We start from the raw sequence: 230,686 nt of genomic DNA, 5'->3' as shown, positions 1-230,686 counted from the left end.
AGCCATAGAAAGATAAGTTTGCGAAGATTCTGCTTCTATGCGGATTTGCTTGTTTAAAGCCGATTCGATATTTTTTGCTAACATAATAAGTGTCTTTTTTGTAAAATTAAGAAAAATTATCCATTACACTTTTTAGAAACCTCGAAAACATTAGACTTTAAGATTAATTCTTCTTAAAATTAATTTTCTCAAATGCAGCAGGATTTGAAAATATAGATTTGTTTATGATTGGGTTTCTATTTTCTTCCATCATGAAGCCATCAGTAAATTTTCGCATAACAAATTGTTGAGAAGCTTTGTCGTAATAGCTTAAGATGTAATAATTTTTTAATCTTAGCGTATCGTATAATTGAATGCCTTTGTTGTTGTTTAAAAAGTAAAATAAGTTTTCAATTGCTAATGGTTCTGAATGTTTGTTGCTTATGAAATCTAAATTTTCATTTAAGGCAGCATCAAAATAGACTACTTTGCTTAATGAATAATATTCACGCACTCCAAAAGTATCAGGAGAATCAGATTTAAAATAATAATCGATAGATTCTCCAAAACCACTAAAAGTGACAAAACTGTTTTTTTGATTTTTAACTACGGAAATACCAGCAGTAAGTCCGTCTAAATCTTTAAGGAATTTTGCAGTAGTTTTTAATTGCTGCGGTTTCTTGTCATTAATTTGAACAAAGAAAGGTGAGTTTTTAAATGGAATGCTATCATTTTTTGAAAACGAAAATTTTTTAATGGTATTTTTAGAATCAAAATCTTTTATTTGAAACAGTAATTCCTCTTTATTGGCCGCGACTTGAAATAGTTTTCCATCATTGTAAAATGAATTTGATGTTCGCAATGGGTTTTTGGAAACAGGCTGATCAAAAGTTCTTTCTTTCATAGCGCCAGTATTTAAATTAACCTCAAAAACTTGTGTTCGTTCTAAACGATTATCGAATGTTAAAATAAGATAATCATTAACCACATACATTTTACTTATTTGTGATGTAAAATCAATGGGATTAAGAATATCCAATTCCATCTTTTTAATCGGAAAGTGTTTGATGAGCGCATTGAAAGAAATGTTCACTTTCCCTTTATTTTTGAAAGTGAAAGTAGAAAAATCAAGCATTTTAATTTCACACTTTTGATTTTCAAATCTATACAAAAGAAGATGCTCGAAATCTATCTCTTTGGCAAGAATGTAAAAGGCATTATTATCTTGAAAAGAATTTATTATATAATCATGATTTCTTGGAAAATCAAAATTTACAGATTCTGATGTTTTGCGGTCAAGATTGTAAGTGGTAATTAAAATATTTTTATTATTTCCTGAAATCCAGTACAAGGTTGGCCTTTGTTCGGCACTAATAGTGCTGCCAATTAAATTTCGATTTGCTTCTTTTTTAATTAAATCTGTAAACTGACTCGTTAGAAATAAAGATTGATTGTATTTTAAAATGTTTATGCTCTGTTTGTCCCAGGCAAAGGCATAGATTTCTTTGTTTTTCTTGTCTTCAATATTTAAAATCTGAGTTTTTGATAAGAAGTTTATATTTAATGGTAAAGAATTTAATACTGTTTGGCTAAACAAAACTGTTTTAGAAAACAAAAGAAAAAAAAGTAGTCGTTTTTTCATAAATGTGCTTCTTAAAATATATTCAGTAGCAATTTGTTCAAATTTTATGCCGTATTTACATCATTTTAAATTTTTGAAAAATAAAAAAGCCCTTAAGAAAAAATCTTAAGGACTTTTAATCAAGTCTTAAAAAGAAGTTATTTTACAATAAAAGTAACTCTTCTAGCTAATCTTCTAGCTTCCTCAGAGTCTTTTTGAATTGAGGTATCTGCACCATTTGCAACAATATTTAAACGAGAAGAAGCAATTCCAGCTTTTTCGAAAATTGTTTTTACGTTTGTTGCTCTAATGTTAGATAGTTTTTCGTTGTATTCAGCTTTTCCAACTTGATCAGCATAACCTATAAGGTCAAGAGTAGCAGAAGGGTTTTTTCTTAAGTAGTTTAAAACAATATCAATTGCAGCTGTTGAGTTCTCAATTGGAGTTGTTTTATTAAAATCGAAGTAAACACTGAAATACTTGTCATTAATCATTTTTCTGATTAATTCATTATCATTTTGTTGTGGCGCACTTACTTGTTTTTCAACAACTACTTCTTTTTGAGCAGGTCTGTTTTTGATTTGTGATTCAAGATCTGCTACTTTGCTTTCTAAAGCAGAAATATCACTATCTTCATTAGAAATTACTGTCCAGTCTGCATGTTTTGTGTTTTTGCCTAAGTAAATGTTTAAACCAACAGTTCCGTTAAAAGCCAATCCAGAAAAACCTCTGTTGCCAGCAGCATATGCTCCCTCAAAAGTACGATCTTGAGATGCGTTTAGAATAGTTGAGAAATCACCCGTTAAAGCAACTCTGTTTGATAATCTAATTTGTCCGGTTACACCAGCAATAAAGTTACCCATTTCATCTGCACCTTTAAAATTATCGCTTCTTAATTGAGCGTATCCAAAACCAGCGTGACCTAATAAACCAATAGTGTTGGTCCATGTTTCAAAATTCATGATGCGTCCTAAGTTGGCAACAGCTTGTAAATCTACTCTGTAGTATTTTGAGTCAAAATCAATAGAGTTTCCTTTTGCTGTAAAACTGTTGTATCCAAAATCTGCTTTCAAACCAAATTTGTTGTTAAACATATAACGAACTCCTAGATCTCCAGTCCATGGGCTTACAGTATTTGTAGAATATCCATCGCTAAATGGCCGTTGAGGCTTATTTAAACCTGCTCCTAAATCTACAGACCATTTATTATACCCTTTATTGTTTTCTGTTTGTGCACGTACTCCTGTTAACGCTAAAGCTAATGCAAGAGTCATTACAATTTTTTTCATTGTTTTTAATTTTAAATTTTTGCCCAAAACAACATTAAATTGTAAGTAAAAACTTTCTTTAAAAGTCAAAAAAGTAATAAAATAAGACTATTGGCAAAAAATTAAAGAATAAGGAATGCCCCGTAAATGCAGGGTTTTTGAAGTAAGTTGTTGATAACGAATTTGTTTAATTAAAGCCGTCGGCAAATTTGCGCAAAACAATTTGTTTAGCAACCATGTCATAATAACTTAAAATGGTGTAGTTGTTTAGTTTAAGAGTACTAAAAAGTGCGGCTTCTTTATGAGAATTTAAAAAATAATAAACTTGATCGGCACCAAAAGGTTCATGCGTTTCTTTGGTTAACTCCAATTTTTTTGTCCAAATGCTTTCGAAAAAAGCAGAATAATTGGTCTCAACATTATAATAACTGTTTGATGGAAAATCTCCAAAAGGATCATTAAAATTAAAACCGTTCATTGAAAACGATTTTAAATCGCTTCCCGATCCTCCTAAAGTGATAAAGAGATTTTTTTGGTTTTTATAAACCGAAATTCCAGCATCAAGAGAAGATAATATTTTTAAAAACTTTGCTGTATTCTTTAATTGTTTGGGCGCTCGATCTTCAATTTGCATCAATAAAGGCGAATTGCTAAAACGAATAGTATCTTGTTTTGAGACTGTAAATGATTTTATAGATTCGCCAGATTCATAATCTTTTATGTCAAACAAAAGTTCGTCAGCATTTACATTGATTTGATATAATTTGTTTTCGTGGTAATAAGAGTTTGACGTTTTTGGATTTTTCGCTCCAACTGGTTTCACAAATGTTTTCTCTTTTATTTCCTGATTGTCTAAATTAATATCAAACAATTGTGTCTTTCTGAAACCTTGGTCCAAAGTTAGAATCAAACGGTTTGGAAGCGTGTAAAGTTTGCTTTTAGCACTAACTTTATACAACGGATTATACTCGCCAGCATCCATCTTCTCAATCGGATTTTCGTTCAAAATCTGATTGAATGTTTTGGGCTGTGTTTTTCTATCTATGAATTTGAAAGAACTGAAATCGAGAAACCTTTCCTCTGCCATTCCGTTTTTAAAAACAAAAGCAGTCAATGCCTGTTTTGTTTTGCTTTGGAGCAATAAATAGAAATTGTTATCTTTTTGATATTGCGTTAAGAGATAGTTGTCTTCAAGCGGAATTTGAAATTTTAATGCCCTCGAAGTTTTGTTTTCCAAGTAATATTTAATCAGAATGATTGTTTTTTCTTCTTGAGAAAACCAATATAAAGTAGGATTCCCATCTTCGCTGAAACTGTATCCCATCAAGGATCTGTTTTCGGTGTATTGGCGAGAAGTAACAAATTTATCTCTTAAGAATAAAGCGCTATTGTATTTTAATATCGAAAGACTGTCTGCGCTTGCGGCAAAAACAAATACATCGTGAGTTGTGGTATTTTCTCCCGTCATGATTTCGGACTGGCCTAATTTGTTTTTTAAATCAATGGAATAAGAAGTCAACACTGTTTGACTTAACACAACAGTACTAGAAATTAAAAACAGAAAAAGGACAATTCGTTTCATAAGTTTTTGGGCGCAAAAATCATTCCGCTTATTATTGATTCATAAGCTCTTGAAAAAGATCTACAAACTGGCCAACATGTATTCCGTCCATCAAACCGTGATGCACATAAACGGCCATCGACATGGTTCTTTTTCCAGTTTCGGAAACCATCATTTTGCCAAACGAAATTTTCGGACAGCTGTCTGGATACGTAAAACTGCGTGCATGGGTTATCGAACTAAAATTCAGCCACGGAATTGCCGAAAAATGAATCAGATTATCATCATCAAAAGATCTCGTAAAAAGCCCAGTTGTGTTTTGAATGCGTTCGATTTCAGTTAAGGCAATTTGCTCAAATGTTTTAAAATCTGGGTGATATTCAATTAAAGAAAACCCAAAAGTGCCATCTTCACGACCAATAGTTGCCGACGCATCTATTTGGTTGTTAATGTATATTTTATCTTCCGAAATTCGGTATTTAAAATTTTCAATGGCGTTTACCGCAGCCAAAGTTTTATGCAAATAGAAAATGAAAAAAGAAGCACCGATGCTTTTTGCGGTTTGATACGCTTTAGTGCAGTCGATTTCTACAGTAGCACCAAAAAAAGGCTCTTCCATTTGTTTGAAATGGGCAAAATGCTCTTTTCTATTCCAATTTTCTAGGTCTAAAAGTGTTTTCATTATAATAAATTCGGAACCACTTCTGCAATAGTTTCAAATGAACTAAAGTGTTCGTGTTCTATAGTGTGATTAATTTTTTCGTGTTCCCAAGTAGTGTGAAACGGAATGTGAACGGCATAACCGCCAATTCCTAAAACAGGCAGAACATCTGATTTTAATGAATTTCCGATCATCAAAAATTCATGTGGCTCAATATCTAATCGGCCTAAAAGTTTCTGATAATCGATTTCTTGTTTGTCTGACATTACTTCGATATGATGGAAATAATGCCCTAAACCAGAACGATGCAATTTGCTGTGTTGATCTTTTAAATCGCCTTTTGTTGCAACAACCAATTTGTATTTGCCTTTTAAAGCAGCAAGCGTTTCTTCAATTCCGTCCAAAAGCTCAATAGGTTTTTCTAATAACTCTTTTCCGTATTGAATGATCTTTTGAATGACTTCCATCGGAATGGTATTATTCGAGATATTCATTGCTGCTTCAATCATTGAAAGGATATAACCTTTAATTCCGTAACCGTACAAAGGCAGATTGGCAATTTCTATTTTAAATAATTCCTGCGAAATGCCTTGATGCGAAAGGTAATCTTCCATCAAAGCGCAAAATTTATGTTCGGTTTCTTGGAAATAAGGTTCGTTGACAAACAAAGTATCATCGGCATCAAATGCGATTACTTTTAAGTTTGGTATTTTAGTTTTATGTAACATGGTGTTTTTGTTTCAAGTTTAAGGTTTTCTTTGTTTCAGGTTTTTTTGCCACGAATTTCACGAATTATCACTAATTTTTTTTCTAATGCCTTCTGTTAAGATAGAAAATAAATCAGTTTGATCTGCAGAATCTGCGAGAGATTTTTTTGTCACAGATTATTGGGATTAAAAAGATTTTTTTTAAAAAATTAATTAATAATCTGTGTTAATCCTTTAAATCTGTGGAAATCTGTGAGCTGTTCTTTACTTAGAAAAAAGCCCTTTCAAAGAAATCGTTTTATCGTAAAATGTAATTCGGATTCCGAAAAGCAGAATGATTCCGCCGAAAACCATCTGTAAAGTTATTTGTTCTTCCAAAAACAACCAAGCTAAAATTGAGGTAATTACAGCTTGACTTAATAAACTTAGCGAAACCCTCGTTGCGCGCATGTGCTGAGTCGCATAACTAATCGAAAGCCAAGCGCATAATTGGCAAATAACAGCTTGAAGAACGAGAACAAACCATCCAGCATTTGAAAATCCGGTGAAAGGTTCGCCTAATGCGTAACATAAAATTCCTAAATAGATGCTTGAAGCGAATAAACTAATCGTCATAAAAGAAAGAACATCGACTTCTGAAAGTACATTTTTGCTGACCAAAAGATAAATGGAATACAGAATGCCCGATAAAACGGCAAATAGAAATGCTTTATCGAAGTTTAAATCGATAAAAAACTCAAAACCGACTAAAGTTACCATTCCAAATAAAGCGACCAATGTTCCAATCCAGAAATTTGTGGCAGGTTTTGCTTTCAGAAAAAAGAATGAACCTACACCAACCCAAACAGGTGATAAATTGGTTAACAATGAAGCCTGAGTCGCGCTTGATTCCTGAATGGCGATATTCCAAACGGCAACATCAGACGAGAATAAAACACCGCAAAGTATTGCCAAAAGAGCAAATTTTAGCTTTGGAAGTTTAAAGTTTCCGCTGAAAATAACATAAGGCAAAAGCAGCACTACAGCAAAAAACATTCGGTAAAAAGCCGAAATTAATCCTGGCGTTAAACGTAATTTTACCAATATCGGGAAAATAGATATGCAGAGTATACCGCAGATTAGGGCTAATCTTGGTTTGGTGAGTTTCATTGAATGAATTTTAATCGTGTATTATTTTTCAAAGATAACTTAGAAAGCGACTATTTTGAAAGGAAAAAGCGCCAATCGATTAAAAATAGTAATCGATTCACGCTTTTTTGTTGTTTTAAGCAGCTAAAATTTTACTGCAGGCTTTCTGAATTTGTTTATCCGAAAACGGTTCGAGTGTTTCGGCAAGCATTTCACTGGTTTTGATGCATTCCATCATTTTTGATCTTAGCTCTTTGTCATCTCCCAATTCTGTTTCAAGAATTCGCTTGAAAATTTCAGACAAATAATGGGGCTGTTCTCTAAAATCGCCTTCAAACCATAAGTCTGAAAGGAATTTTGCCATCGATGGCATTACATCGTGGTGTGTCGGTTTTTGATTTTCTTTAGTCATTCTCTTAAAGTTTTAATTAAAAATCCTTAAGGGTATTTTTTGCGGAGCAAACTTATAAAACAAAAACTTTATAAATAAGAAAAATCTGTATTTTTTTTGTCAAAAGAGAGAGTATTGGCTTTTTATTTTAGGATAAAAAATGCCAATAATTACAAAAGGATTATTAGATCTTCTTCTATGCCATTGCATAGTTGTTCCTAAAAAAAGATATATGTCATGTTCATTAGAAAAAGTATTAAAGTATTTATTTTTAACTTTCTTTATAGCTTCTTTTTCATTGTTATTACTCTTAGCCAAGCAATTCCAATATAATTCAAAAATTTCCCAATCTTCAATCATCAATCGGCAAGATTTGCCTTCGTCATCTTCAAATAAATAATAAAATTTATATGGTGCTTTCCTGATAATTTTTTCAGGATTACTATCAATTTCTGCAAAAAGGTTAGTTTGTTTTCTTAATTCAAGCCATTCATTTTTCCATTCTTTGGAATCATTTTCAATTTCAAAACCAGTAATTTTTGTTGGCTTAAAAGTTGCTAAGGAAATATTTGCAGGAGCTTTAGAATCATTTATAAGTTTATCTCTATTGGTATAAATATTTTTTAGACAGAAAAGTTTCCTTTCTTCCCAAAAGTTATTTGTGTTTATAGTATTATAAATTTTTATGTCGTAGTTATTTGGAGAATAACTTTCGGGACGAAAATCGTCTGTTCTTTTTTTAAGATCTAATTCTACCCAAGTATACTTTTTAAATCCGGTTTCTTTTTTTACTTGATTAAGAAAACTTAATGGAACAGGATAAATTCTTATCCAAGTTCCATCTTCTAATAATCCAGCTGTACAAACCAATTCATCATAGCTTCTAGATGGTAATGGATAAGTAGTAACCGTTATTAGAATTTTCTTTATTGGCATAAATTATAGATGCTCTAGTTTATAGTTGAAACCTTTTAAGTTTGTTATTGCTTCTGATAAATGCTTTCGATGGCATTGACAAACATCAGCTTCGAAACAAGTTAAAGCAATTCTTTTATTAGTTTTAAGCAGATTTAGAATTTCTATTTGATTATCTAATGTTTCACTTAAATTTTGTACTCTATATTTGTCAAACAAAACATCATAATCTATTTGAGATTTGAGTTCTTGCCTTTGATCAGAATCAATACCTACTTCAGGAATATGGATGTATTCTATTCCTACACCATTACAAGCATTTTTTAATTGACTTTTACTAAAGCCATACTTCATACTTAGTGCATTTTTTCTGACATCACATAGAACCTTTATATTATTTTTTATTAATTTGTTAAGATAACTTTCTAAAGATATTCCCTCATAACCAATGGTAAATAAAATAACTTCCTCGTCAAAAGATCGATAATTATTTAAGTTTTCAATTTCAGATTCACTTAAATAATTTTGTGCAATTATGCTATTTATAGCGAAATAAGGATATCTTTTATATGTAAGATTAATCAAATCTTCGCTTGTTTTATTAGCATAGATTATTCTAAAATCACTAATTATCTTTTTATCTTCTTTCGTTAATTCATTCAAATAATTTACATCGTCTTCTTTTTTCCAGGATTTATCACTTTCACTTACATTTCCATATTTTTTTAATGTAAGTAGGTCTGCGTTTGCTTGAAAAGAGAAACATCCCATTTTATATGGCACGAAATCATATGTTTTCTTTTGTCTTTGTGAACGTGTATATAGAAATAAGAGTTTTTGAAGTTGAATTTTTTCTAATTCACCTTCAAAAACCTGAATCAAAGATAGTAAGATTTTTCTTCTGTAATACATGTTTGTGATATAATTTTAAAAATCTTAATTTACTGTAGCTCCATTTGGCGCATCAGCATCTGGATTTACAAAAACCAGTTTTCCTTCGGCATTTGTTGTCATCAAGATCATTCCTTGGCTTTCAACACCACGTAAAGCTCTTGGAGCAAGGTTTGCTAATACAGAAACACGTTTTCCGATGATTTCTTCTGGTGAAAAACTTTCAGCAATTCCTGAAACAATCGTACGAACATCGATTCCTGTATCTACTTTTAGAACCAAAAGTTTGTTTGCTTTTGGCATTTTTTCAGCTTCTAAAATAGTTCCGATACGAATATCCATTTTCGCAAAATCCTCAAATTGAATTAAGTCTTTTTGTGGTTCTGCTTTTTGGTTTTCAGCAATATTTGCGGTTTTTGTCGCTTCCAATTTGTCTATTTGTTTTTGTATTTCTTCGTCTTCAATTTTAGCGAAAAGCAATTCTGCCTCACCAATTTTGTGCCCTGCCGGAATTAAATCTGAGTTTTCAGAAATGTCATTCCAACCTAATGTTTTGTCCAAAATAATATCTGTAGCTCCAGGATGGTTTTCTTTTAAGAATTTGCTAAATCCTTTAAAGTGTTCTTTCAAATCGCCTAAATTTAATATTCTTGACAATTTAGCAGCTGTAAAAGGTAAAAATGGTTCTGCCAAAACGCTCAACGCAGCAGCAATTTGCAACGCCACATACATTTGAGTTTTTACGCGTTCTGGATTGTCTTTCATTACTTTCCAAGGCTCTTCGTCTGCTAGGTACTTGTTTCCTAAACGAGCAACATTCATCAATTCGCCCAAAGCTTCACGGAATCTGTAACGTTCCACCGAACTTGAAATCACGGCTGGATACGCTTTTAATTCTGCTAAAGTTTGTTCGTCAACTTCTGTAAATTCGTTCGGCGTTGGAATAATTCCGTCATAATATTTGTTGGTTAAAACCACAACACGGTTTACGAAGTTTCCAAAAATAGCAACCAATTCGTTGTTATTTCTAGCTTGGAAATCTTTCCAAGTAAAATCGTTATCTTTTGTTTCAGGCGCATTTGATGTTAACGCATAACGCAAAACATCTTGTTTATCTGGAAACTCTTCTAAATATTCGTGTAACCAAACCGCCCAGTTTTTAGAAGTCGAAAGTTTGTTTCCTTCCAAGTTCAAAAACTCATTTGCTGGGACGTTGTCTGGTAAAATATAGCTTCCTTCAGCTTTAAGCATCGCTGGGAAAATGATACAGTGGAAAACAATATTGTCTTTTCCGATAAAGTGAACCAACTTGGTTTCTTCATCTTTCCAATATGGTTCCCAATCTTTTCCTTCGCGCGCTGCCCATTCTTTTGTAGAAGAAATGTAACCGATAGGCGCATCAAACCAAACATAAAGTTTTTTTCCTTCAGCACCTTCAACAGGAACATCAATTCCCCAATCAAGGTCACGCGTTACAGCACGAGGCTCCAATCCGCCGTCGATCCAAGATTTTACTTGTCCGTAAACGTTAGGTTTCCAGTCGTTTTTATGTCCGACTAAAATCCATTCTGTTAAGAAATCAGAATATCTATCTAAAGGTAAAAACCAGTGTTTTGTTTCTTTAAGAATAGGAGTTTCTCCCGTAATTGTCGATTTCGGATTGATCAAATCTGTCGCATTCAAAGTAGATCCGCATTTTTCGCACTGATCTCCGTAAGCTTCTGGATTATCACATTTTGGACAAGTTCCAACCACAAAACGGTCTGCTAAAAATTGATTTGCTTTTGCATCGTACAATTGCTCGGTAACTTCTTCAATAAAATCGCCTTTATCGTACAAAGTCCTAAAGAATTCTGAAGCGGTATCGTGATGGATTTTAGCAGAAGTTCTAGAATAATTGTTGAATGAAATTCCGAAATCAGCAAACGATTTACGAATAATTCCATCATATTTATCAATAACTTCTTGTGGTGTAACTCCTTCTTTCTTGGCTTTCATCGAAATTGCAACTCCGTGTTCATCGCTTCCGCAGATAAATGCTACATCTTTTCCTTGCAATCTTAAATATCTCGAATATATATCTGCAGGCACGTAAACCCCAGCCAAGTGACCAATATGAATAGGTCCGTTGGTGTAAGGTAATGCCGCCGTGATCGTATATCTCTTTGGATTCTGTGTCATAACTCAATTTTATTGAGTGCAAAAATAAGCAATAGAATTGAGATTTTAATATTACGCAGAGATTCACTGGAGTTTTTACTGAGAATTGTGATGTTTTTAATCTCGCAATCCCGATAGCTATCGGGATAAAAGGATTAAAAGGATTTTAGTTTGAAATGTGAATTGCCTCCAGCTTTAGCTGGAGGTTCTCTAGTACAAAGAGGTAGGGCTTTAGCCAAATAGTCTCATTTTTGGCTAAAGCCCTTTTGTAGCAATCTAATTATTATATCCAGCTAAAGCTGGAGGCAATTCACAAATCATTTCTAATCCTTTTAATCTGTGGCCAATTATATCTTATGGTCTTTTTGACTATATTTGAAAAAAAAATATCAGAAACATGAATAAAATATATTTAGCCATTTTAGTATTGTTTACATATTACGGTTATTCTCAATCACAATCAGAAAAGAATTTAAAGCAAGGACAATATTCAAACCCAATTTTTGCGGGAGATTATCCTGATCCGAGTTTACTGAGAGACGGAAAAGATTATTATGTCGTTCATTCTTCGTTCGATTATTACCCTGGACTTTTAATTTGGCATTCGACCGATTTGATGAATTGGGAGCCTGTAACCAATGCGCTTCATAAATATGTTGGATCCGTTTGGGCGCCCGATTTAATAAAGTACAACAATAAATATTATATCTATTTTCCTGCTAATAATACCAATTTTGTAGTTACAGCAGATTCTATCAATGGTCCGTGGAGCGAACCTGTAGATTTAAAAATCGGAAATATTGATCCTGGACATATTACAGATGATAAAGGAAATAGATTTTTGTATTTCAATAATGGAGGTTATGTTGCCTTATCAAAAGACGGACTTTCAGTAACTAGCGAATTAAAACATGTTTACGATGGATGGAAAATTCCGCGCGAATGGAGTATTGAATGTTTTTGTATGGAAGGACCAAAATTATTCAAGCGCGGAGAATATTATTATCTGACAGTTGCTGAGGGCGGAACAGCTGGCCCAGCGACAAGTCATATGGTGATTTCTGCACGATCAAAATCGCCACTTGGTCCTTGGGAAAACTCGCCTTATAACCCAATTGTACGAACCAATAGCAGTTCTGAAACTTGGTGGTCAAAAGGGCACAGTACTATTTTTGAAGATATTAACGGAAAATGGTGGATGATTTTTCACGGTTACGAAAAGGATTATTACAATTTAGGACGTCAAACTTTACTTCAGCCTGTAGAATGGACAAAAGACGGTTGGTATAAAGTTCCAGATCATATCGAAACCGATAAACCGATTGCAAAACCAGAAGGGAAAACGCTTACTGAGTTTTCTTTAAGCGATAATTTCTCAGGATCGGCTTTAAAACCGCAATGGAAGTTTTACAACGGAGTAGAAGCTTCAAGATTTAAAGTTGCGAATAGCACTTTGACTATTGAAGGAAAAGGCGACGGAGTTGGAAACAGTTCTCCTCTCGTAGTTGTTCCTGGCGGCCATTCTTATTCAGCCGAAGTTGAAATGGAAATAGAAGGTGACGCAACAGGCGGTTTAGTTCTTTTTTATGACAATAAATATTACTCAGGAATATTAGCCGATCAAAACAATATTTTGGCAAATTTGAGAGGATGGCAGTTTCCAACAGAAAAAAATACACATAATAGAAAAGTCTTTTTAAAACTTAAAAACATTAAAAATACCGTAGATATGTTTTATAGTTTAGACGGAAAAGACTGGAAAAAAATCGAAAACTCGGTAGAAGTTTCAGGATATAATCATAATGTCTTAAGCGGATTTTTGGGATTAAGAATTGGTCTTTGTTCGATTGGAAAAGGAAGTGTGAAATTTAAGAATTTTGTTTACAAGACGCTGTAGGTTTTTTTGCCACGAAGACGCGAAGACACAAAGTTCTTTTCTTAAGAATCGAAGTTTCTTAAAAAAGTCATCTATGTTGATCAACTTAAATCTTTTAATCCCGATAGCTATTGGGAGCTTGAAATAATAAACTTTGCGTCTTGGCGCCTTCGTGGCAAATCCAACATAAAATAGAACCAGTTTAAACTACGTTTCGCACTTACAAATAAAGATATATTTCGCAATCTTTGCATCCGAAAAAAACAAGTTTATGAGCAAGACAAAATTAATCATCAATAAAAACGGATCAATCAAAATTGAAGGCGATTTTGAAATCATGGATCCAGAAGGAACACTTTACGGTTTACAAGGAAGACAAGCGCTAGGACTTTGCCGTTGCGGACATTCTGCAAATAAACCATTTTGCGATGGAGCACACCGTAATAATTTCGAACACGATTCAAAAGCGTTCGATTTACCGCCAATGAAAACAAACTAAATTTTTATTTGGTTTTGAATATAAAAAAAGCTGCATTTTCTAGATGCAGCTTTTTTTATATATACAGTTCTCCTTTCATCGTTATAATCGAAGAACCACCCACCAGAATATCTTCCTCGCGATTCATAACTTCAATCATTGATGGCTGTTTTAGTTTTACGCCTTGAAGAATTTTATATTCTTTGTCAGATTTAGTGAATTTCTTTTGCGTTAAAAAACCAATTAAAGGTCCTGCTGCGGTTCCTGTTGCAGGATCTTCGTTTATACCGATTATCGGATTAAAAAATCGTGTTTCGACTATGTGGTCTAAACCTTCTTCAGCTGGGGTGAAACAATAAAATCCTTCAAAATTATATTCTTTCGAAATTTCGATTAAAAGCTGACTGTCGGGAATAAAACTGTTAAGGATCTGACTGTTTTTTATAGGAACCATGGTATGTGCAACTTCTGTTTTAACTATTGTTGGCACAAAAGCATTTACATCCAAATCTTCAATTTTTAAACCTAATGCTACTGCAATTTTGTAGGTTGGAATTTCTTGTTTGATAACCGCCGATTTCTGATGCATTTGAACAACGGGAGAAAAATTATCCAGATCAAAACTAACCGTTACTGGAATTGCCGAATGTTTCATAATTACAAAAGGCTCACTTTCATTTTGCTCATCAAAAATAGGAAGTCCTTTTAGCAAAGCACCGCAGACTGCGCCCAATAAATTATGTCCTGCGCCATCAATTTCGATTCCTGTTGGAGTAAACGAACGTACTACAAGCGATTTTTCTTTTGTAGAATAATAAACAAAGGAGGTTTCAGAATAGCGAAATTCTCTAGAAATATCCTGATAAGTTTCTAGTTTTAGATTTCCATCTGTAAAAACTACAGAAAGCGGATTCCCTTTATAGCTCTCGTTTGAGAATACGTCTAAAACGTAATATTCTAATACTTTTCTTTGACCCATACTTTTCTGTTTTTACTGCTAAACGGAGTTTGAATGCAATAAATTTACTGTTTATTCTTGTATTTCCTGAATGGGTTTTGCTTTTCGTGGTTATTTTAATATTACTTTTCCATAAAAAATTTGCTTTAGAAATCAAAAATTAGAATCAGAAAAAGTTAAAAATCAATTAGTAAACATTTCATTTTGGATTAATTCAATTAATTTTATTTCGTTGTAAATAATGTTTTATGGAAGAACTTACGCATGTTAAATCAATTATCGGAATCATTTTAGGTTTGAGTTTAACGCATCTTATAAAAGGTTCCGTAATTTTTATCCAGCATCCCGGACGCAAGAAATTTTATTTTGTGCATGCTTTATGGGTATTTTATGTATTCTTGATGCTTATTCACTTTTGGTGGTGGGAGTTTAATCTAAAATTAATCCATGAATGGTATTTTGCAGATTATTTCTTTATTATCTGCTATATCTTGATTTATTATTTGCTATGCGCCATTCTTTATCCCGACGATTTAGTAGATTATTCAGGATATGAAGATTATTTTTATTCCAGAAAAAAATGGTTTTTTTCGGTTTTGGCACTAAGTTTTGGAGCCGATATAGTCGATACGGCAATCAAAGGTGGCGATTATTTTTTATATAATCAAAGCGAATATTTTGTTCGGGTTATAAGCCATATTGTGTTGTGTTTATTTGCAATAAAAATAAATAATAAAAAGTTTCACGCTATTTTAGCTGTGCTTTTTATTGTTTACGAACTCTCGTATATATTGCGATTATTTAATGTTGAATAGATAGTAATTAAATGGAATTAGAATGAAAATTAAAGGTCTTTCTCTAGGATTCTTTTTCCTTTTTATAATAAACGAAGGAATCGCCCAAAACAAAATAAATCTCTTTTCAGAAATCAATTATAACTCAATTCCTGCGGTTGATTTAAGCGAATATAAGTCGGTTCAGGATCGTGATAGCCGACTTCAGAATCCAAATATTGCTTTAGGAGTGGGAATTTCGGGTGGTGGATCAAGAGCCCAGTTTTTCGGTATGGGTGTTCTTTTGGGTTTAGAAGAAATTAAGGAAGAAAACACGAATCGTAATTTCTTGAATGAAATTGATTATTTCTCTACTGTTTCTGGAGGCTGTTATGCTGCGGGATATTATTTGACCATTTTTAAAAACAAATTGCAATACGATAATTGTTCGTTCAACGAATTTTATTTTTCTAAAGCCGATGCATTTAAAGCTGATGTTAGTAAATCGGCTTCGCTTTTTTCTCTTTTGAACAACAGCCGAAACGAAAAAGGGGAAAAAATCTCTATGGCGCAGCGATTAGATTTGGAGGTTTTGCAATACGACAGCGCAAATCCAGAGAATCAGAATAAATTTAGAACACAAATGCTTTTGTCTGATTTTTTTATTCCGAAGGACAGCAAGCAAAATCCGCAATTACCCATAATGGTTGCCAATGGAACGGCTTATAACAACGGTGAACGATTTCCGTTTATGCCACATATTATTCGGGCTTTAAAAATCAATTCGTCTCTTGCTCCTAATAAGGCACCGCTTTCGCTTGACGAAAATGAGATTAACAACGGTTATGATTTTCCGCTGACGTATGCTATTACAGCAAGTTCGGCTTTTCCGGGAGTTCTCCCTAAAACCAAATTCGGAATTAAAAATCAGGATAAAATTTTGTGTGTAATTGACGGTGGGGCGTCAGATAATATGGGTTACGAAACGCTGATTGAACTTCTTCATAACGATACAAAAGTAAAAGACAAAAACAAAAAGGCACTTTTTATTGATTGTTTAGGACAGGGGAAAAAAGCTCCTTTTATAAATGATGAAAAAATCAGACTTATTTCGTTGTTAGAAACTGCTTCTTTGTACACGGTTCAAACCAGATATATGACTTTTGAAAAAGATGTCGAAAATGTTTTGGAACGATACAAGATACCGATTTCCAATTATCAGATTATTGGTTTTACAACTTTAAAAGAATATCTTCAAAAGTTAAATAAAAACAAGGCTTATGAAGATTTGGTAACAGAACTGAAAAATACTGATGACGAAGCCCCAAGCTGGCTAAAAATTCATGATAATTTTAAAGCAGAATTGATTGAAAAGTTTGGAGAAGATAGTTTTCAAAAGGACAAATACAGTCAGCTACAGCTTTCTAGTTTGGACAAAGAAAAGTTTAAAGATTTTGATGCAAAAGAACTTTTAATGCTTTACGAGTATACGTCACATATCGAAACCAAGTTAAAAATAACTCCCGAAGAAAAAGAGATGTTGCTGTTGTCTGGACGTTTTGCAGCGTATGTGAAAACGAATGAATTGAAAGCCTTACTAACCGAAAATACAGGAAATTAACAGTAAGTTTTTTATCAGTTTAAAACTTTGAGAAGATTTATTACTGCTCAAAAACCACTTTTTTATCTGTTTTTGCTGTTTTTACAATGTCATAAGGTCTAGAAGATTTCTTGGTGAGATTCCCGTTTTTTAATTTCTCAACCTTTACAATTATAGTATTGCGGTTTTCGGTCATTTCTACAATATCGATCGAATGCCCGTCATTGGGTTGTGTTTTATCAATAACGGCAATAACCTGATATTGGCTAAAATCAATATTAGTTTCTTTAAAACCTTTTATTTTAGCACTTGAAATATTCATTTCTTTCAAAAAATTATTCCACGTTTTAGCATCTTTAATAACCAAATGTCTTTGAGCGAGGCTTTGGTCGTTTGCAAAAGAATCTCCCTTACCTACTAGCGCAAAAGGAACGTCGGACTGTGGCAAATCATCATTGTCACAGCCAACCAGCAAAAGCAGGATGCTAAATATTAATAAAATCTGTTTCACGTTTTTGGTTTTAGCTAGGAAAACTTTGGTGTAAAGTATTGTTTATTAAACAGATGTGGTTTTTTATAAATGGTTGCTTAAAGGTAATCAATTTTTGACAAACTTTTTAATTTATATTGATAACGGGAATTTGTGTTAAAGATTGTAAGGACAAACGAAGAAAAAGCAGAAAAATTGTATTTCTTGTCAAAAAGACTGTTTTTTAAGTTAAAAGGCATAAAAAATAACGCAAAATAAATAAGTTTGAAAAGCAACATTCAATTATTTCCCTCAACTTTGCAAAACAATTTTTTAAATAAACATTCAAATGGAATTCGGTAAAATCATTATTTCAGAAACGGCGGCAAACAGCGAAAATCCTCAAGACGTTGTAAATTCGAATATTTCGGTAATCAATTTAATGCGCGAAGAAAAAATAGACGACGATTTAATTCACGAAGATGCTTTAATGAGTTATTATTTAGATTTTTATGCTTCGAAATATGCTGAAGGAAATTTTTCGAAGTTTGTTCATGATTCGGGCTGGAATAAAGAACTGAACGAATTAATCGAAGAAGGCTTAGCTTTAATTGGTGCCCAAAAGCATTTGGAATTGTTTAAAGAACAAAGTCGCAAATTGCGTTTGCAGAGTAACATTAAATTAGGAAAATTTCTAAAAGATAAATATGAGGCTCCGAACGCTTTTAAAGACTTGCTAAATAACAATGCTTATTTTGAATTGGACGAAAATCTGACCGAATTGAATGCTGCATTTTTAAAATCGCATCCGGATACAGAAGTGCTTTCGGTCGACGAAATGTTTAAAACACTGGAAGAGTTTGTAGGACACGAAATTAAGAGAGATTAAATTTTAATTTTCCCGCTGAGGTTTGTAAGAAAATTATATATTTGAAATACCCTAAATTTCTAACAAATCAAAGCCTATGAAAAAAACGATTCTTTTAAGCGGCGTTTTGATGTTTTTATTTTCCTGTGGGAAACATGAAAAGGTTCAAGACAATGTTCAAGTTCAAGATCAAGAACTTCTTTCGCAAACGGAACTTGGTTTTAGCAAAAGACAGATAAAAAAACTTATTTTTAAAAATCTGGACGAAATTGAAGATTCAAAAGAAATGAATCTTGAGTTGCTTTCTAAAGTGGCATCCAATCTCAAAATCAAATATTCAGATATTAAAATTAAAGAAACAAGTTCTATCAATTACGACGACCAAACTGCTTTTTTTGTCCTGACAACTGTTTCGCACGATAAAAAAGCATTTAGAACTAATGATAATGACAATGAGCTGGGGAATTATTTTCAGCGTAAATACTTATTTGTAAACCGTGAAGACGGAAGCGTAATTGCCGAAGAGTTTGATGATAATTTAGGTTATTATGATAATGAAGCTATTCAGTTTTCGAAATCGCATATTTTGAAAGATCTGGTTTTTCTAAATGAAACTACTCCAGCAATTGCTTTTTATACCGAAGCCAATGCGAGCAGTCGAATTGTTCTGTATTCAGAAAAGAAATTTACACTAGTAACTCTAGCCGATAAAGAGATAAAAAAGGTTTTATACGAATATCCAATTCGATTAAGCAATGGTGATTCTAACGGAAATGGAACTTTTCAGATAGAAACTTTAGAAACCGGAATGAGCTTTTCTGATCATAAAACCAATGGTTATTTTGATTTGATCATATCTAAAAACTTTTCTTATGAAGAAGCAATAGAAAGTGATTTAGAAAATGGAATTGAAGAAAAAAGTGACTTGAAAATTAAAAAGGAATTAGAAAAAATAAAGTATAACGGACGAGAATATGCTTTTCATAGAGATGACAGACTCCGTTTTTTAGAATAAAATTCAAAAAAAATCAAATAACATCAAGAGCACTTTTACGGTGCTTTTGCTGTTTATAGGGGATTTCTGTTTTACTGCAAAACTTTGACCTATTGTTAACAAACATTTCCTTAAATTTGCTTCCGTTATAAAAAATACAATAGTTATAAAAATCAAGCTATGTTACAAATTGCATTTATTAGAGAAAATCAAGAGAAAGTAATCAAAGCTTTAGCAAAACGAAATATCGATGCTAAAAGCGTTGTTGAAGAGGTGGTTCAATTAGACGAAAATCGTCGTGCTGCACAGGTGGAATTAGACAATACTTTATCAGAATCTAATAAATTGTCCAAAGATATTGGTGAATTGATGAAAGCTGGCGAGAAAGCTAAAGCAGCAATCTTAAAAGAAAAAACAGTTTCACTAAAAGAAAAAAGCAAAGAACTGAGCGAAAAAGCAGAAGCTTTGGCTGTTGAGTTGACCAATAAATTATACACATTACCAAACCTTCCAGCCGATATTGTTCCTGAAGGAAAAACTCCAGATGACAATTTGAATGTTTTCCAAGAAGGAGATATTCCAGCTTTGCACGAAGGCGCACAGCCTCACTGGGAATTGGTTAAGAAATACGATATCATCGATTTTGAATTGGGTGTAAAAATCACAGGAGCAGGATTTCCTGTTTATAAAGGAAAAGGAGCAAAGCTTCAACGTGCTTTGATCAACTACTTTTTAGACAAAAACACTGCTGCAGGATACAATGAAGTTCAGGTGCCACATTTGGTAAACGAAGCTTCTGGTTACGGAACAGGTCAATTGCCAGATAAAGAAGGGCAGATGTACCACGCTGGAATTGACGATTTATATCTAATTCCAACGGCTGAGGTTCCAGTAACCAATTTATTCCGCGATGTGATTTTAAACGAAAGTGAATTGCCTGTTTTACAGACAGCCTATACGCCATGTTTCCGTCGTGAAGCAGGTTCTTATGGAGCACACGTTCGCGGATTAAACCGTTTGCACCAATTTGATAAAGTAGAAATTGTTCGTATCGAACATCCTGATAATTCTTATGCAGCTTTAGACGGAATGGTAGAACATGTGAAAGGCATTTTAAAAGAATTAAAATTGCCTTACAGAGTGTTACGTCTTTGCGGTGGCGATATGGGATTCACATCTGCTTTGACTTACGATTTTGAAGTATTTTCTACTGCTCAAGATCGCTGGTTAGAAATCAGTTCTGTTTCTAACTTTGAAACGTTCCAGGCAAACCGTTTGAAATTACGTTTCAAAGACAAAGACGGAAAAAATCAGCTGGCACATACACTTAACGGAAGTTCATTAGCGCTTCCGAGAGTTTTAGCTGGAATTATTGAAAATTACCAAACTCCAGAAGGAATCGTAATCCCAGAAGTTTTACGTCCTTACTGTGGATTTGATATTATAAACTAAAAAAGATAGTTTTTAAGATACAAACCTAACAGACTTTAAAAACCTGTTAGGTTTTCTTAATTTATAGAAATTAAAAAACAGAGCATGATGAATGGAATTTTAAACTGGAACGTAGATCCTGTTATTTTCTGGATTACAGATAGTTTTCCTTTAAAATATTACGGAGCTCTTTTTGCTTGCGGACTTCTTTTAGGCTTTTACATTGTTAGAAATATTTATAAAAAAGAAAATCTTTCGCTAGATAATCTCGATACATTATTGATTTATGTAATTGTTGGAACGGTTTTAGGAGCCAGACTTGGGCATTGTTTCTTTTACGAACCAGAGTATTTCTTAAAACATCCGATAGAAATCCTTTTGCCGATTCAGAAAATAAAAGGAGTTTATCAATTTGTGGGTTATCAAGGTTTGGCAAGTCACGGAGGTTCTATTGGAGTACTTACGGCAATGATTTTATACTGCAGAAAATACAAAGTGCAATTTTTAGGGCTTTTAGATAAAATGGCTGTTGCAGTTCCTGTAACGGGTACATTTATTAGATTGGGAAATTTTATGAATTCTGAAATCTATGGAAAACCAACTAATGGAAATTGGGGAGTGGTTTTTGAAAGAGATGATTTGATTCCGAGACATCCAACACAATTGTATGAAGCTTTTGCGTATTTACTGATTTTCGGAATTCTATTTTACATGTATAAATCAGAAAAAATTAGAAATGCACAAGGATTAATCTTTGGAACTTTCTTAACTTTATTATTTACAGCTCGTTTCATAATTGAATTTTTTAAAGAAAATCAAGAAGCTTTTGAAAACAATATGCTGATTAATATGGGACAGATCTTAAGTATTCCATTTATTTTAATTGGTTTAGCTCTGATTTTTTGGAAAACTAGAAAAGTCTCAGTTTACAGTGATAGTTTACAGTAACTGGAAGCTTAAATTTTTCCAGTTTATAATTTTAGGTATTGACTGAAAACTGCGATTGCGACTGAAAACTTAAAAAATATGAGAAACATATTGATTGGTATCGTTTTGTTATGTTCTGGTTTTGCGTTTGCACAAAACGAGCAGCTGGCACAATATTATTACGATAAAGGTGATTTTGATAAAGCTAAAATCAGTTATGAAGAGCTTTTGAAAAATGCGCCCTCTAATACGCAGTATTTTTTAAGAACTGTCGAATGTTATCAGCAGTTACAGCAATTCGCGAATGCCGAAAAAGCTATTCAAGATCGATACAATCGCTATAAACAAGGTGTTTTTTTGGTGGAGTTAGGATACAATTTCCAGTTACAGAAAAATGACGCGAAAGCCAAAAATTACTACGAACAGGCAATTGAAAAAATAAAGGTAAATCCGAATGATGTTTACGGAATTGCGAGCTCGTTTGAGAAAAAAGTATTGCTAGAATATGCTTTAAAAGCGTATCAGACTGCAATGCAGATTCAGCCCAATTTCAATTTTAATTTTCAAATCGGAATGCTGTACGGACAGTTGGGTAAAACCGATTTAATGATTGACTTGTTGTTGACAGAATCTTTTACAAATCCGCAGAACACCAATTTGATTCAGACGCAATTGTCAAGATTCATGAATGGTGAAACTGATAATACGGCTTTTAAAGATGCAATGCGAAAAGCACTAATCTTAAGAACCCAAAAAGATCAAGACGTTTTCTGGAATCATTATTTAAGCTGGTTTTATGTGCAGCAGAAAGAATTCGGAAAAGCCTTTATTCAGGAAAAAGCCATTTACAAACGCGAGCCAGAATCGTTAATGAGTATTGTCAATTTGAGTCAGTTTGCGATGAATGAAAACGATGACGAAACAGCTGTTGAAATCCTGAATTTCATTCTTCAAAACACGAAAGATTTAGGTTTGCTGATTCAGTCTAATGCTTATTTAATGCAAATAAAGATTGATAATGCACAGGAAAAAGACTATCCGTTAATCGATCAGGAATTGAACCAATTGCTGGCTACTTACGAAATCAGTCCTTTTACCTTATCTTTGCAAATCATTCAAGCGCATTTTTTGGCTTTTAATTTGAAAAAGACAGAAGAAGGAAAGGCAGTAATCAAAAAGGCTTTAGAATTAAATCTAAATGAATATCAAAAAGCTGACGCTAAAATGGAGCTGGCCGATATTTTGCTTTTAGAAGAAAAGTACAATCAGGCGCTGATTTATTATTCGCAAATTCAATTGGACTTGAAAAATGATGTAATGGCGCACGAAGCCAGTTTGAAAGCAGCTAAAACAAGTTATTACAAAGGTGATTTTGAATGGGCAAATAAACAATTCAAAGAATTAAAAGCGGCCAATACGCAGTTAATCGCCAATGACGCTCTAGAATATTTTCTTTTAATTAATGATAATACCGCCGCCGATTCAACTCAAGTTGCTTTAAAAGCATTTGCAAAGGGCGATTTTTTAATTTATCAGAATAAAAAACAAGAAGCGATAACGCAGTTTCAGAATATTTTAAAAACCTTTAAAGGTCAAGAAATAGAAGCGGTAACTTTGCTTCGTTTAGGAAAAGTGTACGAAAGTCAGAAAGATTTTGCTTCGGCTTTAAGCCAATATCAGCAAATCATTGACAATCACAGCGACGGAATTTATGTTGATGAAGCATTGTTTTTCTCAGCAGAAATTTACAACGACGAACTAAAAGATCCAGAAAAGGCAAAGCCTTTATATGAAAAGGTAATTTTTAATCAACAAGACAGTATTTACTTTGTTGATGCCAGAAAAAAATATCGAGAGTTAAGAGGTGATAAGAATTTATAAATGAGATTTTTAGATTGTTAGATCTTTAGACTTCTTAGATGAAAGAAGAAAGTCTAGAGATCTAAGATGTCTAAGGAATCTAAGAAAGTCTAAAAGAAATGATTATTTACAACGTTACCACAAACATACACGAAAGCGTTCATGACCAATGGTTAAAATGGATGCAGGAAAAACATATACCAGAAATTCTGGCTACTAATAAATTTTCTTCAGCACGAATTGTAAAAGTTCTCGTTGAAGAAGAAATGGGCGGAATCACCTATTCTGTACAGTATATAACAGACAGCAAAGAAACTCTGGAGAAGTTTTATATCGAAGATGAACCAGAATTTCATAGAGAAGCATTAGGCTTATTTGCTGATAAAATGCTTTCTTTCAGAACAGAATTGGAAGTTATTTCGGAGCACTAATATTTAGTGTTCAGTTTTCAGTAATTAGTATTCAGTCAAAAGAAATTAAATCTTTGTCTCTTTGTTCCGATAGCTATCGGGATTGTGGCAAAAAAAGAATACTTTTGCAGCCTCGTGGCAAACAAGAAATGAAATGGAAAAAGTAAAAGCAAAAAAACATTTAGGACAGCACTTTCTTAAAGACGAAAGTGTCGCAAAGGCTATTGCAGATACTTTGAGTCTTAAAGGATATGAGGAGGTTCTAGAAATAGGGCCAGGAATGGGCGTGCTTACTAAATATTTACTTGAAAAGCCAATTACCACACACGTTATTGAGATCGATACAGAATCGGTAGCGTATTTGGATGCACATTATCCAAAATTAAAAGACAAGATTATTTCTCAGGATTTCCTGAAGTATAATATAAATGAAGTTTACCAAGACAAACAGTTTGCCATAATTGGAAACTTTCCGTACAATATTTCTTCTCAGATTGTTTTTAGGACATTAGATCTTAAACATCAGATTCCTGAATTTTCGGGAATGTTCCAGAAAGAAGTAGCCGAGCGCATCTGCGAAAAGAAAGGCTCGAAAACCTACGGAATACTATCCGTTTTAGCCCAGGCTTTCTATACTACAGAGTATCTGTTTACGGTTGATGAAAACGTTTTTATTCCTCCGCCCAAGGTGAAATCGGGTGTGATGAGAATGACCCGAAAGGAAGATTACAGTCTTCCTTGTAGCGAAAAGTTGTTTTTTACAGTTGTAAAAACCGCTTTTCAGCAGAGACGAAAAACATTACGTAACAGTTTGAAAACATTAAATTTATCAGACAAATTGCGAGAAGACACTATCTTTGATAAACGTCCGGAGCAGCTTAGCGTCGATGAATTTATTGAACTAACTCTAAAAATAGAAACCGATGGAGTTCAAAGTTAGTAAAGAATTTATACACCAGTTAGAGGAACTGATCAATAAGAAAAACGACAGCGAATTAGAAGTTTTACTTAATGATCTGCACCACGCTGATATTGCCGAAATTTTAGACGAATTAGATTTCGATGAGGCAACCTACATCTTTAAGGTTTTAGATAGTGATAAAACCGCCGAAATTCTTCTTGAATTGGAAGAGGATCTGCGTGAAAATATCTTAAGCCGACTTTCACCAAAGGAAATCGCAGAAGAGCTTGACGAGCTTGAAACCAATGACGCCGCCGATATTATCGCAGAACTTTCGCAGGAAATTAAAGCGGAAGTAATCTCTGAAATATTAGATGTTGAACACGCCAAAGACATTGTTGATCTTTTGCGTTACGACGAAAATACGGCGGGAGGTCTAATGGGTAAAGAGCTTGTAAAAGTGAATGAAAACTGGAATGTTTTGACCTGCGTTAAAGAAATGAGAATTCAGGCAGAAAATGTATCCAGAGTACATTCTATTTACGTAGTGGATGATGAAAATAGACTAAAAGGAAGACTTTCTCTTAAAGATTTGTTGACTTCTTCTACCAAAACTCAGATTGGTGAAGTTTATATCCGAAAATTAAATTTTGTTAATGTTGATACAGAAGATGTTGAAGTCGCTCGTATCATGCAGAAATATGATTTGGAGGCAATTCCGGTTGTTGACGAGTTAGGTCGTTTGGTAGGAAGAATTACTATCGATGATATCGTAGACGTAATCAAAGAAGAAGCCGATAAAGATTACCAATTAGCTGCCGGTATTACACAGGACGTTGAATCGAATGACAGCGTTTACGAATTGACCAAAGCGCGTCTGCCTTGGCTTTTGATCGGAATGGTGATCGAAATTGTTGCATCTTTTGTTTTAAAAGGCAATGAAGCAACTTTTCAAAAATATTCTACATTAATCATTTTTGTGCCTTTACTTTCTGCAACTGCTGGAAATATTGGAGTTCAGGCTTCGGCAATCGTAGTGCAAGGTCTAGCAAATGGAACATTGAAAGATTTCAGCCGTGCTTATTTTACTAAAGAAATTACCGTTTCGATGATTTCGGGAAGTATTATTTCATTTCTTTTATTGTGTTACCATTCTATCATGTATCAGCAGTATTTAGTTGGGTTTGCCATTTCAATTTCGATGATTGTCGTGATTTTGTTTGCTGCTACTTTAGGAACATTAGTGCCGCTTTTCTTGAACAAAAACAAAATTGATCCCGCCATTGCGACTGGTCCGTTTATTACAACAACCAACGATGTCTTCGGAATCATGTTATACTTTGGAGTAGCAAATCTGATTCTTGGATTCTAGATTTTTGCCACAAATTAGCCATTTGCAGTGATTTAAAATCTCTAAAATCTGCGTAATTTGCAGGCGGAAAATGCTGTTTACCAGCCAGAAATAAATTAAAGCCAAACCAAAATGAAAGTACACATTATTGGAGGAGGAAACCTTGGGGTTTCTATTGCCTTAGGAATTGCTAAATTCTCGAAAAACAACCAAGTTACTGTCACAAGAAGAAACACAGCAAGTATTCAATATTTATCTGAGTACGGAATTACTGTTTCTAACGATAATAAACACAACATCGAGCAAGCTGATGTTTTAATTTTGACTATAAAACCCTATCAAGTAGATACTGTTTTGGCCGAAATTCTGCCAGTTATCCAAAATAAAACAATCGCTTCAGCAGTTAGCGGATTGTCTTTGGATATGCTTCAAACCAAAACAAATTTTGAATATCCAGTTGTTCGCATTATGCCAAATATTGCTGCACAGTTTGGAGAATCGGCAACTTGTATTTCTTTCCCTGAAAAATATGCAGCAAATGCTTCGCCAGTTGTTGATTTGTTTCAAGATTTAGGAACTGCTCCTGTAATTGACGAAAAACTAATGGATGCAGCAACAGTTTTAGGTGCGTGCGGAACTGCATATGCATTACGTTATATTCGCGCTTCTATGCAAGCAGGAATCGAAATTGGATTTGATTCTAATACTGCTCTTGCAATTGCGGCACAAACGGTAAAGGGGGCAGCAAAAATGCTTTTAGAAGAACGAGTGCATCCAGAACAATTAATCGACCGTGTAACGACGCCTCAAGGCTGTACAATTGTCGGTTTAAATGAAATGGAACACAATGGATTTAGTTCATCATTAATTAAAGGAATCAAAACTTCTTTAAAACAAATCAAAGGTTAGGTTTTAAAGAAATTTCAAATATTAAAAATCCCAAATTCCAATTTTCAAACTGGAGTTTGGGATTTTTTTATTGGGATTTTATTTCGATCTGTTTAGTATGTATTTCAAATAAACAAATCCCATAAGTCCAGCCATGAAAGAGGCTATAAGAATCGCTATTTTAGAAAAAACAATAACTTCGGGATTTTTGAAAGCAAGAACCGTAATGAATATTGACATGGTAAAACCAATTCCGCCCAGCATTCCTGCACCTAAAATATGTGTCCATTTTAAGTTTTTAGGTAACATGCACAAACCAGACGTCACGCCGACAGAAGAGAAAAGCAAAATTCCAAGTGGTTTACCTACCACAAGACCAAGAATGATTCCGTATGTATTAACATGATTAAGACCTTCGTGCCAGTTTTCTGTAATGGTTATAGCGGTATTTGCAATTGCAAAGAGAGGCAATATTAGAAAGGCAACGGGCTGATGCAAAAAATGTTGTAGTCTATACGAAGAAGTTTTTTCTCCGCCATCTCCAAACGGAATTACAAATGCTAAAATAACTCCTGTAATGGTTGCATGAACGCCAGAATTAAGCATAAAATACCACATAATAGCTCCACCAACAAGATATGGAATTAGATTATGGATTTTCATTCGGTTCAAGATGAATAATAAGCCCCAAATTCCTAGTGCAATTCCTAGATTTAAAAAAGAGATTGATGTGGTATAAAAAACTGCAATAACGATAATAGCGCCTAAATCATCAATAACGGCTAAAGCAGTCAAGAAAACTTTCAAAGATGTAGGAACCTTTTTTCCTAGAAGCGATAAAATTCCGATTGCAAAGGCAATATCGGTCGCCATTGGAATCCCAGCTCCGTTTTGTGTTGTTGTTCCATAATTTAAGACCAAAAAGATCGCTGCAGGAACCAGCATTCCGCCAAAAGCGGCCATTATAGGCAAAGAAGCGTTCTTAATATTGGATAATTCGCCGTGATAAATTTCGCGTTCCAGCTCCAATCCGATCAAAAGGAAGAAAATTGTCATCAATCCATCATTGATCCAGTGCGTAATAGAATGCCCTGAAAATTCTTTTTCCCAAAAAGCAACATACGGAATTTGAATTGAAGAGTTGGCAAGATATAGAGATAAAATCGTAACACAGAGCAAGATAATTCCTCCCGATTTTTCGTTTTCAAAAAAGGCTTTAAAAGTCTTGGTTAGTTTCATTATGGGAAGATTTTCTGAAGATTTATATGATGGATTGCGAAATCCTTATTCTTTCAAAGTTAAAAAAAAATCTGACCAATAAAAAGTTTAGAGGCAAAGCTGCAAAGATTCCAGAAGTTCAAAGTGCATTGCAATGGGAAAAACTTTGTGGTTTTGTGGTTTTGCGAGATTAAATTAACCGTATTTTTGTTTTTTATAAAATTTAGAAAAAATGAGTGTAAAAATTCTTCATATCGACAGTAATAATCCAATTCTATGGAATCAATTGGAAGAAGCGGGTTTTGAAAATCATGCTGATTTCAAATCTTCAAAAGAAGAAATTGAAGCAAAAATTCATGACTATAACGGAATCGTAATTCGTAGTCGATTCAAGATTGATAAGGGTTTTTTGGATAAAGCAACAAAGTTGCAGTTTATTGCGAGAGTTGGTGCTGGTTTGGAAAGCATTGATTGTGAGTATGCTTTTTCAAAAGGAATTCATCTAATTGCAGCACCCGAAGGAAATCGCAATGCTGTTGCAGAACATTCTTTAGGCGTGATTTTATCTTTATTTAATAATCTAAACCAAGCTGATGCTGAAGTAAAAGCAGGACAATGGAATCGCGAAAGCAACCGTGGTCATGAATTGGATTTAAAAACAGTCGGAATTATTGGTTATGGAAATATGGGAAAAGCTTTTGCAAAAAAACTGAGAGGTTTTGAAACAGAAGTTTTATGCTATGATATTTTGGATAATGTTGGCGACGAAAATGCTAAACAAGTTTCTTTGGAAGAATTACGCGAAAAAGCGGATGTTTTAAGCCTTCACCTTCCTTGGACACCAGAAACAGATAAAATGGTCAACAAGGGCTTTATAAATGCATTTAAAAAGCCATTTTGGATAATTAATACATCGCGTGGCAAAAACATCGTCACAGCCGATTTGGTTGAGGCAATGAAAGAGAAAAAAGTTCTAGGAGCAGGTTTGGATGTTTTAGAATATGAAAAACTTTCGTTTGAAACCCTATTTCAAGAAAACAATACGCCAGAAGCACTTCAATATCTTATGGAAGCAAAAAATGTGTTACTGACGCCTCATATTGCAGGTTGGACATTTGAAAGTCATGAACGTCTGGCTCAGGTAATTGTAGATAAAATTAAAGCGGTGTATCATAAAAACTAGCCTACAGCCTTTAGAATTTAATAACGAGTTTTTTCTTGTAAATTTTATTTAGTGAGATTAGTTTTATTTGTTAATTTTTAATAATATTGTTTCCGAATTTTAAAAGAATGAGTCTAAATAGGTTCTTTTTTAAAGTAAGGAGAAAACCGAAAATCCCAAGAGTAGGCCAAAAATAACCGATTTAAAAATTATGATTGAATGGTATAAAATTGCAATGTTCGAGAACTATTCGAATTTTAGCGGAAGAGCTAGAAGAAGTGAATATTGGTATTTTCGTTTGGCAACCGCTGTAATCTTTTTTGTGTTTATTGCTTTAGCGATAATAGTATCAATAATTGGCGGAGGATTTTTAGGTTTTCCAGTTGCAATTGGGTTAATCGCTTTGTATTCTCTTATTGCTTTAATCCCATCTTTGGCTGTAACGGTTAGAAGAATGCACGATTTGGGTAAAAGTGGATGGAATGTTCTAATTTCTTTCATTCCGTTGGTTGGTCCTATCTGGTTTCTTGTTTTGTTAGCAACAGAAGGAGAACACGGGGAAAATTATTATGGTCCAGATCCTAAAAGTACCATTGAAGAAATTGATGAAATCGGAATTAATAATTAACTAAATAATATAAAAATGGAAACTACAAAACCAGAAAGCTGGAATACACCATCTCAACCTAGGCAAGAGAATAAAAAGGTATTAGCAGGAATTATGGGAATTATTTTTGGATACTTAGGTATTCATAAATTCATCTTAGGATACACTCAAGAAGGAATCATCCAAATTGTAATTACAATCGTAACTTGCGGTGTTGGTAGTATAATTGGATTTATTGAAGGAATCATCTACTTAACAAAATCAGATGAAGATTTTTACCAAACATATCAAGTTGGTAAAAAAGGCTGGTTTTAAGAGAAAAACAAATATTTACTCAAGATCCCATTCAGAAATGAATGGGATTTTTTTGTGTAAAAATGTCTTTTTGTAATACAATTATGACTTTTAGTTCCTGCAAATTAAATCGATAATAGTTAATCTTGCGCTTTGTTAAAGAGTGATGGAGTAACTGAAAATCCTTAAGAGTAAGAGAGAATTTAAATGATTTTATTATGATTGAAATGTACAAAAAGGTAGTTTTTGAGAACTATGCAAATTTTAACGGCAGAGCAAGAAGAAAAGAATATTGGTTATTCGTTTTAGTTAATGCTATTATTGGTTATGGTTTATTGTTTGGATTAGGAATTATTTCTGAAAAACTAGCATTGTTAAGCAGCCTGTATAATTTAGCAGTTTTAATTCCTTCGATTGCAGTAGGAGTTAGAAGAATGCACGATGTAGGAAAAAGTGGCTGGTATATTATTTTCCCTATATATAATCTGGTTTTAGCATGTACAGATGGTGAAAAAGGACCAAATCAGTATGGTGCAGATCCTAAAAATCAATTGGAGGAGATTGATGAAATTGGAAAAGAGTAGTTTTCTAGTTTTAATAATACAAAAAAAGCCGTTTCAAATTTTGAAGCGGCTTTTTCATTTATATTAATCTTCTTTCTCAGACAATTTTTTTTCCAATTCAATCTGAAACTCTTCGATAACAGGTTTCATCGTGCTTTCTGGAATATCTGCGATTCTAATGTACATTAAACCGTCGATAGCGTTATTAAATAACGGGTCAACGTTAAAAGCGACTACTCTTGCGTTTTGTTTGATGTATTTCTTAATTAAAACAGGCAAACGTAAGTTTCCTGGTTCTAGTTCGTCAATAATTTTGTCAAACTTATTCAAATCAGATTCTGCTTCATCGAAGATAAAATCTTTGTCTGCGTCTTTCAGTTTTACTTTGTACGCTTTTTTCGGATGAATGTATTGTGCAATATACGGATCGTAGTAGTTTGATTTCATAAACTCAATCATCAATGATTTAGAGAAATCTGAAAACTGATTACTGATACTTACACCGCCAACTAAATATTTGTGTTCAGGATGACGTAAAGTGGTGTGAATAATACCTTTCCACAATAAGAACAATGGCATTGGTTTTTGCTGATATTCTTTTACGATAAAAGCACGTCCCATTTCGATTGACTTATGCATCATATCGTGCAATTCTGGTTCAAACCTAAATAGATCAGTCAAATAAAAACCTTCAATTCCGTATTTTGGATAAATCTCAGAACCTAATCCCATACGGTAAGCTCCTGCGATTTTTTTGGTTTCATCATCCCATAAAAACATATGGTGATAATATTGGTCGTATTCGTCTATGTCAATAGATTCATTTGTTCCTTCTCCAACTTCGCGGAAAGTGATTTCACGTAAACGTCCAATTTCGTGTAAAATGTTCGGAATTTCTTTTGCGCTTGCAAAGAAAACCTCGTAGTTTTTGCTTTGTAAAAACCTGCTGTCGCTGTCGCGTAATGCTTGCACTTCATCAATCAATTTTGATTCGCTTGCAGCGGTTACGATTTTTTTAGGTGCTTTCGGTATTTTAAGACTTGCCGTGTCAATCAGTTTGGTGTCTTTCTCAAACGGATTAGCCAGCATATAAGTTTTCTTTCTTAAGAATTCTGAATATTCTTCAAAAGATTCAATTTCATTTTGCTCACTTACAGAAATTGGTTTTCCAATACGAACTTTAATTACACGATCTTTTTGCGTAAGCAATTCAGAAGGCAATTTTGCAGTTCTCAAAGTATCGTCAATCTTAGAAAGCCAGTAGAATAATTTACTGTTTTTTGCATGAAAATAAATCGGAACAACAGGAACTTTAGCTTTTCTGATTAGTTTAAGTGCGCCTTCTTCCCAAGGTTTGTCTACTACTAATTTACCATCTTTATAAGTCGAAACCTCACCGGCAGGGAAAATACCCAACGGTTTTCCGTCACTTAGATGACGCAATGTTTCTTTAATTCCAATTACGCTCGATTTTGCGTCCTTATGATTCTCAAAAGGATTAACCGGCATGATATATTTTTTCATCGGAACAATTCTGTGTAACAAGAAATTGGCGATGATTTTGAAATTTGGCTCTCTTTCGAGCATTAATTTCAATAATAAAATTCCATCAATTCCTCCAAGCGGATGATTTGAAATGGTTATATACGCACCATCTTTTGGCAGACGTTTTAAATCTTCTTCTGGGATTTCGAATTTAATTTCCATTTCATCCAAAATTCCATTCAAAAAGTCAAGGTCTTCCAAATGTTTATTACGATCGTAAATTTTATTAAGGGTCGAGATCTTAAGAACCTTCATAAGAATCCAGCCAGAAAAGGTACCGAAAACTCCGTACTTTTCAACATTTATTGCCTTTGCAACTTCTTTCGCGGTAACTAAACCCATCTACTACTTTTAAATTATTAGAACAGCGAACAAAGATAACAAAAAAGTCTACTTTTCGCTGTTTCCAAGACAAACTTTGCACTTTTTTATTACATTTGAAATCCTAAAAAAATCACTAATGAAAATTATTTCTTATAATGTAAATGGAATTAGAGCGGCAATAAACAAAGGGTTTATCGAGTGGCTGCAGCAAGCAAATCCTGATGTAATATGCCTTCAGGAAATAAAAGCGACACAAGATCAGATTCCAGTTGATGATATTACAGCAGCAGGCTATCCGTTTCAATATTACTATCCTGCAACAAAAAAAGGGTACAGCGGAGTGGCGATTCTTTCTAAAACAAAGCCAAACAATATTGTTTACGGAACAGGAATTCACCACATGGATTTTGAAGGAAGAAATCTTCGTGCAGATTTTGATGATGTTTCTGTAATGAGTTTATACCTTCCGTCTGGAACAAATATTGAAAGATTGGATCACAAATTTATGTTCATGGATGATTTTCAAAATTATATTAATGAATTGAAACTTACGGTTCCAAATCTGATAATATGCGGAGATTATAATATCTGTCATGAAGCGATTGATATTCACGACCCAGTTCGTAATAAAACGGTTTCAGGATTTCTTCCGGCAGAACGTGCTTGGCTGGATGCATTTATGAAATCTGGTTTTATTGACAGTTTCCGTCATTTTAATAAAGATCCGCACCATTATTCTTGGTGGAGTTACCGTGCAGGGGCAAGAGGAAATAACAAAGGTTGGCGTATCGATTATAATTTGGTAAGCAATGCGTTAGAAAATAGATTAAAAAGAGCTGTTATACTTCCAGACGCTATGCATTCAGATCATTGCCCTATTTTAGTCGAAATTGACTAATTTTTGGTATTGTTCTTGTTGAGAGAAAGGTGGTTTAAATTCAAGAATTGATTTTGAATTTTGAAATTGTGAGATTTTAAACGCCTAAAATAAAAACCAATTAAAGTAAGATGATTAAAAAAGCCTCCATCGGATTATTGGCATTAGCCTTATCCACAACGTCATGCGTTTCTAAGAAAATTTATAATGATCTGGAAACAAAATATTCAGATTTAAAAAAGGAAAACCGCTCTATCACTGATGAAAACGAAAGTTTAAAGAAAGCGAAGAATCAGTTAGAAACCGATCGTGATAAATTGACTAAAGATTTAGCAACTGCTAATGATGATTTGGCAAAACAAAAAGCCGATCTTGCTGCAGAACAAAAGAAATATAAAGTGCTTCAGGACTCTTACAATGCATTGGAGAAAAATAGCAATGATGCATTAGAGAAAAACATGGCTAAAAACCGTGAGCTTTTAGCACAATTAGAGGCAAAAGGAAAAGCTCTTGCAGACGAACAAGCTCGTTTGGATAAAACGGCTAATCGTTTGAAAGAATTAGAAGATATGATTGCGGCAAAAGAAGAATCAATGCGCAAACTGAAAGAAACACTATCTAAAGCCTTAAATGGTTTTGAAGGTAAAGGTTTAACGGTGGAACAGAAAAATGGAAAAGTATATGTTTCTATGGAAAACAAATTGCTTTTCAATTCAGGAAGCTGGGCAGTTGGTGTTGAAGGACGAAAAGCCGTTGTAGAACTTGGAAAAGTTTTAGGCGATAATCCAGATCTTTCTGTTTTAATCGAAGGACATACAGACGACGATCCGTATGCTGGTTCTGGACCAATTGCAAACAATTGGGATTTATCAACTAAAAGAGCAACAGCAATTGTAGCTATTTTAAGCGAAAACCCAAAAATCAATAAACAAAAATTAACTGCTGCTGGAAGAAGCGAATTTTCTCCGCTAGCAAGTAACGCAACTCCAGAAGGAAAAGCAAAAAACCGTAGAATCGAAATTATCTTGACTCCAAGATTAGATGAGATTGCGGAGATGTTGAATAGTATAAATTAAAGGTGCTAAGGTTCTGAGATACTAAGTTTCTAAGATTTTAAAAAAGGGTTGAAGTTTTACTTCAACCCTTTTTTTATTAATTGGAATCTAAACTTAGCATCTTAGTATCTTAGTATCTCAGAAACTTAGCCTCTCAAAATAAATCTTGTACTTTTTTTAACCTTTCTCATTTTTAGATTTGAGAAATCCGTTCGTAACTTTGAAGCTTTATAACTCAAAATTAGAAAACTTAGAATCTTAGCGGCTTAGAACCTTAGCAACTCAAAAAAGAATGAAATACACTACATTACCCAACACCGATATAAAAGTTAGTAAAATATGCCTTGGAACGATGACGTTCGGGCAACAAAATACAGAAGCAGAAGGGCACGAACAAATGGATTACGCTCTTGAAAGAGGCGTTAATTTTTTTGATACTGCCGAAATGTACTCGGTTCCGGCGAGTGAAGCGACTTACGGAAGCACAGAAAAAATTATTGGAACTTGGTTTAAGAAATCAGGAAATAGAGATAAAGTGGTTTTGGCTTCTAAAATTGCTGGTCCAAATCCGAATTTTGGTTATATGCGTGAGAAATTGGATTTTTCTCCAGCAAGTATTAAATACGCAGTTGAAAATAGTTTAAAAAGACTTCAAACAGACTATATTGACTTGTATCAAATGCATTGGCCAGAAAGAAAAACGAATAATTTTGGTCAGCGCGCTTTTCACGGGCACGATGATGTTTGGGAAGATAATTTCAGAGAAATCTTAGAAACTTTTGACGGATTAATTAAAGAAGGTAAAATCAAACATATTGGAGTTTCAAATGAAAACGCTTGGGGAATGATGCGCCTTTTGGAAGAAAGCAAATACAATAATCTGCCAAGAATCAAAACTGTTCAGAATCCGTATTCTTTATTGAACCGTTTATTTGAAGTAAATTCTGCAGAAGTTTCAAAATACGAAAATGTTGGTTTATTGGGATATTCGCCTTTAGCATTCGGTATTTTGACTGGAAAATTCTTAACTGGAGAAAGTCACCCAAAAGCGAGAGTTAATCTTTTTCCGCAATACAAACGTTACAATAGCGACCAATGTACCGAAGCGACCAAATTGTATCTGGAAATTGCTAAAAAACATGGTTTAACGTTAACGCAATTGGCAATGGGGTTTGTATTGCAACAGCCATTTTTGACAAGTTCTATTATTGGAGCAACAACTATGAAACAATTGAAAGAAAACATCGACACTATTGATGTAGTTCTTTCTAAACAAATCTTAGCAGAAATTGATGCGGTTCAGGCTATAATTCCTGATCCAGCGCCTTAAGTTTTTTTGCCACGAAGGCACTAAGACACGAAGTTTTTTTAATCTCGCAATCCCGATAGCTATCGGGAGCAAAGTTTTTTTTAATAGCCCCTAGCTTAAGCTAGGGGGTTATGATCGAAATAGAAAAGGGCTTTAGCCAAACTAGTAAAGTTTGGCTAAAGCCCTTTGATTTGCATTTATATTTTCATCCAGCTAAAGCTGGACGCTATTGAATTTAATGGATTAAACTTTGCTCCCGATAGCTATCGGGATTGCGAGATTAAAAAGAAAAAAACTTTGTGTCTTAGTGCCTTCGTGGCAGAAAACAACTATAAATCAAATTCATCATCAACAGCTAAAGAATCTGTTTTGACTGCTGTAGAATCTGGAATTTTAATTTTGATTAAAGAACGTGCATTTCCTGAAATGTAAACAGGTAGTATTCCAGTTGTATCTTCCGGAACTAAAAGCCCTCTTCGGAACATTAAATTCTTTAAGAATTTCTGATTTTTAATAGCATAATCTTTCAAGTTACCTTCATCATTAAATTGATACATGAATTTTCTTGGTTTCGGAATTATCGTTGCCAAGTACAGACATTCGTCTACATTTAAAGCTGAAGGGCTTTTTTGGAAGTAAAAATGGCTTGCTTCTCCAATTCCATAAACATTTGGTCCCCATTCAATAATGTTGAAATACACTTCCAGCATTCTTTCCTTGCTTACAATTCTATTATTTTCTAAAATGTAAACCAATAGGATTTCTTCAAGCTTTCGCGAAAGTGTTTTTTCACGAGTTAAAAAGACATTCTTAATTAACTGCATGCTAATTGTGCTAGCACCACGAGAGAATTTCTTGGTTCTAATGTTTTTTAGAATAGATTGTTTGAAAGCCTCATTAATGAATCCGCGATGAGAGAAGAAAGATGGATCTTCTGTCGTTAAAACACATTTTCTTAAATAAGGGGAAATCTGATCTAAAGGCGTATAATTCGGATTTGCATTTCCAACCAAAATAGGTCTTTGCAATACATTTTGAATAATGGCACGATAAACAAATTCGCCATTTAGCTTATTTAAATCGGCTTCTCCATATTTGGTGATTCGTAGATCTTCTTTGTTGAGTTTACTGTCAAAAACAAGTGTGTTTGGTTTGTTTTTATTGAATTTGAAATCCAGTTTATAATCAAAATTTCCAGTTGCCTGCATTCCCTGAAAATGTGTAAACAATCCATCGGGAAGTGAAACGATAAAATCCTGCGCCTTCATTTTCGGAATATCCACTTTCAAAGTATAAACCGTGTCTTTTTCGGTGTCATAAGAGATATAAGGACGAACTTTGATTTTATTCAACTGCATTGTTGAAGTACTGTCGATCGAGATGAAACTGTCTCCCAATAAAAAGCGGTAGTCAAAACGGGCATTTTTTATAACCACATCTTTACTGGCAATTTTTGGATGATTGATTTTAAGATTGGCAATTGAAGTATAACCGTCAATATGAAGTTCGCTGCCACTTTTGTCAATGTTTTGAACATTCAATCGAATAGAATCAAAACTTGCTTTTAGGTTATAACGCTGATCCAAATACGGAACGCGAATGGCTCCAGTATCAAGATTAAAAAATCGAATGTCAGCTTTTTTATTTCTCGGATCAGCAAATCCTTTAATGTTCCAGCGCTGATCAAAATCTTTCGCCTGAACATGAAGATTGGTTTCAAGCTGTTTGTTGCTTAAAACGAGTTTGTCTACATCAATATTGGTTTGTTTTCCATTGTCGTCGATTTTGAATTTGAAGTTTTTCAAATCCATATCGGTTGGAACTAGATTTAGTACTTTCGAAATGATTCGGTAAGCGAACGATGCATATTTGCGTTTTTCGTTAGATTCTGTTTCTTCACGATCTCTTTTTAGAAAAGCATCAAAATTTCGTTTTTTGCCTTTTTTTACTAATTGAATATAGCCATTGTCTACTTTTAAAGTTCCAACTTGAACATCTCCAATAAGTAAATTGCTTAAGCTGATGCTGGTTTCCACATTCTTTATTTTGACAAGCGTATCAGCATTAATTGGCGCCAAAACAACATCTGTCAATTTTATTGTAGATAAACCATCAAATGAGGCCGATTCAACAGAAAAATTACTGTTGTACTGAACAGCCATTTTATGGGTAACTTTTGCAATGGCTTGTTTTAAAAGTGAATTACGAAAATAGTACAGTCCGATGCAAAGCACTAAAATTACGATTCCTAGTATTTTTAATGCTTTGTATATTTTTTGTTTTGGAAAATTCATAAAGTTGGTTTTCAAAAGAATTTAGAAATTTTTGAAACGTAGTATTGTTTGTCTGTCACGAATTACGCGAATTAATTTTAGATAATGTAAAATGTATAAATTCAGATTTTAAATTTAAAATAAAATTCGTGTTTAATTTGTGTAATTCGTGGCAAAAAGAAAAAATTAACCAAAAAGTATACTTGCAACATCTTCAATTTTTGCCACAAGTTCAATTTTAATTCCTGTATTCTTTAAAGCAATTTTGTTGTATTTAGAAACAAAGATAGTATCGAAACCTAATTTTTCAGCTTCTTGAATGCGCTGATCCACACGGTTTACAGGGCGAATTTCGCCAGAAAGTCCGACTTCGCCAGCAAAACAGAAACCTTTTCCAACAGGAATATCTTCATTAGAAGATAAAATTGCAGCAACAACAGCCAAGTCAATGGCAGGATCGTCAACAGAAATCCCTCCCGTTACATTCAGGAAAACATCTTTTGCGCCTAAACGAAATCCAGCCCTTTTTTCTAAAACAGCCAAAATCATGTTTAGTCTTTTTGCGTTATAACCTGTTGTGCTTCGTTGCGGAGTTCCATAAACTGCGGTACTAACCAAAGATTGAATTTCGATCATCAACGGACGCATGCCTTCAAGAGTTGTGGCAATTGCGGTTCCAGATAATTCTTCGTCTTTATGTGAAATTAGAATTTCTGAAGGATTGCTAACTTCTCGTAAACCGCTTCCGAGCATTTCGTAAATACCAAGTTCTGAAGTCGAACCAAAACGATTTTTTAGCGAACGCAAAATTCTATAAATATGATTTCTGTCCCCTTCAAACTGCAAAACGGTATCGACCATGTGCTCTAGGATTTTTGGTCCTGCGATATTTCCGTCTTTGGTAATGTGCCCAATTAATATTACGGGAATATTGCTTTCTTTAGCAAATTTGATTAATTCGGCAGTGGTTTCACGAATTTGAGAAATACTTCCTGCAGTCGATTCGATATAATCGGTATGCAAAGTCTGAATGGAGTCAATAATGACTACTTCAGGCTGAATAGTTTCGATTTGTTTAAAGATGTTCTGAGTTTTTGTTTCAGTAAGAATATAACAGTTGTCACTGTTTGGTGTAATTCTTTCTGCACGCATTTTTATCTGCTTCTGACTTTCTTCTCCAGAAACGTATAATGTTTTATAAGGTAACTTTAATGATACTTGAAGCAAAAGTGTACTTTTTCCGATGCCGGGTTCTCCGCCCAAAAGGGTTAAAGATCCAGGAACAAGTCCGCCACCCAAAACACGATTCAATTCGCCGTCGGTTGTGTCCATTCGAACTTCCTGCGTCGAATCAATTTCATTAATTTTTAAAGGCTTTGGCGCTTTGCTGGTTGGAGTAGGCTCACTTTTCCAAGCCACTTTATCCTGTTTCTGAATGATTTCTTCGGCAATCGTATTCCATTCTTTGCACGCGTTGCATTGCCCTTGCCATTTAGCATATTGGGTTCCGCAGTTTTGGCAGAAAAAGGAAGTTTTAACTTTTGACATTATTTACTTTTTTTAGCAAGTGTATTCATTTCGTCAATTTTCTCATACATCAAGTCTTTGTTCAAATCACCAATTGGCTCCATTTGTGAAGCGTTTTGGTATTTTTTTGAAGCATGTTTAGGATCGCCCATTTTTTCGTACATCAAACCTAATTCATATTCTCCCAACATAGCTTTTGGGTAATTCACATTTCCAATTTCGGCCATCTTTCCCAATTCATCATAAGCGTTTCTCTTTAAAATAAGATTTTCCATTACTTTAAAATCGCTCATTCTAACAGGAATTTGAACTCCTAGAACTTCAGACATTGTCGCGTATTTTTTTTCTAAATATTCTGCATAACCAGTTTGAAGAACCGCAATTTTGTCGTTGTATTCGGCAGAATTTATAGGTCTGTATACTTCAAAAATCTGGTATAATGCACTTGGTATAGAATGCAATACTTCTGTATAATGTGTTGCGCCTTTAAATACATCATATTTATAATTCACTAACGGATTATTAGCGATTTTAATATTGCTGTTTAATTTATCTATTGGTTCTTTAATTTTCTTGATATCACCTTCTCCAGCAGAAAGATAATAGAAAATAGGACTTTTTACTTTTGCAAATTTCTCCGCAATGCGCACTTCCATTTTTGGAGCAAGTTCTGGACTTAAACAGATGTAGGCATTAAAAAGCGGTATTTCTTTGTACAAATAAAAATTAGCAAAACTTGCTGTTACATCATGACCTGCGATAAGTCTGAAAGGTGAGGTGCGATATTTTTTTTCAATATATGGAACTAATTCAGCTCCAATAAATTCGAAAAATTTTGCGCCTTTTTCAAATGGCAAACCTTCGTTTTGATCTATTGTGGTGTCATCATAGCGTTCTTCGTCTTTGTTTTGATGAATCCCGATAATGATCATTTCTGGAATATCATCCCAATAGGTTCCATAACTTACGGCTCCAGAAAATGGATCAAATAAGTAATCTCCATCCAATAAATAAAGAACAGGATATTTTTTGTCTTTGTTTGCTTCGTAAGAAGCAGGAAGTCCGATCGTAATTCTTCGTTCTTCTCCCAGTTTTTCTGATTTAATGTTGTCGAACGTTTTTTGGGCAAACGACGAGAACGAAATCAAAAGTGTTAGTAGGTAAACTTTTTTCATGATTTGTGGCATTTCAGTAAATTAAAACGTATTGAAAATAGTGTAGCAATATACTATTTTATTTGCTTCTTTGTTACGTAGATTAAAAATTGAAGCAGAGTGTTTTATGGTCAAAATCATTTTAGATTAAGACCAAAGAAGAGCTTTTTTGTTCAAAATTGACTTTTGACAAAGTAGGGAAATTCGGTAAGAAAAAGAAAGTCTTAGGTTAAAGAATTGTCATTTTCATTCGGAAAAATAATCCAAGGTTTGAAGGTTTTTGCTTCTTCAAAATCTAGGGTTGCATAAGAAATGATTATGATGATATCATCTTTTTGAACTTTTCTTGCTGCAGGACCGTTTAAAGTGATTTCGCCTGAATTTTTTTCACCTTTAATAGCGTAAGTTTCAAAACGTTCGCCATTATTAATGTTAACAATAGATACTTTTTCGCCTTCAATAATATTTGAAGCCTCTAGTAAAGTTTCATCAATAGTAATGCTGCCAATATAATTTAAATCGGCACCTGTTACTTTAACACGATGAATTTTTGATTTTATAACTTGAATTTGCATGATGCAAAGTTAGATTAATTTAATGAAATGGTGTCAATCAGTCTTATAGAATTAACAAATACCGCTATAAATGCTCGGTATTTTTTGTCATTCTCTTTCTTATCGATAGATAAAAGTGTTGATTCATCAGCAATAACAAAATACTCTAGTTCGAACTCTTTGTTATCTTTGAAAGAATTTTCTACAAATTCGATTGTTTCCTGCGGACTATGATTTTGAAAAATCTCTTTTGCCTCGGTTAAAGTTTTGTAAATGATCGACGCATCTTTTCTTTCCTCTGCTGTCAAACGTTCATTACGAGAGCTCATTGCAAGCTGATTTTCTTCCCTAAAAATTGGACATCCAACAATATTTACTGGCAATTCTGTTTTTTCAACTAATTTTTTGACAATTTGAAGCTGCTGAAAATCTTTTTCTCCAAAGTAAGCATTTGTTGGAGTTACGATTTCGAATAGCCTTTTAACAATTGTTCCAACACCATTGAAATGTCCAGGTCTGAATTTTCCTTCCATCTGGTTTTCTAATCCGTCAAAATCAAAAGGCTGCGAAACTGTATTTCCTTCATAAATATCTTCAACAGAAGGTGCGTATAAAATAATTTTATCACTTAATGTACGCATTTTCTTAACATCTTCTTCTAGTGTCCTAGGATATTTTGCTAAATCTTCTGGGTTGTTAAATTGTGTTGGATTGACAAAAATGCTTACAACTGTATCGTCGTTTTCTTTAAGCGAACGTTGCATTAAAGCCAAATGTCCTTGGTGTAAAGCGCCCATTGTCGGTACAAATCCGATAGTTGAATTTGTGGTTTTGATAGTTTTAAGATAGGCTATCAACGCTGCTTTACTGTAGAAAATATGCATTGAGGTATTATTAAAATTTAGTGCAAACATAATATATTAGTTATAAACTGCATAAATTTTTGTAATTTTGCGACGTTTTTATTACCAAAATTAAGTAAAATACTATTATGAAAGATAAGAGGATATTATACGTATCATCTGAAGTCGTGCCTTATTTGGCTGAAAATGAGGTTTCTTTAATGTCTTATGACGTACCGAAAATGATTAACGATCAAGGTGGTCAGATAAGAATTTTCATGCCAAGATATGGGAATATCAATGAGAGAAGACACCAATTGCATGAAGTGATTAGACTTTCAGGAATGAATTTGGTAGTGAATGACTTAGACATGCCGTTGATTATTAAAGTAGCTTCTATTCCGAAAGAAAGAATCCAGGTTTATTTTATCGATAACGATGAATACTTCAAACGTAAAGCAACTTTTACAGATGAAGAAGGTGCTTTGTATCCCGATAATGACGAAAGAGCCATTTTCTTTGCAAAAGGTGTTGTTGAGACTGTAAAAAAATTAAACTGGGTTCCAGATATTATACATGTTCATGGTTGGCTTGCAGCAATGCTTCCAATTTATATGAAGCATTACTATAAACATGAAGCACTGTTTTCTGAAACTAAAATTATTACATCTGTTTACGGACAGTCGTTTGATGAAAATTTAGATTTAGAGATGATCAATAAAGTTAAATTTGACGGTGTTCCTCATGAAGCTGTGTCAGATTTAGAAACTCCAAATTACGAGAATGTTTTAAAAGCCAGTATTTTACATTCTGATGGGGTGATTATTGCGTCGGAAAATGTTTCTCCAAGTTTAACAAAATTTATAGAATCTTCAGGAAAACCTTTTTTACCTTTCGCCGGGAAAGATGGATTTGCTGATGCTTATACAAATTTCTACAGAACATTTGGACTTTAAATTTTAATTTTATTATTAGACATGTATAAAACTTCTTTTTTTAAGAAATCTCTTTTGGCTGTAATGGCTATTTTTCTATATTCTTGTGACAAAGATTTTAATGCTATTGGTGAAGGTTTGATTGGAGATGACCACTTTGGACTTGAATCTGAAAAATATGATGTTTTAGCTTTTAATCAAGAAGTTACGCCTATTCAGTCAAATAATATGGTGACAAATGCTTTAGGTATTTTTGATAATCCGCTTTTTGGAACTACAACAGCAAATTTTGTAACTCAGATCGGGCTTGCGTCATATTCTCCAACAATTGGTGAATCGCCAGTTATTGATAGTGTTAAAATAGAGATTCCTTACTTTAGCCATGTTCTCAGTACCGATAAAGAAGGGAATAGCACTTATGAGTTAGATTCTATTTACGGTGATAAAAATGGGAAATTTAAATTAAGTATATATGAGTCTGGAATTCAGATGAGATATAGCTATTTTAATAGCGGTAATCAGTTGCCTCAATTTTATTATACAGATCAAAACACTGAATTTTTTAATAAAAAAATAGGAGCAAGGTTAAATGATAAAGAGAATACTTTGCAAAATGATGAGTTCTTTTTTGATGCTAAAGAAATTGTAATCAAAACCACTGATCCTACTACTAAGGTGGTTACAACGGATAGGAAAAAACCTCAAATGACATTGGATCTTAATAAGCAGTTTTTTCAAGATAAGATATTGAATGCCACTGCTTCAAAACTTTCAGCAGAGGATCTTTTTCAAGAATATTTTAGAGGTTTGTATTTTAATGTAGAAAAGTCTGGAGCTAATCCAAGCAATATGGCTTTGATAAATTTTAATGATGGTAAAATTACCGTTTATTACAAGGCTAAAACAGAATCTACAACAGATGGTGATGCTACGGAGAATAAAACAATTGTTTTGAATTTGAAGGGTGCTAGCGCAACAACATCAAATACTGCCAGTTTTCTTGAAGATGTTCGAAATCCAGATTATACAAGTGCTATTACAACAAACGTAAATAAAACGGATGGAGATGAAAAACTCTATTTAAAAGGAGGTCAGGGTTCATTAGCGGTCTTAAGACTTTTTAATCCGACTGATGTGTTGAGTTATAATTCTAAAGGGGAGCCGGTAACCGGAGCAAATGGCGTTCCGGATCAGTTAGATGAAATGAGAAGCAATGCTGTAGTTAAGAATTGGAAGGTTAATGAAGCTAATCTGGTATTTACTATTGATGCTGATAAAATGGCAGGAACAGAAGAGCCAAATAGAATATTTTTATACGATTTGACAAATAATACTATTTTATTAGATTATTCTACAGATGCTTCTTCGACTTATGGAGGGTTGATTACTGTAGGGTCTGATAAAAGAGGGAAGAGTTATAAAGTTAGAATCACAGGCCATATCCGTAATCTGATTAAGGATGCAACGGCTAAAAATGTTGATTTAGGACTGGTTGTTTCTCAAAGTGCTACAACACTTACGTTTAATGCGTTAAAGGAAAAAATTCAATTGAATAAGGATAAACCAGATGAGCCTGCGAAATATTTTTCTGCAGCACCAAGAACATCAGTCATGAATCCTTTGGGGACAGTCTTATTTGGAGGGAAGAAAGGTGGTTCACCTGATTCAGAACAAGAAAAGAAAAGATTGAAACTCGAAGTATACTACACGAAACCAAATTAATAAATATATATGTGTGGAATTGTTGGATATATCGGTCATCGAGATGCCTATCCTATTGTAATAAAAGGATTAAAGCGTCTTGAGTACAGAGGATATGATAGTGCCGGCGTTATGTTGTATGACGAAGAGGCGGGCATTAAAGTTTGTAAAACCAAAGGTAAAGTTTCTGATCTTGAAGCTAAAGCCAATGAAGGTTTTACAACAAACGGAAATATTGGAATTGGACACACACGCTGGGCAACTCATGGGGTTCCTAATGATGTGAATTCGCATCCTCATCTTTCTAATTCTGGAGATTTAGCGATCATTCATAACGGAATTATTGAAAATTATGCGCCTTTGAAAGAGGAGCTTATCAAAAGAGGATATACTTTTAAATCGGATACAGATACTGAGGTTTTAGTTAATTTAATCGAAGAAGTTCAAAAGAACGAAAATCTTAAATTGGGTAAAGCTGTTCAAGTTGCATTAAACCAAGTTGTTGGCGCGTATGCAATTGCTGTTTTTGATAAAAAAAATCCAAACGAACTTGTTGCTGCAAGATTGGGAAGCCCTTTGGCAATTGGAGTTGGAGAAGGGGAGTATTTTGTTGCTTCTGATGCTTCACCATTTATTGAATATACTTCTAATGCAGTTTATTTAGAAGATGGCGAAATGGCAAATATTAGATTGCATAAACCTATTAAAATTAGAAAAATCCAAGATGACTCTTTAGTGGATCCTTATATTCAAGAACTTCAAATGAATTTGGAGCAGATTGAAAAAGGAGGGTATGATCACTTCATGCTTAAAGAAATCTATGAACAGCCAAGTGTAATTAAAGATACTTACAGAGGAAGACTTCATGCAAATGAAGGAATTGTTCAGATGGCTGGTGTTGAAGACAACTTGGAGAAATTCTTAAATGCAAAACGTATTCTGATCGTAGCTTGCGGAACTTCATGGCATGCAGGTTTAGTGGCAGAATATATCTTTGAGGAATTTACACGTATTCCTGTAGAGGTAGAATATGCTTCTGAATTTAGATACAGAAATCCAATTATCAATAAAGATGACGTAGTAATTGCTATTTCACAATCTGGTGAAACGGCAGATACTATGGCGGCTATTAAATTGGCTAAAGAAAACGGGGCATTTGTATTTGGAGTTTGTAACGTAGTGGGGTCTTCTATTTCTAGAGAAAGCCATGCGGGTGCTTATACACATGCAGGGCCAGAAATTGGAGTAGCTTCTACAAAAGCATTTACTACTCAAATTACTGTGTTAAATATGATTGCTTTACGTTTAGGAAAAGCAAAAGGGACACTGTCAAACACAGATTTCCATACGTATCTTCAAGAATTAGAAATTATTCCTGAGAAAGTTGCTGAAGCATTAGAGACTAATGATAAAGCAAAAGAAATTGCGGCTGCATTTAAAGATTCGCCAAACTGTCTTTATTTAGGTAGAGGATACAATTTCCCAGTTGCTTTAGAAGGTGCATTGAAATTAAAAGAGATTTCATATATCCATGCAGAAGGTTATCCTGCTGCTGAAATGAAGCATGGTCCAATCGCTTTAATTGACGAATTTATGCCGGTTATTGTGATTGCTCCAAAACAAGGGCATTACGATAAGATTGTAAGTAATATTCAGGAAATTAAATCTAGAAGCGGTAAAATTATTGCTGTAGTTACAAAAGGAGATACTCAAGTTCGCGAATTGGCAGATTATGTAATCGAAATTCCAGAAACTTCAGATGCATTATCGCCATTAGTTACCACAATTCCGTTGCAGTTGCTTTCTTATTACATAGCTGTAATGAGAGGTTGTAATGTTGATCAGCCTCGTAACTTAGCGAAGTCGGTGACGGTAGAATAAGATTCTATTTTAAAATATAAATATGTTAAAAAAGCGAGATTTAGGTCTCGCTTTTTTTGTGCCCAAAAGTTAAAATTAAGATAAAATTTGTAAGAATATAATTATTTTATATGTTTGTAAGAAATATTTCAAACTTTATATGCCGTGCAAAAAATTCTACTCCTTATTTTTCTTCATTGCTGCTTTTTTTCCCTTGCTCAAACCAAGCTCAATTTCAGCTACGATCAAGCAGGAAATCAAATTACGAGAACATTATGTATCAATTGTTCGGCTAAATCTGCAAAAGATATTGTAGAACCAGAAGCTTTAACTGAAAATGATTTACAAAAATTCTCTCCCGAAGATGTTATTTCCTATTACCCAAACCCTGTAAGAGAAGAACTTTATTTACAGTGGGAATTGGCACATGATAATTATGTTGCTTCTGTACAGGTTTATTCGATGGCGGGACAAGTATTGCGAGTTTTTCAGCCTAATTCCAATACTAATAATTTAAGCATCCCTTTTCAGCAATATACTACTGGGGTTTATCTGGTCTTGCTTTCTTATAGAGATGGAGGAGAAAAATCTATTAAAATCATTAAAAAGTAGTTCATAATGAAGAAGTTTTATATTAGCCTATTGTTTTTATTTGTTGGGTTATTTGGTTTTGGACAGTCTGCAGAAGTTGGTGTTACAGAAGGAGAGCTATCAGTTTCATTAAATGGTAATGCAAATTATACAGTTCCTATAAAAGTTCCACAAGGAATTAATGGTATTGAGCCTTCTGTAAGTATTACTTATAACAGTCAAAATGGACTTAATGGAAATATAGCTAGAGGCTGGGATATGTCGGGAATTTCATCTATAACACGAATTCCATCAACTAAATTTCATGATGGAGTTATTGATCCTGTCGATTTTAATGCATTAGACAGATTCGCGCTTGATGGGCAAAGGTTAATAGTGAAAAATGGAACAAATGGAGTTTATGGAGCTGATAGGACGATTTATGAGACCGAATATTTTTCAAACTTAAAAATAACGTCCTATGGAGTTTCTCCTTATGGTTCAAATTATGGTCCAGCCTATTTTTTAGTTGAGTATCCAGATGGATCAAAAGCTTATTATGGCAATTCGACAGATTCTAGATCAATTATGGAATGGTCTATTTTATATTTTGAAAACGCTCAAGGAGTTCGTGTTAATTATAGTTACATATTGCTAAATAATACTTTATATATTGATTCAATCAAGTTTGGAGCCCTTGGAAATAATTCTCAGCCTAATGAAGTAAAATTTGTTTATGAGGATAGAGGAGTCCCTGATAATATTTATGTTGGAGGAAAAAATATAATAAGAAGTAAAAGACTTAAAGCAATCAAAGTCTTTACAAATGGAATAGGTTTTAGAAATTATAGCTTAGATTATTTAAACGTTGATCGGATTAATAAAATTACAGAAACTAGTGGTGATGCTACAAAAAGTTATAATCCGACCCTTTTTGATTATAATATGGTTTCTGAGGAAATTAAATATTTAGATATAAACGCTAAAGTTGATATTGGAAATTTAAAATCTTTAAATGTTGCAGCAGTCTCTGGAGATTTTGATGCTGATGGCAAAATGGATTGTTTGGTTTATCCAACTTTGGGAGCAGAAGCTAAAACAAAGTATTGGTTATACGCAGGAATTGAATCAGGATTTAACATGGGCTTAGAACATAAGGTTGGTGCTTTTGAAGATATTTTTCCTGCTACATTTTTAAGTGAAGAAAATAAAGTTTTACCTCAAGGTTGGGTTGTTGCTAAAAAAAATGGTACTGATTATACTTTTTCAGTATATAGTATGGTTCAATATTTAGGAATCCCTAATGTCAAAAAGCAATACGATAGGACTGTTAGTTTTCCAAAATCAGGTAATTATACTTATTGTGATTCTAATTGTTATACATTAAATGGAATAGGTGCAGTTTTTCCGAAAAGAATACTTTCTGGAGATTTTAATGGAGATGGTTTAACAGATATTCTCGTTATTGATATGCCTCACATTTCAAAAGAAGAATGTGATTATGAAAGACCCTGCCATGATGGAGATTATACATCGACAAAGACTTACTTTATTGATTTAAAGAGAGATAATGCTGCAGATTTCATGAAACTTGCAGGCAATATAGTTGTGTCAAGTAAAACTAAAATAGAAATTGGTGATTTTAATGGAGATGGAAAGTCTGATATATATATATTTAACAATGGATATTTGTCTGTTTATTCACTAGATGCAAACAATAAACTTATTGTGTTGTATTCTTCGATGAATAATCCTTTTTCTACTGATTATCCAATATTAATTGGAGATTTTAACGGAGATGGAAAATCGGATATTTTATTTCCAAGAATTTATAATAAGGGGCAATGGTGGAAATATACTTCAACAGGAAGCACTTTTATAAAGGAAGAAAAAGCATATTCAGTAGATTTTAGTTCTAACAACTCGTCTTATACTTATAATTACATCGCGACAGACTACAATAATGATGGCAGAACAGACTTAGTAAAAGTATTGAATTTTACTGAAAATGCACAAGGATATGTTACTATACAGTGTTTTGGAAATACAAATGGTGATTTTGTAAATAAGCCAAACGTAAATAGTACTGGGCCAAAAGCAGATATTAATATCTATGCACTGCCTGTATATTTGCCTCAATCGTTAAATGTGTCAAACCAAATAAGGAATAAAGTTAATTCAACACTTGAAATCGCTTTTTTCAATCAAAATAGAATACATTTTTTTAATTCTGGATATGATTATAAAAAACAAAATTTAATAACCAATATAACAGATGGTAATGGAGTTCAAGAATCACTTAGTTATGTTCCATTAAATACACAGTTTGCAAATACGTATCAAAATACGCCAATTTATAAGCCTAGTAAAGAAATTGCCGTTTAACCCAATTTGGATATTCTTATTGATCCTAACCTTTACGTGGTTTCAAAACTGGAACAACAGAGTAAGGATAATTATAAAAAGAAATTATTTACTTATTATGGCGCTGTATCAAATGTAGAAGGACTTGGATTTATGGGGTTTCGTTCAGTAACACAAACAGATTGGTATAATGATAATAACCCAATGTTCTCAAATATTGTGAAAAACGATATGGATTTAAGAGGAGCAAATGTTGAGAATTATTATGCTCAGGGATTTAGAGAGCCATTGATAGAGAAAATTGGCGCTAAAACATCTAATATAATTATAAAAGGCCAAAGTGAAGATTACAATGTAACCACGTCTGATAATTTAGTTGCTACAGAAAGTATTATATTAAAGCCAAAAACAGTGATAAAAGCAGGAAGTACATTTTCTGCAAAAATAAATCCAGTAGCCAATGATTCTCCAAATACGCCTACAGATTATATAACAAAATCAGTCTTGGCTTATGAAAAAAGTCTTTTGAGCAATAAGGTTTTTAAATTGACTAATACAAGTACAAAACAATTTAATACTCTTACTAATACCAATAGTGAAGAAAATACAGAATATGATGCATACAATAATCCAGTAAAATCTACTGCTATTATAAAGGAAGGCGCTTCAACAGTGCAGACAACTGTCTCAAATGTTGCCTACTACAATAATACAGCATCATCGCCTTACATAATTGGACGACCATCAAATAAATCTGAAAGTGTCTCAATTACAGGAAGTACAATGAGCTCAGAAGAAATATATGATTATAATGCCAGCGGACTTCTTAGCCAAGTTAAAAGAAAAGGAACCAATACCAATTATATTACAGAGAATAACAATTATGACAGTTTCGGAAATATTGTAAATAAAAAAATAACAGTTGTTGGCGTGACACCTAGAGAAACAACTTATAGTTATGATGTTTCAGGCAGATTTTTGACAAAAATTATGGACTCAGAAAAGCTTTCAACACAATTTGAATACAATCCTAATGGAACCTTAAAATCTGAAACCAACCCGTTTAATCTTACTACGTCTTATACTTACGATTCATGGTTTAAAAGATTGACAGCAAAAGATGATAAATTAAATAAAACAATAAGCTATAAGTATACTAGAAATGCAGAAAATACAATTATCTCTGTTACTGCAGACGCATTGGACGGAAGCGCAGTAGAAGAAACATTTGATGATTTGGGTAGAAAAATTAAAACATCTCAAAAAGACTTAAATGGCAATTTTTCGTCTGTATCTTTTATGTATGATATTTTCGATAGAAATTATAAAACAAGCGAGCCTTATTTTGGATCGAATGCGTCTCAATGGAACGAAACTAAATTTGATATTTACAGCAGACCAGAACAAAGCAAGTCATTTACTTCAAGAACAATTACAGCTTTGTACAATGGATTGACATCAACACTTATTGACGGAAATAAAACAAAAAGCTTTACCAAAAATGCTATTGGAAATCTAATCTCGACTACAGAAACAACTGGCGGAACAATTAAATATGATTATTATGCAAACGGAAATCTAAAACAGACCGATTATAACGGAGTAAAAATAAACATTGAACAAGACGGCTGGGGACGCAAAACAAAAGTAACAGATCCATCAGCGGGTGTATATACGTATAAAAACAATGATTTTGGAGAGCTGGAAGTAGAAATCAGTAAAAACGGAGAAGTCGTGACCACGATAACTCGTGACGAAAATGGCAAGCCAATCAAAAAAACAGTTACGGGTTCTGGAACAGATACCGAAACAGTTTACGAATATAATTCGTCGACCAAACTGCTTTTTAAAACTACTTTTACAGATAAAAAACAGCCAACAGGAACCAATAAGATTATCACAACCTATACTTACGACGATGTTTTTAAAAGGCTTCTAAAAATAGAAGAGGACAAAACAGGAGTTACAAAGTTTACAACTGCATTTTCTTATGACGAGTTAGGAAGAATAAGCACCGAAACCAAAGAAGCACAATTAGGTTCTAAAAGAAGTATAGTAGTCATAAAGAGAGAATATAAAAATGGAGTATTGTATCAGATTGTTGACAATAATACCAAAAAACTGCTTTGGCAAACCAATACATTAAGCGCAAAAGGACAAATTAAAGAAAGTGTTTTAGGAAATGGCATAATAAATACCAACGAGTATGATACGAATGGTTATATAGAAAAAATTAAATACGATAAGGCAAACAATCAAGGTAATGTCTTGACATTGGATACAAAATTCGATTTTAAAACAGATAATTTAGAGAATCGTACCAATAGTATATTTAATAATTATACCGAGAAGTTTAAGTATGATGAATTGGACCGACTTGTGGAATTTACCAATACATTAGGAACTCAGGAAACACAAAATTATGAGTCTTCTGGTAAAATAAAAAACAACTCTTTAGGAACTTATGAATACGGAACTTCAACAAAACCGTATCAAAATACGTCTATTGCTCTTACGCCAGAAGCGTATGCTTATTATGCCAATAGAGAAGGCAGTTTTAAAGATGGCGCACAAAGTACAGAGAGGAAATTAGATGTTACCTACAACGCTTTTAAAAGCCCGCTCCAAATTACAGAAAGCACTATAGATAAAATAAGTTTTACTTATAATGAGAATAACCAGCGCAGTACCATGTACTACGGAAGCATGGAAGAGGAAGAGCTAAGACCTCTACGTAAACATTATGCCGCAGATGGCACCATGGAAATCAAAGAGAATATAAAAACAGGTACTGCCGAATTTATTACTTACATAGGAGGCGATGGCTATACTGCACCAGTAGCGCTAAAAAGTAATGGGGTTACTACTGCAGATTATTTATATTTACATCGCGATTATCAGGGGACTATTTTGGCTGTTACAGATGCCAATGCCAATGTGGTAGAAAAACGTTTGTTTGATGCTTGGGGGGCTATTATTAAAGTGGAAAATGGAGCAGGAACTGCGCTTGCGGGATTAACAGTTTTAGACCGCGGTTATACAGGTCATGAACATCTGCAAAGTGTAGGATTAATTAATATGAATGCCCGTTTGTACGACCCAATGTTGCACAGATTCTTACAAACAGACAATTATATACAAGATATAACCAATACTCAAAATTACAACCAGTATGGGTATGTGTATAATAACCCATTGTTATATATTGATCCAAGCGGTAATGCATCTCAAGGTGGAGACTGTAAAGGCTGTGGAATAGGTATTGGACCGGGAGACCAAACAGGAACTTCTTGGGATATTGAACAATTTGGAAAAGATTATGGAATAGACAGATGGCTTAACAAAAATTTCAATTTGAAGAATTGGGATAGATGGAGAAAAGACAAAATAAGTCTAAATAACATTTTTGGGCGTCATAAACAGCATGGCCCTCCGTCTAATAAAAGTAGGTATGCAAACATTCAAATGCCTACTCAACATAGTAGCTTAGGTTTTAATTGGACATATTTGTCTCAAGGTAAGCCAGGAGAAAGATTTATCTACACTATCGCTAACGGAATAAATACCACCGGACAATATTTTATGGGTAGGGGTGTAGGAGACTCAAGTATGCGTAATTTAGATGGTTCTGCTACTTCTACAGATCAGGCAGTAATGGGATTGGTTGATGTTTATAGTAGTATAATGGGTGCTGCTGAAGCGAAAAGTGCTTTGTCTGAAATCAGATTTGTTAAAAGTGGAAATGAACTTTTTAATTTTGGAAGAGCTGCCGGTATACATATGACAGAGCCGGCAAGAGTTGTTCCGGTTCAAATTTTAGAACAAGCTATTAAGAGTTCAAAGGGAGTAGTTGATCCAAGAGGGTCAAGAGCATTAATGCATACTGCAGAAATGTGGAGAAATGGTAAAGTATATAACCTTGAAGTTCTATACGATGAAGCAACAAATTCGATATGGCATTTTAAATATTATACAAAAAAATAATAAAACTAAATATGTACAAAAAAAATGACAAAAGGAGATTGTATTGGTTAATTAATAAATATTTATTGAATGAGATTGATGAGTCAACTTTTTGTAATGAATTTTATTACTCATATGATTTAGAAATTAATGTTAATGCCTTTACAAATAATGAAAAAATATTTTTTTCTGAACTCAATGAAGTTACAAGTAGATTTTCTCAATACGAGGAAGACCATATGATGGATTCAAAGGCCTTTTCTGATATAGATGAGTTAAAGAAAAAAATAATAGAAACTAAAATCAAATTAGAAGGAGAAGGTTTGTTTTAGCAAAAATTATATTTTTTAAATGAATAATTAAAATAATATGAATTTTAATGATTATGGCTGGCATGATTCAGTAATTAAAAAAATAGAAATAGATAGAGATGAGTTTAGGAAAATGGATTCTAATAAAAAGTTTAGGGAGTTAGTAAGACAATTAGAAAAAATAAAAATAGAAAAATGAAAATGTCTGCAATATACCGCCCGCTCCTGCACGAATCCTTTCGTGTGGCATAATGGAAATGAATCAAAGTTTAAAACATTTAATAGAAAAAAATGAAGAAAAATAGAATAATTATTAAGCTTGGTATTTTTGTGTTTTTCACAAATTTTCTCTTTTCTCAATCTAATCAATATCCAGCAAATGGAGATGTAACAATTCGTAGTTATTCTCCGAGGTTAATTTTGCAAAGAGATACAGATGAGGGTGGATTTATTTCTGGAATAGAAACTAAGCTTAAAGATGGAACTGATAATTGGTATTTTGGTGCTTTACATACTAATTCCTGGATTGTTAGTAAAGGGGATTATAAAAGTCCAAAATTGACAGTATCGAGTAATGGAAATGTTGGAATTGGTACAACAAGCCCGCAAAACAAACTGGATGTCAACGGCACTATCCACTCACAAGAAGTGAAAGTAGACATGGATAATTGGTCAGATTTTGTTTTTAAAAAAAAGTATAATTTACCAACTCTTGAAGAAGTTGAAAAACATATTGTTGAAAATGGGCATCTAGAAAATATTCCAAATGAAAATGAGGTATTACAGAATGGAATAAAGCTAGGAGAAATGAATGCGAAACTACTTCAAAAAATAGAAGAAATGACCTTATATACAATAGAGCAGAATAAGAAGATTATAGAGTTAAATAGAAGGTTGGAAAAAGTAGAGTCAAAATAAAATAAAATATAAATATGTTAAAAAAGCGAGATTTAGGTCTCGCTTTTTTTTATTGTCAAAAATTTTTTTGAGCCTATGTATTTTTATGAATTTTTCAGTTTTTTGATAAAAATTTATATGTATGCATAGTAAATTGATTTTTGTTTACGTTTTCTTTGTTTTTATTTTAATAAAATGAATTAGTAAATAGTTAAAATATTATGCAAAATCATGATAAATATCAATTTTATTTAACGTTTTTTTATGCATATTAAAATATTTGTGTATTTTGGCTATATATACTAACAAAAAAAACTAACCCTAATGAGAGTCTACTTGCTAATTATGTTGTTATTCAGCGGAATATCTTTTGCGCAGAATACAATTACAGGTTCGGTTACAGATAGTAACAAGCAATCTGTTCCTGGTGCCAATGTTGTTGTTGTAGGAGAAAACACCGGTGCTTCTACTGATTTTGACGGATCGTTTAAATTGACTACCACTGCTAAACTGCCTTTTTCTGTAAAGGTTTCTGCGGTAGGATTTGAATCTAAAACGGTAAGTGTAACAGCGGCAAATCAAAAAATAAATGTGATTTTAAAAGGTGAAGAAACAAAGCTAGATGAAATTGTAGTTTCGGCATCAAGAACGCCTGAAAGAGTTTTAGAGTCTCCTGTGACTATTGAAAGAATGGGGGTTCAAGAAATTAAAAGAACGGCTTCTCCTTCTTTTTATGATGGTTTGGAAAACATGAAGGAGGTGCAGATGAATACGAGTAGTATGTCGTTCAAGTCGATCAACACTAGAGGGTTTGCTACGGTTGCAAATACTCGTTTTATGCAGTTGGTAGATGGAATGGATAATGCTTCTCCGTTATTGAATTTTGTTTTAGGGAACATGATTGGGGTTTCAGAAATCGATGTTCAAAGTGTGGAATTGCTTCCAGGAGCTTCGTCTGCATTGTACGGAGCTAACGCTTTTAATGGAATTTTGTTTATGACTAGTAAAAGTCCGTTTACGAATCAAGGTATTTCGACTTACTTTAAATATGGTGCGACTTCACAAGAAGCGGCGGGTACAAATAGTTTTTATGATTTTGGTATTCGATTCGCTCATGCATTTAATAAATATTTTGCAGCCAAAGCAAACTTTACTTATATGCAGGCTACAGATTGGTATGCTACAAATTATGATGATAAAACAAGAGCTGGTATTGATAGGGCAAATCCAAGTTATGACGGTATAAACGTTTATGGAGATGAGGCTGCTACAAATATTAAAGGTGTTGGTCAGAAATTAGAAGCAATGGGGTTGATTCCGGTAGGAGCGTCTAATCTTTTACCGAATTCTATGGTTAGTAGAACAGGATATAATGAAATTGATTTAACAGATAACAAAGCGGCAAATACAAAGATTGATTTTTCTTTGCATGGAAGACCTTTTGGAGATGAAAGATTAGAGATTATCTGGCAGAGTAAATTTGGTACTGGAAATGCAGTTTATCAAGGTGCTAACAGGTATTACTTAAATAACTTTTTTATGCAGCAGCATAAGTTAGAGTTTAAAGGGAAAAACTTTTTTGTGAGAGGATATATGACTGGAGAAGATGGAGGTCAATCTTATGATATGATTTTTACAGGTATCAATATAAACAGAAAATGGAAAGATGATAATACTTGGTTTGGTCAATACGCAGGGGCGTTTATTCAAGGGACTTTAGCAGGTATGACACCAGAGCAGGCTCACGCAGCTGCAAGATCTACTGCTGATACAGGTCGTTTTTTACCTGGTACACAAGAGTTTAAAAATGCATTTAGTCAAGTAATAAGTGATCCAGACGTTTTAACTGGATCAAGATTGGTCGATAATTCGAAAATGTATCATTCAGATGCAAATTATAATTTTAGAGACATAATAAAATTTGCCGAAATTCAGGTTGGAGGTTCTTTTAGAGCATATGAGTTAAACTCTCACGGAAGAATCTATACCGATGCTGATAGTCAGATAAATTATAATGAATATGGTGCGTATGCACAATTAATGAAGAAATTTTTAGATGATAGATTGAAGTTCACGGGATCTCTTCGTTACGATAAGTCTAAAAATTTCGATGGTAATTATTCTCCACGTTTGTCTCTTGTGTATTCGGCTGGTGAAAAAAGAAATCACAATTTCAGAGGATCTTTCCAAACAGGTTTTAGAAACCCTACAACTCAAGATCAATATATAGGATTTAATATTGGAAATGCAGTGTTGCTTGGTTCTGCTCCTGATAACTTAACAAGATTTAATGAAACTTTTAATCTTAGTGCAGAAGGTCAGTCATATACAGGAAGTCCTACAAAAGTGATGAATGGTAATGATGCTTATGGAAACTCATACATAGCAAGTTCTGTAACTGCATTTTCTGCAATGGCAGGAAGTGATCCAGTTGCGGCGGCGGCTCTATTAAAAAAATCTAGAGCTAATTACGTAAAGCCTGAACAAGTAAAAGCTTTTGAGTTAGGGTATCGTTCTGTTTTTGAAGGAACATCAATTGATATTAATGGATACTATAATATTTACAACGACTTTATTGGTAATTTAAATGTAGTTTCTCCTTTCTATGGGACTGCTCAGGATGATCCTAATATTGCTGCAGGAACTTCTGATCCAGGCGTTCAGTCAATTAGAGCGCTTCAGAATGGTGAATATAGAACATATCAATTGTATACTAATTCAGACGTAGAAATAAATTCGTTAGGATTTGGAGTTGGGCTTTCTAGAAAAATTATTTCTGACTTTGAGCTAGGAGTAAATTATAACTATGCTCAGTTTGATTTTGATCAAGCAAAAGATCCAAGTTTTGAGCCTGGCTTTAATACACCAAAACATAGAGTGAAAATGTCAATTGGAAATGATAAGTTGTTTAAGAATTTCGGATTTAATGTTAGCGGAAGATGGAACAGTGAGTATTTATGGCAAGCTGGTTTTGCTGATGGTATGATTAAATCTGCGACTGTAATTGATGCTCAGGTTAATTATGGGATTCCAAAATTGAAATCGGTAGTAAAATTAGGTGCTGCTAATATTGGCGGTAAAGAATACTATCAAGTAATTGGGGCTGGATTAATCGGGCAGCAGTATTTTGCTTCTTGGACTATTAATCCATAATTGATTGTTAACTCTTAGTCAAATTCATTATTTATGTTTCTGAATGTCAAATTTGGAAGCAGGTAATTATAAAAAATATAAATTATGGTACAAAAATTCAAGTGGCTTTTATTGGTTTCGTTAACCTTTATGGCTTGTAATAGTGATGACGATGTAGCTCCGGTGGTAGAGTCGTCTGATGGTAAAGCTTTGACTGCTGGAAGTGCTGATTTTTCTAAATACGTTGCTTTAGGAGATTCTTTTGCTGCGGGATTTAGTGACAATGCTTTGTTTATTAAGGGTCAGGAAGGAGCTTATCCTAATATTTTGGCACAGCAATTTGCTTTAGTAGGAGGTGGTGATTTTAAAACACCTTTTGCAAATGATAATATAGGAGGGCTTTTGTTGGGAGGAAATGTTATTGCTGGGCCACGCTTATATTTTAATAACACTCCAATTCCTGTGGATGGTAAGCCAACAACTGAGGTGACAGCACATTTGTCAGGTACTTTTAATAATTTAGGAGTTCCTGGAGCAAAAAGCTTTCATTTGTTGGCTCCAGGTTATGGTAATGCAGCGGGAGTTACGGCAGGAACGGCAAATCCTTATTTTGCTCGCTTTGCATCGAGCGCTACAACTACAGTTTTGGCAGATGCTTTAAGTCAGAATCCGACTTTCTTTTCTTTATGGATTGGAGGAAATGATGAACTAGGTTATGCAACTGCTGGAGGAGATCCAACGGTGAATCCTTTAACGCCTCCTGCAACTTTTGAGGCGGCTTACAAAGGTTTGGTTGCTCAATTGGTTGCTGGCGGAAGAAAAGGGGTCATTGCGAATCTTCCAAATATTACAACTCTTCCTCATTTTCATGTGATAGCATATAATCAGTTAACGCAGGCTAATTTAAGTTCTAATGGAGTTAGTCTGGTTAATACTTTAAATGCTCAACTTTATGGGCCTTTGAGTAATGCTCTTGCTTTTTTGGGGCAGGGAAGCAGAATTAAACTTTTGTCTGCAACAGGAAATAATCCTCTGTTGATTGTAGATGAAACTTTACCAGACCTTTCGGCAAATTTAAAAGCTGTTTTGATGGGAGGAGGATTAGATGCTACTACTGCTACAGTAATGGGGCAAATTTTTGGACGAGCTAGACAAGCGCTTCCGACGGACTTAATTGTTTTAGGAGCTTCTTCTAGAATTGGACAAGTTCCAACTGTAGCTGCTGACGGAATTGCTTCGCCTTCACCTACATTATCACAATTAGGAGTTACTTTTCCTTTGCCTGATAGATATGTTTTGCTTCCTTCTGAAGTGGCAGAAATAGAAGTAGCGACTAATGCTTATAATACAGTGATCAATGCGGCTGCAGAGGCAAATGGTTTGGCAATTGTTGATGCAAAAACAATTATGGATAATTTAAACACATCGAATGGTATTACAATGAATAATTTTACATTGAAAGCGACATTTGTTACAGGAGGTATGTTTTCTTTAGATGGAGTCCATCCTTCGCCAAGAGGATACGCTTTTATTGCGAATAAATTTATTCAAGCTATAAATGCTAAATATGGTTCAAATTTAAAAGGGGTGGATATTGGTAATTATCCAGTTTTGTTTCCTTCAAAATTATAATCATATAGCTGTTTTCAATTTCAAAAAGCCGCTCATTTATATTAATGAAGCGGCTTTTTTCTTTTATTAAAAAAATGCTGTTTTTGTTGTTTTTTGGGCAAGTTTTATGAATCAAACAAAATGATGCTATTTTTTATGAAAAAAAAATTGATTTTATATTTTAAAAAATTATCTTTGCGCTCTGAAAAAAGAGGTATTTTCGATAAACCTAAATAGCTATTTAATAAATACATAAGTAATGTCAAAAGTAATAGGAAAAGTTGCTCAAATCATTGGACCAGTAGTAGACGTAGTTTTCAACGGTAAAGATGTTGAACTTCCAAAAATTTATGATTCACTAGAAGTCACTAAAAAAGACGGAACTATTTTAGTTCTAGAAGTACAATCTCATATTGGTGAAAACACTGTTCGTACCATTTCTATGGATTCAACAGATGGTTTAAGCAGAGGATATGAAGTAGTTGGAACTGGAAATCCAATCCAAATGCCAATCGGTCCAGACGTATATGGACGTTTATTTAATGTTGTTGGAGATGCAATTGACGGTTTAGGTGATTTGCCAAAAACTGGAGAAAATGGTCTGCCAATTCACAGACCTGCACCAAAATTTGAAGATTTGTCAACTTCATCTGAAGTTTTATTCACAGGTATTAAAGTAATCGATTTGATCGAGCCTTACGCAAAAGGAGGTAAAATTGGATTGTTTGGTGGTGCTGGTGTTGGTAAAACAGTATTGATTCAGGAGTTGATCAACAATATCGCAAAAGGTCACGGTGGACTTTCTGTATTCGCTGGAGTAGGTGAAAGAACACGTGAAGGAAATGACTTACTTCGTGAGATGTTAGAGTCAGGAATTATTAAATACGGTGATGATTTCATGCACTCTATGGAAAATGGAGGATGGGATTTATCTAAAGTAGATATGCCAGGAATGAGAGAGTCTAAAGCTACTTTCGTTTTCGGACAAATGAATGAGCCACCTGGAGCTCGTGCACGTGTGGCACTTTCAGGATTATCTATCGCTGAGTATTTCCGTGATGGAGCTGGATCTGACCAAGGAAAAGATGTATTGTTCTTCGTTGATAATATCTTCCGTTTTACTCAAGCAGGTTCTGAGGTATCGGCACTTTTAGGTCGTATGCCATCTGCAGTAGGTTACCAACCAACTTTGGCAACAGAGATGGGTGCTATGCAAGAGCGTATTACATCTACAAACAAAGGATCTATTACATCTGTACAAGCGGTTTACGTTCCTGCGGATGACTTAACTGACCCTGCGCCAGCTACAACTTTCGCGCACTTAGATGCTACAACTGTATTGTCTCGTAAAATCGCTGAGTTAGGTATCTATCCTGCGGTAGATCCGTTAGATTCTACTTCTAGAATCTTAACTCCACACATCTTAGGAGATGAGCACTACAACTGTGCACAAAGAGTAAAAGAGATTCTTCAAAAATACAAACAATTACAGGATATCATCGCGATCTTAGGTATGGAAGAGTTATCAGAAGATGATAAACTTGCAGTATCTAGAGCACGTCGTGTACAACGTTTCTTGTCTCAGCCGTTCCACGTAGCAGAGCAATTTACAGGTATTCCAGGTGTATTAGTTGATATTAAAGATACTATCAAAGGTTTCAACATGATCATCGATGGTGAGTTAGATCACCTTCCAGAGGCTGCTTTCAACTTGAAAGGTTCTATTCAAGATGCAATCGAAGCTGGAGAGAAAATGTTAGCTGAAGCGTAATAATATTGGTTGTTAGTTGTTAGTTGTCAGTTGTTAGAAAGCAACCATCAACCATCAACCATCAACTATTAACTAAAAAAAATATGATTTTAGAAATAGTATCACCAGAAGCGAAATTATTTTCAGGAGAGGTAACATCTGTTACTTTGCCAGGAGTTAATGGTAGTTTTCAGATTTTAAATCATCACGCCCCAATTGTTTCTATTTTAGAAGAAGGAACAATTAAAATTGCAGCTCCAAGCTTCAGTTTTTCTAAAGAGGCTGCTGATAAGTTTACGAGAGTTAATGATCAAACTTATACTTTAGAGATTAAGTCAGGAACAATCGAAATGAAAAACAATAAGATAATTGTATTAGTTGACTAAAACAATTTCAAAAATAAACTGAAAAGCCAGACAGTATTGTCTGGCTTTTTTTATTTTTGATTTATGAGGGAAAATGAAATTTCTATTTTTACTGGAAAAAGAGCTTGGTATGAGCTGTTATTGGCTTCATTTTTTTTTGGAGCTTTTATTTACATGATTGTTTTGTTTGTCTATTTTGCATTTATTGAAGTTTCGGTTAAGATAGCGATCAGAGCTTTTGCAACATTTCTTGTGTTTGGCACATACTGTTTAGTTTACGGATTTAAATTTTCTGCAACTAAAAACATGCTAATAAATTTGCAGACCAATACTTTAATTTCAAGATATATTATTGGTCCATTTTCATACGATGTGAAATTGAAAGTAACCGAATTTGAATATGTTTCTTTTTTTGAAGATAGATATGGTGAGTTTGGGACAAATCTTTGGTATGTTAAAAATAAGCATTACAAAATGTACAGTTTTGAAGATAAAGAATCAGCGTTTCAATTTTCTCTTAATCTTTCCAACAAGCTTAATATTGATTTACTTGATGCTACCGAAAAAGGAAATTTTAAATGGGTAGAAAAGGAAAAGGTATAATAAATTGAAAGCCAGATAGTATTGTCTGGCTTTTTTTATTTTATTATTTTTGAACCATCAAAATCTCTTTATAAAATATTGATCAACTGTAAAGGCTTAGGATGCCTTTACTCTTTGTTTCATCTAATGGTGGAGCATAACTTTTTATGTCAAATTTTATAAAGAATATATATGAAAAATATATCAAAAGTTGCTGTTCTTGGCGGTGGCGGAAGAACAGGAAAATATCTTGTAAACCAGTTATTAGAAAACGGGTTTAGTGTAAAACTTCTATTAAGAAATCCAGACAATTTTGCCATTCAAAATTCAAAGTTAGAAATCATTAAAGGCGATGCGATTAATGAAGAATCTATAAAGTTATTACTCAAAGATTGTCAGGCTGTAATTAGTACTATTGGTCAGAGGCCAGGGGAACCAATGGTGGCGAGTCAAGCAACAAAGAATGTTCTAAATGCTATGAATTCGTATGGAATTCGGAGGTATGTTCTTCTTGCTGGACTGAATATAGATACTCCATTCGATAAAAAAGGCCCGAAAACATTGATGGCAACCGACTGGATGAAAACTAATTTTCCTGAGATCCAGAAAGATCGCCAATTTACGTTTGATCTTTTAATGGACAGTAAGGTTGATTGGACGCAGGTTCGTGTTCCATTAATTGTATTTTCTCATGATAGTCATGAAATCTCTGTAAATCTTGAAGATTGTTTAGGAGATACCATTACAGCATTGGATATTTCGAAGTTTCTTATAAAAGAAATGTTGGAATCACATTATGTTAGACAGTCGCCTTTTATTAGCGCTATTTAAATTTATACAGACAGCGGGTTCTCTAGAATCCGCTGTTTATTTTATTCTAATAGGAATTGTCTAACTTTGTATTTATGAAACTTCCTGAAGAACTTAATCGAAGAATAAAGACTCTTAAACAGAACAGTCAGTTTAGAAAATTACCTGTGTTTAATAATCTGATTGATTTTTCTTCTAGTGATTACATTGGATTTTCTAAATCTGAAAGTATTTACAAGCATGCACATGCTTATCTATTAGAAAATGAGTTTTTTCAAAACGGTGCTACAGGTTCAAGATTGACTACAGGGAATCATTCTCTTTATCAAATTGCAGAAAATTTTATAGCGCAATTTCATGAGGCAGAATCGGCCTTAATTTTCAATTCGGGATACAATGCCAATTTGGGATTTTTTAGCGCTGTACCGCAAGAAAATGACATTGTTTTGTATGATGAATTGTGCCATGCTTCTATAAAAGATGGAATTGCGATGTCTAGTGCTAAATCGCATCATTTTATCCATAACGATTTTGAAGATTTAGAAAAGTATATTCTTAAATTTTCAGATTCTACAATTTACATCGTTACCGAAACTGTTTTCTCTATGGACGGTGATAGTCCTAATTTAGAAGAATTGATACAGCTGTCAGGAAAATACAATTGTTATTTGATTGTTGATGAAGCTCACGCTTTAGGTGTTTTTGGAGAAAAAGGAGAAGGACTGGCTCAGTATTTACAATTGCATGACAAAATTTTTGCGCGAATTGTAACTTTTGGAAAGGCTTTAGGTTGCCAAGGATCGGCAGTTTTAGGAAGTGTTGAACTTAAAGATTATCTAATCAATTTTGCTCGAAGTTTTGTATATACAACTGCTTTGCCTCCTCATGATGTAGCAATAATTTTTACGGCATATCAGCAATTAGAAATAGAAAAAGAGACTATTGAAAATCTTCGTCAGAATATCGTATTTTTCAATCAGCAGAAAAATTTATTGGGATTAAAACCAATGTTTGTTCATAGTAAATCTTCAATACATTCTGCGATTGTTCCAGGAAATGAAAAGCTTAAAAAACTGGTGCAACAACTTCAGGACAAAGGGTTCGATGTTCAGTCTATTCGTTCTCCAATTGTTGCTGAGGGTCAGGAACGCGTTCGTTTTTGCATTCATAATTATAATTCTAAGGAAGAGATTAATCAAGTCTTGGAATTGGTTAGAGATTTCGTTTTTGGTTAACGCTAAAAAAAGAGTACAAAACAAGAAACCCATCTACATGATGGGTTTTTGTTGTTAATTGAATATGATTTTCTTTGTTACTACATGATCATTTTCTAGAATTATTTTTACCAGTAAAACTTGATTGCTTGAATATAAGTTTGTTATTTCTAATTCTTTTGCCTCAATCTTATTTTTGCTGTAAAGCAATTGTCCGCCGATTGAAAAGATTTTTACTTCTTTAATGTTTTCAGATCCGCTCGCTACATTAATTACTTTTGATTTTACAGCAACGAGTATTCCATCAGTTAGATTTTCAAAATCATCTGTGCCTAATGTTTTATTTGTGTAACGCAAAACAAAACGAGTTGTATTGGTCCCGATAGCAGTTTTAAATGTATAATTTTCTTTTCGTAAATCTATTATTTTACCTAGAGCTTTATCTTCTAAATAAACTTCTTGAGTACTAAAGAATCCGTCTGCGTGATCGATTGATATTGTAAGGTTGGTTTCAATCGTGCTTTTATAGCCAAGAGAAACAATATCTGTATTTTCAAAAGGAAGTGCACGACCTTGAATCGTTAATTTTTTAGATTCACTGATGCTATAAAAATCAATGTAAGAGTTACCTCCTCTTGTCGTAGCATCATAATTATGATCTAAGCTATTGGTTGCTTCAGTTGCATATCCAACAAGCATTTGTTTGAAAGCACCTTCTGAATTGGTTAAATTTAGCCACAAACGATTTTTTTCTATTTTACTAACGTTCTCACTAGTTTTAAAGAAAGAAGTGTTATTAGCCTTAACTCTTTGTTTGTTTGTAAACAAAACAGAGTTTACTTTTGGTATAACAAAAAAACCTTGCCCCGCAGCAATGTAGCCGTTAGGAGTTTTTCCTTTGGGAGATGGCTGAGTTTCTCCCATTAATGAAAAAACAGCAAAATCTGAACTAGAATAAGTAAACGTGTTCGTTCCCTCGATTATTTTCGGTGGCGTATCGTGTGACCAGAAGTATAAAGGTCCTACATCTCCATTATCTCTAATGAATTGTTCAGCATCAATCGAAGATGGATATGGGTTTCCTAGTAGATTCAGGTTTCCAGCTACAAGCGAAATTGGTATATTTCCGTTATTTGGTGTTCCTGTAAATTTTGCAGTAAAATCTTTTGGAGTAGTAAGGTCGTATGTTTGTGGAGCTCTAATGCTGTATCCATTTCCAGCTTCCATTTTCTTTTCTCCAAAATTATCCAGTATCCATGTGTTATTTGAAGGATTCCAGTAATGGAATTTGTCATACAAAGTTTCTGGAGATAAATCATGCATTGATAGGCCAATTACAGGCGACGACCAGTATGTTACATCGTAACGAACGACATTAGTCGTTCTTTGTATTTCAAAAGCTTTTGAACTTCCTCCTGTAAACATATCTTTACTTGTTGAAGTTTGAAGCAATGATCCTCCATCTAAAATGAGTAGTTTTCCTTCGCCAAGAACATTTATATCTTCATCAACAGTCAATGTAACATCTTTTTTGACAGTTAATGTAGCCTTATCATTTATTGTGCAAGAACAAACTGTAAGGTCTGAACTTAATTCTGTATTTGCAGTTATTATTAAAGAACTGCCATTTCCATTATTTGGAACATCTATAAAAATAACAGAAGATTTTGCACCACCTGCATTTTCCTTTAAACGTATTTCTATTTCGGTTTTGCTATTTAAAGAAAAAATCCTTCCTTCTTTAACCAACACGGCGTCGTCTGTATTTCCTGTTTCATTGAAAACCTGCTCACCATCTACATAAATTTGAAGATCGTCATCATAATTTGCAACTTGTATTTGGTATTGACCGCATGCAAAACCTCTACGTTTAGAAACTACTGTGAAGTAATCATTAGGCATAGGCGCACCCTGCCAGTTGTTTGCTGCATATGGAGATTTGGCTGTTGGCCAGAATGCTGTTGAGTTTGCATTCGGATTTGGATCTACATAATAACCTGCATATCCCGTTTTTTGTAATGTTAAATCACTGCCGTTGTATCCGTAGACATTCCAAACTTTGTCTCCAAATTGTGTAGGATCACCTTTCGTTAAGCCAAAAGAAAAAGAAGTTCTAGCATCTTCTGCTACTTCGAAATAATCTATAACAAATTCATAATCTTTGTTGGCTTCAAGTTTAAACAAAGTAGAGTTAATAGAATAATTTCCTCTGCCCCATCTTTCTAAAACAATTTCACCATTAATATACAATCTGATCGCGTCATCTCCGCCGACTGCAAAATTGTAAAGACCAGTTTCAGATACCGAAGTGCGCATTCTATAACGTACCAAGAAAGAATCGATAGGTGGAGCTTCGCATGGAAAGTTTGCGGTAACACCAGTAATAGCTTCTTTTTTTACATCTCTGTCAAAAATTGCATTCTCGGTTACGGTTCCGATATAAGTCGCGACTGACGTATTAGGGATTTCATTGTAGCCAATATTAGGAACTACATTCGTCGAAGCCCATTTATATACATATCCATTCCACTTGTCAACTCCAAATATGGCAGGATCTTGGGTTGGTGCGCAAGGAGCTAATTCATCTGCTCCCATATATGGTTTAACTCTTGCTTCTTTATCAATATCATTTGTAACTTCTAGAATAGCTATACCTTGCAAATTTTTGTTAGTAGCAACATCTTGTAAGTGATAATCAGAAGTAAAAGAAGGGTTAATAATTGTAGAATTAGTATCTGAAGTGGCACTATTCCAGCCTTCCGAACCTGTGGGGCCTGGATTTGTGCCAATATATTCATTAGCGCCTATTCTGTTTGAGAAACCATTGGCGCTGTTGGTCACATAATAATTGTTGTGGCTTACTGTTCCTAAAGTACCACCAGCCTTAAAGATGCCGTATTGTATTCCAGACTGCGTGTTAACAAAAATATTATTTCTGACGTTAATGCCAGAGCCTCCAGTTATGTAAAGACAAGAAGCGCGTGTTGATTTTCCGCCAGAACTAATAATTGTATTGTAATATAAATTTGTTGTGCTTCCAGATTGGATAAAAATATTATGCCCCCTATAGTGAATATTTCCACTTTCAGAAGTTTCAGCAGGAGTGTAAACATTACTTATAATGTTGTTTGCAATAGTGTTGACTCCACTAGATTTTACCAATATACCAGCAGTTAAATAGCTGTTACTGTACCAAATGTTTTCGATATTATTGATTTTATTGCTAGAAATAGTACCAGAGCTTGTTCCTAAAAGAACAATTCCGGCACAATCATTTCCTTGATTTTCAGTGTTTTTAATTCCTGATATAGTATTGTCGGAAATTTCGTAATTTAAGGCATTAGACATATAGATTCCCCTAACTGGTTTTTCAGATTCAATATTAGTGGTATTGCCAATTTTATTTCCTTGTATTATCCAACCAGTTGGGGATAAAGTACCGTTACTGTTTCCATTAATGTTGATCCCGTCTTTTACATTAAACATTTCATTATTTATAATAGAAATGTCTGCGTTAGGAGAGCTATTTGTTTGTGTGCCAATTGAATTGTTGCCTCCGTATTGATTGCTTCCAGAATAAACTCCTGTTAAAAGTGTTAGCAGTTGATTACGAGATGAAAATTTTAATTTAGTATTCTTAATTGTAATGTTATTTGATCCAGTCGCGCCATTACTTGCAATCCATATGATAGATCTGCGAACACTGTTTATATTATCAGTATTAATTAAAGTCAGATTTTTTGTATTAGCGGTTGAGTTGCTTCCATCAATAATAACATTGCTGGCTCCGTTAAATAAAAAAATTGCTGGAAGAGCTGTATAGGTATTTATATTCTTGATAGTAATCTCAATATCTTTATCTGTATAAGGCTTAATTGTCAAAGTATTATCTTTGCTGGAATTTTTGTATTTGTTAATTATATATTGAGAAGTAATTGTTTGGTTTTGTGCAAGTAAGAATTTTACTGGACCAGCAAAGCCCTCTTCTTCTAATTTTTTGAGGGCGCTCGAAAGAGATTGAAATTCTGTTTTTAAATTTTCTGAGCTAATAATATAATCACCACTCAAACCTTGAGCAAACGTTAAAAAAGGTAACAATAAGAATAAAAGTAAAGTTTTTTTCATGCTAAATGTTTTCTATCAATTTGTTATGCGGGCATAGGACTTGTGAGTCCGCGCAAATATAGATACATCTACGAGCTTGATTTTACTAGGGTTTTTGGAACCTCGATATAATCGATGAATTGGTAAAATAGTCGATGAAGTGCATTAAAAATTTTAATGTTCGATAAGTATTCCTATAAAACCTGAGAAACAATTATAAGAATAATCTCAAATATCGGTGTTTTTTAAGACTGTTTTTTGAGATTTTAGACTAGAAAACGTCAGATTTGGTATAAATTCTTCAAAAAGAGAATAATTTATAACCAAAAGTTATCGCGGATTGTGTAGGTAATTTAAGATGTTTTAAAAGAAAAATTAAATGGATTTGAAAAATAGAAAAAGCGGCTTTTTTAAAATGTTATGATAAATTAGTTTTCTTCTAGTTCTTTAGCTTTTTCATAAACCAGATTACTTTCGTAACCTCTACGAAGCATATAGTCGCAGAACTTTTTGCGTTTTTTAAGCTGATTGGTTTCCGAAATACTATTCCAGCATCTTTCTGATAGATTTTCGAAGGTCTCAAAATATTCTTCTGCAGAAATTTCTTTTAGCGCAAGCGTAATATTTGTTGATGAAATGTTTCTTGCTTTCAGTTCGTTGGTGATTCTAATTTTTCCCCAATGTTTGATTCGGTGTTTGCCTCTCGCAAAGCTACAGGCAAAACGGGTTTCGTTTAAAAAATTCCCTTCTATAAGCTGTACGATAATGCTGTCTATCTCTTCAGAAGTCATTTTTAGGCTGTATAATTTGGCTGTTACCTCGTCATGGCAACGCTCTTGATAGGCACAAAAATGTTCTAATTTTTGTAAAGCTTCTTTGAGAGTAAAAGTGCTTTTCGTCGGCTTTTTCATGCATTTTAACGTTTAAATTGATTTGTGCTCAATTAGTTATAAAAAAATTCTAAAATTTGTTAATATATTATGAAAAGAAATAAATTATAACCTTGTGTATTAGGCTAATTTAAATATTTTTGTACGGAATTTTAACAGTTTTTATATTCTGGTAAAAGTCAAAAATTTAACATTTAGTTTCCATTAAAATACCCAAATGAACATTTTATTTTTTTGAAAATATAATGCCCATTTTTTGCTTTTTAGCAAACCAAAAACAAATTTAAAATAAATACCTACTAACATATGATGAGAAAATTACTTTACTCGTTTTTATTTTTTATTTTCCCTAAGTTTTTATCTAAAAGATCATACACGCCAAGTTTAGGTTTACTTTGTTTGGGGATGTTTTTTGTGGTTTCTTTTGCTTTAGGACAAACTAGATGGACTGGTACTACAAGCAATGCATGGACTACAGCTTCAAATTGGTCTCCCGCGGTAGTTCCAGGGACCAATGATGATGTAATTATTGGAAATTTCGTTCCAGGTTATCAACCGACATTAAGTGCTAGTACAACTGTAAAAAGCCTAACAATAAATGGACGGTCAACTACAAGTAATACTAGAGGTGGAGACTTGACTATTAGCACAGGGGCTACTTTAACGATTACTAATAATCTTATTATGAATGGCTCTACAGGAGGGAATTCGGGAGGGAATGTACGTATAGTAGCTAACGGAACAGGATCAATTAGTGTAGGCGGAAATTTCACTACAAATAATTCTACAGGCGGACCTCCTGAGCAGCCGACATTGACATTAGGATCAGGAACGTTTACGATTGGTGGAAATTTTACGTTAAGCTCATTAGCTATTTTTAATCCAGGTACTAGTACGGTTATATTTAATAGTAGTGCAGCTTCATTAATTCAAACTTCTACTGCATTAACCACATTTTATAATTTAACGATAAATAAATCAACTTCTACAGGAACAGTAACAAACAGTTCTAAAGCAATAGATATTGATGGTAATTTAAATATAACTAGTGGGAATTTAACATTATCAGCAAGTGATAATAATTATACGGTTTTAGGAGATCTAGTAGTTGCAACAAATGGCACCCTTACTCATAATGTCGATTGGAGCGTTACGGCGACTCAAAAACAATTAACAGTGGGAGGCAACTTGTGGATAAACGGTACATATTCTAAGGGTTCTGCAGCACGAGCGCATGTGCAAATGAATGGTTCTGGTAAAACTGTTCACACAGGAAGCTCTTCGCTTAATATTCTTACTATTGCAACAACGGGAACGATAACTGCAGATGGAACGCTTACAGTAAATGATAACTTCTGGGCTCCCTTTGGTACAGGAGGAACATTTGTAACAGGAAGCAATACTATTACTGCTAATGGATCTTTATTGATTAGTAATGGAAGTGTTAATGCAAATGGAGGTACACTTAATGTTTCCAATGGAGGATCGATATTAGTTGGACAAGCAGCAGGAGCTTATGGTTCTTTAACTATTAACGGTGCGACAGTAATTACAGACGGAATTGTTCTTGGAGATGTAGCTGGGACAGCAAATTCTTCAATTACACAGAACATGGGTACATTAACAATAAATGGTGCGGTTACTATTAATCAGCCTGTAGCAAATTCTATTACAAATGCATGGAATATAAATGCGATGACTGCTAGTGTTTCGGGTTTAATAACTTTTGCAGGAACAAATGCAACAAATTCACGAGTCGGAAAAATCGCAATAACTTCAGGTACATTAAATGCAAATGGCGGAATAACGTTTGTTAATTCTGCATCTGCTACAAAGGTGATTGATATATCTGGAGCAGGTAATATTAATTTAAAAGGAGCATTGACAAATTCTAATTTTGCAACATTAAATGCTGGTAGCTCAAGTAACTTTAATTATGTAGATTCAAATTCTCAAACTATTAATTTTTTTGGAGGAACCAATAGCGGTTATAATAATTTAAATATTGATAACACAAGTAGCGGAGGAGCAACTCTTAGTGTTGCTATATCGGCGACTAATGTAAAAGGGGATCTGTTTGTTGGAAGTAAAAATTCAAGTAGTACTTTTAATAATGGTGGTTTTGCAATAACATTGAATAATGGTAAAAACTTCAAAGTAGAAAACACTTCAACTTTTAATTTAACTGGAACAAGTGGAATGGTAACTGTTTCTGGAACAGGGGCAAAAACATTTGGTGCTACTAGTACAGTAAATTATGGAGGGACTAACCAAACAGTTTCTTCAGAGACTTATGGCCATCTTTCTATTAATGGAACTGGAACTAAAACTTTAAGCGGCGCAACAACAGCATTAGGAAATGTAATCATCGGAGGAAATGCCAGTATATTGGATGTCTCTGGTTCTAATTTTGCTCTTAATGCTGGAGGAAATTTCACTACTAGTGGCGGAACTTTTATTCAAAGATCAGGTATAGTAACTCTAAATGGAACGAACCAATCGTTCAATATTCCTAATTTCTATAATCTTAGATTATCTGGAAGTGGAACAAAAACATTTGCAGCAACTACAGGAGTAACAAATGATTTAATTATAAATTCAAATGTAAATGCAAGTTTAGGAATAGGTCAAATCCATACCACAAATACGCTTACTTTAGGAGCAAACCAAGTTTTACCTTCTACATGGGGAAATACAATTTCTCCTGCTTTAAGAAAAGATGATACTTTTTTTATTGCTACTACAGGAATTATAAGAGTAGCATCAAGCACATGTACCAATTTTTCATCGGTTGCACAGATTACTAGTGTTTCTTTGAATAATACAGTAAGAACAAGTTCAGGAACAGGCAGTTTTGAAGATCTTATTTCGCCAGCCTTAACAACTGTAGTTAAGGGGCAAAGTTATGCTCTTACGGTAACAGGAAATACATTAAGTGACCAGAATGGATATTATTCGGTGTTTTTTGACTGGAATAATGATGGTGTTTTTGCCTCGTCCGAATATTCTCAAATTGGTTCAATAAGAAATTCAAATGGTGCCGATGGTAAGAGCGCTTCTTTATATGTTACAATTCCTGCAGGTTCAGGCTCTGTAGCGGGGACTGTAAAAATGCGTATTATTGGCCGTATAGGAGATTATAATAATACAGCATGTGCAATCGGTGGTACAGGACAAATGGAAGATTATACTATTTCAATTCAAGAAACCTGTAGTGGTAATTTTACGCCAGGACAAACGAATACTTCGGTAGCTTCAGTATGTCCAAATACCCCTTTTACATTATCTATTTCAAACACGATACAAGATGGGGCTACTTATATTTGGCAAACATCACCAAATGGATCTGATCCATGGACTAATGCTGTACCTGCGCCAAGTAGTTTCTTTGGAAAAGAAACGTTTGATACAACAAATTCGGATGCTGGTGTTTATGGAGCAGCGGTTATAGCAGGCGGACAATTAGTGTTGACTCCAGCAATTAATAGTCAATATGGGGCTTATGTCGTTAAAAAAACACCTGGTTCAAATATTGATGCATTTAGTGTAAATTTTGATTATCAAATTCCTCCTGGTGGAGGAGCTGATGGTTTCAGTTTGAGTTATGCAGATGACGTGCAAGAAGATGCTGCTGGAGGAGAAAGTGGCTCAGGATCGGGATTAATTGTTGAATTTGATACATATGATAATGATGGAGATATAGCAGGACAAGGAAGTCGTATCAGAATTAAATATGCTGGTGCCACTCTTTATAATTCAAGTATTAATGCCCCAAGCTTACGACCTACAGCAGGAGATACGCCTGTTTTATTAAGAGTAGATGCAAAAGGCAAATTAACATTGACAATAAACAATAGTGTAGTAGTTTCAAATTTAGCGTTACCTGCAGGTTATCTATCAAGCAATAAATCACTTTGGAGATTTAAGTTTGCGGCTAGAACCGGCGGAATAAATGATAAACAGATAATAGATAATTTATTAATTAATTATCTGGATATTACAGCTTCAGGGCCAACATTTACAACCACTCAAACGACTAAGACGTACTATCGTGTCGGGATTTCTTGTGGTTCATCTTCACCGAATTATTCGCAAGCTGTAATGGTAGATATGATTTCGGCAACAATTAGCGCAATGACAGCGACGGCTTGTTCAGCGGTAGCTTTTTCATCGAAGCCACTTGATGGAACAAATGGAACAATTCCAGCAAATACAAAATATACTTGGACAACACCATCTATGCCTACGGGATTGACAGGTGGAGCAGGAAATACTGTGGCATCATCTACTATAACAGGAACATTAACAAATACTACATCAACAGCTCAAACGGCAATTTATACAGTTACTCCAATTACAGGAACCTGTACAGGAGTGCCTTTCACGGTTACAGTTACAGTAAACCCAATACCAGCAACCCCATCAACTTCACAGACCAATGTATCTTGTGGTACTTTAGGAAGTATAACATTAACTAATTTGCCATCAGTAAAATGGACTGTTTATCTAAATGATCTGTCAGGGGCGCATCAATATTCTCGTCAAAATGCAGAAACTGACTTGACTATTCACGATTTACCAGTTGGAACATATAATTTTACTGTTGAAGATGTTACTTCGGGATGTATTTCAGATGTGGCATCTGTGCAGATAATAGACATTAGTACAAATACAATATGGAACGGCTCAGCATGGTCAAATGGTGAACCAAATGCAAATACAAGTGTTACAATTAGCTCGGTTTTGCCAGACCAACCTTTTTCTGCAGCTAAACCAAACATAACAGCATGTTCTTTAAATATTAGCGTTCCAAATGGCGCAACAGATCCTAACGTAATTATTCCGTCAGAAATGACTTTAACCGTCACAAACGGTATAACAAGTAACGGTAAATTGGTTTTTGAAAGTGGTTCAAGTTTATTACAAGGAGCAAATGCTGTAAATTCAGGTAATATTTCTTATAAAAGAAAAGTTGATTTGACCCGTTACGATGTAGTTTATTGGGGATCACCAGTAACGGATGCAAATATGACCATGGCTAAGTTTTCTCCAAACACTTTGTGGGACAAATACCATTATTGGGATGCTGCTAACGGACAATGGATTCTTGATAGCTTCGGTACAAAAGTTATGAAAGAGGGAGAAGGATATAGTATCAGAGCTCCACAAAATTTTAGCTTAACAATCCCAGACACATTTGAAGGTATATTTGTTGGAGTGCCAAATAATGGAGACGTATCAGTTCCTGTATTAGAAAATAAATTAAACTTGATAGGTAACCCTTACCCTTCTCCAATAAGCGCAAAAGAGTTGATGCTGGCAAATAAAACCCAATTAGGATCATTATATTTTTGGTCACACAATTCGCCTCCGCAAATTATTCCAGGAACTAATACTTTCCAGTACATAAGTTCAGATTTTGTGGTTTTTAATGGAACAGGTTCGACAAGAGTAAATGATGATCCTGCTACAGAATTTAAAGGTTTTATTGGGGCAGGACAAGCTTTTTTTACAATATCGCCTGCAGGTGCAACGGCAATTAAATTTAATAATGATCTTCGTAAAGCAAGCTCACAGAATACACAATTTTATAAACCAAGTGAAGCCAGTAAAACTGAAGGTAACCGTCTTTGGCTGAATATTGCAAACTCGCAAGGTGCTTTTAAACAGATATTAATCGGATATGTTGAAGGAGCGACTAATGGTATTGATTTCAGTTATGACGCTACGACAAGAGGAGGTACTGCTTATATTGATTTTTATAGTATCAGTGAATCTAGAAAATTAACGATTCAAGGTCGTGCACTTCCTTTTGATGATACAGACGTAGTTCCTTTAGGTTATAAGAGTGGTGTTGATGATAAAGGGGATCGTAACTTCACGATTTCTATTGATCATGCAGACGGATTATTTGCTACCCAAGCTGTATACTTAGAAGATAAAGCTCTAGGTAAAATAATAGATTTACGAAAAGAGAATTATACTTTCTTTAGTTTAGCAGGAAGCAATTCAACTCGTTTTTCGATTCGTTATACAAATAAAACTTTAGGGACAGATGATTTTGAAAATCTTGAGAATACGGTTTTAGTTTCAGTGAAAGACAAAGCAGTAAATATTACATCATCTAAAGAAACGATTAAAGAAGTAAATGTTTACAACGTTGGAGCGCAGTTGTTATATAGCAATAACAAAGTGAATGCTTCAGACTTGCAAATTAAAAACTTGCATTCTAGCGATCAAGTATTATTGGTGAAAATAACCTTAGAAAACGGGCATACCTTTACTAAAAAAGTTATTTTTTCTAATCTGTAAATAATATAACGTCAATATTTGAAAGCCCATTCATAAAAGAATGGGTTTTTTTGTGCTTAAAATATCCCTAAATCTTGGTATTGCGCATATTACCTTAACTTTATAAATTTAGCTTAATTCTTACAAAATTAACTTTAATTATACTGTTTTGATTAAAAATTTATTTTATTCTTTAATTTCACTTTTGCTCATTCCTGGTTCAAGTCTTTTTGCACAACAGGGTAAAGTCGATCATACTTTTAACGCATTTGATGACGGACAAAACGGAGACGGTTTTGACGGAGCTGTACGAACTCTTCTCTTACAAAAAAATGGTAGTTTGATTGTTGGAGGTGATTATCTTAGTTTAAACGGATTTCCAGTCTCTTATCTTACGTGTTTAAATCCTAACGGATCTATTGATGAAAGTTTTAATACAGGTACAGGTTTTAATGGCAAAATTTACGCATCATATTTACAGCCAGACGGTAAAATTATCTTAGGAGGAAATTTTACAATGTATAACGGAATCAATGCGGGAAGACTTATCCGTCTCAATTCTGATGGATCTTATGACCCAACTTTTAATACTACGGTAGGAGTGACAACAGGAATTGTCTATGACATTACAATGCAGTCAGATGGGAAAATAATAATTGTTGGAAGCTTTTCAAAATATACAAATACAACAGTAAATCGGGTGGCTCGTTTGCTTCCAAACGGAACACTAGATTCTTCATTTTTGACTGGTTCTGGTTCAACTTTAAATATTACTCATGTTAAGATAACAGATGATGAAAAAGTCATTCTTACAGGTAATTTTATCACGTTTAATGGAATTTCGGCAAATAGAATTGTACGCTTAAATAGTAATGGCAGTTTCGATTTTACTTTTAATTGTGGGGATGGGTTTAATGATGATGTTAACGCCATCGCATTGCAATCTGATGGAAAAATCGTATTAGGAGGAAACTTTACCACATTCAATAATGCTGTAGCCAATCGTCTTATTCGATTAAATATAGATGGTACAAAAGACGAAAGTTTTCAAACAGGATTAGGTTTTAGTAAAGAAGGAGTTCAAACCTTAAAAATAGATTTAAACGGAGATTTAATGGTAGGAGGATCTTTTACAGGTTTGTACAATAGCAACGATGTTAATAGACTAGTTTTTCTAAATCCGGATGGAACCGTAAAATCAAATTTTGATATTGGCTCTGGGCCTTCTTCTGCATCTGTTTTATGTCTAGAATTTGACGAAGAAGGTTCTTGGTTTGTTGGAGGATCTTTTTATGTGTTTAATGGTCTCAATCAAGGCAGATTGGCTAAAATTAATAACGAAGGCGAACACGATATTGGTTATTTGTCATCAGGAATAGGTTTTGATAATTCTGTTTTGAGTCTTTTACCACTTCCAAATCAAAAAACAATTGTTGGGGGTAATTTCAGTAAATTCAATGGAGTACCAGTTTCAAGAATAACCTGTTTGTTAGAAGACGGTTCACTTGATCCATCCTTTAATACTGGAAAATCTGGTGCAAATAACTTAGTAAAAACAATTGCCTTACAGACTGATGGGAAAGCAATTATTGGAGGAAATTTTACAAAGTATAATGATATAAACAGTAACAGGATTGTTAGAATTTTATCTAATGGAGAAATCGATAATTCATTTAATAGCGGAGACGGGTTTAATTCCCAAGTCTACGCCCTGGCAATTCAGAATGACCAAAAAATAATTGTTGCAGGCGCATTCACAAAATACAATGGCACAAGTTTGAATAGGATTTTAAGACTTCTTCCAGATGGCTCAAAAGACACCAGTTTTAATATTGGTTTGGGCGCCGATGGAACTATTGAAGCGATATTGATACAATCTGATGGAAAGATTCTTCTTGGGGGGCATTTTAAAACTTTTAATGCACAGTCTTTTTCTGGTTTAGTTCGTCTAAATTCTGATGGCAGTATTGATTCTAGCTTTAATATTCAAAATGGTTTTGATAAATATGTTTATGCATTGGCACTCCAATCAAATAAAAAAATTATTGTTGGAGGAACATTTTTAACGTTTAATGGCATTCCTGAAAAAAGAATAGTTCGGCTAAATAGTGATGGAAGTCTTGATAATGCATTTGAATCTGGAACTGGTTTTAGTAAAGGAGATGTCCGTTCAATTTTAGTACAGCCAGATGACCGAATTTTGGTTGGAGGAGCTTTTTCGGGAACATACAATAATACGGCATCTTCCAGACTTATTAGGTTGATGCCTTCTGGAGTTTTTGATAATTCTTTTACTGCGCCTTTAAATAACACCCTGTTTGATATGAAATTTAGTGCAGATTATAAATTGTTTATTGGAGGTAATTTTAATTCAGTTGCAGGTATATCAAAACATAGAGTCGCTCGTTTAAAACTTTGTGTAAATACTACAGTTTGGAATGGCGAGATATGGTCAAACGGCCCGCCATCAGCAGGAAAAGATGTATATTTTAAAGAGAATTTCCCGCAACTAACCAGTACTGCTATTTGCGGTTGCAATATTGATCAAGGTAAGACCGTGACCTTGTTAGAAAAAAATACTCTCGCAGTAGAGTTTGCATATACTGGTTCTGGAACTTTAGTCTTAGAAGATGCAGCAAGTTTATATCAGTCAGATGATGATATGGTAAATACAGGAATTATTCATTTAATAAGAAAAACAAAACCGGTAATCCGTTATGATATGACCTATTGGTCTTCGCCTGTTGATAAGCAAACAATGAAAGATTTTTCACCAGATACTCTTGGAGATAAATTCTATTGGCATGACCCAATTTCTAACTGGATAATCGATTATAATGGAACTATGGATATGATTCCTGGGCAAGGTTACTGTATTAGGGCTCCGCAAAATTATTCAATTACTGATCGCAAAATATTTGAGGGGACTTTTAAAGGGATTCCGAACAATGGTAAAATAGATGCTGAGTTTAAAGTAGTAAATAGCCTTTATCTGATAGGAAACCCATATCCTTCGGCCATAAATGCAGATCTTTTTATAAAAAACAATTCTTCAAAAATACACGGTGCTCTTTATTTTTGGACGCATAGCACACCTCCTTCCAATGGCAAATATTCAGCAGATGACTGCGTGGTATATAATCTTTTAGGAGGTGTTGGAATAAGTTCTTCTTTAAATTCAGAAAATTATAATACAACACCAGATGGCACAATAGCTTCTGGGCAAGGCTTTTTTGTACAAAGTAAAACAGTAGGTGTTATTGAGTTTAATAATAATATGAGAATCAAAGCTCATAATAGCAGCTTTTTTAGACCTAGTTCTCAAAGTCAAGTCGAAAATGAGAAATTTCGATTTTGGCTTAATCTCCATAATGGGAAAAATGCCCTAAAACAAATTTTATTAGGTTATGACAAGGAAGCTTCCAATTCTCTAGACTATTATGATGCGGTAATTCTCAGTTCAAGTCAAGAAATTGATTTTTACAGCGTTTTAGAGAATAAAAAATTGGTAATTCAAGGAAGAGCAATGCCATGGACAGAAAGTGATTTTATTAATTTGGGATATAAAACGACTGTTAAAACGGCTTTGAATTTAGAGATTGACCACCAAGACCCATTATTTGATGAAATCAGTATTTTTTTAGTGGATAAAACGCTAAATAAATGTCATAATCTTTCCGAAAGTGCATATCAATTTGATTCTGAAGCAGGAACTTTTAACAATCGGTTTTCAATAATTTATGCCAATAAAAATTTAGGAATTACAACTTTTGAAAACATTTCTAAGAGCATTTTAATATCAAATAAAAATCATGTGATAAATATTGAATCGTTCGATGAAAAAATCAATGAGGTTATAATTTTTGATATTTCAGGAAATGAATTATACAAAAAGAATCAGCTTGAAAGTAAAAAAATATCAATTCAAAATTTGTTCTCTTCGCATCAAGTTTTATTAGTAAAAGTCATTTTTGAAAATGGAAAATCTGTTTCTAAAAAAGTAGTTTTTTAAAAGAAACAGTAAATAATCTATTGTAAATCCTCTGTGTAAAAAGCAGAGGGTTTTTTTGTATTTCATTGTTAATGAGTTGTTTGGTTGAAAATTAACAGTTTTTTCCTATTTTATGTATTTTTTAGCGCAAACGTGTTAAAATTAAGAGGTTTGTATTGTAGAGATGATTTTAATGTAAACAAAATCGTACCTTGTTTAAGGTTTTAATCGATTAAATGCAAATTAATTCGATTAAATGCCGTTTCCTTATAAGCCTTTTCTAATGTATTTTTTTCTTAAAAAGCGAAAGCTTTAAAACGGTCATTTTATCAGCCTTTAATTAATTGTGACTCTATAAAAATCATAGCCTAAAATATGCTTTAAACGATTAAGTCTCCCAGATTTCGCAATTAATCTTTTTGAGTTTGAATTTATTTTTCAATTACTAAAATGCCACAAGATGAAAAAAGATTTACTTACTGTGCTGAGTTTCTTCAGCTTTTCAACTTTAGTAACTTATATTAGAAAACCCTTAGAATTTAGTTGGAAATTTAAAATCATAATGATTTTGGTTTTATCATTTTTTTATACTTCTTCAAAAGCACAAACTATAGTACATGCAGTTCCTTCTAGTAATGCTTCTTTTCCTCTTCCAGCAGGTATGGATGTTGTTACTGTAGAAGCTTGGGGAGGCGGAGGTGCAGGCGGAGCCGCTTTTGCGGGCTCAGGATGGGGAAGAGGTGCTCCTGGCGGCGGCGGCGGGGCTTATGCTTTAGGAAATATTACAGGAATAACAGCACCAACTTTAAATGTTGTTGTTGGTGCTCCCGGTGCGGGCGGAACAGGTAATGGAGCCAGTGGTGGACCATCTTTTATAACAGGTTTTTCTGGAGTTTTTTACGCGCCAGGGGGAGCTGGTGGTGTTGCCAATCTTCCAACTACAGGAGATAATCCTCCTGTTGCAACGCCTGCTACTACAGGTGCTAAAGGAAGTATTACAGCGACAAATGGAGGAGCTTCGGGAACAGGGTATAATAGTTTGCTCAATTTAGCTCTTTCATCTGGAAATGGTGGAGATGCAGCCAATCTTGGCCTGCAAAAAGGAGGAAAAGGAGGGGTTGGTTATTCTAGTCTTTTAGGAGCAAATGGTGCGGGGAAGCCTGGACAGGAATATGGAGGAGGAGGTTCAGGAGCGGCTAGTTCTTTACCTTTAATAGGGGCAGCAACTTTATATAACGGAGGAAGTGGTGCAAAAGGTTATGTTAGCATTACTTATACTTGTAAAGCGTATAGTTTTACCTCAATATCAGCACCAAATGTTTGTACGGCAACGGGGACAACTTCACAGGTACAACTTACTGGCACACCAGCAAGTTTGCCTGCGGGTATATATACAGTAAACTACAGTACAAGTAGTCCATCGGCTACATTAACGGCTTCAATGGAAGTTCTGTCTCCAGGAGGTTCAGGAAATTTCATTGCTGCTGGTTTAAATCTTTTAGGGTCAAGTAGAATAACAGTTAATTCTTTAACTTCTGTAGATTGTGTTTCTTCATTTTCTTCAAACAATTATGTAGATATTGTAGTTGGAGCGCAACCAACATTGACATTGAGTGCAACAACTGCAGTATGTGCAAGTACAAGTTTGCAAAGTACCACATTGCCGTATAGTAACGCTACCAATTCTCCTTCTACTTATAGCATAACTTGGAATGCAAGTCCAACAAATAGTTTTTTGCCAGTTGTAAATGCAGCTTTACCGGCAAGTCCAATCAATATTTCAATACCTGCCAATACATCACAGGGTACTTATACAGGAAATTTAACGATGAAAAATGCAGCAGGCTGTACATCAATAGTATATAGTTTTAATGTTACAGTAAATCCGCTACCAGCAATTACATTAGGCAGTATAGCTGGAGTTTGTACAAGTGCGGCTCTACAAAATGTAACATTGCCTTATACAGCTCCCGCCAATTCACCAACAACCTATAGTATTACTTGGGGTGCAAATCCGCCTAATAACTTTGGGACAATTACAAATGCAAATTTAACAGCCAATTCAATAAGTATTGCCGTTCCAGCGGGAACAGCAGCGGGAACTTATACAGGAACCTTAACGGTAAAAAATGCGAATGGATGTACTTCGACACCAAGTAATTTTACAGTAAACGTAAATTCATTACCATCAATCACGCTTGGAACAGCCAGCTCGGTTTGTTTTAATGCTGCAGCTCAGACCTCTAATTTAAGCTATAGCGCTCCCGCCAATTCGCCAGCATCTTACAGCATTGTCTGGAACACGAGCCCTACGAATAATTTTTTGGCAGTTACAGATGCCGTTTTAACCACCAGTCCGATAAGTATTGCCGTTCCAGCGGGAACAGCAGCGGGAACTTATACAGGAACCTTAACGGTAAAAAACGCGAATGGATGTATTTCGACACCAAGTAATTTTACAGTAAACGTAAATTCATTACCATCAATCACGCTTGGAACAGCTAGCGCGGTTTGTTTTAATGCTGCAGCTCAGACCTCTAATTTAAGCTATAGCGCTCCCGCCAATTCGCCAGCATCTTACAGCATTGTCTGGAACACGAGCCCTACGAATAATTTTTTAGCAGTTGCAGATGCCGTTTTAACCGCCAGTCCAATAAGTATTGCTGTTCCAGCGGGAACTGCAGCGGGAACTTATACGGGAACCTTGACGGTAAAAAATACGAATGGATGTATTTCGACACCAAGTAATTTTACAGTAACCGTTAATTCGTCTCCAACAATTACAACATCAGGAAATTTAGCTCCAATTTGCCAAAATGCATTAGCACAAACAACATCTTTGCCATATTCTGCCACAGCTGGTTTGCCTATTAGCTATTCAATAGATTGGGCAATTTTAAATGATCAAACTACTACCTCTTTTTCTTTTGATTCTGCGGGAGGAAATGTAAATAATATTAGTGTTCCTGCCAATGCAGCAGCTGGAACTTATAGTGGAGTAATGACAATTTTCACATCAAACGGATGTCAAACGACACAAGCAATTTCACTAACAATTAACAGTCTTCCAACTATAAGCACATCAGGAGTCTTTACTCCGGTTTGTCAGAGTTCATTGGCGCAGACTACTACATTAAATTATAACTCGACAACAGGATCTCCAACGAATTATGCAATTGACTGGGTTGTTTTAACCGATCAAGGCACAACACCATTTCCTTTTAGTTCGGGATCGGGAGAAATTGTCAATATAAATGTTCCAGCAAATACCGTAGCAGGAACTTATAATGGGGTCATGACAATTACAACTTCTAATGGCTGCCCAGTAAGTCAGGCAGTTTCTTTAACAGTAAATCCGGTTGTAACCGCACCCGTAGCTTCTGTTACCCAACTTCCAACTTGTGTAAACAATACGGGGATAATAACAGTAACTTCTCCGGCTTCAGGAACTGGATATACTTATAGTATCGATGGAGTAGATTTTAGTAATACTTCAGGAGTATTTGCAGGTTTATCTTCAGGAGGTTATAATGTGCAAGTAAAAAATAATACATCAGGATGCGAATCACAACCAACACCCGTCACAATAAATGCTTTTGTGACTAAAGCATGGAATGGAAGTGTTGATGCCAATTGGGCAAACCCCGCTAACTGGACACCTACAGGAGTTCCTGTTGCAACAGATTGTATTGATATTCCAGATGTAGGTATTGATCCGATAATTTCTGGAACAAACGGAAGCTTTTTTGCTAGCAGATTAACGATTCAAAATAATGGTTCTTTGATTGTGGAAAGCACCAATACAATTACGGTAACCAATGAAGTGAATGTGTTAGGTAATGGAGTTTTTGTCTTTGAAAATAATTCAAGTTTGGTGCAAGTTTCAGATGTGGCGAATTTTGGAAATATTACCTATAAAAGAAATACAACTCCTGTAAGACGTTATGATGTTACCTATTGGTCTTCTCCAGTAACCCGTGATCCAGCATTTACATTACATGATTTGTCTCCGAATACGCTGTGGGACAAATTTCACAGATATGATTCATCTGTTGGATGGATATTAATTGATAATGGAGCAGGAGAAATGGTAAAGGGAAATGGTTATAGTATTAGAGCTCCTCAATCTTATGATTTGAATGATCCTCAAATTTTTGGCGGAGAATTCGTTGGTGTACCAAATAATGGAACTATTTCGGGACCAACCACTGTAGCTGGAAAATTAGTTTTTCTAGGAAATCCATATCCTTCAGCGATTTATGCAGATCAATTTATTCATGACAATGCAGATCGTTTGTACGGGACATTGTATTTTTGGACACATAATAGCCTTCCTACTCTAATACCAGGCAGTAATACCTTTACTTACACTAGCACTGATTTTGCCTATTACAATTTATCAGGACAGGTAGATGTAGGACAAATGGAAGGAACAGGAGCATCGTCTCCAGGAAATAAAGTTCCACCAGCAGGATATATTGCTTCGGGGCAAGGTTTTTTTGCTAAAACTTTAACGGGTCAGAGTGTTGTCTATACAAATTCGATGCGTGTTGCTAGTTTTAACAGTCAGTTTTTTAAATCTAAAGCTGATACTGATGAAGAAAAACATCGTGTCTGGTTGAATTTGACAAATACACAAGGAGCGTTTAAGCAATTACTTATCGGGTATATAACTGGCGCCACTAACTCGTGGGATAATAGTTACGATGCAACGACAATGAACGCAAATCCGTATCTTGATTTTTATAGTATAAATGAAGGTAAAAAACTAGTTATCCAAGGAAGAGCCGTACCTTTTGTTGTTTCCGATACGATACCTTTAGGATATAAATCGACAATTCCAGAAGGTAATTTTACAATGGCGATAGATCATACTGATGGGAATTTAAGTACTCAGGATATTTACCTGCAAGACAATGTAACAAAGACTATTCATAATCTTAAAACGGGTAGTTATACTTTTACATCGGCACCAGGAACTTTTCTTAATCGTTTTGTATTACGATACACAAATAAGGATGATAAACCGCTTGGTATTGAAGATTTTGATAATCAGAATCAGCAGATAGTTGTTTCTGTTAAAGATAAAAATATCAAATTGCAATCTATTTCAGAACAGGAAAATCTTCAAGAAGCTGCTATTTATGATACAGGAGGTACATTATTATATCTTAAAAAACAAATTGGAAACAAAGAATGGCTTATAACAAACTTTCAATCGGGACCTCAAGTATTATTCGTCAAAATGACTTTAGATAACGGAAAAACGGTTACAAGGAAAATAGTATTCCAATAAAATGAAAAGCGGTTGAGGCTTTAAAATCTCAACCGCTTTTTTATTAAAAGGTGCGCTGCAAATTTTGATGCGTATTTTTAACAGCTTTTTCGTTTTTATAGTCAATCCACTTTTGCCCCTGAATTTTTCGCATCATAATATCAAAATGGCGCATAATAAAAACATTATACGCTGCTTTAGATAAATTGACAATGTTTTTTGGAAAAGAGCGTAGACTCATTGAAAATCCTGGTGTTAGATATTTCATGTAATGCCAGTATCCCTCAGGCATATACAGCATTTCACCATGTTTTAAGTTAGTGATATAACCTTCGACATTTTTGAGTGCTGGAAATTTTTCATAATCAGGATTGTCAAAATCAATATCTTCTCTCGAAATTAAGGCATGAGGAACTTTATACATAAATTTAGACTGATCTGGAGGAAAAATCATGCATTGCTTTTCGCCATGAAAATGGAAATGAAGAATGTTCGAGTAGTCAATATCATAATGCATAAAAACCCTCGAATTTTCTCCTCCAAAAAACAGCATTGGCATTTGCTTCACTAATTTCAAACCAATATCGGGCCATAAAAAGTCGTTTTTTAACGAAGGAACCTCTTTCATTAGATTATAAAGAAAAATACGGTAATTGGTAGGTTTTTCTTCTAATAAGTCGATGTACTCACTCATTTTCATGGTGGTATGCGCCTCGTTAAATCCGTCTTCGTGGTTTACAGGTCTGTCGTCGTATAAAGGAACGATTGAATTTCCTGCGATTTCTTTTATATAAGATAATTTCCATTTGTTATAAGCTGGCCAATCTTCGGTCAATTGTTCAATAACAACAGGAATTTGTTTTTTTACATAATGGGAAACAAAATCTTCTTTGGAGATTTTTTTAACCCTTTCTATTTGTTTTAACTTCATTTTATTAAATAAAAAAATTGCTTATAGTCTGAGCTATAAGCAATTTAAAAAATTTTGTTGAAATTATTGAGCTCTTTAGACTAATTTTTTTAATCTAATCGATTTGAAAAAATCAATCCGCAGCATATTTATTATTCCAATACAGCATCATCATTAAAGTAACGATTACAGAAGAAGCGATTCCTTCAAATAATAGACAGATACAATAAGTTGGCACCGATGGATTTCCTCCAAACATAAATGTTTCAGATAAAGTTCTTACGTAAGCATCTCCGCCTCGAGCGTAGCTATAAACCAACAGACCAAATATGCTTAGTGCTACACCAACTACAGAAGTTGCCATTGCAGAAACAGCATTAGAAACAAAATTGGTTTCACCTTCATGAAGGTTCATCTGCATAGTCCTATTAACGCCATAGAATATAAAGAAAACGTTGAGTGTTCTCAAATAAAACAAATCTGCTAAACCTAGTACATTCATTAATAAAAAATAAATGCCAATTCCGAGGAAAATCAAAAACCCGTTGGTAATTTCTTTAGGTAATTTCATAGTGGTTATTTTTTAGAAGTTAATAGTAAATATTTGAAAAACAGTGTTCTATCAAATTTACTAAAAAAATAACTACGATGATTTAAAAACAATAAAAACTATGCAGTCTGGTTTTTTAATGTAGAGTTTATAAAAGCCAAAGAATCGGTTTGATCTTGATTAAGCTGTGCTTTTAAAGCATCTATCGAACCAAATTTTTGTTCTTCGCGAATATAATGCAATAAAGAAACTTCAATTTTTTGATCGTAAATATCTTTGTCAAAATTAAACAAGTGCACTTCTATAGTTTGTTTTTCGCCATTAACAGTAGGGTTGAAACCAATATTCATCATTCCAAAAACAGTTTCACCGTTTACAATGGCTTTCACAACATAAACACCAATTTTTGGAATCAGTTTGTAATCTTCCTCAATCTGAATATTTGCTGTAGGGAAACCAATAGTTCTTCCAAGTTGTTTTCCTTTTACGATCGTTCCGTTTAGAAAATAGCTATAGCCTAAATATTCGTTGGCCAAAGCCATGTTGCCTTCATTTAAAGCTTTTCTGATTTTGGTCGAACTAACCGAAACATCTTGAATTTCTTCAGCAGAAATTTGCTCAACTTCAAATCCATATTCAAATCCAAAAGCAATGAGATCATCAATATTTGCAGTTCTATTTCGACCAAAACGATGATCATGGCCAATAATAATTTTTTGAATCTGGAATTTTTCTACTAAAATCGTTCGAACGAATTCTTCGGCAGTTAATCTTGAAAAACTTTCGTTAAAAGGGTGGACAACTAGGTTTTCTATACCAGTTGCTTCCAAAAGCTTTATTTTTTCTTCAATAGTGTTTAACAATCTTATCTCAGATTTTTCCTGAAGAACCATTCTTGGATGCGGAAAAAAAGTTAGAACAAGACTTTCATATCTTCCATTTTCAGTTTGCTGCGTAATTCGTTCGAGAATTTTTTTATGACCAATATGCACACCGTCGAAGGTACCAAGAGTTAAAATTGTTTTCTTGGTTGACTGAAAATCGTTTATAGAATGAAAGAGCTTCAAAACAAATTATTTAAGATGCTGCAAATTTATACTATTCTCTTTTAAATTTAATGCTATGCTAAATCGAATTTTAATGCGTAACCTATCTTTTTGTAAAAATAAGACGACTCGTCGATTAAAAAGCAATAATTGTCGTATAGATAATATGATTTCAAATTAATTGAAGTAATTTTGATACTATATCTTAAGAGTATGAAAAAACAACTACTTTATATATTTTTAATTTTTTGTTCTGCAAATATCAATGCACAAGATGTTCTATGGCAGAAGGTAACTTCTTCATCGCTTTTGCGAAAAGCTGATGATGTAAGTTCTGCTAAATTATATTATAAATTAAATGAAAATCTTCTTAGTTCTAAACTAGCTTCGGCATCAAATAAAACAGCGAAAAATACAACATCAGAAATTACGATTCCAAATACTGATGGAATTTTGGAACGTTTTTCGGTTTGGGAATCCTCTAATTTTGATCCAGAATTACAGGCAAAATATCCCGAAATTAGATCTTATGTAGGGCGAGGAATAGATGATAAAAATGCTAAAATACATTTTAGCGTAGCTCCAATCGGAATGCAGACGATGGTTTTTAGACCATCAAAACCAACAGAATATATTGAACAGAATCCAGATAATAAATCGGAATATGTTTTGTATAAATCGGCAGACAACGTAGCGTCAAAAAAGCTTTTGGATTGTAAAACGCCAAATTCGTTTTCTGACAATAAACCTTCTACTACTGCAAAAACAGCTTCAAACTCTAAACAATTTAAAACACTTCGATTGGCGCTATCTTGTACAGGAGAATACACCACTTATTTTGGAGGAACAAAGGCGAAAGCTTTAGCTGGAATGAATGCCACTTTGACTCGAGTAAATGGTATTTTTAATCGAGATCTTGCAGTACAGTTGATTTTAATTGCAAATAATGATGCTATAATTTATACAGACGCTTCTACAGATCCTTATTCTATTGCATCAGCAGGTGCTAACAATGACAATCCTGCGTGGCCAAAAGAAGTGCAGACAACATTAACGACTGTAATTGGTGAAGGCAATTATGATATTGGCCATTTATTTGGCGCTTCAGGCGGAGGAGGAAATGCAAGCTGTATTGGTTGTGTCTGCGTGAGCCCTACTTCTAGCCAACCTCTAGGAAAAGGCAGTGCATTTACCTCTCCAGCAGATGGAAGACCCCAAGGCGATAATTTTGATATTGACTTTGTGGCGCATGAAATGGGGCATCAGCTTGGAGGTACGCATACTTTTTCGCATGCAAATGAAGGTTATGGAACCTGTTACGAACCAGGAAGCGGTTCAACTATTATGGGGTATGCGGGAGTAACAGATTATGATGTTCAAAGTCACTCAGACGATTATTTTTCTTATGCAAGTATTAGTCAGATACAGAGTAATTTAGCAGGAAAAACTTGTCCGGTTTCTACATCTATAGTTGATAATAATCCGCCAGTCATAAATGCAGGTTCAGATTATACGATTCCAATTAGCACACCATTTATTTTAACCGGAACAGGTTCTGATCCAGAGGGAAATTCCATAACATACACTTGGGAGCAATACGATAGTGCTATAACAACTTTTGGCAATAAGAGTTTGACGTATGCTACAAAACCAGACGGACCAATGTTTAGGTCTTTTTCTCCAACAACTTCACCTGTTCGATACATGCCTGCTTTAAGTTCTGTATTAAATAATCAGCTGACCACAAGTTGGGAATCTGTTTCTTCTATTGCCAAAACAATGAATTTTACCCTTACAGGAAGAGACAATGCTGCAGAAGGAAAGGGGCAAACCAATACAGACGCGATGATCGTAACGGTAAGTGCTGCCGCTGGGCCATTTGCAGTGACTTCACAAGCAGACGATAATTTGGGTTGGGCAAAAGAGTCTGCACAAACAATTACTTGGAATGTAAATAATACAAACACACTTCCAGGGTCATCAAATGTCAATATTAAGTTGTCAATTGATGGCGGATTAACATTTCCGGTTGTCTTGGCTTCTAATACTCCAAATGATGGCTCAGAAACGATATTGGTTCCAGAAATTGAGGCTTCTACAAATTGCAGACTTTTGATAGAGCCAGTTGGCAATATTTATTATGCTGTAAATAGTAAACCATTTGCTGTAGGATATACGGTTTCAACAGATTGTTCTTCTTATAATTTTGGTGGAGGATATTCAACCGGTGACAATGTGTATGTAAATAGAACAGTTTCTGTGCCTTCTTCAACAGGATCTATTTCAGATGTAAATGTTTCCGTAAATGTAAAACATGAGAAATTTTCGGATCTTACCATGCAGGTTATTAGCCCTAGCGGAACAATTGTAACTTTATTTAATAAAAACTGTGGAAATACAAATTCAACCTTAGCTTTGCAATTTGATGATAGCGGAACTGCTTTAAACTGTAACACAACTACTAGTCAGATTGTAATTCCTTCGACTGTTTTAAGCGCTTTTAATGGAGAAAATCCACAAGGAAATTGGACTTTTAGAGTTCTTGATGATGCTGTAGGAGCTTTGGGAACAATAAATTCTGCGTCAGTAAATATTTGTTCTAAAACCTATACATTAGGAAATGATGATTTTGAGAATGTTAGTTTTGTTGCATATCCAAATCCAAACAAAGGAACTTTTACAGTACAATTTGATCGAGATTCGGTAAGTGAGATTAAAGTTTACGTTAATGATATTAATGGAAAATATGTTTACGATAGAACTTTTCAAGGATCAGGATATTTTATTCAAGATATTCAATTGCCAGGTGTTCCTTCAGGTCTATATTTTGTAACAGTTACTGATGGCAACAGAAAAGAAATAAAAAAAATACTGATTAATTAATTCTTGAAAGCTTAAAACCTTAATGCGCCATCGCCATACAAATCATACTAATTTTAGCGCCTGGAATTTTTAATAACGCCCGAGAACAGGCTTCAATTGTTGCGCCTGTTGTGAAAACATCGTCTACAATTAAAAAATGTTTGTGATGATCGGATTCATTGAATTCGACATCAAAAATGTTTTCTATATTTTCAGACCTGCCTAAAAGGCTTTTTTTTGATTGGGTTTTAGAATATACTTTACGAAACAATAGTTTTTCATTAAAAGGAACTTCAAAACCATGGGCAATTGCTTTCCCAAAAGTAGTGACTTGATTGTAGCCACGTTCCTTAAATTTTCTTTTATGAAGTGGAACTGGAATCACGACATCAAATGGAATTTCGAGTTGAAGTTTTTTTAAATCTTCGGCATACCAATTTCCTAAAACAGTTCCTATCTCTTGATGACCTTTGTATTTTAAATTATGAATGAGTTCTTGCACCATTCCCTTTTTACTAAAATACAAAAATGCAGAAGCAAACTGAATATCGATCTTACCATAAAACTTTTTTGCAGCCTCATTTTTTAGATCTAAATGATATTGGGTTAGAGGCATTTCATGTCGACAGCTGGTGCAGAAAACTGTTTCATTTGTCACTAAAAGAGAACGGCATCCGGAGCAAACTTTCGGAAAAAAGAGATCGATAATAAAAGTAAACATTTCTGACTCTTAGAATTGTTAATAAAACCTAACAGAAATTTCTGTTAGGTTTTAGATAAAAGCTTGTTTTTTTAACTGTTTAATTTGGCTGTGCTTGCAAATCCACATCCGTAAGTTTCATTTAAATAATTATCCATAAAATCAGCTTTTTCAGAAAGTCCAATTAATTTGTCTAATTCCTGTTGCCCATATTTTTTATTAAAAAGATCTGTATAATGTGTTCTATATGTTATATAGATGGTCTTCTCCCAGGTTCCAAGATTATAAGGGAAATTTTCATTAGATAAAATGTATCTCATAATTGGCTCAAGATTTCCTGTTGGAAGTTCATTGATTGGGGAATTTGCGCAAACAAAATTTGTATTGTAAATGTAGATTCTAATTAATGTACTTCCTTGGTAAAATTGCCAGTACTCATATCCGTCTCTTGCTAAAATCGGATTAATTCCTTTTGTAATCATACCGCTTTCGATTTTTTGGGCCAACTCCGTAATTTCGTTTTCACTAAACAGGTTTTTGTCTATTTCAACCCCACAATTATCGCAGTATTCCGTTTCTTCTTCTATGCAGCAACTGCAACTGTTGCATACAACCGAAAAACTTTCGGGATTTTCTTTTTTGTAGATATCTAAAATCGTTAAAAGACGATCAACAGGAACTGTAAAACCAATATTATCAGCATCTGTAAATTTAGAAGTATTGATTCCTACAATTTCTCCTGCGCTATTAATTAAAGGTCCTCCAGAATTTCCTGGATTTATTGGTGCATCTGTTTGAATGTATTTTTTTCCTTGAAAAAGCTGATCAGGTGCAGAAATAATTCCTTTAGTTTCTGTGTAAGGCAACCCATAAGGATATCCAAGCGCATAGACTTCATCTCTTGATTTTAATGTTGAAATGTCTGATAAAATTAACTCAGGTAAATTAGAAAAATCCTCATTTACTCTTATTATTGCAATGTCTTCAGATTGGCTGATCATTACAACAGTTCCTTCGTAGCTATTTTTGTCAAATGTTTCTACACAAACTTTTTTATGACCTTCAACAACATGATGGTTGGTAATTAGCGCATTAATGTCAGACAAATAAAATGCCGATCCAGAACCAGCAGCTGTTCTTATTTTAAATATTGATTGTTGTTTCATTTTTATTAAACTTTGATGTAATTTTATTATTCTTATTTGCCAAATCCTGACAAAAATCCTGAAAGCATATTTTTATACTGTTTTACACACTCCTGAATGTTTTGTGTGCTATCATCTAATGGATTGTTTGGCTCGGGAGTATTTTTAAAAATAAAATCTTCGCCTGTATTCTGGTAAAAGAAATCAAGGACTTCAATTAAAATTTCAGCAGCTTCTTGCCAGCTTTTTTGAGATGCTTCTTGAAGCCCATACAGCATTACTTTTTCATCTTTACTTTCAATATTAAAGTAAGACAAAGCATAATACAAGGCATAATAGCTATTAAAAGCAGATTCTGTAAAATTTTCAACACTATAGTCTTCCTCAGAATTTTCAAGATATCCTTCTACCCAACTTTCAAGCTGCGTTCTGTTTGTTGTTCTTTTATTTGAGATTAAATTGAAAGTTACATTGCAATAATCATTAAAATCTTCAATTAGAATTTCTTCTACAAATTTGAAAAATACTCTTCCAGCCTTCAACTTATCAATCATATTGATGCTTCGATCGTATATAATGTCAATGGTTTCGTCCATTTTATTTAAAAGAATACCAGTAGGATTGCAGTATAAACGAATTTGATTTATTCCAATAAAAACACTGTCGATAGCATTATTTAAATTTCTTTTGGTTTCAAAATGCTGTATGTTTTCAACTCTTTCAATCGCAATTTCTTTGCATACTTTTAGGTATTCGGCCAATTTTTCATTATCATAGTTGCCCACCATTGGTTCTACAATACGTTCAGCACTAAATTTTGTCACAAATTCATCGTCATATTTGTCAGCGTTGAAGGTTATATTTCTTAAAATGTCATATAATTTCCACGGATTGCATAGCTCTAAAGGCATATCATACACAAACTTCATTTCATTATCCTGTAGTTTAATATTAGGAAGAGTCATGTATGAGAAGTTTATTTCGCTGCTTTTTCTTAAAATTGGAATAAATTTAGCCTCAGGTAATTTTATAAATGGAGCTTCTATAAAAAGATGGTTGTTTTCTATCTTTAAAATAATAATTGAGGAACCATGAGGAATGGTAAAAATAGTTTTCTCTGGATTTGAGTATTGTTCGTAAATATTGGGATCAAGATAATTTAGAAAATCTACCAATGATTCTTTGTGATTTTCTTTTTCATAGTTATCTACGCAAGAGTTCCATGCGGAGATGTTAAGTTCTTTATATAAACTTGAGTTTATAGGTGAATAATAGGAAATGCTTTTTTTCATAAGAATAGTATTATTTTTTCTTACAAAAATATATACTTTTTTCTTATAAAAAAATGATTGGTTTATTTTAACTTATATCTAATTAAGATTATACAGTTTTAAGAAAATGAAATGTCTCAAAAATACAATTTCAATAAATATCTTTATTTCTAACCAGTTAACATTTAAAGATGTAAAAGTTTAATTAAATACAAAAAGTTAATACACTTTTTATATTTTTGCATCACTATGGCAAAACAAGAAGATATATTTAAGAATGTGGTTTCGCACGCAAAAGAGTACGGATTTATTTTTCCGTCAAGCGAAGTTTACGATGGTTTAAGTGCTGTATACGATTACGCACAAAACGGTGTTGAATTAAAAAAGAATATCCGTGAATATTGGTGGAAATCAATGGTTCAAATGAATGAAAATATTGTCGGCCTTGATGCTGCAATATTGATGCATCCAACAACTTGGAAAGCTTCTGGTCACGTTGACGCTTTCAATGATCCATTAATTGATAATAAAGATTCTAAAAAGAGATATAGAGCTGACGTTTTGGTTGAAGATTTTGCTGAAAAAATTCACCAAAAAGCACAAAAAGAAATTGACAAAGCAAAAGCTCGTTTTGGCGACGCATTCAACGAACAAGAATTTGTAACTACAAATGCTCGTGTAATTGAATATTTAGCTAAAGAAAAAGAAATCAGAGAGCGTTTAGGTCGTTCTTTGGGAGCAGGTGATTTGGCCGATGTAAAAGCATTGATTGAAGAGCTTGAAATTGCTGATCCTGAAACTGGTTCTAAAAACTGGACAGAGGTTAAGCAATTTAACTTAATGTTCGGAACAAAATTAGGTGCATCTGCAGAGAATGCAATGGATTTATATTTGCGTCCAGAAACGGCTCAAGGTATTTTTGTGAACTTCTTAAACGTTCAGAAATCAGGCCGTATGAAAGTTCCTTTTGGAATTGCTCAGACAGGTAAAGCTTTCAGAAATGAAATTGTTGCAAGACAATTTATTTTCCGTATGCGTGAGTTCGAACAAATGGAAATGCAATTTTTTGTACGTCCAGGAGAAGAAATGAAATCATACGAGTACTGGAAAGAAACTCGTTTAAAATGGCATTTATCTTTAGGGTTAGGAAAAGAAAATTACCGTTTTCATGATCATGAGAAATTAGCGCACTACGCAAACGCAGCAGCTGATATCGAATTTAATTTCCCATTCGGATTTAAAGAATTGGAAGGAATTCACTCGCGTACAGATTTCGACTTAAAAGCGCATGAAGAATATTCTGGAAGAAAATTGCAATATTTTGATCCAGAATTAAACGAAAACTATGTTCCTTACGTAGTAGAAACTTCTGTAGGTTTAGATCGTATGTTCTTGGCAGTTTTTGCTACTTCATTAAAAGAAGAAACATTAGAAGACGGTTCTACAAGAACAGTTTTAAAATTACCGGCAGTTTTAGCGCCAACTAAAGCGGCAGTATTGCCATTAGTTAAAAAAGATGGTTTGCCAGAAGTTTCAAGAAAAATCATCGAAGATTTGAAATGGGATTTTAATGTGGCTTATGATGAAAAAGATGCTGTAGGACGTCGTTACAGAAGACAAGATGCTTTAGGAACGCCTTTCTGTATTACAGTAGATCACCAGACACTTGAAGACGAAACAGTAACAATTCGTCATAGAGATACAATGAAACAAGATCGAGTAAAAATTACTGAATTAAGAGGAATTATCGAAAACGAAGTTTCGATGAAAAACTGGTTAATGAGAATGTAATCTTTACAGTTTATTATAGAAGTCCCAAATTCCATAAAGGAGTTTGGGATTTTTGATTTTAAAAAACAGGTATTTTATCGGTTTTTTTTGCATTTCATCCTTATGTATCAACATTTTGACTTAATGTGTTAACAATGAAATGTTTAAAAAGCTTAAATGCGTAATTTTAAATTTGTATTAGCGCAAAAACCAATTTTTTTTCTCCACATTGCAATTAAAAGCTTTTTTTTGAGTATGATTGCGCCGTGAGAAAACCAACAAAACCCAAAATTGAAAAAGTATTCGTATATTATAATTGATGATGACGCTGAGAGTATTTTGAAAACCCAAACAACCGCTTCAGGTTTTTCAGAATTATCTTTTATGGCTTCGGCTTCAAATTTTCAAGAAGGTTTAGACTTGGTTTTAGAAAACAAACCAGCTTTGATTTTTCTCGAAATCGAACCCAAAAATCTGTCAAGTCATTTGTCTTTGGCTTTTATAAGCGAATTGCACCGTTTCTTTCAGGAAATTCCCAAAATTATAATTACTACAAATACAAAAGAAAAATCTTTTGATGCAATTCAATATGGTGTCTTTGATTATCTTTTAAAGCCTGTTGCGCATGTTGAGCTTCTAAAATCGGTTTTAAGGCTTAAAAAAGCCAATTTGGATAGCAAAACACCGCAATTTCTAGAAGAGCCAACTTCTATCGTAATTGATAATGTAAATAACGTAACGATTCCTCAAAATATCGAAAGACCATTAACCATTTGTATAAAATCGTATGGAGATTACCGGTATTTAAATGCTGAAGATATCTGTTACTTTCAAGCCGACAATAACTCTACCGATATTTATTTGAATAGTGGTGAAATGATTACGGCCTTTAAAACGTTAAAGCATTTTGAAAGTGTTTTGACGTATCCTTTTATCCGCATTCATAACAGTTATGTGATAAATCGAAACTATATTTCGAGGATTCATAGCGGAAACTCAATCTGTTACATAAAAAATTCCACAAAAAAGATTCCTTTTTCTAAAACCTATAGAGCAAATGTAGAGCAGATTATTGCCGATTTTGCAGCAGGAAATTATCTAGAAGTCTAAAAACTAGATGTTTACACGGATTTGCTATCCATTGACTATCAATTGGGTATGATTTACCATAAACCCAATTTTTCGTATAAATTTTTTTTGACCCCGGTATTAGTTTTACAATCTGATTCGCAGCAGACAGCGAATCATCTCCAAAAAATAATACAAAACATATAAAACCTCAGGTCATGAAAAAAACAGCTTTAACATTCGGATTATTCTCATTAGTAATAGTTGCAACTTCTTTTGCAAACCCAACAGTTTCTAATTCATCAGCAAAAAAAGGTATCGATATTTTTGATACAGATACAGATGGAACTGGTCATGGTACAAGCGGAAGACGTAAAGGAGATGACTTTGCTCAAACTAAAAACATTTCAAACAACTTTAATGCAGATAGTCAATATACAAGATCTACAGTAAAAGTAGACTAATAAGAAAATTAGAAATATAAAGAAAAGGCTGTCAATTTTTTGGCAGCCTTTTTTTTCGTCCATAGTTTTAGTATTTTTGGTGAAACTCCAAAAAGCTATTGAAAAGCAAACTGCTAATATTATTCTTTTTATGCATTGTTTTTTTTGGTTGTACCAAGAAAACCGAAAGTGATAAAGATGTGCATTTATCAAAAGATAGCCTATCTTCTTATTTATCATTAGCTAATGATATCAGTCTCCCATATAAATATAAGCAAAGATATAATCTAAAAGCATTTGCGATAATTATGAGACAAAAAGATGACTCATTAAATAAAGTCAATCTTTTTAAAATAGCCAATCGATATTACAATATGAATGATTGGAAGTCTTATAAACAAACTACAAAATTAATTTTAGAGAGGGCACAAAACTCGAAAGACTCTGTACACATGGCAAAAGCCTACAGTTATTTAGGGGATTATTATGAAAGTCAATCTATATCTGACAGTGCTTTCTTGAATTATTTTAAAGCAGAAAAGATCTATCTAAAGATTAATGATAAATTAAATTTAGCTAAAACTTTTGTAAGCAAAGGAAACCTTCAGTATAATGAGGGGGATTATTTTGAAAGTGAAATTAGTGTTTTTAAAGCCCTCCGAATTTTAAAGAAAGAAACAAATGTAAATAATCAGCTTTATGATTGTTATAATTTATTGGGGATACTTTACAATGAGCAAGAAGAATTTGATAAATCTCTGGATTTTCATGAATTAGCACTGAATATTCTATCTGACAAATCGATTCCGTCAGATTATCAGTTGAAGGCAACGTCATTAAACAATATTGGGTTTGTTTATTTGAGAATGCATAATTATAATAAAGCAAAATTGTATTTTCAAAAAAGTATAGAGCAGAAAAATTTGTATCAAGAAAATACGACTTTATATGCTATTGTTTTAGATAATTTGGCTTATTCAAAATTTAAATTAAAAGAATCTGAAAGCATGCCAAAATTGTTTTATGATGCCTTAAAGATTAGAGATAGTTTAGGACTCAAATCAGGAGTTGTATTAAATAAAATACATCTGTCCGAATACTATGCTTTTAAAAAAGATACCTTGCGAGCAATACAATTTTCAAAAGAGGCATTAGACATTTCTAGAAGTACAGATAAATTAGCTAATACCTTAGGTGCTCTCCAGCAAATCGCAATTGTCGATCCAAAAAACGCTTCTGTTTATTCGAAAGAATATATTCAATTGAATGATAAAATGCTTAAAGCGGAGCGCAAAATGGGAGAAAAATTTTCCCGTATTGAATACGAAACCAACGAAATTAAAGATCAGAATTCCAGTCTTCAGGAAAAAAATAAAACTTTGGTTTATGTATTTAGTATTTGTACATTGCTCGGGTTGTTTTTTTATGTTTATAAAACGCAACAGGCCAAAAACCGTGAACTTCTTTTTAAGCAGCAGCAGCAGATTGCAAATGAAGATATTTACAATTTGATGATTTCGCAACAAAACGAAATTGAGCTTACGAGATTAAAAGAAAAGAAAAAGGTGGCGCAGGAATTGCACGATGGTGTTTTAGGACGGATGTTTGGTATTAGAATAAGCCTTGATAGCTTAGATAAACTAGACGAATCTGAAGCTATTTCTAAAAGAAAAAAATATCTTGCTGAACTAAAAAATGTTGAACAGGATATTCGCGAAATTTCGCATGACTTAAATAGAGAAAAATCGGAATTAATTAATAATTTTGTTTCGATTTTAAATAAACTATTTGAAAATCAGATAAATACGTATAGCTCGAAATTGATTACTGTTTTTGATCCTGAGATTAAATGGGATTTAATAAGTAATATGGCCAAAATTAATTTGTATAGAATTGTTCAAGAAGGGCTCCAGAATTGTAATAAATATGCGAAAGCTGATATTATTAGAGTAGCGTTTAAAAATGTAAATAATAATCTGGTTTTAACAATCGAAGATGACGGAATTGGATTTAACGCCAATAAGACTAAGAACGGAATTGGTCTGCATAATATTGAATATAGAGCAACAGAGTGTAAGGGAACAGTTACCATAAAATCTGCCAAAGGAGAAGGAACAATTCTGACCATAAAAATCCCAATAGAGCCAAATAACAACCTGCATAATGACATTTGATTTACCAGCTTCAGTTCCACAATTAGTTACTAAGAATATTCTAATAGTAGATGATCATCCTTTTATTATTGAAGGATATAAAAATGCTATAACTCGTTATAATCCAAAGCAATATGGGTTTTTAATTTCGCAAGCACACGATTGTAGATCAGGTTATGATATAATAGAAAATAATAACACACCTGATTTTGATATTGCTTTTTTGGATATCAGTATGCCTCCGTATGAAGAAAAAGAGATTTTTTCTGGCGAAGATTTGGCAAAATTGCTTTTAAAGAAAATGCCTTCTTGCAAGATTATACTTTTGACGATGTATACCGAATTGCTGAAAATTAAAACCATTATCAGAACGATTCAGCCCAATGGATTAATCATTAAAAATGACCTTACTTTTGACGAATTGCTTCTAGCTTTTGATAAAGTCATGAAAAATGAGAAATATTATAGCCAATCGGTTATAAAAATGCTGAATCAATCCACGCACAATGCAATCGAGATAGATCAATACGATAAACAGATATTAATTCATTTGGATAAAGGAACTCCAATTCATGAAATGCTGGAAAATATTCCGATTTCTCTAAATGCAATTCAAAAACGAAAAAAACATTTAATGGAACTGCTAAAAATAAGAAACGGTTCTGATCAAGATTTGGTCAAAGAAGCAAAAAGCAAAGGGCTTTTTTAGAGGTAAAATTCCAATGTTGAAATTCCACAAAAACGAAATAAAAAAATCCAAATTCCAACATTAGTATTGGAATTTGGATTTTTTTTATTCTTTTAGCATCAACATGTATAACTTAAAATACCTTTTAAGAGAAATAAAACTCCTGCAACAACTAATACTAGAGCAGCAAACCAAGCTTGTAAATCTTTTGAATTGGAAAATAAATTAACATTTTTTCTAAAAAAACCATTATTTACTTTATATAACCATTTTGAGTAAACAAGACCAATAAGGAAACTCACAAATGGTAAAATAATGTTCTGTATCATGGCTTTTGCTTAGAGTTTCGTTAGAATTATTCAGTCAAAGCATCCCATCCGCGGGCTTTTAAAGCAATTTTTGTGTTGGCACGTGTTACAAGATGTATTCCTTCATTTTCTTCTGCCATGTGACCGATAACAGAGAAATTCGGATTTCCTTTTATTTTGTCAAAATCATTAATGTCAATTGTAAATAAAAGCTCATAATCTTCACCACCGTTTATGGCAACTGTTGTACTGTCGATATTAAATTCTTCGCAAGTAGAAATAAACTGCGGATCTAATGGCAATTTGTCTTCATATAAATTACAACCCACTTTTGATTGTTTACAGATATGGATAATCTCAGAAGATAATCCGTCTGAAATGTCAATCATTGAAGTTGGTTTTATATCTAAAGCATGAAGTAAGGTACGAACATCTTTTCGTGCTTCAGGTTTCAATTGGCGTTCTACCAAATAAGTATAAGGATCTAAATCTGGCTGATTGTTTGGGTTAACCTGGAAAACTTGTTTTTCGCGTTCCAAAACCTGCAGTCCCATATAAGCGGCACCTAAATCTCCGGTTACGACTAGCAAATCAGTTTGTTTGGCTCCGTTTCTGTAAACCAATTCATTTTCATCAGCTTCTCCAATTGCTGTTATACTGATAATTAATCCTTTTTGCGATGAGGTTGTGTCTCCGCCAATAACATCAACTTTATATTCTTTTGCTGCGTGCGCAATTCCTGCAAACAATTCTTCTAAAGCTTCAAGTGGAAAACGATTAGAAACTGCAACCGAAACCGTAATTTGAGTTGGTTTTGCATTCATCGCACAAATATCAGAAACATTCACTACAACTGCTTTGTATCCTAAATGTTTTAAAGGCATGTAAGCCAAATCAAAATGAACTCCTTCAATCAGTAAATCGGTAGAAACTACTACTTTTTTGTCTTTAAAATCAAGAACAGCTGCATCGTCACCAATACTTTTTAAAGTAGATTCCTGAGTAACGTCAAAGTTTTTGGTTAAATGGTCAATTAAACCGAATTCACCTAATTGAGCTATGCTAGTTCTCTGCTGATTTTTATCTTCAATCATTTCTGTTAAGTTCCAAAGTTATTAAGGTGCAAAGGTACAAAGGTTTTTTTTAAAGATGCTAAGATTCTGAGATACTAAGGTTCTAAGTTTTTTTTGTATCAGATTTACATTGCTGTCTAAAAAATCAATTGCCTCCTGCTTTAGCTGGAGACCAGCTTAATGCAAACATAAAAAGGCTTTAGCCGAACATTAACGTTTTGGCTAAAGCCTTTTTTCATAATCCTTCTTCCCCCAGCTAAAGCTGGAGGTAATTCAAAAAAACAAATTAACACAGTATCTATATGGTATTGCGTTTCTACGGCAGAAAAAAATATTTTAAAATTTATTTTTTGCTGCTGACAAACTGTTGTCACCGGCCCATTTTACTTTTGAAGTATTAAAAATATTTAAACTTTAAAACCATGAAAACATTAGAAGCACAAGTTATTACTTCAGAAGATTTATTGAAACACTGGCAAGGGCATAGAGCACTTACACGTCGTTTAATTGAGATTTTTCCAGAGAAAGATTTCTTTGAATTTTCAATTGGCGGAATGAGACCTTTCTCAAAATTGGTAGATGAGCTTTTGGCTATTGCAGTTCCAGGTTTAAAAGGAATTGTAACGAAAGAAACTGCACCATTTGCAGAAGGAACTGAAAAACTAATTTTCAAAGCGCAATATCTTGAAAAATGGGATGAAGCTACTGCAGAAATCAATAAATATTGGGAACAATTATCAGTTGAGGATTTTAGCGAAACCTTTAATCTTTTTGGACAATATGAATTTCCTGTAATTCAGAATATCTTATATTTTATTGATAATGAAGTGCATCATCGTGGACAAGCTTATGTTTATTTAAGAGCATTAAATATCGAACCGCCATTTTTCTGGGAGAGATAATTGATAATTTTTTACTAACTTAATATCAGAAATCTAAAATTAAGACTATGAGTTTAAAGAAGATAATGTCCAATTTTGCAGATTATAATTTATGGGTAAACCAGCAATTTGTAAACTGGCTTTCGCCAAAAGCAGATGAATTGCTTTATGCAGAACTTCAATCGAGTTTTTCTACTATCATGAAAACGCTAGATCATATCTGGTCTACAGAAGAATATTGGTTTTCGGTAATTTCTGAAAATGATTTGGCAGAAAAGAAGCCCGAAAGCGAATTGTCAAAAGAAGAAATATTTGCTGGATTATTAAATTCGTCTACAAGATTGAAACATCTTATCAATTCATTGTCAGAAGAAGATTTGATAAAAGAAGTAAAAATTACAAATCCGTGGTTTGAATGCGAATTGCCAATTTCTGAATATTTAATTCAAGTAATCAATCACGGCACTTATCATCGAGGCCAGATTGTAACAATGGGACGAAATATCGGAATTACAGATGCTTCAAACACCGATTATAATTTCTATAATGTTATAAAACAGAAATAAATGAAAAAACTCCTGAGATACTACTCTCAGGAGTTTTTTTATAAAAGTCTCTTTCTGTTAATTTCCAATAATTCCAAGACATTGGTTTTTAATATTTCAGGCTCGAGAATTTCTGCATAATCTCCAAACATCAAAAACCATCTCGGAAAAGCATTATTGATATCTCTGGACATAAAAGTCATTTCGATTTTTTCTCCTACATCTTTTTGAGAAATAAAGCCATGATATTTTCTTTCGGTTGCTAAATATCGCGCTATTTTGCGGTCAATTAAAATGCGAACTTTTGTTGTTGGACAAGTTTCAGTTTTAGTTAAATAGGTTTCCAGTGCATCGTGTTCGATTGTAAAATCTACATCTGTTTTTTTAATTCCTTGAATTCTATCAGTTCTAAATTGTCTGTAATCTTTTCGAAGATGGCAGTATCCAAGAAAATACCAATTGTTATTATCATGAAAAACCCCTACAGGTTCAAGATTACGTTCTGTGGTTTCGTCTCTCTCAAAAGTTTTATAAGTCAGAAGAATTTGTTTTTTTTCTGCAATTCCTTCAAAAAGAACAGCCAAAGTATTTGGTGAATTATCATTAAACATCGGTTCTGCATCCTGCATTACAATTCTTGATTCAATGTTCGAAAGGTAATCTTTGTCGTTACTTCTTAAAACTGATTTCAGTTTGTACATCGCCGACGCATAATGTGTTCCCAAAGAAGGATCGGTAAACTTTTGCATTAATTTTTCGGCAGCAATAAAACTGCTGACTTCTTCGCGAGTGAACATTACAGGTGGAAGGCGATATCCATCCATCAGCGCATAACCAACACCAGCTTCACTATAAATAGGAACTCCAGACGCTTCCAAAGTTCTGATATCTCTATAAATCGTTCTCAAACTGCACTCAAAACGATCGGCCAATTCTTGCGCTTTTACAATCTTTTTAGATTGCAATTGAATAAGAATGGCAACAATTCGGTCAAATCGTTTTGGGGTTTCGTCTAGCATTTTTTTAAAGATTCTAAGGTTCTGAATTGCTGAGATTCTAAGTTTTTTGCTGATGCAAAGATTCAAAGATACAAATGTAAAAACTAAAGAGAATCAAAAAACCTGTTCCAAATTGAAACAGCTTTTACTTTATAGGTCGAATGAATTTAAACATTTTTTTTGCATCTTTACAGAATTATAGTATTAAATTTTAAAATATCGAATGAAGCTTCCTTTTGAACCGGTTATTTTTGGTTATGAAATTAATATCCATTTAGTTCTAGAATATTTGGCTTTTTTTTTAGGATACCGATATTATGTTTTTTTGAGAAAAAGAACGAATGATACTATTGTTTCCACAAACAGGTTATCGATTATTTTGGGTGCAGCAATTGGTGCTTTTTTGGGTTCTAGAATTATGGGATTTTTAGAAAATCCTGTTTTTCATCTAGATGCAAGATCAATTTTGGAATTCTTTAATGCCAAAACAATTATGGGAGGATTGTTTGGCGGATTATTAGGAGTTGAAATTGCTAAGAAGATTATTGGCGAAAAAGAATCATCGGGCGATTTATTTACTTTTCCGATTATTCTAGGAATTTTTATAGGCAGAGTTGGCTGTTTTTTATCTGGAACCAATGAGTTTACGTACGGAAAAGAAACGACTTTTTTTACGGGGATGAATCTTGGCGACAATATTATGAGGCATCCAATTGCTTTATACGAATTAATTTTTCTAATTGTTCTGTTTTTTCTTTTGAAGAAATTGAAAACAAAAAATCTAAAAAACGGCTTGCTATTTCAGTATTTTATGATTGCCTATTTTGCGTTTCGCTTTTTTGTAGAATTTTTAAAACCAAATCATTTCCTGATTTTTGGCATAAGTTCAATTCAGATCTTATGTTTAATTTGTCTGCTCTATTATAACAAAACAATTTTAAATTTATTTGTAAAAAATGCCAGTTAGAAAATATACTTATTATGATTTTACATTAAGCCTTTGTCCAGAATGCTTAAAGAGAATTGATGCTAAAATTGTTTTTGAAGACGAGAATGTCTACATGCTTAAAAGATGTCCAGAACATGGAAATTCTAAGGTTTTAATTGCTGACGATATTCAGTATTACAAGAATATTCGAAACTACAATAAACCCTCTGAGATGCCATATACTTTTAATACAAAAACGCATTATGGTTGTCCGTATGACTGTGGTTTATGTCCAGATCATGAGCAGCATTCCTGCCTAACAGTTGTTGAGATTACTGATCGATGTAATCTGACTTGTCCAACATGTTATGCAGGCTCGTCTCCGAATTACGGAAGACACAGAACTCTGAAAGAAGTAAAAGCTATGCTCGATACAGTTGTTAAAAATGAAAAAGAACCAGACGTAGTGCAGATTAGTGGAGGAGAACCAACCATACATCCTGAATTTTTTGAAATTTTAGATTATGCAAAATCAATTCCGATAAAGCATTTAATGCTAAATACAAATGGAATTAAAATTGCAAAAGACAAAGAATTTGTTCAACGACTAAAAAGCTATTCTCCAGATTTTGAAATCTATCTTCAGTTTGATTCTTTTGAAGATAGTGTATTGCAAGAGTTGCGTGGAGCTGATTTAAGTGAAATACGGAAACAGGCTTTAGAAAATCTAAATGAAGTTAATTTGTCTACAACTTTAGTTGTCACGCTTCAAAAAGGATTAAATGATCATGAAATTGGTAAAATTATTGAGTTTGCACTAAAGCAAAAATGTGTTCGAGGCGTTACATTTCAGCCAACTCAAATTGCGGGCCGATTGGAGAATTTCAATTTAGAAACCGATCGTATGACTTTAACAGAAGTAAGAAGAAAAATTCTGGAGCAGACTACAGTTTTTAATTCAGATGATTTACTTCCTGTTCCTTGTAATCCAGATGCTTTGGTAATGGGTTATGCTTTGAAACTGGGAGACGAAGTTTTTCCGCTAACACGATATATTAATCCGAACGATTTATTAGACAATAGTAAAAACACTATTATTTACGAGCAAGATGAAGTACTTCGTGGTAAAATGATAGATTTGTTTAGTACAGGAAATTCTGTAGAAGTAGCGCAGGAAAATTTGAAATCGATATTATGTTGTCTTCCTAATATTGATGCGCCAGAACTTGGTTATGACAATTTGTTTCGAATTATCATAATGCAGTTTATTGATGCCTACAATTTTGACGTGAGAGCAATAAAAAAATCGTGTGTTCATATTGTCAATAAAGACAATAAAATAATCCCGTTCGAAACAATGAATTTGTTTTACAGAGATGATAAAGTAAAAAGGCTAGAAGAATTAAGAACTAATGTATAAAGCATATGATAAGATTAGAAGTTGGTAATTTAGGTGGTTTAGTCGCATTTTTTATAGCGATTATGGTTGGGCCACCAATTTTGATGGCAATCATTGGTTTTGCAATCAGGAAAAACAGTCCGAATGGAGCAAAGATTTGCTTTATTATTGGAGCGTTATATTTAATTATTGGATTAGGAATATGCGGAACACTTATGTCTTAAGAAAAACCCTCAATAAACTAAATTATTGAGGGTCTTAAAGTATATTATTATAAGTGGATTAAAATCTAAACAATAATCCGAATTTTGGTTGATCGAAGATGTTTTCAAATAAATTGATGTTTAATTGGAAAGTATCTGAAGATGGACCATTTTCTGGAGAAACACTGTTGTATGATAATAAATTAGCAAGAGTAAAAGTAACCGCAATGTTTTTAGTCACGAAGTAATTTAAACCAACATTGATATTGGCTGTTAGACTATTGCTATCATCTGTACCAGTAATTGGACTTTCGTATTTATTTCTGCCGTATCCTAAACCTACTTCTCCATAAGCTTTGAATCGTTTTTTATCGAGTTCCAATACATAGTATCTTGCGAAACCACCGATTCCAAAAATATTAGTTTTTTCATCGGTTGCTTCAACTTTATTGCTAGAATAGCTCACTTGTCCTCCAACGGCAAATTTATCATTAAGAAAATATCCAAATTTGGGATTAAAAGCATAATAGTCTTGATCGCCTCCCGTACTAATTTGTATTGCACCTTCTATAAACATATCGCCATGTGCAAAGGTGATTCCTTTTGCAGAATTCATTTCAGAATTAACCTGATCTTCTTGTTGCGCATTTGCAAAGTAAAAACTAAATAAAGCTAAAATAATTGAAAATTTGGTTTTCATAATCTTACAGTTTTAAAGTTGTAAGATTAAAAATACAATTTTATCTTAAAATTAACTTTAAGTTTTTGTAAAAGCGTTAAAAAACAATCGATTAAGTTAATATTTTTATAAAAAATAGGTTTTAACCTACATTTTTTAAAAGATCAGAAACGGATTATATTCGAACAAAAAACCCGATAACGAAAGTTATCGGGTTTAATCTATATTCTTGTTTCTTTCTTCTATTTAAAAGAAAAGACTTAGTCATTCAATTTCAAAACAGCCATAAATGCTTCTTGAGGAATCTCAACGTTTCCTACTTGACGCATACGTTTTTTACCTTTTTTCTGTTTTTCAAGAAGTTTACGCTTACGCGAAATATCTCCACCATAACATTTTGCAGTAACGTCTTTACGAAGTGCTTTAATGGTTTCACGAGCAATAATCTTAGCTCCAATTGCTGCTTGAATCGGAATGTCAAATTGCTGTCTTGGAATTAATTCACGCAATTTCTCAGTCATTTTCTTACCAATATTGTAAGCGTTATCTTCATGGATCAATGCAGAAAGCGCATCAACTGTTTGTGCGTTTAAAAGAACGTCAAGTTTAACCAATTTTGAAGTTCTCATTCCGATTGGAGAGTAATCAAAAGAAGCGTAACCTTTAGAAACTGTTTTTAAACGATCGTAGAAATCGAATACAATTTCTGCCAAAGGCATGTCGAAATTCAATTCAACTCTTTCTGTAGTTAAATACGTTTGGTTTGTAATTAAACCACGTTTTTCGATACATAAACTCATTACGTTTCCAACAAAGTCAGATTTTGTAATAATCGTAGCTTTAATAAAAGGCTCTTCAACTCTGTCAAGTTTTGAAGGCTCTGGTAAATCTGAAGGGTTGTTTACAACAATAGCTTTTTCTGGCTCTTTTTTGGTGTAAGCCAAATACGAAACGTTAGGAACCGTAGTAATTACAGTCATATCGAACTCACGCTCTAAACGCTCTTGGATAATTTCCATGTGAAGCATTCCTAAGAATCCGCAACGGAAACCAAATCCTAATGCCGCAGAACTTTCAGGAGTAAAAACTAACGAAGCATCATTCAATTGTAATTTTTCCATTGAAGAGCGCAAATCTTCATAATCTTCTGTGTCTACAGGATAAATACCCGCGAATACCATTGGTTTTACATCCTCAAAACCAGCAACCATATTTGTTGTAGGAACTTTTGCATCTGTAATCGTATCACCAACTTTTACTTCGCGCGCTTCTTTGATTCCAGAAATCAAATAACCAACATCTCCTGCTGAAACTACATTTTTAGGAACCTGATTTAGTTTTAAAGTTCCAATTTCGTCCGCAAAATATTCGTTGTCGGTAGCCATAAATTTAATTTTCTGGCCTTTTTTGATTTCACCATTTACAACTCTAAAGATTACCTCAATTCCGCGGAACGGATTGTAAACCGAGTCGAAAATTAACGCTTGTAATGGTTCTTCTGGATTTCCTTTTGGAGCAGGAATTTTTTCGATAATGGCAGCAAGAATGTTCTCAACACCAAAACCAGTTTTTCCTGAAGCATGAATAATATCTTCTAATTTACATCCTAATAAATCGATAATATCATCGCTAACTTCTTCAGGGTTTGCACTTGGTAAATCGACTTTATTCAAAACCGGAATGATTTCTAAGTCGTTCTCAAGTGCTAAATATAAATTTGAAATTGTTTGTGCCTGAATACTCTGAGCCGCGTCAACAATTAATAACGCTCCTTCGCAAGCAGCGATAGATCTTGAAACTTCGTATGAAAAATCTACGTGGCCTGGAGTATCAATCAAATTCAGAATGTATTCTTCACCTTTGTAGGTGTATTCCATCTGAATAGCATGACTCTTAATGGTGATTCCACGCTCACGCTCCAGATCCATGTTGTCAAGCAATTGTGCTTTTTCTTCACGAGCTGTAACGGTTTGTGTTGCGCCTAGTAATCTGTCCGCCAATGTACTTTTACCGTGGTCAATGTGTGCAATAATGCAAAAGTTACGAATCTTCTTCATTTTAGTATATCAGTTCTCTATCGAGTTTTAAGTATTTTTTTGCTGTAAAATGCGCTGTAGCAATCGTTTTAACGTATCTTATCAAGTGGCAAAGATAGCGCAAAGTTTTGGATTCTGGAATTTAGTTGCACGATTTTGAAATTTGAAGTCAAAAAGCTGTTTTTCAGTGTCTAAACGTATCTATTCTATTTAAATTACTGTTTCGCATTCAATCAAAAACTTGAAGAATGTTTGCTTTTATAGATTTATTTCAATTATTGTTTATTGAAAAAATGTTAAAAATGAATTTTAGCCGAGTAATTTGTAAAATTTGTGCGAATAATTGTCGGTTTAATTAAATATGAGTATACTTGTAGTCATTGTAACTATAAGATTGATCAGCTTTGGTTTTTGTATTGTTTTCTTAAAATTTATCTGTGCACTAGATACATCTTCGAAAATGATAGAATGAATTTTACTATTTACTAATTTAACCCCAACAAATTATGAAAAAACAAACTATGCAGCTTGCCGCTAAATTTGGCAGGCTTTCTAACGAAGAAATGAAAAATATAACTGGCGGCGTAACACCCGTTGGCCGATTTACAGTTCCTACAAGTATTTGTGCCTCGGGATATGGTTTGGTGGCAACGGGTTGTCAGGGAACTTCTTATCCTATGCTTGATGGTTATACTTGTGTGTTGACTTGTTTATAGCCAAATTGAATTCAAATAAAAAAGAGACATCAATTATTGATGTCTCTTTGTGTTTTAGAACTCAAAATTAAACCCTTTTTCAGTCAGTTTTTTATAAATATCAGGATCAAATTTGTAGAGTTTTGCTGCTCTGTGTGATACGTCCTGTTGTTTTTCGTCGAGAGCTACTAATAATTTCATGTGCAAAATTTTTCGTCTAAAATTAGATTTATCCAATTCGATTCCTAAAATTTCTTCATACAAATGCATTAGTTGCAATAGAGTGAATTTTTCTGGAAGAAGGTTAAAACCAATTGGAGCCTGACGCACTCGGTTTCGCAACTGCAATAAACTGAAATCAAGAATTTCGTTATGATCAAAAATCAGCTCAGGAATTTCATTTATTTTGAACCACTTTGCTTCAAAAACCCTTAAACTGGCTTTAATATTATAATCTTCTCTGTTGACCAAAGTATAATAGCCAATAGTAACCACGCGTCTTTCTAGTACACGTTGCGGATTTGTAAATGCTTTTAACTGTTCCAAATAGATATTTTCAAGACCCGTAAGTTCCTGTAAAATTCGTTGAGCAGCATTATCTGCGCTTTCGTCTATTTGAAGCCATCCGCCAAGAAGTCCCCATTTGCCTTTACTTTCACCCTCGGCGTGCTGTACCAATAGCACTTCGAGACTCTCTTTGTTAAATCCGAAGAAAACACAGTCAATCGTGATTCCGTCTACGGCTGGTTTGTGGTGGTTATTAGTTATTTCAGTCAATTTGTTGTTGTCGTGTTAATATTGTGTATTGAAAATTAGAACTCAAAATTGAATCCTTTTTCAGTTAATTTCTCATAGATTTCAGGATCAAACTTATACAACTGAGCCGCTCTGTGCGAAACATCTTGTTGTTTTTCGTCTAAAGCAACCAACAGTTTCATGTGAAGAATTTTTCTTCTAAAGTTGGGTTTGTCCATTTCAATTCCTAAAATTTCTTCATAAAGTTGCATTAATTGCAATAAGGTAAATTTTTCGGGAAGCAGATTAAATCCGATTGGCGTTTGGCGCACTTTACTTCTGAGGTGTTTTATACTGTAATCTAAGATCTCGTTATGGTCATAAATCAAATTCGGAATGTTATCAATTTTATACCATTGCGCATCCGAAGCTGTAAAACCTGCTTTAATATTATAATCTTCTCTTTTTACAAGAGCATAATACCCAATCGTAATAACGCGTCGCAGCGGAAAACGATCTGGATCTCCAAATGCTTTCAGCTGTTCCAAATAAATGTTATCAAGACCGGTAAGCTCATTCAATAAGCGGTGAGCCGCATTGTCTGTGCTTTCCTTTTTATAAATCCATCCACCCGGAAGTCCCCATTTTCCTTTACTAATACCTTCGGCATGCTGCACCAAAAGCACTTCAAGACTGCCTTTGTCGAAACCAAAAATGACACAGTCAATCGTGATGGCATTCATCGCACTGTTTTCATTTTTTTGAGCAGTTTTGTCGTCTACATTTTCAACCATATATGAGATAAATTTTGACAAATTAAATAAATAAAATGATTATTAGCCTTTTTGAAAGCCTTATATTTTTTTTTAACGAAACAAAAAATTGATAATCAGGCTTTTAAAAATAAGTGTGAAAAGCGCTTGAATTCAGAAGATTTCTTAAACGACTGATTGTCAATTTTATAAATCGTTGTTTTTTCTATATTTTTTATTTCAATTCTACTTTAGATTTTACAACATTAATAAAAATGGATTAGGATTAATCAGAATCGAAAAAAAATAACCCTAATATTTTGTTAATATAGAAAATTTGTTTTACACTTGTAGTCAAATTTACCATAAGATAAATTCAAATTGACCATAAGCAAAAATAGGACAAACATACACTTAACTTAAACTTACCACAAATGTTTTTTCTAAAAATTGATTTAAATAGCTTTTTGATGAGATTACCATCATCAAATTCTACCAAAAGAATTGATTTTGATGTTTTAGAAATGCTTGTTTTTAAAACGCCTGTTTATAGTCAGCAAGTACTAAATGTTGGAAATGAGATTCAGGCCCTCATTTTTGGCGTGACCTGCTTGGGAAGTTTTCCAGATTTCTCCTAGGGTAAGAAAAACTAACTATAACTTAAACTTAATCAATTCTTATTATGAAAAGCAAAAATTGTATTAAAACAACAAAGCTTCCATATTTTATGGCGGTGCTGCTTAGCGTATTTATGATGCAGTTTGGATTTGCTCAAGAATCTAAAACTGTAAGTGGGACAATTACCTCTTCCGAAGACGGATTTGGAGTTCCAGGAGCAACTGTACTTGTACAGGGAACAAAATCGAGTGCTGTTACCGATTTTGACGGAAAATATAAAATTGAAGCCAAAACAGGCGATGTTTTAGTAATTACCTTCGTGGGATTTAAAACAAAGAATATTACAGTCGGTACTCAAAAAGTAGTCGACGCTGTTTTACAGCCAGAAACTGCAGAACTTAAAGAGGTTGTAGTAATTGGATATGGATCACAGAAGAAAACATTAGTCACTAATGCTGTAACTCAGGTAAGTGGTGAGAGCCTGACAAAAACAAATACTACAAATGCGCTTCAGGCACTTCAAGGTCAGGCAGCGGGTCTTCAAATTACTTCTACTTCTGGACAACCAGGAGAAAGTCTGAATGTGGTAATTAGAGGAGTGGGTTCAACAGCAGGAAGTAATCCGCTTTATGTTGTAGATGGAGTTCTTACTGGAGATATTTCTTACTTGAATAACTCTGATATCGAATCTATTTCTGTTTTAAAAGATGCTGCTTCGGCGGCGATCTATGGTTCGCAAGCTTCGAATGGAGTTGTATTAGTAACAACAAAAAAAGGGAAACGTGGCACAACAGGACAAATAACATTTGATCAGTATTATGGCGTTCAGTCAGTAGCGAGAAAAGTAGATTTGCTTGACGCTAAAGAATATGCAACAATATTAAATGAAGCAAGAGTTAACTCTGGTAATACCCCATATTTTACTAATGCTCAAATTGCTGGAATGGGTTCTGGAACAAATTGGATGGATAAAATGCTTACAGATAATGCTGCAACTAAGAATTTCTCTTTTGGAGCGTCTGGAGGTTCTGACACTTCGGTTTATTCGGCTTCATTATCTTATTTGGGGCAAGAAGGTGTAGTTGGAGGTAAAGATTTGTCAAACTACGAACGTTATAATTTCAGATTCAATTCAGAGCATAAATTATACAAAGATGTTGTGACATTTGGAGAGAATTTGAGTTTTGCGTACATTAATAAAAATGGAATTGGTGTTGGTAATCAATATAATAACTCTCTTAGAGGAGCTTTTCAAGCAACACCTTTGCTGCCAATGTACGATGCAAACGGCAACTATTTTGATACTTCTAACAGTACAGAACCATGGTTGACAGGAATGGCAAATCCTTATGCTTTAATGGTTTATAATAATCAAAACGAAAGCGATAGCCAAAAATTATTAGGAAATGTTTACCTACAGATTCAGCCAATTAAAAACCTAACTTTTAAAACAACTTTAGGTTTGGATTATAATGTAAATGAAGGACACTCTTATTCTCCAATTTACAGATTGTCAATTTATGCTAATAGTGCTTTTGATAGGGTAAATCAGAACATGAATAAAAGTACAAGTATAAACTGGGACAATTTATTAACCTATAAGTTTAATGTATCAGATAATCATCATTTTGAAGCTTTGGCTGGTACATCTTATATCAATTATAATACAACTTCTGTAGAGGCGGCAAATGCTGATTCTGTTTTTAACGATTTAGAGCACGCCTGGATTGACAATACAACAAATAAAGACGGAGCAAGAATGTCAATGAAAGGAAGTAAGTTTGAGAATATCCTAATGTCTTATTTTGGAAGATTAAACTATAATTACAAAGAGAAGTATTTATTAAATGCGACTCTTAGGGCTGATGGTTCTTCTAAATTTGCGCCAGGAAATCAATGGGGATATTTTCCATCAGTTTCTGGAGGTTGGGTAGCTTCAAACGAAGATTTTTTGAAGGATTCAAAAGTATTTAATTTCTTAAAATTAAGAGCAAGCTGGGGTCAGGTAGGAAACCAAAGTATTAGATCATTTCAATATTTATCTTTAATAAAATCAAATTATACTAATTACACTTTTGGTGATAAAGAAGGTGCCTTAACACCTGGAGCATACCCTGAGAATATTGCAAATCCAAGCCTTAAATGGGAAACTTCAGAACAGATTGACCTTGGTTTTGATGCCAGATTTTTAGACAATGCATTGAGTGTAAACTTTGATGTTTATAAAAAGACAAACAAAGACTGGTTAATTTTAGCGCCAATCTTAGCAACGGCTGGTGCGAACGCACCATTTATTAACGGAGGAGATGTAGTTAATAAAGGAGTAGAGTTAAGTTTGAGCTATCAAAATAAAATTGGAGATTTTAACTACAGTGTGAGTGCAAACGGTGCTTACAATAAAAACACTGTTGGACAAATTCCAAATGCAGACGGAATTATTCATGGTCTGAGCGGTGAACTTTATGATAACTCGGGTGAATTTTATAGAGCAGAAAACGGACATCCGTTAGGATATTTCTGGGGATACAAAACTGGAGGAGTATTTCAGAATCAGGAACAAATTAACAATTACAAATCGGCAAACGGAGTGGTTTTACAACCAAATGCAGCTCCTGGAGATTTGATTTATGTGAATACAAATGGAGATGATAAAATTGATGCTTCTGATAAAACAAGCATCGGAAATCCAAATCCTGATTTCACTTACGGTTTCTCTATTTCGGCTAGTTATAAAGCCTTCGATTTTTCGCTTAATGGAAATGGAGTAGCAGGAAATCAAATTGTACAATCGTATAGAAACCAAGCAAACACTTATGGTAATTATACTTCAGCAATATTAAGCCGCTGGCATGGAGAAGGATCTTCAAACACAATGCCTAGAGTAACTGAAGATAACCGAAACTTTACACAATTTTCAGATCTATACGTTCAGAATGGGGATTTCTTAAGAATCAACACGGTTACACTTGGATTTGATTTAGCAAAAATGAAACAGTCAAAATCATTTTTTGCAAGCCAGTTTAGAGTTTATTTCTCAGTATTGAACCTTTATACTTTTACGAAGTATGATGGAATGGATCCTGAAATAGGATTTGGTTCTTCTAATGATGATCAAAAGTTTTCATCAGGGGTTGATGTAGGTTACTATCCAAGACCAAGAACATATATGTTAGGTCTAAATGTTAAACTTTAATACATAAAAAAATGAAAAAGACTTATTTATATATTTTCTGTTTGGGTTTACTTTCTCTTGCATCTTGCAGTTTAGAAACAGAACCACTTACACAACAGACAGATGGGAATTTTTATAAAACCACAGATGATGCTTATACAGCATTAGTAGGTTGTTATGACGGAATGCAGGTGGCTACAGGAGCTGCTGGTTTAGGAGTTCCAGTAATTAGCGAAGTAATGTCTGATGATTGTTTTGGAGGAACAGGAAACTCAGATGGTTACAATTATGCTGCGATTGATGAGTTCAACATTCAACGTTCGCCATCGGATATTGATATGTTAAACAATAACTGGATAGCTTACTATAAAGCACTTTATCGTTGTAATGTCCTTTTGTCAAAAATGGATCAAATTGACTGGAAAGGGGATACTACTTTAAGAAATACTTACGAATCTGAAACAAGATTTATTAGAGCCTATTTATATTTTGAAATGGTTCGTCTATGGGGAAATATTCCATTATTGACTAAACCTTCAACAGAAAATATTCCACAGGCAAATCCAGATGATGTATATAAAGTAATTGCAGAAGATTTAGTTTTTGCATCAGATCATTTACCATCAGCAGCTTACAGTGCAACTGTTAGCGGCCGTATTACAAAATGGGCAGCAAAATCTTTGCTTGGACGTGTTTACCTATACTACACAGGATATTATGGTAAAACCGATTTGGTTGGAGTAGTAACTAAAGCACAAGCACTAGCACATTTGGAAGATGTTATAGCAGGAAGCGGACATGGTTTGGTTGATGACTTTTCTACACTTTGGCCTGCAGCTTCAGTTGACAAATATGCAGGTGAAAGCAATAAAGAATTTGTATTTTCTATAAAATATACTTACACAAGTGATTATAACGGAAATACTGATGGTAACCACTGGTTAGTAATGTTCGGAATGAGAGAATTCTCTTCTTATCCATACGGACGTGGTTGGGGTGTGACTGTAAATTCTAAATTATGGAATGCATACACAGCAAATGATACAAGACGTGTTTCAACTGTGATAGGAATAAATGAAGAAAAAATTCCATTTGATAAAATAAATAATCAGCGTGAATATACGGGTTACTACAACAAAAAGTATACACCGATGGTTGATAAAGATGGAAAAGACCTTCCATTAACAATGGGAAGCCAGTATTGGGACATCAGCCAATTTCAAGATTATGTGGTTTTGAGATATTCTGATGTACTTTTAATGGCAGCAGAATTAGGAAGTGGTAATGCACAATCTTATTTTGATGACGTAAGAAGAAGAGCTTACAAAACTGCATTCACTTCTATTCCTGTTAATTATGATAATATCATGAACGAAAGACATTTAGAATTCGCTCTAGAAGGAGTTAGATATTGGGATTTACTTCGTCAAGGAATTGGCAAAGCATCTTCAACTATCGCAGAAACTACAACTTTACTTAACGGAGGAGTACAGACTACAAAAACAATTTCTTCAGTAAACATCCAAAATACAAAAGGATTACAGCAAATTCCAAATACACAGATAACATTATCTAATGGAGTTTTAAAACAAAATGCAGGCTGGTAGTTTTAATTAAAAAAGCAAAAAAATGAAAAATATAAAAGTATTAATTACAACACTTTTGATGCTGGCCATGCTGGTATCATCTTGTTCGCCTGATAGCTATTCACTAGACGGCGCGATGGATAAATCGGATATACATTTTGAAATTACTCAGGATTTAGCAGCAGATCCAGGAGGAAATACTGTAATTCTGAAAAATACGACACCTGGTGTTATATTAAACTGGGATTATGAAACAGGAAAATCAGACAAAGCGATAGAAACTGTAAAGTACGCTTTTAAAGGAAATTATACGATAAAAATTTCGGCAGTTACCGGCGGCGGAATTGTAGAACTTGATCCTGTAACGGTAACCGTAAATCAGGATAATTTAAATTATGTTAATGATGCACTTTGGACAGCTTTGTCTGGAGGTGTGGGAAAACAAAAAGTTTGGATTGCTGATAATGGTAAATACGGAATGGCTCTTGGAGCAATGTCTTATGCAGATCCTAGCACTACAGTAGAGTGGGGTAATTTTACGCCAAACTGGGAACCAGAAGGGAATGCTAATTCAAGTACAGATGCAGATATGCATTGGGGCAGAACAATGACTTTCAGTCTGGAAGGTGGTCCATTTATGAAAATCCATGAAGCCGACGGAACTCTTAAAGAAAGTGGCACTTATTTCTTAGATATAAATACACATACTTTAACAACAACAGGAGCAACAATTCTGAGACCAGACAACTACATTGCAAACGCAAGTAACTGGACTAACAATATCAAAATCTTAAAACTTACTGAAAACCAATTAAGAATTGCTATTATGAGAACTAATAGCGAAGGGGCATGGTGGTATATCTGGAATTTCGTTTCTAAAGAATATGCAGACAACTACGTACCACCTGTTACTGGACCAAGTTATGATGAAGGTTTTAATCCAACTTTTGCTTCTGGCGAATTATTAAAAATGATTACTGGTGGAGTAGGATCAGGTAGAGTATGGAGTTTAGACGGAAATGGAAATCCAGTAGACTGGTTAGGAAAAGGAAAAGGATGGACTACAGGTGCTTCAAGCTCGTATAACTGGGGATGGAATGATGATTGGGCTGCTATAGCAGGTAATTCTTGGATTCGTTTTGATCAATTTGGTGGAAAACTAAATTATACTAGAAGCCAGAATGGTGTAGTAACTTCTGGATTATTTACAATTGATGAAGCGAAAAATGAGATTAATTTAGGAACAAATACATTGATTCAAAATCCAGACAGTTGGATGAATCCAACAACAAATGTTATTAAAGTTGTAAAGGCTTATAATAATGACTACCTACAAAAAGGTATTTGGTTTGGAACATCTTATGATTCAGGAAAAGATGAGTGGTTTGTGTTCCATTATATAATTCCTTAAAAATTCATATATTTCACTTTATAAATAACTCGGAAGCAGATTGATACTGCTTCCGGGTTATTAAAATTTTCGTACTATGTTGCAGCTAACTTCATATAAAAAACTAGGATTACTATTTGCAAGCTTGCTTTTATTGTCAGCATGCAAATCGTCAACAGATCAAAAATTTAGTAACCGAAAAGTTTCTTTTAATGCAGATTGGAGTTTCCATCTAAACGATAGTATTGTTGATAAAGATACTATTGGGACTTCAACCAAATGGAGAACTTTAGATGTTCCGCATGATTGGAGCATCGAAGGTAAATTTGATGAAAAAAGTCCTGCAGGTTATGGCGGAGGATCTCTAAACGGAGGTTTAGGCTGGTACAAAAAAACATTCAAAGTCGCTGCAGAAGACAGCACAAAAATAACTTCTATAACTTTTGACGGAGTATATAGAAACAGTGAAGTTTGGGTAAATGGACATTATTTAGGAAAACGCCCAAACGGATATATAGGTTTTCAATATGATATGTCACCATATTTAAATTACGGAGACAAAAACAACGAAATAATTGTTAAGGTTGACAATTCAAAACAACCCAATTCACGCTGGTATTCAGGATCAGGAATTTTTAGAAATGTCTGGATCGAAACTACAGATAAACTTCATGTGGGACAATGGGGAACCTATATTACAACTCCAAAAGTTACAGCTGAAAAAGCTTCTATAAGTTTTGAAACAACAATTAAAAATCAATACAAAGAAGGTAAAAAAGCCACAGTAACGACCACCATTTTTAAAGAAGACAAAAAAGTAACATCGGTTACACAAGATATAACCATCAATGCCAACGAAAATCAAACCCTGAATCAATCGGCAGAAGTTGAAAATCCGATTTTATGGTCAGTTGAAAATCCAGAATTGTACACTGCGGTTACTGAAATTTCGCTTGACGATAAAATCATCGATCAATACAAAACCAATTTCGGAATCAGAGATTTTAAATTCGATTTGAATAAAGGTTTTATTTTGAATGGAAAACAAGTAAAAATAAAAGGTGTTTGTCTGCATCATGATTTAGGTCCGTTGGGTTCTGCGATTAATACTCGCGCCATCGAACGCCAATTGGAAATCATGAAAGAAATGGGGGTAAACGGAATCAGAACTTCTCATAATCCGCCCGCTCCAGAACTTTTGGATCTTTGCGATAAAATGGGTTTCATTGTTATGGATGAAGCTTTTGATATGTGGAAGCAAACCAAAACCAAATACGATTATGGAAATGATTGGGACAAATGGCATAAAAAAGATCTAATTGATCAATTGCTTCGCGACAGAAATCACCCAAGTATTTTTGTTTGGAGCATCGGAAACGAAATTCCAGAACAATGGAATGAAAAAGGTGTTGAAATTGCTAAAGAATTGGCTGCGATTACACGCGAGTATGATAAAACGCGTCCGTTAACCGCAGCGATGAATCCGCCGGTAAACATGAATATTGATGCCGTGACTTTACAGTTTGAGAAAAAAGATGTATCGATTAATCCGCTTGCGGGATCAGGAGTTTTAGATTTAATTGGATACAATTATGCGCATCAAACGTACGAACATCATCTAAAGAACTTTCCAAATACACCTTTTATTGCAACCGAAACCACTTCAGGTTTACAAACACGAGGATATTACGATGCCGTTTCAGATACTATCAAAAAATGGCCAGTAAGATGGGATCTTAAATTTACAGAAGGAAATCCAGGAAATACCGTTTCGGCTTACGATCAGGTGCAGACACCTTGGGGTTCTACGCACGAAGCAACTTGGAAAGTAATTAAAAAACACGATTTCCTTTCTGGAATGTACGTTTGGACAGGTTTCGATTATATCGGAGAACCAACTCCATACGAATGGCCATCTGTAAGTTCGTATTTCGGAATTGTAGATTTAGCTGGTTTCCCAAAAGACGTTTATTATATGTACCAAAGCGAATGGACAGATAAAACGGTTCTTCATATTTTTCCGCATTGGAACTGGAAAGCTGGACAAACTGTTGATGTTTGGGCATACTACAATAAAGCGGATGAGGTTGAACTTTTCGTAAACGGAAAATCGGTTGGAAAGAGAAGTAAAAAAGGAGACGATTTGCACGTAATGTGGAGAATTCCTTTTGAAGCCGGAACTCTGAAAGCAGTTTCCCATAAAGAAGGAAAAGTAGTTTTAGAAAAAGAAATTAAAACAGCTGGAAATCCTACTCAATTAAAACTGACTGCAGACAGAAGTACCATCAAAGCAGACAAAAACGATTTGTCATTTATCACAGTTGATATTTTAGATGATAAAGGAACTTTAGCTCCAAATGCGAACAACGAAATTAATTTCTCTTTAAAAGGAAACGGAAAAATTGTAGGTGTTTGCAGCGGAGATCCTGTTAGTCATGAATCGTATAAAGGAAATAAACATACCGCTATGGCTGGAAAATGTTTGGTTATTGTACAATCTGGAGATCAATCTGGAAGATTGGAATTGACCGCTAAAGCGAATGGATTGAAACAGTCCACAATTGTAATTACAACAGAATAATTTTTGAAATTTTAAATATAGCCACAGATTAAAAGGATTAAAAAGATTTAAATCTGCATGATCTGCTAAATCTGCGAGAGAAAAGAGAAAAGAAAAAATCCTTTTAAATCTTTTTAATCTGTGGCAAAAAAAATAAAAAGTAACCAATGAAAAACTCAAAATTAACCGCATTGTTTTCTGCTTTTATGTTTGGATTTTTGGCAATTCCAAATGCTAATGCCCAAATTCAAAATGCAGATGTATTAAATGCTCCAATAGATATCAGTAAAGATTTTCAGAACTATCTGAATACGTTTTATTTTGCAGACGAACTAGCTTCTTTTGATCCTGCAACAGGAAAAGGAACCATCAAATATTTGAGATACAATTATAAAACACGTCAGGCTTTCAACAACATGATGATGAAACCAGATGTTGAAAAAGCAAACGAATTTCCAACAACAGAATATGCAGAATCTCCTGTTTTGCCATTCGAAATTCAGTTTGTTTCAGATAGAACAGTTAGAATTAAAACAACTTCTGGGCCGCAATTTCACCCGCAAAAGGAATCTTTAATGTTGGTTGACGGCGTTGCGCCAAATCATCCTGAATTATGGAAATATGCTAAAATCGAAGGAGGTCATAGTTATACAAGCAAACACGGAAGAGTTGAAATCTTAACGAAACCGTGGCACGTAAAAATCTATGATGAAAAAGGAAAATTGCTGACAAGTACGCTTCACGATACAGATTTTAAAAACACATACACGCCAACACTTCCATTTTCTTATGTTCGCAGAAACAGCGATTATTCAAGAAGTATGGGCGCGGCTTTCAGTTTAGAACCAGACGAAAAAATATTTGGTTGCGGTGAATCATTCACACAATTCAACAAACGCGGTCAAAAAGTAGTTTTATGGACGGATGATGCTAACGGAATCCAAAATGAAACAATGTACAAACCAATTCCGTTTTACATGAGCAGCCGTGGTTATGGAGTTTTCATGCACCATTCTACACCAATTACAGTTGACTTTGGAAAATACTTTTCAAGTGCCAACGAAATGTATATTGGAGACGACGAAGCCGATTTGTTTTTCTTTATCGGAGAACCAAAAGACATCTTAGACCAATACACGAATCTGACTGGAAAAGCAGCTATGCCACCACTTTGGTCGTTCGGTTTCTGGATGAGTAGAATCACTTATTTCTCTGAAAAAGAAGGAAGAGAAGTAGCAAGAGATTTGCGTAAATATAAAATCCCAACAGACGTAATTCACTTTGATACCGGTTGGTTTGATGTAGATTGGAGAAATAACTACGAGTTTGCAAAATCTCGTTTCCCAGATGCCACAAAAATGATGTCTGATTTAAAGAAAGACGGTTTTCAGGTTTGTCTTTGGCAGTTGCCTTATTTCACGCCAAAGAATACTTTGTTTCCGGAAATCATGGATAAAAACTTGGCAGTAAGAGACAGAAAAGGAAATCTTCCGTACGAAGATGCTGTTTTAGATTTTTCAAATCCGGAAACAGTAACATGGTATCAAGGAAAATTGAAAAAGTTATTTGATGAAGGTGTTGCAGTTTTCAAAGTAGATTTTGGAGAAGCTGCTCCGCCAGACGGAATTTACCATTCGGGAAGAACAGGTTTTTACGAGCATAATTTATATCCATTACGTTACAACAAAGCAGTAGCAGAAATTACTCAAAAAGAGAAAGGATACACTTTAATCTGGGCAAGAAGTACATGGGCAGGATCTCAGCGCTATCCTTTGCATTGGGGAGGAGATTCTGAAACTTCAAACGGAGCAATGTCAGCAGAATTACGCGGCGGACTTTCATTAGGATTAAGCGGATTCAGTTTTTGGAGTCACGATGTTGGAGGTTTCGCAACAAAATCTCCAGAGAATATTTACAGAAGATGGACGCCATTCGGAATGTTTACTTCGCACGTAAGAAGTCACGGAGAACCGCCTCGCGAACCTTGGTTATACAGCAAAGAATTCTTAGAAGGATTTAGAAAAGCAGATAATATGCGTTACGAATTAATGCCATATATCTACGCTCAAGCAAAAGAAAGTTCTCAAAAAGGATTGCCAATGATGCGTGCTCTTTTTGTCGAATATCCAAACGATCCAGGAGCTTGGTTAGTGGATAATCAATATTTATTTGGTTCAAGTATGTTGGTTGCACCGCTTTTTGAAGAGGTTGAAGAAAGAGATGTTTATCTTCCAGAAGGAACTTGGATCGATTACCAAACTAAAAAAGTGTACCAATCGGGCTGGCATAAAATCAAAGCTGGCGAAGTGCCAATTATAGTTTTGGTAAAAGATGGAACTGCAATTCCACACATTGGTTTAGCGCAGTCTACAAAAGATATGGATTGGAGCAAATTGACATTAAAAGTTTACGCAAGCGACAAAACCATTTCGGCTACAGCTAAAGTGTTTTTACCAGAAGGAGATGTGGTACAAGAAATAAAAGTGAACAAAAGCGGAAACAATTTCGATGTAGCAGCAAATCCATTAAACGGAAAAACCACTTTTAAAACCGAGTGGGCAAAATAAAAAAATAGTTTGCCACTAATTGCACGAATTTCCACGAATTGAATTGGTGTTAATTTGTGTAATTCGTGGCGAAAAAGAATATAGCCACAGATTACACAGATTAGTACTCTCGCAGATTTAGCAGATCATGCAGATTTTTTTTAATATTTAAAATCAGCTCAATCTGCCAAATCTGCGAGAGAAAATAAAAAAGAAAAAATCCTTTCAATCCTTTTAATCTGTGGCAAAAAGAATATAATACCAAAAAACATGAAAAACTATCTAGTTCTCCCAGCCGTATTGTTTTCAATAACAATAGGCTACAGTCAAAAAACGAAAAACGCTTACGAATTGGCATCGCCAAACGGAAAGAATACAATCAAATTTGAGCTGGTAAAAAATGCTCCAAAATATGCCGTTTCTCACGGAAAGACTGAAGTAATTTCTCCGTCTGATATGGGATTTGTATTGAAAGGAAACGAAGACTTAAGTTCAAATTTTGAAATAAAAGGAGCAAAAACCTCTACGTTTGATGAAACTTGGGAACAAGTTTGGGGAGAAAAGAAAAACATCAGAAATCACTACAATCAATTAGTTGTTGATTTACAGCAGAAAACAGGCAATAAAAGAAAATTACAAATTCAGTTTCGCGCGTTTGATGACGGAGTAGCTTTTAGATATATGTATCCGAAACAAAATGTAAAAGACAGTATTTTCATCATGGATGAAAAAACAACTTTCAATCTTAAAGAAGATGGAAAAGCGTGGTGGATTCCGGCAAACAGAGAAAATCGTGATGAGTATCTTTTCAAGGATGCGCCAGTGAGTACGTTGGATACGGTTTTAACTCCATTAACAATTGAAAGCAAAAGCGGTTTAGCTTTAAGTTTTCACGAAGCAAACTTGTATGATTTCGCAAGTATGACTTTGGTTAATACTAAAGGAACAGAATTAAAATCTGATTTAGTGCCGTGGGCCGATGGAGTAAAAGTTCGTGTAAAAGATTCATTTACTTCTTCTTGGAGAACACTTCAAATTGGAGAAAATCCAGGAGAATTGATTACTTCTTATTTGGTTTTAAACCTAAACGAACCAAACAAACTAAAGAACACAAATTCTTATTTTAAACCATATAAATATTTAGGAATTTGGTGGGGAATGCATATCGGAAAATATACTTTCTGGGAAAGCGACAAACAAGGTGCAACAACCAAACACGCTGAAGAATATATTGATTTTACAGCAAAAGAAGGGTTCCATCATTTATTGATTGAAGGATGGAATAAAGGTTGGACGCCAGGTTGGTACGAAAACCGTATGCACATGTTTAGCTTCACAAAAAACGCAGACAATTTCGATTTAGAAAAAGTAGTTGAATACGGAAAGAAACATAATGTAGAGTTAATTGGTTATCATGAAACTGGTTCGAACTTAATTAACTATTTAAAACAAGTTGACGAAGCTTTTGCTTTATACAAAAAACTAGGAATTCATACGGTGAAAATTGGTCATGTAGGTTCTAAATTGAATATGAAACAGATGCACTTCGGACAATTTGGAGTAAATTATTTCAGATATATTTTAGAAAAAGCAGCACAATACGATTTAGCGGTTTTATATCATGAATCGATTAAAGATACAGGAGAACGCAGAACTTATCCAAACATGGTTTCGAGAGAAGCAGCTCGTGGTCAAGAATATAACGCATGGAGCGAAGGAAATCCGCCAAATCATTTAACGATTATTCCGTTTACAAGATTACTTTCTGGACCAATGGATTTCACGCCTGGAATTTTTGATGTTGAGGTAAAACAAGGTTATCCAGGAAAAAGAATTCAGGGAACAGTTGGTCAGCAATTGGCATTGTATGTAACGATTTATGCACCAATTCAAATGTTGGCAGATCTTCCAGAAAATTACGAAGGAAAACCAGCTTTACAATTCTTAAAAGATGTTCCAACAGATTGGGAAGACACTAAAATCTTAGAAGGAAAAATTGGTGAATACATTACAACAGCAAGAAAAGACAGAAACAGCGCCGACTGGTATCTAGGAACTTTGACAAATGAGAAACCAAGAAATGTAGAAGTTTCATTATCATTCTTAGATCCAAATACAACTTATGAAGCACAGATTTATGTTGATGCAGAAGGAACAGATCAAACACACAATCCAGAAGCGGTAGCAATCTCTAAGAAAACTGTAAAAGCTTCAGATAAATTACAATTGAAATTAGGCGGAGCTGGAGGTGGAGCTGTGAGATTTAAGAAATTATAATCCACAAAGATTCTCTGTAGAGACGCACTGCAGTGCGTCTAACATGTAGTTAGAAAATAAAATATTTAGCCACAGATTACACGAATTAAAAGGATTATTACTCTCGCAGATTTAGCAGATCATGCAGATTTTTTTAAATTTTTAAATCAGCCAAATCTGCGAGAGAAAAAAGAGAAAAATCCTTTAGAATCCTTTTAATCTGTGGCAAAAAAAAATAAAACCATTTTCAGATGAAAAGAATTTTAGTAGCACTCGTTTTAATTCATTCAATCCAAATCATTGGACAAAACAATAATGCTGAAAATCGAATCATAAAAGCCGATTATAAGAAAGAAGCAGGAAAACTAAACACCATGTTCAAAGAATGCATCGGAGCCGGAAGAGCAAATGAAGGTCTTCGTGCCGATTGGCAGCAGCAATTGGCATTGGTAAAAAAAGAATGCGACTTTAAATACATCCGTTTTCATGGTTTATTGTCTGATGATATGGCCGTTTATCGTGAAGACGAAAAAGGGAATCCAGAATATAATTACCAATATGTAGATGTTTTGTTTGATTATATTGTAAGTCTGAAAATGAAACCGTTTGTAGAACTAGGTTTTATGCCGAATGCATTAGCAAGCGGAAAAGAAACTATTTTTTGGTGGAAAGGAAATGTTACTCCTCCAAAAGACTATAAAAAATGGGAAGATTTAGTTCGAAATTTAACGCAGCATTTTAAAGACCGTTACGGAGACGAAGAAGTAAAAACTTGGTATTTTGAAGTTTGGAACGAACCGAATTTATCACCAGGTTTTTGGAGCAGCACACAGCAAGAATATTATAAATTATACGATTATGCAGCCCGCGGTGTAAAAGCGGTAAATGCAGCTTATAAAGTTGGTGGACCAGCAACAGCAGGTTCTGCTTGGGTTGCTGAAACTATTGATTTTTGCGCGAAGAATAATGTTCCGATGGATTTTGTTTCGACGCATACTTATGGAGTGAAACATGGCTATTTGGATGAATTTGGAACTTCGGGAACGATTTTAAATCAAGATGAATGGAGTGTTAGCGGTGAAATTATCAATTCAAGAAAATTAATTGCAGAATCGGCTAAACCAAATCTGGAATTGCATTATACGGAGTGGAGTACGTCTTATACGCCGGCAGATCCAATTCACGACAGTTATCATTCTGCAGCTTATATTTTGCAGAAATTAAAACAAGTTGGAAACGCGGCAAACTCGATGTCATATTGGGTTTTTACGGATATTTTTGAAGAAGCGGGACCAAGATTTACGCCTTTTCATGGCGGTTTCGGATTATTGAATACGCAGGGAATTAAAAAACCAGCTTATTTCTCTTATTATTTATTGAATAAACTAGGAGAAACAGAACTTCAAAACTCCGATAAAGCTTCTTGGACTTCCAAAAATGCAAAAGGTGATGTTCAGGTTTTATTGTGGGATTTTACCAATACGCATCCCGGTGATAAAGAATTGAATCAAACGTATTACATAAAAGATCTTCCATCAAAAGAAAAAGGGAAAGTGAGAATCGAAGTGGATGGAATGCAGAAAGGAAAATATCTTTTAGAAATTTATAAAGTGGGTTACAAAGTAAATGACGCTTACGCGGACTATTTAGCAATGAATAAACCAAGTCAGTTAACACGTGAGCAAGTCAATTCCATAAAAGAAAAAAATAATGGCGCTCCGATTTCCACAGAAAAAATTACAATTGACGGAAAAGGAACTTTCAGCAGAGAATTTAAAATCAACGAAAATGATGTTGTAATGCTGAATTTAATTAAACAATAATAGAGAGAAAACCACAAACATAAAAATAGTATTAACGGTATTTGAAGATGATGCGTGAGGAATCAGAAATCTTTAAATCAAAAAACACCTAACTATCTATGAAAAACAAAATGATATTCCTTTCATCAGCTCTAGTTTTTGCATTTTTTACTTCATGTAAAAATGATGCACAGACTACAGCTTCAAATTCGGAGCAGACCGAAGAATATGTTGGAAAAGAAATAAGTACAGATCATGATGCAGAAATCGATAAACTGATTTCGCAAATGACATTAGAAGAAAAAATCGGAATGCTTCACGGGAACAGTATGTTTGCCAATGCAGGCGTAAAACGTCTTGGAATTCCAGAATTAAAAATGGCCGATGGTCCGTTGGGAGTTCGTGAAGAAATTTCAAGAGACAATTGGGCTCCAGCAGGATGGACAAACGATTTTGCTACTTACTACCCAGCAGGAGGCGCTTTGGCAGCAACTTGGAATGCAGAAATGTCGCATACTTTCGGAACCAGTTTAGGAGAAGAATTACGTGCAAGAGACAAAGACATGTTGCTTTCGCCAGCGATCAATATGGTGAGAACACCGCTTGGAGGAAGAACATACGAATACATGTCTGAAGATCCGTTCTTAAACAAAAAAATTGCCGTGCCTTTGATTGTTGGTTTACAAGAAAAAGATGTAATGGCGTGTGTAAAACACTTTGCAGCAAACAATCAGGAAACAAATCGCGATTTTGTAGATGTACAAATTGACGAGCGTACACTTCGCGAAATTTATCTTCCAGCTTTTGAAGCTTCGGTAAAAGAAGCAAAAGCCTACAGTATAATGGGTGCTTACAATAAATTTAGAGGCGAATATTTATGTGAGAATGATTATATGCTAAATAAAATCCTTCGTGACGAGTGGGGATTTAAAGGAATTGTAGTTTCAGATTGGGCTGCGGTTCATTCTACAGCAAAATCTTTGAAAAATGGTTTAGATATTGAAATGGGAACTCCAAAACCTTTCAATGAATTTTTCTTAGCCGATAAATTAATCGCCGCAGTTAAATCTGGAGAAGTTTCAGAAAAAGAAATTGATCTACATGTAAAACGTATTTTAAGAGTTTTATTCCAAGTGAAAGCAATGGGCGGTGGCGAGCGTGCAAAAGGAAGCATTGCAACCGAAGCACATTATCAAGACGCTTACAAAATTGCAGCTGAAGCGATTGTATTGTTGAAAAACGAAAACAATGCATTGCCTTTAAAACTTGATGGGGTAAAATCTATCGCTGTAATTGGAAACAATGCAACTAAGAAAAACGCTCTTGGCGGATTTGGAGCTGGAGTGAAAACGAAAAGAGAAGTTACGCCTCTTGAAGGTCTTAAAAACAGATTGCCTTCATCAATTAAAATTAATTATGCGGAAGGATATTTAGAGCGTTACGATAAAAAGAACAGAGGAAACTTAGGAAATATTACGGCTAATGGTCCTGTTACAATTGACCAATTAGATCCAGCAAAAGTTCAGGAAGCAGTTGATGCAGCTAAAAACTCAGATGTAGCAATTGTTTTTGCGGGTTCAAATCGTGATTACGAAACAGAAGCTTCGGACAGAAGAGATTTACATTTGCCTTTCGGACAAGAAGAATTAATCAAAAAAGTAATAGAAGCTAACCCAAAAACAATCGTTGTAATGGTGGCTGGTGCTCCTTTTGATATTAATGAAGTGAGCAAAAAATCTTCTGCTTTAGTTTGGAGCTGGTTCAACGGTTCTGAAGGCGGAAATGCTTTGGCTGATGTTATTTTAGGAAAAGTAAATCCGTCAGGAAAATTACCTTGGACAATGCCAGTAGCTTTAAAAGATTCTCCTGCACATGCTACAAACAGTTTTCCTGGAGACAAAACGGTTAATTATGCGGAAGGAATCTTAATTGGATATCGTTGGTTTGACACTAAAAACGTAGCGCCATTATATCCTTTTGGTTACGGATTATCATATACTAATTTCGCTTTTGGAAATCCAAAAACTAATAAAACAGATTATGCTTTAACAGATGTGATTGAAGTTTCTTTAGAGGTTAAAAATGTCGGGAATGTTGATGGTAAAGAAGTAGTACAATTATATGCTTCAAAATCTGATTCTAAAATTACGCGTGCAGCACAAGAATTAAAAGGTTTCAAAAAAGTTGCTGTTAAAGCTGGAGGTTCAGAAAATGTAACCATTAAAGTTCCAGTAAAAGAATTGGCATATTATGATGTTACTGCAAAAAAATGGACAGTTGAACCAGGAAAATATATTTTGAATATAGGAAACTCTTCAAGAGATTTAAAATTCAAAATTGATGTAACAATTAAATAAAACTTGTTATTGCTATAAAATAACCAAACTATCAACGCCAGCCCATTAAAAGCTGGCGTTGATTTTAAAAACTTACACTTAACTTAAACCAAACCAAATGAAAAAAACAATTAAAGATTACTGCTTGAGCTTTATTTTATGTTTTGCATTTTTAGGCGTTTTAGCTTGCAGTTCAGATAAAGAAACTACTCCAGAAAATACGATAAAATCATTAACAGCAAGCACAGCCAAAATTGATTTTGACAGCAAAGAAAACACTTCGGATATCACTATTAATTCAGAAGCTTCAAGCTGGACTTTGGCCAGTTCTGCAAACTGGGTAAAATTGAGTCAGACAACAGGAGTAAAAGGAAGTGTTATTGTTAGAGTAACAGCTTCAGCAAATACAGAAAATGCTGCTAGAACAGCTTCAGTCACTTTAAGTTCAAATGAGGCAAAAACAGTTACAATAGCAGTTTCGCAGACTGCTGCAACAGTTGCGACAGGTTTATATCCAAGTTACAATACCAACCCAATTGCAGCTGATGCGTCAGGAATGGGAAGTTCTGCGGTTGAATTGGCAGCAAAAATTAAATTAGGCTGGAATATCGGAAATACGTTAGAAGCAACTGGAGGCGAAACGGCCTGGGGAAATCCAAAAGTGACTAAAGCCTTAATTGATGCCGTAAAAGCAAATGGTTTCAATGCGGTAAGAATTCCGTGTTCTTGGAATCAGAATTTAGAAAATGCTGCAACAGCAAAAATCAAAACTGATTGGTTAAACCGAGTGAAAGAAGTCGTGCAATATTGTGTTGATAACGATATGTATGTTGTAGTAAACATTCACTGGGATGGTGGCTGGCTGGAAAATAATATTACCGAAGCTAAAAAAGTAGAAAACAATGCCAAACAGAAAGCGTTTTGGGAACAAATCGCAACACATTTAAGAGGTTTCGACGAGCATTTATTTTTTGCAAGTGCCAATGAACCAGCTGTTGAAGATGCAACACAAATGGCAGTTTTGACTTCGTATCACCAAACGTTTATTGATGCGGTTCGTTCTACAGGAGGCAAAAATGCTACGCGTGTTTTAGTCGTGCAAGGTCCAACAACAGACATCGAAAAAACAAACAAATTAATGACTACATTGCCAGTAGATAAAGTTACAGGCAGAATGATGGTTGAAGTGCATTACTATTCTCCATGGAATTTTGCTGGTTTAACCAAAGACGAAACTTGGGGCAAAATGTTCTATTATTGGGGATCAGGATTTCATTCTACAACCGATACAGAACGAAATGCAACTTGGGGAGAAGAAGCCGATTTAGAAAAGAATTTCAAATTGATGAAAACCCAATTTGTAGACAAAGGAATTCCAGTTCTATTGGGAGAATTTGGTGCAATTCGCAGAACAACTTTAACTGGAGATGCTTTGACTTTACATTTAAATTCAAGAGCGTATTATTTAAAAACGGTGGTAAAAACAGCAAAAGCAAACGGATTATTGCCTTTTTATTGGGACGAAGGAAGTTTAGGAGACAACGGTTTCGGAATCATGAATAGAAGCAATAATACCGTCTTCGATACACAAGCTTTAAACGCTTTAATAGACGGATTAAAATAAAAAAATGTGGTTAAACTCTATAAGTGATATAAATAAACTTAAGCGCAATTATAGGTAAATACTTAAAATAACTTATATCACTTATATGATTAAAAAAATATTTAAATTGAAAAAATGAAAAAGAGTGTAATGTTTATTTTTCTGTTAATTAGTGTTTTAGCTAATGCTAATGTGAGAATGCCTTTAATATTCTCTGACGGAATGGTACTCCAAAGAGACAAGCAAATTCCGATTTGGGGTTTTGCGGAGGCAAATGAAAGTGTAGAAGTTCATTTCAACAAACAAATCAAGAAAACAATAGCCGATAAAAACGGAAAATGGTCGGTAAATTTGAATGCTGAAAAAGCTGGCGGACCATTCGAATTAATTATTATCGGAAAAAATACAATCACAATCAAAAATGTTTTGGTTGGAGAAGTTTGGATTTGCAGTGGACAATCGAATATGGAATTTCAGGTTTTCAAAACCATGAATTCTGAAAAAGAAATCAGCAGTGCAGATTATCCAATGATTCGTCATTTTGGTGTTGCACAAGATTTAAGCGGAACTCCAAAAGACGATTTAAAGCAAGGAAAATGGGAAGTAGCCAACAAAGAAAATGTAGGCAACTTTACAGCGGTCGGATATTATTTTGCTAGAAAACTGTATTCAGAATTAAAAATCCCAATCGGAATTATCAATACTTCTTGGGGCGGAACCAATGTGGAGACTTGGACAAGTCGTGAAGCTTTCGAAAATAATCCTGATTTTAAAGCTATGATTGGCGATGTTCCAACGGTAGATATCAATGCTATTTTTGAAACGTATAAAAAGTCGGTTTTAGACAATCTTAAAAAAGTGCAAGGTTTTGATGTTTCGATGGAAAACGAAGATCAGTTTAAAAATCTAAACTTTCAGGATAAAAACTGGCCAGAAATAAAAGTGCCATCACTTTGGGAAAACCAGCAGATTGGCAATATCGACGGAATTGTCTGGATGCGAAAAACGATTGTTTTAACCGCAGAACAAGCCAAAAAGGAAGCTGTTTTACATTTAGCAAAAGTCGATGACGAAGACAAAACGTATGTAAACGGAGTTGAAGTTGGAACAAACAATCTTTGGGATGCCAAAAGAGTTTACAAAATTCCGGCAAATGTCTTAAAAGAAGGAACAAATATAATCGCAGTAAGAATTACAGATTACAGTGGCGGTGGCGGAATCTATGGCGATCCAGCAGATTTAAAAATCGATTTTAAAGATTCAAATGTACTGCTTGAAGGACTTTGGAAATTCAACGTTGTAAAAGTAAGAATCGAAGTTTCGCCAAATAGTTATCCTTCATTATTGTACAATGCCATGGTAAATCCGTTAGTGCCTTATGCGATGCAAGGTGTTTTATGGTATCAGGGAGAAGCCAATGTTTGGAGAGCGGCAGAATACAAAAAGTCATTTCCATTGATGATAAACGATTGGAGAAGTAAATTCAAACAAGGAGATTTTCCATTCTATTTTGTTCAATTATCCACTTTTGATGAATTTGGAGGCAACAGCCAAAAAGGAAGCCGTTGGGCAGAACTTCGCGAAGCACAATCTGAAACTTTAAAATTGCCAAAAACAGGAATGGCTGTTACAACTGATATTGGAAATGCAAAAGACATTCATCCAACAAACAAACAAGACATTGGTTTGCGTCTGGCAGCGATTGCGATGAATAACATTTACGGCAAAAAACAAGTTCACAGCGGACCAACTTATAAATCTCAAACAATAAAAGGAAACGAAATTATTCTTACTTTCGATAACATCGGCAGCGGATTGTCAACGCCAAATAACGATGAATTAAAAGGTTTCGAAATTGCAGGTTCAGACAAAGTTTTTCATTCCGCAAAAGCGATAATAAAAGACAACAAAATAATCGTTTCTAGCGATAAAGTTCAAAATCCCGTGGCAGTTCATTACGGTTGGGCTGATGACGATACGGCAATTAATCTTTTCAATAAAGAAAAATTTCCTGCATCGCCTTTCAGAACGGATAGTTGGGAAATGCTAACGGCGAATGAGAAATATAAAGTGAGCAAGTAGTTCGTAGTGAAAAGTAAAGAAACACATTGAATGATGTTCCGTTAGGAACATTTCATCGGTAGCAACGGATGAAATCCGTTGATCAAAATGGATATAATAAAAAATGTTCTGTAGGAACATCTGATCGGTAATATTTAAAACGTAGCAAAATGAATTCAAGCCTTATAAAAACATTTCTCATTTTACTTCTAACATCTTATTATACAAACATTTCTGCGCAATCCAAAAATGTTTTGTGGTACAAACAGCCTGCAGAATTCTTTGAAGAAAGCTTGGTTTTAGGAAACGGAAAAATGGGAGCAACCGTTTTTGGAGGAGCCAATTCAGATAAAATTTATTTGAATGATATTACACTTTGGTCGGGCGAACCCGTAAATGCGAATATGAGCCCAGAAGCGTACAAAAATATTCCGGCAATTCGTGAGGCATTAAAAAACGAAAACTACAAACTGGCAGAAGAACTCAACAAAAAAGTTCAGGGAAAAAATTCCGAATCGTATGCGCCTTTAGGAACATTAGAAATCAATAATTCAGAGAAAGGAAAAGCAGTAAATTATCATAGAGAACTGGATCTTTCGAACGCTATTTCAAAAGTAAGTTATGAAATGGCAGGTATAAAATATACACGCGAATATTTCGTATCGGCTCCAGATAAAGTCATGATTATCAAATTGACAGCCGATCAAAAAGGAGCTTTAAATTTCGATATTAATCTAAAAAGTCTTTTACAATCCAATGTCGAAGTGCGAAATAATATTTTGGTATTAAGAGGTTCTGCGCCAATTCATGAAAATACAGGATATAATGTTTCTCCAAAATATTTGAGCTTAAAAGAAAGAGGAACAAGATTTACAGGTTTAGTTCAAATCAAAAAAACAGACGGAACGGTTACAAGTTCTCGAGAAACGTTGAGCTTAAAAGACGCAACAGAGGCGATTATTTTCGTTTCTGTCGCAACAAGTTTTAATGGTTTTGACAAAAATCCAGCGTCAGAAGGTTTAGATGATGTTTCAATTGCTTTACAAAATCTGAACAATGCCTACTCAAAAGCATTCGATAAACTAAAAGAATCTCACATTACCGATTATCAAAAATTCTTCAATCGTGTCAATTTAGATTTAGGAAGAACAACCGCTCCAGATTTACCAACGGATGAACGTTTATTACGCTACGCAGATGGAAGCGAAGATAAAAATCTCGAAATTCTATATTTCAATTTCGGGCGTTATTTATTAATAAGTTCATCAAGAACTTTGGGCGTTCCAGCCAATTTGCAGGGACTTTGGAACCCGTATGTGAACCCGCCTTGGAGCAGTAATTATACGATGAATATCAATCTGGAAGAAAATTACTGGCTGGCAGAAAACACCAATCTTTCCGAAATGCATTCGTCACTTTTGAGCTTTATTAAAAATCTTTCGGTAACAGGAAAAGTCACTGCCAAAACTTTTTACGGAGTTGATAAAGGCTGGGCTGCAGCGCATAATTCAGATATTTGGGCAATGACCAATCCGGTTGGACAGTTTGGAAAAGAAGATCCTATGTGGGCGTGTTGGCCAATGGCACAAGCATGGTTGAGCACACATATTTGGGAACATTATACTTTTACACAAGATTTATCCTATTTGAAAAAAGAAGGATATCCGTTGATGAAAGGCGCGGCCGAATTTTGTTTAGGCTGGTTGGTTACCGACAAAAATGGAAACTTGATTACGTCACCTTCTACTTCGCCAGAAAATCAATATAAACTGGCAGATGGTTTTGTTGGAGCCACGTTTTATGGCGGAACTGCCGATTTAGCTATGATTCGCGAATGTTTTGATAAAACCATAAAAGCTTCAACAGTACTGACCACTGATGCTGATTTCAGAAAAAAACTAGAAACAGCGCTTTCAAAATTGTATCCGTATCAAATTGGTAAAAAAGGAAATCTTCAGGAATGGTATTTTGATTGGGACGATAACGAACCGAAACACCGCCATCAATCACATTTATTCGGACTTTTCCCTGGAGATCATATCACACCATTAAAAACTCCAGATTTGGCAGAAGCTTCAAAAAAGACTTTAGAAATAAAAGGAGACGAAACCACAGGCTGGTCAAAAGGTTGGAGAATCAATCTTTGGGCAAGACTTTGGGACGGAAATCGTGCTTATAAAATGTATCGTGAATTGCTTCGCTACGTGGATCCAGACGGAAAGAAAACAGAAAAACCAAGAAGAGGAGGAGGAACATATCCGAATTTATTTGATGCGCATCCGCCATTTCAAATTGATGGTAATTTTGGAGGTACGGCCGCAGTTGCAGAAATGTTGGTTCAGTCAGATGAAAATGAAATTCGATTACTTCCTGCTTTGCCAGATGCTTGGTCAGAAGGTTCTGTAAGTGGTATTTGTGCCAGGGGAGGATTTGAAATTGAAATGAATTGGAACAATAAAATAGTTCAGGAAATAATAATTTCTTCTAAAATTGGAGGGAAGACAACTTTGATTTATGGTGACAATAAGCGAGAAGTTGAATTGAAAAAGGGAGAAAAAAAGATTCTGCAGCTTTGGATTAAAGAGAAAAAGTAAATTATTTAAACGCGACAAGTAAGCTTCGGAGAAGCGAAATATTTATAGAATAAAATAGATAGTTACAATATAAAGCTCCAGCGGAGCGACATATAAATTATTTACAATTCAAATATTTCGCTCCGCTGGAGCTCTTTACATTCGGACGGTTCTAATTTCTATAAATATATCGCCTCGCTGAGGTTTTCTAATAATAAACCCGACAGGTTTCAAAAACCTGTCGGGTTTATTTATTTGTAAACGAAAGGCTTCGACTTCGCTCAGCCTGACAAAATGAATTATTCTTTGTTTGTAGTTTGTTCTTTTTCTGGTTTCTCCGAATGTTCCTTTTTAAAAGTTTCGTACCACTTTTCAATTGACGGATACACAAAAGCAGCAACTTTTTTCACTGGATTATAAAAAATATAATTATCTAAAGTTTCCTTTTTAGCGAAAGTATTATTGAAATTGATCTTTTCGAACAAAGCAATAAAAATACTTAGAATAAGAATCGTTTTTAATATCCTGAAAAATCCACCTCCAAGTTTATTCATCCAGCCTAGCATGGCAAAATCGGCAATTCCAGTTAAAATTTTGGCTAAAAAATAAACACCAATTACAACAAGAATAAAAGTTAAGATAAAAGCCGTAATCTGAATGTTGGTTGGATTCCACGAAACATGTTTTGAAATCCATCCTGTCATTAACGAAGAAAATTTAATGGCAAGATAAATTCCTAATAGCAAAGAAATAAAAGAAGCAACTTCTACAAAAAGTCCATTTTTAATGCCCTTGTACAAACTGTATCCTAAAAGTGCGGCTACAATAATATCAAAAAAACTCATGTTTGGTTTTGTATTTAATGAGGCGCAAAGATATATCTTTTTTTAGGTTCAAAGGTTCATAGTGACAAAGGTTGAGAGGTTTTTGCAGTTCTGTTTTTCGATGTATTTATTTTTTTTAGGTACATTGAGTTTGAACTCTGTATCTTTGCAAATCAAATTTAGAGTTCAGATTGCATTCTGCCCCCTTCAGAATTGATTTTTAATCAGCAATCTAAAATCTACAATCTAAAATCATAAATTAAATGTCTAGAGATACACAATTAAAAGAGCGATGGGAAAAGCTCGTTGATATACTTTCCAATCAGTTTTCGCAAGGCGAAGATTTAGATTTGGATGCCATAATTTACCTAATCGGAGTTCAGGAGTACGGAAAAGTACACCGTGAATATAAAAAAGACGAAAAACTGAATTTAATGCACATTGCCATCTGTCGATTGTTAGAACCATACGGATTTTATGAATTCGAATATTTCGACGACGAAGGCTGGCCTCATTACAAAGTAAAAGAAAATTTACCGCCGTTAAAAGCTGGTGAACAATCGGTTTTAATGAAAGAAGCTATTGTGAGTTATTTTTTAGAAAGAAAACTTATTGAGTAGATTTTTTTTAAGTGTTCAGTATTCAGTTTGCCAAGTGTTCAGCGCTGTAAACGGAATACTGACCACATAAAAACCTGACCACTGACCACTAAAAAAATGTGCAGATACGCAATGACATCTTATAAGCCTCATTATGCTTGTTTTAATTGTCGAAAGACTTTTAAAAGAAGATTGATGCTTGATATAAAAAAAGGTGAAGCATCGGCTTTTGAAGCCAAATGTCCGCAATGTGGCGAGTTTATGGGCAATATGGGACTAGATTTCGAATCGCCTAAAAAAGACGATGTCAAAAAGTGGGAACATATTAAAAGTTTGTTTTCTGTAGGCATTACATTTCACTCTTGCGGATGCAGCGGACCTGGTTATATCCCAAATTCAAAAGAAAAATTAGTGGAGTATTTTGAAGATATAAAAAAAAGATATCTGGAAAATATGAACTTTTGGCGCAGCAGAATTGAACCCACGACAAAACAAGAAAAAGAACGGGATTTAAATAAAAACTGGCATAAACTAAGCAGTATTTCTCCTAATTACAAAAAGGAGATCGTAACCAATCAGGAAGGTTTAGATTATTGGCATGTAAAGATTAAACAAGTTGAAGAAAAGTTAAATCTGATAAAATAATTTACAGAAAACCTAAAACTGCGACTGAGACCGCACACTTTCAACTAAAAACACTAAATTTGTACTCTCAATTATCGAAGGAAAATGATAGATAAGATAAAACAGCACATAGAGGAAGCTAAAGCCTTTAATGAGAAAAATAAAGAATCGTTAGAACAATTCCGTATTAAATATTTAGGAAGTAAAGGTTTGCTGAAAGAACTTTTTACTGAATTTAAAAATATTCCAAACGACCAGAAAAAAGATTTTGGACAAGTAATCAATACTTTAAAAGCAGTTGCTGAAGAAAAAGTTAGAGTTATTCAGGAAGAGCTTGAAAGCAAAGAAGAGTCTAAAGGAGTTTTTGGTGATTTAACGCGTGCGGCAGAACCCGTAATTATTGGTTCACGCCACCCAATTTCTATTGTTAAAAATCAAATCATCGATATTTTTGCTAATATCGGATTTAACGTTTCTGAAGGACCAGAAATCGAAGATGATTGGCACAACTTTACCGCATTAAACTTGCCAGAATATCACCCAGCGCGCGATATGCAGGATACATTTTTCATTCAGACCAATCCTGATGTGTTGTTGCGTACGCATACATCATCTGTTCAGGTGCGTTATATGGAAAATCATAAACCGCCAATCCGTACGATTTCTCCAGGACGCGTTTTCCGTAACGAAGCTATTTCATCTCGTTCGCACTGTATTTTCCATCAAGTGGAAGGATTGTACATTGACAAAGATGTTTCTTTTGCTGATTTGAAACAAACGTTACTTTATTTCACAAAAGAAATGTTCGGAAAATCTAAGATTCGTCTTCGTCCGTCATATTTCCCATTTACAGAGCCAAGTGCTGAAATTGATATTTATTGGGGACTAAAAACAGAAACCGATTATCGTATCACAAAAGGAACGGGTTGGTTGGAAATTGGAGGTTGCGGAATGGTAGATCCTAACGTTTTGAAAAACTGTGATATCAATCCAGATGAATACAACGGATTTGCTTTCGGAATGGGAGTTGAGCGTATTGCGATGCTTTTATACCAAATTGGCGATATTCGTATGTTCTACGAAAATGATGTTCGTTTCTTAGAGCAGTTTAAAGCAAATATTTAATTTAAGTCATAAAGTTGTAAAGTCGAAAGTCAAAAGTCTCAGAGTGATGGCTTTTGACTTTCGACTTTCGACTTTAAAACTTTTGACTCATATGAAAAAAGATATAATAATTCCAGAAGTTGAAAACGTGTTTCTAGCAGCGGTGCAGGAATGGAGCGACGATTTTATGGAAAAAGTATGGTACGCTTATTTAGTGAATGATAGTGATTTTAACTTAGATAGCGTAATGGTAGTTTCAAAAGCATTTGGAACTATTGATGGAGAAATGAAAAAAACATCAATTCTGCGTCATGCTTTTGTTGAGGTTCCTTCGGTTTCTGTTGTGAAGATAGAATTGGTAGAAAAAAGCCTTTTAGCGCTTAATAACGAGTTTATGGTAACTTTCTTCATCGGAAATACTTTGTACGATAAGAAGTTTATTTTTAAGGCTAATTCGCTTGACGAAAACAAAACGGAAGAAGTGCCGATTTTGTTTGTTGAAGGGGTTATGGTGAAGTAGAGTTATAGAAGCAAGAAGCAAGAGAAAAGACTAGATTTAAATAGAATAAAAAAGAAAGAGCCAAGACTGAAAATTCAGTTTGGCTCTTTTTTTATCTCAAACAAAAGTCTTTACTCTTGCTTCTTGTCTCTTTTTACTAAAAATCTAATCCAAAGACTCAGTCAATTTCTTGAAAACCGTTTTGGCATCTTTTCCTTCGTATAAAACCGCATAAACCGCATCTATAATTGGTGTTTTTGCTCCGTAGCCTTGATTTAGTTTATAAGCACTTTTTGTTGCGTAGTAACCTTCGGCAACCATGCTCATTTCCATCATGGCACTTTTTACAGTATATCCTTTTCCAATCATGTTCCCGAACATTCTATTTCTAGAGAAAACGGAATATCCTGTCACCAATAAATCGCCTAAATAAGCCGAATCGTTAATGTTACGTTTCATTTTATGCACTTTTCTGATGAATTTCTTCATTTCGCGAATCGCATTACTCATTAAAACTGACTGAAAGTTGTCGCCATAACCTAAACCATGAGCAATTCCGGCAGCAATAGAGTAAATGTTTTTCAGCATCGCAGCATATTCAGTTCCGATAATATCGTCTGAAATTTTGGCTTTAATATAATTTCCAGAAAGTGATTTTGCTACCATTTTAGCTTTATCAGGATCACCACACGCAATTGTTAGGTAAGAAAGTCTTTCTAAAGCTACTTCTTCAGCGTGACAAGGACCTGTTATAACTCCAATATTATAATATGGAATATCATATTGAATGTGGAAATGTTCGCCAACAATTAAACTCGTTTCAGGAACAATTCCTTTAATAGCAGAAAAAATAATTTTATCGGCTAGAGAAACCGTCATATTTTTTAATTCGGCATCTAAGAAAGCTGACGGAATTGCAAAAATGATATAATCTGCATATTCTATTGCTTCGTTTATATTGCTTGTCAGTTTAAGTTTGTTGGTGTCAAATTCAACAGAACTTAAATAATTAGGATTGTGTTTATATTTCTGAAGATGTTCAATTGCAGATTCATTACGCATATACCACGCAATTTCTGAAAGATTCACACATAGCATTTTGGCAATTGCCGTTGCCCAACTTCCTCCTCCAATTACTGCAAACTTTAACTTTTCGCTCATTATTTTATTAATTTGAAACAAAAGTACTTAATAATGTGCTAATAAAGCAAAATCTGCTTTAAGAAATTTGGCAAACCTCTTTAATTGCAATGACTTTCAAGAAGTTTAAGACTAAAATATTTTTTTAAGTGCCGAACAATAAAAAGCATTTCGCGTGCGTTATAACAATTTATAAATTAGAATTTTAATGAATTTAAAAAAAATTGAGTTAGTTAGTTTTGTTTTAGTATTTTGAAAAGGCGTTCCTAAACTTGTTAAGAACGCCTTTTTTAATGAAATTCCAATAAAAAAAAATCCAAATTCCAATAAGTCTAAGATTGGAATTTGGATTTTTTAAAATTTGGAATTTATACTTTAGTAACTAAGCTCTACAATAGATCTTACCTTATCTAAAGTTATCAGTTGGTTTTCGCCAAGACCTTTCCAGCCTCTTTCGTCGAAACGATTTACGATAAAATCGGCTGTTTTAGAATAGTCATTTGTGTATTGCGAAAGTTTGGTATCCATTCCCATTATATGGAAAAATTCCACTGTTTTGTTGATGGCTTCTTTTGCTACTTCTTCGTCAGAACCTGTTAAGTTGAAAATTCTTCTTCCGTATTGCGCCAGTTTTGCTTTTTTAGTTTCAAACATCACTTTATACAAATTCGGACCAATAACAGCCAATGTTCTGGCGTGGTCTATTTCGTAAAGAGCTGTTAATTCGTGACCAATCATGTGTGTTGCCCAATCGCTTGGAACACCCTTTTGGATTAATCCGTTTAAAGCCATTGTACAGCTCCACATAAAATTAGAAGCCAATGTATAATCGGTTGGGTTTTTTACCACTCCAGGTCCAACTTCGATTAACGTTTGTAAAATTCCTTCGGCAATTCGATCCTGAAGAAAGGAATCTGTAGGATACGTTAAATATTGTTCCATAACGTGCGTGTAGGCATCTACAACTCCGTTTTCGATCTGTCTTTTTGGTAAAGAAGAAATTACAGTCGGATCACAGATAGAAAATTGTGGAAATAAAGCACTTCCGCCAGAAGATAATTTTTCTTGAGTAGCTTCAATTGTTACCACGTATCCAGAATTCATTTCGCTTCCCGTTGCTGGAAGCGTTAAAACGGTTCCAAAAGGCATTGCATTTTCTTTAATCAAAATACGTTTTTGTAAAATGTCAATCGGATTTCCTTCAAAATGAACAGCGCCCGAAATAAATTTCACACCGTCAATTACAGATCCTCCACCAACAGCCAAAATAAAGTCGATTTTTTCTGCTTTAATCACATCAACCGCTTTCATTAAAGTTTCAAATCTTGGGTTTGGTTCGATTCCGCCAAATTCCACGATTTCAAAACCTTTTAGATTCGCAATTACCTGATCGTAAATACCATTTTTAAATATACTTCCGCCACCATAAGCCAAAAGAATTTTTGCCCCTTTTGGTACTAAAGTCGAAAGTTTTTCAATTTGTCCTTTTCCGAAAACTAAGTTTGTCGGATTGTATAATTCAAAGTTTAGCATTTTTTTTTAGGTTCTAAGATGCTAAGGTTTTGAGGTTCTGAGTTTTTTTCTTTGAACTTATCCGCAACCTAGCAATTGTTATTTGTTTAATTTTTTAATAGTAATGAAATAAGAGATTAAGCTTTTAAGCAACTAAGAAAAACCTTAGAACCTTAGCATCTCAGTCTCTTAGCCCCTTTTATTTCAACTCTTGTAATAATTTTGCAGCTACCAATTTAGACGATGCAGGGTTTTGGCCTGTAATCAAAAGTCCATCAGCAACAGCGTAAGGTTGCCAATTTTCTCCTTTAGAAAAAATGGCTCCATTTGATGCTAAAGCATCTTCCAATAAAAACGGAACTACTTTAGTTAAACCAACCGCTTCTTCTTCGGCATTTGTAAATCCGGTAACTTTTTTACCTTTTACTAAATATTGGCCGTTTACTTTTACGTTTTTTAGAACTGCGGGAGCGTGACAAACAAAAGCTACCGGTTTATTGTGAGTATAAAAAGATTCGATTAATGCGATAGAGTTTCTATCTTCGACCAAGTCCCAAAGCGGGCCGTGACCTCCTGGATAAAAAACAGCATCGTAATCTTTTTGGTTTACTGTCGAAAGTTTTAAAGTATTTTTTAATTTTTCCTGTAAAACTTTATCGGCGTCAAAACGTTTTGTGTCTTCAGTTGCCGATGCTGGATCAGCACTTTTTGGATCAATTGGCGGCTGGCCTCCAAGCGGAGAAGCAATGGTAATATCAACTCCTTGATCTAATAATTCATAATATGGTGCAGCAAATTCTTCTGACCAGAATCCTGTTTTTTCTCCTGTGTTGCCCAGTTTATCATTGCTGGTTACAACAAATAATACTTTTTTCATCCCTTTTTTATTTGATTTTTGAGCTTCAGCAGATGTGCCTAAAGCTGTAAATGCAACTATTGCGAGTAATGCTATTTTCTTCATAAATATTAAATTTTGAACAAATTTACGTCGAAAGTGATATCAGTAAAAATAAAATAAACTATGTTTGTTATAAATAAAATTATATCATGGTAAATCTAGAATGGTACAGAACATTTAAAGCGGTTTATAAAAATGGTAATTTTTCGATCGCTGCAAAAGAGTTGTTTATGAGTCAGCCTGCCGTAAGTCAGCAGATTTCAATGCTTGAAGCGCACGTTGGAAATAAATTATTTAATCGGAAGTCAAAAGGGGTAGAGCCAACCGAATACGCTAAGTTACTGAATAATTTGATAATAGATGCGCTTGATCGTCTGGAAAGTGTCGAAACTGGCTTTCGCGCAAAGGCAGAAGATGCTACCCGGTTAATTTCTGTTGGAGTTTCAAAACATCTTTTCGACTGCATTGGAAATCTTTTAATTTCAAAGTTCGATTTAATCGATTTTACTTTTGCAGAAAACGATGAGCTTTTTGCTTTAGTAGATGCTAAAAAATTAGACTTTGCTATTACCACAAAAAGATTTGACACTTTTGATACTACTTACGAAATAGTAGGGAAGATTAAATTGATTCTAGTTGCTCCAACTTCTTTGGACATAACAGAATTCCGCCAGAAATTGAAAGCAGATAATTATAATGAAATAGAACAATGGCTTAATGCTCAAAAATGGTACAGCCACGACGCTCGCATTCCACATATAAAACTATTTTGGCTGCACGCTTTTAATAAAAAAAGACCGTCGATGGTTCCGAATTACATTATTCCATCAGAATCTGAAATGCTTAGGCTTTTAGCTAAAAATGAGGGAATTGCAGCAACTTGGAATTGTAATGCAAGACATTATATCAAAGAAAACAAACTGCAATTAGTTTGGAACAGTTTTCATGTTCCCGAAGAATTTGTGTATTTGTTGGCTCCAAAAAATAATAACATAAAATCAATTTTTGATATCATTGAGAAAGAACTGAAATTATTTTTCGGAAATAGATTATGATTTCCATCATTTGTTAGTATAGCTTAAAAGACTAATTTTGATATATAAACCACTAAAATTTTCGAAAATGAAAAAGATTGTATCTGTTTTGGTTGTAATTGCGGCTGTATTTATGAGCAATTCTTGTAGTAAACACGATGATGAGGTAATAGTTGATTGTTTATCTGAAGCAATTTTTGTTAAAATACACAATTCAACCGATGCTACTAATCCGAAATTAATGAACTACTCGGCAGAGTATACAGGAACAGGAACTTTGGTTTCTGTAAAATGGACATTTGGTGACGGATCTACAGGAACTGGCACTGCAGTAACACATACTTACGCAGCGGCTGGCACATATGAAGCCAAAGCTGAAGTTACAATTAAAAAAGATGGTGCAGAATGTACTTCTGTTCCCAAAAGAACTGTTACGGTTAACTAGGAAAAGTTAAAAGATATTGATGAGAGTCAATTTTATAATTTAAGCTTTTGTATTGAATTATAAAGTTGGCTCTCATTCGTTATATTTGTTTGATAGGATTGAGGATTATGGAAAAATTACAAAATATTAGAATTGCTGTAGATGCGATTGTTTTTGGATATAAAAATAATGGACTATACGCACTTTTGATTGAGCAGAAATTTGGCTCAGCAGATAAATATTGGGCATTGCCAGGAGGTTTAGTTCAGAATGATGAATCTTTGAGTGATGCTGTTATTCGCGAATTGCATGAAGAAACCAATGTGCAATTGACTTTTATGGAACAATTGTACACTTTTGGTGATGACATTCATAGAGATTCGAGAAACCGTGTGATTTCTGTTGCTTATTATGCTTTGGTAGACGCTTCAAACTTAGAGATTAAAGCCGATACAGACGCCGAACGGGTGCAATGGTTTAAAATAGATGAGATTCCGCCTTTGGCATTCGACCATAATTTGATTTTAGAAAAAGGTATTGAAAGGCTTAAAGCCAAATTGACATACGAACCAATTGGTTTCGATTTACTTCCCGAAGAATTCTTGTTCTCAGATCTTGAAAATCTTTACTGCACGATTTTAGAAAAAGAAATAGACCGCAGAAACTTCAGAAAAAAAATACTCAGCTATGGTATTTTAGAAGAAACAGAAAAATTTTCACCAATAAAAACGGGCCGTCCGGCAAAGCTTTTTAAGTTTAATAAATTGAAATATAATGAGTTAATCAATAAAGGCTTTCACTTCGAAATAAAGTTTGCGTAATTTTTACACAAAATAAATTGTTTATTTAAAATTTAATTCTACATTTGCGTATAATTAACGCAAACTGCAACACTATGATACTAAATCTCGACCCAAAATTCGCTCCATTTCAAAATCAGGAAGAAATCAAATTTCAAAGTTTTACATTTTCTGGTGGAGAACCACACATTAAAATTGCTCCAGATTTTGATGTCAATAGAAAAGTAACCATTACACATCGATTAAATTCATTCAACGATTTAGGCTTGTTATGCGTTACGGTTGATGCTTTGCGCAGAATGGATGTTAAAATCATAGATCTTTTTATTCCGTATTTTCCAGCTGCAAGACAAGATCGCGTTATGATTCCTGGCGAACCGTTATCTGTAAAAGTATATGCTGATATTATAAACGCAATGCAACTGAACAAAGTTTTTGTTTTTGATGCGCATTCTGAGGTTACTCCAGCTTTGTTGAATAATAGTACAGTGGTTCCGAACTATACTTTCATTAAAGAAGTGTTGAATAGAATTGGTCAAAACGTAAAATTGATTTCTCCAGATGGTGGCGCTTTAAAAAAGATCTACAAAGTTTCTGAGTTTTTAGGTGGAGTTGAAGTGGTAGAATGCAGTAAAAGTCGCGATGTAAAAACAGGAAGATTATCTGGTTTTAAAGTTTACGAGGATGATTTAAACGGAATGGATTGTTTAATCGTGGATGATATCTGCGATGGAGGAGGAACTTTCGTAGGATTAGCAGAAGAACTAAAAAAGAAAAATGCCGGAAAATTATACTTAGCCGTAAGTCACGGAATTTTTAATAAAGGTTTTGAAGTTTTAAACTGCTTCGACGGAATTTTTACCACAAATTCTTTTAAAGATTTTGAGGGAGAAAGTGTTCAAGTAATTGGATTGGATCAATTAATTTAAATGTTTCAAGTTTCAGGTTTCAAGTTCTCTATGTAACGTAAACCTGAAACGAAAAAAAATCTGCAAACCGTTTCAAGTTAAAAATGGTTTTCAGGTTCAGTGAAAAAGCTAAAACTTTAAACAAAAACACTAACAAAATGAAATACAATATAGACAATATAGCTCCAGAAAGTAAATTTTTATTTTTCTGGGGACATCAGCCAAGTAAAGACGGAACGGTTACTAAAACCTGTTTCAGCCAATGGTGGTTAAATTCTTTTGAAGTTAATGGTGTGACTTACAAAACAGCTGAACATTGGATGATGACAAAAAAGGCGGAATTATTTAATGATCAGGAAATTTTAGAAAAGATTATAAAATGTAATTCTCCCGCTGAAGCTAAAAAATTAGGCCGTAAAGTAAGAAACTATGATGATAGAATCTGGTTAGAAAACCGATTTGAAATCGTAAAAGAAGGGAACTTTCATAAGTTCAATCAAAATCTTGAATTGAAAAACTTTCTGTTAAGTACAAACGATAGAGTCATTGTAGAAGCAAGTCCTGTTGATCCAATTTGGGGAATCGGAATGGCAAGTGATCATACAGAGGCGCTAAATCCTGAGAAGTGGAAAGGATTGAATCTTTTAGGTTTTGCTTTGATGGAGGTTAGGGATGAATTAAAATCCTAAAGATGTTCCGCTAGGAACATTTGGTCGGTAGAAAAAAATATCGATTAATCGAATTTACGTTCCGTAGGAACGTTTGATTAAAATAAATATAAAAATGAAAGACATTCAATATATAAAAGGCGATGCTACATCTCCTGAAGGATCAGAAAATAAGATAATTGTTCACGTTTGCAATGATATTGGTGCATGGGGAAAAGGGTTTGTAATGGCAATTTCAAAAAAATGGAAAACACCAGAAAAGCAATATCGTGAATGGTTTAAATCTAAAAATGATTTTGAATTAGGAAAAGTGCAGTTTGTTCAGGTTGAAGAAGATTTATGGGTGGCAAATTTAGTTGGTCAGCATAAAATCAATAAAGATGAAAACGGAGGTGCTCCAATTCGATATAATGCTATCGAAGAAGGGTTAAAAACTGTTTCTGATTTCGCAAAAACAAAGAATGCATCGGTTCATATGCCTAGAATTGGATGCGGATTAGCTGGAGGGAAATGGGAAATGATTGAACCTATCATTCTTGAAAATCTTTCAAGCAATAATGTAGAGGTTGTAGTGTATGACTTCTAAAAAATATATTACTAATGAATGAAAATATAGCAAAGAGCGTCAGCAAATTTCTAAGTTTGGTGCTCAGACATTCGCCAGAAAAAATCGGATTAAAATTAGACGAAAACGGTTGGGCAGATGTCAAAGAATTAATAGAAAAATGTACTAAAAAAGGGAATCGTCTCGATGCCGAACTTTTAGATTACGTAGTAGAGAATAACGATAAAAAGCGTTTTGCTTATAACGAAGATAAAACTAGAATCCGTGCAAGTCAGGGACATTCGATTTCGGTTGAATTGAATTTAGCCGAAACAGAACCTCTAGAATATCTGTATCACGGAACTGTTGGAAAATTCATGGAAAGTATTCAGAAAGAAGGTTTGAAAAAAATGAGCCGTCAGCATGTACATCTTTCCAAAGACAAAGAAACCGCAACAAAAGTAGGAAGCAGAAGAGGAGTTCCACAAATTTTAACCGTTAGAAGCGGTGCTATGTACAGAGACGGATTTAAATTTTATTTGTCTGAAAACAATGTTTGGTTGACAGATGAAGTTCCATCAAAGTATATCGAATTTAAATCTTAAATAATCAAAAACAACAATTATGATTTTAGAAGCAGCAATAGGCGATGCATACGGTGCGGGTTTTGAGTTTAGAGATTTAGATTTTATTTCTAAAAACAACAATCTGACTCAGTATGATAAACACGGAATGTATACAGAGATTTATAAAAAATATACTGATGATACTCAAATGGCAATTGCGATTTCAGAATTGCTTTTAGAAGATGATAATTGGAACGAGATTAAAGTAGCAGATAAGTTTGTTGAGGTATTTCATAGAGATAAAAGACGCGGTTATTCAGACCGTGTATACAATGCTTTAGATGCCAGTAAAAATGGTTCCGATTTTATCAAAATAATCGATAATGGAAGCAGCGGAAATGGCTCTGCTATGAGAGCATATTCACTTGGACATTTAAAAGATATCAAACAAATATTGGAGTTCTGTGAGATTCAGGCAAAAACTTCGCATAATACAGTTGAAGGAATAAGCTGTGCTAAACGTATTGCGCTGGCAGTTCATTATTTTAAATATAATCTTGGTGATGGATCTACTTTGATGGATTTTTTGAACGAGACTTTAAAAGAGAATGAAAATTATCGAATTACTTCTCCAATTGATATGCATGGATATCCGACAACACAAGCGGTAATTAAAATGGTTTCTGAAGCTGTTTCTATGAAAGATTGCCTAAAAACAGGAATAAGTTACGGCGGAGATACCGATACAGTTGCAGCATTGTCTATGGCAATTTTAAGTCAGAAACAGAATTGTGAGAAGACATTACCTTTGTTTTTATATGAAGAGTTGGAAAATGATAAATTCGGAAAAGATTTTCTCATGAAACTGGATGTAGCTCTAAATAACAAGTTTAGTTAATCATGAAAAGAACCTTAGTTTTTGGAGACATTCATGGCGGATTAAAAGCTTTAATTCAGTTATTGGAAAGAATTAATTATTCAGAAAATGACCGATTTATTTTTCTGGGAGATTATGTTGATGGCTGGAGCGAATCTAAACAGTTAGTTGATTTTCTTATTGATTTATCTCAAAAGCAGGAATGTATTTTTATAAAAGGAAATCATGATGCCTGGTGTCAAGAATGGTTAGAAAATGATGTCATAAATGATATTTGGTTTTTGCACGGAGGAAAATCGACTATAGAAAGTTATGCTGATATTGAGCTTTCAGAAAAAGAAAAGCATCTCGAATTCTTCAATGGAATGAAAGATTACTTTGTAGACGAAAACAATAATTTGTTTATTCATGCTGGATTTTCATCTATGCATGGTCCAGAAAAAGAACATTACAAAACCAATTATTCATGGGATAGAACACTTTGGGAAATGGCTTTGACGATGGATAAAAGAATCCAAAAAGATTCACTTTCATATTCAAAACGATTATTGCTTTTTAATGAAATTTATATCGGCCATACGCCAACACTTCATTATGATGTCGAAATCCCGATGCAGGGATGTAATGTTTGGAATATTGATACTGGAGCAGGTTTTTATGGAAAATTAAGTTGTATAGATATTCAAACAAAAGTCTTTTGGCAGAGCGATGTCGTACAGACATTTTATCCAAATGAGAAGGGAAGAAATAAATAGTCATGAAGAAAATTTATAAAGCACCAGAAGTAATTCCCTTGCAAATTGATTTAAAAACCATTTTCTTAGCAGGTTCTATAGAGATGGATAAAGCGGTTGATTGGCAGAAAAAATGTGAAGAGTTACTGCAAGATCAATTTGTTGTTTTTAATCCAAGAAGAAATGAATGGGATAGCAGCTGGTCCCAAACCATAGAAAATGTTCATTTTAAGGAACAGGTAAATTGGGAACTTGAGGCACTTGAAAAAGCAGATATCATTATTATGTATTTTGCAGAAAATACAATGTCACCAATATCGTTGCTAGAGTTTGGACTTTATGCGCAATCGAATAAAATGAAAGTAGTTGTTGAAGAGAATTTCTGGCGAAAAGGCAATATTGATATTGTTTGCGAAAGATATTCGGTACAACAATTTAAAACATTAGATGAGTTGATTCAAAATTTATTAAATAAAAATATATGAACCCACTATTATTAACCGACGGTTACAAAGTTGACCACAGAAGACAATATCCAGACGGAACAACATTAGTATATTCTAACTGGACTCCTCGTAAATCTAGATTAGAAGAAGTTGATGAAGTCGTGTTCTTCGGATTACAGTATTTTATCAAAAAATATATTATTCATGACTTTGAAGAGTATTTTTTTAAAAAATCAAAAGAAGAAGTTGTAGCAAAGTACGCTCGCAGAATCAATAATTATTTAGGCGAAAACCAAGTTGGTACTAAACATATCGAAGATTTACATGATTTAGGTTACATACCGATGGTCTTTAAAGCTTTGCCAGAAGGAGCAAGCGTTCCTTTGAGAGTGCCAATGTTTACGATGTATAATACCATTCCAGAGTTTTTTTGGCTGACAAATTACTTCGAAACTTTACTATCTGCTGTAATCTGGCTTCCTTGCAACTCAGCAACAATTGCAAAAGAGTATAGAAAAGTTTTAGATAAATATGCAGATAAGACTTCATCTGTTCCGGAATTTGTAGATTGGCAAGCGCACGATTTCTCAATGAGAGGAATGGGTGGAATTGAAGCGGCTTTAACTTCTGCATCAGGACACTTATTGAGTTTTACAGGTTCTGATACTATTCCAGCGATTGATTTCTTAGAAGAATATTACAAAGCCAATTCAGATCAGGAATTGGTTGCGGGTTCAGTTGCCGCAACAGAACATTCTGTTATGTGTATGGGAACTACAGAAGGCGAGTATGAAACCTTCAAAAGATTAATTACAGAAGTTTATCCAAAAGGAATTGTTTCTATTGTTTCTGATACTTGGGATTTATGGAAGGTTTTAACGGATTATCTTCCAAGATTGAGAGAGGATATTGTATCAAGAGAAGGTAAAGTCGTAATTCGTCCTGATAGCGGTGATCCAGTTGATATCATTTGTGGAAATCCAAACGGAAAAACAGAACAGGAGAAAAAAGGAGTTATCGAATTGCTTTGGGATGTTTTTGGCGGAACTACAAATGCTAAAGGTTTCAAAGAATTGGTTCCGCAAATTGGAGCGATTTACGGAGACAGTATTACAGTAGCAAGAGCAACCCAGATCTGCGAAAGATTAAAAGAAAAAGGATTTGCTTCTACTAATGTGGTTTTAGGAATTGGATCTTTCACTTATCAATACAATACTAGAGATACTTTCGGATTTGCCATGAAAGCAACTTACGGAGAAGTAAACGGAGAGGGAAGAGCTATCTTCAAAGATCCGATTACTGATGACGGAACTAAAAAATCTGCTAAAGGATTGATGAAAATTGATTTAATAGACGGCAAGTATCATTTAACTGATAATGTTTCTTGGGAAGAAGAAAAACAAGGTGAATTGAAAGAGGTTTTTAGAGATGGAAAACTTTTAGTTGATCAATCGCTGAGTGAAATCAGAACGAGAGTAAAAAGCGAAGTAAATATAGAAGCTTAATTATAAAACGAAGCCTGAATTTTAAATTCAGGCTTTTTTTGTGATTTGAGTTTTTTACGTTCTGTTTGTCATTTCTCCCTTTGGTAGAAATGACAAGATTGTGTTTAATTACTTCTTATAAAAATTATTGTGATCAATATATTCCCAAACCTTTGGCGGCAATAAAGGCTGAATGTTTTTACCTTCTTTAATGCTGTTTCGAATAAAAGTCGAAGAAATCTCAACAATAGGCGCATCAATTACATGAATTTTTGGATGCGATTTTAATTCGACATTTTCGGGTTCGTCAGAAATACGCGGATACACATAAATATCATGATTTTCAAGAATTACTTCGTAGTTTCTCCATTTATGAAGCGTCTTCAAATTATCTTCTCCCATAATTAAAGAGAACTCATGAGTTGGATATTTTTCTTTAAGATGGGCAAGTGTAATTATGGTGTAACTAGGCTGAGGTAACTTAAACTCAATATCTGATGGTTTTATCTTTGTGTAATCTTCTGTTGCTAGATAAACCATTTGCAAACGCTGCTGATCGTCTAATAATGTCGATTTCTTTTTTAACGGATTATGAGGTGTAACAACCATCCAAATCTGATCTAAATCTGCAAACTCTGCCATATGATTGGCAATGATCAAATGACCAACATGAATGGGATTGTAAGTTCCGAAATATAAACCTATTTTCATTTTCTAGAGTTTCATAGGGAGTCGCTAAGATAGCATAAAGATTCGCAAAGTTTTATTTCAACTTGGCGAATCTTTGCGTTTTTCTTTGTGTATCTCTGCGGAATAAAATTATTTACTTATGAAGTCCTTAACCAATTGATGAGCTTCTTCCAAAGCTACAGGTAAATCATAATTTTTGATAATTACATCAAATTGGGGAGCAGTTGCCAATTCAACAGATGCTTTTGCGATACGCATATTGATTTTATCATCGCTTTCTGTAGAACGCTGCTTCAATCTGCGCTTTAGTTCGTCAACACTTGGTGGTTTTACGAAAACGGCTAAAGTTTGTTCTGGAAATTTATGTTTAATACGTAATCCTCCAGCGACATCAATATCAAAAATTACATTTTTGCCCATAGCCCAGATTCTTTCAATTTCTGATTTTAAAGTACCGTAGAAGTTATCTCGATACACTTCTTCCCATTCCAAGAAATCCTCTGCCTTAATGTGCTTTTTGAATTCTTCCAACGAAATGAAATAATAATCCTTTCCGTGTACTTCTTCTCCACGTGGTGCGCGTGATGCTGCCGAAATCGAAAATTCAAGATTTAAATCTTCTTGACCTAATAAATGTTTTACGATAGTTGTTTTTCCCGAGCCTGATGGTGCTGAAAAAACAATTAATTTTCCTTTGTTCATTATTGTTGTGCTTTAGGCTTTAAGCAATATGCTCTAAGCTTTTATGTTTTTGTGCTATTTTGTTGCCTATGGCTTATTGCTTAAAGCTTATAGCGTTTACAAAACATTCAAAACCTGTTCTTTAATTTTCTCTAATTCATCCTTCATCATCACGACCAATTTCTGCATTTGTGCATGATTTGATTTTGAACCCATAGTATTGATTTCACGGCCCATTTCTTGAGTGATAAAACCAAGTTTTCTTCCGTTAGCTTCGGTTCCATTTAGGGTTTCTATAAAGTAATCTAAGTGATTGCCTAAACGGACTTTTTCTTCGGTAATATCTAATTTCTCTAAATAATAGATTAATTCTTGTTCAAAGCGGTTTTCGTCAACATTAACCTGTAATTCTGAAATCGCAGTCTGGAGACGATCTTTAATGGCTTGAACACGTTCTGGATCAAGAGCCAATGTATCGTTCATGAATTGACGAATGTTTCCAATTCTTAAATTGAATTCTTTTTCAAGAGATTCTCCTTCGTCTTTACGGAAGTTTAAAATATTTTGAAGTGCTTCATCAATGATCACTTGAATCTGCTCCCAGTCATTCTCGTCAATTTCTTCGCGTTCTGTTTTTAATGTGTCAGGCATACGAACGGCCATTTTCATTAATTCAGTTTCATCGGCATCTGGATTTACCTCTTTTAACTGTGCGATATAATTTTTTACAACAGGTACGTTTACTTTAGTTGAAGTTTGTTCAGCAGTACTTTCTACATAGATTGCAAAATCAATTTTTCCTCTTTCCAGTTTAGTCGAAATAAGAGTACGTAATCCAAGTTCCATCTCGCGATAAACTGATGGCATTCTTACATTTAAATCTAAACCTTTAGAATTTAGAGATTTTACTTCAACGGTAATTTTCTTTGTAGGCAATTGCAAAGAAGCTTTGCCAAACCCTGTCATAGATTGTATCATATAATTGAGTATAAAGGCGCAAAGATAAATAAAAGTTTGCTGCTTTGCGTTGTAAATTGTGAATCAGTTTTGTAGATCAAAATTTACGGTTATTCTTACGATAGTGCGTTTATAACTTCGGCTACATTTTTTTGGCTGTTGCCAATGTAAATTTTTCCGTCAATAATAAAAACTGGACGACTTAAAAAAGTATAATGCTCCAAAATGTATTTTTTAAAATCGGCTTCCGTCAAAGATTGATCTTTTAGCCCCATGGATTTGTATAGCTGTGCTTTTCTGCTAAATAACGCTTCGTAGCTTCCAGCAAGTTTATGCATTTCTTCCAATTGTTCTTCGGTAATTGGATCTTGTCTGATGTCTTGAAAAACTAAATTGTTTTCAGGTAAGCTTTTGATAATTTTTCTGCAGGTATCGCAAGAAGCTAAGTAATATATTTTGTTCATTATTTTATGAATTTGTTAGAATGCAAAGAAAATCCATTTGAAACGTAAAAATGAGTATTTTTAGAAAAAAAATTAAAATTATGAGTTCAGTTTTTGATGTACAAAAAACAATTAGAGAAATTCTTTTGAAACTCTTAGAAGGTCATTCATTAGAACAATTAAACAAAATTCCAGATGGTTTCAGCAACAATATTATCTGGAATATAGGCCATTGCATTTCTTCGCAACAGCTTTTGGTTTATAAATTATCTGGCCTTCCAACAATGGTTTCTGAAGATTTTATTAACAAGTATAGAAAAGGGACGAAGCCAGAAGGGGATGTTTCTCAAGCTGAGGTAGATAAGATTAGAATACTGCTTTCGACGACATTAGAAAAAACAAAAAATGATTTTGAAAGTGGTCTGTTTGTAGATTATCACGAATATACTACGAGCGTAGGTTTCACGCTTCGTAATGTTCAGGGAGCCTTAGATTTTAATAATTATCATGAAGGGCTCCATACGGGAGTTGCAATGGCGCTGAGAAAATTGGTTTAATAAAAAAATCCCGCTTTTAAGCGGGATTTTTTTATTCGATTATGGTTTCGATGGTAACCTTCATTGCTCCGGCACCTTTATTTTTGCTAATATCCATAAAAGCTCTTTTAGACAAATCGATTTCGCGTGTTTTTACAAAAGGACCACGGTCTGTAATTTTTACGATAACAAATTTGCCATTGGCTTCATTGGTTACTTTTACTCTTGTTCCAAAAGGAAGTTTTTTGTGAGCTGCAGTATAACTGTTGTTGTTAAATCGGCTTCCGTTAGCGGTTCTTTTTCCATTAAAACGATCTGCATAGTAGGAGGCATGTGCGTTTTTCTTGTATGGTCTTAGTTTTAAACCTTTGTCTGTAAAAACAGAATCCGGCAATGGAATAATAACTGGTTTTATGTTCTTAACAGTATCTTGAATAATTTTAGGTTCTGTTGTAGGTTTGGTTTGGCTTATCACATAGGTAAAGCCGCTAATTAAAGTTAAAGCGATTGTGGCGAATAAAATGTTTTTTTTATTTCTCATGGGTTATTCTTTTTCAGACTTGGGGGGAGTTTGTACAAATAATATGCCGAGATAAAAAAAGCCCTGAAAAAGGGCTTTTAATTGGTATTTTTTAGAACCAAAGGTTCCATGGAATTCTACTTAAAATAAGCAATAATCCTAATCCGTAAAAAATAGCGAAGGTTTTAAATTTAGCTTCACTATTTACTAATTTTTTATGTTTAGACCATCCGATAGTAATTAGGATGATAGCGATAATATTAATTAGAGGGTGCTCTAAAGATGTTAATCTTAATTCAGCATTAGACATTTGTCCAAAAGCAGCTTTTCCAAGAGGAGAAATAAAATATAAGATTAAGCCAATCAATAATTGAGTGTGTGTTCCAATTAAAGCAAATAAAGCAATTTTACGATCTTTAGCTGTAAATTCTTTTTTAGAAGTTACTCCAATGATAGCATTAACGATTGCAACAACCAAAAGTAGTAGTGCTAAGTATGCCCAGCCAGAGTGAAATTTTTGTAGAAAATTATACATAAGGGGTGTTTTTTGTTCAAAACAAATATAACAAAAAAGGCTATAAAAAAACGGCATTAAACTTAAAAGTCAATGCCGTTTTTATTATTTATTTAGATTCTAAATTTTAGAAATCGTAACGTAAACTAAAGTTCCAAGTTCTTCCGTAACCAAAGTAAACTTTGTTTGCAGTAGCAATTCCATTGTAAACTTCTCCAGCTTGTGCATAAGTTACACCTGGCGTTGTAGGAGTTGGAGCTGTTTTGTAATCACTTGTAAAGATGTTTGTAAATGATTCGTTGATGAAAATTTTATCAAAAACGTTGTTTACATTTAATCTGAAGTTTAATGCACCGATTTTAGGAGAGATGTTCCATTTGTATGATACACCAGCATCTGTAGTTGCGAAACCTGGTAATTCCATTGCACCTTTGTTGTTTGCTGCCGAAAATTTAGATACATCAATGTTTCCGTATAACTTCTCAGAGTAGTTAAGGTTTGCATCAACATTAAGGCCGTTAATGATTTCGTAAGCTGCTCCAATTGCCATTGTAGTTTGAGCATTGTTTCCAACTTTAACTCCATCTAAATATAAAGGCTGGTCTCCGCTAATTGGGTTGTTGCCAACATCAAAACGGCTACTTGTAGCATTTCCGCTGTATTTCCAATCACCAATAGAGATCATCCCGTTTAGTTTTAATTTGTCAAGTACTCTAGCATTAACATCTAATTCTAAACCTTTGTGTATTTCATTAACACCTTGGAAAGTGTAGTATCCGCTTGGGTTAGTAGCTGCTTGATCTGTTGCAGTTGTAAATCTGTCATCCCAAGTTGTGTAATAAGCATTTAAGTTTGCATTAAAGATTCCAGAACGGAAACCGTAACCAACTTCAACTGCTTTGATTTTTTCATTTGTAAGGTTAGGGTTAACAATTGAAGCATTGTTAGGGTATACTGCATTGAAAAACGGTTGTTTTGAGTATATACCTCCATTTACAAATACATTATGGTGCTCATTAATGTTGTAGTTAGCTCCAGCTTTAATGTCTCCACCAGTAATAGTTTTGAAACCTGTTTTAGCAAGAGGGCTATCATAAGTATACTTGAAATGGTCAATTCTTTGGTAAGCTTGTTGAGAAATAGCTCCTTGAAGGAAAGCAGTAAAGTTACCAGTAGTATATTCTAATTGAGTAAAAGCGCCATAGTAATTAACTTTACTGTCATTCCAGTAGTTAATTCTGTCTTGGTAGTCTGTACTAATAAATGGATTTCCATTTGGTCTTGGAGCATAAGTAGTGCTGAAATAACCAGGGTTGTTATTTACGTCAGCTGTATTTTTGTAAACATCAGCTCCAAGTAAATCAATTAAGTTTTGGAAGTGGATACCTTGGTACATTCTTCCTTCAACTCCAAAATCGAATGTAAAGTTTTCAGAGAATTTTTTATCTAAATTGATTACTGCACCATACCAGTTGTGTGAGTTTACAGAAGCAATTTGAGAAATACCTGCCATGTTGTTGATAACTGTTGCACCATTAACTCTGTTACTACCTGTGTCAGAACTGTTTTCATATCTACCATTTACAGGTACTCTTGTTCCTAAAGTTGTTGGTTGACCTGAATTCCAGTTTTGAATTAAATCAAAGTTAACAAGACCGTCAGCTGTTCTTAAAGAGTTGTTTGTTGAGTAAGGATTGTTTCCTCTAATACCACCATTTGTAGTAGTACCTCCTCCACGTCCCCATGAAGCATAACCAACTGTAGATAATTTTGTTGTAGAGTTGATATCGTAATCCCAGTTAAGAGACATTACAGGTTTGTGGTAATAATTTGTTTTTAAATTATATTGCTCACCATTTCTCATTCCCCAATCAGAGTTGTATTTAATGTTTGGGTCTGTACCATTACTTCCGTATTTTAAGTAATCACTTAATAGAGGAGAGTTAGATCTTTGGTCGTGCCATTGAGGTGCTCCTGTAAATGTAAATTGGAAGTTATGTTTGTCGCTAGCTTTGTATCCTAAAGCAATGAAATAATTGTATCCTTCAAATTCAGTAGCGTTAACGTATCCGTCTCCAGCTGTTCTACTAAATAAAACAGAAGCTGAAAGTCCGTTTTTCATAACTCCTGTATTGTAAGAAGCTTGTGTTTTCAAGTAATTGTTGTTACCAAAGCTTGAAGAAACAGATCCACCTTCTTTCATGTCAGATGTTTTTGTAACAATATTGATTGTTCCTCCTACAGAAGAAATAGCCAATTTAGAAGCTCCAAGACCTCTTTGAACCTGCATTGCAGAAGTTACATCAGAGATACCTGCCCAGTTACTCCAGTAAACAGAGCTGTTTTCCATATCATTGATAGGCACACCGTTGATCATAACGGCAATATTTTTTTGGTCAAATCCACGAATTGCAATTCTTGAATCTCCATATCCACCACCTGCTTTTGAAGCATACACAGATGGAGTGCTTTTTAAGATTTCAGGAAACTCCTGAGATCCTAATTTTGCTTGAATTTCAGCAGCTTTAATTGTAGAAACTGCAACAGGAGTTTTTCTGTCCTTTGCAACGTCAATAATGCTGCTTGTTACTACAACTTCACTTAATTCGTTAGAATTTGAAGCTACCAAAGTGATAGTTCCTAAGTTTGCAGTTGAGCCATTTGCTACTGTAAATTTTACAGTTTGGTTGTCATAACCTAAAAAAGAGATAACAATCTCTCCTGTGCTTGATGTTGAGGTAAGGGAAAAATTACCATCAAAGTCTGTTGAAGTTCCTGTAGTAGACCCTTTGATCACTACATTTGCTCCTGGTAATCCACCTGTTCCATCGGTAATTTTACCAGTAACCTTTCCTTGAGAAAATACGGTCGAAACTATCATAAAAAATAGTCCAGTCAGTAACCAATTTTTCATTTTCTTCATTTTGTTATTGAGTTTATTGTTTTTGGCAAAATTATAACAAATAACTCAGATAATGTTATCGAAATGTTAAGAAAAAACAGTTTTGCCTTTTGTGTTGCGCATTAAAATGAATTTTTCTTTTTTCATTAATAAAAATATTGTTTTGTTGAATTTATGTAAAGCTTTTTTGTTAAAAATGTAATTATTTGAACAGTGCTGTAAATTAGAACAGGCAAATTGGCGGATAATTCCGCTTTTTGTCGGTAATTTATGTAAAAAACGTCCTAATTTTACTAGAAATTAGGACGTTTCAAAAGTTATAGAATATTTAAATAAATGTTTCTATTTATTTTTTAAGAAATGATTTAACAAAAATGAAGTTGAACTGTCATGGTTCTTAACAGTCTTAGAATTGATTTCATCTAAGATAGAATTTGCTAATTGTTTACCTAATTCAACTCCCCATTGATCAAAGCTGAAAATGTTCCAAATAACACCTTGCACAAAAATCTTGTGTTCGTACAATGCAATAAGAGAACCTAAGCTTTTTGGAGTTAATTTTTCGATTAAAATGGTATTCGTTGGTTTGTTCCCTGTGAAAACTTTAAAAGGCAATAAGTAAGAAGCTTTTTCAGCGGCTAATCCTTGCTTGTTAAATTCTGCTTGTACCTGAGCTGGAGTTTTTCCATTCATTAAAGCTTCAGTCTGAGCAAAAAAGTTAGACATTAATTTATCGTGGTGATCTTCGTTTCCGTATAATGGTTTTACGAATCCGATAAAATCTGTTGGAATTCTCTTTGTTCCTTGGTGAATTAATTGGAAGAAAGCATGTTGTGAGTTTGTTCCTGGCTCTCCCCAAATGATTGTTCCAGTTTGATAATTAACAGGTTTTCCGTCACGGCCAACGCTTTTTCCGTTGCTTTCCATAAAAGCTTGCTGTAAATAAGGAGCAAGTTTGTGTAGATATTGTGTGTATGGAATCAAAGCTTCGCTCTCAGCACCATAAAAATTATTGTACCAAACGCTTAATAAAGCTAAGATAACAGGGATGTTTTCGTCAAATTCTGCCGATTTGAAATGTTCATCCATTTCATAGGCGCCATTTAATAAATCATTATAATTATCAAATCCAACAGCCAAAGCAATGCTTAAACCAACGGCACTCCAAAGAGAAAATCTTCCTCCAACCCAATCCCACATTGGGAAAACGTTGTCTGGATTAATTCCGAATTCTGTTACATTTTTAATGTTTGTAGAAACTGCTACGAAGTGTTTTGCAATGTCTTCTTGAGAAGCCGATTTTAAAAACCATTCTTTAATAGTTTCTGAATTTGAAAGCGTTTCTTGAGTTGTAAAAGTTTTAGAAACAATCACGAAAAGTGTGGTTTCAGGATTTAGTTTTTTGATAACTTCATTTACGTGGTCACCGTCAACATTTGAAACGAAATGTGTGTTTAGGTGATTTTTGTAAAATTGCAAAGCTTCAACAGCCATAACAGGACCAAGGTCAGAACCTCCAATACCAATATTTACAACATCTGTAAAAGCTTTTCCAGTGTAGCCTTTTCTTTGCCCAGAAATAACTTCTTCAGTAAATTTTTTGATTTTATTTTTTACTTCATAAACTTCAGGAATTACATTTTCTCCGTCTACTTTGATAACTGCCGATTCTGGAGCACGCAATGCTGTGTGTAAAACCGCACGGTTTTCGGTCTGATTGATTAATTCTCCTCCAAAATATTGTGCAATTGCATCTTTCAACCCGATTGAGTTTGCTAATTCTAATAAAAGAGAAACTGTTTCTTGACTGATATTATTTTTTGAATAATCTACTAAAAAGTCATTCCATTGCAAATTGAATTTTTCAACGCGCGCACTATCTTGTTGAAACAATTCTTGTATTGTGGTTTCGTGAATTGCGTTATAGTGGTTTTGTAGATTTTTCCACGCTTCAGTCCCAGTTGGGTTTGTTGTGTTTAAAGCCATTTTATCTATAATTGAGTTTGTTTTCTGAAACACAAAAATACTGAAATAACTTTTAAAAGGGGAGCGGTTTGCGATTATATAACAATTAGTTACGAAAACGTTTTATGAGTTTTAGTTTTGGATTTTTGAAGTTATGATGATTGCGCCATCATTCTCTTTTTCATTGTAAATGATGCGACTGCTATTTTTGTTTAAAAAATCTAAAGTAAGAATGTCGGACTTTTTAAGTGGCAATAGGATGGTATCTTCTTTTTTGTTGTATTTAAATGGAATTCCATCAATTACAATTAAAGGTGAATTTCCAATTAAATCTTTTTCATAGGCTTTGCCGACTAATTTCTGTACAAACGACTTACTTTCTTCTTTATCATTTAAAATAAAAACCTTCGGATTGGAGCATCCCACAGTGATTAGTGATAAAAGTATCAATAAGTTTTTTTGCATGAATACTTACCGTTTTAAAAAAGTTTTTATGAAACTTTGGCTTTTACCAAAACTTCCACCAAGGTTTCTTATTGATTTCTATAATTTTCTTCGAAACGTCGACATCAATTCTTTTTGGAGATTCAGTTTTAATCTTAGAATCATCAAAAAAAAGTTCGCCATTATCACTCATTCCGAGTGGAGATTTTGTTCTTTCTTTCCAATTTTCGGTCTGCAATTCTGCAATTAAATTGGCATCGATTTTTTCGCGAAAGCGTTTTTGAGCTTTTTCTATAATTTCTTCTTCTAAGTTCGAAGATGAATTTTTGAAAAGCGAAATGGAATTATCTGGAATATTTAAAAGGAAAACCTGAGTTTTATCACCGATTTTCTGAATGTCCAATATTTTAAAATAAGCTATAGAGTCTAAAAGAAAATGACCGTTTTTTGCCGAATCGGGATTAAATTTTGACAAATCTTTGGCATGAGCACTTGCAATTAAATACCTGAAATTTCCAGAAAGTCCTCCGCCAATCGAACTCATGTCAGTAAATCCTTTTTCTTGAATGATTTGGCCGACTTTGTAATTTGAAATCAAATTCTCGGAAAGATTCGTATCTCTGTAAAATAGTTTTAAACCAGAAAAAGTTTCATGGTAAATGGTTTTGAGGCGTTCATTTTTCATGACTTTCGATTCCAAAAAGATTGCAAAATAGATTATTTACAGATTCCCAATACTATCCAACTCTCTTTTCAAAGGTTCGATCTGAGTCATGAAACGAGTTCTGTCGTTTCCTGTTAGAGACTCTCCAGTTGGAAGATTCAATCGAAGCGCATCGACTTGAACACCGTTTTTCCAAAAACGATAACAAACATGCGGACCAGAAGCCAAACCTGTGCTTCCTACCAAACCAATTGTCTGTCCTTGAGTAACGCGCTGTCCGCGACGAACCAAGATTTTAGACATGTGTAAATATTGAGTAGAGTAGGTTCCGTTATGTTTTACTTTGACAAAGTTTCCGTTACCTGCCGTATATCCAGTTGTTTCTACAACTCCAGATGCTGTGGTAGAAATTGGTGTTCCGGTTGGCGCCGCATAATCGGTTCCCTTGTGGGCTTTCCAAGTGTGCTGTACCGGATGAAATCTATTCATAGTAAATCTTGATGTGATTCGGCTGAATTTAATTGGCGTTTTTAGGAAGAAATTTTTAAGTGTTCTTCCTTGATCGTCATAATATTCAATCTTTCCAGAAGTAGTATCTCTTTCAAATGGAAAGGCGTAAACAATTTTGCCTTTATATTCAAAAAATGCTGCTTCTAGTTCTTCAACGCCATCATACGTTTTTCCGTTGATGAATCGCTCTGTGAAAATTAATCCGTAACGATCTCCTTTTTTTAGTTTGAAGAAGTCAATTGACCAAGAAAAGACTTTTGTAATTCTGCTTGCTAAAGCTGTTTCTACACTTTCGTTTCCTAGAGTTTCAGACAATGAACTTTTTAGAACTCCGCCAATAATTTTTCTTTTTAAAGTAACAGGTTTTATTTTTTTGTATGCTTTGGCAATGCTGTCTCTTAAATCAATAACATAATAGCTTAAAGCATCTGGCTGATAAATAAAAACCTCTAAATTATTGGTTTTGTTTTTGGCGCGAAGTAAAGTGAAAGGTTTGCCGTAACGAATGCTTCTTACGTTAAAAGAATCTTTTACTTGCTCAACAATATCATGGACTTTTTTGTCTCCAATATTTTGGCTTTGAAGAATGGAGCCAAAAGAATCTCCTTTTGAAATAGTATCATTAACAACATTAAAGTCTGCGTAATTAAAACCGAATTCTATTTTTTTGGTTGCTGGTTTAGTAATTTTTGCTTCTACTTTTTCTTCTGTTTTTTTACATGAAAAAATAGAAAACAGGACAATTAAAATTACGACTGCTCTTTTCAAACTTTATTATTTTTTTGCGGTGAAATTAAACTTCAGTTTCATTTCCCCAATTGGACAATTCTTCTTCGGTCCACAATTTAGGAAAAAAGATGCGTCTTTGGTATTTTGGATGCATATATTTTTGCCAGTCACTTCCTCCTGTTGCTTCTCCGTTGCCTTTTCCGCTTTCCAAGATGTATTTTCTTGCAGTATTTAAGTGCTGCATTACCCATGTAATATTTACCGTTTTGTCATAATGGCGCATTGCATCTATCAACGATGCATTTTGCTGATCTTCAATTGGTAATTGTGTGAATTTTTGCCAAATGTTTTTCGCTTTAAACGAAGCCATTTGTCTTAAAAATTGCTCTTTATATTTTTTTTCAAATTCATTTAGTAAATACGATTTTTCGCCAGTGTGATAGTCTTTTCCGGCAGCTTGCCAATAAAGGTGTTCAAAACTGGTTTCTAAATCGGTGTTTTCATCAAAGTTTGCTTTGTATCTGCGATCTGTTAAATTGATAACATCTGTAGAGGCAAATTCAATCATTCTATATTGAGCACTCTGGAATCCGCTTGCTGGAGTAAGAGTGTTTCTAAATTTCATGTATTGATCTACTTCCATTCCGTTTTCCATAATGCTGAACGAATTGGTAAGCATGTCAAAATATCTAGTGATTCTTGATAGTCTTTCGCTGAAAAAATCAACCTGAATGTTTTCTGTTTCTGCAATCTGGTCTATTTCCCACAAAATCATTTTAAAGATTAATTCATTAACCTGATGATACATGATAAAAACCATTTCGTCAGGAAGTGTGGTGCGCTGAATTTGTAAATTTAATAGAGCATCAGTTTGAATATAATCCCAATAAGTGATTGGTTTAGCCCAAAGCAATCCTTCTAATTGAACATCAGTTTTTTGATTTATGGCTTGAAATTTTAGGTCAATTTCTTTTAAAATTGCTTCAGAATGATCTGTAGGGTTCATTATTTTTTTGCTTTTAGTGGACTTTTTAATCCTTTATATTCATCGAGATCGGCTTTAAGAGATCCTACAGCCAAATCTGCTTTAATTCTAATTGGAACTTTGTTTACATCGTCTGTTATCCAGAGCGTTAAACTCTCTTTTTCTTTAAATACTCTTCCCGTTTGCACCAATGGCTTGAAGACCATCGTAGAAACGGTTCCAAATTTAGTCGTAATATCTTGACGACCTACATATTTTAACTTAAATTTTGTGATTTCATCATCAAAAAACATGTCAATTGTAATGGCTTCACCCGATTTAAGTTTGTCGATATTTGGATGGTTTCTCAGGAAATAAAATGCAGAAACAATATCCTGTACTTCTTCAGAAACCATGATGGTTTTTTCTGATTTCCGTTTATAGTCTTTTACTAAAACTTTATTTTCCGCTTGATTAAAAAAACCTTCTTGATTTTTGGTGTAGCCGCCTTCATCAATTTTTCGGACATAGCGGTACGGTTTTCCTGTCTCTTTGTCAAAATAACTCTCATACAAATCTTCTACTTTAAAGAAAAATTTGGACATTCCGGTTGTGTAACCTTTTCCAACAGAGTGATATACCTTTTTGTTGTTTATGGTGGCATCTTTTACTTCAAGTGTTGCATATCCAGCATTTACAATTCCGTAATGTATTCTAAATTTGAAATATTCTCCTGTGTCGAAAGCATCTTCTTTTTGAGGGCTGAAAGCAAGTAGTGTTAGTGCTAATATAATGAGGATGAGCTTTTTCATAGTACAATCTTTACATTTATTTATAAAGGTAGACAAATGCAAATTTTATTCCAAATGTACCAAAACAAAAAAACTCAGTCAAAGATGACTGAGTTTTTATGCTATTAACTAACCAAAAAACTATAAATTATGAAATTTATATCAATTCGGAAGGAAACCACCCCTTCCTTATTTGCGAGTGCAAAGATAGATAGAAAGTTCAAAAAACAAATAGCTAAAGTCAAGTTTAACATAACATTTGCAAAAAAATCATCGTTTTTTGGAGAATTATGCTGTTTTATGCATGAAAATTAATGTTTTACAGTGTTCCTCGCAATTCTTGCTCTCTTTCGATTGACTCAAAAAGGGCTTTAAAGTTGCCTGCACCGAATCCTTTTGCACCCATTCTTTGAATAATTTCGAAGAAAAGCGTCGGTCTATCCTGAACTGGCTTAGTAAAAATTTGTAATAAGTATCCATCTTCGTCAGCATCTACCATGATGGCAAGTTTCTCGATTTCGTTTAAATCTTCTTTCATCATGTCCATGTGAACACCTAGTCTTTCTGGAATTGCTTGGTAATACGTATGAGGAGGAGCAGATAAAAATTCAACACCGCGCGCTCTCAATTGAGATACTGTTTTAATAATGTCATCTGTCGCAATGGCAATATGCTGAATTCCAGGTCCGCCGTAGAAATCCAAATATTCTTCAATCTGAGATTTTTTCTTTCCTTCTGCTGGTTCGTTGATTGGGAATTTAATTCTTCCGTTTCCGTTAGACATTACTTTACTCATCAAAGCAGAATACTCTGTAGTAATTTGTTTGTCATCAAAAGATAAGAAATTCACGAATCCCATAACGTCTTCGTAAAATTTTACCCAAGTATTCATTTCGTTCCAACCCACATTTCCAACCATGTGGTCGATATATTTTAAACCAGTTGATTCTGGGTTAAAATCAGATTTCCATTCTCTGTAACCTGGCAAGAAAACACCATTATAGTTTTTTCTTTCTACAAAAATGTGAACCGTTTCTCCGTAAGTGTAAATTCCAGAACGAACTACCTGTCCAAATTCATCTTCTTCAACAGTTGGCTCCATAAAAGAACGAGCACCACGTTTCATGGTTTCTTCGTAAGATTTTGTAGCATCTTCAACCCAAAGTGCTGCAACTTTTACTCCGTCACCGTGTTTTTTCAAATGTTCGTTTATTGGAGAATCAGCTGTTAATGGCGTTGTTAAAACAATTCTAATTTTATCTTGTTTTAAAACATAAGATGCTCTGTCTTTTACTCCTGTTTCCAATCCGGCATAAGCCAAAGATTGATATCCAAATGCAGATTTATAATAATGTGCTGCTTGTTTTGCATTACCTACATAAAATTCTACATAATCTGTTCCTAATAATGGAAGGAAATCTTGTGCTCCTTCAAATATTTTTTCTAATCCGTATTCTACTGATTTTACTTCTTTACTCATAATTAGATAATTTGATAATGAGAAAATGAGATAATTTTTGAAATGCTTTAATTTATCAATTTTGTAATTGACACATTTTCTAATTTTCTAATTCCTCTTAGATGTTGATATTATTTTGTTTAAAATTTTTAAAATTTCTGAAAGATCATTTATTAGACGCTTGCAATTTGGATATTCCTTATGGGCATCACATAAAAACAACCAATACTCTGTTTCATCTGCCTCTTTAATTGCAATTTTTAATTTATGAATAAAATCTGACTTGCTTTCTGCGTTTTGTGACTCTTTTGAATTAGCTCCAATTGATGTTCCGCTTTTTAATAATTGGTTTGCAATTACGAATTTCTTTTGATCTTGAAGTTCGGTTGTATAATCAATTATATTTAATGCAAAGTTGAAGGTTTTTATTAAAAGAGCGTTGTCTTTATATTTTTCGTTAAAAGTCATTTGTTTAATATGATAATTAGAAAATTTGATAATGAGATAATTTATTTTGTAGGTTTAAAATTACAATATTTAATTATCTAATTTCCAAATTGACACATTTTCTAATTAAAGAAATTTTCCAATTATCTAATTGACACATTGTCACATTAAAAAACTATTCCGTCCAAGATTTATAGTACTGACCGTCATCCAATCCCATAGCTTCTTCAGTAACCATTAACGGACGGAACGTATCCACCATAACGGCTAATTCCTGGGTTTCTTTATGGCCAATGCTGCGTTCCATTGCGCCTGGCGCTGGTCCGTGCGGAATTCCTTTTGGGTGTAAAGTGATATGACCTTGCTCGATATTATTACGGCTCATAAAATCACCATCAACATAATATAGTACTTCGTCAGAATCTATGTTGCTATGATTGTATGGTGCTGGAATAGCTTTTGGATGATAATCGTAAAGTCTTGGGCAGAATGAACAAACAACAAAAGTTGCTGTTTCAAAAGTTTGGTGTACTGGTGGCGGTTGGTGAACACGTCCAGTTATAGGTTCAAAATTATGAATTGAAAATCCGTATGGAAAATTATAGCCGTCCCAGCCTACAACATCAAACGGATGTGTGGCATAAACCACTTCGTGCATCATTCCTTCTTTTTTGATTTTAATTAAAAAATCACCTTTTTCGTCATGTGTTTCCAATTCGTTTGGCAGAATAAAATCACGCTCGCAAAATGGAGAATGTTCTAAATGCTGCCCTGACTGGTTTTTATAACGTTTTGGAGTGTAAAAAGGAGAATACGATTCTACGTAAAATAGTCGGTTATCTTCTGTTTCGAAATCGATCTGATAAATAATACCACGTGGAATAATCAAGTAATCGCCATATTCAAATGGAATATTTCCTAACATGGTTCTTAATTTTCCTTTTCCTCTGTGAATGAAAAGCATTTCATCGGCATCGGCATTTTTGTAGAAGTAATTTCGAAGCGATTCTTTTGGCGCAGCTAAACCAATGATACAGTCTTTGTTGACTAACATTGCTTTTCTGCTGTCTAGAAAATCATTTTCAGGTTTTAATTCAAAACCCTTAAAAAGCAGTGATTTTATATTTTTACCGATTGCAATTTTTGGTTCAACCGAATAAGAATTTAAAATCTCTTTAACCTGTGTTGGTCTGTGTACGTGATAAGATAGTGACGAATGTCCATGAAAACCTTCAGTTCCAAACAATTGTTCGTAGTAAAAACCGCCATTTGGTTTTTCAAATTGGGTGTGTCGCTTTTGAGGAAAATCCCCAAGTTTATGATATAGTGGCATGGCTTTTTCAATTAGATAATTAGTAAATTAGATAATTCGAAAATTTGAATTGCAGAGATAATAATCAGTTCAATTTTTGCAATTGACTGATTATTTCAATTCGATAGAGCCATTACTCAGGATTTCTCTTGATGAGGAATTGAAGATACTCTAATAAACCTGTCCAATTTGTTTTCATTATAACAAATGTCGTAATTTTTTCGGAGTAAAAATAAAAATTATATTATTTATAACTATAAAATAACTTAGTTTTTTTGATATAATTTTTGGGATGTAAAAAAATAGGCAGAAATTATTGAAGTATTCTCTGTTATACTACTAAAATTGAAACCCGATACTAAACCAAGTAAAACTTTTTGACATTTCTGGAGACCAAGATTGTTTTACTTCTATAGGACCAATAATGGTTTCTAGACCGTAACCAACTGCGTATCCTGTGTACTTTGGCATAGAAATCCAATCGACAGATGAAAAAATATCATCTCCTAAGTTGGCAAAATTAGCAGATAAATTGATGTGATTTTTTTTGAAGATTTCATAATCAATATTAATATCCGTTTTAATATAGCTGTTGCCGGCAATACTTAGAAAATCATATCCATAGAAATAATTAAAATTGTTTATTTTGTTGTATCCATAACCTCCAAATATAAAATCAAAAAACGGAACGCTGTCGCTGCCAATATTAAATCCAGCATCGGCTCCAAATTTTATAGTTGCTTTTTTAAATAGTGGTCTAACAACTGCTATTTCAGCTTTGGCAATCGAGAAAGGTTTGAATTGCTTCGTATAATCTGATGATGCCATGTAAGTTTGTAAATCTGTAGAAAAATATAATCCAGAACTTGGGTAATATTTTTCGTCTAGCGAATCGTATTTTAAATAGGCAAAGGCACTAAAATAATTGCTTTTTTCTATTATGTTGTCTTCGTTGGTAAGTGTCGGTGAGCTAATTTTTAGATATTTATATTCTAAGCCGCCACCCATTAAAAACTTCTGGACAAAAATGGTCTGGAAGTAGGCCTGATTGGTTATATCCATGAAGTCAACATTAATGAGGTTGACATTGGGGGTCTCTTTTAGAACGCCACTTAAGCTTGTAGTTACATTTCGATTAAATTGATTCAATCTAGAACGGAATCCAAAACTGATATTAAAACCATTTTCAACATAATAGTTAAAATCATATCTGAAATTATCACCCAAAATAATATCTAAAGAGGTAACATCGTTTTTTAAGAAAGTCTTTTTATGAGTTAAGTTTAATAAAACGGCACTTTTATAAAGACCATCATAATGAAGTCCAAGTTTTAGATAAGTTTGGGTCGGATTTTCTCTTAAAACTAAATCCAAGTCGTCTTTGTCGCCATCTGGCTGAAGACAATAAGAGATTGTGCTAAAATTTTGTGTTGCATTTAAGTTGTTTATACCTGCTTTAAGTCCATCATAAGTTATGGTGCTTTCAGGTTTAAAACGAAGCTTACCGCGAATATATTCTTTAGTATAATTTTCTAATTTATCAGTATTAATGTCTTTAATATGAAGAGTATCTGTTGCAACTTTTAATTTTGGCTTCTTATAAAAGGTGCTTTCATCTGTCAATGTTTTGAGTTTTTCGTAAACAGCAAAAGCAGCTTCTTCTCCTTTTCTGATGATTTCTTCGCCTCGGTCAAATGAAATAACACCAAAGTCACGAATATCTGGCTTGATATAAACATCGGTATCTTTTACTTTGCTCTTCATCTTTTCAATGGATTGCAGATTGGTAATTTGAACCAAGATTCTCGTAGCATTTTTAAGGTTTTTTCTTTTCAGCAAATCGTCCTGAACATCAACTCCAATAATAATATCTGCACCAAGATTGCGTACTTCTTGTATTGGGTAATTATTTACAACACCGCCATCAACCAACAAATTGCCATCAATTTCTACGGGAGTAAATAGGGAAGGAAAAGCCGCACTTGCCATCATGGCCTGAACCAGATTCCCTTTGTTTAATAAAACTTCTTCGCCAGTTTCAATATTGGTTCCGATGCATAAAAAAGGAGTTGGTAGTTTGTTGAAATCGCGAACATGACGTACATTTCTAGTCAAACTGCTTAATAAATTATAATTGTACATTCCTTTTGAAAGCGCTTCTGGAATGCCGATTCTGAAATTGCTAAAAGGTAAAACAACGGCATACAACTCGTCATTCTTTTTGCCATAAAAGTTTTTGGACGAACGCGGAATGTAATCGTTTATTAATTCGTCAAAATTGGTCTTTTTAAAAATAGAATCAATCTGAGAGGCATTGTAGCCAGAAGCATAAAGTCCGCCAATAACAGAACCCATACTGGTTCCTCCAATATAATCGATTTTGATTCCTGCTTCTTCCAAAACTTTTAAAACTCCAATATGAGCAAAACCTTTGGCACCGCCGCCGCTTAGAACCAAACCAATTTTTGGTCTTTTCACGCTGTCTTTTTTTGTTTCCTGCGAAAAAGATTTTGGCGAAAACAAAAATGTCATCAATAAAACAAATGAGAATGCGTACGAATAAGCTCCTTTGAACCGAATTTTTGAAATGTACAGTTGGAATGAACGCATAAAAACTTTAATTGGTTTTGTAAAAGTCGACAATTTTTTTGGCTTTAGAAACACCTACAACAGCTGAAATTTCTTTTTCTGTAGCCAATTTCAATCTTTTAACACTTTTAAAATGTTGTATTAATGTTGTCATGGTTTTTTCGCCAATTCCCGGAATGCTTTCAACCGAAGAATTAAGTGCCGATTTACTGCGTTTATCTCTATGAAATGTGATTCCGAATCTATGTGCTTCATTTCTTAAATGCTGAATCACTTTTAAAGTTTCTGATTTTTTGTCTAAGTATAACGGAATCGAATCGCCAGGATAGAAAAGTTCTTCCAAACGTTTTGCTATTCCAATGATTGCTACTTTTCCGCGTAAGCCTAAATCGTCGATACTTTTTAATGCTGCCGAAAGCTGTCCTTTTCCACCATCAATAATAATTAATTGCGGTAAAGGTTCGTTTTCGTCCAATAATCTTTTGTAGCGACGATACACAATTTCGGTCATCGAAGCAAAGTCGTTCGGGCCTTCAACGGTTTTAACATTAAAATGGCGGTAATCTTTTTTGCTCGGCTTTCCGTCTTTAAAGACCACACAAGCCGCAACCGGATTAGTTCCCTGAATGTTGGAGTTATCAAAACACTCGATATGTCTAGGTTCAGACGGAAGACGTAAATCTTTTTGCATCTGTGCCATAATTCGATTTACATGACGATCGGGATCTACAATCTGCAATTGTTTTAATTGTTCGATTCGATAGAATTTCGCATTTCGAATTGACAAATCTAAAATCTGTTTTTTGTCTCCAAGCTGAGGAACAGTAGTTTTGATGTTTTCGCCTAAATCCATTTCAAAAGGAACAATGATTTCTTTTGATAATAATTGAAAACGTTCACGAAGTTCTACAATGGCTAGTTCCAGTAATTCTTCATCACTTTCATCTAGCTTTTTCTTCATTTCTAAAGTATGCGAACGAATAATCGAACCATGAGAAATCTGTAGAAAATTGACATAGGCAGCACTTTCGTCTGAAACAATAGAGAAAACATCAATATTGGTAATCTTCGGATTAATGATGGTCGATTTTGATTGATAGTTTTCTAAAACCTCAATTTTCTCCTTTATTTTTTGCGCTTCTTCAAATTGTAGATTCTGAGCATAGTTGTTCATCAATTTCTTGAAATCTTTTAAACTTTCTTTGAAGTTTCCTTTTAAGATTTCGCGAATAGCATTGACTTGTCTTTGGTATTCCTCCAAAGGTTCCAAACCTTCGCAAGGGCCTTTGCAATTACCAATGTGATATTCCAGACAAACTTTAAATTTTCCTGAATTAATGTTTGATTCGCTCAAGTCATAGTTACAAGTTCGAAGCGGATATAATTCTTTAATTAAATCTAAAATAGTATGTACTGTCTTGAAACTGGTGTATGGACCAAAATATTCAGAGCCATCCTTGACCATGTTTCGAGTTGAAAATATTCTCGAAAAAGGTTCTTTTTTAATACAAATCCATGGATACGTTTTGTCATCACGAAGCAAAACATTGTATCTTGGCTGAAGTGTTTTAATTAAATTGTTTTCTAATAAAAGCGCATCTGTTTCGGTTGGAACTACAATGTGTTTTATCGTCACGATTTTTTTTACCAATACATTAGTTTTGGCAGTATCGTGAATTTTATTGAAATAGGATGAAACCCTTTTTTTTAAGTTTTTAGCTTTTCCGACATACAAGATTTTCCCGTCTTTATCATAATATTGATAAACGCCTGGATTATCAGGCAACGTTAAAATTTGAAGATCTAAGGACGGTTTTTGCATTCTATTGTGTTTCTGAAGATGTTTGATAAGCTTTTCAAAAAACATTCCTGTTTCTAAAAGAAGCTTAACATTGAATTAGTTTCAAATTTACAAAATCAAAAGAATAATTTCTATATTTAGATTTTATAATTCTACATGAAAAATAGTGCTCCATTGGTTATTTTCGGCGAATCGATTTTGCCGGGAGAACATAGAACAATAAATGTCGAAATTGCTCGGCTTCATACTACAACAAAACTAAATATTCCTGTTATTGTTCGTCGCTCTAAGCACGAAGGGCCGACTGTTTTATTTTCTGCAGGAATTCATGGCGACGAAATTAATGGTGTCGAAATTGTTCGTCAGATTATCAGTAAAAAAATCAACAGACCGTCGCGAGGGACTATTATCTGCATTCCGGTAATCAATATGTACGGTTTTGTAAATAAATCACGCGAGTTTCCAGACGGGCGTGATTTGAATCGTGTTTTTCCAGGAAGCAAAAAAGGTTCACTTGCCAGTCGATTTGCGTATCATATTGTCGAAGAAATTCTGCCGATTTTAGATTATGCCGTCGATTTTCATGCAGGTGGTGCAAGCCGTTTTAATGCTCCGCAAATTAGAATTACCGAGAATAATCCCGAATTAAAAGTTTTGGCCGACATTTTTAATGCGCCCTTTACATTGTATTCTAAAAACATAAATGGATCTTTTAGAAAAACTTCTGAAAATGCCAATGTGAAAATGTTGCTTTTTGAAGGCGGAAAATCATTAGACATCAATAACGAAATTGCAAATCAAGGTGTTTTGGGAACCAAACGTTTGCTTCATTATTTAGGAATGCTCGATTCGAAACAAATTGCTGAGCCAGCTTTAACTCCTTCCATTTATATCAAGCAATCGGTTTGGCTTCGCGCAAAATGTTCTGGCTTACTTCATGATTTTAATTTGGTCGGAAAATTTGTTACCAAAGGCACAATCCTAGCAATCATTACAGATCCGTTTGGTAAATTTGAACAAAAAGTCAAAGCACCCCATGATGGTTATGTAATTAATGCCAATCATTCGCCAATTGTTTATGAAGGCGACGCAATCTATCATTTATCTAAAATTCCAGACAATGCCGACGAGTAAAAAAGAACTCCGATTAGAATATAAAAATCTCCGCAAAGCGCTTTCTTTTGACGAAATAGAAGAAAAAAGTTTGGCAATTGCCAATCAATTAATTGAAATGCCAATTTGGGATAAAAGTTATTATCATGTTTTTCTTCCGATTGAAGAGCATAAGGAAGTCAATACCGAATATGTTTTGCATTTGCTTTCTGGAAAAGACAAAGAAATCTTGATTTCTAAAAGCGATTTTGAATCTAGAAAAATGACTCATTTTCTATTAACAGATAATACCAAAATTAAAAAGAACGAATACAATATTCCGGAACCAGTTGACGGAATTGAAGTTCCTTCGTCTAAAGTGGAAGTGGTTTTTGTACCGCTTTTGGCTTTTGATATTTTTGGAAACCGAATTGGTTACGGAAAAGGTTTCTACGATAAATTCCTCGCCGAATGCAAACCAGAAACCATCAAAATCGGACTTTCATTTTTTGAAGCCGTAAACCAAATTGATGATGTTTTTGAATCGGATATTAAATTGGATTATTGCGTTACGCCTCAGAGAATTTATCAGTTTTAATTTTACATTCCGGTATTCTGTAGAGACGCACCGCAGTGCGTCTAACATATAGAATATAAATTACTGCCACAGATTACAAGATTAGAAAGGATTAATCTTTTAAAATCATTTAATCTGTGGCAAAAAATAAATATTCATTCCAGTGCATCCGACACAATGTTTGTCGATATGCTTGACGTAGACGCACTGCAGTGCGTCTCTACAATTCTGTATGGACAAAAGATAGAATTACATTTCACTTCTCACATTTCTCATTTTACAAAAAACAAAAAAATATTTTCAGCTAAAAATCCCTTTAAAAATAAGGGTTTCTCATTTTATTTTCACGTAAGAAAAATATTTGTAAAAAAATTGGCACGATTTTGATACTCGACAAAATGCAAATAATCGCCTCTAGTAAATCCGGAATGCTAGTCTTTATTTGAAGCCTATAACCTTTTATTAATTTTTTAAAAACTTACTTTATGAGAAATCTTAATTTCTTTATGATGGCATTCCTCGTACTTACTATTTTTAGCTGTAAGAAAGCGTATGCACCCGACCAAAGTTATGAGACAGTTGATTCTGCTGCGGCTGTGACCGATGCAATTCCAGAGGAAATGTACATTGAATCGAACACAGAAAGCTACGCAGGATTGGAAGAAAATCCGTTTGAATCTCCGCTCAAAGAACCACTTTCTACTTTTTCTATCGATGTTGATAATGCATCGTATACCAATATTCGCCGATTTATTAACGAAGGACAAAAAGTTCCTAAAGATGCTGTTCGTGTCGAAGAAATGATCAACTTCTTTAAATACAAATATCCACAGCCAGATGGCCAGCATCCATTCGCAATTAATACAGAATACAGTGATTGTCCGTGGAATAAAAACAGCCGATTACTAAAAATTGGTTTACAGGGAAAAAATATTCCAATGGCAAATTTGCCGGCTACTAATCTGGTTTTTTTAGTAGATGTTTCTGGTTCTATGGATGAACCAAACAAACTACCGTTGCTAAAAGAATCCATGAAAATCTTGGTAAAAGAACTTCGAAGCATTGATAAAGTTTCGATTGTAGTTTATGCAGGATCTGCAGGAGTCGTTTTAGAGCCAACTTCTGGAGATAATAAAGACGAAATTATGGATGCTTTTGACGATTTGCATGCTGGAGGAAGTACAGCTGGGGGAGAAGGAATTGAATTGGCTTACAAACTTGCACAACAAAATTTCATTAAAGAGGGAAATAATAGAGTGGTAATAGCTACAGATGGAGATTTTAATGTTGGCGCTTCTTCAGATGATGATATGTTGAAATTGATAGAGCAGAAAAGAGAGTCTGGAGTTTTCTTAACCGTTTTAGGATTTGGAATGGGGAATTATAAAGACAGTAAAATGGAAATTTTGGCCGACAAAGGAAATGGAAATTATGCTTATATCGATAATATTCAGGAAGCAAATCGTTTTCTTGGAAAAGAATTTAAAGGATCTATGTTTGCTATTGCGAAAGATGTAAAAATTCAAATTGAGTTTAACCCAAAACATGTTCAAGCATACCGATTGATTGGTTATGAAAACCGAAAACTGAATGCAGAAGATTTTAAAAATGATAAAATTGATGCGGGCGAATTGGGAAGCGGACATTCAGTTACAGCTTTGTATGAAATCGTTCCAATAGGTGTAGAAAGTGACTATGTTCCGTCAGATCTGAAATACACTAAAACAAAACAAACTGAGGGAAATTACAGTGATGAATTGGCTACAGTAAAATTTAGATATAAAAAACCTGATGGCAACAAAAGTATTGAAATTGTAAATGTTATAGCAGATCAGAAAACAGATTTAGAAAATAGTTCTCCTGATTTTAAATTTACAACTGCAGTTTCTTGGTTCGGATTAAAATTGCGTGAATCAAAATATATAGCCAACAGTTCAAGTTCGGACATCAAAAGATTAGCAAAATCTGGTTTGTCAAATGACGAAGATGGTTACAGATCTGAATTTGTTAGATTGGTGGATGCTGTGAATTAATCATTAAATTTCAAAAAAGAAAAATTCCAAACTCCAACTTAAAATTGGAATTTGGAATTTTTTATTTGAATATTTTTAAAATCTATTTTACTTCTTTGATTGTTGCCGATTCTATCCAACCTTGAGTTCCGTCTGTCAATTCGATTTTTTTCCAGCCAGCAACACTTTCCAAGACATAAACTTTTGCTCCTTCGTGCAATAAAATAATTCCGTTTGAAGATTTTTGAGGCTCATGTCTCACTTGACTTAATTCCGAAAAAACAATGGCAACACGATCGTTTTCAAAATGACTTTTTTCAGACATTCCAGCCGAAATGCTTAAAGCAAAGGCTACCAAAATGATAAACATTCCGACGAAATAAATCCTTTTTGCAATTGTAGCGCTCGAAAAATAATACCCAATAAAACTCAATAAAAACACAAAACCAAGCACAACAGAAATTTTAGCCCAAGTATTATAATCAAAAATGGAAGTAAAGTTCTGAATCAGTTTTGCAAAACCTACTTTAGGAACTTCTTTGATTTCGTCAATGGTTAGTTTTTTGGCAAACTTTAAATTATTTAAAGTCTCTGGATCATTTGGTTTAAGAACCAAAGCTTTTTCATAATTATAAATCGAAGGCGCAACCTGATTTAGTTTGTAATAACAGTTTCCAAGATTAAAATACAATTCGGCAGACTGTAATTTATCTTCTTTTATAATGTTCTCATAAACCTGTGCTGCTTCTTTATATTGCCCTTTTTGGTACAATGCATTGGCCGATTCAAAACGACCTTGCGCAAAGAAAACCTGCGAGATGAATAAAAAGAGATATCGTATGTTTTTCATCTTATTTTGTTTAAACCTGACAGGTTTTCAAAACCTGTCAGGTTTGTTTTATTACGTTTAAACAATCTGTTTTTCTAATTCAGAAATAATCATAACCGCTTTATCATAATCCTGCTGAATTGAAGCGCTCGATGCTGGTGCATAACGTGCAAATTCGCAGTTTTCAGTCAAAGCAATAAAATTCTGAACCGTTTCTGCATTTGCATTTCTAGACAATAGCAATTCTCTAATATTGTCTTTACTCATTTCTGAAGTTTCAATATGCAGTTTTGCTTTCAAGAAGTTATGCATTGCTTTTTCTAATGCGATATAGAAAGGCTCTTTGTTGTTAAGATGTTTCTTGGCTTGCGATAAATATTTTTTAGCCAGCTTATTGTTCATTCTAATTCTGTTTCCAGTAACATCACTATCCATAGCCTCTTTTTTCTTTCTAGCTAAAATGATGATCGGAATAATGATAAAAGGAGCTAACAATAATCCTAAATATAGATTTGAATCATAAAAATCTTTTTTCGCAATAGGAATTAATATTGTTTTAGGTTTTATGTTTTTAAATTGATCTGCTTTGGCTACAACATTTTTAGATGCAGCTCCTGTATTTGCTTCAGCAGGTGTCGGTCCGTCTAAAACATCAATCATAATTTCTTTTGAAGTGATCGTTTTATAAGTGCCAGTACTCAAATCAAAATAAGAAAACTGCATTGGTTTGATCGCATACTTTCCTCTGTATTGCGGTACAATAGTATATTTATCTGTAATTCTACCAGACATGCCAGTCAAAGAAGTGGTTACGTTTTCATCGTGAACTGGATCATACATTTCCAGTGCATTTGGGACAACAGGTTTTGGAAGTGTAAATAACTTCATGTTTCCACTACCTTGTGCGCTTACGATTAAGTCAAGTCCTTCACCATTTTTAAGTGTTGTTTTTGATGGAGTAACGGTAAAATTAAATCTTCCGACAGCACCTGTAAATCCTTCTGGTTTGTTTGTTTCTGGAAGCGGTCGCACATTGATTGTTTTTGCTCCAGCAGAAACCACTTTATTGTCTTCTGCAATAATCATTTGACCAAACATGTCACGACGATTTGTTGGTAACTGTACGCCAATATCTAGTGAAAGAGGTTCAATTGTAAGTCTTCCTGATTTTTGAGGATATAGAATAGTCTTTTTTAAGATTACATAATAAGCTTGCTGACCTTGGTAAGAACCTTGCTGTACAGAAAGCTGCTTAACATCAATGTTCTGATTCCAAAAATCATTGTATTTAGGTTTTGCCAATTCTTTAAAACCAGTAACACCAATATTATTAAAATACAGTTTGTAAACGACTGTAATTGGTTCGTTTAAGTACGGATTTGTTTTTGAGATTTCGGCAACGAGTTCCAATAATTCATTTCCAGATCCTTGAGGTCTGTCATTTGGATCTCTTTCCTGAGCCACAGCATTGGTTACTGTAACCTTTATCGGATTGGTTTTGTAAACCTGTCCATTGAATTCTATAGCGGCCTGTTTTATTGTTAAGGCACCTTTTCTTTCAGGTTGTAAGATATAGGAGTATATTTTTTGAAAAGAACTGCGTCCGTTTATCCAAGACTGGCTAATCTGTTGGCTTGGTCCCGCAACCATTTTAAATCCGTCAAAAGAAGGTTGCTCGAAATTATCTCCGTCCACATTCATGATGAAGTCTATGCGAAGTCTTTCATTTATTCCAAGCGAGTTTTTGCTGACTCTGGCTTCAAATTGTACTTGAGCCATAAGTCCTTGAAAAGTGATTAGAAATAGAATTAAATATCTTTTCATTACTTGTTTTAGTCGTTGTTTGTTTAACTGTTAAACCGTTTAATCGTTTTGTAATAACAAATAAACGATTAAACGATTCAACTTATTTTACCAGTCTTTTTCTGTTTTCTTAGGACTACCTTTTACTTTTTGAGCGTTTACTTTGTCCTGAATTTTCTTTTCTTCATTATTAACAGCATCTAATAAATTCTGAACACGTTCTTTTGATATTCCTCCAGGCTGTGGTTTTGGCTGGCCTTGATTGTCTGATTTGTCGTCTTTTTTAGGATCATTTTGGCCATCTTTTTTGTCTTTGTCTGGATCGCCTTTATCGTCTTTTTTATCCTTGTCTTTATCTTTATTTTTATCCTTGTCCTTGTCCTTGTCCTTGTCTTTGTTTTTATCCTTATCCTTGTCTTTGTCCTTATTTTTATCTTTCTGATCGTTTTTAGGAGGATTTTCTTTTAGCTTTTGTTTGGCATAAGCATAATTGTAACGTGTTTCCTCATCGGTTGGATCGTTACGAAGTGCTTGTTTGTAAGCTTCAACTGCCTGAGTATAATCTTTCTCTTTCATGAAAGTATTTCCAAGGTTATGATAAGCCTTGTGTTTTTCAGGTCTTGTTTTGGCATTTTTTATTGCTTTCGCGTAAGCAAATTTAGCTTCCGAAATCTGATTTTGTCTGTAAATGGTATTTCCTAAATTATAAGGCGCTGCTGATTTTTTAGGAAATTTTGATTCCGAAATTCTATAGTTTGCCTCAGCATCAGTAAATTTATTCTGCTTATATTCTTCATTACCAGTAGGCAATGTTTTGTCTTTTTCCTGAGCAGAAACTGCAAAAGAAACGGTTAGTAAAATATAAAGGAGTAAATTTTTCATTCTAATTTTATTTTTTTTCGCCACGAATTTGCTTCGCCTGTTCACTATCGTTCGGGTCACAAATTGGCACTAATTTTTTTATCATTATTTTTGAATTTCACAAATTAAATAATTGTCTTTCGTGTAAATTCGAGTAATTAGTGGCTAACTTTTTTATTTCTTTTCATTAAATAAATCCAACTCTTTGATCCAGCTTGTTTTTCTTTCTAATAAGAAAATGTCTAGGAAAAGCAATAAAAATGCAAATCCGATAAACCACTGAAACTGCGATTGAAACTCGGCCATTTGTGTTGCCTCAAATTCTGTTTTCTGAATATTGTTTAAAGCATTTTTGACATATTCTAAAACTTCTTTTGTGCTTCCGCCATAAACATAACCACCTTTTGTTGCTTTTGCAATTGTTTTTAAACCTTCTTGATTTAATTTGGTAATTACAGTTTCTCCATTTTGATCTTTCTGATAGCCTCTTACAACACCATTTTCTTTTAACGGAATTGTACCTCCTTTTTCTGTACCAACACCAATAGTGATGATTTTCATTCCTAATTTATTCGCTTCTTCTGCCGCCGCAGCTGCACCTTCAGAATGATCTTCACCATCAGAAATCAGAATTAATAATTTGCTGGTTTTGCTTTTTTCATCAAAGTAAGTCGAAGACAATTTAATCGCCTCGTCCAAAGATGTTCCTTGAGATGAAACCATTCCTGGACTCATACTTTGTAAAAACATTTTTGCAACGCTGTAATCTGATGTAATTGGTAAAACAGGGAAAGCGCTTCCTGCGTAAGCAACAATTCCAATTCTATCGCTTCCTAAATTATTAATGATTTGAGAAACCAGCTGTTTACTTTTGTCTAGACGGCTAGGAACGACATCTTCTGCCAGCATACTTTTAGAAACGTCTACAGCAAAAACGATGTCAATACCTTCTCGTTTTACGGTTTCCATCTTGGTTCCAATTTTCGGATTTACCAAACCGATAATCAAACAGGTAAGTGCCAAAAGGATAACTACAATTTTTAAAACAGGTTTAAAAACCGATTTCTCTGGGCTTAATCTTTTTACCATTTCCAAGTCACCAAATTCACGCTGTGTTCTTCTTTTCCAATACATATTGAAAAGGAAAATGCACACCACAATTGGGATAAGCAGTAAGAGATATAAATATTTTTTTTCGTCTAATTCCATTTTTTAATTCTAGTTTTCAGTCGCAATTTTCGGTCACAGTTTTCAGTTGTTTACTGTAAGCTGTGACTGCGACTAAAATATTAAATAAAGCTTCTATAAACCGTATTTCTTAATCCAACTTCTAGTAACAGCAAAAAGCCTGCAAATAAAACAAAAGCTCTGTACTTTTCATCATAATCATAGAATTTTAATTCTTGAATTTCTGTTGTTTCCAGTTTATTGATTGAGTTGTATATTTCTGCTAATTTATCGTTGCTTGTTGCTCTAAAGTATGTTCCGTCTGTTTTTTGGGCAATACTTTTCATCAGCCTTTCATCGATTTCAACTTTTTGCATTTTGAATAAGAAACCTCCGTTTGGTGCGTATGCGTATGGAGATTCTGCCATCCCGTTTGTTCCAAGACCAATGGTGTAAACTTTTATTCCGTATTGTTTTGCAATATCAGCGGCAGTTTCTGGTTCGATAAATCCAGCATTATTTACACCATCTGTAAGCAAAATGATAACACGGCTTTTTGCTTTACTGTCTTTTAGACGATTTACAGCCGTTGCCAATCCCATTCCAATTCCAGTTCCGTCTTGTAAAACCGTATCGTATTTAATACCTTTTATAGCTTCAAGAATGATTGCTTTGTCACTAGTTACAGGAGTTTTGGTATAAGCTTCAGAAGCGTACAAAACCAATCCGATTCTATCATTTGGTCTTTCTTCAACGAAATCTGCTGCCACTCTTTTTAAAGCTTCCATACGGTTCGGCTTTAAATCTTTTGCCAGCATAGAGCCAGAAACGTCAATTGCCATTACAATATCAATTCCTTTTGTCGTTTTAGTCTGGTTGCTAATGTCTACTGTTCTTGGTCGAGCCAATGCTATAATCAATGAACATAAAGCAAGAATTCTGAAAACGTATAAAGCAGGTTTGAACTTGGTCCAAAACGATTCATTATTTTGGAATCCTGCTGTCGAACTCATTTTTAAGGTAGCCGACTGCTGGTTGCGTTTCCAGAAAAACCAGATTATCGCAATCGGAATTAATAGAAACAACCAAAGAAACTCTGGATTTAAAAAAGTGATCTTGCTCATTAGTTGTTTGCTCTTTGAAGTTCAACAGAATTTAGTATTCGGGTAGTGATTTCATTTGCATAAGTATCGCCTTCTTCATGTAAAATCAAAATTTGCTGTAAACCTTGATCTTGTTTGAAAAGCAGCAATTCATAATACGCCTTTGTACTTGTTTTGGTTGCTGGATTCAAAACAGTCATTGTTCCGTAACCTTTTATTCCCTGAATACCTTCGTTTGTTTGAAAATCTTCTTGTTTTACAATAATATTTTGTCCGCCTTGAGCTTCAATAATTTTTAGCGTTCCTTCAAGAGTTTTGCTTAAATCAATATCTGTTGGCTGTTTAAATTTAGATGTTGAAACGGTTACATAGAAATTGTCAATCAAGCTGCCGTATGCAAAAAGCTGCATTTCTTTAATAAGAGCCATTGCTTCTTTTGGAAGTGCTTTTTGCGCGTCCAATCTTTTTAAAACCTTTGGAGTTTCAATAATAACGGCTGGATTTCCGTACGCACTTTTTACCCATTCGCCTTCCAATAATTCTTTAGAAGGATGGCCAATTATATTGTCTTTTACGTAATTGAACCCTTTGGTAACCACAAAGAACGTTGTTGTGGCAAACAATAAAAGTATGATAGCGGCAACAGCATAACCGATTCTTGCATTGCGCTGTTTCTTAAGTTGTGCCTGAATTTGTTTTTGTCTTTGCGCTTCGTTTAACAATTGATCTTCTATGTCCTCAGGAACTTCTGTTGGAATAGCATTGTCAAGCGTTAAAATTACTTTCTGGATTTTATTTTTATCTTCTTTAATTTCAAATTCAAGCGGTTTAGATTTCGCAAATTTTACTAAATCGGCTTGACGTAAAACGCGTTCCAGATTTTCAACTGTTTCTGGCGTAAGCGTCATTTTCTTTTTGGTAGAAGCATCTCTAATTGCCGAAATTAACTCAGAAGTAGTACTTTCCATTGCTGGAATATGAATCGCTTCTTCTATATAATTACGTGCAATATCAGTTAATTCACTATAGTATTCTTTAATTTCACCTTTTTGAACCAGTTCTTTTTGTTCTAAGTTGTTTAATAAGCTTGTAGCTTTTTCGATAGGTGTTTTGTAAACTTCTTCTTCGATTTTTTTCAGCTGACGTTTTTTAACGTACCAATAAACAAAGGCTCCGATTCCGATAATTACTAAAGCTATTAAAACATAAATCCACCAATTGCCGATGCCTTCGTCAACAGTGGAAATATCTTTAATATCATACATTTTTTGCTGTAGTGTGTCCACTTTTACATTGGCTACTTCAACCTTAATAGAATCGCTATAAAAAGGCTTTTTATCGATTAATATCTTAACGCTTGGAATTGTATAACGACCAGAATCAAACTGTGTTAAACCATATTTTTTGATTAACTCATAAGTATCATCTTTCTTAACCGTATCAACTGGATAAGATTGAATAACTTCTAATGGCCCAATGTTTTTAAGCTTTGGAAATTCAACTTTTGATTTTGAGTTTACGACCGTTTTTAGTGTCAGTTTGAACTCTGCACCAATTTTGTTTTTTGTAGTATCAATGCTTGTTTCTACTGGTTTCTGCTGAGCAAAAATCATAGTTGAAAAAAGCAATAAAAATATATAAAGTTTAAATTTCATTTGATTAACGATTGAAGATTTTAGATTAACGATTTTTGATGGTTAATCAAAACTGCCAAATTTTATCGTGATTTAAAATAGCCTAATAGTTTAGTAACGTAATTTTCGTCTACTCTGGTATTTACAATTCCTGCTCCAGATTTACGGAAAGTATCTTTAAAGTAATTTAGTTTCTCCTGATAGTGCTTCTCATAATTCATACGAACAGCTTTTGAACTTGTATCAACCAATTGGATTTTTCCAGTTTCGGCATCTAGCATGTTTACCATTCCTAAATTGGGAATTCTTTCTTCACGGATGTCATACACTCGAACACCTGTAATGTCATGTTTTTTCGACGCGATTTTTAAAGTATGCTCATAAGAGTCAGACATAAAATCGGAAATCATAAAAATAATAGCTTTCTTTTTCTGGGTTCCAGATAAAAATTTCAAGGCTTGAGCAATGTCTGTTTTATGACTTTTTGGTTCAAATTCAATCAATTCACGAATGATGCGAAGCACGTGCGAACGTCCTTTTTTTGGCGGAATATATAATTCTACAGTATCAGAAAATAATATTAAACCAATTTTGTCATTATTCTGTGTAGCCGAAAAAGCCATCGTTGCCGCAATTTCGGTTACAATGTCTTTCTTGAATTGATTTTTAGAACCAAAAGATTCCGAACCCGAAATATCGACCATTAAAACCATGGTTAATTCGCGTTCTTCTTCAAATACCTTAACATGAGCTTCGTTGTAGCGTGCGGTTACATTCCAATCGATGTTACGAATATCATCTCCGTATTGGTATTGACGCACCTCGCTAAACGTCATTCCTCGTCCTTTAAATGAAGAGTGGTATTCTCCCGAAAAGATATGATTACTCAGTCTTTTCGTTTTGATTTCTATTTTCCGTACTTTTTTTAAAAGCTCTTTTGTATCCATTTTTTGTTTGGTTTATGGTTTAGGGTTGTTGGTTGATGGCGTATAAACCATCAACAAAAAACTATCAACCATCAACTTTTTAAGGTACCTCAATCTCGTTAACGATTTTGTTGATAATGTCTACAGAAGTAATGTTTTCTGCTTCTGCTTCGTAAGTGATTCCTACTCTGTGACGTAATACATCGTGAACAACTGCACGAACGTCTTCTGGAATTACATAACCGCGACGTTTGATGAAAGCATAGCATTTTGCAGCATTAGCCAAGTTGATACTTCCACGAGGAGAAGCCCCAAAACTGATAAGCGGTTTTAAATCGGCTAATTTGTATTTTTCTGGATAACGAGTAGCAAAAATGATATCCAAGATATATTTCTCAATTTTTTCGTCCATATAAACTTCACGAACAGCTTCTTGCGCACGTAAAATTTGGTCAACCGAAACTACCGGATTTACTTTTTCGTAAGATCCTTTTAAGTTTTGGCGAATTACAAAACGCTCTTCATCAATTTTTGGGTAGTCGATTACAGTTTTTAGCATAAAACGGTCAACCTGTGCTTCAGGAAGTGCGTATGTTCCTTCTTGTTCAACAGGATTTTGTGTTGCTAATACTAAAAACGGACGATCTAATTTGAAAGTAGTGTCACCAATAGTAACTTGTTTTTCCTGCATCGCCTCTAAAAGTGCTGACTGAACTTTTGCAGGAGCACGGTTAATCTCATCGGCAAGTACGAAATTGGCGAAAATTGGTCCTTTTTTAATTGAGAACTCGTTTGCTTTAATGTTGTAAATCATGGTTCCGATAACATCGGCAGGCAGTAAATCTGGCGTAAATTGGATACGGCTGAAAGAACCCTGAACCGCTTGAGAAAGCGTATTAATGGCTAAAGTTTTTGCCAGACCTGGAACTCCTTCCAATAAAATATGCCCTTGTCCAAGTAATCCGATCAATAGACGCTCGACCATATGTTTCTGACCCACAATAACTTTGTTCATTTCCATTGTAAGAAGGTCTATAAAAGCACTTTCTCTTTCAATTTTTTCATTTATCGCTCTAATGTCTAAAGTCGTTGTATTTTCTTCCATATAAATATTTTTAAAACCTTGATTTTTACGCCTAATTTTTGAGAGTGCAAATTGAATATTTTTTGAGAAGTAAGATGTTAAAGAATGGTTAAAACTTCGACCAATGACTTAATTTTAAGGACTAATTGTGAATCTATTTTTATATTTTTAAGAACTTTGATGATTATGTTTTATTAAAGCATAATTATTACCAAAAATAACGCATAATTATTATGAGCAAAACAGTCTTATCGCCTATAATTTCGGGCACTATGAATTGGGGAGTTTGGGATAAAAACCTTACAACCAAAGAAATGGAAAACATGATACAGGTAAGTATCGAAAACAAAATTACGACTTTTGATCACGCGGATATTTACGGTTCGTATACGACCGAAGCCGATTTTGGAAAAGCCTTTCACGCAAGTAAAATTGATCGTGAAAAATTACAATTAATTACCAAGTGCGGAATTCAGATGATTGCTGAAAAACGCCCTGAAAACAAAATCAAACATTATGATTATTCTAAAGACTATATTATTAAGTCTGTAGAAACATCTTTGAAGAATTTAAAAACAGATTATGTAGATGTTTTTTTACTTCATAGACCAAGTCCGTTAATGCAGGCTGATGAAATTGCCGAAGCAATTGAAAAGTTAAAAGGAGAAGGAAAAATTATTGATTTTGGACTTTCTAACTTTACGAGCTCTCAAACCGAATTAATTCGCAGTAAAACTGAAGTGAGCTATAATCAGGTGCAGTTTTCGGCAACGCATTACGAAGCAATGACAGACGGGAGTTTAGATTATATGCAAACACATGGAATTCGTCCGTTGTCTTGGAATCCGCTTGGAACTGTTTTTAGAGAAGATACCAAAAAAACACGTCGTTTAAAAAAACTGTTTTCTGAATTAGTAGAAAAATACCATTTAGGATCTGATACTTTATTATTAGCTTGGATTTTAAAACACCCTGCCAAAATAATTCCTATTGCGGGAACTGTAAATATTGCCAGAATTCAGTCTTTAATGAAAGCAGTAGAATTGGAAATGGATACGCAAGATTGGTTTGCGATCTGGACAGAAAGTATGGGAGACGATGTGCCTTAATTTTGTACTATTCTGAAAATGATATACCTAGAAAAATTTGAGAGAAAAGATTACTTTGAATTGATCGATTCTGTCAAAAGTGCAAAAGATTTAATGCAATTTGGCGGACCAGAGTTTACTTTTCCTTTAACAGAACAGCAGATAGATAAAACGCTTTCTGATGAAAATAGAGTTGCCTTTAGAGTTGCAAAAAATTCTAATGGAAATACGATTGGACATTGCGAAATTTATTTTTACGACGATTTTGCAAAATTAGGTCGAATCTTAATTATGGATAAAAACCAAAGAGGAAAAGGAATTGGCGAACAAATGGTAACTTTATTGCTGCAATATATTTCTGAAAACAGAAAAGAAAAAAATATTGAATTGAATGTTTTTGATTTTAATATCGGAGCTCAAAAGTGTTATGAAAAAGTTGGGTTTACTTTAAATCCCGATAAAAAATACTTAAGAGAAGTAGATGGAGAAACTTGGACAGCGCTCAATATGGTGTTGAATTTGGAGGAGTGGAAAAATAAGAATTAGAAATATTTTACCACAGATTAAAGAATCATTTTAATCCTTTAATCTGTGGCAAAAAATCTTTTTTAAAGAAAAAACAATGAAAAAAACAGTTTTAATTACTGGTGCAACAAGTGGAATTGGAAAAGCAACCGCTCAGATCCTAGCAAAAAACAATTTTAAAGTGATCCTTTGCGGAAGACGTACAGATCGTTTGGAAGAACTTCAAAAAGAACTTTCGGCTTTTACAGAAGTTCATTCTTTATCATTTGATGTCCGAAACAAAGAAGAAGTTTTAGAAAAAATAGGAGCTTTACCAAACGATTTTTCTACAATCGACGTTTTAATTAATAATGCTGGAAATGCCCACGGTTTAGATCCGATTCAGAACGGAAATTTGGACGATTGGGATGCTATGATTGATATTAATGTGAAAGGTCTTTTGTATGTTTCAAAAGCGATAATTCCGCAAATGGTTGAAAGACAATCGGGGCATATTATTAATATTGGTTCAACAGCGGCAAAAGAAGTTTATCCGAACGGAAATGTATACTGCGGTTCTAAACATGCGGTTGATGCTATAACTGCTGGGATGCGAATCGATTTGAATCCGTTTGGAATTCGAGTTGGAGGCATTCATCCAGGAATGGTAGCAACAGAATTCAGCGAAGTTCGTTTTAAAGGAGATGTTGAAAGAGCAGCGAATGTTTATAAAGGATTTGATCCGCTGCAGGCAGAAGACATCGCCGATATTATTCATTTTGTGGTTTCGAGACCTTATCATGTAAACATTGCTGATTTGGTTGTCATGAGTACAGCACAAGCATCTTCGACGATTGTTAAAAAGAATATTTAAAACTAGATGATTAGACTTCTTAGAAAATCAGATCTTTAGTTTAACTTAGGAAACTGAAAACCAATCTAAGAAGTCTAAAATCTAAGTCAGTCTAAAGATCCGGAATAATGATTAATAAGCGCCTTTTAATTAAAAATCTCCTCGCTCATAATGACGAAAGCAGTTTTTATGATAAGAAAAGGCAATTGAATCTTCATTCTAGAGAAGGAAAAGGAAAGTTCTTAAAGCATATTTGTGCATTGTCCAATTCTAACCCAAATAATAATTCTTATATCGTAGTTGGAGTAGAAGATCAAGATAACGAAATTGTCGGCGATGACTTCTTCGATGATAGCAGAATTCAGAATCTGGTCAATGCTTTCTTAGAAAATCCACCGAAAATTCAATACGAAAATGTCCCTTTTCCAAACCTTCCAAAAGACAAAGTAATCGGCCTGGTTACTATAAAACCCAAAAGTAAAATCTCTTACTTTAAAAAAGGAATCCACACCATTCTTGCTAATAGTGTTTTTATAAGGAGAGGCAGTAATTCGATTCCTCTAGAAGAACACGAGGAAATCGAAAAAAGCAATCAAAATACAGAAACCGTAATCGGAATAGAAAACAGTTCTCGAAATAGTATTCAATATACTTTAGACGGTGTTATCGATTTTATGAATTTTAGACATAAAGATATGTCTCCAAAATATCGTGTTTTTAAAGAATTATTCGTGATTTGCTGGGCTGGAGTTCCAAAAAAGCTGCGTGATAAAACGTATTTATCACGTGTTGATATTGAACTGATAAACGAACAAATTAAGCTTTTTTATTCAGCACAAGACGTTGTTACAATCGAATATAATGATGATACTTTTACCATCACAGAGTACGTGCCACTTGGCTTAAATGACAAAACGAGTTATTATCCGTTAGAAGAACAAACGATTTATTTTTTTGACAACGGTTATTATAAAATTGATCGCCAAATGCTTTTTCAGCCACCAGAGTTTAACCGAAAAATGTTGCACCATATTTATAATTCTAATATAGCGCTGCTTAGAAAATTGGAAAAAGAGATGTCATTATCTGAACGTGAAATGAAAGATTTAGAAAACCTTCCTTCTACTTTTATGATTTGTCATTTGAATGGTTTCGAAGATGCCAGACAGAAGCTAATTGATGCAAAATTGCTTTTGAAACCTTATAAAAATATCTATTCTTCTTTTAAAGAAGCTTTACGAGTTTTGCGTAAAATGAAATATGATGTTCAGTAAAAAAGGTTTTGAGTTGCTGAGATACTAAGGTTCTAAGGTTTTTCTGTAGACATGCGCTGCAGGCGCCTAATTCATGCTGAAATTATCTATTGAAAATTCAAATATTTTTTTACTTCATCATAAGGAAATATAAGCTCTTTTGGCCCATCTGCGTAAGATGCGGCTTCGTATGAGTTATAATATAAAAGTAAACCTTCAGAAGTATAAAATATATTCTGCGGCAGTTGAAATTTGTCATTTTCAAACATCAAACCTGTAGCATTAATATTGGCTTTTTCTGGAATTTTATATTTTGATCTGAATGTTTTCTCAGCAAACTTTTTAAACTCATTTTCGTTTTTAAACAACTGTTTATTAAAAATGGTTTTTCCTGTTTTTTTATCGAATAGTAACGATCGGTAACCTTGATAACCATGTGCGCCACCAGTAAAAGTGTAATGATCAATTTTTAAATTCAGAATTTGGTCTGATTGAAATTCTACATTCCCGATTATTTTTGCTTCCCATCCAAAAGTATCGTTCGGAAATTTTTGATGCATTTCTTCGTATGAAGTAATAAAAGATTTTGACAACGCTTTATAATCATTGACTTTTACTGAATCTTCTTCAAAAAAAACAATCTCCTTAATAACAGCAAAGACTTTTTTATTGATGCTGTCTGATGTTACTTTAATATTTTTAGCAATTGGAACTTCTATGGTGATTTTTGGGCAGTCATTTGCGCACGGTACAGTAGATTTCTCTTCAAACGTTTCATTTTCAAATGAAAGCTCTTTTTTGCAACTTGTAAAAATCAAACACAAAAAGAGTATAAATAAGTAATTTTTCATATCAAAAAGTGTTAATTATCTACAAAGGTAAGAAGTTGTGTCGCGATAAAATAAATTAAGCGGTAAATTTGTAAAAGAATTAAGGAATTAAAATTTATAACTATATGAAATTCAATACAAAAGTAATTCACGGAGGACAGCATCATGATCCAAGTACAGGAGCCGTTATGCCACCAGTGTATCAGACTTCAACATTTGTACAAACAAGTCCAGGAAAACCTTTGGCAGATTACGAATACAGTAGAGCTTCGAATCCTACTCGTACTGCTCTAGAAGACGCTTTGGCTAGTATTGAAAACGGAACTCGCGGATTAGCATTTTCGTCTGGTCTTGCTGCGACAGACTGTGTTTTAAGATCTTTTAAAGCCGGAGACGAAATTATTGCGATGGATGATTTATATGGCGGAACATACAGAATGTTTTCTCGTGTTTACAAAGATTCAGGTATTAAGTTTCATTTTGTTGATATGACGAATATCGAAAAACTGAAAAGTTTAATCAACGAAAATACGAAGCTAATCTGGGTTGAAACACCGACAAACCCGTTGATGAAATTGGCAGATATTCAAGAAATAGCAAAAATTACTCAGGAGAAAAAAATTCTTCTTGCGGTAGATAATACTTTTGCAACGCCTTATTTACAAAAACCGTTAGATTTAGGCGCTGATATTGTAATGCACTCAGCGACAAAATATTTAGGCGGGCACTCTGACGTTATTGCTGGTGCTTTAATTGTAAAAGATGCAGCTTTAGGAGATCAGTTGCATTTTCAACAGTTTGCTACTGGGGCTACACTTGGGCCAATGGATAGTTTCTTAGTTTTAAGAGGAATTAAAACTTTGGCTTTAAGAGTTCAGAGACATTGTGAAAATGGAGAAAAAGTAGTTGAATACTTGAGTAATCACCCAAAGATTAAAACAGTTTATTATCCAGGTTTGAAGAATCATCCGTTTCACGAAATTGCTAAGAAACAAATGAAAGCTTTTGGCGGAATGGTTTCTTTTGATTTTAAATCGGGAAAGAAAGAAGATTCGATTGCATTTTTAGAAAAACTAAAAGTATTTACTCTAGCAGAATCTCTAGGTGGAGTAGAATCATTGGCCAATCATCCAGCATTAATGACGCATGCTTCTATTCCTGCAGATAAAAGAGCAGAAGTTGGTATTACTGATGATTTAGTTCGATTGAGTGTTGGTATTGAAGATGCAGAGGATTTAATCGCAGATTTAGAGCAGGCTTTAGCTTAAGATAAATAAATTCCAATAAAAAATCCCAAATTCCAATTTTTATAATTTTGGAATTTGGGATTTTTATATTTTGAGACTTAATTTTTTTAGAATTCTAAATAGTAGATGTATCCAAAGTTAAACCAAACCTGCCAATCATTAGATTTGTTTTCTTTGTAAATATCTTTATTTGGGTTTAATCCGTCAATCCAGTCTGAGTTATACGTTTGGAAACGAGTTTCGAACATTAAATCGCTCATTTCTGATAATTTATAATGAACACCAACTGATGCTGTTGCAGATAAAGCTACACCAGTTTCAGTAGAGAACCCATGCGCACGGCCATCAGATGGAGTTAAGTATTTTCCTGGAGTATTAGCTGGAAGTGTAATGTCTCCTAAATGAGATCCAACTTTTGTTGAATAATAGCTTACCTGAAATCCTAAAGCTCCATACGGACTGAAGCTACCAACTGTGTTTTCATAATCATGAATTTTCATAAAAGGAGAAAATTCCATCTGTGCACCTAGGCTTACTATGCTAGAACTTGCATGCATGTTTCTTAATTGTCTTGCAAATAATCCGTTAGGCTTGTAATCAACCCACTGGCCATGATGCTTTAAATTAGTTTTGCTATAAGAAAGATCAGATCTTACTTTAAAATGTTCTGTGAAATAATTCTCTCTATTGTTATTTGCAGAGAAGTTTATAAAGTGCATAATTCCAATGCCAAAACCTGTGTTTCCAACATTATTATCGAAGTTGTTTCTTTCTCCAAAATCAGACTGTAAAGTAACTGGTCCTCCGTATATTCCGATTTCTTGGGCTAATCCTTGTGCTGATACTGTAGTTGAGATGCCTAACAAGGCAAATAATGTGATAAATAGGGCTTTACGCATTTTTTGGGGGCTTACAAATCTGGGCAAATATATAAAAAACCTAATCGATTCAAAATATTAAATACCTGTATTGAAAAATAAGTAACAAAATACTTAATTTACTAATTTTAAAGAGGCAATTTGCATGTAAACACCTACATGAAAAATGTCTTTTTTTTGGAATGTTTGAAAAAAACACAAATCGATTCAAAAAAGCGAAAAATATAACAGCGAATCATTATTTGCTATATCTTTGTCTGTTAAAACGAAAACGTTTTCTTAAACGTGGTTTCTTATTTTATAAGAGTGAAAATTAAATCTAAATTATCTGAAAATTTATTTCAAAGATGGAACAAAAAATAAATGAATTTATGGCTCTTGTTGAGTCAAAAAATCCAAACGAGCCAGAATTTCTTCAAGCTGTTAGAGAATTTGCAGAAACTGTAATTCCGTTTATATCTGAACGTAAAAAGTATGATGGAAAGAATATCCTTTTAAGAATCGCTGAACCGGAAAGATCTATAATATTCAGAGTTCCGTGGGTAGATGATAAAGGAGAAATTATTGTAAATAGAGGTTTCAGAATTCAAATGAACTCTGCAATTGGGCCTTATAAAGGAGGAATTAGATTTCACCACACAGTAAATTTATCAGTTTTAAAATTCCTAGCTTTCGAACAGGTTTTCAAAAACAGTTTGACAACTCTTCCAATGGGTGGAGGTAAAGGTGGTTCTGATTTTGATCCAGAAGGAAAATCAGACGGAGAAATTATGCGTTTCTGCCAGTCATTCATGACAGAATTATGCCGTCATATTGGTCCGGATCTTGACGTTCCAGCTGGAGATATTGGTGTTGGAGCAAGAGAAATTGGTTACTTGTTTGGCCAATATAAAAGAATTAGAAATGAATTTACTGGAGTTTTAACTGGAAAAGGTTTGGCTTACGGAGGTTCATTAATCAGACCTGAGGCTACAGGATATGGAGTAGTTTATTTTACAGATCAAATGCTTCGTACTATCGGGCATGAGATTAAAGGTAAAAGGGTAGCTATTTCTGGATTCGGAAACGTAGCTTGGGGAGTAGCTTTAAAAGTAAATGAATTAGGAGGTAAAGTAGTTACAATCTCTGGACCTGACGGATACATTTATGATGAAGAAGGAATCTCTGGAGAAAAAATTGACCATATGGTTGAAATGAGAGCTACTGGAGATAATAGAGCAGAAAGATATTTAGAGAAATATCCAAACGCAATATTCCATAAAGGAAAAAGTCCTTGGGAAGTAAAAGTAGATATTGCAATTCCATGTGCTACTCAAAACGAATTAAATGGTGATGATGCTAAGAAATTAATCGATAATGGCGTTTTATGTGTTACTGAGGCTGCAAACATGCCTTCTACATTAGATGCTATTAAACTTTTCTTAGATAATAAAGTATTATTTGCTCCAGGAAAAGCTGCAAACGCTGGTGGTGTTGCTGCTTCTGGATTAGAAATGACTCAAAACTCAATCCGTTTGAACTGGACTAGTGAAGAGGTAGACTTGAGATTGAAAGAAATCATGGTCGGAATTCATAACCAATGTAAAAAATATGGCGCTGAAGAAGACGGATATGTAAACTATGTAAAAGGAGCAAACATTGCTGGATTTGTAAAAGTAGCTGATGCAATGCTTGCACAAGGTGTTGTTTAAAATTTACTTACTGCTATAAAAAATACCCTCGATTATCTTTATAAGATATCGGGGGTATTTTATTTGTGCTAAAAAATAAATAAAATGTCGTTTGTAGTATATTTGTCCTAATAGAATACTTTAAATGATGAAAAAAATATTTTTCTGCGGTTTGTTTTTACTTCTAATTCAGTTTTGCGGAGCACAAAGCAAATTGTCTTGGCAGGGATATTTTTCATTTAATGAAATAAAAGATATTTCTGAGTCGACTACGGGGGTATTTGCAGCTTCCGAAAATGCATTCTTTTCTAAAAATATCACAACTAATATTCTTAAAACAACAACTACTGTTGACGGACTATCAGGTCAGACAATTTCTGCAGTTTATTATAGTGAAACATTCAAAAAAACGTTGATTGGCTACGAAAACGGTTTGATGATTTTGGTTAATGAAGTTGATGGAAGTATTTTAAAAGTGGTTGACATAATTAATAAACAGCTTCCAGCAAACAAAAAGAAGATCAATCATTTTATGGAAGATAATGGGCTAGTTTATGTTTCTTGCGATTTTGGAATTGTACAATTTAATTTGAAAACTTCTCAGTTTGGCGATACATATTTTATTGGCGATAATGGAGCTGAAATAAATGTTAAGCAAACCACCATATTTAATGGATTTATTTTTGCTGCAACATCGAGTGGCATTAGAAAAGCAGATAAGACAAATGCCAATCTGATAGATTACAATCAATGGTCGGTTGTAAATACGGGAATTTGGTCGAGCGTAGAAACTTTGGATACGGAGCTTATTGCGGTAAACGATTCTGGATATATTCACAGATTCAATTCAAATACATTTATAGGTTTTTCACAATTGCCTCAAGCAGCGGTCGATACAAGAGCAAAAAATCATTATTTATTTGTTACAACTGCCAATACAGTTTATGTATACAATAATCAGATGACTTTGAATCGTCAAATTACAAATACTCAGGTTTTAGACAATACTTTAAATTTTAGCTGTGCAACGGCGGTTGGAGATCAGATTTTTATCGGAACAAAAGAAAAAGGTCTGTTTGCTTCTTCTCTTAATAGCGGTGGAGTTTTCGAAAATAATACTCCAGCTGGGCCAGTCCGCAACAATATTTTTGCTATAGATGCCGGCTCAAGTGTTTTATGGGCTGTATATGGAGATTATGATGTTTCATATAATCCTTATCCTTTAGATAATTATGGAATTAGTAGATATAATGCCTCAGGATGGTTAAACATTCCATACTCTGAAATGTATGATGCAAAATCAATTACTAGAGTTCTTGTTAATCCAAATAATGAAAAACAAGTTTATGCAAGTTCTTTCTTTTCAGGTTTAGTAAAAGTTGAAAACGATGTGCCGAGTTTTTTATACAATGAAAAAAATAGCGGTTTAGAGTCTATAACTACAGAAGGTCCAAATTATATTGATGTTCGTATTAATGCAGCATCATTTGATAAATCTGCAAATCTTTGGGTTACAAACAGCCGAATAAAAAATGGTCTGAAAGTTTTAAAAACAAATGGACAATGGGGAAGTTATGCTATGACTTCGATTCTGGATAATGCAGAAGAGAGTAATTATTCAAGCCTAGCTATTGATCGTAACAATGTAAAATGGATTGGAACAGATAAAGATGGGGTGATTGGTTTTAACGAAACCACGAATGTTTTCAAAAAAATGACTTTTGGAACCGATGCTGGAAATTTGCCAATAGCCGATGTTAGAACTTTAGCTTTAGATACAAAAAATCAGCTTTGGATAGGAACAACAAAAGGGTTGAGAGTTTTGTCGAATATAGGAAGTTTTCAGTCGGAAAGTCAGTTAAAAGCAAATCCAATTATTATTACAGAAGATAATTTGGCACAGGAATTAATGTACGAGCAATTTATTACTTCAATCGTTGTTGATGGGGCAAATAATAAATGGATTGGGACGGCAGATTCTGGAGTTTTTATGGTTTCGCCAAATGGTCAGGAAACCAAATATCATTTTACTATAAATAATTCACCATTGCCAAGCAATTATATAAATGATATCAAAATAAATGCTAAAACAGGCGAAGTCTTTATAGCTACCAATAAAGGCTTAGTTTCGTTTAACGGAATCGCAACAGAAGCCAACGATGATTTGAGCAATGTATATGTTTATCCAAATCCAGTTCGACCTAACTATAGCGGAACAGTAAAAGTTGCTGGATTAATTGATAAAGCGAATGTGAAAATTACTGATATTGAAGGAAATTTGGTTTATGAAATCACATCTTCAGGCGGAACAATTGAATGGGATACCACTGCATTTGGTAAATATAAAGTTGCCTCTGGCGTTTATATGGTTTTTATTTCTGCAGAAGACGGAGGAGAAACTAAGGTTAAAAAAGTAATGATTATACGGTAGTCTGAAAGTCAAAAGTCAAAAGTCAGAAGTCAAAAGAATCTAAAATCTAAAATCAATTCGTGCTCGTCAAAACAAAAGCCATAGTAATTTCTTCTTTAAAATTTCAGGAAAAAAGCTTGATCGTAAAATGCTTTACACTTTCAAGCGGACTGAAATCGTATTTTGTGCGCGATGCTTTTTCAAGCCGAAAAGCAAGTCAGAAAATTGCTTATTTTCAGCCTTTTTCGATTTTAGAAATTGAAGCTGTTCATAAAAATAAAGGCACGCTTGAAAATTTTAAAGAAATAAAAACTGCCATTCCGTTTCAGAGTATTCATACTGATATTGTAAAAAGTACCATGGTGATGTTTCTTTCAGAAATGCTTCATTATTCTATTCAGGAAGAAGAGAAAAACGAACAGCTTTTCTTGTTTTTAGAAACTGCACTGACTTGGCTAGATCATCATGACGAAATTTCTAACTTTCATTTGATTCTTCTTTTAGAAATTACAAAATACCTCGGATTTTATCCTGATCTGTCCGATATTGATCTTCCTTTTTTTGAAATGAATGAAGGGGTTTTTACGGTTTTCCACAATTCAAGTGCTCTTTCTGAGCATGAAACCAATTTGTTAAAAAAGCTTATTGATCTAAAGTTTGATAACAGTCAAAAAATCTTTAATGTAATTGAGAGACAAATATTGTTAAAGATTTTGATTGATTTTTATTCTTCTCATTTAGAAGGTTTTAAGCGTCCGAAATCACTTGATATTTTGAAAGAAATTTTTTCATAATAGCTTTTCTATTTTTATATATTTGCTCAGTAAATTTTTACTAAAAAAATCCCATTTTTTAGTAAAAACAAATTCTCATAAATATCTAATACCAACTAATTTTAAAAAAAATCTACCATGAAGAAAATTACGTTTTCGATTATTTTGCTTCTGTCGGTAGCAGTTTCATCAATTGCCCAAAGAAAGTATGATGAAATAGTTACTACAGAAAACGCTGTACAAGACTTGGTTCAAAATGAAATCACAGGAGTTATTGTCTTTAAAGAAGGCGGAACAGTAAAGGGTCTAGATCCCGAAACAAAAAAAGTTATTTGGACTTTAACAAAAGATGATTTTGGAACTCTTACTTCAAAAGATGTCTTAAGTGATCCTGATTTTGGAAATCTTTTTAAAGAAAAAAGAGATTTGTCTACAGTTCCAGGAAGCCCGTATGTTGAGGCATACATCAATTCAAAATATTTGATTATCAATACCGATTCAGGTAAAATCGTTTACAACTCTTCAAAAGAATCATTTTGGGTTTTCCAATCAGATTTTATTCCTGAAACAAACGAATATCTTCTTACTCTTAAAAAAGATGGAGAAATGGCAGTTGCATTGCTAGATATGGCATCTGGAGAAATCAAATGGAATACAACAGTTGATAAAGCAAAATCTTTAATAAGTTTTTCAACTAAAGCTTCAAGTTTAACAAATAAAGCAAAGATAAATGGTAACACAGTTTATTATTTGCTTTACGGAAAATTGTACTCTTTTAATAAAGAAAATGGAAAATTAAACTGGAAAGCAGACGAAGATTATACAAGATTTTACGAAACACAAAATGACAAAAATATTGTGGTAGTTAATTCTGCTGGACTACTTTCAACTAAAGAATATATTAATGTTTTGAGTACAGAAGATGGAAAAAGTATCTGGAAAGAATCTATTAAAACTAAATATGTTGTTTATTTAGAAGATTGGGGGACAAAATTATTAATTGCTCATGATAGCGGTTTCAACTTTTTTGACTTAAAAACTGGAGAAAAAATCTGGAAAAAAGATGCTCGTGGAGGCGGTTTGAAAAGAGTAATTCCAATTGATCAAGATTTCTTATATGTTGCAGAAAATGAAATGATGTTGATCAACAAAGACGGAGAAAAGCTTTGGAAAAAATTTATCGAAATTTCTGACGATAAAGAAGATCCAATCTACTACTTAGGAAAAGTGGGCGAAAAAGTAATGTATCTTACAGGAACTTACGGAAACATGGTAGATTATAAAACTGGAGTTAAACTTTGGAAACGTAATATTAAGTTTGAAAAAAGCCGTCCAGTTTTACCAACTTATGACGAATCTACAAATTCTTACTTAGTGTATAATGATGAGAAATTATACAAATTTGATCCAAGCATTAGCGATAAACCAGAGCCGTTTGCTAAAGTAAATATCAAAAGAGAAAAAGAATTAAACAGTATCGAGCAATTTCCTTGGGGAGTTGTGCTTTCTGGACCACTTGAAGTAATGGGTGTTAATATGGATGGTACTGTTAAATATCACCTTACTTATTCACAGCCAGGAGAAGGAACAAGACGTCTTATAAAAAGTGCTGCTATTGTTGGAAGCATTGGTTTAGGTGTTGGTTCTGTGGCAAGTGATATCAAAGGTGCTGAAGTGACAATGACTTATCGTGATGAAAGCGGAAACTTGAGAACTTCTGTTTTGAAGAAAGAAGATAAAACGAATCAAGATCAGGCAAAAGCTTATGCAGCTGGTTCTGCGGCTTTAGGTGTTGTAGCGGCTAAATTTAACTCTCGTTTTAATGCAATGAAACAAAACAGAGACTTCTCTTATATTTTTGCAAAAGCAGATTCTGGAGAAAAAATTTTAGTGAAAGTGAGTAAAGTTGATGGAGTTGAAGTTGATAAAATCATTTTTAACAACAATAAACCAATCTATGAAGTAGATCCTGCGACTCAGAATATTTTTTATGTTTCTGATAAGTCAATCCAAATCTTCAATAAGAAAGAAAAATAAAAAAAAGATACGGCCATCAGGATCTGATTCTGATGGCTTTTTTTTTGCCTATGAAAAAAATATTACTCCTTATAGCTTTGCTTGTAATTGGTTCAATTCAGGCACAAGAAAAAATAAGCTCTAAAAAAAAGAAATTCTACATACCAGTAATTAAATATTCAGAATATCCTGCTTTAGACAATGTATTGACCCAGACTGCTTTTTATCAGATGGATCAATCATTGCAAGAAGAGGAATCTAATTTGAAAAAGAGTTTTTTTAATATTAATGGATATATAAAAGATCCGGTAAATGGTAAACTTAAAATCTATTTAACCTTTGCCATGCCTAGATATACCAGCACGCAAATAGATAGTGTGTATGATAAGAAAGAAAATAGATGGACTTATGGCGCGCACTCTAATTATATTTCAAACGTAAAACTGGATGTTAAGCTCGGAGATAAAATTTTGCTAACAAAGGATTTTGGAGGCTCAGAATCTTACTCAATGTCTGCGGGGAGTAGTTTGGGCGTTGCAAAAGTTGCTGCTTCAGAACATGATAAAAAAATACGTGCTGCAGTTAGAGATTCTGATTACAGTGACGTAGGGCTCGGATTTGATAATGTTGTTTATAAAACAGCAAACAGAATTCAGGATTTTTTAAATTATAAATTTGGATATACTGTAGGTGAATCAAAAGTAAGATTTGAATTTGTAACCTCTAAAGGACATTCAGAATACAAGCAAATGCTGGATTTCGAAAATGAGATTACGGCTCAGATGCAAAAGATAACACTCGAAAAAGGCTTAGATGAGAAATTGCTGATGCCTCATTTGCAATATTTGGAAAGTCTATTGGTTAAATATCCGCCTTCGCCACAAAACGTAAACATTCGATTCATTGTTACAAACAACTTAGCTGAAACCTATTTGTTGCTTGAAAATAAAGAAAAAGCGCTTTTATATGCCAATTTATTAGTCGAAAATGACAAATTGGATTCAAGAGGTTCTTCCATTATTGAAAGAGTAAATAACGCCAATTTTGTAGATAAAAAAATCAGAAGTCATACCAATCGTTTTGCCGAACTTAAAAAGTTAGGCCTTAAAATAGAAGAAGAAAAAGAAGAAAAAAGACTGGCCTTTTTTGAAAAGATTCAGCAACAAGATGCAGAATGGGAAATCGAAAAATCGAATCGTGAAGCTTATTTAGAAAAGATTAAAACCCAAAGACATAATTTACTTGATTCTATACCGTATCAGTTAAATGCAAATCTTTTGGCAAAAGTAGTCGATAATCTAGGAGGAAGCCAAGCATTGAAAAAAGTAGAAAAAGCGCATTTGTTTTCTAAGATTTCGATAGAAGGAACAAATATTCCTCAAACAGAAGAAAAATGGGCAACAACATCTCATTATCTTCTTAAGAAAAAAATGCCTGAATCTTATTATGAAATAGTTAATGGGGCAGAAGCATGGAGTCATGATGATCGTGAAACAGGTATAAATGCTAAATGGGCAAAGTTAACAGCATATGATTACAGCAATTTGTCTAAGAATGTTGACTTGGTAAACTTCTTAACCGATTTAAGACTTGATTTATGGAATAATTTTGAGGTTTTGGGCGAGGAAATGTATGAAGGGAAATTATGTTATCATTTAAATTATTTTGAAAAAACATTAAGTTCTGGAAACAGAACAATTCCTAAAACAGATTATCATGTTTTTATCGATAAAGAAAATTTCAATATAGTTTCTACAGAAAAAACAGAGTTTGATAATGGTAACAAAAGTTTCTTCGAGAAAAAGCTATTTGGTGATTATCGCCCTGTAACGGCATTAAATTCTGGAAAAATTCCTCATAAGATTAACTATGAAATTGAAGATTTTAATGGCGAAACTTTTTATCAGGAAATCAGAGAAAAGGTAGAGATAAATCCAGTTTTCGGAAATCGAATTTTTATGAAAGAAGTCTATTTCGGAGGATTTAAATAATATTTTAGCTTATTAGAAGCTGCTTTAAGAATTGGTTGTTTTTTGATTTATTACACTCAAAAAAATGAGAATAATGTCAGAAAGTAACCAATTCTTATGTTTTGTATCTATTATCTCAACAAAAGTTTGTGAAATTTAAGGAAATTGGCGGTCAATAGTTCAAAATTTCTTACTTTCGCACCTCGTTTAAGAAAAGGATAAAATGAGTACAAAATTTACTGAATACAAAGGACTTGACTTGCCAACTGTAGCGTCTGAAGTTCTTGATTTTTGGAAGAAAGAAAATATATTTGAAAAGAGTGTAACAACTCGCGAAGGTGCTGAGCCTTTCGTATTTTTTGAAGGTCCGCCTTCAGCAAACGGATTACCTGGAATTCACCACGTAATGGCACGTGCGATTAAAGATATTTTTTGCAGATATAAAACTCAAAAAGGTTTTCAAGTAAAAAGAAAAGCTGGATGGGATACTCACGGTTTGCCTGTAGAATTAGGTACCGAAAAAGAATTAGGAATTACTAAAGAAGATATTGGCAAAACGATTTCTATTGAAGAATATAACGAAGCGTGTAAAAAAACCGTTATGCGTTATACCGACGTATGGAATGACTTGACCGAAAAAATGGGATATTGGGTAGATATGGAAGATCCGTATGTAACCTATAAACCAAAATATATGGAATCGGTTTGGTGGCTTTTAAAGCAAATCTATGATAAAGGTTTGTTGTACAAAGGATACACGATTCAGCCTTACTCTCCAAAAGCAGGAACAGGATTGTCTTCTCACGAAGTAAATCAGCCTGGAGCTTACAGAGATGTTACAGATACTACAATTGTAGCGCAATTCAAAACTTTACCAGAAACACTTCCAAGCTTTTTACAAGGTTTTGGAGATATTCACATTTTGGCTTGGACGACAACTCCTTGGACACTTCCGTCGAACACAGCTTTGACAGTTGGACCAAAAATCGATTATGTTTTAGTTAAAACTTTCAATCAATATACTTTTGAGCCAATCAATGTGATTTTGGCTAAAAACTTAGTTGGAAAACAATTCGGAAAAGGATATTTCGTAAGTGAAGATGATGCTGATTTTGACAATGCTAAAAATGGCGACAAAAAACTTCCTTACAAAATCTTAACTGAGGCAAAAGGAGCAGATTTAGTAGAAATCCGTTACGAGCAATTATTGCCTTATGTATTGCCATATCAAAATGCTGAAAATGCGTTTAGAGTAATTTCTGGAGATTTCGTTACTACAGAAGATGGAACAGGAATTGTGCATACAGCGCCAACTTTTGGTGCAGATGATGCTAAAGTAGCAAAAGAAGCAAAACCGGAAGTGCCGCCAATGTTGGTTTTGGATGAAGAAGGAAATGCAGTTCCGTTAGTTGATTTACAAGGAAAATTCACTTCTCATGTTGGTGAACTTGCAGGTAAATATGTGAAAAACGAATATTATGATGCAGGACAAGCGCCAGAGAAATCGGTAGATGTTGAAATCGCAATTCGTTTAAAAGAAGAAAACAAAGCTTTTAAAGTTGAAAAATACGTGCACAGTTACCCGCACAGCTGGAGAACAGACGAGCCGTTATTATATTATCCCCTAGATTCATGGTTCATCAAAGTAACCGATGTAAAAGATAGAATGTTCGACCTGAACGAAACTATCAATTGGAAACCTAAATCTACTGGTGAAGGACGTTTTGGAAACTGGCTTAAAAATGCTAACGACTGGAACTTATCTCGTTCTAGATATTGGGGAATTCCGTTGCCAATTTGGAGAACAGAAGATAAAAAAGAAGAAATTATTATCGGTTCTGTTGAAGAATTGTACAATGCGATTGAAAAATCTATAGAAGCTGGTTTTCAAAAAGAAAATCCGTTTAAAGGTTTTGAAATCGGAAATATGTCTGAATCAAATTATGATTTAATTGATTTGCATAAAAATGTTGTAGATCAAATTACGTTGGTTTCGGCTTCAGGCCAACCAATGAAACGCGAAAGCGATTTGATCGACGTGTGGTTCGATTCTGGAGCAATGCCTTATGCACAATGGCATTATCCTTTTGAAAATCAAGATAAAATTGATGGAAACAAAGATTTTCCTGCGAATTTCATTGCAGAAGGAGTAGATCAAACACGTGGATGGTTTTATACATTACACGCAATCGGAACTTTGGTTTTTGATAAAGTAGCGTATAAAAACGTAGTTTCAAACGGTTTGGTTTTAGATAAAAACGGAATTAAAATGTCTAAGAGTAAAGGAAATACTATAGACCCGTTTAAAACCATTGAAGAATTCGGTCCTGATGCCACACGTTGGTACATGATTATGAATGCAAATCCGTGGGATAACTTAAAGTTTGACCTTGAAGGAATTGCTGAGGTTCGCCGTAAATTCTTCGGAACTTTATACAACACATACTCTTTCTTTTCGTTATATGCTAACATCGACGGATTTAAATATGAAGAAGCTGAGATTCCGTTAAACGAAAGACCAGAAATCGATCAATGGATTATTTCTGAATTAAATACTTTAGTGAAATTTGTTGACGAATGTTATGAAGATTACGAGCCAACAAAAGCGACAAGAGCTATTTCTGAATTCGTTCAGGAAAACCTAAGTAACTGGTACGTTCGTTTATGTCGTCGTCGTTTCTGGAAAGGGGAATATGCTAAAGATAAAATTGCAGCTTACCAAACGCTTTACACTTGCTTATTAACAATCAGTAAATTAAGCGCTCCAGTAGCTCCATTTTTTATGGATAAATTGTACAGAGATTTGACTGCTTCGACGGGAACCGAGGATTTTGCTAGTGTTCACTTGGCTGAATTCCCGAAATTTGTCGAAAACTTTGTTAATAAAACGTTAGAGAGCAAAATGCAGAAGGCGCAGACAATCTCTTCTTTGGTTTTATCACTTAGAAAAAAGGAAATGATCAAGGTACGTCAACCTTTGCAAAAGGTAATGATTCCAGTACTTGACGAGAATCAGAGAGCTGAAATTGAAGCGATTTCTGACCTAGTAAAAGCCGAAGTAAACGTGAAAGAAATTGAACTTTTAGACGACGCTTCAGGTATTTTGGTAAAACAAATCAAACCTAATTTTAAAGCTCTTGGGCCACGTTTCGGGAAAGATATGGGTCTGATTTCCAAGGAGATACAGGGTTTTTCGCCAGAGCAGATCAACCAGCTGGACAAGCAGGGAACGCTAGATATTGTTATTTCTGGAAATAATGTAACTTTATCATTAGAAGACGTCGAGATAACATCACAAGATATTGAAGGTTGGCTGGTTGCAAATTCAAACGGAATAACCGTTGCACTTGACATCACAATATCTGAAGAATTGAAAAATGAAGGTATCGCGAGAGAATTAGTAAACAGAATTCAGAATATCCGTAAAGATTCAGGATTTGAAGTTACTGATAAGATCAAAGTACAGATAAAGAGAGATGGCATTTTAGAAGATGCAGTTTCCAAAAATGAAGACTATATTAAGTCTGAGACATTAACAGATGATTTGGTTTTTGTGGATGTTTTAGAAAACGGCACAGAAATTGAGTTTGATGATATTAGAACAATGATATTAATTTCAAAATAAGTATAATACCATGATAGATGAAATTACAAGATACTCAGACGCTGACTTAGCGGAGTTCAAAGAAATAATCCAAGCAAAAATTAAAAAAGCACAAGAAGATCTTGATTTGATCAAAAGTGCCTATATGAACGATTTGAATAACGGAACTGACGATACTTCTCCAACTTTTAAAGCTTTTGAAGAAGGAAGTGAGACCATGTCAAAAGAAGCGAACTCTCAGTTGGCTATCAGACAAGAGAAATTCATTCGTGACTTAAAAAACGCTTTATTCCGTGTTGAAAATAAAACATACGGTATTTGTAAAGTAACAGGTAAATTAATCAGCAAAGAAAGGCTTAAAATTGTTCCTCATGCAACAATGAGTATCGAAGCTAAAAATTTGCAGAGATAATTATAAAAATATCTTATCAAATAGAAAAACGCTCCTAATTTTAGGAGCGTTTTTTTTGTTTAATGTTTGATGAAGCTTTGTTTTGAAGCTACAAGCTGTTATTGAAAGAAATTATTTATAACTAGTCAAAATTAATTAATTTTAATGTTGATTTTTTTTGTAAGAATAAAACAAGTAGAATTACCTAGGAGTAAGCATAAAAAAAACCGCCTTAATGAATGGCGGTTTTTAAAAGTAAAATTGTTACATCATTATGCTAGATTTTTTTCAACGTCTGCTTTGTGTTTTCTTAAAATAGCTCTTGTCATACCTAAATTTGCTTTTGAAGCATCTGCAGCAAGATAGATCATGAATTTTTTGTTCGGAGAAATATCGATAATGTGAATTTGATTCGATAGCGTAATCAAAATATCTTCGATGTCCTGGTTTAAGTTTAGTGCTTTTACGGCACTCAATTTAGCTTTTACAACTTCTAAGTTATAGGCAGCAGCTAATTCAGGATCAAAGCCCGGATCGATAGTTAAATTTCCAAAGCTTAATCCAGATTCAATTTCTGTTACTGCTACAGCGATAAAGCCGTTTACGTTAGTTTTCATTTCGTTTAAAAACACGTTTAAAAAATCATTGCTCATAGTTCATTTGGGTTATTTGTTAATAGAATTTTATGTTATTTCAATAGTGAATTTTTGCTTAATTCAGCAGAAACTTCTTCTGTAGAACGCATTAATAATGCTAGATTGCTTCCCTCTTTAGAAAAAGCAACGATAAAGTTAGAACCACTTATTTTGTTTCCAACAATAACGCCTTCGGCGCTTTTTAGGTACAATTGTTTTAAAGAGCCTTTTTCTAAATCAATTAAGAATTTTTCGCTCATAGATAAAATAGCTGCACTCATTGCGGCAATACTGTCGCCATAGTCAAGATTTAAGGAGGTAATGAGTTTTCCTTTTCCGTTTAAAATTAATGCTGCAGTAGATTTGGTGCTGACAAGGAAGTCATTTAGTGTAGTTGTGATTTCATTCATGATTTGTAGGATTTTGGGAGGAATGTTAAATTTAGTTTGTGTTGGTATTCGTTTTTAAAAATTAATTCATGCTATCCTAAACAAGTGTTAATTTTTATTAACAAATATAAATTAAATTATGTATCATTGTAGTACCAAATCAGTAATAATTTTAATTATTTACGACGAAAAACTTACATTATGGCTAAAGTATTGAAATTCAAAGAAGTAATCTCTGATGTAGAACGCAGAATGAAAGAATTTGAAAAACTGCGTGTTAAATTTAAAGCAGATGTAAAAAAGGGTGAAGCTAAGAAACTGGCTGCCGGAAAAGAAAGCAAAGGGATTTTTAAGTCGATTTCAGAATTTTTCTCCGACAGCCCGAAAACTCCAGCAAAAGCTGCTGTGAAAAAGTAAACTTTACAAGGTTTAGATTAGCAGATAAACTTGTTTGATTTGTTTGAAAAGAATTAACGCTCCATTAGGAGCGTTTTTTTTGATTTAATTGTTATTTTTGCCCATCAAAAAATCATAAAATGTCATTACGAAAAGCGTATTTCCTTATATTTCTAGTTTTAATTGTTGATCAGCTTTCTAAAATTTATGTCAAAACAAATTTTGTTCTGGGCGAAGAAGTTGTAATTGCAGATTGGTTTAGAATTCATTTTATTGAAAACGAAGGAATGGCTTGGGGAACAAAAATACCTGGAGAATATGGAAAGTTAATTCTAACGGTTTTTAGGATTTTTGCTGTTTTCGGAATTGGCTGGTGGCTTTCTGATTCAATAAAAAAACGTCACTCTACATATTTAGTTGTTGCCATTGCATTAATCTTTGCTGGAGCAGCAGGAAATATTATCGATTCTGTTTTCTACGGAGTTATTTTTGATGATAGTACTCATAATCTCGCAACAATTTTTTCTCCAGCCCCATACGGAACTTGGTTTCATGGTTTGGTAGTAGATATGTTCTATTTTCCTATTTGGGAAGGAAATCTTCCTGAATGGCTTCCTTTATTTGGAGGAAAACATTTTGCATTCTTTAATGCTATTTTTAATGTAGCTGATGTTGCAATTTCTACAGGTGTAGGCATACTTTTGGTTTTCAATAGGAGAGCTTTCCCAAAACACGCATAAATTCCAAAATTCTCAAAATTCCAAATTCCAATATTTAAGGCATTCGCAATAAATAGATATTGGAATTTGGAATTTTTCATTATTGGCATTTAATATTATTGTATTATTTTTACAATACAAAAAAATCAAACTATGCAAAGTCCGTCTTTTTCCATTTATGATGCTTCTGCGGGATCAGGAAAGACGTATACATTGGTAAAAGAATATTTAAAAATTATTCTTTCTTCTCCAAAAAACGATGCATATAGAAATATTCTAGCCATAACTTTTACCAATAAAGCGGTTCATGAAATGAAAAGCCGTATTGTTGGAAACCTGTCCGAATTTGCAAAAGACGATCCGTCGCCAAAAGCGGCTGATTTGATGGAGGATCTTTCTCGCGATACTGGACTTTCGATTATTAAAATTAAAACCAAGTCGCAGCAAATTATTAAGCACTTAATTCATAATTATGCTGCTTTTGATATTTCTACCATTGATAAATTTACCCATAAAGTTATCCGTGCTTTTGCGCATGACTTAAATCTTCCAATGACTTTTGAGGTTACATTGGATACCGAAAATTTATTGGTTGAAGCTGTTGATGCCATTATTGCACAAGCGGGTGAAGACGAAACATTGACCAAATTGCTCATCGATTTTACAATGGAAAAAACCGATGATGACAAAAGCTGGGATATCTCGCGAGAAATTCTCGATACAGGAAGATTGGTTTTGAATGAAAATAATCGAAATGAGATTCTGCATTTTCAAAACAAAACAATTGGAGAGTTTGTTGAAATTAAAAAGAAAATGCAGGTGCTTTGTAAAGAACTTGAAGAAACTAATGAAGGTCTTGCAACGAAAGCAATTGAGTTAATCGATAAAAACGGAATCGATCAAAAATCATTTTCGAGAGGAACTTTTCCAAATCATTTGCAAAGTATTCGAGACGGAAAGTTTAATCCAAAGAATAAAACCTTTCATGAGTTTGAAGATATTGCCATTAATAAAACGGCAAAGGATCGAGCTTTAATCGAAAATATTATTCCAGAATTACTTCAGATACTAAAAGAGGTTTATCAGAACTTTGAAAAAAGAGATTTCTATAAAGCTTTTCTAAAAAATATTACTCCACTTTCTTTGTTGAATACAGTAAGTAATGAACTTGCAAAAATTCAATCAGAACAGAACGTTTTGTCTATTTCGGAATTCAATGCGATAATTCACCGTGAGATTCAAAATCAGCCAGCGCCATTTATTTATGAACGTTTAGGTGAGCGTTATCGCAATTTCTTTATTGACGAGTTTCAAGACACTTCAGAAATGCAGTGGCAGAACTTGATTCCGCTAATTGATAATTCGCTTTCTGGTTTGGATGATTTTGGAAAAAAAGGGACTCTTATGATTGTTGGAGATCCGAAACAATCTATTTATCGCTGGCGTGGAGGAAAAGCAGAGCAGTTTATCGAGCTGAGTAAAGAAGAGATACCTTTTTTTCATCATGAAAAAGTAGTAAAGCATCTAGATACAAACTACAGAAGTTATAGCGAAGTTATTGAGTTTAATAACGCTTTTTTTAAATTGATTTCTAGTGAATTTTCAAATGAAGATTATAAGAATCTTTATGAGAATCATAGTTTTCAAAATACCAATTCGAAGAAAGGCGGTTATGTAAATATTTCGTTTCTTCCAATTATCGATAAAAATGATTTTGCTGATGAAGACGATGTGGTGGAGAAATCAGATTTGTATGTTCTGGCTACTTTAAATACAATTCAAGAAGTTGTGAAGCAAGGTTTTGAATATAAAGATATTGTAATTCTGACCAGAAAAAGAGATCAGGGAATTGCAATTGCAAACTATTTGACAGAACAGGGAGTTCCTTTGCTGTCTTCAGAAACTTTGATGATTCAAAATGCGTCGGAAGTTCGTCTTATAATTCATCTTCTTAGATATTTAAATAATAGCTCAGATTTAGAGTCAAAAGCTAACTTTTTACATTTCTTAGCTTCAACCAAAGATCTGTCTATGCCTATCCATGATTTTATTGCGATGGGAATGAATCATCGATTTGAAAAAGATTTTGAAGAATGGCTGCTAACGTTTGATGTTTCTTTTTCTTTTGAAGATGTTCGCAAAAAATCTTTGTATGAAGCGGTTGAAATTATTATTTCTAAATTTATTCTTCCGTCAGAAGGAAATGCCTATGTGCAGTTTTTTTTGGATATTGTTTTAGAAAGAGATATTAGAAATCAAGCCGGAGTTGCAGATTTTCTAATCTTTTGGGATAAGAATGCAGAGAAATTTAGTATTCCGTCTCCAGAAGGAAATAATGCTGTTCGAATCATGACCATTCATAAATCAAAAGGCTTGGAATTTCCAGTTGTAATTATGCCGTTTGCAGATGAAGATTATAATCGAAAACCAAAAGATAAATTGTGGCTTGATACTGAGGAAATAGATTTAGGGATTCCAAAAGCATTGGTTGATAATAGCAGTGCAGTTGAAGGTTTTGGAGAAAGTGCATCGGCAGTTTTCAATTTAAAAAAGCAAGAAGAGCTTTTAGATAATATAAATGTACTTTATGTTGCTCTGACTCGCGCCGAAGAGCAGTTGTATGTTATTTCTCAATCGTTGAAAGCTAAAACTGATGGTGAGTATCCAAATAATATGGCTTCCTTTTTTATTAAATTCTTGATTCATGAAGGGGTTTATGATGAAGAAAAGTTGGATTACGATTTTGGAATTAAGACTAGGCTGTCGAAATCTTCTAAAACTGTCGATGTTGTTAAATCAATTCCGATCGTAAGAGAGGTTTTGAATCCTAAAAACATTAAAATTGCCCAACGCGAAGCTCTAATGTGGGGAACGCATCAACAAGAAGCGATTTCGTATGGAAACATAGTGCATGAAATTTTGGCTTTTGTTAGAGATAAATCAGATATTGATTTGGCGGTTGCAAAATCACTTGAAAACGGTTTGATAACTTATGATCAAGTTGATAAAGTGTTGCAGACCTTGAAAGAAATTGTAAATCATCCGGAACTTAGTGTGTGTTTTGATGGGAATCATACTGTATTGAATGAGCAAACGATTGTTCAGAAAGAAGGAAGGATTTTAAAGCCTGATCGTGTTGTGTTTTTAGATAGTAAAGAAGCTTATCTGCTGGATTATAAAACAGGGGTATCTAATGCTAAGTATCAGCAGCAAATTCAAGACTATCAGGATGCAATTGAAGATTTGGGGTACAAGGTGTTAAAAAAGGCTCTTGTGTATATTGGCGAAGAAATTGAAGTAGTAAATTTGTGAAAAAATTAATCAGATGTTAAAGAAAAAACGAAGCTTAATTTTGGTTAAGTTGTTAATTTTTAACGTTTTAAACAAATAAAAAAATGTACGGTAAAATAAAAGAACATTTGCAAAAAGAATTGCAGACAATTGAAGAAAATGGAATTTTCAAAAAGGAAAGAATTATCACTTCTCCACAAGGTGCTGAAATTACAATTTCGACGGGAGAAACAGTGTTGAACTTTTGTGCGAATAATTATTTAGGGCTTTCTTCGCATCCAGAAGTGGTCCAAGCGGCAAAAGACGCAATGGATACGCATGGTTTTGGAATGTCGTCTGTACGTTTTATCTGCGGAACACAGGATATTCATAAAACATTAGAAAAAAAGATTGCTGATTTTTACGGCACAGAAGATACTATTTTGTATGCGGCTGCATTTGATGCTAATGGAGGTGTGTTTGAGCCTTTGTTAGGTGAAAATGATGCAATTATTTCAGACAGTTTAAATCACGCTTCTATTATTGACGGGGTGCGTTTGTGTAAAGCGGCTCGATATCGTTATGAAAATAATAATATGGAAGATCTAGAGCAGCAGTTGATAAAAGCAAATGAAGCGGGAGCTCGTTTTAAATTGATTGTAACTGATGGAGTTTTCTCTATGGATGGATTAGTTGCGCCATTAGATAAAATTTGCGACTTGGCTGATAAATATGATGCGATGGTAATGGTAGACGAGTGTCATGCGGCTGGTTTTATCGGAGCGACTGGAAAAGGAACTCTTGAAGCAAAAGGAGTAATGGGAAGAGTGGATATCATTACAGGAACTCTTGGAAAAGCTTTAGGTGGAGCTATGGGTGGATATACTACTGCGAAAAAAGAAATAATCGAATTGTTGCGCCAAAGATCAAGGCCTTATTTATTTTCAAATTCATTGGCACCAGCAATTGTTGGCGCTTCAATTAAAGTATTTGAATTATTGGAAAAAGATACAGCGCTTCGTGATAAATTAGAGTGGAATACCAACTACTTTAAAGAAGGTATGAAAAAAGCAGGTTTTGATATTATTGATGGAGATTCTGCAATTGTTCCTGTTATGCTGTATGATGCAAAATTATCTCAGACAATGGCCAACGAACTTTTGAAACAAGGAATTTACGTTATTGGGTTTTTCTTTCCTGTGGTTCCAAAAGATAAAGCGAGAATACGTGTACAGCTATCTGCGGCCCATGAAAAAGAGCACTTGGATAAAGCTATAAATGCCTTTACAGTTGTCGGTAAAATGTTAAAAGTTATATAATTACCACTTCCGTTAAATTTTTGTAGGTTTTTTTTAACATTTCATTTTGTATTTAAAAAATTTGGTGTTACTTTTGCTTGTAATTAACTAAATTGTAATTAAAAAAATTAAGTATGAAACATCTTAACAAACTTTTAGTTGCTGTATTGATGGCGATGGGTTTAAGTTCTCACGCGCAAGACAGTAACAATCCATGGGCGATCTCTTTCGGGGTTAATGCTGTGGATACTAGAACAAGTTCAGGTTCAGGAAGTGGATTTTTCGATCAGCACTTCTCTCAACCATTCGCTGTAAAAGACAACTGGAATATTCTTCCTTCTCTATCTTACATTGGAGTAAATAGATATGTTGGTCATGGTTTCTCAGTTGGTTTACAAGGTTCTGTGAACAAAATTGATAAATTTGTTACTTTTGATCCAAGTAATCCTGCTCATGATGGTAGAGGTAACGTAGTAACTAATCCTGGGGATTTAATGTATTATGGAATTGATGCTACTATCAAATACAGCTTCCAAGAATTAATCAAATCTAAAGTGGTTGATCCTTCGTTATCTGTTGGTGGAGGTTATACTTTCTTTGGAGATAACAGTTTTGGAACTGTTAACCCAGGTGCTGGTATTACATTTTGGTTTACAGATGCTATTGGTTTAGAGTTAGCTACAAAGTACAAATGGGCTGTTGCTGCTAATGAAGATAAAACTTATGACAGATCTGTTTTTCAACACACAGCTGGTTTAGTTTTCAAATTCGGAGGTAAAGATACTGACGGAGACGGAATCTACGATAAAGATGATGCTTGTCCAGATGTTGCTGGTTTAAAACAATTCAACGGATGTCCTGATACTGATGGTGACGGAATCGTTGATGCTTCTGACGCTTGTCCAGATGTATTTGGTTTAGCTGCATTAAACGGATGTCCTGATACTGACGGAGACGGAATTGCTGATAAAGATGATGCTTGTCCAGATGTTGCTGGTTTAGCTGCTTTAAAAGGTTGTCCTGATACTGACGGTGACGGAATCGCTGATAAAGACGATAAATGTCCTACAGTTGCTGGTCCTAAAGAAAATGGTGGTTGCCCATTCTTAGATGCTGATAAAGATGGTGTTGCTGACAAAGATGACGACTGTCCTACAGTTGCAGGTCCTGCTAGTAACAGAGGATGTCCAGAAGTAACTTCTGAGGCGTTAGAAGATCTTAAAGTTCAAGCTAGAGCAATCTACTTCAACTCAGGAAAAGCTACTTTCAAAACTGGTGACAAAGAAACTCCAGCTAGATTAGATGCAATTAAAGAAATCCTTAAAAACTATCCAAACGCGAAATTCTCTATCGAAGGACACACAGATAGTACAGGTTCTGCTAAAGTGAACGACAAACTTTCTCAAGAAAGAGCTGACGCTGTGAAAAATGCTTTAATCGAAAGAGGTGTTAATCCAGAAAACTTAGAAGCTAAAGGATTTGGATCTTCTAAACCAGTTGCAAGTAACAAAACTGCTGCAGGTAAAGCACAAAACAGAAGAACTGAAATTAGACACATTGGTTCTAAATACCAAGGAAAACTATAATTTTAGTTTCTAAATAAAAAGGAAAAGCCATTCTTAATTGAATGGCTTTTTTTATTTTTATACTATGGTAAATGATTCTTTTCTTCAAAAAATTGCCTCTATCGTAATTCAGGATTATATAGGGAAACTTTCAGAAATAACTATAATTCTTCCTAACAAAAGGGCAAAAGTTTTCTTGATTGAAGCGCTTAAAAATGCAACGTCAAAAACTATAATTGCGCCACAGATTACTAGTATAGAAGATTTTGTTCAAGATGTCGCGTCAATTCGTTCTATTGATTCGATCGAGCTTTTGTTCGAATTCTATGAGGTATATTTATCCATTACAGAAAAAAATAACCAGCAGTCATTTGAGTTGTTTGCAAATTGGGCTAAAACCCTTTTGCAGGATTTTAATGAAATTGACCGATATCTTTTAGATCCTTCACATGTATTATCTTATCTAAAAGATATTGAAGACATAAAAAGATGGGGTCTTGAAGTTGATCAAAAAACAAAACTTTTAGAGAATTATATTGATTTCTGGAAATTGCTACCGATTTATTATGAGTCTTTATATAGTCATTTGCTGTTCAAATCGATTGGATATCAAGGGCTGATTTATCGAGAAGCGGTAAATAACCTGAATCATTTTTCGAATACAATCGGAAATCGCACTTTTATTTTTGCTGGATTCAATGCTTTGAATGCTGCTGAAGAAAAAATTGTGCAACATTTATTGGCGCTAGATCAAGCCAAAATTTATTGGGATGCAGATCAGTCATTTCTAAATGATCCGTATCACGATGCGGGACTCTTTTTGAGGCGTTTTAAAGAAAGCTGGAAACATTATAAGTCAAATGTTTTTGAGTGGATCGTTGATGATTTTTCAGAGCCAAAAAATATTCAGGTTATTGGAACTCCTAAAACAATTGGGCAAGCCAAATTGGCTGGAAGTATAATTGAAAATTTAATCGATCAAAATCCTGATGCTGCTTTAGATAAAGTTGCAGTTGTGCTTGGTGAGGAAAACTTATTAGTTCCGGTTTTGTATTCGCTTCCTGCTTCAGTTGGAGCGCTAAATATTACAATGGGATATTCGGGAAAGAATAATCCTTCGCAGATTTTTGTTGCTAAATTGTTTAAAATGCATACCAATGCACTTTCCAGAAAAGGCGGAAGTTATGTTTTTTACTATAAAGATGTACTTGATATTTTAACACATCCCTTGGTTGAGCCTTATGCAAATGCACAAAGGTTGGTAAGAATTATTAAAGAGAATAATTATACGTTTATTACGCATCATAAAATTCTGGAACTTCATCCGGAACCTTCGGATTTTTTTAATTTATTATTTGAAAAATGGGAGAGTGGATCTATTGCGGTTTTAAAGAATATTTCGGCTTTACTAATTGTCATCAAGGAACATTTTAGTAATGATAATGAAGAAGAAAAAATTGCCAAAACTTTTGTTTATGGCGTTTTTAAGGTAATTAATAAGCTAATAAATTATTATTCAAAACATCATCATATTGATAATATTGATACACTGCATTCAATTTACAAGCAAATTATAGATTTGGCAGAAGTGTCTTTTGAGGGTGAACCGTTAAGGGGTTTGCAGATTATGGGGGTTTTAGAGAGTCGTGTTTTAGATTTTGAAACGGTGATTATAACTTCTATGAACGAAGGAAAATTTCCTGCTGGAAAATCTCAGAATTCATTTATTCCCTATGATGTCAAAAGAGAGTTAGGACTTCCAACATTTAAAGAAAAAGATGCGATTTATACGTATCATTTTTATCATTTGCTTCAAAGAGCGAAAAATATTTATTTGATTTATAATACAGAAAATGACGGATTGGATGCTGGTGAAAGAAGCCGTTTTATTACACAGTTAGAAGTAGAAAAAAAATCACGTCATAATCTTACTTTCGATATCTATAATCCAGAATTGCCAAATACAGCATACGAACCAATCTCTGTTCCTAAATCTGATTTGGTAATGGAACGGTTGAAAGAAATTGCCGTTAATGGCTTTTCGCCGTCTGCATTGACCAGTTATATTAGAAATCCGATTGAGTTTTATTTTCAAAAAATATTAAGAATTCGTGAAGTGGAAGAGGTTGAGGAAAATATAGCCTTGAATACTTTGGGGACGATTATTCATGAAACCTTAAAAGCGCTATACGAACCTTTTATAGGGAAATTTATTTCGGAGACAGATCTTCTCAATTGTTTCAAATTATTGGATGACGAAGTTTTAAAGCAGTTTAAACTAGTTTACAAGGAAGGAGAAATCAAAAAAGGACGAAATCTTCTGGCTTTTGAAGTAGCGAAACGAAATGTTTCTAATTTTCTGAAAATGGAATTAGAGTCTATAAAGAATAATGAAGCAATTCAGATTATTGCATTAGAACAAACTTTTGAGCGCGAGTTTGTTCATCCGAAACTGCCATTTCCTGTTTTGATTAAAGGAAATGTCGATCGTATTGAACGCCGAGACGGAAGAATTAGAATTATTGATTATAAGACAGGAAAAGTTGAGAAAGCTAATGTTGTCTTGAAAACATGGAGCGGATTGACTCAAGAGCTTAAAAATGATAAAATAATTCAAGTTTTAGCGTATGCCTATATGTTTGAAAAAGAAGCAGGCGGACTTCCAATTGAAGTTGGTATTATTTCATTCAAAAACTTAAAATCTGGTTTTTTACCTTTTGGATTCAAAGAAGAAAAAGAGTTGGATGTGATAGTAACGCCACAGATACTGAATTCTTACTTAGAAGAAATTGCTAATTTGCTGAGTGAAATTTTTGACAGCAATATTCCATTTGAAGAAAAAATATAAAATTACTTGTAGGGTATCTTCTAGAATTAAACAAAACTTGCTATTTGCATCAAGATCAATTTATTCTGAATTGTTTTTCAGTTGAAAATATTTTATTTCTGTATACTAAACAAAATATGTTGTTTCTTATAAAGATGATTTTAGGAAAGACTTTTTAGAGGTCAAAAATTAAAGATTTGTCTTTTTAAGTTTTACAAGATTTTCAAGTTAAATTGATATTTGGAACCAAATCATTTTTGTGTTTAAAGTAAAAGTGGGACTAATCTGTTTTTAAAAATAATTGAAAAAGTGGTTTAAATGATTAAGAAGAATTCCTAAGAAAAAGAATTATCGATTGGGAATTAGAATTATGAGCTCTAATAAAAATTGTCTCGCTTTAAGAAAATTTATTAATGCTAAGTTGCACTTAATCAATGAAAAAGCCGAACTTAATTTGGGGAGTAATTTGAAAAGTCCGGCTTGTTTTTAATCGCTTTTAGCTGAATATTTTTTTGAAAAAACCTTTTTTAGATTTTTCTCCAGAAGCCGAAGTGTTAATGTGTCCGTTTTCAATACGAAATCTTCTAAACCTTTCTAGTTTTACATTTAAGTCAAAGCGTAATTCGTCAACAGTTTTCATTTTTATAAATTTTTTTGCAAAGCTATAGAAAAACTTTTGCCAAATGCAACAATCTGCAAATGTTAATTTTAGAAATGAATTTCATAAAGTAAAATGTTACGTTTTTGATGTTATTTGCTTTTAATGTTAATTTTTTTTGCATTTTTTTTGCAAAAAAATAGGTTTAATTAAGTGATAAATAAAAGTGACTCAAGACGTTATATAGCAACTTTTTTTAACAAGTGTTTATCGCACAATTACCAATATTAAAATATCTTTGACGCTCCAAAAACATGACAATAAAAGAATATGATTGATTTGCAAACACTAGTAGAAGAGACTGGCGCAGAGTCTGGGCTAAGTTTTAATATTGATGGAATTTTAAACGAGTCTGTTAATTTAGAATACGACGGTAACGTTGCTGCAATGATCGGAATGATTTTAAAGATGTGCCTTGAAATGTCGGAAGACGTTAATAATGGAGATCTTAAACAAGTAATGATCAAGAATAACGACGGAATTGTCGTGGCAAGCAAAAATCAAGATGACAATTGTATTGCGTTGCTTTCTAAAGATTTAAGTAAAATGGGATTATTGCTGAGAAGAATGGATTCTATTTTTAACAACTAATTTAAAAACCAAATATTTTAATAAACATGTCAGATTTTTTACAAAATTTTCAAAACGATTTAAAAGAGAATATTAACGGATTTATTGCTGTTTCTGTTACAGAAGTAGAAACAGGAATGTCTTACTGTTCGTTGACCGTAAAATCGGATTTTGATCCAGAATTGGCTTCTGCTTATAATTTAGAAGTAGTAAAAGCTAAATTAAATGCTATTAAAGCTTTAGGATTAAATCAAAAAATTAATGATATTTTAATTACCCTTACCGATCAGATTCATATTATTGATGTTTCTGAAGATGGAAGATACTTTATCTACTTAGCGGTAGATTCGACTAAAGCAAATCTTGGTTTAACAAGAGCGACTTTATCTAAATACAAAAAAGATATTACTTCAAAGTTATAACGATATTTTGCCCCCAAGAATGAGAAAAAGGCTGTTTCAACCCTAGGTTAGAAATGGCCTTTTTCGATTTTAGTACTTAGTTTTTATTCAAAAAAATGTTGTAGTACAGATTTTAATTCTGTCTTGTTTTCAATCTGACTCATGTGTCCATCCTCAAAAGAAACTAATTCTGCAGTTGTGTCTTCAATTTGCAAAAGACTTTCTTCGTAGTTCAAAACGGGATCTTTTTTTCCTAAAATTAATAAAACCGGGAAACGGTTTTCTTTTAAAAGCCACTCTCTGTCTTTTCTAATCTTCATTCCTTCTTGAGAGGCTATAATTCCTTGTAAAGGAGTTTTTAAGGCTTCTGTTTTTACTTCTTCGATTTCTTCAGCTAATCGCGTCCTATTATTTTCGCTAAATAAATTTGCTATTGCTAAGCTTACAAAGCTCACATAGTTTTGTTTTACGGCTTTAATTGCACGAGTTCTGTTTAGTTTTTTCTCTGCACTGTCTTCTTTTGAAGTTGAATTTAATAAAACTAATTTCTGGATTTTCTGCGGATACAATTCGGCGAAAGCCAAACCAACATAACCACCCATCGAATGTCCAAGAATTGTTGCTTTTTCAATTTTTAATTGTTCTAAGACTTCGTTTACTGCATTTGCATTATCTTCCATTTCGTGAACATAACCTAATGGTTCAGATTCGCCGTGACCTAATAGATCGATTGTGACCACACGATATTTTTCTGAGAAAAAATCAACATAATCTTTCCACATTTTTTTGTTTTCCAGAAAGCCATGAAGTAGGATAATTGCGTTTCCTTTTCCAGTGTCAGAAAAAGATATTTTTGTGTTTTTGTATAAAGTATAACTCAAAATGGAAATTTTAAATAGCAAAAATACGCTATTTTATTAGCCATATGAAATACAGAATAAATTTTAACTGAGAGATATTTTGGGATTCTCGTAAAGAGGCATAAGCTCTTTTCATTTGTGTTTTTACAGTATTTACTGAAATGTTGTTGTCTTCAGCAATTTCCTGATAGCTTAATCCTTCGACAACATGTGATATGAAAATTTCTCTTCTGGATTGTGGAATCTTTTCAATTAGGGTTTGAATTTTTGGTTTCTTATCCTCTTCTATATTTTCAAATGCTGCTGGTTCTTCAGATTTTGGAGTTGCTATTTTGGTGTTTTGAAGGCTAATTGTTTTGTTCTTTTCTAAATATTGCAGGCTTAAATTTTTTATAGCTTTTGTTCCGTATGCTTTAAATGAAATAGTAAAATTGAGGCTCTCCTCTTTTTCCCAGAGATAGGTGAAAAAATCTTGAACAATGTCTTTTGCTACATCTTTATCCTTTACAATGTTAAACGAAACCAATGAAAAAAAGATAAAATGGTCTTTGTATAGGGCTTCAAATGTTTTAAAATCTTTATAATTCAGCATCTCCAAATGTCATTTATTTATTTGTAATGGATTACATAATGCCAAATGTAAAATAAAAAGTTATTTATTTTTAATAATGTGTAAAAAAAATCAAAAAATATTGATTTGTTGTCACCCTAAAAATCTTTTTCTGTAACATGATAAAAACCACTATATAAAAAACAATGACTTTAAATTCAAAATTGATTAATGTCCTAAGGCAAATAACGTCTGAAGGAAAATTTGATGCTTCTAAAATAGCATCTTTATCTCCTGAAGAACGGGAATTAATAGAAAATCTTCAAAGTAATGGTTTACTAGAAGAAGCATTAATGTATGCAGAATCGATAGATACAGATAAAAGTTGGGAAGAATTGGAGGAGAGATTAGATGTGGATAAAAAGATAGCTGTAATTAATTGGAGAAAAATTTTTCAATATGCCGCAGTTTTCATTTGTCTGATAGGTTTAGTTTATGTTTTTCAATATAAAAATGATAAGCAAAAAAATACTATCCCTTCAGATGCCGTTCAGCTGGTTTTGGAAAATGGAGATATTCAGGTTTTAAATCCTAATGGAGAACAGCAGATCATCAAGAAAAATGGAGAATTGATTGCATCTCAAAAAGAGAATGAAATCAATTATCGTTCGGCTAAATCAATTAATAAATTGGTTTACAATGAAATTAAAATTCCTTATGGTAAAACCTTTAAAATAGAGTTATCAGATGGAACGTCGATAAATATGAATGCTGGTTCTTCTTTGAAATATCCAGTTCAGTTTATAAAAGGACATAATAGAGAAGTTGTTTTGGATGGAGAAGCTTTTTTTGATGTTGCAAAAGACAAAGCGCATCCATTTATTGTGAAAACAAGAGGAGTTAATGTAAAAGTTTTAGGAACAAAATTTAATGTGAGTTCATACAAAGAAGATAAAGATATTAATACAGTATTGGTTGAAGGTTCGGTTAATTTAGCTGACTCTCATAATGCAAAAAGTAACACAATACTAGTACCTGGCGAAAAAGGATCTTGGAGTAATGAAAAAGCGGAGATAGCTGTAGAGAAAGTCGATACTCGTTTTTACACAGAATGGATAAACGGAGAAATAGTTTTTAGAAAAACAGCTTTTAAGGATATCATAGTAAAGTTAGAACGTACTTACAACGTTACAATTGAGAATAATAGAACGGATATTTTAGATAAAAGATTTAATGCCAGTTTTAATAAGAATATCGAAAGTATAGAAAAGGTATTGGAGACAATGAGTAAAATTCAAGGCTTTACTTATAAGAAAGAAGGAAAGCTAATAAAAATAAACTAACTATTTATTAACCAACCAAAAAGAAAACAAATTATGAAGAGGATGTAATTTTTTGAAGAAATACAAAAAAGTAAAATCGGAAAATACTACCAATATTTCCCGATTTAAGTGTTTCAAACGACGTATCGAAATTAAATCATTTAAAATCAATCCAAAATTATGAAAAAAATAATTAAGAGGAATTGGCTTAGTCCTTATTTGCCTAAAATTAGTCTAAGAATGAAATTAACCACATTATTACTGATGCTTTCTTTGATGAGAATTCAAGCAAGTGTCTATTCACAAAATACAAAGTTGACATTAAACATAAAGAATGCTCCAGTCGAGAAACTGTTTAATAAGGTAGAGTCTATCTCAGAATACAGATTTCTTTTTGAAAGCAGTATAATTGACTTAAACAGAAAAGTGACAGTTAATGTAAAGAAAACAGGAATTAACGAAATACTGGAAGAGGTATTTAAAGGAACCGATATTTCTTATAGCATAAATGATCGTCAGATTATTTTGGTAAAGAAAAAACAGCAAGTACATCTTCTGCAAAAGAGTACAGTACCAAAGGTTGTAATGGAGCAAGGTATTGAAATTACAGGAGTTGTAACCGATTCGAAAAATATGCCAGTACCAGGAGCAAATGTTATTGAAAAGGGAACTAATAATGGAGTACAAACCGACTTAGACGGAAAGTTTACCATTCGAGTAAATGGAACAAATAGTGTTCTCGTTTTTTCTTTTATCGGATTTGAAAATAAAGAAGTAACGGTTGGTCAAAGCAAGTCTTTGAATGTGATTTTAAACGAGCAAAATTCGGCACTAAATGAAGTGGTAATTGTGGGTTACGGAGCCGTGAAGAAAAAAGATTTGACAGGAGCCGTAGCAACAGTAAAATCAACAGATATTGTTTTGAGTCCAGTTTTAAGTCCAATGGAAGCGCTTCAAGGACGAGTTTCTGGTTTGGATATTCAACGCGGATCTGGACAAGCTGGAACTTCGCCAAAAGTTTTGTTAAGAGGAAACAGATCTTTGACAGCTAGCCAGGATCCGTTATATATTATTGATGGAATTCCTTCAAGCATCGATAATTTGAATCCAAATGATATTGAAAGTATTGATGTTTTAAAAGATGCTTCATCAACTGCAATTTATGGTTCTTCGGGAGCCAACGGTGTTATTATTGTTACTACTAAAAAGGCAAAAGCAGGAAAAACGCAAATTGACTTCAATACTTATTTCGGATTAAATGGTTTCTCTTCTTTTCCTGCTCCTCTTACGGGAGACAAATGGCTAAATTACAAACGCGACCGATTTTATTTAGACAATGGTTATGAGGCTACAAGTCTAACCGATTTAGGTTTGAATGCATCTGCCGTTGCTGCCATCGAAAAAGGACAGTATGTAAATTGGATTGATAAAACGTTGCAGGTAGGAACACAGCAAAACCATAATCTTTTTATGAGAGGTGGATCTGAAAAAGTACAGGGTTATTTTTCTTTAGGATATGTAGGCGAAGAAGGAATCTATCAAAACGATAAGGTAAACAGTTTTAATTCTAGAGGAGGAGTTGATCTTAAATTCAGCGATAAATTTAAAACGGGTTTTCAGCTGATTTTAAATTATCGTAAAAACAGCACAACCAACAGTAGAATTAATAAGGCGTATAGCGTTTATCCTTTAGGAGTACCTTTTGATGAAAATGGTGTTGTAAATCTTTATCCGATAGAAGGAGATCCTAACAACATTAGTATTTTGGCTAATAATTATCCAGGAGCATTTGCTAATGAATCGTTAAGTTATAATGTACAGTTTAATCCTTATTTGGAGTTTGAATTTGCTAAAAATTTCAAGTTAAGATCTAATTTAGGAACTCGATTTTCAGCAAGCAGAGCGGGAACTTTTCAAAATAAAAATTCATACAATTTATTAGCAGAAGGTAGAACTGCTAGTGAAGCCACTTATAATAATGAGTTAGCCTATAGCTACATTTGGGAAAATATCCTGAACTATAATTTTAAACTTGGCAAAGATCATGATTTTGGTTTGACAGGAATTACTTCTTGGGCAGATAACAGATCTGAAGGAGCCTATTTAGGCGGCAATGGCATTGATTACGATGACTTTCAGTTCTATAATATGGGCGCGGTAAAAAATCTAACTACAAGAATGAATGCTTACAGCCAGTTTAACAGAATGTCATTTGCTGGGCGTTTTAATTATAGTTTTAAAGGAAAATATTTGTTTCAGTTAACCAATCGCTGGGACGGAGTTTCTCCTTTGGCAGAAGGTAACAAATGGGCATCTTTCCCATCTGCATCTTTAGCTTGGCGTATTAGTGATGAAAGTTTTATGCAGGGAACGAGTTCATGGCTGAATAACTTAAAACTGAGATTAGGTTATGGTGTTTCTGGATCGGCAAATATTGATCCTTATTCGAGTTTAACACGAACAGCAACCAAAACAAGCAATCTTTCTCTGGGCGGCGGAACAGCTTTGCCTATGTATGTGCCTACTGAGCATATTTCAAATCCAGATTTAACTTGGGAGCGTTCTACAAATACAAACTTAGGTTTAGATGTTTCTGTTTTGCAAAATAGAATTGATTTGGTAGCCGAATATTATTGGACGCATACAGATGGTATTTTATGGGATCGCCGTCTGCCAACCAGTTCAGGGGGTTACGATGCTAAAACGCCATATAAGAAAACTTCTAATATTGCAACTTCTCAAAATAGAGGTTTTGAACTTTCTGTAAATACTAAAAATATTGATACTGAAAATTTCAAATGGAATACGACATTCACATATACACATGCTCAAGAAAAACTGACCAATATTGATTTGGGGAATCTAACAGTGAATGAACTAATTTCTGAAGGACTTTTTATCGGACAAACGCCAGCATCAGGAGGAGTATTTTATGATTATAAAAAAATAGGAATCTGGCAATTAGGACAAGAGGCAGAAGCAGCTTTGTATGGTGCTAAGCCTGGAGATATAAAACTGCAGACAGTTCCACAAGTTGATGCTAATGGAGTATCAGATAATGGAGTGCATGTTTATTCTACAAAAGATAGAATGATTGTTGGAAATAATGTTCCAGATTATTTCTTTGGTTTCCAAAATACATTCAAGTATAAGAATTTTGATTTTACCGTATTTGTAAACGGAAGACAAGGTGGTATGATGCGCGCTCAGGTACTTGGATACTGGAATAAAGAAGCGCAGCCAGAAACCTATAGCTACTGGACAAAAGATAATCCGACAAACGATTTTCCTAGACCAGGCGGTAGTTTTAATACACAATTTCAATCGGCATTAGAGCTTGTAGATGCTTCTTATATCAAAATCAAAAATATTACACTTGGATATTCTATGCCTGAAGATTTTCTTAAAAAAACAGGTTTGAAAAATATGAGACTCTATATAACATCTTATAATCCTTTTGTTTTTAGTCGTAGCCATTTATTGAAAGATGTAGATCCAGAAAGCGGAGGATCAGATTCATTCCCATTGTTTAAACAAGTTATTTTCGGTCTCAATTTATCATTATAGTATCATGAAAAAATATATAAACTTAAAATCGGTAATTGTCTTCATGTCTTTTATGGTTGGTTTGCAATCATGCAGTTTAGACGAAAAAAACCTTACCACGGTTTCTCTAGATAAATCCTACAGTGAAAGACCAGGATTTGAAGGATTAATCAATAGCTGTTATGAGAACTTGTATTTCCTTCACGGAAAAGTAGATTATATTGCCCCTACAGAAGCTGGAACAGATTCTTGGGAAAATGTAAGCACTAGCGGAATTGGTTACGCGCAATATACAAGTCAGTTAAATCCAGATGACGGAAACATTAAAGTAATTTGGGGTACAGCATATACGACAATAAATCTTTGCAATACGGCTATTTATTATTCAAAAAATGTTAAAGGATATTCTTCTACAGAAGAACTGAATGCCAAATTAGCCGAAGCTTATTTTTTAAGAGCTTTTAGTAATTTTATATTAGTAGAACAATTTGGCGGTGTAGTTTTAAGAACACAATCGTCTATTATTGAAGGAGCAGATAATGCACCAGTTCGCAGTTCTGAAAAAGAGTTTTACGATTTAATTATTGAGGATTTAAAATTTGCCTGTGCCAATCTTCCATTACAGCAAACTCTACAAGGACGTGCGGCTAAAAAGGCGGCTTATGGTTTATTGGCAAAAGTGTATCTGCAGAGAACAAGATTAGGAGAAGTTTCAGATTATGCTAAACTAGCTTTGCAAACTGCGGAGGAATTAATCAATAACGCAGCAAAATACAATACAGCTCTATATTTAAGTGATAATACTAAATCAGGATTTAGCAAATTGTGGGATGGCAATAATAATAAGAAAAACACAGAATTTTTATTTACACAAGGAATTGATCCTGGAGGTTTAAATCCAGAAGGTTTCAACAGAGGAAGAACAAGACAGTATTATTTGCCAGATTTAGCAACTAGAGGAGCCGAGTGGGGAGCTGGAGCAACCAGTATTTTATACGGAAGAGCCAATAGCCGTATGCTAAAACCTAGTAAATATTTATTGACAGAGGTTTTTTCTCCAGTAGAATCGCCAGCAGATACTCGTTTTGCAGAAACATTCACCTATAAATTTTACGCGGCAGCCAATAAGCCAATTACACAAACAATGGCGACTACCTATAAAAAAGATCCTTCTGTGGTAGGTTATACGATTAAAAATACCTTGGCTCAGGCAGTGCCATCAGTTAATTTTTATTCTCAAAAAATTGAAGAACAAATTAATATGAATAATGATGAAGGTTTGGCTGTTTTTACTCCAAATTGGAATATTGATCCTGTTGTTAAGAGCAAAATGCCAATGCTTGTTGTTGATCCTAGCGATATTTTTGAGCCTGGAACCAATAAATACAAAGATCCGGCAATGTATCCAAATGACCCGAATCTTATTAATATGTTTCCTGCTATGCGAAAATTCTCTGCAGCGTTATATTGTCAAAGCAATCAGTATTGGCTAGGTGATATTCCTATTATTCGTTTGGGAGAAGTGTATTTGATTGCCGCAGAAGCAGCTATCTTAAACAGTGATCAAACAAAAGCTTTAACATACGTAAATGCTTTGAGAAAAAGAGCTGCTTTAACTTCTAGAGAAAATGAAATGTTAGTATCAAGCGGGCAGATGAATATCGATTTTATTTTGAAAGAAAGAGCAAGAGAATTATCTGGCGAACATACAAGATGGATTGATTTAAAACGTACAGGAAAATTGACTAAAACCTATTTAGATCAGACAAACCCAATTGCGGGAACAAATTTTGTTGACGGTAAACATACAGTTAGACCAATTCCGAGATCATTTTTGGATGCAATTTCAAATTCTAAAGAATTTGGCAATAACGGTTATTAGAGCACTTTTGGTTAGGTGTTTGGGGCAGTTCGAAAGAGCTGCCCTTCTTTTTTATAATAAATAATGGCTTCCGTTTCTGAAAGCCATTCTAAATTAAAATCTATTATCACCATCCAAAAGATTTCCTAATCCGCCAAGAAGGCTACCTTCTTCACGACTGTTTCCGCCGGATCTTGGTGCCGATGCAATAATACGGTCAGCCAGTCTAGAGAATGGAAGCGACTGAATGTAAACAGTTCCCGGACCTTTTAATGTGGCATAAAATAATCCTTCGCCACCAAAAATAGAATTCTTGATGCCGCCAATAAATTCAATATCATAATCTACATCTTTGGTAAAACCAATAATACAACCTGTATCTACTTTTAGAACTTCGCCATGACCCAAAACTTTTTTAGCCATTGTTCCGCCAGAATGTACAAATGCCATTCCGTCTCCTTCGATTTTCTGCATGATAAAACCTTCACCGCCAAATAAGCCACGTCCTAATTTCTGAGAAAATTCTATCCCAACAGAAACGCCTTTGGCCGCACATAAAAATGAACTTTTTTGACAGATAAATTTACCTTGAAATTCTGTTAAATCAATTGGAAGAATTTTTCCAGGATAAGGCGATGCAAATGAAACCTTGCTTTTAGTATTGCCTTGGTTTAAAAAAGCTGTCATAAATAAGCTTTCGCCAGTAAGAACTCTTTTTCCTGCATTTAAAAGTTTGCCAAATAAACCAGAGCCTTGTTGCTGAGAACCATCGCCAAATATGGTTTCCATCTGGATATTGTTTTCCATCATCATAAAACTGCCGGCTTCGGCAATTACAATTTCCTGTGGGTCTAGTTCTATTTCGACATATTGCATTTCTTCCCCAAAAATCTGATAATCTATTTCGTGTGCTTGCATGATTTCTTAGTTATTTGTTTTTAAAATTAGACTCTTGATCCTTTAAAATGTTACAGTTTTTTGCACACTACAGCTGTTTTTAAGAACATTAACAGTTTTTGTTATTTTAAATTAGTCTTAATTATGTGTTTAATTACTTTAAATTCTATATTTTTGCACCGTTATTATATTTTATCAGAATGGCATTAGTTAGTGATTTGACCACCAAAGTATTATTTGAAACCGAAAAAGGATACAGTTATCAATGTGATTTGACCAATAGTATAATTATCAATTTTGTTGATACAGTGTCAAGTTATAAAATTCAGGATTTTTTGATTTTTCAAAGAAAGGTTAATAGCGTTGATATTCTTAACATGCTTTATGACTTGTCTGACCAGTCAGATGCTCAGCTGATTGAAACTACCAAAAGAAATTTCTCTAGAAATCTTACTATCTGCGAAATAGTGCAGTTAAGAGATTTATTAAACGGAACAAAATTTACTCTTACATTGCATTCTATGCTTTGCAGTGTAGCGAATGTTGAGCTTATTTAGATTCTTACTTAGATTAAATCCAAATTTTCAAGCAGTTACAGATGCCTACATTAATTTTTGTAATTTTACACGTATAAAAATTAAAGGTTATGAAAGATTTACTAAGAACACGTACTTCATTAACTGAAGGTGTAGAAAATATATTGAATTTACAGGCAAAATTAGAAAGTGATGCTTCTAACAAATATTTAGCTATGGCAGCATGGTTAGATAGAAACGGATATGCTAATACAGCGTCTTATTTGTACAAGCAAGCTGAAGAAGAAAGAGAGCATTTTCTAAAAATTTTCAAATTCATTACAGATATGGGAGGGATTGCAGTTACGCCATCTGTTCCTGAGGTGCGGCAAGAATTTGCTTCTTTTAGAGAAGTATTCGAAATTGCTTTGCAAAACGAAATTGCAGTTACTCAGGCAATCAATAAAGTGATTGCAAAATGTAGAGCTGAAAATGATTATGCTACAGAAGATTTTATGATGTGGTATGTAGCTGAACAAAGAGAAGAAGAGAAAAACGCAAGAAGAGCTTTAGAGCTTTTTGATCTAATCAACGGAAATGAAGCTGACGGAAAATTCCAATTGGATGTTCAGATTTCAAAAATCGGATAAATAAACGATTTATATAAGTTAAAAAAGAGCTGTCTCAAAAGAGGCAGCTTTTTTTGTAAGCTTCGGAGAAGCGAAATATTTATAGACAAAAATGTTTTTTACAACATAAAGCTCCAGAGGAGCGACATTCTTTTTCTGCAGTTTTAATATATCTCGCTCCTCTGGAGCTTTTTTATTTACCTTATTGAAATTCTATAAATATTTCACCCCGTCGGGGTTTTCAAATGGAATAATTTTATAAATACTCTGTTTAACTCAAAAGGGCAGTCACTTCTTTTTTGTAAGCTTCGGAGAAGCGAAATATTTATAGACAAAAATGTTTTTTACAACATAAAGCTCCAGAGGAGCGACATTCTTTTTCTGCAGTTTTAATATATGTCGCTCCTCCGAAGCTTTTTTTATTTTTCGTTACTGAAATTCTATAAATATTTTACCCAGCTGGGGTTTGCTGATGGAATAATTTTATGAATACTCCATCCAGCAACAAAAAAGCTGTCCTTTTGAGACAGCTTTTTTTAATTTTTATGATTTTAAAAATGAATTAATATCCGAGAAATACTTTTCTCTCGCATCAAGCCATCCGTAATGTTTAGAATGTTCCAATAAAATCAGTTTTGAATTTGGAAAAGTCTGGTGCGCCAATTCTCCAATTTCATTGCTGATAATATCTTCTTTTCCCTGAATAATCAGAACAGGATTTTTGAAATTCTTCAATTTAGCTTTACAGTCAAAATTCATTTTCTGCATATCCGACCATAATAAACCATTAATTGTCGAATTTCCCTGCGTTAATCTTTCTGCAATTATCGGAATAAATTTCTGATCGTAAACATAAGCAGGAGCCATTGCGCGACCACGTCCAACTCTTGCTTTGTGAGACGTATCGCCTTTTTCGATTTTATCGTTCCAGTAATTCATGGAATCTTTTTCGATTTGAGAAAGATTCGATTCAATCAAATTTGGGCCTTTCAATAAAGACAAATCAACACCGCCAGATGACGATAAAACCAATTTATTGATACTATTCGGATAAATTGTCGCGTAATACGATCCTAACATTCCGCCAAAAGAATGCCCGAGAATATTCCATTTTTTAATTTTAAGATGTTTTCTCAACGATTCGATATCATTAGCCATCAAACGCATCGAAATAGTCGTAGTATCTAATTTTGAAAGTTTCGATTTTCCGGTTCCTCTTTGGTCGTAAATAATAGTTTGCTGGCTTTCACCCAGAACTTTTGCCATATCTTCAAAACCATTACTGTTCATTCCAGGTCCGCCGTTTATAATTAAAAGCGGTTCGCCTTTTCCGAATGTTTTGTAATAGGTTTTGCTTCCGTCATTATTTACGGCAAACCCTTCAGTTTGAGCAAAAATATTTGTCGCAACTAATAATAAACCAAAAAGAAAAATCTTTTTCATCGGGAAATTATTCATTCATCAACGTTTCAATCTCGTCTGCTTCAAGAGGAATATTTCTCATTAAGTTAAAAGGCTCTCCTTTTTCCTGAACCACAACATTATCTTCTAAACGAATTCCGAATTTTTCTGCTGGAATGTAGATTCCTGGCTCAACTGTGAAAACCATATTTGCTTTCATTGGTTCGTGAAGCAACCCGTAATCGTGCGTGTCAAGTCCCATGTGGTGAGAAGTTCCATGCATGAAATATTTTTTGTAAGCAGGCCATTCTGGATTTTCGTTCTGAACATCGGCTTTATCTAATAAACCTAAACCTAATAATTCTGAAGTCATAATTTTACCAACTTCAATGTGATATTGTTTCCAAAGTGTTCCTGGAGTCAACATTTTTGTTGCTTCGGTTTTTACTTTCAAAACAGCGTTGTAAACTGCTTTCTGACGATCTGTAAAACGTCCAGAAACTGGAATTGTTCTTGACATATCGCTAGAATAATTAGCATATTCTGCCGCAACATCAAGCAAAATCAAATCACCTTCTTTACATTGCTGGTTGTTTTCGATATAGTGTAAAACATTTGCATTGTTTCCAGAAGCGATAATTGGTGTATAAGCAAAACCTTTAGAACGGTTACGGATGAATTCATGAGCCAATTCAGCTTCAATTTCATATTCCGTAACATTTGGTTTTACGAATGATAATAATCTGCGGAAGCCTTTTTCTGTAATATCACAAGCATGCTGAATCAAATCGATTTCTTCGCTTTCTTTTACAGAACGCAATCTTTGTAAAATTGGGTTACTTTTTGCAACATTATGCGCTGGGTAACGCTCTTTCCACCATTTTACAAAACGAGCTTCGCGCGTTTCTGTTTCAACAGTTGCACGGTAATGTTCGTTGGTGTTAATGTACATCGTATCGGCATACGTCATCATTTCGTTCAAAATCTTATGAAAATCTTGCAACCAATAAACTGTTCTAATTCCAGAAACCTGAAATGCACGTTCTTTAGTTAGTTTTTCACCTTCCCAAACTGCAATATGTTCGTTGGTTTCTCTCAAGAAAAGCATTTCTCTCTGGTGCTCATAAGGCGCATCTGGAAATAAAAGTAAAACACTTTCTTCCTGATCTACACCGCTCAGGTAAAAAATATCTCTATGCTGCGCAAACGGCAAAGTACTGTCGGCACTAACTGGGTAAATGTCATTTGAGTTGAATACTGCAACAGAGTTAGGTTTCATTTCAGCCATGAACTTTCTGCGGTTTTTTACAAAAAGAGCGCTGTTTATTTGATGATATTTCATAATTATTTCGTTTTTGAACTTCGAATTTCAAAATTAATGATTTTTGAATTAGTGGCGTATAGCAGATTTATTAAAGTTTTCTTATTTATTGTTTTTGCCACGAAGGCGCTAAGGCACAAAGTTTTTTTAATCGCAAAAGGCGCTAAGGTTTACGCAAAGTGCGCAGGAGATTTTTACTCACAAAGATGCGAAGTCGCAAGTTTTTTGAGCAAAGAACGCAAAGTATAAGTTTTGTTTTGTCTTCCTGAGCGAAGTCGAAGGATCTGCGCAAAGTATTTACCCAATCTTGTCATCTCGACGAAGGAGAGAACACACTCGTAACTCTGCAAAGATTGGCAATTTTATCTCACGCAGATTTAGCAGATTTGGCAGTTTTTTTCTTTTCAAATTTACGATTAACCACAATCTTGTCATTTCGATTTCTATGATAAAACCAAATCTTTTTCATAAAAGGTTTGTTTTTTTATTACTGCAAAAACTCTATGTATTATTTTGTTTCTAACAGCATTTAAAACACTCATTTTGTTTTT

General features: G+C 33.9%; 182 protein-coding genes (1 of these 182 cut by a window edge). 107 read left to right on the top strand and 75 right to left on the bottom strand.

The window, feature by feature from the left end; all coding sequences use genetic code 11:
* From AC5ZCW_RS04155 to metG, 11 genes are all read right to left on the bottom strand, one after another.
* Positions 1-84, bottom strand: partial view of a ferritin gene (locus tag AC5ZCW_RS04155; protein WP_008465537.1) — the 5' portion only. 435 nt of this gene lie to the left of the window's left edge; 84 of the gene's 519 nt are visible here — the first part of the coding sequence; it begins with the start codon at positions 82-84; its stop codon lies beyond the left edge, outside the window.
* Between the two features lie 79 nt (positions 85-163).
* On the bottom strand, positions 164-1,621 hold the full coding sequence (locus AC5ZCW_RS04150) for a hypothetical protein (protein ID WP_496118140.1): 1,458 nt from the start codon (positions 1,619-1,621) through the stop codon (positions 164-166).
* 137 nt (positions 1,622-1,758) lie between these two features.
* Entirely contained in the window at positions 1,759-2,889 is a 1,131-nt protein-coding gene (locus AC5ZCW_RS04145; RefSeq protein ID WP_496118138.1) for an OmpA family protein, read from the bottom strand.
* Positions 2,890-3,055: 166 nt separating this feature from the next.
* The gene (locus AC5ZCW_RS04140; RefSeq protein ID WP_496118136.1) at positions 3,056-4,450 is read right to left on the bottom strand and encodes a hypothetical protein; all 1,395 of its coding nucleotides are present in this window, start codon (positions 4,448-4,450) and stop codon (positions 3,056-3,058) included.
* A gap of 31 nt (positions 4,451-4,481) precedes the next feature.
* Complete coding sequence (locus AC5ZCW_RS04135) at positions 4,482-5,111, bottom strand: CatA-like O-acetyltransferase (protein ID WP_496118134.1); 630 nt, start codon at positions 5,109-5,111, stop codon at positions 4,482-4,484.
* Positions 5,111-5,818 carry an HAD family hydrolase gene (locus AC5ZCW_RS04130; protein ID WP_281634253.1) on the bottom strand — a complete coding sequence of 236 codons (708 nt, stop codon included), beginning with the start codon at positions 5,816-5,818 and terminating at the stop codon, positions 5,111-5,113. Before AC5ZCW_RS04130 ends, AC5ZCW_RS04135 begins: the two co-directional genes overlap by 1 nt.
* Before the next feature lie 243 nt (positions 5,819-6,061).
* Positions 6,062-6,946, bottom strand: a complete 885-nt coding sequence (locus tag AC5ZCW_RS04125; protein ID WP_496118132.1) for a DMT family transporter — start codon at positions 6,944-6,946, stop codon at positions 6,062-6,064.
* Positions 6,947-7,061: 115 nt separating this feature from the next.
* The gene (locus AC5ZCW_RS04120; RefSeq protein ID WP_496118130.1) at positions 7,062-7,337 is read right to left on the bottom strand and encodes a hypothetical protein; all 276 of its coding nucleotides are present in this window, start codon (positions 7,335-7,337) and stop codon (positions 7,062-7,064) included.
* A 99-nt stretch (positions 7,338-7,436) separates the two neighbouring features.
* Positions 7,437-8,252, bottom strand: coding sequence for a DUF8758 domain-containing protein (locus AC5ZCW_RS04115; protein ID WP_496118128.1), 816 nt, complete (start codon positions 8,250-8,252; stop codon positions 7,437-7,439).
* Positions 8,253-8,255: 3 nt separating this feature from the next.
* Positions 8,256-9,143, bottom strand: a complete 888-nt coding sequence (locus tag AC5ZCW_RS04110) for a DUF488 family protein (RefSeq protein WP_496118126.1) — start codon at positions 9,141-9,143, stop codon at positions 8,256-8,258.
* Between the two features lie 24 nt (positions 9,144-9,167).
* A complete protein-coding gene (gene metG, locus AC5ZCW_RS04105; RefSeq protein WP_343540892.1) occupies positions 9,168-11,303 on the bottom strand; it encodes a methionine--tRNA ligase in 2,136 nt (711 codons plus the stop codon).
* Between the two features lie 376 nt (positions 11,304-11,679).
* On the opposite strand from metG, the gene AC5ZCW_RS04100 reads away from it, so the two are divergent.
* Together AC5ZCW_RS04100 and AC5ZCW_RS04095 are read left to right on the top strand one after the other, a co-directional pair.
* Positions 11,680-13,179, top strand: a complete 1,500-nt coding sequence (locus tag AC5ZCW_RS04100; protein WP_496118124.1) for a family 43 glycosylhydrolase — start codon at positions 11,680-11,682, stop codon at positions 13,177-13,179.
* A gap of 250 nt (positions 13,180-13,429) precedes the next feature.
* The gene (locus AC5ZCW_RS04095; protein WP_111377641.1) at positions 13,430-13,657 is read left to right on the top strand and encodes a CDGSH iron-sulfur domain-containing protein; all 228 of its coding nucleotides are present in this window, start codon (positions 13,430-13,432) and stop codon (positions 13,655-13,657) included.
* 55 nt (positions 13,658-13,712) lie between these two features.
* Here the strand turns inward: AC5ZCW_RS04095 and AC5ZCW_RS04090 are convergent, their stop codons facing one another.
* Entirely contained in the window at positions 13,713-14,615 is a 903-nt protein-coding gene (locus AC5ZCW_RS04090) for a PhzF family phenazine biosynthesis protein (RefSeq protein ID WP_496118122.1), read from the bottom strand.
* Positions 14,616-14,842: 227 nt separating this feature from the next.
* On the opposite strand from AC5ZCW_RS04090, the gene AC5ZCW_RS04085 reads away from it, so the two are divergent.
* Positions 14,843-15,409, top strand: a complete 567-nt coding sequence (locus AC5ZCW_RS04085) for a hypothetical protein (protein WP_343540895.1) — start codon at positions 14,843-14,845, stop codon at positions 15,407-15,409.
* Positions 15,410-15,431: 22 nt separating this feature from the next.
* On the top strand, positions 15,432-16,988 hold the full coding sequence (locus AC5ZCW_RS04080; RefSeq protein WP_496118120.1) for a patatin-like phospholipase family protein: 1,557 nt from the start codon (positions 15,432-15,434) through the stop codon (positions 16,986-16,988).
* Between the two features lie 40 nt (positions 16,989-17,028).
* Here the strand turns inward: AC5ZCW_RS04080 and AC5ZCW_RS04075 are convergent, their stop codons facing one another.
* Positions 17,029-17,478, bottom strand: coding sequence for a protease complex subunit PrcB family protein (locus AC5ZCW_RS04075; protein ID WP_281634242.1), 450 nt, complete (start codon positions 17,476-17,478; stop codon positions 17,029-17,031).
* Between the two features lie 307 nt (positions 17,479-17,785).
* Here AC5ZCW_RS04075 and AC5ZCW_RS04070 point away from each other — a divergent pair, with 307 nt between their 5' ends.
* The 9 genes from AC5ZCW_RS04070 (at position 17,786) to proC (ending at position 27,087) form a co-directional block, all read left to right on the top strand.
* Complete coding sequence (locus AC5ZCW_RS04070) at positions 17,786-18,325, top strand: DMP19 family protein (RefSeq protein ID WP_496118118.1); 540 nt, start codon at positions 17,786-17,788, stop codon at positions 18,323-18,325.
* Between the two features lie 76 nt (positions 18,326-18,401).
* The gene (locus tag AC5ZCW_RS04065; RefSeq protein WP_496118116.1) at positions 18,402-19,319 is read left to right on the top strand and encodes a hypothetical protein; all 918 of its coding nucleotides are present in this window, start codon (positions 18,402-18,404) and stop codon (positions 19,317-19,319) included.
* Positions 19,320-19,478: 159 nt separating this feature from the next.
* Positions 19,479-20,750, top strand: a complete 1,272-nt coding sequence (gene serS / locus AC5ZCW_RS04060) for a serine--tRNA ligase (RefSeq protein ID WP_008465517.1) — start codon at positions 19,479-19,481, stop codon at positions 20,748-20,750.
* Between the two features lie 84 nt (positions 20,751-20,834).
* The gene (lgt, locus tag AC5ZCW_RS04055) at positions 20,835-21,677 is read left to right on the top strand and encodes a prolipoprotein diacylglyceryl transferase (protein ID WP_496118114.1); all 843 of its coding nucleotides are present in this window, start codon (positions 20,835-20,837) and stop codon (positions 21,675-21,677) included.
* A gap of 78 nt (positions 21,678-21,755) precedes the next feature.
* A complete protein-coding gene (locus AC5ZCW_RS04050; RefSeq protein ID WP_496118110.1) occupies positions 21,756-23,537 on the top strand; it encodes a tetratricopeptide repeat protein in 1,782 nt (593 codons plus the stop codon).
* Positions 23,538-23,635: 98 nt separating this feature from the next.
* A complete protein-coding gene (locus tag AC5ZCW_RS04045; RefSeq protein WP_008465514.1) occupies positions 23,636-23,947 on the top strand; it encodes a DUF4286 family protein in 312 nt (103 codons plus the stop codon).
* A gap of 133 nt (positions 23,948-24,080) precedes the next feature.
* Complete coding sequence (rsmA, locus tag AC5ZCW_RS04040; RefSeq protein WP_177211655.1) at positions 24,081-24,866, top strand: 16S rRNA (adenine(1518)-N(6)/adenine(1519)-N(6))-dimethyltransferase RsmA; 786 nt, start codon at positions 24,081-24,083, stop codon at positions 24,864-24,866.
* A complete protein-coding gene (mgtE, locus tag AC5ZCW_RS04035) occupies positions 24,850-26,199 on the top strand; it encodes a magnesium transporter (RefSeq protein ID WP_095930296.1) in 1,350 nt (449 codons plus the stop codon). Before rsmA ends, mgtE begins: the two co-directional genes overlap by 17 nt.
* A gap of 111 nt (positions 26,200-26,310) precedes the next feature.
* Positions 26,311-27,087, top strand: coding sequence for a pyrroline-5-carboxylate reductase (proC, locus tag AC5ZCW_RS04030; RefSeq protein ID WP_496118102.1), 777 nt, complete (start codon positions 26,311-26,313; stop codon positions 27,085-27,087).
* A gap of 78 nt (positions 27,088-27,165) precedes the next feature.
* Here the strand turns inward: proC and nhaA are convergent, their stop codons facing one another.
* Positions 27,166-28,305 carry a Na+/H+ antiporter NhaA gene (nhaA, locus tag AC5ZCW_RS04025; protein WP_496118100.1) on the bottom strand — a complete coding sequence of 380 codons (1,140 nt, stop codon included), beginning with the start codon at positions 28,303-28,305 and terminating at the stop codon, positions 27,166-27,168.
* A gap of 211 nt (positions 28,306-28,516) precedes the next feature.
* On the opposite strand from nhaA, the gene AC5ZCW_RS04020 reads away from it, so the two are divergent.
* The 4 genes from AC5ZCW_RS04020 to AC5ZCW_RS04005 all read left to right on the top strand — a co-directional run bounded on the left by AC5ZCW_RS04020 (position 28,517) and on the right by AC5ZCW_RS04005 (position 30,931).
* Positions 28,517-29,467, top strand: a complete 951-nt coding sequence (locus tag AC5ZCW_RS04020; RefSeq protein ID WP_496118098.1) for a 2-hydroxyacid dehydrogenase — start codon at positions 28,517-28,519, stop codon at positions 29,465-29,467.
* A gap of 190 nt (positions 29,468-29,657) precedes the next feature.
* The gene (locus AC5ZCW_RS04015) at positions 29,658-30,074 is read left to right on the top strand and encodes a DUF805 domain-containing protein (protein ID WP_281634233.1); all 417 of its coding nucleotides are present in this window, start codon (positions 29,658-29,660) and stop codon (positions 30,072-30,074) included.
* A gap of 15 nt (positions 30,075-30,089) precedes the next feature.
* Positions 30,090-30,368 carry a TM2 domain-containing protein gene (locus AC5ZCW_RS04010; protein WP_095930301.1) on the top strand — a complete coding sequence of 93 codons (279 nt, stop codon included), beginning with the start codon at positions 30,090-30,092 and terminating at the stop codon, positions 30,366-30,368.
* A 197-nt stretch (positions 30,369-30,565) separates the two neighbouring features.
* Complete coding sequence (locus AC5ZCW_RS04005) at positions 30,566-30,931, top strand: DUF805 domain-containing protein (RefSeq protein WP_496118095.1); 366 nt, start codon at positions 30,566-30,568, stop codon at positions 30,929-30,931.
* A 63-nt stretch (positions 30,932-30,994) separates the two neighbouring features.
* Here AC5ZCW_RS04005 and AC5ZCW_RS04000 read toward each other — a convergent pair whose 3' ends face one another.
* Positions 30,995-32,797: a GNAT family N-acyltransferase gene (locus tag AC5ZCW_RS04000; protein ID WP_177211660.1), complete on the bottom strand. Its 1,803-nt coding sequence runs from the start codon at positions 32,795-32,797 to the stop codon at positions 30,995-30,997.
* A 118-nt stretch (positions 32,798-32,915) separates the two neighbouring features.
* Here AC5ZCW_RS04000 and AC5ZCW_RS03995 point away from each other — a divergent pair, with 118 nt between their 5' ends.
* The 3 genes from AC5ZCW_RS03995 to AC5ZCW_RS03985 all read left to right on the top strand — a co-directional run bounded on the left by AC5ZCW_RS03995 (position 32,916) and on the right by AC5ZCW_RS03985 (position 36,041).
* Positions 32,916-33,677, top strand: coding sequence for an exodeoxyribonuclease III (locus AC5ZCW_RS03995; protein ID WP_281634231.1), 762 nt, complete (start codon positions 32,916-32,918; stop codon positions 33,675-33,677).
* Positions 33,678-33,787: 110 nt separating this feature from the next.
* Entirely contained in the window at positions 33,788-34,732 is a 945-nt protein-coding gene (locus AC5ZCW_RS03990) for an OmpA/MotB family protein (RefSeq protein WP_343540914.1), read from the top strand.
* Between the two features lie 271 nt (positions 34,733-35,003).
* A complete protein-coding gene (locus tag AC5ZCW_RS03985; protein ID WP_343540915.1) occupies positions 35,004-36,041 on the top strand; it encodes an aldo/keto reductase in 1,038 nt (345 codons plus the stop codon).
* Between the two features lie 308 nt (positions 36,042-36,349).
* Here the strand turns inward: AC5ZCW_RS03985 and AC5ZCW_RS03980 are convergent, their stop codons facing one another.
* The 5 genes from AC5ZCW_RS03980 to panC all read right to left on the bottom strand — a co-directional run bounded on the left by AC5ZCW_RS03980 (position 36,350) and on the right by panC (position 42,442).
* Complete coding sequence (locus AC5ZCW_RS03980; RefSeq protein ID WP_496118091.1) at positions 36,350-38,314, bottom strand: transglycosylase domain-containing protein; 1,965 nt, start codon at positions 38,312-38,314, stop codon at positions 36,350-36,352.
* A 165-nt stretch (positions 38,315-38,479) separates the two neighbouring features.
* A complete protein-coding gene (gene radA, locus AC5ZCW_RS03975; protein WP_111377621.1) occupies positions 38,480-39,841 on the bottom strand; it encodes a DNA repair protein RadA in 1,362 nt (453 codons plus the stop codon).
* A complete protein-coding gene (locus AC5ZCW_RS03970; protein WP_343540918.1) occupies positions 39,841-40,995 on the bottom strand; it encodes an alpha/beta hydrolase in 1,155 nt (384 codons plus the stop codon). Before AC5ZCW_RS03970 ends, radA begins: the two co-directional genes overlap by 1 nt.
* Positions 40,996-41,198: 203 nt before the next feature.
* Entirely contained in the window at positions 41,199-41,549 is a 351-nt protein-coding gene (gene panD, locus AC5ZCW_RS03965; RefSeq protein WP_008465481.1) for an aspartate 1-decarboxylase, read from the bottom strand.
* Positions 41,550-41,563: 14 nt separating this feature from the next.
* Positions 41,564-42,442, bottom strand: coding sequence for a pantoate--beta-alanine ligase (gene panC / locus AC5ZCW_RS03960; RefSeq protein WP_496118088.1), 879 nt, complete (start codon positions 42,440-42,442; stop codon positions 41,564-41,566).
* Positions 42,443-42,519: 77 nt separating this feature from the next.
* Between panC and AC5ZCW_RS03955 the strand changes: the two genes are divergently transcribed.
* The 16 genes from AC5ZCW_RS03955 (at position 42,520) to AC5ZCW_RS03880 (ending at position 64,456) form a co-directional block, all read left to right on the top strand.
* The gene (locus AC5ZCW_RS03955; protein ID WP_008465476.1) at positions 42,520-43,326 is read left to right on the top strand and encodes a glycogen/starch synthase; all 807 of its coding nucleotides are present in this window, start codon (positions 42,520-42,522) and stop codon (positions 43,324-43,326) included.
* Between the two features lie 21 nt (positions 43,327-43,347).
* The gene (gene bamH, locus AC5ZCW_RS03950; protein WP_496118086.1) at positions 43,348-45,027 is read left to right on the top strand and encodes a BamH family beta-barrel-assembly machinery protein; all 1,680 of its coding nucleotides are present in this window, start codon (positions 43,348-43,350) and stop codon (positions 45,025-45,027) included.
* A gap of 9 nt (positions 45,028-45,036) precedes the next feature.
* A complete protein-coding gene (glmS, locus tag AC5ZCW_RS03945; protein WP_496118084.1) occupies positions 45,037-46,887 on the top strand; it encodes a glutamine--fructose-6-phosphate transaminase (isomerizing) in 1,851 nt (616 codons plus the stop codon).
* A 144-nt stretch (positions 46,888-47,031) separates the two neighbouring features.
* Positions 47,032-47,478 carry a T9SS type A sorting domain-containing protein gene (locus tag AC5ZCW_RS03940; RefSeq protein WP_496118082.1) on the top strand — a complete coding sequence of 149 codons (447 nt, stop codon included), beginning with the start codon at positions 47,032-47,034 and terminating at the stop codon, positions 47,476-47,478.
* 6 nt (positions 47,479-47,484) lie between these two features.
* The gene (locus AC5ZCW_RS03935) at positions 47,485-49,821 is read left to right on the top strand and encodes an FG-GAP-like repeat-containing protein (RefSeq protein WP_496118080.1); all 2,337 of its coding nucleotides are present in this window, start codon (positions 47,485-47,487) and stop codon (positions 49,819-49,821) included.
* 6 nt (positions 49,822-49,827) lie between these two features.
* Positions 49,828-53,784 (top strand): RHS repeat domain-containing protein, encoded by a 3,957-nt coding sequence (locus AC5ZCW_RS03930; RefSeq protein ID WP_496118078.1) that lies wholly within the window; start codon positions 49,828-49,830, stop codon positions 53,782-53,784.
* Positions 53,785-53,795: 11 nt separating this feature from the next.
* Positions 53,796-54,095 (top strand): hypothetical protein, encoded by a 300-nt coding sequence (locus AC5ZCW_RS03925; RefSeq protein WP_343540926.1) that lies wholly within the window; start codon positions 53,796-53,798, stop codon positions 54,093-54,095.
* 37 nt (positions 54,096-54,132) lie between these two features.
* Positions 54,133-54,273, top strand: coding sequence for a hypothetical protein (locus AC5ZCW_RS03920; protein ID WP_343540927.1), 141 nt, complete (start codon positions 54,133-54,135; stop codon positions 54,271-54,273).
* Between the two features lie 92 nt (positions 54,274-54,365).
* Entirely contained in the window at positions 54,366-54,992 is a 627-nt protein-coding gene (locus AC5ZCW_RS03915; RefSeq protein WP_496118076.1) for a hypothetical protein, read from the top strand.
* 303 nt (positions 54,993-55,295) lie between these two features.
* Entirely contained in the window at positions 55,296-58,124 is a 2,829-nt protein-coding gene (locus AC5ZCW_RS03910; RefSeq protein ID WP_496118074.1) for a TonB-dependent receptor domain-containing protein, read from the top strand.
* 84 nt (positions 58,125-58,208) lie between these two features.
* On the top strand, positions 58,209-59,735 hold the full coding sequence (locus AC5ZCW_RS03905) for an SGNH/GDSL hydrolase family protein (RefSeq protein WP_496118072.1): 1,527 nt from the start codon (positions 58,209-58,211) through the stop codon (positions 59,733-59,735).
* A gap of 238 nt (positions 59,736-59,973) precedes the next feature.
* On the top strand, positions 59,974-61,485 hold the full coding sequence (atpD, locus tag AC5ZCW_RS03900; protein WP_177211683.1) for a F0F1 ATP synthase subunit beta: 1,512 nt from the start codon (positions 59,974-59,976) through the stop codon (positions 61,483-61,485).
* A gap of 83 nt (positions 61,486-61,568) precedes the next feature.
* The gene (locus AC5ZCW_RS03895) at positions 61,569-61,850 is read left to right on the top strand and encodes a FoF1 ATP synthase subunit delta/epsilon (RefSeq protein WP_177211684.1); all 282 of its coding nucleotides are present in this window, start codon (positions 61,569-61,571) and stop codon (positions 61,848-61,850) included.
* Between the two features lie 63 nt (positions 61,851-61,913).
* Positions 61,914-62,432: a hypothetical protein gene (locus AC5ZCW_RS03890; protein WP_496118069.1), complete on the top strand. Its 519-nt coding sequence runs from the start codon at positions 61,914-61,916 to the stop codon at positions 62,430-62,432.
* A 171-nt stretch (positions 62,433-62,603) separates the two neighbouring features.
* A complete protein-coding gene (locus tag AC5ZCW_RS03885) occupies positions 62,604-63,242 on the top strand; it encodes an NAD(P)-dependent oxidoreductase (RefSeq protein WP_496118067.1) in 639 nt (212 codons plus the stop codon).
* 74 nt (positions 63,243-63,316) lie between these two features.
* Complete coding sequence (locus tag AC5ZCW_RS03880) at positions 63,317-64,456, top strand: aminotransferase class I/II-fold pyridoxal phosphate-dependent enzyme (protein ID WP_496118065.1); 1,140 nt, start codon at positions 63,317-63,319, stop codon at positions 64,454-64,456.
* 54 nt (positions 64,457-64,510) lie between these two features.
* Here the strand turns inward: AC5ZCW_RS03880 and AC5ZCW_RS03875 are convergent, their stop codons facing one another.
* A complete protein-coding gene (locus AC5ZCW_RS03875) occupies positions 64,511-68,560 on the bottom strand; it encodes a DUF8693 domain-containing protein (RefSeq protein ID WP_496118063.1) in 4,050 nt (1,349 codons plus the stop codon).
* 407 nt (positions 68,561-68,967) lie between these two features.
* Positions 68,968-69,450, bottom strand: a complete 483-nt coding sequence (locus AC5ZCW_RS03870; RefSeq protein ID WP_496118061.1) for a regulatory protein RecX — start codon at positions 69,448-69,450, stop codon at positions 68,968-68,970.
* A 285-nt stretch (positions 69,451-69,735) separates the two neighbouring features.
* Between AC5ZCW_RS03870 and AC5ZCW_RS03865 the strand changes: the two genes are divergently transcribed.
* The 3 genes from AC5ZCW_RS03865 to AC5ZCW_RS03855 all read left to right on the top strand — a co-directional run bounded on the left by AC5ZCW_RS03865 (position 69,736) and on the right by AC5ZCW_RS03855 (position 85,007).
* Entirely contained in the window at positions 69,736-75,741 is a 6,006-nt protein-coding gene (locus AC5ZCW_RS03865) for a DUF8693 domain-containing protein (protein ID WP_496118059.1), read from the top strand.
* Between the two features lie 148 nt (positions 75,742-75,889).
* Positions 75,890-79,732: a DUF8693 domain-containing protein gene (locus AC5ZCW_RS03860; RefSeq protein ID WP_496118057.1), complete on the top strand. Its 3,843-nt coding sequence runs from the start codon at positions 75,890-75,892 to the stop codon at positions 79,730-79,732.
* Positions 79,733-80,171: 439 nt separating this feature from the next.
* Positions 80,172-85,007, top strand: a complete 4,836-nt coding sequence (locus AC5ZCW_RS03855; RefSeq protein WP_496118055.1) for a DUF8693 domain-containing protein — start codon at positions 80,172-80,174, stop codon at positions 85,005-85,007.
* A 43-nt stretch (positions 85,008-85,050) separates the two neighbouring features.
* On the opposite strand, the gene AC5ZCW_RS03850 is transcribed toward AC5ZCW_RS03855, so the two are convergent.
* From AC5ZCW_RS03850 to AC5ZCW_RS03840, 3 genes are all read right to left on the bottom strand, one after another.
* A complete protein-coding gene (locus AC5ZCW_RS03850) occupies positions 85,051-85,917 on the bottom strand; it encodes a cupin-like domain-containing protein (RefSeq protein WP_496118053.1) in 867 nt (288 codons plus the stop codon).
* 112 nt (positions 85,918-86,029) lie between these two features.
* Entirely contained in the window at positions 86,030-86,467 is a 438-nt protein-coding gene (locus tag AC5ZCW_RS03845) for a hypothetical protein (protein ID WP_008465451.1), read from the bottom strand.
* A 98-nt stretch (positions 86,468-86,565) separates the two neighbouring features.
* The gene (locus AC5ZCW_RS03840; RefSeq protein WP_496118051.1) at positions 86,566-87,513 is read right to left on the bottom strand and encodes a bifunctional riboflavin kinase/FAD synthetase; all 948 of its coding nucleotides are present in this window, start codon (positions 87,511-87,513) and stop codon (positions 86,566-86,568) included.
* A gap of 192 nt (positions 87,514-87,705) precedes the next feature.
* Here AC5ZCW_RS03840 and AC5ZCW_RS03835 point away from each other — a divergent pair, with 192 nt between their 5' ends.
* Positions 87,706-90,375 carry a zinc-dependent metalloprotease gene (locus AC5ZCW_RS03835; RefSeq protein WP_496118050.1) on the top strand — a complete coding sequence of 890 codons (2,670 nt, stop codon included), beginning with the start codon at positions 87,706-87,708 and terminating at the stop codon, positions 90,373-90,375.
* A 19-nt stretch (positions 90,376-90,394) separates the two neighbouring features.
* Here AC5ZCW_RS03835 and AC5ZCW_RS03830 read toward each other — a convergent pair whose 3' ends face one another.
* The 3 genes from AC5ZCW_RS03830 to AC5ZCW_RS03820 all read right to left on the bottom strand — a co-directional run bounded on the left by AC5ZCW_RS03830 (position 90,395) and on the right by AC5ZCW_RS03820 (position 93,491).
* Positions 90,395-91,075, bottom strand: a complete 681-nt coding sequence (locus AC5ZCW_RS03830; protein ID WP_496118048.1) for a ComF family protein — start codon at positions 91,073-91,075, stop codon at positions 90,395-90,397.
* A 71-nt stretch (positions 91,076-91,146) separates the two neighbouring features.
* On the bottom strand, positions 91,147-92,220 hold the full coding sequence (locus AC5ZCW_RS03825) for a trypsin-like peptidase domain-containing protein (protein ID WP_496118046.1): 1,074 nt from the start codon (positions 92,218-92,220) through the stop codon (positions 91,147-91,149).
* Positions 92,221-92,252: 32 nt separating this feature from the next.
* Positions 92,253-93,491 (bottom strand): type III secretion system chaperone family protein, encoded by a 1,239-nt coding sequence (locus tag AC5ZCW_RS03820; protein WP_496118044.1) that lies wholly within the window; start codon positions 93,489-93,491, stop codon positions 92,253-92,255.
* Positions 93,492-93,719: 228 nt separating this feature from the next.
* Between AC5ZCW_RS03820 and AC5ZCW_RS03815 the strand changes: the two genes are divergently transcribed.
* The 5 genes from AC5ZCW_RS03815 to AC5ZCW_RS03795 all read left to right on the top strand — a co-directional run bounded on the left by AC5ZCW_RS03815 (position 93,720) and on the right by AC5ZCW_RS03795 (position 99,613).
* Entirely contained in the window at positions 93,720-95,261 is a 1,542-nt protein-coding gene (locus AC5ZCW_RS03815; RefSeq protein ID WP_343540963.1) for a glycine--tRNA ligase, read from the top strand.
* A 270-nt stretch (positions 95,262-95,531) separates the two neighbouring features.
* Positions 95,532-96,350: a LytR/AlgR family response regulator transcription factor gene (locus AC5ZCW_RS03810; protein WP_496118042.1), complete on the top strand. Its 819-nt coding sequence runs from the start codon at positions 95,532-95,534 to the stop codon at positions 96,348-96,350.
* A gap of 176 nt (positions 96,351-96,526) precedes the next feature.
* Positions 96,527-96,772 carry a hypothetical protein gene (locus AC5ZCW_RS03805; protein ID WP_496118040.1) on the top strand — a complete coding sequence of 82 codons (246 nt, stop codon included), beginning with the start codon at positions 96,527-96,529 and terminating at the stop codon, positions 96,770-96,772.
* 287 nt (positions 96,773-97,059) lie between these two features.
* Entirely contained in the window at positions 97,060-98,925 is a 1,866-nt protein-coding gene (locus tag AC5ZCW_RS03800) for a tetratricopeptide repeat-containing sensor histidine kinase (RefSeq protein ID WP_343540968.1), read from the top strand.
* Positions 98,915-99,613 carry a response regulator gene (locus AC5ZCW_RS03795; RefSeq protein WP_496118037.1) on the top strand — a complete coding sequence of 233 codons (699 nt, stop codon included), beginning with the start codon at positions 98,915-98,917 and terminating at the stop codon, positions 99,611-99,613. Before AC5ZCW_RS03800 ends, AC5ZCW_RS03795 begins: the two co-directional genes overlap by 11 nt.
* Before the next feature lie 98 nt (positions 99,614-99,711).
* On the opposite strand, the gene AC5ZCW_RS03790 is transcribed toward AC5ZCW_RS03795, so the two are convergent.
* Complete coding sequence (locus tag AC5ZCW_RS03790; protein WP_496118035.1) at positions 99,712-99,921, bottom strand: hypothetical protein; 210 nt, start codon at positions 99,919-99,921, stop codon at positions 99,712-99,714.
* A gap of 26 nt (positions 99,922-99,947) precedes the next feature.
* A complete protein-coding gene (thiL, locus tag AC5ZCW_RS03785; protein ID WP_496118033.1) occupies positions 99,948-100,994 on the bottom strand; it encodes a thiamine-phosphate kinase in 1,047 nt (348 codons plus the stop codon).
* Positions 100,995-101,395: 401 nt separating this feature from the next.
* On the opposite strand from thiL, the gene AC5ZCW_RS03780 reads away from it, so the two are divergent.
* Positions 101,396-101,875, top strand: coding sequence for a DinB family protein (locus AC5ZCW_RS03780; RefSeq protein ID WP_177211700.1), 480 nt, complete (start codon positions 101,396-101,398; stop codon positions 101,873-101,875).
* A 47-nt stretch (positions 101,876-101,922) separates the two neighbouring features.
* Complete coding sequence (locus AC5ZCW_RS03775) at positions 101,923-102,420, top strand: DinB family protein (protein WP_496118031.1); 498 nt, start codon at positions 101,923-101,925, stop codon at positions 102,418-102,420.
* A gap of 38 nt (positions 102,421-102,458) precedes the next feature.
* Here the strand turns inward: AC5ZCW_RS03775 and AC5ZCW_RS03770 are convergent, their stop codons facing one another.
* Positions 102,459-103,418, bottom strand: a complete 960-nt coding sequence (locus AC5ZCW_RS03770; RefSeq protein ID WP_496118029.1) for a helix-turn-helix transcriptional regulator — start codon at positions 103,416-103,418, stop codon at positions 102,459-102,461.
* Between the two features lie 202 nt (positions 103,419-103,620).
* On the opposite strand from AC5ZCW_RS03770, the gene AC5ZCW_RS03765 reads away from it, so the two are divergent.
* Genes AC5ZCW_RS03765 through AC5ZCW_RS03755 form a run of 3 tightly spaced genes read left to right on the top strand, consistent with a single transcriptional unit; the run spans position 103,621 to position 105,948 of the window.
* Positions 103,621-104,364, top strand: coding sequence for a prolipoprotein diacylglyceryl transferase (locus AC5ZCW_RS03765; protein WP_496118027.1), 744 nt, complete (start codon positions 103,621-103,623; stop codon positions 104,362-104,364).
* Positions 104,354-105,745 (top strand): radical SAM protein, encoded by a 1,392-nt coding sequence (locus AC5ZCW_RS03760; RefSeq protein ID WP_496118025.1) that lies wholly within the window; start codon positions 104,354-104,356, stop codon positions 105,743-105,745. The genes AC5ZCW_RS03765 and AC5ZCW_RS03760 overlap by 11 nt, the downstream gene beginning before the upstream one ends.
* A gap of 5 nt (positions 105,746-105,750) precedes the next feature.
* Positions 105,751-105,948 carry a hypothetical protein gene (locus tag AC5ZCW_RS03755; RefSeq protein WP_281634199.1) on the top strand — a complete coding sequence of 66 codons (198 nt, stop codon included), beginning with the start codon at positions 105,751-105,753 and terminating at the stop codon, positions 105,946-105,948.
* Positions 105,949-106,006: 58 nt separating this feature from the next.
* On the opposite strand, the gene AC5ZCW_RS03750 is transcribed toward AC5ZCW_RS03755, so the two are convergent.
* On the bottom strand, positions 106,007-106,627 hold the full coding sequence (locus AC5ZCW_RS03750; protein ID WP_281634198.1) for an outer membrane beta-barrel protein: 621 nt from the start codon (positions 106,625-106,627) through the stop codon (positions 106,007-106,009).
* 239 nt (positions 106,628-106,866) lie between these two features.
* A complete protein-coding gene (lepA, locus tag AC5ZCW_RS03745) occupies positions 106,867-108,663 on the bottom strand; it encodes a translation elongation factor 4 (protein WP_343540980.1) in 1,797 nt (598 codons plus the stop codon).
* Between the two features lie 500 nt (positions 108,664-109,163).
* Between lepA and AC5ZCW_RS03740 the strand changes: the two genes are divergently transcribed.
* Positions 109,164-109,358: a hypothetical protein gene (locus AC5ZCW_RS03740; RefSeq protein WP_343540982.1), complete on the top strand. Its 195-nt coding sequence runs from the start codon at positions 109,164-109,166 to the stop codon at positions 109,356-109,358.
* Between the two features lie 54 nt (positions 109,359-109,412).
* On the opposite strand, the gene AC5ZCW_RS03735 is transcribed toward AC5ZCW_RS03740, so the two are convergent.
* Positions 109,413-110,114 (bottom strand): NUDIX hydrolase, encoded by a 702-nt coding sequence (locus AC5ZCW_RS03735; protein WP_343540983.1) that lies wholly within the window; start codon positions 110,112-110,114, stop codon positions 109,413-109,415.
* Between the two features lie 35 nt (positions 110,115-110,149).
* Complete coding sequence (locus AC5ZCW_RS03730) at positions 110,150-110,866, bottom strand: NUDIX hydrolase (RefSeq protein WP_177211709.1); 717 nt, start codon at positions 110,864-110,866, stop codon at positions 110,150-110,152.
* 428 nt (positions 110,867-111,294) lie between these two features.
* On the opposite strand from AC5ZCW_RS03730, the gene AC5ZCW_RS03725 reads away from it, so the two are divergent.
* The 12 genes from AC5ZCW_RS03725 (at position 111,295) to AC5ZCW_RS03670 (ending at position 135,348) form a co-directional block, all read left to right on the top strand.
* Positions 111,295-111,462: a hypothetical protein gene (locus AC5ZCW_RS03725; protein ID WP_281634194.1), complete on the top strand. Its 168-nt coding sequence runs from the start codon at positions 111,295-111,297 to the stop codon at positions 111,460-111,462.
* 44 nt (positions 111,463-111,506) lie between these two features.
* Positions 111,507-114,635 carry a SusC/RagA family TonB-linked outer membrane protein gene (locus AC5ZCW_RS03720; protein WP_496118021.1) on the top strand — a complete coding sequence of 1,043 codons (3,129 nt, stop codon included), beginning with the start codon at positions 111,507-111,509 and terminating at the stop codon, positions 114,633-114,635.
* A gap of 11 nt (positions 114,636-114,646) precedes the next feature.
* Positions 114,647-116,221: a RagB/SusD family nutrient uptake outer membrane protein gene (locus AC5ZCW_RS03715; RefSeq protein ID WP_496118019.1), complete on the top strand. Its 1,575-nt coding sequence runs from the start codon at positions 114,647-114,649 to the stop codon at positions 116,219-116,221.
* A 22-nt stretch (positions 116,222-116,243) separates the two neighbouring features.
* A complete protein-coding gene (locus tag AC5ZCW_RS03710) occupies positions 116,244-117,611 on the top strand; it encodes a hypothetical protein (RefSeq protein WP_496118017.1) in 1,368 nt (455 codons plus the stop codon).
* 76 nt (positions 117,612-117,687) lie between these two features.
* Positions 117,688-120,171 carry a glycoside hydrolase family 2 TIM barrel-domain containing protein gene (locus tag AC5ZCW_RS03705; RefSeq protein ID WP_496118015.1) on the top strand — a complete coding sequence of 828 codons (2,484 nt, stop codon included), beginning with the start codon at positions 117,688-117,690 and terminating at the stop codon, positions 120,169-120,171.
* 146 nt (positions 120,172-120,317) lie between these two features.
* Positions 120,318-122,717, top strand: a complete 2,400-nt coding sequence (locus tag AC5ZCW_RS03700; protein ID WP_496118013.1) for a glycoside hydrolase family 31 protein — start codon at positions 120,318-120,320, stop codon at positions 122,715-122,717.
* 249 nt (positions 122,718-122,966) lie between these two features.
* The gene (locus AC5ZCW_RS03695) at positions 122,967-124,973 is read left to right on the top strand and encodes a glycoside hydrolase family 97 protein (RefSeq protein WP_496118011.1); all 2,007 of its coding nucleotides are present in this window, start codon (positions 122,967-122,969) and stop codon (positions 124,971-124,973) included.
* A 230-nt stretch (positions 124,974-125,203) separates the two neighbouring features.
* On the top strand, positions 125,204-126,775 hold the full coding sequence (locus AC5ZCW_RS03690; RefSeq protein WP_496118009.1) for a GH39 family glycosyl hydrolase: 1,572 nt from the start codon (positions 125,204-125,206) through the stop codon (positions 126,773-126,775).
* Positions 126,776-126,873: 98 nt separating this feature from the next.
* Positions 126,874-129,111: a glycoside hydrolase family 3 C-terminal domain-containing protein gene (locus tag AC5ZCW_RS03685; RefSeq protein WP_496118007.1), complete on the top strand. Its 2,238-nt coding sequence runs from the start codon at positions 126,874-126,876 to the stop codon at positions 129,109-129,111.
* Positions 129,112-129,208: 97 nt separating this feature from the next.
* Positions 129,209-130,714, top strand: coding sequence for a cellulase family glycosylhydrolase (locus tag AC5ZCW_RS03680; RefSeq protein ID WP_496118005.1), 1,506 nt, complete (start codon positions 129,209-129,211; stop codon positions 130,712-130,714).
* Positions 130,715-130,828: 114 nt separating this feature from the next.
* A complete protein-coding gene (locus AC5ZCW_RS03675; protein ID WP_496118003.1) occupies positions 130,829-132,775 on the top strand; it encodes a sialate O-acetylesterase in 1,947 nt (648 codons plus the stop codon).
* A gap of 149 nt (positions 132,776-132,924) precedes the next feature.
* Positions 132,925-135,348 (top strand): glycoside hydrolase family 95 protein, encoded by a 2,424-nt coding sequence (locus tag AC5ZCW_RS03670; protein WP_496118001.1) that lies wholly within the window; start codon positions 132,925-132,927, stop codon positions 135,346-135,348.
* 278 nt (positions 135,349-135,626) lie between these two features.
* Here AC5ZCW_RS03670 and AC5ZCW_RS03665 read toward each other — a convergent pair whose 3' ends face one another.
* Complete coding sequence (locus tag AC5ZCW_RS03665; RefSeq protein ID WP_496117999.1) at positions 135,627-136,172, bottom strand: CvpA family protein; 546 nt, start codon at positions 136,170-136,172, stop codon at positions 135,627-135,629.
* A gap of 242 nt (positions 136,173-136,414) precedes the next feature.
* Between AC5ZCW_RS03665 and AC5ZCW_RS03660 the strand changes: the two genes are divergently transcribed.
* The 4 genes from AC5ZCW_RS03660 (at position 136,415) to AC5ZCW_RS03645 (ending at position 138,998) form a co-directional block, all read left to right on the top strand.
* A complete protein-coding gene (locus AC5ZCW_RS03660; protein ID WP_111377556.1) occupies positions 136,415-136,771 on the top strand; it encodes a hypothetical protein in 357 nt (118 codons plus the stop codon).
* A 174-nt stretch (positions 136,772-136,945) separates the two neighbouring features.
* A complete protein-coding gene (locus tag AC5ZCW_RS03655; RefSeq protein WP_496117997.1) occupies positions 136,946-137,395 on the top strand; it encodes a hypothetical protein in 450 nt (149 codons plus the stop codon).
* An 84-nt stretch (positions 137,396-137,479) separates the two neighbouring features.
* On the top strand, positions 137,480-138,499 hold the full coding sequence (pheS, locus tag AC5ZCW_RS03650) for a phenylalanine--tRNA ligase subunit alpha (RefSeq protein WP_281634177.1): 1,020 nt from the start codon (positions 137,480-137,482) through the stop codon (positions 138,497-138,499).
* A 91-nt stretch (positions 138,500-138,590) separates the two neighbouring features.
* Complete coding sequence (locus AC5ZCW_RS03645; RefSeq protein ID WP_012022855.1) at positions 138,591-138,998, top strand: hypothetical protein; 408 nt, start codon at positions 138,591-138,593, stop codon at positions 138,996-138,998.
* A gap of 144 nt (positions 138,999-139,142) precedes the next feature.
* Here AC5ZCW_RS03645 and AC5ZCW_RS03640 read toward each other — a convergent pair whose 3' ends face one another.
* From AC5ZCW_RS03640 to AC5ZCW_RS03630, 3 genes are all read right to left on the bottom strand, one after another.
* Entirely contained in the window at positions 139,143-140,138 is a 996-nt protein-coding gene (locus tag AC5ZCW_RS03640) for an NAD(P)H-dependent glycerol-3-phosphate dehydrogenase (protein WP_281634176.1), read from the bottom strand.
* 354 nt (positions 140,139-140,492) lie between these two features.
* On the bottom strand, positions 140,493-141,650 hold the full coding sequence (locus AC5ZCW_RS03635; protein WP_496117994.1) for an iron-containing alcohol dehydrogenase: 1,158 nt from the start codon (positions 141,648-141,650) through the stop codon (positions 140,493-140,495).
* A 178-nt stretch (positions 141,651-141,828) separates the two neighbouring features.
* Complete coding sequence (locus AC5ZCW_RS03630) at positions 141,829-142,590, bottom strand: type 1 glutamine amidotransferase domain-containing protein (RefSeq protein WP_343541008.1); 762 nt, start codon at positions 142,588-142,590, stop codon at positions 141,829-141,831.
* 86 nt (positions 142,591-142,676) lie between these two features.
* On the opposite strand from AC5ZCW_RS03630, the gene AC5ZCW_RS03625 reads away from it, so the two are divergent.
* The 11 genes from AC5ZCW_RS03625 to AC5ZCW_RS03575 all read left to right on the top strand — a co-directional run bounded on the left by AC5ZCW_RS03625 (position 142,677) and on the right by AC5ZCW_RS03575 (position 151,033).
* On the top strand, positions 142,677-143,582 hold the full coding sequence (locus tag AC5ZCW_RS03625; RefSeq protein ID WP_496117992.1) for a LysR family transcriptional regulator: 906 nt from the start codon (positions 142,677-142,679) through the stop codon (positions 143,580-143,582).
* Positions 143,583-143,649: 67 nt separating this feature from the next.
* Complete coding sequence (locus tag AC5ZCW_RS03620; RefSeq protein ID WP_496117990.1) at positions 143,650-144,006, top strand: PKD domain-containing protein; 357 nt, start codon at positions 143,650-143,652, stop codon at positions 144,004-144,006.
* Between the two features lie 107 nt (positions 144,007-144,113).
* Positions 144,114-144,806, top strand: coding sequence for an NUDIX hydrolase (locus AC5ZCW_RS03615; RefSeq protein ID WP_177211730.1), 693 nt, complete (start codon positions 144,114-144,116; stop codon positions 144,804-144,806).
* Positions 144,807-144,880: 74 nt separating this feature from the next.
* Complete coding sequence (prs, locus tag AC5ZCW_RS03610) at positions 144,881-145,714, top strand: ribose-phosphate diphosphokinase (RefSeq protein WP_496117987.1); 834 nt, start codon at positions 144,881-144,883, stop codon at positions 145,712-145,714.
* 137 nt (positions 145,715-145,851) lie between these two features.
* Complete coding sequence (gene ybiA / locus AC5ZCW_RS03605) at positions 145,852-146,382, top strand: riboflavin biosynthesis intermediates N-glycosidase (RefSeq protein WP_496117985.1); 531 nt, start codon at positions 145,852-145,854, stop codon at positions 146,380-146,382.
* 94 nt (positions 146,383-146,476) lie between these two features.
* Positions 146,477-146,947, top strand: a complete 471-nt coding sequence (locus tag AC5ZCW_RS03600) for a macro domain-containing protein (RefSeq protein WP_496117983.1) — start codon at positions 146,477-146,479, stop codon at positions 146,945-146,947.
* A 14-nt stretch (positions 146,948-146,961) separates the two neighbouring features.
* Positions 146,962-147,510, top strand: a complete 549-nt coding sequence (locus AC5ZCW_RS03595; RefSeq protein WP_343541018.1) for an RNA 2'-phosphotransferase — start codon at positions 146,962-146,964, stop codon at positions 147,508-147,510.
* A gap of 19 nt (positions 147,511-147,529) precedes the next feature.
* Complete coding sequence (locus tag AC5ZCW_RS03590; RefSeq protein ID WP_496117981.1) at positions 147,530-148,369, top strand: ADP-ribosylglycohydrolase family protein; 840 nt, start codon at positions 147,530-147,532, stop codon at positions 148,367-148,369.
* Between the two features lie 2 nt (positions 148,370-148,371).
* On the top strand, positions 148,372-149,103 hold the full coding sequence (locus AC5ZCW_RS03585; RefSeq protein WP_496117979.1) for a metallophosphoesterase family protein: 732 nt from the start codon (positions 148,372-148,374) through the stop codon (positions 149,101-149,103).
* Between the two features lie 2 nt (positions 149,104-149,105).
* Entirely contained in the window at positions 149,106-149,567 is a 462-nt protein-coding gene (locus tag AC5ZCW_RS03580; RefSeq protein ID WP_496117977.1) for a nucleoside 2-deoxyribosyltransferase domain-containing protein, read from the top strand.
* Entirely contained in the window at positions 149,564-151,033 is a 1,470-nt protein-coding gene (locus AC5ZCW_RS03575) for a nicotinate phosphoribosyltransferase (RefSeq protein WP_496117975.1), read from the top strand. Before AC5ZCW_RS03580 ends, AC5ZCW_RS03575 begins: the two co-directional genes overlap by 4 nt.
* A 108-nt stretch (positions 151,034-151,141) precedes the next feature.
* Here AC5ZCW_RS03575 and nadD read toward each other — a convergent pair whose 3' ends face one another.
* The 4 genes from nadD to AC5ZCW_RS03555 form a co-directional block, all read right to left on the bottom strand.
* A complete protein-coding gene (gene nadD, locus AC5ZCW_RS03570) occupies positions 151,142-151,723 on the bottom strand; it encodes a nicotinate (nicotinamide) nucleotide adenylyltransferase (RefSeq protein WP_111425237.1) in 582 nt (193 codons plus the stop codon).
* Positions 151,724-151,831: 108 nt separating this feature from the next.
* Positions 151,832-152,404 (bottom strand): guanylate kinase, encoded by a 573-nt coding sequence (gene gmk / locus AC5ZCW_RS03565; RefSeq protein ID WP_274254654.1) that lies wholly within the window; start codon positions 152,402-152,404, stop codon positions 151,832-151,834.
* Positions 152,405-152,500: 96 nt separating this feature from the next.
* Positions 152,501-153,361: a YicC/YloC family endoribonuclease gene (locus AC5ZCW_RS03560; RefSeq protein ID WP_111425235.1), complete on the bottom strand. Its 861-nt coding sequence runs from the start codon at positions 153,359-153,361 to the stop codon at positions 152,501-152,503.
* Between the two features lie 95 nt (positions 153,362-153,456).
* The gene (locus AC5ZCW_RS03555; RefSeq protein WP_281634164.1) at positions 153,457-153,804 is read right to left on the bottom strand and encodes an arsenate reductase family protein; all 348 of its coding nucleotides are present in this window, start codon (positions 153,802-153,804) and stop codon (positions 153,457-153,459) included.
* An 80-nt stretch (positions 153,805-153,884) separates the two neighbouring features.
* On the opposite strand from AC5ZCW_RS03555, the gene AC5ZCW_RS03550 reads away from it, so the two are divergent.
* Positions 153,885-154,340 (top strand): DinB family protein, encoded by a 456-nt coding sequence (locus AC5ZCW_RS03550; RefSeq protein WP_343541029.1) that lies wholly within the window; start codon positions 153,885-153,887, stop codon positions 154,338-154,340.
* 31 nt (positions 154,341-154,371) lie between these two features.
* On the opposite strand, the gene AC5ZCW_RS03545 is transcribed toward AC5ZCW_RS03550, so the two are convergent.
* The 14 genes from AC5ZCW_RS03545 to uvrC all read right to left on the bottom strand — a co-directional run bounded on the left by AC5ZCW_RS03545 (position 154,372) and on the right by uvrC (position 171,951).
* A complete protein-coding gene (locus AC5ZCW_RS03545) occupies positions 154,372-154,860 on the bottom strand; it encodes a septal ring lytic transglycosylase RlpA family protein (RefSeq protein WP_177211742.1) in 489 nt (162 codons plus the stop codon).
* A 91-nt stretch (positions 154,861-154,951) separates the two neighbouring features.
* A complete protein-coding gene (locus AC5ZCW_RS03540) occupies positions 154,952-155,374 on the bottom strand; it encodes a hypothetical protein (RefSeq protein WP_343541031.1) in 423 nt (140 codons plus the stop codon).
* A 106-nt stretch (positions 155,375-155,480) separates the two neighbouring features.
* On the bottom strand, positions 155,481-158,267 hold the full coding sequence (locus AC5ZCW_RS03535) for a TonB-dependent receptor (RefSeq protein WP_343541032.1): 2,787 nt from the start codon (positions 158,265-158,267) through the stop codon (positions 155,481-155,483).
* A 330-nt stretch (positions 158,268-158,597) separates the two neighbouring features.
* Complete coding sequence (gene pgi / locus AC5ZCW_RS03530) at positions 158,598-160,241, bottom strand: glucose-6-phosphate isomerase (protein WP_496117970.1); 1,644 nt, start codon at positions 160,239-160,241, stop codon at positions 158,598-158,600.
* A gap of 111 nt (positions 160,242-160,352) precedes the next feature.
* On the bottom strand, positions 160,353-160,685 hold the full coding sequence (locus tag AC5ZCW_RS03525; protein ID WP_496117968.1) for a hypothetical protein: 333 nt from the start codon (positions 160,683-160,685) through the stop codon (positions 160,353-160,355).
* Between the two features lie 43 nt (positions 160,686-160,728).
* Positions 160,729-161,349: a hypothetical protein gene (locus AC5ZCW_RS03520; RefSeq protein ID WP_496117966.1), complete on the bottom strand. Its 621-nt coding sequence runs from the start codon at positions 161,347-161,349 to the stop codon at positions 160,729-160,731.
* 36 nt (positions 161,350-161,385) lie between these two features.
* Positions 161,386-162,606 carry a peptidoglycan DD-metalloendopeptidase family protein gene (locus tag AC5ZCW_RS03515; RefSeq protein ID WP_496117964.1) on the bottom strand — a complete coding sequence of 407 codons (1,221 nt, stop codon included), beginning with the start codon at positions 162,604-162,606 and terminating at the stop codon, positions 161,386-161,388.
* 25 nt (positions 162,607-162,631) lie between these two features.
* Positions 162,632-163,573 (bottom strand): tryptophan 2,3-dioxygenase family protein, encoded by a 942-nt coding sequence (locus AC5ZCW_RS03510; RefSeq protein WP_496117962.1) that lies wholly within the window; start codon positions 163,571-163,573, stop codon positions 162,632-162,634.
* Positions 163,573-164,343: a DUF3108 domain-containing protein gene (locus AC5ZCW_RS03505; RefSeq protein ID WP_496117960.1), complete on the bottom strand. Its 771-nt coding sequence runs from the start codon at positions 164,341-164,343 to the stop codon at positions 163,573-163,575. The genes AC5ZCW_RS03510 and AC5ZCW_RS03505 overlap by 1 nt, the downstream gene beginning before the upstream one ends.
* A gap of 298 nt (positions 164,344-164,641) precedes the next feature.
* Positions 164,642-165,802, bottom strand: coding sequence for a 4-hydroxyphenylpyruvate dioxygenase (gene hppD / locus AC5ZCW_RS03500; protein WP_073410348.1), 1,161 nt, complete (start codon positions 165,800-165,802; stop codon positions 164,642-164,644).
* Positions 165,803-165,889: 87 nt separating this feature from the next.
* The gene (locus tag AC5ZCW_RS03495) at positions 165,890-166,249 is read right to left on the bottom strand and encodes a four helix bundle protein (RefSeq protein WP_496117958.1); all 360 of its coding nucleotides are present in this window, start codon (positions 166,247-166,249) and stop codon (positions 165,890-165,892) included.
* A gap of 154 nt (positions 166,250-166,403) precedes the next feature.
* Positions 166,404-167,561, bottom strand: coding sequence for a homogentisate 1,2-dioxygenase (locus AC5ZCW_RS03490; RefSeq protein WP_160783022.1), 1,158 nt, complete (start codon positions 167,559-167,561; stop codon positions 166,404-166,406).
* A gap of 318 nt (positions 167,562-167,879) precedes the next feature.
* Entirely contained in the window at positions 167,880-170,150 is a 2,271-nt protein-coding gene (locus tag AC5ZCW_RS03485) for a patatin-like phospholipase family protein (protein ID WP_496117956.1), read from the bottom strand.
* A gap of 7 nt (positions 170,151-170,157) precedes the next feature.
* Positions 170,158-171,951 carry an excinuclease ABC subunit UvrC gene (uvrC, locus tag AC5ZCW_RS03480; protein WP_496117954.1) on the bottom strand — a complete coding sequence of 598 codons (1,794 nt, stop codon included), beginning with the start codon at positions 171,949-171,951 and terminating at the stop codon, positions 170,158-170,160.
* A 135-nt stretch (positions 171,952-172,086) separates the two neighbouring features.
* Here uvrC and AC5ZCW_RS03475 point away from each other — a divergent pair, with 135 nt between their 5' ends.
* The 3 genes from AC5ZCW_RS03475 (at position 172,087) to AC5ZCW_RS03465 (ending at position 175,632) form a co-directional block, all read left to right on the top strand.
* Complete coding sequence (locus tag AC5ZCW_RS03475) at positions 172,087-173,064, top strand: succinylglutamate desuccinylase/aspartoacylase family protein (protein WP_281634149.1); 978 nt, start codon at positions 172,087-172,089, stop codon at positions 173,062-173,064.
* On the top strand, positions 173,051-173,620 hold the full coding sequence (locus AC5ZCW_RS03470; protein WP_496117951.1) for a 5-formyltetrahydrofolate cyclo-ligase: 570 nt from the start codon (positions 173,051-173,053) through the stop codon (positions 173,618-173,620). Before AC5ZCW_RS03475 ends, AC5ZCW_RS03470 begins: the two co-directional genes overlap by 14 nt.
* A gap of 464 nt (positions 173,621-174,084) precedes the next feature.
* Positions 174,085-175,632 (top strand): vWA domain-containing protein, encoded by a 1,548-nt coding sequence (locus AC5ZCW_RS03465; protein ID WP_496117949.1) that lies wholly within the window; start codon positions 174,085-174,087, stop codon positions 175,630-175,632.
* A gap of 82 nt (positions 175,633-175,714) precedes the next feature.
* Here AC5ZCW_RS03465 and AC5ZCW_RS03460 read toward each other — a convergent pair whose 3' ends face one another.
* The 8 genes from AC5ZCW_RS03460 to AC5ZCW_RS03425 form a co-directional block, all read right to left on the bottom strand.
* Positions 175,715-176,461, bottom strand: coding sequence for a tetratricopeptide repeat protein (locus AC5ZCW_RS03460; protein WP_343541056.1), 747 nt, complete (start codon positions 176,459-176,461; stop codon positions 175,715-175,717).
* 57 nt (positions 176,462-176,518) lie between these two features.
* Positions 176,519-178,264 carry a BatD family protein gene (locus tag AC5ZCW_RS03455; RefSeq protein WP_496117947.1) on the bottom strand — a complete coding sequence of 582 codons (1,746 nt, stop codon included), beginning with the start codon at positions 178,262-178,264 and terminating at the stop codon, positions 176,519-176,521.
* 87 nt (positions 178,265-178,351) lie between these two features.
* Positions 178,352-179,125, bottom strand: coding sequence for a tetratricopeptide repeat protein (locus AC5ZCW_RS03450; protein WP_496117945.1), 774 nt, complete (start codon positions 179,123-179,125; stop codon positions 178,352-178,354).
* Between the two features lie 153 nt (positions 179,126-179,278).
* Positions 179,279-180,313: a vWA domain-containing protein gene (locus tag AC5ZCW_RS03445; RefSeq protein ID WP_198855323.1), complete on the bottom strand. Its 1,035-nt coding sequence runs from the start codon at positions 180,311-180,313 to the stop codon at positions 179,279-179,281.
* Between the two features lie 80 nt (positions 180,314-180,393).
* The gene (locus AC5ZCW_RS03440) at positions 180,394-181,395 is read right to left on the bottom strand and encodes a vWA domain-containing protein (protein ID WP_177211764.1); all 1,002 of its coding nucleotides are present in this window, start codon (positions 181,393-181,395) and stop codon (positions 180,394-180,396) included.
* Positions 181,395-183,029, bottom strand: coding sequence for a hypothetical protein (locus AC5ZCW_RS03435; RefSeq protein WP_343541062.1), 1,635 nt, complete (start codon positions 183,027-183,029; stop codon positions 181,395-181,397). Before AC5ZCW_RS03435 ends, AC5ZCW_RS03440 begins: the two co-directional genes overlap by 1 nt.
* Before the next feature lie 62 nt (positions 183,030-183,091).
* On the bottom strand, positions 183,092-183,955 hold the full coding sequence (locus AC5ZCW_RS03430; protein ID WP_095928411.1) for a DUF58 domain-containing protein: 864 nt from the start codon (positions 183,953-183,955) through the stop codon (positions 183,092-183,094).
* Positions 183,956-184,034: 79 nt separating this feature from the next.
* Positions 184,035-185,039 carry an AAA family ATPase gene (locus AC5ZCW_RS03425; protein WP_177211766.1) on the bottom strand — a complete coding sequence of 335 codons (1,005 nt, stop codon included), beginning with the start codon at positions 185,037-185,039 and terminating at the stop codon, positions 184,035-184,037.
* Between the two features lie 212 nt (positions 185,040-185,251).
* Here AC5ZCW_RS03425 and AC5ZCW_RS03420 point away from each other — a divergent pair, with 212 nt between their 5' ends.
* The 4 genes from AC5ZCW_RS03420 to AC5ZCW_RS03405 all read left to right on the top strand — a co-directional run bounded on the left by AC5ZCW_RS03420 (position 185,252) and on the right by AC5ZCW_RS03405 (position 188,737).
* On the top strand, positions 185,252-186,127 hold the full coding sequence (locus AC5ZCW_RS03420) for an aldo/keto reductase (RefSeq protein WP_281634143.1): 876 nt from the start codon (positions 185,252-185,254) through the stop codon (positions 186,125-186,127).
* An 18-nt stretch (positions 186,128-186,145) separates the two neighbouring features.
* Positions 186,146-186,652, top strand: coding sequence for a GNAT family N-acetyltransferase (locus tag AC5ZCW_RS03415; RefSeq protein WP_496117941.1), 507 nt, complete (start codon positions 186,146-186,148; stop codon positions 186,650-186,652).
* A 76-nt stretch (positions 186,653-186,728) separates the two neighbouring features.
* Complete coding sequence (locus AC5ZCW_RS03410; protein WP_496117939.1) at positions 186,729-187,484, top strand: SDR family NAD(P)-dependent oxidoreductase; 756 nt, start codon at positions 186,729-186,731, stop codon at positions 187,482-187,484.
* Positions 187,485-187,591: 107 nt separating this feature from the next.
* Positions 187,592-188,737, top strand: coding sequence for an ATP-binding protein (locus AC5ZCW_RS03405; protein ID WP_281634140.1), 1,146 nt, complete (start codon positions 187,592-187,594; stop codon positions 188,735-188,737).
* Between the two features lie 86 nt (positions 188,738-188,823).
* Here the strand turns inward: AC5ZCW_RS03405 and AC5ZCW_RS03400 are convergent, their stop codons facing one another.
* Entirely contained in the window at positions 188,824-189,567 is a 744-nt protein-coding gene (locus AC5ZCW_RS03400; RefSeq protein ID WP_343541067.1) for a DUF3298 and DUF4163 domain-containing protein, read from the bottom strand.
* Positions 189,568-189,671: 104 nt separating this feature from the next.
* Here AC5ZCW_RS03400 and AC5ZCW_RS03395 point away from each other — a divergent pair, with 104 nt between their 5' ends.
* Positions 189,672-190,814: a cystathionine gamma-synthase gene (locus tag AC5ZCW_RS03395; protein WP_281634138.1), complete on the top strand. Its 1,143-nt coding sequence runs from the start codon at positions 189,672-189,674 to the stop codon at positions 190,812-190,814.
* Positions 190,815-190,900: 86 nt separating this feature from the next.
* On the opposite strand, the gene AC5ZCW_RS03390 is transcribed toward AC5ZCW_RS03395, so the two are convergent.
* Complete coding sequence (locus tag AC5ZCW_RS03390; RefSeq protein ID WP_496117936.1) at positions 190,901-191,692, bottom strand: THC0290_0291 family protein; 792 nt, start codon at positions 191,690-191,692, stop codon at positions 190,901-190,903.
* Between the two features lie 326 nt (positions 191,693-192,018).
* Here AC5ZCW_RS03390 and gdhA point away from each other — a divergent pair, with 326 nt between their 5' ends.
* The 7 genes from gdhA (at position 192,019) to AC5ZCW_RS03355 (ending at position 204,526) form a co-directional block, all read left to right on the top strand.
* Complete coding sequence (gdhA, locus tag AC5ZCW_RS03385) at positions 192,019-193,362, top strand: NADP-specific glutamate dehydrogenase (protein ID WP_281634136.1); 1,344 nt, start codon at positions 192,019-192,021, stop codon at positions 193,360-193,362.
* A gap of 124 nt (positions 193,363-193,486) precedes the next feature.
* Positions 193,487-195,772 carry a type IX secretion system anionic LPS delivery protein PorZ gene (gene porZ / locus AC5ZCW_RS03380; protein ID WP_445709708.1) on the top strand — a complete coding sequence of 762 codons (2,286 nt, stop codon included), beginning with the start codon at positions 193,487-193,489 and terminating at the stop codon, positions 195,770-195,772.
* A gap of 59 nt (positions 195,773-195,831) precedes the next feature.
* Entirely contained in the window at positions 195,832-196,545 is a 714-nt protein-coding gene (gene recO / locus AC5ZCW_RS03375; protein ID WP_496117934.1) for a DNA repair protein RecO, read from the top strand.
* Positions 196,546-196,662: 117 nt separating this feature from the next.
* Positions 196,663-198,561: an outer membrane protein assembly factor BamB family protein gene (locus AC5ZCW_RS03370; RefSeq protein WP_343541073.1), complete on the top strand. Its 1,899-nt coding sequence runs from the start codon at positions 196,663-196,665 to the stop codon at positions 198,559-198,561.
* Positions 198,562-198,611: 50 nt separating this feature from the next.
* Complete coding sequence (locus AC5ZCW_RS03365) at positions 198,612-200,531, top strand: hypothetical protein (RefSeq protein ID WP_343541074.1); 1,920 nt, start codon at positions 198,612-198,614, stop codon at positions 200,529-200,531.
* Positions 200,532-200,733: 202 nt separating this feature from the next.
* Positions 200,734-204,135, top strand: a complete 3,402-nt coding sequence (gene ileS / locus AC5ZCW_RS03360) for an isoleucine--tRNA ligase (protein WP_496117931.1) — start codon at positions 200,734-200,736, stop codon at positions 204,133-204,135.
* Between the two features lie 10 nt (positions 204,136-204,145).
* Positions 204,146-204,526 (top strand): TraR/DksA family transcriptional regulator, encoded by a 381-nt coding sequence (locus AC5ZCW_RS03355; RefSeq protein WP_012022792.1) that lies wholly within the window; start codon positions 204,146-204,148, stop codon positions 204,524-204,526.
* A 251-nt stretch (positions 204,527-204,777) separates the two neighbouring features.
* Here AC5ZCW_RS03355 and AC5ZCW_RS03350 read toward each other — a convergent pair whose 3' ends face one another.
* Complete coding sequence (locus AC5ZCW_RS03350) at positions 204,778-205,158, bottom strand: hypothetical protein (protein WP_281634131.1); 381 nt, start codon at positions 205,156-205,158, stop codon at positions 204,778-204,780.
* A gap of 35 nt (positions 205,159-205,193) precedes the next feature.
* Complete coding sequence (locus AC5ZCW_RS03345; RefSeq protein WP_091494460.1) at positions 205,194-205,550, bottom strand: roadblock/LC7 domain-containing protein; 357 nt, start codon at positions 205,548-205,550, stop codon at positions 205,194-205,196.
* A 180-nt stretch (positions 205,551-205,730) separates the two neighbouring features.
* On the opposite strand from AC5ZCW_RS03345, the gene AC5ZCW_RS03340 reads away from it, so the two are divergent.
* The 6 genes from AC5ZCW_RS03340 to AC5ZCW_RS03315 all read left to right on the top strand — a co-directional run bounded on the left by AC5ZCW_RS03340 (position 205,731) and on the right by AC5ZCW_RS03315 (position 215,625).
* The gene (locus AC5ZCW_RS03340) at positions 205,731-205,946 is read left to right on the top strand and encodes a hypothetical protein (RefSeq protein WP_496117927.1); all 216 of its coding nucleotides are present in this window, start codon (positions 205,731-205,733) and stop codon (positions 205,944-205,946) included.
* A 119-nt stretch (positions 205,947-206,065) separates the two neighbouring features.
* Entirely contained in the window at positions 206,066-206,665 is a 600-nt protein-coding gene (locus AC5ZCW_RS03335; RefSeq protein WP_343541078.1) for a lipoprotein signal peptidase, read from the top strand.
* A gap of 132 nt (positions 206,666-206,797) precedes the next feature.
* Positions 206,798-209,956: a UvrD-helicase domain-containing protein gene (locus tag AC5ZCW_RS03330; protein ID WP_496117925.1), complete on the top strand. Its 3,159-nt coding sequence runs from the start codon at positions 206,798-206,800 to the stop codon at positions 209,954-209,956.
* Between the two features lie 83 nt (positions 209,957-210,039).
* Entirely contained in the window at positions 210,040-211,233 is a 1,194-nt protein-coding gene (kbl, locus tag AC5ZCW_RS03325; RefSeq protein ID WP_095928393.1) for a glycine C-acetyltransferase, read from the top strand.
* A 113-nt stretch (positions 211,234-211,346) separates the two neighbouring features.
* Positions 211,347-212,798, top strand: coding sequence for an OmpA family protein (locus tag AC5ZCW_RS03320; protein ID WP_343541080.1), 1,452 nt, complete (start codon positions 211,347-211,349; stop codon positions 212,796-212,798).
* A gap of 64 nt (positions 212,799-212,862) precedes the next feature.
* Entirely contained in the window at positions 212,863-215,625 is a 2,763-nt protein-coding gene (locus tag AC5ZCW_RS03315; protein WP_496117922.1) for a PD-(D/E)XK nuclease family protein, read from the top strand.
* A 475-nt stretch (positions 215,626-216,100) separates the two neighbouring features.
* On the opposite strand, the gene AC5ZCW_RS03310 is transcribed toward AC5ZCW_RS03315, so the two are convergent.
* Positions 216,101-216,244, bottom strand: a complete 144-nt coding sequence (locus tag AC5ZCW_RS03310) for a hypothetical protein (protein WP_496117920.1) — start codon at positions 216,242-216,244, stop codon at positions 216,101-216,103.
* A 288-nt stretch (positions 216,245-216,532) separates the two neighbouring features.
* Between AC5ZCW_RS03310 and AC5ZCW_RS03305 the strand changes: the two genes are divergently transcribed.
* Positions 216,533-216,853, top strand: coding sequence for a roadblock/LC7 domain-containing protein (locus AC5ZCW_RS03305; protein ID WP_008465282.1), 321 nt, complete (start codon positions 216,533-216,535; stop codon positions 216,851-216,853).
* A 26-nt stretch (positions 216,854-216,879) separates the two neighbouring features.
* Positions 216,880-217,254: a hypothetical protein gene (locus AC5ZCW_RS03300; protein ID WP_111377493.1), complete on the top strand. Its 375-nt coding sequence runs from the start codon at positions 216,880-216,882 to the stop codon at positions 217,252-217,254.
* A gap of 83 nt (positions 217,255-217,337) precedes the next feature.
* Here the strand turns inward: AC5ZCW_RS03300 and AC5ZCW_RS03295 are convergent, their stop codons facing one another.
* Together AC5ZCW_RS03295 and AC5ZCW_RS03290 are read right to left on the bottom strand one after the other, a co-directional pair.
* Positions 217,338-218,114, bottom strand: coding sequence for an alpha/beta fold hydrolase (locus AC5ZCW_RS03295; RefSeq protein ID WP_496117917.1), 777 nt, complete (start codon positions 218,112-218,114; stop codon positions 217,338-217,340).
* A gap of 28 nt (positions 218,115-218,142) precedes the next feature.
* Positions 218,143-218,685 carry a sigma-70 family RNA polymerase sigma factor gene (locus tag AC5ZCW_RS03290; protein ID WP_496117915.1) on the bottom strand — a complete coding sequence of 181 codons (543 nt, stop codon included), beginning with the start codon at positions 218,683-218,685 and terminating at the stop codon, positions 218,143-218,145.
* A 164-nt stretch (positions 218,686-218,849) separates the two neighbouring features.
* Here AC5ZCW_RS03290 and AC5ZCW_RS03285 point away from each other — a divergent pair, with 164 nt between their 5' ends.
* The 3 genes from AC5ZCW_RS03285 (at position 218,850) to AC5ZCW_RS03275 (ending at position 225,393) form a co-directional block, all read left to right on the top strand.
* Complete coding sequence (locus AC5ZCW_RS03285; RefSeq protein WP_496117913.1) at positions 218,850-219,986, top strand: FecR family protein; 1,137 nt, start codon at positions 218,850-218,852, stop codon at positions 219,984-219,986.
* 219 nt (positions 219,987-220,205) lie between these two features.
* Positions 220,206-223,532: a TonB-dependent receptor gene (locus tag AC5ZCW_RS03280; RefSeq protein ID WP_496117911.1), complete on the top strand. Its 3,327-nt coding sequence runs from the start codon at positions 220,206-220,208 to the stop codon at positions 223,530-223,532.
* 4 nt (positions 223,533-223,536) lie between these two features.
* Positions 223,537-225,393, top strand: coding sequence for a RagB/SusD family nutrient uptake outer membrane protein (locus AC5ZCW_RS03275; protein ID WP_496117909.1), 1,857 nt, complete (start codon positions 223,537-223,539; stop codon positions 225,391-225,393).
* Between the two features lie 93 nt (positions 225,394-225,486).
* Here the strand turns inward: AC5ZCW_RS03275 and AC5ZCW_RS03270 are convergent, their stop codons facing one another.
* Positions 225,487-226,290 carry a TIGR00266 family protein gene (locus AC5ZCW_RS03270; RefSeq protein ID WP_026728296.1) on the bottom strand — a complete coding sequence of 268 codons (804 nt, stop codon included), beginning with the start codon at positions 226,288-226,290 and terminating at the stop codon, positions 225,487-225,489.
* Positions 226,291-226,469: 179 nt separating this feature from the next.
* Between AC5ZCW_RS03270 and AC5ZCW_RS03265 the strand changes: the two genes are divergently transcribed.
* On the top strand, positions 226,470-226,826 hold the full coding sequence (locus AC5ZCW_RS03265) for a hypothetical protein (RefSeq protein WP_281634117.1): 357 nt from the start codon (positions 226,470-226,472) through the stop codon (positions 226,824-226,826).
* Between the two features lie 89 nt (positions 226,827-226,915).
* Positions 226,916-227,434 carry a ferritin gene (locus AC5ZCW_RS03260; protein WP_496117906.1) on the top strand — a complete coding sequence of 173 codons (519 nt, stop codon included), beginning with the start codon at positions 226,916-226,918 and terminating at the stop codon, positions 227,432-227,434.
* Positions 227,435-227,956: 522 nt separating this feature from the next.
* On the opposite strand, the gene AC5ZCW_RS03255 is transcribed toward AC5ZCW_RS03260, so the two are convergent.
* Together AC5ZCW_RS03255 and AC5ZCW_RS03250 are read right to left on the bottom strand one after the other, a co-directional pair.
* Positions 227,957-228,871, bottom strand: a complete 915-nt coding sequence (locus AC5ZCW_RS03255; protein WP_496117904.1) for an alpha/beta fold hydrolase — start codon at positions 228,869-228,871, stop codon at positions 227,957-227,959.
* Positions 228,864-230,156, bottom strand: a complete 1,293-nt coding sequence (locus AC5ZCW_RS03250) for an aminopeptidase P family protein (RefSeq protein WP_496117902.1) — start codon at positions 230,154-230,156, stop codon at positions 228,864-228,866. The genes AC5ZCW_RS03255 and AC5ZCW_RS03250 overlap by 8 nt, the downstream gene beginning before the upstream one ends.
* Positions 230,157-230,686: the final 530 nt, after the last annotated feature.

It is taken from the genome of Flavobacterium sp. PLA-DH12 (genome assembly GCF_059511845.1).
The sequence above is the reverse complement of the archived record's forward strand: the minus strand, read 5'-3'. Positions and strand labels throughout refer to the sequence as shown.

Coding starts and splice junctions, on each gene's coding strand:
- AC5ZCW_RS03660 (WP_111377556.1), top strand. CDS start 136,415: ATGTCTAGAGATACACAATTAAAAGAGCGATGGGAAAAGCTCGTTGAT.
- AC5ZCW_RS04150 (WP_496118140.1), bottom strand. CDS start 1,621: ATGAAAAAACGACTACTTTTTTTTCTTTTGTTTTCTAAAACAGTTTTG.
- AC5ZCW_RS03580 (WP_496117977.1), top strand. CDS start 149,106: ATGAAGAAAATTTATAAAGCACCAGAAGTAATTCCCTTGCAAATTGAT.
- AC5ZCW_RS04090 (WP_496118122.1), bottom strand. CDS start 14,615: ATGGGTCAAAGAAAAGTATTAGAATATTACGTTTTAGACGTATTCTCA.
- AC5ZCW_RS04015 (WP_281634233.1), top strand. CDS start 29,658: ATGATTGAATGGTATAAAATTGCAATGTTCGAGAACTATTCGAATTTT.
- AC5ZCW_RS03970 (WP_343540918.1), bottom strand. CDS start 40,995: ATGAAAAAAGTTTACCTACTAACACTTTTGATTTCGTTCTCGTCGTTT.
- AC5ZCW_RS03490 (WP_160783022.1), bottom strand. CDS start 167,561: ATGCCACTATATCATAAACTTGGGGATTTTCCTCAAAAGCGACACACC.
- AC5ZCW_RS03425 (WP_177211766.1), bottom strand. CDS start 185,039: ATGGAAGAAAATACAACGACTTTAGACATTAGAGCGATAAATGAAAAA.
- AC5ZCW_RS03620 (WP_496117990.1), top strand. CDS start 143,650: ATGAAAAAGATTGTATCTGTTTTGGTTGTAATTGCGGCTGTATTTATG.
- AC5ZCW_RS03880 (WP_496118065.1), top strand. CDS start 63,317: ATGAAACTTCCTGAAGAACTTAATCGAAGAATAAAGACTCTTAAACAG.
- AC5ZCW_RS03855 (WP_496118055.1), top strand. CDS start 80,172: ATGAAAAAAGATTTACTTACTGTGCTGAGTTTCTTCAGCTTTTCAACT.
- AC5ZCW_RS03750 (WP_281634198.1), bottom strand. CDS start 106,627: ATGAAAACCAAATTTTCAATTATTTTAGCTTTATTTAGTTTTTACTTT.
- AC5ZCW_RS03290 (WP_496117915.1), bottom strand. CDS start 218,685: ATGCTGAATTATAAAGATTTTAAAACATTTGAAGCCCTATACAAAGAC.
- AC5ZCW_RS03250 (WP_496117902.1), bottom strand. CDS start 230,156: ATGAAATATCATCAAATAAACAGCGCTCTTTTTGTAAAAAACCGCAGA.
- AC5ZCW_RS04115 (WP_496118128.1), bottom strand. CDS start 8,252: ATGCCAATAAAGAAAATTCTAATAACGGTTACTACTTATCCATTACCA.
- nhaA (WP_496118100.1), bottom strand. CDS start 28,305: ATGAAACTAACCAAGACTTTTAAAGCCTTTTTTGAAAACGAAAAATCG.
- AC5ZCW_RS03995 (WP_281634231.1), top strand. CDS start 32,916: ATGAAAATTATTTCTTATAATGTAAATGGAATTAGAGCGGCAATAAAC.
- AC5ZCW_RS04070 (WP_496118118.1), top strand. CDS start 17,786: ATGGAATTCGGTAAAATCATTATTTCAGAAACGGCGGCAAACAGCGAA.
- AC5ZCW_RS04110 (WP_496118126.1), bottom strand. CDS start 9,143: ATGTATTACAGAAGAAAAATCTTACTATCTTTGATTCAGGTTTTTGAA.
- AC5ZCW_RS03710 (WP_496118017.1), top strand. CDS start 116,244: ATGAAAAATATAAAAGTATTAATTACAACACTTTTGATGCTGGCCATG.
- AC5ZCW_RS03520 (WP_496117966.1), bottom strand. CDS start 161,349: ATGAAAAATGAACGCCTCAAAACCATTTACCATGAAACTTTTTCTGGT.
- AC5ZCW_RS03800 (WP_343540968.1), top strand. CDS start 97,060: ATGAGACAAAAAGATGACTCATTAAATAAAGTCAATCTTTTTAAAATA.
- lgt (WP_496118114.1), top strand. CDS start 20,835: ATGATGAATGGAATTTTAAACTGGAACGTAGATCCTGTTATTTTCTGG.
- AC5ZCW_RS03765 (WP_496118027.1), top strand. CDS start 103,621: ATGAAGCTTCCTTTTGAACCGGTTATTTTTGGTTATGAAATTAATATC.
- AC5ZCW_RS04000 (WP_177211660.1), bottom strand. CDS start 32,797: ATGGGTTTAGTTACCGCGAAAGAAGTTGCAAAGGCAATAAATGTTGAA.
- panD (WP_008465481.1), bottom strand. CDS start 41,549: ATGCAAATTCAAGTTATAAAATCAAAAATTCATCGTGTTAAAGTAACA.
- AC5ZCW_RS04065 (WP_496118116.1), top strand. CDS start 18,402: ATGAAAAAAACGATTCTTTTAAGCGGCGTTTTGATGTTTTTATTTTCC.
- AC5ZCW_RS03435 (WP_343541062.1), bottom strand. CDS start 183,029: ATGAAATTTAAACTTTATATATTTTTATTGCTTTTTTCAACTATGATT.
- AC5ZCW_RS03420 (WP_281634143.1), top strand. CDS start 185,252: ATGAGCAAAACAGTCTTATCGCCTATAATTTCGGGCACTATGAATTGG.
- AC5ZCW_RS03415 (WP_496117941.1), top strand. CDS start 186,146: ATGATATACCTAGAAAAATTTGAGAGAAAAGATTACTTTGAATTGATC.
- AC5ZCW_RS03345 (WP_091494460.1), bottom strand. CDS start 205,550: ATGAATGAAATCACAACTACACTAAATGACTTCCTTGTCAGCACCAAA.
- AC5ZCW_RS03260 (WP_496117906.1), top strand. CDS start 226,916: ATGAAAGATTTACTAAGAACACGTACTTCATTAACTGAAGGTGTAGAA.
- AC5ZCW_RS04145 (WP_496118138.1), bottom strand. CDS start 2,889: ATGAAAAAAATTGTAATGACTCTTGCATTAGCTTTAGCGTTAACAGGA.
- AC5ZCW_RS03720 (WP_496118021.1), top strand. CDS start 111,507: ATGAAAAGCAAAAATTGTATTAAAACAACAAAGCTTCCATATTTTATG.
- AC5ZCW_RS03505 (WP_496117960.1), bottom strand. CDS start 164,343: ATGAAAAAGCTCATCCTCATTATATTAGCACTAACACTACTTGCTTTC.
- AC5ZCW_RS03320 (WP_343541080.1), top strand. CDS start 211,347: ATGAAACATCTTAACAAACTTTTAGTTGCTGTATTGATGGCGATGGGT.
- AC5ZCW_RS03875 (WP_496118063.1), bottom strand. CDS start 68,560: ATGAAAAAAACTTTACTTTTATTCTTATTGTTACCTTTTTTAACGTTT.
- AC5ZCW_RS03895 (WP_177211684.1), top strand. CDS start 61,569: ATGATTTTAGAAATAGTATCACCAGAAGCGAAATTATTTTCAGGAGAG.
- AC5ZCW_RS03925 (WP_343540926.1), top strand. CDS start 53,796: ATGTACAAAAAAAATGACAAAAGGAGATTGTATTGGTTAATTAATAAA.
- AC5ZCW_RS03700 (WP_496118013.1), top strand. CDS start 120,318: ATGAAAAACTCAAAATTAACCGCATTGTTTTCTGCTTTTATGTTTGGA.
- AC5ZCW_RS03485 (WP_496117956.1), bottom strand. CDS start 170,150: ATGCGTTCATTCCAACTGTACATTTCAAAAATTCGGTTCAAAGGAGCT.
- AC5ZCW_RS03820 (WP_496118044.1), bottom strand. CDS start 93,491: ATGAAAAAAAGCATTTCCTATTATTCACCTATAAACTCAAGTTTATAT.
- AC5ZCW_RS03795 (WP_496118037.1), top strand. CDS start 98,915: ATGACATTTGATTTACCAGCTTCAGTTCCACAATTAGTTACTAAGAAT.
- gdhA (WP_281634136.1), top strand. CDS start 192,019: ATGGAACAAAAAATAAATGAATTTATGGCTCTTGTTGAGTCAAAAAAT.
- AC5ZCW_RS03775 (WP_496118031.1), top strand. CDS start 101,923: ATGAGTTTAAAGAAGATAATGTCCAATTTTGCAGATTATAATTTATGG.
- radA (WP_111377621.1), bottom strand. CDS start 39,841: ATGTCAAAAGTTAAAACTTCCTTTTTCTGCCAAAACTGCGGAACCCAA.
- AC5ZCW_RS04135 (WP_496118134.1), bottom strand. CDS start 5,111: ATGAAAACACTTTTAGACCTAGAAAATTGGAATAGAAAAGAGCATTTT.
- lepA (WP_343540980.1), bottom strand. CDS start 108,663: ATGAAGAAGATTCGTAACTTTTGCATTATTGCACACATTGACCACGGT.
- AC5ZCW_RS03265 (WP_281634117.1), top strand. CDS start 226,470: ATGGCATTAGTTAGTGATTTGACCACCAAAGTATTATTTGAAACCGAA.
- uvrC (WP_496117954.1), bottom strand. CDS start 171,951: ATGCAAAAACCGTCCTTAGATCTTCAAATTTTAACGTTGCCTGATAAT.
- AC5ZCW_RS03825 (WP_496118046.1), bottom strand. CDS start 92,220: ATGAAACAACAATCAATATTTAAAATAAGAACAGCTGCTGGTTCTGGA.
- AC5ZCW_RS03845 (WP_008465451.1), bottom strand. CDS start 86,467: ATGAAATTACCTAAAGAAATTACCAACGGGTTTTTGATTTTCCTCGGA.
- AC5ZCW_RS03365 (WP_343541074.1), top strand. CDS start 198,612: ATGAAAAAAATATTACTCCTTATAGCTTTGCTTGTAATTGGTTCAATT.
- AC5ZCW_RS03405 (WP_281634140.1), top strand. CDS start 187,592: ATGATTAATAAGCGCCTTTTAATTAAAAATCTCCTCGCTCATAATGAC.
- AC5ZCW_RS03600 (WP_496117983.1), top strand. CDS start 146,477: ATGAAAGACATTCAATATATAAAAGGCGATGCTACATCTCCTGAAGGA.
- AC5ZCW_RS03545 (WP_177211742.1), bottom strand. CDS start 154,860: ATGAGAAATAAAAAAAACATTTTATTCGCCACAATCGCTTTAACTTTA.
- AC5ZCW_RS03755 (WP_281634199.1), top strand. CDS start 105,751: ATGATAAGATTAGAAGTTGGTAATTTAGGTGGTTTAGTCGCATTTTTT.
- AC5ZCW_RS03865 (WP_496118059.1), top strand. CDS start 69,736: ATGATGAGAAAATTACTTTACTCGTTTTTATTTTTTATTTTCCCTAAG.
- AC5ZCW_RS03935 (WP_496118080.1), top strand. CDS start 47,485: ATGAAGAAGTTTTATATTAGCCTATTGTTTTTATTTGTTGGGTTATTT.
- serS (WP_008465517.1), top strand. CDS start 19,479: ATGTTACAAATTGCATTTATTAGAGAAAATCAAGAGAAAGTAATCAAA.
- AC5ZCW_RS03590 (WP_496117981.1), top strand. CDS start 147,530: ATGATTTTAGAAGCAGCAATAGGCGATGCATACGGTGCGGGTTTTGAG.
- glmS (WP_496118084.1), top strand. CDS start 45,037: ATGTGTGGAATTGTTGGATATATCGGTCATCGAGATGCCTATCCTATT.
- AC5ZCW_RS03470 (WP_496117951.1), top strand. CDS start 173,051: ATGCCGACGAGTAAAAAAGAACTCCGATTAGAATATAAAAATCTCCGC.
- metG (WP_343540892.1), bottom strand. CDS start 11,303: ATGACACAGAATCCAAAGAGATATACGATCACGGCGGCATTACCTTAC.
- AC5ZCW_RS03400 (WP_343541067.1), bottom strand. CDS start 189,567: ATGAAAAATTACTTATTTATACTCTTTTTGTGTTTGATTTTTACAAGT.
- AC5ZCW_RS03310 (WP_496117920.1), bottom strand. CDS start 216,244: ATGAAAACTGTTGACGAATTACGCTTTGACTTAAATGTAAAACTAGAA.
- AC5ZCW_RS03625 (WP_496117992.1), top strand. CDS start 142,677: ATGGTAAATCTAGAATGGTACAGAACATTTAAAGCGGTTTATAAAAAT.
- AC5ZCW_RS03685 (WP_496118007.1), top strand. CDS start 126,874: ATGAAAAACAAAATGATATTCCTTTCATCAGCTCTAGTTTTTGCATTT.
- AC5ZCW_RS03790 (WP_496118035.1), bottom strand. CDS start 99,921: ATGATACAGAACATTATTTTACCATTTGTGAGTTTCCTTATTGGTCTT.
- AC5ZCW_RS03705 (WP_496118015.1), top strand. CDS start 117,688: ATGTTGCAGCTAACTTCATATAAAAAACTAGGATTACTATTTGCAAGC.
- AC5ZCW_RS03630 (WP_343541008.1), bottom strand. CDS start 142,590: ATGAAGAAAATAGCATTACTCGCAATAGTTGCATTTACAGCTTTAGGC.
- AC5ZCW_RS03770 (WP_496118029.1), bottom strand. CDS start 103,418: ATGCTAGACGAAACCCCAAAACGATTTGACCGAATTGTTGCCATTCTT.
- AC5ZCW_RS03475 (WP_281634149.1), top strand. CDS start 172,087: ATGAAAAATAGTGCTCCATTGGTTATTTTCGGCGAATCGATTTTGCCG.
- AC5ZCW_RS03595 (WP_343541018.1), top strand. CDS start 146,962: ATGAATGAAAATATAGCAAAGAGCGTCAGCAAATTTCTAAGTTTGGTG.
- AC5ZCW_RS03300 (WP_111377493.1), top strand. CDS start 216,880: ATGTCAGATTTTTTACAAAATTTTCAAAACGATTTAAAAGAGAATATT.
- AC5ZCW_RS03725 (WP_281634194.1), top strand. CDS start 111,295: ATGAGATTACCATCATCAAATTCTACCAAAAGAATTGATTTTGATGTT.
- AC5ZCW_RS03280 (WP_496117911.1), top strand. CDS start 220,206: ATGAAATTAACCACATTATTACTGATGCTTTCTTTGATGAGAATTCAA.
- AC5ZCW_RS03445 (WP_198855323.1), bottom strand. CDS start 180,313: ATGGAATTAGACGAAAAAAAATATTTATATCTCTTACTGCTTATCCCA.
- AC5ZCW_RS03305 (WP_008465282.1), top strand. CDS start 216,533: ATGATTGATTTGCAAACACTAGTAGAAGAGACTGGCGCAGAGTCTGGG.
- AC5ZCW_RS03990 (WP_343540914.1), top strand. CDS start 33,788: ATGATTAAAAAAGCCTCCATCGGATTATTGGCATTAGCCTTATCCACA.
- AC5ZCW_RS03760 (WP_496118025.1), top strand. CDS start 104,354: ATGCCAGTTAGAAAATATACTTATTATGATTTTACATTAAGCCTTTGT.
- AC5ZCW_RS03430 (WP_095928411.1), bottom strand. CDS start 183,955: ATGGATACAAAAGAGCTTTTAAAAAAAGTACGGAAAATAGAAATCAAA.
- atpD (WP_177211683.1), top strand. CDS start 59,974: ATGTCAAAAGTAATAGGAAAAGTTGCTCAAATCATTGGACCAGTAGTA.
- AC5ZCW_RS03655 (WP_496117997.1), top strand. CDS start 136,946: ATGCTTGATATAAAAAAAGGTGAAGCATCGGCTTTTGAAGCCAAATGT.
- AC5ZCW_RS03270 (WP_026728296.1), bottom strand. CDS start 226,290: ATGCAAGCACACGAAATAGATTATCAGATTTTTGGGGAAGAAATGCAA.
- AC5ZCW_RS03460 (WP_343541056.1), bottom strand. CDS start 176,461: ATGAAAAACATACGATATCTCTTTTTATTCATCTCGCAGGTTTTCTTT.
- AC5ZCW_RS03670 (WP_496118001.1), top strand. CDS start 132,925: ATGAATTCAAGCCTTATAAAAACATTTCTCATTTTACTTCTAACATCT.
- mgtE (WP_095930296.1), top strand. CDS start 24,850: ATGGAGTTCAAAGTTAGTAAAGAATTTATACACCAGTTAGAGGAACTG.
- AC5ZCW_RS03815 (WP_343540963.1), top strand. CDS start 93,720: ATGGCAAAACAAGAAGATATATTTAAGAATGTGGTTTCGCACGCAAAA.
- pgi (WP_496117970.1), bottom strand. CDS start 160,241: ATGGCTTTAAACACAACAAACCCAACTGGGACTGAAGCGTGGAAAAAT.
- AC5ZCW_RS03540 (WP_343541031.1), bottom strand. CDS start 155,374: ATGTATAATTTTCTACAAAAATTTCACTCTGGCTGGGCATACTTAGCA.
- AC5ZCW_RS04120 (WP_496118130.1), bottom strand. CDS start 7,337: ATGACTAAAGAAAATCAAAAACCGACACACCACGATGTAATGCCATCG.
- AC5ZCW_RS04080 (WP_496118120.1), top strand. CDS start 15,432: ATGAAAATTAAAGGTCTTTCTCTAGGATTCTTTTTCCTTTTTATAATA.
- AC5ZCW_RS03315 (WP_496117922.1), top strand. CDS start 212,863: ATGGTAAATGATTCTTTTCTTCAAAAAATTGCCTCTATCGTAATTCAG.
- AC5ZCW_RS03465 (WP_496117949.1), top strand. CDS start 174,085: ATGAGAAATCTTAATTTCTTTATGATGGCATTCCTCGTACTTACTATT.
- AC5ZCW_RS03560 (WP_111425235.1), bottom strand. CDS start 153,361: ATGATACAATCTATGACAGGGTTTGGCAAAGCTTCTTTGCAATTGCCT.
- AC5ZCW_RS04010 (WP_095930301.1), top strand. CDS start 30,090: ATGGAAACTACAAAACCAGAAAGCTGGAATACACCATCTCAACCTAGG.
- porZ (WP_445709708.1), top strand. CDS start 193,487: ATGATGAAAAAAATATTTTTCTGCGGTTTGTTTTTACTTCTAATTCAG.
- AC5ZCW_RS03690 (WP_496118009.1), top strand. CDS start 125,204: ATGAAAAGAATTTTAGTAGCACTCGTTTTAATTCATTCAATCCAAATC.
- AC5ZCW_RS03495 (WP_496117958.1), bottom strand. CDS start 166,249: ATGACTTTTAACGAAAAATATAAAGACAACGCTCTTTTAATAAAAACC.
- AC5ZCW_RS04045 (WP_008465514.1), top strand. CDS start 23,636: ATGATTATTTACAACGTTACCACAAACATACACGAAAGCGTTCATGAC.
- AC5ZCW_RS03915 (WP_496118076.1), top strand. CDS start 54,366: ATGAAGAAAAATAGAATAATTATTAAGCTTGGTATTTTTGTGTTTTTC.
- prs (WP_496117987.1), top strand. CDS start 144,881: ATGATACTAAATCTCGACCCAAAATTCGCTCCATTTCAAAATCAGGAA.
- proC (WP_496118102.1), top strand. CDS start 26,311: ATGAAAGTACACATTATTGGAGGAGGAAACCTTGGGGTTTCTATTGCC.
- AC5ZCW_RS03730 (WP_177211709.1), bottom strand. CDS start 110,866: ATGGTTGAAAATGTAGACGACAAAACTGCTCAAAAAAATGAAAACAGT.
- AC5ZCW_RS03955 (WP_008465476.1), top strand. CDS start 42,520: ATGAAAGATAAGAGGATATTATACGTATCATCTGAAGTCGTGCCTTAT.
- AC5ZCW_RS03645 (WP_012022855.1), top strand. CDS start 138,591: ATGAAAAAAGATATAATAATTCCAGAAGTTGAAAACGTGTTTCTAGCA.
- AC5ZCW_RS03395 (WP_281634138.1), top strand. CDS start 189,672: ATGAAATTCAATACAAAAGTAATTCACGGAGGACAGCATCATGATCCA.
- AC5ZCW_RS03440 (WP_177211764.1), bottom strand. CDS start 181,395: ATGAGCAAGATCACTTTTTTAAATCCAGAGTTTCTTTGGTTGTTTCTA.
- AC5ZCW_RS03285 (WP_496117913.1), top strand. CDS start 218,850: ATGACTTTAAATTCAAAATTGATTAATGTCCTAAGGCAAATAACGTCT.
- kbl (WP_095928393.1), top strand. CDS start 210,040: ATGTACGGTAAAATAAAAGAACATTTGCAAAAAGAATTGCAGACAATT.
- AC5ZCW_RS03740 (WP_343540982.1), top strand. CDS start 109,164: ATGCAGCTTGCCGCTAAATTTGGCAGGCTTTCTAACGAAGAAATGAAA.
- AC5ZCW_RS03525 (WP_496117968.1), bottom strand. CDS start 160,685: ATGCAAAAAAACTTATTGATACTTTTATCACTAATCACTGTGGGATGC.
- AC5ZCW_RS03635 (WP_496117994.1), bottom strand. CDS start 141,650: ATGCTAAACTTTGAATTATACAATCCGACAAACTTAGTTTTCGGAAAA.
- AC5ZCW_RS03555 (WP_281634164.1), bottom strand. CDS start 153,804: ATGAACAAAATATATTACTTAGCTTCTTGCGATACCTGCAGAAAAATT.
- AC5ZCW_RS03920 (WP_343540927.1), top strand. CDS start 54,133: ATGAATTTTAATGATTATGGCTGGCATGATTCAGTAATTAAAAAAATA.
- AC5ZCW_RS03390 (WP_496117936.1), bottom strand. CDS start 191,692: ATGCGTAAAGCCCTATTTATCACATTATTTGCCTTGTTAGGCATCTCA.
- AC5ZCW_RS03675 (WP_496118003.1), top strand. CDS start 130,829: ATGAAAAAGAGTGTAATGTTTATTTTTCTGTTAATTAGTGTTTTAGCT.
- panC (WP_496118088.1), bottom strand. CDS start 42,442: ATGTTTGCACTAAATTTTAATAATACCTCAATGCATATTTTCTACAGT.
- AC5ZCW_RS03910 (WP_496118074.1), top strand. CDS start 55,296: ATGAGAGTCTACTTGCTAATTATGTTGTTATTCAGCGGAATATCTTTT.
- AC5ZCW_RS04130 (WP_281634253.1), bottom strand. CDS start 5,818: ATGTTACATAAAACTAAAATACCAAACTTAAAAGTAATCGCATTTGAT.
- AC5ZCW_RS03510 (WP_496117962.1), bottom strand. CDS start 163,573: ATGAACCCTACAGATCATTCTGAAGCAATTTTAAAAGAAATTGACCTA.
- AC5ZCW_RS03985 (WP_343540915.1), top strand. CDS start 35,004: ATGAAATACACTACATTACCCAACACCGATATAAAAGTTAGTAAAATA.
- AC5ZCW_RS03885 (WP_496118067.1), top strand. CDS start 62,604: ATGAAAAATATATCAAAAGTTGCTGTTCTTGGCGGTGGCGGAAGAACA.
- AC5ZCW_RS03835 (WP_496118050.1), top strand. CDS start 87,706: ATGAAAAAACAACTACTTTATATATTTTTAATTTTTTGTTCTGCAAAT.
- AC5ZCW_RS03805 (WP_496118040.1), top strand. CDS start 96,527: ATGAAAAAAACAGCTTTAACATTCGGATTATTCTCATTAGTAATAGTT.
- AC5ZCW_RS03370 (WP_343541073.1), top strand. CDS start 196,663: ATGAAGAAAATTACGTTTTCGATTATTTTGCTTCTGTCGGTAGCAGTT.
- AC5ZCW_RS03575 (WP_496117975.1), top strand. CDS start 149,564: ATGAACCCACTATTATTAACCGACGGTTACAAAGTTGACCACAGAAGA.
- AC5ZCW_RS03340 (WP_496117927.1), top strand. CDS start 205,731: ATGGCTAAAGTATTGAAATTCAAAGAAGTAATCTCTGATGTAGAACGC.
- AC5ZCW_RS03780 (WP_177211700.1), top strand. CDS start 101,396: ATGAAAACATTAGAAGCACAAGTTATTACTTCAGAAGATTTATTGAAA.
- AC5ZCW_RS03615 (WP_177211730.1), top strand. CDS start 144,114: ATGGAAAAATTACAAAATATTAGAATTGCTGTAGATGCGATTGTTTTT.
- AC5ZCW_RS03335 (WP_343541078.1), top strand. CDS start 206,066: ATGTCATTACGAAAAGCGTATTTCCTTATATTTCTAGTTTTAATTGTT.
- AC5ZCW_RS03275 (WP_496117909.1), top strand. CDS start 223,537: ATGAAAAAATATATAAACTTAAAATCGGTAATTGTCTTCATGTCTTTT.
- bamH (WP_496118086.1), top strand. CDS start 43,348: ATGTATAAAACTTCTTTTTTTAAGAAATCTCTTTTGGCTGTAATGGCT.
- AC5ZCW_RS03695 (WP_496118011.1), top strand. CDS start 122,967: ATGAAAAACTATCTAGTTCTCCCAGCCGTATTGTTTTCAATAACAATA.
- AC5ZCW_RS03905 (WP_496118072.1), top strand. CDS start 58,209: ATGGTACAAAAATTCAAGTGGCTTTTATTGGTTTCGTTAACCTTTATG.
- AC5ZCW_RS03455 (WP_496117947.1), bottom strand. CDS start 178,264: ATGAAAAGATATTTAATTCTATTTCTAATCACTTTTCAAGGACTTATG.
- hppD (WP_073410348.1), bottom strand. CDS start 165,802: ATGAGTAAAGAAGTAAAATCAGTAGAATACGGATTAGAAAAAATATTT.
- ileS (WP_496117931.1), top strand. CDS start 200,734: ATGAGTACAAAATTTACTGAATACAAAGGACTTGACTTGCCAACTGTA.
- ybiA (WP_496117985.1), top strand. CDS start 145,852: ATGAAATACAATATAGACAATATAGCTCCAGAAAGTAAATTTTTATTT.
- AC5ZCW_RS03535 (WP_343541032.1), bottom strand. CDS start 158,267: ATGAAAAATTGGTTACTGACTGGACTATTTTTTATGATAGTTTCGACC.
- AC5ZCW_RS03850 (WP_496118053.1), bottom strand. CDS start 85,917: ATGAAGTTAAAACAAATAGAAAGGGTTAAAAAAATCTCCAAAGAAGAT.
- AC5ZCW_RS03680 (WP_496118005.1), top strand. CDS start 129,209: ATGAAAAAAACAATTAAAGATTACTGCTTGAGCTTTATTTTATGTTTT.
- AC5ZCW_RS03255 (WP_496117904.1), bottom strand. CDS start 228,871: ATGAATAATTTCCCGATGAAAAAGATTTTTCTTTTTGGTTTATTATTA.
- AC5ZCW_RS04005 (WP_496118095.1), top strand. CDS start 30,566: ATGATTGAAATGTACAAAAAGGTAGTTTTTGAGAACTATGCAAATTTT.
- AC5ZCW_RS03980 (WP_496118091.1), bottom strand. CDS start 38,314: ATGAATTTTCCAAAACAAAAAATATACAAAGCATTAAAAATACTAGGA.
- pheS (WP_281634177.1), top strand. CDS start 137,480: ATGATAGATAAGATAAAACAGCACATAGAGGAAGCTAAAGCCTTTAAT.
- nadD (WP_111425237.1), bottom strand. CDS start 151,723: ATGAAAATAGGTTTATATTTCGGAACTTACAATCCCATTCATGTTGGT.
- AC5ZCW_RS03665 (WP_496117999.1), bottom strand. CDS start 136,172: ATGAGTTTTTTTGATATTATTGTAGCCGCACTTTTAGGATACAGTTTG.
- thiL (WP_496118033.1), bottom strand. CDS start 100,994: ATGATTGAAGATAAAAATCAGCAGAGAACTAGCATAGCTCAATTAGGT.
- AC5ZCW_RS03890 (WP_496118069.1), top strand. CDS start 61,914: ATGAGGGAAAATGAAATTTCTATTTTTACTGGAAAAAGAGCTTGGTAT.
- AC5ZCW_RS03330 (WP_496117925.1), top strand. CDS start 206,798: ATGCAAAGTCCGTCTTTTTCCATTTATGATGCTTCTGCGGGATCAGGA.
- AC5ZCW_RS03830 (WP_496118048.1), bottom strand. CDS start 91,075: ATGTTTACTTTTATTATCGATCTCTTTTTTCCGAAAGTTTGCTCCGGA.
- gmk (WP_274254654.1), bottom strand. CDS start 152,404: ATGAACAAAGGAAAATTAATTGTTTTTTCAGCACCATCAGGCTCGGGA.
- AC5ZCW_RS04050 (WP_496118110.1), top strand. CDS start 21,756: ATGAGAAACATATTGATTGGTATCGTTTTGTTATGTTCTGGTTTTGCG.
- AC5ZCW_RS03450 (WP_496117945.1), bottom strand. CDS start 179,125: ATGAAAAATTTACTCCTTTATATTTTACTAACCGTTTCTTTTGCAGTT.
- AC5ZCW_RS03870 (WP_496118061.1), bottom strand. CDS start 69,450: ATGAAAAAGCCGACGAAAAGCACTTTTACTCTCAAAGAAGCTTTACAA.
- AC5ZCW_RS04140 (WP_496118136.1), bottom strand. CDS start 4,450: ATGAAACGAATTGTCCTTTTTCTGTTTTTAATTTCTAGTACTGTTGTG.
- AC5ZCW_RS03715 (WP_496118019.1), top strand. CDS start 114,647: ATGAAAAAGACTTATTTATATATTTTCTGTTTGGGTTTACTTTCTCTT.
- AC5ZCW_RS03410 (WP_496117939.1), top strand. CDS start 186,729: ATGAAAAAAACAGTTTTAATTACTGGTGCAACAAGTGGAATTGGAAAA.
- AC5ZCW_RS04095 (WP_111377641.1), top strand. CDS start 13,430: ATGAGCAAGACAAAATTAATCATCAATAAAAACGGATCAATCAAAATT.
- AC5ZCW_RS04020 (WP_496118098.1), top strand. CDS start 28,517: ATGAGTGTAAAAATTCTTCATATCGACAGTAATAATCCAATTCTATGG.
- AC5ZCW_RS04085 (WP_343540895.1), top strand. CDS start 14,843: ATGGAAGAACTTACGCATGTTAAATCAATTATCGGAATCATTTTAGGT.
- AC5ZCW_RS03550 (WP_343541029.1), top strand. CDS start 153,885: ATGAGTTCAGTTTTTGATGTACAAAAAACAATTAGAGAAATTCTTTTG.
- rsmA (WP_177211655.1), top strand. CDS start 24,081: ATGGAAAAAGTAAAAGCAAAAAAACATTTAGGACAGCACTTTCTTAAA.
- AC5ZCW_RS04100 (WP_496118124.1), top strand. CDS start 11,680: ATGAATAAAATATATTTAGCCATTTTAGTATTGTTTACATATTACGGT.
- AC5ZCW_RS03640 (WP_281634176.1), bottom strand. CDS start 140,138: ATGAGCGAAAAGTTAAAGTTTGCAGTAATTGGAGGAGGAAGTTGGGCA.
- AC5ZCW_RS03585 (WP_496117979.1), top strand. CDS start 148,372: ATGAAAAGAACCTTAGTTTTTGGAGACATTCATGGCGGATTAAAAGCT.
- AC5ZCW_RS03350 (WP_281634131.1), bottom strand. CDS start 205,158: ATGAGCAATGATTTTTTAAACGTGTTTTTAAACGAAATGAAAACTAAC.
- AC5ZCW_RS04125 (WP_496118132.1), bottom strand. CDS start 6,946: ATGAAACTCACCAAACCAAGATTAGCCCTAATCTGCGGTATACTCTGC.
- AC5ZCW_RS03355 (WP_012022792.1), top strand. CDS start 204,146: ATGATAGATGAAATTACAAGATACTCAGACGCTGACTTAGCGGAGTTC.